The organism is Streptomyces sp. NPDC050211, from assembly GCF_040656035.1.
In the GTDB taxonomy this organism is placed as follows: Bacteria; Actinomycetota; Actinomycetes; order Streptomycetales; family Streptomycetaceae; genus Streptomyces.
In genome coordinates this window covers 57672-228698 of record NZ_JBFALC010000010.1, presented here as the reverse complement: position 1 = coordinate 228698, position 171027 = coordinate 57672, and the positions used below count along the sequence as shown (strand labels likewise).

The following is a 171027-nucleotide window of genomic DNA, read 5'->3' as shown; positions in this document are numbered from 1 at the left end:
CACGGCCAACACCGGGGAATGACCAACATCAACTGACAGCGTGAGGTCCACTTTTCATCTGGTGCCCCCGGTCCACGATTCAGCCGTTACCGACAGATGGGTGTCGACGCTCGCGGGTGCTGGTTGTCACCGGTCTGGCGAGAGGCATCAAGGCCCGCTCTTCAGAAGGCATACATCCAGCACCCGACTCGAACATCCGAAGAACTGCGCCACTCCCTCGGGATGCCCTTGGAAAGGGATTAGTTCTTCAGATGGGCGAAGCCGTCTTCGACCGGGGGCGCGGGTGGCCTTGAAGCCGGTTCAGGAGGGCAGGGTGGTGCGCTTGAGTTCCTCGAAGACCCCCATCGACTTGCTCGCCTTCGATCGGCCCCATGCGCTGCTGCAGTTCGTCGCGGACGCGGGGTAAGTTCAGGGACCAGTACGTCAGTTGCACGCTGATCAGCCGGTCGAGTAACCGCAGCGGACGGCGGCTTGCCGTGCCGCCGTCCTGGATGGCGCGGCGGCCGGCGTAGAGCAGCTCGAAGCACCACAGCAGCGTGAAGTATGCGGTCCGGACGTCGGGAGGTCGTCGTCGCGGATGGAGTTGGGGGAGTGCAGCAGGGTTCCCAGCAGGTCGAGGGCTTTCGCCACCTCGCCGCTTGTCAGGTCGGCGTGGAGCAGACGGGCCAGTTCGAAGTCGCCGTGCCGGCGCTGCCAGTAGAACAACCGCTATCGACGTCGACAAGGACACGATCGAGATCACGAGCGTTACCGTTTCAGTCACGCGCGTGACCTTCTCCAAGCCGACGCCGACATGCTCGTGCCGGCCATCTGCTGCCGGCCCGTGCGCGTCCTCACGGTTCGGCAGGTGACGTCCAGGTGCCGTGGTCAGCTCCTGGAGAACCGCGGGTGGAGGCTTGCCAACCTCGGTCCGGCTGAACGATCGTGAGCCGGTGACCGACCCGAGTCCCGCTCAGCGACGCATCGTGTCCGGAGCCCGCAACGCGGCACGCATTCTGGCCCTCGGCGGTCTCCTGGCCGTCGCCGTAGTGCTTACCCGTCTCCTGGCGGGCGGCCAGTCCCTCCAGGTGGCCTCGGTCTCCGTGCCGGTCGACCGGATGTGGCTCGTCTTCACCGCGCTGACGGTCGCTCACGCGTTCACGGCGCGGTTCCTCGCCGCCCACATCAAGGACTATCGGAACCGGATGCCGTCACCCGAGCGTGCGGGCTGGGTGTTCGATGAGATCACGACCGAGGGAAACGTCTTCGTCCACGGGATGATCTCGCGTGCCGTCTCCCGGCGTCGGCTGAGCTTCGTCCATCGGATGTCACGCCATGATCCATCCGCCTGGGTAGCTCGGGGCGCCAGCATCCTGCTGGTCATTGCGGTCCCCCCATGGTGGTGGGGCAGGTCCGGGCTCCAATGGAATGGGAACGGCGGGCTGGTGACGCTCGCGCTGGTACTGCCGCTCGTCAACTGGTGGGCGGGCAGCAAGTGGCTGATCAGCCTGTCCCGGCTGGAGGCCCTCCGGAACACAGCGGAAAGATCGGCGCGGGACTCCGTCGCTGAATGGCACATCCGCGACCTCGCGGGCCTACCAACGCGGCTGTTCCGCCCCCTCCCGAGCACGGTCTTCGAGCGGAGTATCAGCACCTCCCGTTGGTTGGCCGAGCGCCCCCTGCCGATCAGTGACACACCGGCTCAGCCGCCGGTGGCACCCTCCCGCCCGACCGACCCGCTTCCCCCGGTCGAATCTCTCACGGACTCCCAGCGGGCCGACATCGCCATCACGTACCTCGTCCTGCGGGCCTCCTTCCCCGAAGCGGACCTTCCCGCGGATCCATGGTTTGTGACGGACGCGGAGCGCTCGCAGTACCAGTCCCATTGGGCACAAGACCGTTTCCAGGTGGCGTCCGATCGGCGGCATTGGACCGAGATCGAGCTCTCCAACTGACCGCCGAGCGGCTCCGTACGACAAGGGGTACAACCGTGGTTGAGTGGACCGAGCGACCTTCTGCTGGACGAGCGGCACCTGCCTCGAGGAAGATATGGCTCTTCCTCACGGTGTCTGGGTCATGCTGACCGTATACACGGTGCCCTGTCGGGACACTGCGTAGAGATGGTCGTTGGTGGCCATGACGGACGGCCGGTGCCGGCCGGTGCCGTTTCCTCTGTGGCGCTGTTGCCAGAGTCGTTCTCCGTTGCGGGCATCCAGGGCGGTCACGTTGGCGTCCCCGGCGGCGAGATAGATGTGATGGCCGACCACGGTGGGGGTTGCGGAGATACGTAGACCTATGTGGGTGGACCACCGTCTCGCGCCGGTGTTGTCGTCGATCACCGTGATGGTTCCGTTGTGATAGGCCAGGCACACGGTGGCGTCATGTGCCACTGCTTGGTGCGTGAGCTGGTTCTGATCGGTGGGGTCCGGCAGTAGTGGGACGGTGGCTTTGCGGGTGCGGGTGTCCAGGCGGACCAGGGCGCCGCGTCGCTGCCCGCCGATGGGGTCCTTGAAGTACAGGGCACTTGGCGTCGATGTCTGGTAATGGAGTTCACCGTCCATGGTGGTGCCCCATCGTGACCTACCGGTGTGCTCGTCCAGCGCGGTGACGGTGGTGCGGGAGCGCACGGTCGTGGTCAGGTACAGCCCGTGGGCGGTGGCGACCAGGTAGGGGATGCCGGGGAACTTTCGGGACCATCGAACGGCCCTTGTGTTCAGGTCGATGGCTTCAATCCTGCGCCCGAAGACGAGGAAGAACGTGGTTGCGGACAGACGGACTTCCCGGACGAGTTCGGTGAACGTTCTGGCCCACAGGGTCTGTCCGGTCCGGATGTCCACAGCACGGAGTCGTCTGTAGTCGACGTCGTATTGGGCGTACAGGAGGGTGTTTTCTGAGATGCCTACGAGATCTACAAATGTGTCCGACCAACCATCGCCGTCCGTGTTGCCCCTGCCTTTGTAGGCGGGGATCGCGTGCCGCCAGGCGATGGCGCCGTCGTCCGTATCGAGGCGCAGCAATGTCCGCCCGCCGACCGCGCAGTAGATCGAGTCTGTGTCGGGCATGCAGGTCTCTCCCGAGCCCGGGTCGTCGTTGATCTTGGTCTCCCATGGTCTCCACCCGGCCGGCGCTGGGTGCGCCAACAGCCACGGTGTCGGCATTCCGCCGGTGGCCGCGATGGTCCCGCCCGCGGCGAGGACAACCAGGGCCGTCACACCCGCCACCCAGGCGGGCACGGGCCGGGATGCCCACCGCAGCACTCCCGCACCCGCCCTGCGCAACATGGCCGACCTCCTCGCAGCCCGTGGCGGCGCTGAAGCGGCATCCAGACCCGTCAGAAGCTCTTCGACGCCGGGACGGTCGACCGGGTTCTTGGCCAGACACGTCTCCACGAGCCCGCGGATGCTGTCGGGTACCTCGGCGAGCGCTGGCTCTTCGTGGACGACTTGATAGGCGGCGGCGTAGGGGCTTTCGGCATCGAATGGGCTACGACCCGTGGCAGCAAAGGTGAGCACGCACCCGAGAGAGAACACATCGGCCCCCAGCCCGGTCTCACGGTCGGTGAGAAACTGCTCGGGGGCCATGAACGCCGGCGTGCCGACCACATGACCTGTCTCGGTGAGCGGGTTGCCGTCCAGGGCCCGAGCGATGCCGAAGTCGATGACTCGCGGGCCGTCCGAGGTCAGCAGGACATTCCCGGGCTTGAGGTCGCGGTGGACTACGCCTGCGCGATGGATGTCACGCAGTGCAACGACCAGAGCGCGGGCCAGGCGGAGCAACTCCCCGCCCGCCAGCGGGCCCTGCCGGTCCACACGCTCGCTGAGAGACTCGCCCGGCATGTACACAGTGGCCATCCAGGGTTCCGGCGCGCACGGATCGGCATCAACCACCGCCGCCGTGAAGCCACTGTGCACCATCCGCGCCGCGGCCACCTCCAGTTCAAAACGCGCCCGGAACTCACGGTCCTCGGCCCACTGGCGGCGGATCACCTTCAACGCGACCGCGCGCCCGTCCGGGGAGCGGGCCAGGTACACCACGCCCATCCCACCCGCGCCCAACCGGCCATCCAACCGGTAACCACCCACCTCGGTGGGATCGCCCTTCAGCAGCGTCACCCAAGCTCCCTCGCGGGTGACGCCTGCGGCTCAGCCATGCACGCCCCCGGCTTGATATCTGACAGCACGACGAACGGCGGCCAGCAGCAAGCTGCCAAGAGCCTCACTGAATCCTCTGAGGGCTCTGTGGCACTGCTGTGATCTCGGCCGCATCGTCCGTAGCGGAGGCGTGACCATGGTTCCCCGCTGGTCCACGCGGCGAGTCCGCGCTACGGGCACGCGGCGGGCACGCCCGTGCGGCTCTGGTCTGCGGGGCCTCCGACATGCTGTGCGCTCGGCCAGGAGTGAGAGGCACCCACAGGGCTGGGAGAAATCGGCGAGCTCCCAGCCCTCACGCCTCTTTACGCGCGGGTGCAGTTCGGCAGGTGCCGAGCCTGGACCCAGCCCCAGCGGCGTGCGTCAGGGGAGTAGCCGAATACCCATTGGGCGGGGTCGTACGGCCTGCCGTCGGCGCGGCGGCAGGTGGTGCGGGTGATGTGGAAGACCCAGCCCTTTCCGACGTTGCCGGTGGCGAACTTCACGGGCCCGTTGCGTAGCGTCCCGGTCGTTCCGACCTTCACGCTGCCCCTCTTGCGTCCCGGGTCGGGCGTGATGTCCACGAGCTTGACGCGATTGTCTCCGCCGGTCGCATGGCGCTGCTGCAGTGCCGGTGCGTAGCTGTTGGGGTCGGGCCGGTTGGCCAAGTCCCGGGGGTGCGCCACACGAGGGAACTTCCGTGCGACGGGGTCGATCAGACAGCTCTTCCTGATCCACCCCCACCAGGGCGCGGTCTGTGCCCGTTGCCGTGCACCGTCGCGGACGAGTGCGTAGCCGCCCGCGGTGTACCGCACGCCGACGATCCTGCTGGCCGTTGACGGGCCCGCCGGCCAGGTCCGGTCGTTGACGCCGCGATGCGGATAGTTCCAATGGACAGCGCATGCCGGGCCGTCGGCCTTCACCTTGGTTTTGTTGGTGTAGTGCACCTTGGGAGGGCGATTGGGCTCAGCCGTTGCTGTCGGACCAACGACTCCGATCGCGAGTGTCGTCACCAGAACGGCCGAGCCGGCAACCGCTGCAGCCCTCGCTTGGCTCCACGCCTGTATGCGCATCGGGAAGTCCCTTCGTCAGGTCCGTGAGTATTGGTGGCCTTCGCCGCGCAGGATCTTCCCGAGGGCGAAAAGCACCTGCCACAAGCGGCGCACCGGGCCATCCAGATAGGTGAAACAGTGATGTTCGATGACGGATGGAAGGTGACTGCTGTCTGCATGGGCCATGTCGCGCACAGGCGAGGCCGGTCAAGCTTCCTCAGTCACACTGACGGCGGCCAGCAAGATTTCCCCCGAGTATGGCCAGATACGGGGTGACTGTGCGTAATCGCCATCGGATTGTCGTCCTCGGGCTTACATTGCCGCGTCCGTAGGCAGCCAGATGGGTTGACCTCAACTCTGCTTGAGGTTGAAGGGTTGAGCCGTCGGGCGAGCCGCAGACAGGAGCGGCCGTCGCGAGGTGAGGGGTCATCGTGATCGACACACAGAGCATCTTGGTCATCGGCGCAACCGGCAATCAGGGCGGAGCCACCGCAAGACAGTTGCTTTCTCGCGGATGGAGCGTCCGCGCCCTGGTCCGCAACCCGGACAAGCCAGAGGCCCAGGCCCTCAAGGAGCAGGGGGCGACCCTCGTCCGGGGCGACTTGGACAATGAGGCGTCCGTGCGTAGCGCCATGACCGGCGTTCACGGCGTGTTCAGCGTGCAGGCACTCGCGTACGAGCCGGCAACGCTCGCCGCAGAGGTCCGCCAAGGCAAGGCGGTGGCGGACGCGGCCAAGGCCATGGGGGTCGAGCACCTCGTGTACAGCTCCGTGGGAGGGGCCGAACGCCGCACTGGGATCGACCACTTCGAGAGCAAGGCCGAGATCGAGCGGCACATCCAGGCCCTCGAACTGCCCGCCACCATCCTGCGGCCGGTGTTCTTCATGAACAACCTGCTGCACTACGCCGACGCCGAGGGCGAGCGGCTCATGTCGCTGCCTGTGAAGCCAGACAAGCCGATGCAGTTGATTGCCGGCGACGACATCGGGTTCTTCGCTGCGGCCGCCTTCAACGACCCGCAGAAGTACATCGGCCGCCAGATCGAGCTGGCTGGCGACGAGGTCACCTTCCCCGAGGTAGCAGAGATCTATGAACGGGTCACCGGCACTCCAACGCGCTTCGAGGCCCTGCCGATCGAGGAGCGCATGTTCGAGTGGTTCGCGGAGGAGGGCTACGAGGCGGACATCCCCACCCTGCGGCGCCTGCATCCAGCCCTCATGTCCTTCGAAGACTTCCTGTCCCGACGGCTGCAGACACCCGTCTCCTGACCCCCTGTCCAGCCCTGTCCACACTCGAGACCGCAACCAACCGGGCAGCGAGCGCGCCCCCGGGGCGTCGCCGCGCGGCCTACGGGTCCGCGGGCCGGCACGATTGCCGCCGTGCGGGTCGGCGCGGATGCCCGTCACTCGGAAGCGCGCTTACGCCGTTGTCGCTCGGTGAGCCATGAGGCGGTGAAGAACACCGGCACGGCGATCCCCACCAGCAGTGCGGAGCCGGTGAACGCGCTGGTCAGAAAGCGGCCCCCCATGCGCGCCACCCCGTGGTAGTAGCCGACCACCACGGCCATCAGCAGCACGTATCCGCCGACGGCGGTGCCGAGCACCTGGCGGATCAGGCCGGGCCAGCCGGGTCCGGGCACGCCGGGAGCGAGTTGCTTCGCGAGTCGGATCCCCGGCCGCCCTCTCCGGGCCGGGCCTGTGCCGGCGAAGGAGCCGCAGGCCAACGGCGAGGTACCCCATGACCAGCAGGTAGCCAACCAGCATGAGCCCGATGTTCAGAGGGAGGGGGAGCACGGCACGGGCCCTCTTCTCTGAACTACCGGCGGCAGCGCGGCAGCGGCTGCCGTACAGTGGCGTTTCCGTGGACGGACCTCATAGCTTGTGCATCCGTGACTGATCCGAAGACGCGCCCCAACCGACACGACCTCGGCCGAGTGTTCAACGAGGTGCCTGAGCTCTACGACCGGGTCCGGCCGGGATACCCCGACGAGTTGTTCGCGGACCTTCGCGCCGTCACCGGCATGGACCAACGGTCGTCGGTGCTGGAGGTGGGCTGCGGTACTGGTCAGGCGACGCGCTCGCTGGCAGCGCTCGGATGCTCAGTGACCGCCATCGAGCCGGGTGCCGACATGGCCGCATTTGCTCGCCAGCGTCTCGCCTCTTTCCGCAACGTCCAAGTCGAGGAGTCGACGTTTGAGGAGTGGGACGACTGCGGTCGACGCTGTGATGTTCTCGTGGCTGCGTCGTCGTGGCACTGGGTCGACCCGTCGATTGGCTGGCAGCGAGCGCACGACGTGCTCTATCCCACAGGCTGGATGGCGCTGCTCGGCAACGTCGTTGTCCGCCGACCGGGAGAACCGGAGGTGTACGCCGAGACCGCCGATCTACACGAGCGGTTCTGCCCCGGGAACCCCGACTGGGGTCATCCTCCCCTGGAGGACGACGTGCGCACCACCGACGAGGGCTGGGGCCTGGTCGACGATCCCGGAGAATTGTTCGGCCCAACGATCATGCGCTGGTATCCAACCGTTCAGTGGTTCACCGGGGACGGCTTTGCCGATCACCTTCGCTCGTTGTCGCTGTACCGGAGACTCGATCGCGACGTCCGTGAGCCTTTGCTCGACGCCGTTGCCGAGCGGATCCGCACGCGGATGGGCGACCGAGCATCACGCCGTTACCTGACCGTCCTCCGTGTTGGACGGCGCGCCCAGTGAGGCGAGGGACCCGCCCCTGAACTAACTCGAAGGTCTCGTAGCTGTGCTGGTCCGTGTCGCGATCTGGCTGAAGGTAGGCATACCGAGGTCGATCACCTTGCAGTGCCGTTCTCGTTCCGAGTCGAGCTGGGCCCGCTTCTCCTCGGCGCTGACGAGGCTGACTTGGAGTCCTTCGATCTCACCGAGCCATCCCTCCTGTTCTGCTTCGGTGATTCGGGCGATCAGGTTGTCGCGGATCTCGACGAGGCGGTGTCTCTGCGCCGGATCCGGGCGCAGCATGGAGCATCGAATACACGCTTGCGATGCCCCATGCTCGCCATAAACCCGAAATGCTGCCACGCCTCGATGAGATCGAGGAGGACCTGTTGGCCCGCCGCGCCCGCGCCGAGCGCGAGACATGGCTGGGTGAAGTCGAGGGCATGGACATCACCCTCACTTACCTCCGGCAGAAACGGGAGGAGACCAAGCGTCTGACCTGAATCGCACCAGCCGAGCTCGGCATACTGGGCGTCGCCGCGGCCGCTGATCTGAGTTCCCGTCGGGTCGTTCCCAGCACGACGACCGAGCTGGGAACGACCCACTCAAACCAGGTTTCCGAAACACGCTCATCGCGGCATGAGCGATCTCGCGCTGCCAGGCGGCGGTGTCGGTCCTGCTGCACATCGCCAAGTACACCGCCCGGCCTCGCCCGGCGGTGGTCGCTGAACTCATGGCCTACGTTCCCCTTGCAGTCGTGGCCGGCTAGCGCCGGTTCGCAGATGCGCCGGTCGCGGGGCGTCGGGCTTCTTGGAGGGGCCGCTCAACAGCAAGCTCAATGCACACCCGAGCCCCATCAGGAATAGGGGAACCGCAGCAAGATCAATCTCACCGGGATTTCCTGTACCTCAACTCAGTACGCGGCGGCAGGTTGTCCGGCGCCGGCAGCGTACTGCCACCAGGCTGCCCACCTGACGATCGACTGTCCCTCATGCACGCTCGTACAGGCGGATGGCCCTCGGCCCCGCTCACTTCCTATACACCGCAGCCCCCGGGGAGGTTCCACCCTCGACTCGGAACGCCGCCTCGCTCCGCATGAGTCGACAAGATCACGACGATGGCCGGCCGACCATGCGTGCCTGATCAGCCGCGGTCACCCGGTAACCGCATTACGTCGAAGCTGCGGCCGTTGTCGCAGCTCCACAGCGGCCGGTGCTTCGGACCCGGGCAGCAGGGCCGCTCCGCCATCGGCGTGCCGCCGAGAGCAGCGCGAGGGCCACATCGGCGACGGCGCTGACCCGACGTCGTTCACCGACCGGCGGGCCCACGACCTGATGACCGACGCTTTCGGGCCCGGGTCCAACGGTCCGCCCACCCGTTGTCATCGACCAGACCATGGCGCCCGGCTCCCAGGGTTCCTCGCTCGGCTCGCAGACCCGGAAGGCGATCGACGGCGTCGACGGCGCGGCGACGGTGACGCAGCTACCGCCGACGGAGGACGGCGACGTGCTGGTCGCCGCGGTGTACTCCGAGACGTCCCCACGGAGCGCCGACACACCACGGACCTGACGAACAGCCGGTCGACGGCGGCGGTCGCCGGCACAGACGCAGACGGCTGCGCCACCGACACCACCGCGTCCCAGATCGACTTCCGCGATGTCGTCGCGGTCGGCTGCCGCTCGTCATCGGCGTGGTCGTCACACTCGCCTTCCTGATCATTCTGGCTGTCTTCCGCGGCCTGCTGGTCGCCCTGAAGGGCAGCTGTGCTGCACGTGCTGCGCCGCGTCCTACGGCGTTGTGCCGATGATGGTGTTTGCGATCATCTTCGGGCTGAGCTGAACTGCGAGATCTTCCTGCTGTCGAGGGTGCCCGAGGCCTGGCTGCGCACCGGTGACGCCAGGGCGTCCGCCGCCCCCGCCCTGGAGATCACCGCCCGCGTCATCACCTGCGCGGAGCTGATCATGGTGAGCATGTTCGCGGCGTTCATCGTCAGCGACAACATCGGGGTGAGGATGCCCGGCCCGGGCCTGGCCGTCAGCGTCCTCATCGACGCTACATCGTCCGTCTGCTGCTGCACCGGCCGTGATGATGCTGCGGGCCGCCACGCCTGGTGGACTCCGCGCCTGCTGGATCGGGTGCTGCCGCACATCGTTGCCGAGGGCGAGAGCGAACGGAAAGTGCCCCTGAGACAGCCACCAATGGGCGGATGCAGCGTTCCTCAGGGTGGGTAGGCCGGTGGTGGTGCGGCCGGCAGGCCGTGACCGGACTGATGGCGGATGCGAGGAGAAGCCCATGGACTACTACGATCTCGGCACCCATTCCCGCCCCGTGACGACCTCGTCCGCCGAGGCCCAGCTGTGGTTCGACCGCGGCCTGGTGTGGACGTACGCCTTCCACCACGAGGAAGCCGTCCGCTGCTTCGAGGCCGCGGCCGCGGCGGACCCCGGTTGCGCCATGGCCCAGTGGGGCATCGCCTACGCGCTCGGCCCCAACTACAACAAGCCGTGGGAGGCCTTCGACGGCGACGACCTGCAACGCACCGTCGACCGGACCCACGCCGCCGTGGAACTCGCCCACGCCAGGGCGGCCGGCACCACGCCCGTCGAGCAGGCCCTGATCCAAGCCCTGCGCGCCCGCTATCCGCAGGCGGAGGCGGTGGAGGACTGCTCGGTGTGGAACGCGCCCTACGCCGAGAGCATGCGCGCCGTCTACGACCTCGCGCCCGACGACCTGGACGTGGCCACGCTGTACGCGGACGCCCTCATGAACCTCACGCCCTGGCAGCTGTGGGACCTGCCCACCGGAGAGCCCGCCGAAGGTGCCCGCACGAGGGAGGCCAAGGCCGTCCTGGAAGGCGCACTGGCCACCGAGGAGGGGGCACGCCACCCGGGCCTGCTGCACCTCTACATCCACCTGATGGAGATGTCCCCGACCCCGGAGAACGCCCTTCCGGTCGCCGACCGGCTGCGCGACCTCGTGCCGGACGCGGGGCATCTGCAGCACATGCCCTCGCACCTGGACGTGCTGTGCGGCGACTACCGGCGCGTCGTGTCGGACAACACCCGTGCGATCGCCGCCGACGAGAAGTTCCGGGCCCGCTCCGGCGCGATGAACTTCTACACCCTGTACCGATCGCACAACTACCACTTCAAGATCTACGGTGCGATGTTCCTCGGCCAGTCCCGAACCGCACTTCAGACGGCCGCCGAACTCGAAGCCTCCATCCCCGAAGAACTGCTGCGGGTGCAGAGCCCGCCCATGGCCGACTGGCTGGAGGGCTTTCTGGCCATGCGGGTCCACGTCCTGATCCGCTTCGGCCGCTGGGCGGACATCCTCGAACTGCCCTTGCCCGCCGACCCGGAGCTCTACAGCGTGACCACCGCGATGCTGCACTACGCCCGCGGCGTCGCCCTCTCGGCGACCGGCCGCATCCCGGAGGCCGAGACCGAACGCGAGCTGTTCCACCGTGCCCTAGCCCAAGTCCCGCCCACCCGCATGCTGTTCAACAACACCTGCGCCGACATCCTCGCCGTCGCCTCGGCGATGCTGGACGGGGAGCTGGAGTACCGCAAGGGCAACCACGACACCGCCTTCGCCGCCCTGGAACGGGCCATCGACCTGGACGACAACCTCCCGTACGACGAGCCCTGGGGATGGATGCAGCCCACCCGGCACGCCTACGGCGCCCTCCTCCTGGAACAGGGCCGCGTCGCGGAGGCCGAAGCGGTCTACCGCGCCGACCTGGGCCTGGACGACTCCCTCCCGCGCGCCCTGCAGCACCCCGGCAACGTCTGGTCCCTGCACGGTTTCCACGAGTGCCTGCTCCGCCTCGGCAAGCTGGGGGAGGCTCGCATCGTCGCCCAGCAGCTGAAGATGGCCGCCGCCATGACGGACATCCCCGTTGAGGCGTCCTGCTTCTGCCGCCTGGAGCGAGACGCCAAGGACGACTGCTGCGCCCCGGAGCACTGACGGACAGGGGGATCGTCCTCACCGTCGTAGCGATCCCGACATGGCCAAAATTTAAGGCAGTTGATTGACGTAAATATTCGAGGCCCGATTGACTGCGCCCATGACCTCCCCCCACGCCTCACCCGGCCCCGACGCGCCCGGCCTGGACCTCGAGTCGCTGCGCGCCCGCTACCGAGCCGAGCGGAACCGCAGAATCCGCCCCGACGGCGGCGGCCAGTACCAGCGGCTCGCCGGAGAGTTCGGCTACTACGCCGACGACCCGTACGCCGAACCGCTGCCGGGCCGCGAGCCGTTGACCGACCGGGTCGAAGTCGCCATCGTCGGCGGCGGGTTCGGCGGACTGCTCGCCGGCGCCCGGCTCCGGCAGGCGGGCGTCGCATCGATCCGCGTGATCGAGAAGGGCGGCGACTTCGGCGGCACCTGGTACTGGAACCGCTACCCCGGCATCCACTGCGACATCGAGTCGTACATCTACATGCCGCTGCTGGAGGAGGTCGGCTACGTCCCGCAGTGGAAGTACGCCCCCGGCGAGGAGATCCGCCGCCACGCCCAGGCGATCGGGCGGACCTTCGACCTGTACCGCGACGCCTGCTTCCAGACCCAGGTCACCGAACTGCGCTACGACGACGCCGAGTCGGAGTGGATCCTCACCACCGACCGGGGCGACAGGATGCGGGGACGCTACGTCGTCACCGCCAGCGGCACCCTCAGCGAGCCCAAGCTGCCCGGCATCCCCGGCATCACCGACTTCAAGGGCCACACCTTCCACACCAGCCGCTGGGACTACGCGTACACCGGAGGCGACGCCGATGGAAACCTCCACCGGCTCGCCGACAAACGCGTCGGCGTGATCGGCACGGGCGCGACCGCGATCCAGTGCGTACCGCATCTGGCCGCCGACGCCCGGCAGTTGTACGTGTTCCAGCGCACGCCCTCCTCGGTCGACGTACGCGGCAACCGCCCCACGGATCCCGACTGGGCCGAGTCGCTTACGCCGGGCTGGCAGCGGCGTCGCATGGAGAACTTCCTCACCCTGGTCACCGGCGGCCCGGCGGACGAGGACCTCGTCGACGACGGCTGGACCCACACGGCCCGGCTGCAGCAGAAGCTGATCCCCAGCGACAGCCACCGCCGGCAGCTGCCGCCCGAGGAGCGGGAACGGGCGTACGAGATCGCCGACCACCAGAAGATGAACGAGATCCGCGCCCGCGTGGACGCCCTCGTCGACGACGCGGAGACGGCCGAGTTGCTCAAGCCCTGGTACCGCTACATGTGCAAGCGGCCCACCTTCAGCGACTCCTACCTGCAGACCTTCAACCGGCCGAACGTCACCCTCGTCGACACGGCCGACTGCCACGGCGTTGAGCGGATCACCGAGAGCGGGGTCGTCGTCGGAGGCCGGGAGTACGAGGTCGACTGCATCATCTTCGCCACCGGCTTCGACGTCGGTGTCTCCGGCGTCTTCTCCGGACGGCTCCCCGTCCACGGCAGGGGCGGCGTCACCCTGACCGAGGCATGGCGACAGGGTCCCAAGACCCTGCACGGCTTCTACAGCCACGGTTTCCCGAACCTCTTCCAGCTGGGCCCGCTGCAGAACGCCAGCTCCGTCAACTTCGTCCACGTCCTCGACGAACAGGCCACCCACGTGGCCGCCGTGGTCCGTGCCGCACGCGACCGGCGGGCGCTGCGGGTGGAGCCGAGCGCCGAGGCCGAGGCCGCATGGGTGGCGACGATCCGTCAGAAGGCGGCCGACCTCTACCGCTTCCAGGCCGAGTGCACCCCCGGCTACTACAACAACGAAGGCCGGCCCAGGCAGCGCAGCGAGTCGTACGGCGACGGACCGGTCGCCTTCCACGCCCTGCTGGGCAAGTGGCGTACGAACGGCGGCCTGAACGAGGTCCTCGTCGACGGAGACGGGGACACGGCGTGACGGCGACGCCGGCCGACCGGTACGGCACCGGAGGACGCAGCCCCGGCCGCAGCAACCGCTGGGACATCGCCCGGCTCAACCCGCCCAGCCGGCTGTGGGGTTCCAACGGCGTGGCCTTCGGCCCCGACGCGCGGCTGTACGTCGCCCAGTTCCTCGCCGGCCAGATCAGCGCCGTGGATCCGGCGACCGCCGACATCGAGGTGATCGTCCCGATGGACGGCCCCGTCCAGTCGCCGGACGACCTCGCGTTCGGCGCGGACGGCTCGATGTACATCGCCGACCTCGTTCCCGGGAGGGTGTGGCGCCGCAGCCCGCAGGGCGACTACACGCTCGTGTCCGACCAGGTGCGGGTGCCCAACGGCATCACCTGTGTGGGAGACCGGCTTTTCGTCAACGAGATGAAGATGAACGGCCGGCTCCTGGAGCTCTTCCCCGACGGCCGCGATCCGGTGGTGCTCACCGAGGGACTCGCGCTCGGCAACGCCATGCAACTCGGCCCGGACGGCTGCCTGTACTACCCGCACATGCTGACCGGCGAGGTGTGGCGCATCCCGCCCGACGGCGGAGCGCCCGAACGCGTCGCGCAGGACGTCCACGAACCGGTCGCGGTCCGCTTCGACCGGGGTGGCGTCCTCACCGTTCTCTCGCGGGGCGAGGCCGGCATCGTGACCCGGATCGACCTGCACGGCTCCGGTGCCCGGTCGGTCGTCACCAGTGGCGTCGTGGGCCTGGACAACGCCGCCTTCGACGACGAGAACCGCATGTACGTCTCCAGCTTCGCCAGCGGAGGCGTCACCGAGATGCACCCCGACGGCCGCATCCGCGAGATCGTGCCGACCGGACTCGACGGCCCCTTCGGACTCACGGTCGACCTCGGCGGCACCGTGTACGCGGCAGACCACTACCGCGTGGCCGCTCTGCCGCCCACCGGCGTCCGTGACGTCGGCGAGGTGCGCACGCACGGCCACCTCGAACTGACCCACGCGGTCACCGCGGACGACGGGCTGCTCCATACGACCTCCCAGTACGGCGAGATCAGAACCCACGACCCGGCCCAGGGCGCAACCCGAGTACGCGCGAAGGGACTTGACCGGCCGACGGGCATCACCACGGCGCCGGACGGCCGGACCGTGTTCGCGGAAACGGGCGCCGGACGGATCATGGCCCTGGACGCGGACGACACCCTCACCGTCCTCGCCGAAGGCCTCGGCCACCCCGTCGACGTCGCGTTCGACGCCGAAGGCCGTTGTTACGTCAGCGACGAACAACGCGGCACGGTGCTGGTCATCAATGACCAAGTTCCGCCGGTCACCCTGACCGACGGACTCCAGTCCCCGCAAGGGCTGGCGCTCCTGGGCGACGAGCTGTTCATCGTGGAGACCGGCCGGCGGACGCTCACGGCGATCTCCCTCACCACGGGGGAGTGCCGGGTCGAGGCCGAGGACCTGCCGGTGGGCCTGCCCCCGGGCACGACCCGTACCGAACCGGCCCTCTTCACCCACGACATGCCCGGCACCCCCCGCTCCTTCGCCGGCCTCACCACCGCCCCGGACGGCACGCTGCTGCTGTCGGCGAACGGCGAGGGCACCGTGCTGCGGCTGCGACGAGGGGAGCCTGCCACGTAGTTACTACGTCAGCCGCGCGGCCGCTCGAGCGTCAGCAGCAATCCCTCCACCGCGCCGGGTCCTATACGCCCCTTGACGTCGGCGGACGTGATGGCCTTGAGCGCCCAACCGTCCTCGGCGTGCTTGTTGAGGACCTTCTCCAGCTTGTCCCCGTCCAGTGCGTCGCCGATCAGCGACTCCCGGAAGGTGACGACCTTGTACTCGTACGTCTGAGGGCTGCTCATGGCTACGGGCTCTCCTGCGCGTCGGTCGGCGTGTCCGGGCCACCCAATCACACGCCGGTATCCCAGAGGCGTGACGGCAGTTCCCCTTCGTCCGCGGTGGGCTGACAGCCGGCGCAGACGCCGGTGAGTTCGACGGTGTGCTCCACCGCCGCGAATCCGGAGTCGACGGCGATCCGTCCGGCCCACTCCTCGACCACCTCGGAGTCCACCGGTCGGCTGCTGCCGCAGGCGCGGCAGATCAGGTAGTGGCGGTGTCTGCCGGCGGGCCGCCATCGGTAGAGCCGTTCACCGGCGCCGGCTTGGACGACATCGACCGCGTCCGCGGCCTCCAGGTCGCGCAGGGCCCGGTAGACGGTGGTCAGGCCGATCCGGGCGCCGTCCTCGGTCATGCGAGCGTGCAGGTCCTGTGCGGAGACGAAGTCGTGGCAGCTCGCGAGGGCTGAGAGGAGGGCCGACCGCTGCCGGGTCGGCCGCTGTTGCCTCGTCGGGTCGCTCACACCACGTTCACTCCCAGGGCCTGCCGTCCGACAGTATGATGAAAATGAAAGCCATAGCCATATGAACGATAGCTCATGTGGGGTGGGTGGGTGCGGGGAACGCCGGACTGACGGTGTGTGACGTCAGCGCACGCGCCGCTCCTCCAGCGGCGCGGCGCGCAGCCGGGCGGCGGCGTCGCTGGGCAGGTGGGGGGTGTGGCCCACCAGCCGGGCGGAGTTGGCGACCACGGCGATGCTGCTGGTGTTGTGGAGCAGGGCGGCCAGCACGGGGTTGATGGAGCCGCCGGCGCCCGCGACGAGGCCGACGAGGTTCACGCCGATGGAGAGGGTGTAGTTCTGCCGTACGACGCGCAGGGTGTGCCGGCTGAGCTCGACGACGGCGGCGACATTGCGCAGGTCGTTTCCGGCCAGGGCGATGTCGGCGGTCTCCAGGGCCACGTGGGAGGAGTGGGCGCCCATGACGATGCCGACGTCGGCGAGGGCCAGTGCGGGGGCGTCGTTGGTGCCGTCGCCGACCATCGCCACGCTGTGTCCCTCGGCTTGGAGGTCGCGGATCAGCTGGAGTTTGGCCTCGGGCAGCGCGTGGGCGTGCACCTCCGTGATACCGAGGGCGTCGGCCACGGCCTGGGCGGTCTCGGGTGCGTCGCCGGTCAGCAGCGCGATGCGGGTGACCCCGAGGTCGGTCAGCTGGCGGACGACGGTGTCGGCTCCGCCGCGTACGGCATCGGACAGGCCGAGCATGCCGATCAGCCTGTCGTCGTGGGCGAGGCAGATGACGGTCTCGCCGGCGGTGCGCAGTCGGCTCGTCCAGTCCTGGGCGACGTCGGAGAGTTCCAGGCCGTGGCGGCGCAGCAGGGCGGGGCTGCCCACCAGCAGGCGGGTGCCGTCGAGTTCGGCGCGTACGCCCATGCCGAGTACGACCTCGCAGGCCTGGTGAATCGGGATGTGCAGGTGCTGTTCCTCGGTGCGCCGGACGATGGCCTCGGCGAGCGGGTGCCGGGCGTGCAGTTCGCCGGAGGCCGCCAGGCTCAGCACCTCGTCGGCGGTGACCGCCTCATCGAGCGTGACCACGCTGGTGACCAGGGGGCGGCCGAGCGTGAGGGTGCCGGTCTTGTCGAAGACCACGGCGGTGACGCGGCCGATCCCCTCCAGGTGGGTGCCGCCCTTGATGAGGGTGCCCCTGCGGGCGCCGTTGCCGATGGCCGCGCTGATCGCGGTCGGGGTGGCCAGGCCCGCGGCACAGGGGCAGGCGATCAGCAGCATCGTCATCGCCCGCCGGGCGTCGCGGGTGAGCACGTACGTGACCCCGGCGAGGGCGAAGGAGACGGGCACGAAGCGTCGCGTGAAGGCGGCGGCGACGGTCTGGATCGGGGCCCGGTCGGCCTGCGCCTCCTCGACCCGGCTGATGATCCGCCCGACGACCGTGTCTTGTCCGACCGAGGTGGCCCGTACGGTGATCGAACCGGTGGAGACGAGGGTGCCCGCGTACACCTCGGTGCCCGGCTGGACGTACACCGGGAGCGCCTCGCCGGTGATCGCCGCCTGGTCCACCAGCGCCTCGCCGGACTCGGCGGTGCCGTCGACGGGGATGCGGTGGTGCTCGTAGACCGCTACGACGTCCCCGGTCCTGACCTCCGTGAGGTCGACCTCCACCTCCACGCCGTCGCGGACCAGCCAGACCCGCTCCTCGCCGATGGAGAGCAGTTCCTCGATGGCGCGACGGGTCCGCCGGAGGGTGATGGCCTGGAGGAACTCGCCGATGTTGAGCAGCCACAGCACCATGAGCGCGACCACGTTCTCGCGCAGGATCAGCGAGATCACGGTCGCTGTCGTGACCAGCAGATCGGTGCCCGCGTGGCGTCTGCCGCCGAGGCTGCGTGCGGCGCCGCGGAAGAACGGCAGCCCGGTGAAGACGGTGACCGCGCCGAGCAGGCCGGCCGAGCCCGCCGGGGCCCACGGGGGCCGGCCGAGCAGGCGCCGCAGGGCCACGCAAGCAAGCACCGCACCGCCGACGACCAGCCGCGCGACCTCCCCCGTGGAGGAGTCGGGCACGGACCGGCTGTCCCTGGCCGGCATCCCCGGCGGCGGCGCCTCGGCGAGGGCGGCGACGAGCCGGTCCACGTCGACCAGGTCGGGCTGCACCCAGACGATCACGGCGCCGGTCCGCGGGAAGATCCGCAGTGCCCGGAAACCCGGCAGATCCGTGAACCGCTCATCGACGATCCCGGCACAGCCGGGCCGCGCGCGCAGCCAGGGAACCAGCAGCCGTACGCGGCCGGCGGCGGCGGACCGCACCACCACTCCGGAACCGGAGCCCGGACCGGGCACGGGCCCATCGCCGGGTGCGGGCGTGCCGGACATGACGACCGCCTCTCAGTGCTCGTGGTCGTGGGCGTGTCCCTCGACACCGACCGCCGAGGGCGGCGGCGCCTCCTCACCCAGCTGCTCCCTGGCCTCCGCCAGCAGGTCTCCGGCCTTCAGGCGAGCCTCCTCGGCGGCCTCCCCGAGCCGGCGCCCCGTCGTGATGCCACCGGCGATGCCGCTGACCAGCAGCCGGCGGGCCACGGGTTTCGCCTTGGGGGCGGCCTTGGCGGCTCCTCGCAGAACCAGTACGCCGGCGGTTCCGGACAGGGCGTAGTGCGTGATGCGGCCCACGACCACACCCGCGAGAGCGGCGGGATGCATCATGGCCTCCTTCCGCGGAGCCCGCGAAGGGGATTCATCCTTCTTCGGCGCGGTATATCCATTCTCGTCCCGCAGCGGATATCGCGCATCAGCCGTACAGCGCCAGGCCAGGGCGACAGAGGGTCATTTCCCGGTAATGATTGTCATATGGAATGGCTGGAAGGCCTTCTTGACATCCGTTTCCATCTAGCGTGGTGCTGACGCCGGGACAGGTAGAGCTCGGTGGACGTCCCCCCTGGTTGCGGAGGAATCATTCATGCGTGCGTCCTCATCCCGGCGCCTGGCGCCGCTCATCACCGGTGCTTCCCTGGTCCTCCTGGCCGGCTGCGGCAGCTCGTCCGATTCCGGCAGCGACACCGGCGCCGGGCAGAGTCCCGTTTCCGCGTCCGCCGTCGCCGTAGTGGCCTCGACGAATGTCTACGGCGACATCGTCAAGCAGATAGGCGGTGGGAAGGTCGACATCACCTCGATCATCAGTGATCCCGACCAGGACCCGCACTCCTACGAGGCCAATACGCAGAACCAGTTGGCGCTGTCCAAGGCGAAGGTCGTCGTCGAGAACGGCGGCGGCTACGACGACTTCATCGACCGCATGCTGAAGAGCAGCGACAACTCGTCCGCCGAAGTGATCAACGCCGTCAAGGTCTCCGGGAAGACCGCCCCGGCGGGCGGGGAGCTCAACGAGCACGTCTGGTACGACTTCCCCACGACCGCCAAGCTCGCCGACCGCATCGCGGCAGCCCTGGCCAAGGCCGACCCGGACGACGCCGCCAGCTTCACCAAGAACGCGGGCGCCTTCAAGGCGAAGCTGAAGCCGCTGGAGGCGAAGGAAGCGCGGATCAAGACCGACCACGGCGGCGAGCCGATCGCCATCACCGAGCCGGTGCCGCTGTACCTGACCGAGGCGAGTGGCCTGGTGAACAAGACGCCCGAGGAGTTCAGCGAAGCCATCGAGGAAGGCGACGACGTCTCCCCGAGGACCCTGCAGGAGACGCTGGCGCTGTTCACCGACAAGAAGGTCGAGGCTCTGGTCTACAACGACCAGACCTCCGGCCCGCAGACCGAGAAGGTCGAGCAGGCGGCCAAGACCGCCGGGATTCCCGTCGTCCCCGTCACCGAGACCCTGCCCGAAGGCAAGGACTACCTCGGCTGGATGACCGCCAACGTCGACGCGCTCGCGAGCGCGCTGGGCAAGTGAGGCGGCCCACGGTGACCTCCTTGCCCCGTGCCCGCGAGGGCAGGATCGAGGACCGTGGCACGGACGCCGCGGTGATCAGCCTGCGCGGTGCGGCCCTGTCCTACGGCGAGCGGGTGCTGTGGCAGGACCTCGATCTCGACGTCCGGGCAGGGGAGTTCCTGGCCGTGCTCGGGCCCAACGGATCGGGCAAGACCAGCTTCGTACGCGCCCTGCTGGGCCAACGACAGCTGTCCGCGGGGAAGTTGACGGTTCTGGGCCGTCCGCCGCACAAGGGCAGCCGGCACATCGGCTATGTCCCGCAGCAGGCCACGCTGTCCGAGCAGGCGATGTTGCGCGCCCGGGACCTGGTCCGCTTCGGCATCGACGGGCACGGCTTCGGGCCCCGGCTGCGCTCGGGCGCCGTACGCCGCCGCGTGGACGAGGTCCTCGCCTCGGTCGGGGCCGCCGCGTACGCGGATGTTCCCGTCGGCCTGCTCTCGGGCGGCGAGCGTCAGCGCGTCCGCATCGGGCAGGCGCTGGCGACCGACCCGCGCATCCTGCTGTGCGACGAGCCGCTGCTCTCTCTCGACCTGCACCATCAGCGAGCCGTGACGGAACTGGTGGACGCCCGGCGCCGCTCGCACGGCACGGCGGTGGTGTTCGTGACCCACGAGATCAACCCGGTGCTGGGACTGGTGGACCGCGTGCTGTACCTCGCCCGCGGGGGCTTCCGGGTCGGCACCCCCGACGAGGTGCTGACCTCGGAGGCGCTGTCGCAGCTGTACGGCACACAGGTCGACGTCATCCGGGTCCGGGACCGGATCACCGTCGTCGGCGTGCCCGACGAGGTGGCCCAGCCGCCGCACCACTCTGAACTGCCCCACGGAGTACGGCCATGACGATCGCCGAGGGGATCTGGCAGCAGATCTTCAACTTCGACAACTACGGCGAACTGCTCGCCCTGGTCCGCAACTCCCTCATCGCAGGCGTCGCACTCGGCCTGGTCGGCGGCCTGGTCGGGGTCTTCGTCATCATGCGGGACCTGCCGTTCGCCGTGCACGGGATCAGTGAGCTGTCGTTCGCCGGCGCCTCGGCCGCGCTGCTGCTGGGCGTGAACATTGTGGGCGGCTCGATCGTCGGCTCGCTCATCGCCGCGGGAGCCATCGGGCTGCTCGGTTCGCGCGCGCGGGACCGCAACTCGGTGATCGGGACCCTCATGCCGTTCGGCCTCGGCCTCGGCGTGCTCTTCCTCGCCCTGTACAAGGGCCGGGCGGCGAACAAGTTCGGCATCCTCACCGGGCAGATCGTCGCCGTCGACACCCCGCAGATGTCCTGGCTGCTCGGCACATCGGCCGTGGTGCTCGTAGCGCTGATGGTCATGTGGCGCCCGCTCGCCTTCGCCAGCGCCGACCCGGAGGTGGCCGAGGCCCGGGGGGTGCCGGTTCGGGCCCTGTCGTTCGCCTTCATGCTCGTACTGGGGCTCGCGGTCGCGCTGTCCGTGCAGATCGTCGGCGCGCTGCTGGTCCTCACCCTCGTCGTCACACCCGCGGCCGCCGCGGCCCGGATCACGGCGTCTCCCGTGCTGCTGCCCGTGCTGAGCGTGGTCTTCGCGGTGGCCTCCATCGAGGGCGGGATCCTGCTGGCCCTGGGCAGCAGCATTCCCATCAGCCCCTACGTGACCACCATCTCGTTCGCGATCTACCTTGTCTGCCGGCTGGTGGGCACGTACCGGACCCGGCAGTGGGGAGCGCGGGAAACCGTTCCCGAGTCCGCCTGACCAACCGTCATCGGGCTACCTCTCGTGGGGATTCGAGGGGGCGGCTCCGCGATGCATGCAGGAGTTGCTATATGTTAATGTCGCAATGGATCGGCCGGCATGAGTCCGCGGCCGGTCAGAGGAATGCGCAAGGAGCCCCCATGAGTACTGCCACCGACCACCGCACGCACCAGGACCACGTACACACCCACGGCGAGGGCTGCGGACACGTGGCCATCCCGCACGGCGACCACACCGACTACGCCCACGACGGCCACATTCACCGGGTCCACGGCGACCACGTCGACGAATGCGCCGCCGCGGGTCATGCCGCCCATGAAGACCACGACCATCAGCACGGTGAGGGCTGCGGGCATGTCGCCGTGCCGCACGAGGACCACACCGACTACGTGCACGACGGTCACCGTCACGCCGTTCACGACGGGCACTGGGACGACCACTGAGAATCCGTGGCGCTGGGAATCATTGTCATATGCTAATTTGTGCATGTGGCGATGACCTCCCCTTCCTCCGCCGGTGAGCCACTTGAGGCTCTCCAGGCAGCCAGTGACCTGCTACGCGCCCTGGCCTCACCCGTGCGCGTCGGCATCGTGCGCGAACTGGCCGAGGGCGGGAAGTACGTCCACGAACTCGTCGCCGCACTGGGCGTGAGCCAGCCCCTGGTCTCCCAGCATCTGAGGGTGCTGCGCACCTCGCGCATCGTCACGGCCCGGCGCCAGGCCCGCGAGACGCAGTACAGCCTCACCGACGACCATGTGGCGCACATCGTGCTGGACGCCATCCGGCACGCACAGGAATAGGCGCACCACGTGCGAAACGAGACACGTCGACGTCACTGCGTCAGGTCTTCATTGCGGTCGGCGCAGGCCTGCGATGAGGAGTGCGACCAGTTGGCGGGCGTCGTAGCGGGGGTCGCTGTCCGCGCCGATGCAGAGGTTGCCGACGCCGCGCATGAGTGCGTAGGCGTCCACGTCGGCGCAGATCTCCCCGGCGTCGGCCGCCGCTTCGAGCAGCTGGGTGCAGACGGGCACGAGGCGGTCGAGGAAGTACGTGTGCAGCGTGTCGAAGCCGGAGTTGTCGGACTGCAGCACGGCGGCGAGTCCGTGCTTGGTGACCAGGAAGTCGACGAAGAGGTCGATCCACTGTCCCAGCGCGGCATGCGGGGTGGGAGCGGCCGAGAGAAGGGTCGGTCCCGCCTCGGCGCAGGCGTCGACCTGGTGCCGGTAGACGGCGATGATGAGATCCGCTCGGGTGGGGAAGTGGCGGTAGATCGTGCCCATCCCGACGCCGGCGCGGGCCGCGATATCGCGTACCGGCGCGTCCACGCCCGCGGTGACGAAGACCTCTGCGGCCGCGTCGAGCAGCGTCTCCTTGTTGCGCCGGGCGTCCGCCCGCTTGGGCCGGGCCGGGCGTGCCACGCCCTCCTCGCCGTTGTTCCCCACGCCAATTCCTCCACTGATTCGCCGGCCGCGCTTGCTAAGCGGAACATCGCTCCGTATCGTTAACGGAGCAACGTTCCGCTTATTCATGCTATCCGCCATGGAGGCATACGGTCATGCAGTACCGCACCTTGGGCCGCACCGGTGTGCAGGTCAGCTCCCTCGCGCTCGGCGCGATGAACTTCGGCAGGATCGGACGTACCACCCAGGACGAGGCCACCGCCATCATCGATGCCGCACTCGAGGGCGGCATCAACGTCATCGACACCGCGGACATGTACAGCGCGGGCGAGTCGGAGGAACTGGTCGGCAAGGCCATCGCCGGCCGCCGCGACGACATCGTGCTGGCCACGAAGGCGAACATGCCGATGAGCGACGAACCCAACCATCAAGGCAGCTCGCGCCGTTGGCTGGTCACCGCCCTGGACGACAGCCTGCGCCGCCTCGGCGTGGACCACGTCGACCTGTACCAGATCCACCGGTGGGACCCGAACACCAGTGACGAGGAAACGCTGTCGGCGCTGACCGACCTGCAACGCGCGGGAAAGATCCGGTACTTCGGCTCCTCGACGTTCCCCGCCTACCGCATCGTGCAGGCCCAATGGGCCGCCCGCGAGCATCACTTGAGCCGCTACGTCACCGAACAGCCCAGTTACTCGATCCTCCAGCGCGGCATCGAGGCCCATGTGCTGCCCGTGACCGAGCAGTACGGGCTCGGTGTGCTGGTGTGGAGCCCGCTGGCCTCGGGCTGGCTGTCGGGCGCGGTCCGCGAGGGCCGGGAGGTCACCACCAGCCGCTCCACGTTCATGCCGGACCGCTTCGACCTCTCCCTCCCCGTCAACCGGGCCAGGCTGGAGGCCGTCGAACAGTTGGCCAAGGTCGCCGACGAGGCCGGGCTGACCATGATCCAGCTCGCGCTCGGATTCGTGACCGCGCATCCCGGCGTGACGAGCGCCCTCATCGGCCCCCGCACACCGGACCACCTGCACGCCCAACTCGCCGCCGCGGACACCGTGCTCTCCGCCGATGTGCTCGACGCGATCGATGCCATCGTCGCCCCCGGCACCGACCTCGCCCCACACGAGAAGCACGACACACCGCCCGCGCTGCTCGACCCGTCCCTGCGGCGCCGCTGATCACTCGAAGTCGCTCTGTGCCCCTTGCCCGCTGGCCGCCCGTCGATGCGCACGATCACGCCCGACGCCCCGACCCAGTGGATGAGGAACACGCGGATCCGCCTGCCTCAGGTGAGCACGGGACGGGAGATCTCCACCAACTGCTGGTACAGCTGCAGCCGGCCGTCCATCAGCGGCGACGGCCGCTATGTCGCCTACCAGAACGGCAAGACGGAGGACGTCTTCGTGCGGGACCGGACCAGCGGCACCACCTCCGGCCCGATCGATGGCGTGTCCACGTGGGCGACACTCGTCCAGCTCAACGATGACGGCAGCAAGGTCGTCTACCTCTCGGGCTCCGACACCTACGTCCACGACATGGGCTCGGGTACCGCCCAACTGGTGCCGAATGTCGGGGCGTGGCCATCGATCCCACCGGCCGCTAACTGCTGTACGCCCCGAACGACACGAACGGACCGTCGCCGACGGGGCGCGACGTGGTCTTCCAGTCCACGGCCGACGACATCGTGCCGGGCGACACCAACGGTAAGTCGGACGTCTTCATCCGTCACTTCTCCTGATCGCCCCGGCACGAACGTCACGGCACGACCGGCCCGCTCGGCCCGGCCCGACGAGGTCGAGCAGGTCGGTGACTCCCCGCGTGGTCACCGACCGCTGTCCCCATGGTGTGGCGTGAATATGGACGGGAACCTTGCGAGAACCTTGCTTCACTGGTGAGCGGACCGTGCACAGGGACCTCGGGGGCGCGCATGACGGACTTTCTGCTGTTGGGCACCGTGGAGTTACGGGGGGCCGACGGCACGGTGCTGGACGCCGGTCCGGCCAAACAGCGCACGGTACTTGCGGCACTGCTGGTGGATACGGGCCGCTGGGTGGCAACGGAAACGCTGATCGACCGGGTCTGGGGCGAGGACCCGCCGGCCCAGGTGCGTCCCTCGCTCTACGCGCACATCGCCCGGATCCGACGGATGCTGGCGAGCAGGGGCGCGCCTGTCGGCTCGGGCAAGGACAGCGCGGGGCCACAACTGCGGCGCGGCCCCGGCGGCTACCTGCTCGACGTACCGCCCGGCCGGGTGGACGTGCACCGGTTTCGGCGCCTGCTCGAACAGGCCCGGGAGACGGGTCGCACCGATGCCGAGCGGGTGGCGATGCTGCGTGAGGCGGTCGGGTTGTGGCGCGGTGAACCGCTGGCCGGGCTGGCCGGTGCGTGGGCGGACCGCACCCGGCAGAGCTGGGAGCAGCAGCGCATTGAGGCGGTGCTGGCCTGGGCCGATGCCGAGTTCCGGGTGGGCCGGCACGCCGGGGTGATCGGCACGCTGACCGCTCTGGTCGCCGAGCATCCGCTGGTCGAGCCGCTCACCGTGGCCCTGATGCGGGCGCTGCAGGCCGCCGGACGCGGTCCGGAGGCCCTGGCCCGCTACACCGACCTGCGGAAGCAACTCTCCGAGGAACTGGGGACGGACCCGGGGGCCGGGGCGCAGCGGACGCATCTGGCGATCCTGCGCGGCGAATCCGTCTCGCCGACGGCCCGTGATGAGCAACTGCCTGCCGAGGCGGGGCGCGGTCGCCGGGCGGTCCCGGCGCAATTGCCTCTGGAGGCACGGGGGTTCACCGGGCGGGAGGAGGAACTGGCGCGGCTGGACGGGATCCTGGCCGCCGCGGCGGAACGGCCGGCCGCGGTCGTCATCTCGGCGATCGCGGGTGCGGGCGGCATCGGCAAGACCTGGCTGGCGTTGCACTGGGCACACCGCCACACCGAACGCTTCCCGGACGGCCAGCTCTTCGTCGACCTGCTGGGCTTCAATCCGTCCGTGCCGCCCATGGAACCGGCCACGGCCCTGCGCGGCTTCCTGGAAACGCTGGGCGTGGCTCCGCACGCCGTGCCGTCCACGTTGCAGGGCCAGGCCGGCCTGTACCGGAGCCTGCTGGCGGACAAGCGGATGCTGGTGGTGCTGGACAACGCCGGCAGCCCGGACCAGGTCGTCCCTCTGCTGCCGGGCAACCCGGACTGTGTCGTCCTGATCACCAGCCGCCGCAGACTGACCGAACTGGTCACCCGTCACGGTGCCCGTCCCGTCGTCCTCGACCCGCTGAGCGCGGAGGAATCGCGCCGCGTTCTGGACGTGCGCCTGGGCGCCGCACGGGCTGCCGCCGAGCCGGACGCCGTCGAGGAACTGCTCACCTGGTGCGGCGGATACCCCCTCGCACTGGGCATCGTCGCGGGCCGCGCCGGCTGCACCCCACGCCTTCCGCTGGCCCGGATCGCCGCCGAACTCCGCGAGGCCACGACCAGGCTCGACGCCCTCGACGACGACACGCCCGCGGGGAGCCTGCCGAAGGTGCTGTCATGGTCGTACGACGCCCTGACCGTCGTACAGGCACGGCTGCTGGCCCTGCTGGGCCTTGCTCCCGGTCCCGACATCGGGCTGTCCGCGCTCGCTTCTCTCGCCGACCTGCCCACGCCGGAGGCCCGTGCGGCGTTGCGTGCGCTGGAGGACCTGCATCTCGTCGAGCAGCACGAGCCCGGACGCTGGCGCATGCACGACCTGGTGCGTCTCTACGCCGCCGACCGGGGCCGGCAGGACCTCGCGGCCGGCGAACGGGACGCGGCGCTGCGGCGACTGGTCGAGTTCTACCTGCACACCGCGTGCGCGACCCGCGGCCTGATGGTGCTGGAGCTGGACGACACACCTCCCCAGCTCGGCGTGCCCGGCCCCGGCTGCCGGCCGCAGCAGCTGACCACGCAGGCCGAGGCGGTGCGGTGGCTCGCCGATGAGCTGCCCAATCTGCTCGCCGCGCAGGAACTGGCGGCCGACCGCGGCTGGCGCCGACTCGTGTGGCAGCTCGCATGGAGCCTGGACCACTTCCAGAGCCTGCTGGGCCATGTTCACGACCGAGTGGCGATGTGGCAGGCCGCACTCGCCGCGCTCGATCCGGACGACTCGCTCGAGGTGCACGTGCGGGCCCAGTGGCGGCTCGGGCACGCCGCCGCTTATGCCGGAGCACACGAAGAGTCCACCAAGCAACTGGAGCACGCGCTGAGCCTGGCCGAGCAGGCCGGTGATCACGGCACCCAGGCCCGCATCCACATCGCGCTGGCACAGGGACACGGGCGCCAGGATCACGTCCGTGCGGCGCTGGACCACGCCACCCTCGCCGTACAACTGGAGCGGGAAGCGGACCTGCCGGCGGTCCGGGCCGCCGCGCTCAACTCGGTGGGCTGGTACAGCGCCCGGCTCGGGGACTACGACCAGGCTCGCGTCCACTGTGCGGCAGCACTGCCGTTGGCCCGCCGTATCCGGCACGAGGGCGTGGAAGCCGACATCCTCGACAGCCTCGGCTACATCGCCCACCACACCGGCCACCACGACGAAGCGGTGGGCCACTACCGGCTCGCCGTGGCCCGGTACCGCGCCATCGGCGGAGACTACTGGGCCGCCGACACGCTCGACCGCCTGGGCCACGCCCACCACGCGCTCGGCAACCCGGAACTGGCCCGCACCACCTGGGAGGAGGCAGCCGCGATGTACCGGGACCAGCACCGCCACCAGCCCGCCGAACGCGTTCAGCGCCAACTCGACGCCCTCGAACGGACGGAGAGCGGCTAAGTTCGGCAGCGCCCCAAAGGGGCGCGGGGCTGTGTCGATATGCGGCTCCGCCGCGTGGGCGCGACCAGCCACGACGGCGCCGCAGCGAAGCGACGGCAAACCGCGGCACTTCCAGCGGAGCGCTCAGGCGGCCGGGTTGTCCAGGGGCCGTAGTTCGTCCGCGTAGGAGACGGAGATGCGGCGCATCACACCGTCCGCGGTGATGTCGTACTGGCCGAGGCGCCACAACGGGGGCGAGTACGCGTGGATCGAGACCGTGTCGTCGGTGGCGCCGGTGAGACGGTGAATGTGCTCGGGCCCGAAGCAGAACGCTCCGCCGGCGCCGACCGTGCTGGACAGATGGCTGCCGCCGATGCGCGGGTTGGACTCGTTGAGCGCCCCCTGGACGACACGGACCGCGCCCGAGGAGATGTCGTGGTCGTGCCAGCCGGTGTCGTTCTGCCGGGTCCAGCACAGCAGCCATACGTCGACGTACTCGTCCCGGTACAGGGAGGCGTAGTGCCGCTGCTCGTCCGAGAAGGCGATCTGCTCGCGCCAGAGCTCGGGGCGGGCGGCGAGGTCTTCGACGAGTGCCCGGAGTTCGTGCTTGTCGAGCGTGCGGTCCGGGAGGGACTCGTAGGTCACGGGTGGCTCCTTTCTGTCTTTGCGTCGGCGAGGCTCATGTGCGGCCTCGCAGCAGGCGGTCCGGGTTGGTGGTGCGCAGGGCGTGGACGGCGGCGTCCGTGCCGATGTCGGGGATGACGGGGGACGCGTACGGGCGGTCGCTGCCGCTGACGATCACGTCGATGCCGACGGCCCGGACGAGGGCGTCCACGGCGCGTGTCCCGTAGGAGGACGTCTCGTAGAAGACGTCGAAGTCGATCTCGCCGCGTCCGCCGCCCCGGGCCGCCAGCCGCTCGCCGTGCAGCGGGGCCAGGCCGGCGAGGGCGGCGAAGCAGACCCGCAGGCGTGGATGGCGGGCGCGGCCGAAGGCACGGAACGCGAACCATGACGCGTGCATCTGGTGCAGGTAGGGGACCAGCGCGGGCCACCAAGGGGGCGCGTCCTGGGCGGCCGGGGCGGCGCCGGGGTGGATGAACAGGGGCTTGCCGAGGCGGATGAGGACGTCCAGGAGCGGGGCGCACTCCTGCCAGCCCGCGGCGTCGAGCAGTGCCGTCGCGGGGAGTTGGAGGCCCACGCAGCCCCGGCGCAGCTCGTGTTCGACGGCCTCGGGGTCCGGCTCGGACAGACAGGGCGAGGCCCAGACGCCGAACGGGGCCGGGAGGGCGAGGGCGCCGTCGTGGAACGCGGTCAGCAGCTCGGTGGCTTCGGCGGGCGGCAGGTACTCGACGCCGAGCGGGCTGGAGAGGGAGACCAGGGCCAGGCCGAGCCCGTCCGCGGCGGCGAGGCGGGCGCGCGCGGCGACGTCGTGATCGGCGGGGTCGACCACGTACGGCGGCTCGCCCGCGAGGTGCAGGGTCCAGCCGTCCAGATACGGCGGCGTGGTGCGGGCGCGCAGCAACTCGATGAAGGCGGGTGGCCAGATGTGCTGGTGGACGTCGATGAGCACGCTGCAGTCCTCGGGAAGCGCAGGTCGGCGGGGGTGTTGGCGTTGTTGTTAAGCGCTTCAGTGATGCGGTTCACTTAAGCGGTTAACCAGATGTGGTGTCAAGCGTGCGCCCACAGTGCGGACAGGGCCCGGTAGGCTTCCCGCCATGGCCAGGCCCAATAAGCGCACCACCCTCCGTGAGGTGGCCGAGGCCACGGGCCTTTCCACCGCAGCCGTCTCCTACGCCCTGCGCGGCAAGCAGGTCTCGAAGGAGACCGAGGAGCGGGTACGCAAGGCGGCGGCCGAGCTGGGCTACGAGGCCGACCCCATCGCCCGTGCCCTGGCCAGCGGCCGCACCAGCATGGTCGGAGTCCTCGCCGGCGATCTCCAGGACCTGTGGCAGCAGCAGCTGATGGCGGCCATCGGCCGGGAACTGCTGGCCAGCGACCACTACGCCCTGATCCTGGACGCGGGCGGGGACCCCGAGCGGGAACTCGCGCTCGCCAAGCAGCTGCGTGACCAGCGCGTCGACGCACTGCTGGTCTCGCCCGTCAACCCCTCGGCGGAGAGCTGGGCCGCGATCGCCGACGCACTGCCGGTGGTGGCCGTCGGGGACTCGCTGAGCAGGGCCCGCACGGCCGGGCAGGTCATCTTCGACAACCGGGCCGGCATCGACGCCGTACTGGAGTATCTGCACGGACTCGGCCACCGCCGCGTGACCGTGCTGACCCCGACCCGGCCCAGCACACCCGGCCGGCCCGCCGACGTATATGTCCGCGAGGCGGCCGACCGGCTGGGGCTGTGGGTCGAACTGGTGCCGTGCCCGCAGGAGTTGGGCGAGGCGACGGCGGTGGCCCGGCGCGTCCTGGACGGCGACTGGTCCGCGACCGCCGTGTTCTGCTTCTCCGACTCACTCGCGTACGGCGTCTACGGCGCGGCGGCCGAGGCCGCCCTGGAAGTGGGCCGGGACGTGTCCGTCGTCGGCTTCGACGACCACCCGGTGTCACGGGTGCTCACGCCGCCCCTGACCACGGTGGACTGGGGGCTGGCCGAGATCGCCGTGGAGGCGGCCCGGCTGACCGTCGCGGCGATCGAGGGGAAGCGGGTCCGCAGGAAGCGGATCCTGTGTGCGCCGCGGATGAGCGAGCGGGGGTCGGCGGTACGGGTGTGAGCATCCTCGCCCCCGCTCACCTTGTTGGCCCAACGGCGCTGGACCACCGGCTTGGCTGGCCCCGGCCCGTTTTCGCCACGGCGTCAGCCGAAACCGCACAGATGATCCGAACGAAAACCGCCTAGGCTGGCCGGCATGAGCGCACATTTTGACGTGGTGGTCCTGGGCGCCGGCCCCGGGGGATATGTGGCAGCGATCAGGGCGGCCCAGCTCGGCCAGAGCGTGGCGATCGTCGAGGAGAAGTACTGGGGCGGCGTGTGCCTCAACGTGGGGTGCATCCCCTCGAAGGCGCTGCTGCGCAACGCGGAGCTGGCCCACATCTTCACCCAGGAGGCCAAGACCTTCGGTATCCAGGTGAACGGCGACGTGACCTTCGACTACGGCGCGGCCTTCACCCGCAGCCGCAAGGTGGCGGACGGACGCGTCAAGGGCGTCCACTACCTGATGAAGAAGAACAAGATCACCCAGTTCACCGGCCGCGGCACCTTCAGCGACGACCGCACCCTCCAGGTCTCCCTCACCGACGGCGGCACGGAAACCGTCACCTTCGGCCACTGCATCATCGCCGCCGGCGCCACCACGAAACTGCTGCCGGGCACCTCGCTCAGCGAGCGCGTGGTGACGTACGAGGAGCAGATCCTGTCCGACACGCTCCCGGAGAGCGTCATCATCGCGGGCGCCGGCGCCATCGGCGTCGAGTTCGCTTACATCCTGCACAACTACGGCGTCCAGGTCACCCTCGTCGAGTTCCTCGACCGCATCGTCCCGCTGGAGGACGAGGAGGTCTCCGCGGAACTGACCCGCCGTTACAAGCGGCTCGGCATCAACGTGCTGACCTCCACCCGGGTCGAGGCGATCAACGACTCGGGCGACTCGGTCAAGGTCATGGTGACCACGGGCGGCCAGCGCCAGACACTTCAGGCCGGGAAAGTACTCCAGGCGATCGGCTTCCAGCCGCGCGTGCAGGGCTACGGCCTGGAGAAGACAGGCGTGAAGCTCACCGACCGCGGGGCGATCGACATCGACGCCCGCTGCCGCACGAGCGTCCCGCACATCTTCGCCATCGGCGATGTGACGGCGAAGCTGATGCTCGCCCACGCCGCCGAGGCGATGGGCATCGTCGCCGCCGAGACGATCGCCGACGCGGAAACGATGGAGCTCGACTACGTCATGATTCCGCGGGCGACCTACTGCCAGCCGCAGATCGCCAGCTTCGGCTGGACCGAGGCACAGGCCCGCGAGCAGGGCTACGACGTCCAGGTGGCGAAGTTCCCGTTCACCGCCAACGGCAAGTCGCACGGCCTGGGCGACACCGCGGGCTTCGTGAAGATCCTCAGCGACGCCCGGCACGGCGAACTCCTCGGCGCCCACCTGATCGGCCCCGAAGTCACCGAGCTCCTCCCGGAGTTGACCCTCGCCCAGCAGTGGGACCTGACCGTCCACGAGGTCGCGCGCAACGTCCACGGCCATCCGACGCTGGGCGAGGCGGTCAAGGAGGCCATCCACGGGCTGGCCGGCCACATGATCAACATGTGACCGGGGCGTGCCGGAAGGGACTCTGCGACTCCGTCCTAGCGGGCGATCCCCCAGCCCATCAGGAGAGACCGCACGCCCTCCGGATCGCCGAAGGAACTGCCGTGCAGGCGGGTGACGCCCCGGGTGGACGGGCCGTCGGCGGAGCCGGGCAGCAGCCACGCCGAGCTGGGGGCGGCGTCGTCGCCCGGTGCCGACACGACGAGTTCGGCGCGGTGGTCGCCGTCGAGGTCGGTGAGGCCGACGGCCTGCCCGAAGGCGTGGTTGCTGCCCGGGACGCCCCGGACGTCGCTCTCGTCGAGCACGCGGGCGCCGCGGCCCGTCAGTCCGTGCCGTCCGCCCAGGAAGAGCAGCACCTCCTCCGGGCCCGCCTGTGCGTACACCTCGGCCCGGGGCGCCCCGGCCACGACGTCGGCGTAGCCGTCGCCGTTCACGTCACCGGCGTCCAGGGAGGTGAAGGTGGCGTCCTCGTTCTGGGGCTCCTTGCCGGGTACGCCGGGAGAGTCGCGGTCGATGGCGGTGGTCCGGGACCCCGGGCCGTTCTCGGTGCCGTACGCCACGGTCACCGAACTGCGGCTCGCCCGGCCGCCCCGAGGGCTGACGATCAGGTCGCCGTAGCCGTCCGCGTCGACGTCGCCGACCGTGGCCGTCGCCCCGGCGGGGACGTGTGTGTCGTCGGGGCGTGCGAAGCCGTCGCGGCCGCCGCGCAGGTAACTGCCGGACCAGTGCAGGTCGGACCACGCCTCCTCCTCGCCGCCGGTGTCGTCGTCGTGGAAGCTCACCAGGTCGTCGATGCCGTCGCCGTTGAGGTCCCCGGCGACGAGATCCCGGTACGCCGCCTCGCGGGCGAGGCCGACGGGCATGCGGGGCGCGGGCACCGGACCCGTTCCGGCGGGAGTGCCGTCCCGCCGGAACGGGCCCTTCAACAGCCCCTTGTCGGAGCCGAGTCCGAACACGAGGTCGGCGTGCCCGTCACCGTCGAAATCACCGGCGGCGAGCTGCTCCTCGAGGAGGGGCTCCCGCACCCCGGGCACATGGCTGCCGTCCGTCCCCGGAACCCGGGCGGCATGCGTCAGCCCCCGCTGCGAGCCCCACATGACGATCACGCGGGCGCCGTCCCGCTCGAACACGGAGGCCGCGAGGTCGGTGTAGCCGTCGCCGTCGAAGTCCCGGGCCACCGCGTCGGACCCGAACATCGCCTCGTCGCGTGCCGTGCCGGGTATGCCGGGGTCGTTCTGCGTGAGGTACTGGCACCGCTCCAGGCCCGTCCCGGAACCGGTGCCGTACGCCACCTGGATGCTTCCGCCGAGGTATCCGTTCTCGACGTCTCCCGGGCCCGCGGTCAGTGCTATGTCGGGGTGGCCGTCGCCGTCGAAGTCGGGGGTGCTGGAGGCGGGGGTAGTGGGGCCGGCCCGGTCGACTGGTGCAGTGCCGTGGACGGTGGTCCGGCAGGTGTGCGGCGCGGCGATGTCCGGCGGCTCGTCGTCCGCGAGCACGGACCCCACGACGAGGACCACCGCGAGACCTGCCGCACCGCCCCCGAACGCCAACTGCCGTTTGCCGATACGCCCTTGCACGCACCCCTCCTGTTCGCCTCACGCGTCCCGTACGCGCAAGAACGCCTCAGCCACGGTCGCGGTTCCACCGGAGCCGCATCGCTGTGCGTGCGGCGGCACCCGGACGGGGACGCCGTCGCCGCTCTCCGGCCGAGCGCCGCGCAATTGCCGTACGGCGCTGGTGAGTTACTCCACGCAGGAGACATCAGGGAGATGTGGCGACGGGCCGTACCTCAGCAACACGGCGAAGCCCAGTCGCGTCGCACCGCGCTTGCCAGACACGAGCCCATGCTCGTCCCCAGCAGCGCCCAGTGCTCGACCCCGACTTCCGCGCATGGTGGGCAGAACACCGCGTCAGCAGCGCCCGTTACGGCACCAGGCGTCACCGTCACCATCTGGCGGGCGCTCTCACCGTGTCGGTGAGCGTCGGGGGAACGGCGTCGTCGGACTGTCGCAGGGATTGGCCTGGTCCGTGGTGCAGCATCGCATGTTCGGCAGCGTTGCCAGGCTGCGGCAGGTGGCCGTGACCGGAGTGCCGGCGACGGCCACGATCGTCGCCGCCAGGAGAACGGCAAGCGCGATCGGCGCGGAGCTGCTCGTGCGACTCGATCTGGTGATCCTCGGCCGGCCGGTCACCCGGCACGTGCGCGTGCGGTTCCACCACGCCGCCGAGGGCCGGCCGGGCAGGAGCCTTCCGGTACGGACCGATCCCGCCGACGTGCGCGCGATGATCGACGAGTGGGACCTCCTCTGACCTGCCCTGGCGCCATGTCAACGCCCGTCACCACGGCGTCCTGGCTGCCGCATTCGTCGGGAAGGCCAACCGCTGGTCATCATGGCCTCAGTCTGGAGACTTGAGCATCTCCAGAAGGATGCGCTGCAACTCGGTGCGGTCCCGCGGGGTAATCTTCGCCAGCCTGCGGTCGAACTCCGCCGCGAGCGCTGAGAGCGCGCGGTCCCGTGCCGCCTCGCTCTCGGTAGTCAGTATGAGCCGATGCCGCCGCAGGTCCTCGTCGTCACGCTCGCTTTAGGGATCATCAGCGCCACCGCGAGTTCGGCAGGGTACGGCGACGCAGCCACCTCGGCCAGAACGAAGAACTCCTTCGTCTCCAGCCCGAGCTCGGCCAGTTCGGCGCTGCAGGCATCCACGCCGAAGTAGGACATTTTTCGTCCTAGATGCTCCCTAGCGTTGGCTCCTCGGCAGGAAAGTCTGCTGACCCCATGGAGAGCGAGTCCCAATGACGATTCTGGTAACGGGCGGGACGGGAACTCTGGGCCGTCACATCGTGGAGCGATTGCTCCGCACGGGCCGGACGGTCCGCGTGCTGACCCGCGACGCCGGAGCCGCCCGACTGCCGCAGGACGTCGAGGTGGTGGAGGGCGACGTGACCCAGCCGGCATCACTGGCTACGGCGCTGGACGGCGTCGGCGCCATGCACCTGCTCGGCGCCACCGGGGCGGACCACACACCGTTGCGGACGGGAGGCGAGATCCTGACGATGGCATCCGAAGCGGGCGTCCGCCGGATTACCGTCCTGTCGCCCGGCAACGGGCAGGAGCTGGACGATGCGGTGCGTGGAAGTGACCTGGAGTGGACGTTCCTTTGGCCGATCGACCTGATGGCAAACACCTTGGGATGGGCCGACGCCATCCGAGCTGAAGGGCGGGTCTGCGAGCCGTACGGGGACCGGCGTACCGCCTCAGTGCACGAGAAGGACGTCGCTGACGTCGTCAGCGCCATCCTGACCGACGGCGGGCACGCCGGCCGCAGCTATGTCCTGACCGGACCCGAGCCACTCACCCCGGCCGACAAGGCCGCCGCCCTCGCGGTGGCAACCGGCCGCGGGATCCACTTCACGCACCTGACGGACGACCAGGCGCGCAAGAGGTGGCGGGCAGAGGGGTGGCCGGAGGAGGGCATCGATTTCATGCTGCGTATGTGGGCGACGGTGCCCGCCACAGTGGCCGATGTGACGTCTTCGGTGGAGCGTGTCACCGGCTGCCCTCCGAGGCGTTTCGCGCAGTGGGCCATCGCGCACGCCGAGACATTCCTCCCTACGGGGTCCGAAGTCGACACTCGTGGAGCTGGATAGGCCGGCAGAAAAACGGTCCGAAGCGGCCTGCTCGTCACCTGGCAGGCGGGCTCCTTGTTTCGGCGCCGATGCCAGCACCTTTGTAGAGCCCGACACCAAGATGAAACGGCCCACTGCAGGTGGCCAGTTCCAATCGCTCTGATCAACCTTCGGGATGACGGTGCGTAACTGATGCCCAACTGCCTTGTTGATCAGGTGTGGTGGGGGAGCACGCAGTCGAAGTGCTGCTGCCGCACCTGGTGGGCGTCGCCATCGCGAACAGGGCGTTGACATGGTCGTCGGCGGCCCGTACAGCTCGGGCCTCCTCGCTGGGGGTCGGCACTTCCATGGAGCTGGAGCCCGACCTCGCCGCCCGCCTCGAGGACCCCGACACCTGGGACGGCAACGAGCTCACCTATCTCAACAACCTCTCCTACGCCCCCGGTTCGAAGGTCGGCGGCTGGCTCGCCTGGGGCCTGACCGACCCCGAACCTGACCCCTGCCCCGCCTGCGAGGCGCGGATGACCCCGCTCCTCACCATCGCCTCCACCGAGTGGACCGACGAGTCCGCCTCCTGGACCCCCCTCGAAGACCGCGGGACATCCCCCACCCCCGCAATGCTCCAGGTAGGCGACGCCGTCACCCTCCAGCTGTACGCCTGCCCCACCGACCCGCGCCACCCCCACCAGGCCCGGGTGCAGTAACCGCCGACCCCATCCCTCAGCGTCAGCCGGGCGGCAGGCGAAGTGTCGCCGTCGCGCCTCCGTCGGGCGCATTGGCGAACTCCAGGCGTGCCTGGATGACTTGTGCCTGGCCCAGCGCGATCGTCAGCCCGAGGCCGTGGCCCTGGCCGCGCTCGACCGCTCCGGTTCGGAAGCGTTGCGGCCCATGGGCGAGCAGCTCCGCCGGGAAGCCCGGGCCGTGGTCGCGTACGACGATGGTGGCGCCGTCCACGGTCAAGGTGACCGGTGCCCGCCCGTGCCGGTGGGCGTTGCCGACCAGGTTCGCGAGGATCCGGTCCAGCCGCCGTGGATCGGTGCGTACCGTCCCGGCACTCGCCGCCGACACCCGCACCGTCAGCCCGGTGCGCCGTACCGAATCCTCTACCAGCTCGCCGAGCGGAACGGTCACCGGCTCAGCCTGTTCCGCGCCCGCGTCCAGCTTCGACACCTCCAGCAGCTCCTCAACCAGCGTACGCAGCACTCTGACCCGGTCCCGGACCAGATCGGTCGCCTCGCTCTCGGGCAGCAGTTCCGCCGAGGTGACCAGTCCCATCAGCGGGGTCCGCAGTTCGTGCGCCACATCGGCGGTGAACCGCTGCTCGCTGCGCAGCCGCCGCTCCAGGCTGCCCGCCATGTGGTCGACGGCCACCGAGATGTCCGCGATCTCGTCCCTGCTCCGCCCCGACCCGCCGGTCCGCGCGTCCAGTTCACCGTCGGTGATGCGGCGCGCTGTGGCGGCGACCCGGCGCAGCCTCCGGACCAGGAGCTCGGCAGCCAGCGCTGACAGCGGAAGCACCAGGGCCAGCGCCGCGACCGCCGCGTACGCCATGTGCCGGTCGAGTGCCTTACGGCTGAGCCAGTCGAGGTCCATGTGGACGCGCACGCCCGTCCATCGGCCCTCGGACTCCTGGGCGGCCCACATCCAGGGCACATGTGCCACACGTGTGTCGTACCAGGTCTGGGGTCTGCCGTCGGCCTTGCGTACCTGGTCGCGGAGAGTACGGGGCAGTTCGCGGGGGCTTGTGATGACGGCGTCGGCCGCGCTGGGCTTTTGCTGCGACGCGTCGGCGAGCTGGGTGAGCGCCTTGGCCTCGCCCTCCGCGATCGAGCGGTCGTACGTCGCCCTGTGCACGAGGACCCCGATGACCAGGGCGACCACGCAGCAGGCGGTGCCCACCAGAGCAGTGATCTTCCAGCGCAGCGAGGCGAAAGGGCGTGTTATGGCAGGGCGTGTCATGTCAGCGCACGAGCTTGTAGCCGAAGCCGCGGACAGTCTCGATCCGCTCGGCGCCGATCTTCTTTCGCAGCCGTTGCACGCACAGGTCCACGACCCTGCTGTCACCGTCCCAGCCGTAGTCCCACACATTGCGCAGCAGCGTCTGCCGTTCCAGCACCATCCCCGGATGCGCGGCGAACTCCAGCAGCAGCCGCAGCTCGGTCGGCGTCAGGACCACGGGCTCACCGGCCACCCGCGCCTCCAGCCCGTCCGTGTCGAGCGTCAGGTCTCCGAAGGTGAGCACCGACTGGCCGTCGACGGCCGGCTCGGCGCGGGTGAAGGTGGCTCTGCGAAGCAGCGCGCGTATCCGCGCCACCAGAACCGGGGACTCGACGGGCTTGACGACGTAGTCGTCCGCGCCTGCCTCCAGTCCTCCGACCACGTCGAGTGAGTCGCCGCGCGCGGACATCATCAGGATCGGCACCAAGCTGGTCTCCCGCACCCGTCGGCACAGTCCGATGCCGTCAAGGCCCGGCAGCATCACGTCCAGGAGCAGGAGGTCGTGTCCGCCCGCGCGGAACAGCTCAAGCCCTGCCAGCCCGTCATCCGCGGATGCCACGGTGTAGCCGTAGCGCTCCAGCATGAGCCCCACGGCCCTGCGGATCACGGCGTCGTCCTCGACGAGGAGCACGTTCACGGACTCGGACACCTGCCTCACCTGCTTACCTGTCACGCGCACGATTCAACGACACCAGGCACCACACGAGTAAGAAGGAAGACAGCCATCAGAGGTTGACCGAAGCGGCGACCGGGCGGTGATCGCTCCCGGTGCGCGGCAGCGTCCATGCCGCCACGGGATCGACCCCTTGTGTGAACACGTGGTCGATCCGCACCACCGGCAGGGCGGCCGGCCAGGTGAAACCGAAGCCCGCGCCGGCCACCTGCTGTGCCGAGCGCATCACCGAGGTCACCGGGGTCAATCCGCGGTCGTCCAGGGACCCGTTGAAATCGCCCATAAGGATCCGCCGCCGCTCCGGAGCACGGTGGACCGCGTCAGCAAGCCGCACCACAGCATGATCACGCCAGTTTGTTGTGAACCCCTCGGTCGGCCGCACCCGCACCGAGGGCAGATGGGCCACGAAGACCACGACAGGTCCCTTCGGTGTCTCGACCGTCGCGCGCAACGCCCGCGTCCACGCCATGATCGGCACCGGCCGCACGTCCCGCAACGGCCGTTTGCTCCACAGCCCGACGGTGCCCACCACATGGTGGTACGGATAGGCGTCGGCCAGCACCCGCTCGTACGCGGGGATGTTCGCGTCGGTCAGCTCCTCCAGCCCGATCACATCGGCGCCGGAGGTGGCCAGTGCACGGCCGGCCGGGCCGGGGTCGGCGTCACCCACGTTGTGGCTGACTACGGTCAGGTCACCGCCCGTGCCGCGTTTGTCGGCGAGTGTGCCGCCGAAGAGGGACACCCAGGTCACGGCCGGCAGCAACACGGCGACCAGCGCCGTCGCCGACCGCCGGACCAAGGCAATCACCAGCAGAGAGAGCACGGCTGCGCCCATCCAGGGCAGAAAGCTCTCGACGAGCCTGGCGGGCCGGCCGGGACCGTTGGGTATCTGGCGATGCAGCAGGAGCACGGTGGTGCACAGCAGCGCGAGCGCCGCTGTCATCCGCCCGCGCCGCCACGACCACGGCGCTGTAAGCCCTTTGGCCCTGGCCGTTGCCTCACCGGCGATCGGTACCGGCGCCTGCTCGCCCAGCGTCCCGAGGGGCGCCGGGTTCGCCACCGCGTCGCAGCCGTTGCGGGAGCCGAGTCGGCCGGGCTGGGTGTGCGGCAGCATCGGACAACCTCCGAACCGTGGGGAGTGGGATGCCCTCCACAGTCCGGCGCCCGTGTATCGAGAGCACGGTGACCGTGTATCAGCCGCCGCTGAGCTGTGTATCGGTTGCGCATGCCTGCATCCGGCCGCGACCGTTCCACGGCGCGCGCCCCAGGGCTGACACACAGCTGAGCGGCTGCCGCGACGCGCCTGATACGCGGGTGAGACCAGCCGGATGACTGCTGGGCTCAGGATCGGGGCCCACGGGACGGCCGGGCGCTGTTCCTCTGTACAAGCCCGCCGGAGCGGTGCCCGGCGGCGGACGAAAGGGAGTCACTCATGCGTAAGTGGACAACAAGCCGAAGGGCGGCCGCGGTCCTGACGACGGGGGTCGCGGTGACCGCGACCCTGATGGCCGCCTTACCGGCGCAGGCCATCGTGGGTGGCACCGAGTCAACCCGCGCTTACTCGTTCATGGGCTCGTTCCAGCCGTCCTTCCCCGCGCCACCGCGCCCGGACAAACACGGCTGTGGGGTGGCGGTCCTCGCGCCGCAGTGGGTCCTGACGGCCAGCCACTGCGCCGGCCGGAACCCGACCGGGGCGAAGACGGGTGTCCCGCGTGGCTGGAAGGTCCGGGTCGGGTCACTGGACACCCGCTCCGGAGGCGAGGTCGCCGAGGTCGACCACTACTACCGGCTGGCGACCAGTAGCGATGAGGGAGGGTTCTGGGGCCGCGACCTCGCGTTGATTCACCTGAAGACCCCGGTTCGGGCCAAGCCGGTACGGATCGCTTCGACCACGCCGCCGGACAACACGCCCGTCCGCATCATGGGCTGGGGCATGACCTGCGACGACACCGACAACGGGGCGTGTTTCCCCACGCGGCTGCGGGAGGCCGACACCGTGGTGCAGCCGATCTCGACGTGTCCGTCAGCCAGTAGCGGAGAGTTGTGCGTCGGTAGCCCGGACGGCAGCGTCGCCGCGTCCAACATGGACTCCGGTGGGCCCGCACTAGTCCGCGACGGCGGCCGGTGGGCCGTAGCCGGTGTGGTCAGTGGCCCCGACGAAAGCGGCAAGACGCTGTACACCGATGTCACCAAGCATGCCGACTGGCTCAACGGCATCATCAAAGGCACCAACGTGCCCCCCGATGATCCGATCCCGGACGTGGAAGGCTCGGTGGACCTGGGCGGCTGTGCAGGCTCAGTGGTCCGCACCCCCGCCTCCCGGCCGCAGGACCCGGCGCTGTTGCTGACCAACGGTCACTGCGTGCAAGGACAGCGGCCCGCGCCCGGAACCGCGATAGTGGACCAGCCGGCCGACCGCGAGGTGCCCATCGCCGACCGCCAGGGCTACCCGCAGACCACCGCCCGTGCGAAACGGCTGGTGTACGCGACGATGACCGGCACCGACATCGCGCTCTACCGCCTGGACAAGACCTACGCGCAGTTGAGGACCGCGGGCGCGAAAATCTTCCGGCTCACTTCCACTCCCGTGCGCGCAGGTGACCCGCTGACCATGGCCTACACCAGCCGCCGCTTCGACTGCGCCGCCGAGGCCGTGGTCACGCACCTGCGGGAGGGCGGCTACCAGCAGGACGACTCGATCCGCTACACCACCAGCGAAAACTGCGCACCCTGGCACGGCACATCCGGTTCGGCGCTGCTGGCACCCGACGGCACCACGGTCGTGGGGATCCACAACACCCACAACGATGCCGGCGAGCAGTGCACCGACAACAATCCCTGCGAGGTGGGTCCGGACGGAGCCGTGACCTCCGTGCAGGGCCGTGGTTACGGCCAGCAGGTGTACCCGATCGCGGCCTGCCTGGCCAAGGGCTCACAACTGGACCTGTCCCACCAGGGCTGCACCCTCACCAGTGCCACGCCCCGTTAACCTGCCACTGCCAGGACGCTCTCCGGCCGCATGCCACGCAATTGCCGTACGGCGCTGGGCAGTTACTCCACGAAGGAGACGTCAGGGAGACGTGGCGACGGGCCGTCGAGGAGGTGGTCGTCGTGGCCTCGGAGCCAGCGGTCGAAGAACGAGGTGTGGCCGAGTCCGGTCTGCGGCATCACCACGGCGAGGTCGGTGTACGTCTGGTGCCGGGAGCCGCGCAGGGTCAGATCGCGGCGCCAACCGGTGCTGTGCGACCAGAAGGCCGCCCAGGACGGCTCGGTCCCCGCGTTGTCGCTGCCTTCTCGGCCCATCAGGAGGAAGGGCCGGTCCAAGCCGTGCCGGGCGACCGGTGAGAGGTTGGTTCCGTTCGGCTCCTGGTTGAACTCCAGCGTGCCGCCCAGGTCGATTCCCACGCGGATGCGCCTGTCCTCGTACATGCTCTGCGCGGCGGTGAACCCACCCGCCGACTGACCGGCCATACCGATCCGACGCAGATCGAGGACGTCGGACAGCCCGTGCGGCAGCGCACCCAGCTGGTCCACGACGCACCGAGTGTCGGCGACCCGGACGCGCAGCGTCTTCTCCAGCAGCGCGGGCACAGTGCCCTCGCGCGAACTCCTCCAGCAGCACCTCGTTGGTCCTGACCGAGCCGTCGGGAAACCGCACCCCCGGGGACTCGTAGGTGTGGTCGACGGTGACGACGACGAACCCCTGGCTGGCCAGTTCCTCCACCAGCACGGTGCCCCAGCTGCGCGGATCACCGGCGCCCGGCGAGTACAGCACGACCGGACGCCGCCCGCCCCGTGGATCCGCGGGCGCCTCCCGGTAGGCGTGTGTGCGTGTGCCCGCCCAGTCCACCGTGCCCGAGGGGATCCGATGGGGCGACTGCGCGTCGAAGGCCTGGGCCGCCCCGGGCTCCATGTACGGCGCGCGGTCATGCCCGCGGCCCGGCGCGAGGGCCGGATACCAGACGCTGATCATCAACTCGCGGTACGGCAGCGATGGGAACCACGGGTCGGGTCGGTACGGTCCACCAGCCGCCGCGACACCGTGCCGATCGTGCATGGTCCGGTCGGCTCGGGCAGACGCAAGCGCCGCCTTGCCGGGCGCCGGGTCGGCTGGGCGCGTGCGACGGACGTACCCACAAGGGGCAGCATCGCCAGGGCAGTTGCAGCTACGAACTCCTGCCTGGGGAGGGAAAGGGAACGGAGGAGGGTCAGTCGCTCCTCGCCGGCACGACTGGACGATCTGCGCGACGAGTGGGGCGTCGGCGGGGCGCAACCGCCGGACTCTGATCGCCGGTGAGCCTCCGTGCAGCGGACATGTGGGGACCATCGCCCCACTGTGCGTCCGGCGTCGTCGTCTGGCTGTGCGCGAGGGCCGCGGGGAGACCCGGGAGTCCCTGGAGGCGGGACAGTTCGCTCGCGCACCGCTGCAGCGCGACTTCCAGGACCTCGGGCATGGTCAGGGTGCCGGTGCCGTCCGGCGGGACGATCCAGCGCAGCGCGCCCCAGCGGCAGTGGGGCGCGGGAGCGGCGATCCAGGTGCCCCTGCCGAGCAGGCGCAGCCCGGTGCCGATCCAGACGGCATACGGCTCCGGGGGCAGGAGGAAGCCCACATGACGGCGACGGGTATCCAGCAGGCAGGGGCCGGGGTTGAGCAGCGGCAGCTCCTCCAGAAGCTCGGCGACCCGCAGCCCGAGTTCTTCCGGCACGACCAGCACGTCCCAGAACCGTCCGGCGGCGAGCAGGGTGACCCCGGTACTGCCGTTCTGCCACTCCTCCTTGCAGGCACGGGGATCCTCCGACGCCGCGGCCAGCCACTCCATTGACCTCGTCCACTGCGTGAGTGCCATGAAAGCCTCCTAGTAGTGCGCCGATGTACTGCAGTGCCCGCCCGGGGCTGTTCGGGGTGACCTTTCGGGGTGAGCTGAGGTGATCGTGGGTTGGTGGGCTGGAATGACAGATGTGGATGATCGGGTGATGCCCCAGTGCATCGGGTGCCGGGTGCCACGAACAGACGGCCGGGGCTCAATTCCCCGTATGGGGTGAGCGCCCGCGCATCAAACCGGCAGGTATATGCACGGGTGCGCTCCGGCGCCGCCGTGGGGAGCGCGAGGCGACACGGAAGGTGCGGTCGGCGCCCCTCCAGCGCCGACCGCACATGGCCTACGGAGGGTCAGTTCCCGCTACTGCTCGGCCGGTTGCGCTGGCGCAGCGAGATCCGGTTGCCGTCCGGGTCCACCGCCTCGATACGGACCCCGAACGCGTAGTCCTCCGGTTCGGGCTGGTCGAATGCCACGCCGCGGTCGCGCAGCACCTTGAAGTCCTTCCTCAGATCGTCCGATTCGAGGAAGACCGGACCAGGTGTGGTGTCCGGATCCGCCTCGGCCGGCTGCCCCGAGGCCGCGGCGTGCGGCCAGAGGAGGATCTCGACGGGACTGCCGGGGACGCCTACGGTGAGGAAGCGCCCCAGCGGACTGGATACGTCGACGCGCTCCTCCAGGCCGAGTTGTTCCGTGTAGAACCGCAGCGCGCGGTCCTGGTCGGTGACGTAGAGCGTCACGTACATGATGTTGGTCAGCATCGTGGTGTCCGTTCCTTCGCGGGTCTGACCCGAGTGAGGGTCGTGTTGCTTCGTCACGTCGGTGACGGACCCCGACGGGAGAATGTGACGCATGGACGCCAACACGACGCGCCTCGACACTGCTCGGATCCGGGCGGCTCGCCGGGTGATCGACCCGGTCTTTCTCGACACTCCGCTGTACCGCTGCGAGCCGCTGGAACCCGACCTCGGGTGCACGGTGAGCATCAAGCTCGAAACGGCGAACCCGGTCCGCAGCTTCAAGGCCCGCGGCACCGAGCTGGTCGCGAGCCTGCTCGCCGACGCGGGCTCGCGGGCCGTGGTGTGCGCCAGCGCGGGCAATCTTGGCCAGGCGCTGGCGTGGTCCGGTCGCGGCCGGGGGCTCGATGTGACCGTCGTGGCATCCCGCTTCGCGACCGTGGCCAAGCTTGATCGCATCCGTGACCTGGGCGCCGGGCTGGAACTGGTGGACGGCGACCACGAGTTGGCTCGCGAGCGGGCGGCGGCCATCGACCGCTACGAGGGCATCCGGCTGGTCGAGGACAGCCTGGATCTCGAGACCTGCGAGGGCGCGGCGACCATCGGTCTGGAACTGGTGGACGCCGCGCCGTCGTTCGACGCCGTGCTGATCGCTCTGGGCGGCGGGGCGCTGGCCACCGGCGTGGGGCATGTGCTGAAGGCCTTGGCTCCCGACGTCGAAGTGATCTGCGTCCAGCCGTTGGGCGCACCGGCGATGACACAGTCGTGGCGCGGGCGGCGCGTGATCACCACCGACTCGACCGACACCATCGCCGACGGAGTCGCCGGCCAGCGTCCCATCCCTGAAGTCCTGGACGACCTCCTCCTGGTCGCCGACGACGCCGTCCTGGTCCAGGAGGCGTCGATCATCGCCGGTATGCGGATGCTCCTCGACCACGCCGGCCTCGTCGTCGAACCGTCGGCGGCGCTCGGCATCGCGGCGATTCTCGAAGACCGTGACCGCTTCGCCGGCCGGCACGTCGTGACCATCGTCTGTGGCAGCAACGTCGACGTGGATACGTATCACCGCTGGGTCGGTGCGGCTCCCGGCCACAGACCGTGACACGTGCGGGCGATGAGTTCGCCCCGGGCCAACGGTCTTCTCTTCGGCAAGCCTCCGGCCCCGGACGCCACCTGTCCCGGCCCGGTGCGACGTAGAGCAGGACCCTGACAGGAGACGCTCCCGCATGACTGAATCGGAACTGGCAGCAGACCACTCCCGGAAGACCGGCGTTTGGCGCTTGATCCATACCGAGCGAGCGGCGCTGGCGTCTGATCTCGCGGGCCTGACGGACGAGCAGTGGCAAACGCCGTCGCTGTGCACCGAGTTGACGGTGCGTGAGGTACTGGCCCATCTCACTGCCGCGGCGAGTCTCAACTCCGTGCGGTGGCTGGCGGGTGTGCTCCGCTGCCGGTTCGACTTCGACCGGCAGGTGGCGATGCGGCTGGCCGAGCAACTGGGTGCGACGCCGGCCGAGACGCTGGCGCGATTCCAGCGTGTGGTCCCCAGTACGACCAAGCCACCCCTCCCCGTCATCGCGATGCTCGGCGAGACGATCGTGCACGCGGAGGACATCCGCCGCCCGCTGGGCATCGGCCGTAACTACCCGATCGACGTGGTCACGCTGGTGGCGGACTACTACCGGAGCTCCGACATGGTGGTTGTGGCCAAGGGGCGCATCGGCGGGCTGAAACTCGTCGGCAAGGACGGCCCCTTCACCACCGGTTCCGGTCCGCTCGTCTCGGGTACGACCTTGGCGCTGATCATGGCGATGACCGGGCGCGCGACGTACTGCGACGACCTCGAAGGCGACGGCGTCGAGCTCTTGCGCGGTCGCTGCGGGACGCGATGACCGCGACCGACTCCACGCGCGCCGCCACGAGAGGGATCTCCCGTTCTAGACTCTGCTCATGGACAGGATCGACCGCGCCGGCCGGGTGATCGCGGCGTCACCTGCGGCTGTCTACGCAGCCCTCCTCGACCGGGAGTCCCTCGAGGCATGGTTGCCGCCGGACGGCATGCGCGGGCGGATCGAGCGGTGGGATCCCCAGCCCGGCGGCGGGTTCCGGATGGTCCTCACCTACCTCGACGCCACCGACAGCCCCGGCAAGACGTCGGACGCGACGGACGTCGTCGATGTCGAATTCGCCGACCTGGTGCCGCCGGAGCGCGTGGTGCAGCGGGCGGTGTTCGAGGCCGACGACCCGTCCTACGCGGGCACGATGACGATGACCTGGCACCTCGTTGGCGCCGGTGACGGGACCGAGGTGACCGTCACCGCGACAGGCGTGCCACCCGGCATCGACCAGGCGGCCCACGAGGACGGGATCAGCTCCTCGCTGGCCAACCTGGCGTCGTATGTCGAAAGGGCCGACTGACTCAGGCTGGACGCCAGCAGCGGCAGTCATCGGATGTTCCATGGTCACTGACCCCGCCAGCTGCCTAATGCCCCTGTGTTCCGACCTCATTCACCCGATCAATTCTTGTCCTGCGCCTTGACGAGTGCATGCAATGTCGCCGATTCTGCGGGTCATCCAACGTATCGGCATGAGGAGATGGCGCATGCCCGAATCATCCTCGTTCAGACACACATTCCTCGGAGCTTTAACGGTGGAAGTTGCATCGGCAGCGCCGATCTCCCGGCGGGCCTTCGTCGCGGGCAGCTCAGCGGCCGTGTTCGCGGCCGGTTCTCCCGTGGCCTGGGCAGGTCGCTCACACCATCGCGATGTGCACGGCGACCTGCTCGACGACGCCGCGATGCTCTGGAAACGCGTCCCCGGCAGCTGGCAGGAGGGACCCTTCCTGGGCAACGGCTACATGGCCGCGCACATTTACCGGAAGTCGGGCGAGGACAACGTCCTGCGCATCATGATCAACAACGGTCTGGTGCAGGATCAGCGCGGCCAGTGGGAGGCCGCGATCGGCTACTCGCGGCTCGGCGTCGGCCACCTCACCCTCACCTTCGCCGGCGCCATCACCGCAGTGGACTGGCGGCTCGACTTAGACGACGCCGAGCTGACCGGCACGATCACGACCACTCGCGGCGGCGCGAAGTTCAGCGCCCTGATTCTGAACCACCGCGATGTGCTGCTCGCCCGCCTCGAACCCACCGCGGGCGAGGAGTCCGCGAGTTGGGGCTTCACCCCGCTGCCCGCGCGGACGACCCGCACCATCCGCCTCCCACCCGACTACACCGGCAACCCGGACCCGACCGTCGCCCCCGGCCTGGTCGAGCAGCCGCTGCACGCCGGTGGCGGCTACACCACCGCCTGGCGCGAGGTCCGCTCCGGTACGCGGCGATTGCTGGCCGCCTCCGTCGCGTACGGCTATCCGGACTCGATGGGCCGAGAGCAGGCGGTCCGTGCGGTCGACGAAACACTCGACGGCGCCCCGGACCGCGACATCGCGCGGCACCGCCGCTGGTGGCACGGCTTCTACCGGCGCAGCCTGGTCTCCGTACCCGACAAGAAGGTCCAGCGCTTCTACTGGATCCAGCTCTACAAGCTGGCCTGCGCCACCCGCGCGGGCGGCCCGGTCACCCCGGTCTTCGGTCCCTGGTTCCCCGAGTCGGGCAACGGCTGGACCAACATCTGGTGGAACACCAACGTCCAGGTCACCTATCCGGTGGCCAACGGCTCCAACCACCGCGAACTCGACGCCATCACGCCCACCTTCGCCCGCTATCACGAGAACCTGGAGACCAACATCCGGCCGGAGCTGCGCGACGGCGAGACATACGCGCTCTGCCATCCCGGCGACTGGCAGCTGCGCTCCGGCCCGCGCTACGTGGGCCGTCCCGGCATCGACCCCAACGACCACACCGGCAACCTCATCTGGGCCCTGCACAACACCTGGGTCACCTACCGGCACCACATGGACGACAAGGTGCTGCGCCACGTCATCCACCCGGTGCTCACGAAGGCGGTCAACCACCACGCCCGCTTTCTCACCGCAGGCGCGGACGGCAGGCTGCACCTGCCCGAGACCCGCTCACCGGAATACGCCAACGCCGCCGACTGCACGTACGACCTGTCGCTGCTGAAGTGGGGCTGCGCGACGCTGCTGGCCTCGGCGAAACGACTGCGGCTGGACGACCCGCACGCCGGGCGGTGGCGCGACATCCTCGCCCGGCTGGTTCCCTACCACGTGAACGAGAACGGCGTGATGATCGGCACCGGCGTCCCCCTCGCCGAATCCCACCGCCACTTCTCCCATCTGCTGTGGCTGTACCCCCTCCAGGAGAAGCTGGAGCGGCGCACCTTCGACCACTGGACCTCGATGCAGGTCCGCTGGCACGGCTACAGCTACGCCGCCGCCTCGTCCATGGAGACCCTGTTCGGCAACGCGGAGGAGGCGCTGACGTATCTGCGCTTCTATCTGGACGGCAACGTCGTCGACAACTGCGCCCTGACGCCGAACACCATGTACCGCGAAGGCTCCAACTTCGCGCTGGAGAGCCCGATCAGCGCGGGCCAGTCGCTGCTCGACATGGTCACCCACAGCCACGGCGGCGTGGTGCAGGTGTTCCCCGCCGTCTCCTCGACCTGGCGCGACGTCTCGATCTCCCAGGTCCGTACGCAGGGCGCCTTCCTCGTCGACGCCTCCCGGTCGGGCGGCCGGACCGACTGGATCGCCGTGACGAGCGAAGCGGGCGAACCGCTGGTGCTGCGGCACGGAATCGTCGGCGAGCTCGAGGTCCGCGACAAGACGAACGGCTCCCGGCTCCCGTACCGCGACCGGGGCGACGGAACCATCGCCGTCGCCGTGCGCCGGGGTCGTACGGCCGTGGTGACCCGGCGCGGCGACCGACCGCGGCTCGCACCACGGAACGTCCCGGCCAACGGCGACGCCCCGGCGTGGGGCCTGCCGTAGCGACGCCCGACATCCGTGACGCCCGACATCCGTGACGCCCGACCCCCCACCGATCGACACCATCGACACAGGAGGGCACGTATGAACACCAAGCGCAGAGCACTCGCCACGGTCTGCACCGCAGCCGCGGCCGTCATGACCCTGCTGGCCGGCCAGGCCCATGCCACGGTGATCTGGGACGGCGACGCCTCCCGCGGCACCGGCGTCTTCGGCCACATCGGGAGCAACTGCGCCGCACCCGGCCGCGTGACCGCGGTGGACGATTCCACGCGGGGCGAGGTGTGGCGCTACCGCAAGCCGGCCGGCTCCAACCGCTGTGAGAGCCGGGGCATCGTCGTGGGCGACGACGACTACACCTTCACCAACGGCAGCACCCACTACCTGGGCTGGGACAGCAAGCTCTCCAGCACGGTCGACAACAACGCGATCTTCCAGTGGAAGTCGTACGGCGACCACCAGCAGAACTGGCCCGTCGTGCTCAAGATGATCGGGGGCAAGCTGACGATGATCCAGCGGCAACCGGACGGCACCGTGCACACCATCTGGTCCAGGTCCGTCTCCGCCGGTGCCTGGAACCACATCGTCATCGGCCTCCACCTGTCCGACCAGACCCGCGGCGGCTGGGTCGAACTCTGGTTCAACGGCGCCAAGCAGACCTTCAACAGCGGCACCCAGCGCTGGAACTGCCGGACCTTCGACAGCGAGAACCACCCGAAGTGGGGTGTCTACGGCGCCGACTCGAACTCGGTGGACCACTACGTGGACGCACTGAAGGTCGGCACCTCCTACGGGGACGTGGACTGAGCCTCCGGCGGCCAACGGCAGCGTCCGGCGGCGCACTTCCGCCGCCGGACCTGCGGTCGGTTACTGTGCGCGAATGTCAAACGCGCGTACGTATGGCGGCTACCGGACGGGCGGCTTATGGGCCGCGGCAGGAATCTCCTTCGGCGCTGTGGTGGTTGGCTCGGCCATCGCCCTGTTTGGCATGCTCGAGTTCGACGAGCGGTGCCAGCACGGGCTGATCCAAGGACCGGGCCGACTCCTGCGGGTGCGGGATCAGGCGTTTCCGCCGGCCACCATCTGCGAGTTCCAGTACGGAGAGGTCTCCTCGATCGGCGGCGGGGGAGTGCTCAACGTGCTGCTCTGGGGCAGCTTTCTGGTCCTGGTCACCTGTCTGCTCGTGGCCCTGATCGCCGAGTGTCTCGATCCGCCACTCGGCAGCGACCTGGTCATGCCGATGTCCAGGACCGCGAAGCTCCGCCGTACGGGAGCGGCGTTCTTCGTGACCGGCTCCGTCTTCCTCATGGTCTACGCGTTCGCCGGATGGCGGCTGGTCGCGGGACCGTCGTCGGCCTGCTCGGCAGGGGCGGACTGGGGGACCCAACCGCCGAAGACGCTGGAGTACAGCTTCCTCCCGCCTCAGGCGACCTGCCAGTACACCAGCGGCTTGACGCGGCAGATGAACCCGGACTGGGTGGCGTCGCTGGCAACCGAGTTGGCCGTTCCCGCGCTGATCGCCGGAGTGGGCTTTGCGCTTGCCGTGCGGCGCTGGGCCGTGGAACGGGCGCCCGATTCAGGTCCGGCGATGAGGAGTTGGGGGCGGTCGCGTCGGGCTTCGACGGCTGAGGCCGATCACTCCGTATCCCGCTCCGGCAGCGGCGAGTAGCGGGTGGGCCCCGGTGACTGGCCCTCCGGCGGGTAGTCGCAGTCGAGGCTGGAGATCTCGTAGTCGTCGCCCTCGTTCTGCTCCTGGTCGACCACCACCGCCGCGGTACAGACACGGCCGTGCTCGTCCGTGAACGTGACGATCTCGCTGTAATCCGTCGGAGTGCCGCACCCCGTGAGCAGCAGCACCATCGCCCCCGCGGCCACCGCCACGCCGAGCCCCCACGGCCGTTTCATCCCGCGCCCCCATGTCCGCTGCGTCATCCAACTCGGTCCGCGCTGCACAACGTAGCCGTGGACGACGGTGGTCACCAGGTTGGCTTCATCGGGATGCTTGTTTCGATATGCCTCTATGTTGACGTTTTTCGATTCAAGGCGCAAGGTTGCATCAATGGACATCAATACAGGCAGGGAGTGAGTCATGAGCGAGCAGTCCACCGACCTGCGCGAAACCGTCCGTCAGCGGTACGCGGCGGCGGCCGTGCAGGTCAGCGAGGGCGGCACCGCCTGTTGCGGGCCGCAGCCGGTCGAGGTCGATGAGAACTTCGGCTCCACCCTGTACGCCCCCGATGAGCGCGACACGCTGCCCGCCGACGCCGTCGCCGCCTCCCTCGGCTGCGGCAACCCCACAGCCGTCGCAGAGCTGCGCGAGGGCGAACGCGTCCTGGACCTCGGCTCCGGCGGCGGCATCGACGTCCTGCTCTCCGGCCGCCGCGTCGGGCCGACGGGCAAGGCGTACGGGCTGGACATGACCGAGGAGATGCTCGCCCTCGCCCTGGCCAACGCCGAGAAGGCGGGCGCGACCAACGTCGAGTTCCTCAAGGGCACCATCGAAGCCATCCCGCTGCCCGCGAACACCATCGACGTGGTGATCTCCAACTGCGTCATCAACCTGTCCGTCGACAAGCCCGCCGTCTTCGCCGAGACCTTCCGCGTGCTCAAGCCCGGCGGCCGGATCGGTGTCTCCGACGTCGTCGCCGACGACACCCTCACCACCCGACAGCGCGCCGAACGCGGCGACTACGTCGGCTGCATCGCGGGAGCCCTCTCCTTCGCCGAATACCGCGCGGGCCTGGCGGCCGCCGGCTTCACGGACATCGAGATCACCCCGACCCACTCGGTCGCCGACGGCATGCACTCCGCCATCGTCCACGCCACCAAGCCCACCACCGCCACCGGCCCGGGCACGGGCACGGGCGCGACGCTCGCTGCGGACGACTCCTGCTGCGGTGTCACCACCTGCCACAACTGACCTCGCACGCCCCGCGGCAGGACGCAGATCACGTCACTGCTTAAGGTCATCCAGTGACGAGTAGCAACGCGCCCCGTTCCCATGTCCTCGACGGCACCCGTCCGACGACGGCGCCCACCAACTGGCGCTATCGGCTTCGCCAGTTCGGATACACCGAACGCCCCCGGAGCGACACCCGCGAGCGCCTGGTTCCGCCCTTTCCGAAGCCGTCCACTCGCCTCTGGGAATTCATGGGCTTCAGCCCGGCACCGGCCTCCCGCCTCGCGAGGGCGATGGACTGGCTGGGGCCGGTACTCGTCGCCGTAATGGCAGGAGCGATACGTTTCTGGCAACTCGGCCGTCCCCATGCCTTCGTCTTCGACGAGACCTACTACGCCAAGGACGCCTGGTCCCTGCTGCAGTTCGGCTACGAGGGCACCTGGCCGGACCGCAAGATCGCCGACCCGCAGGTACTCGCGGACCCCCAGGTGATCTCGCTCACCGACACCGGGGCCTTCGTCGCACACCCGCCCATGGGCAAGTGGGTGATCGCCCTGGGCGAGGGGATGTTCGGCCTGGACCCGTTCGGCTGGCGCTTCATGACGGCGGTCCTGGGCACGCTGTCGGTGCTGATGCTGTGCCGAATAGGCCGCCGCCTGTTCCGGTCGACGATGCTGGGCTGCCTGGCCGGCGCACTGCTGGCGATGGACGGCCTGCATGTGGTGATGAGCCGTACCGCTCTGCTGGACCTCGTCGTCATGTTCTTCGTGCTGGCGGCGTTCGGCTGTCTGCTGATGGACCGGGACCAGGCGCGGGCCCGGCTCGCGGCGGCCTTGCCGGTCGGCGAGGACGGCCGTACGCGTCCGGACGGGCACACGGGTGACCATGCCGGGACGGGCTTGCGTCCATGGCGGCTCGCAGCCGGCGTCTGCCTGGGGCTGGCGGCTTCGAGCAAATGGAGTGGCCTGTACTTCCTGGTCTTCTTCGTGGCCCTGACCCTGCTGTGGGACGTCGGCGCCCGCCGCGTGGCCGGGGCGCACCGCCCGTATCGCGCGGTGCTGCGCAAGGACCTCGGCTGGTCGGCGCTGTCCCTCGCCGCGGTCGGTCTGGTGACGTATGTGGCGACATGGAGCGGCTGGTTCCTGTCCGACAACGGTTACGGACGCCACTGGGCGGACGGCCGCGGCGGCACCTGGTCGTGGATTCCGGCTCCGCTGCGCAGCCTGTGGCACTACGAGTACGGGGTCTACCAGTTCAATGTGGGGCTGCACGATTTCCACAAGTACGAGTCCAACCCCTGGAGTTGGCTGGTCCTCGGCCGCCCCGTGCTCTTCCACTACGAGTCGCCGGCGCCCGGGAAGGACGGCTGCACCGCGACGACCGACTGCTCACAGGCGATCCTCGGACTCGGCACGCCGCTCCTGTGGTGGTCGGCCTGCTGCGCGCTCATATACCTGCTGTACCGATGGGCACTGCGCCGCGACTGGCGCGCCGGCGCCATCCTGTGTGCGGTGAGCGCCGGTTATCTGCCCTGGTTCCTGTACCAGGACCGTACGATCTTCTCCTTCTACGCCGTCGTGTTCGTGCCGTACCTGAGCCTGGCCGTGACGATGATGCTGGGAGCGGTGCTGGGGCCGCCGGGGGCGACTGAAAGACGCCGCATCCAGGGGACGGTGGCGGCGGGCGCGCTCGTGCTGCTCATCGCCTGGAACTTCATCTACTTCTTCCCGATCTACATGGGACAGACGATCCCGTACGCCGACTGGCGCGCCAGGATGTGGCTCGACACGTGGATCTGAAGCCCACGGCAGGCTGAGGGGGCGGGGTCGACGCGACTGCGTCAACTGGCGGCTGCGCCGAACCACTTGGGCAGTCGGCTGAGGAGATCCTGCTGGTCGTCGCCGACCCACGCCACATGGCCGTCCGGCCGGAGGAGTACCGCGGGGACGTCCAGTTCCTCGCTCATGTCGACGACGTGGTCGACCCGGTCGTCCCAGCCCGCGACCGACAGCCGGCCGGTCTGGTCGAGCAGCAGCCCGCGGCCGCCGTGCATCAGCTCGTAGAGGTTCCCCCGCTTCAGCTCCACGTCCCGCAGCCGCCGGCCGAGGAGTTCGTGGCCCTCGCCGAAGTCGTAGCGGATCCCGGTCGCGGTGATCTTCTCGGTCAGGTACCGGTTCACCTCCTCGAAGTCCATCAGTTCCGACAGCAGCCTGCGTACGGCCTGCGGGCCCGGCTCGTTGGAGATCAGCTCCATCTGCGCGCGGGTGTTGTTCAGCACGTCGGCGGCCACCGGGTGCCGCTCGGTGTGGTAGCTGTCCAGCAAGCCCTGCGGTGCCCAGCCGCCCACCTCGGCGGCCAGTTTCCAGCCGAGGTTGAACGCGTCCTGGATGCCGAGGTTGAGCCCCTGCCCGCCGACCGGCGGGTGGATGTGCGCCGCGTCGCCCGCGAGCAGCACCCGGCCGACCCGGTAACGCTCGGCCAGCCGGGTGGCGTCACCGAAGCGGGACAGCCAGCGCGGTGAGTGCACGCCGAAGTCGGTGCCGGCGATCACCCGCAGCTGTCGCTTGAACTCCTCGAGAGTCGGCGGTACGGAGCGGTCCTCGGCCACCCCCTCGGCGGGCACGCCGACGCGGTACACCCCGTCCCCGAGGGGCATGGCGCCGAACCGCTTCTCGGTCTTGCGGACTTCGGCCATCACGGCGGTCAGCGTCTCCGGCTCCGCGGTCACCTTCATCTCGCCCAGCAGGGTCTCCACCCGGCTGGGCTCACCGGGAAAGCCGACGCCGAGCAGCTTGCGCACCGTGCTGCGGCCGCCGTCGCAGCCGACGACGTAGCGCGAGCGCATCCGCGTGCCGTCGGCCAGCTCGACGCTCACCCCTTGGTCGTCCTGGCTCAGCCCGGTCAGCGCACAGCCGCGCCGGACCTCGGCGCCGAGCTCGGTGGCGCGCTCGGCCAGCAGGCGGTCGGTGGTGGTCTGCGGGATGCCGAGGACGTACGGACGGGAGGTGTCCAGCCGTTCCGGCGCGGGCTTGCTGATTCCGGCGAAGAAGCCACCGACCGGGTACTGCTGACCGAGCGCCAGGAAGCGATCGAGCAGCCCGCGCTGATCCATCACCTCGATGCTGCGCGCGTGCAGGCCGAGCGAGCGGACGATCGGGGTCGGCTCCACGTCCTTCTCCAGCACGACCACGTGCACACCGTGCAGCCGCAATTCGCCGGCCAGCATTAAACCGGTCGGTCCGCCGCCGACCACGATCACGTCAATCATCTGAAGGCCCTTTCAAGGGGATTGGGTTTCGGCCGTCCGCATCGTGAAATGCGCACGTATTCCGTGAATCCGTCATTTCCGCAGCTTCTGGCTTTGGTCGCTCATTCTGTGGCACGACCAGGGCCTTGCCGCAAGCCCCCCAGTGCGCTATAGGTTGAGAGTGGCAAGGAGTACACAGCTCCTTGCCTTTGTTATTTGTGGCGTCCGGGACAAACGTTGCCGGGGTGGAAGTCCCGGTGCAGGAACCGCCCTTCATAGGGCGGCGCGGGCTTGCGGATCACGTCTTTCGCCGCGGCCCATGCCGCCGCGTCGGCGCCCTTCGGAACGACGACGGTGTCGGCGGTCGTCAACGCCTCAAACTCCCGGGCCGCTCGGCGGGTCGCAACGCGTGGATCCCACGGGTTGGCGGGCCGGCAGAGGGACGCGCGCCTCCAATCCCTCATCATCGAGGAGCGTTCTTGCCGCTGCTGCGCCGCTCGGACGACCCCACCGGATCAGCGAGGGGTCACCCTCGCAGCGAGGCCCGGCCGTTCTCACGCGGACACGGGTCAGACGCTACATCTGATCAACAAGCTCAAGACCACGGCGCGGCGCATGGTGCGCATCGGTTGCCGGCCGCCCAGGGGATCCCGCGAGCCGCGATGAGTTCTTCGGCGTCCGGCGGTCACACTGTCGAACCCGTTACCGAGGAGGACTGCTGATGCGCAGCGTGACCTATTCGATGGGCGCCTCACTCGACGGCTACATCGCCGGGCCGGACGGCAACTTCGACTGGACGCAGCCCGACGAGGACGTCTTCCGCTTCTGGATCGACGAGATTCGACAGGTCGGCGTCCACCTGATGGGACGACGGCTGTACGAGACGATGCTGTACTGGGAGACCGCCGACCAGGATCGATCGCTCGACGAGGACGAGCTCGAGTGGACCGCGCTCTGGAACCCGCTCCCGAAGGTGGTGTTCTCCACCACGCTGTCGGCGGTGCAGGGCAATGCCCGCCTGGCCTCCGGCAGCCTGGCGGAGGAGATCGAGCGGCTGCGAGCCGAGCCGGGGGAGGGCGAGATCGCGATCGGCGGCGCGACTCTCGCCGCCGAGGCCGCCGCGCTGGGTCTGATCGACGAGTACCGGGTCATGGTCCACCCGGTGCTGGTGGGCGGTGGCATTCCGTTCTTTCCCAGGAACGATCGCCGGGTGGATCTCGAACTCGTCGAGACCCGCACCCTCAGTTCGAAATTCGTCTACCTCCGTTACCGCGCGGCGTCAGCGAAATGATCCGCAGACGCACGTAATGCGCGTGGGGTTATCCCCACCCCCGATCCGCCAGCAGCCGCCATGGTCCGCAATGACCGTGATCCGTAGCTTCGAGTCATCGGCTCGAAAAGATCGCGAGAGGACGGACCATGAGGCTGCGCAGCGGCAAGCGGCAGAAGACGGACGACCGGCCGGAGGTGCAGGGCACACCCGGTCTCGCCGTCGAACTGCGCGGCGTCCGGCGGCAGTACGGCCGCGGCGCCGGTGTCGTGCACGCGCTCGCGGGTATCGACCTCGCCCTGCCACGCGGCACGTTCACCGCCGTCATGGGCCCTTCCGGCTCCGGCAAGTCCACCTTCCTGCAGTGCGCCGCCGGCCTCGACCGGCCGTCGGCCGGCTCCGTGCGCCTCGGCGGTACGGAGATCACGGGCATGCGCGAGAACCAGCTCACCGAGCTGCGCCGCAGCCGCCTCGGTTTCGTCTTCCAGGCCTTCAACCTCCTGCCCTCCCTCACCGTCGAGCAGAACGTGCTGCTCCCGATGCGCCTCGCCGGGCAGCGCCAGGACCGCCGACGAGCCGGTGCGGTGCTCGCGCAGGTCGGCCTCACCGAGAAGGCGAAGCGGCGGCCCGGCGAGCTCTCCGGCGGCCAGCAGCAGCGCGTGGCCATCGCTCGCGCCCTGATCACCAGCCCGGACGTGGTGTTCGCCGACGAGCCTACCGGCGCCCTCGACACCGGCACCGCCGCCGAGGTCCTCGGCCTGCTCCGGCACGCGGTGGACACCCTCGGGGCCACCGTCGTCATGGTCACCCACGACCCGGCCGCGGCCGTCTGGGCCGACCGCGTGCTGTTCCTCGCGGACGGCGTCTTCGCCGGCGGCCTCGACCGCGGCTCGGCGGAGCAGATCGCGGCGCACATGGCCGCCCTCACCTCCCGTACAGGCGCGATGGTGGGGGCGGCGGCGTGAGGAGCTTCGCCCCCAACGGCCTCGCCCGCGCGGCCGTGCGCTTCAAACCCGCGTCGTTCGCGGGCACGTTCGTCGCGCTGATGATGGCGGCGCTGATCGTCTCCGCCTGCGGCATCCTCCTGGAGACGGGCGCCCGCGCCTCGGTTCCGCCCGAGCGGTATGCCAAGGCGCCGGTGGTCGTGGCCGCGGACCAGTACGCCCGCTTCGTCACGGGCAGCGGGGACAGCCGGTCCGAGTCGGCGGACCTGCTGCCGGACACGGCGCGTCTGGACGCCGCACTGGCCGACAAGGCGGCCCGCGTGCCCGGCGCGGAGGGGGCGGTGCCGGACTTCACGTTCCCGGTGCGCCAGGGCGACGGCGCGCTGACGGGCCACGGCTGGGGAGCGCACGCCTTCACCGGTGCCGCGCTCACCTCCGGTGCGGCACCCCGTACCGGCGAGGTCGTACTCGACGCCGCCGCTGCGCGGGCCGCGAAGGGCGGCGTCGGCGACACGGTCACGCTCGAAACCGCCACCGGACGCGCCGACTTCCGCGTCTCCGGGCTGGCGCAGGCCGGACCCGGCGACGTGGCCGAGGGTGCCACGGGCTGGTTCGCCGACGCCCAGGCCTCCGCGCTGGCCGGGCATCGCGGCAAGGCCGGCGCAATCGCCGTACTGGCGAAGGACGGGGCGAACGCCGACGCGCTCGCCGCCGGCGTGAAGAAGGCGCTCGCCGACTCCGGCGTCAAGGTGCACACCGGTGACGATCGCGGTGCCGTCGAGGACCGTGGGCTCGGGTACGCCAGGGAGATGCTCACCGGGCTCGGCGGCTCCTTCGGCGGGATCGCCGCCATGGTCGCCGTCTTCACGGCGTCCGGCACGGTCGCGCTGTCCGTCGCCCAACGAGCGCGGGAGTTCGCGCTGTTGCGCGCCGTCGGGGCCACTCCGCGGCAGATCCGCCGCGCGGTCGCCGCGGAGGCGCTGCTCGTCGCGCCCGCCGCCGGTCTGGTCGGCTTCCTGCCCGGGATCGGGCTCGCCCACTGGTGGTTCGGTCAGCTGCAGGACCGCGGGGCCGTCCCGGAGGCCGTGGCCTTGCACATCTCCTGGATCCCGCTCGTCGTCGCCGTCGGCGCGGGGCTGCTGACCGCGCTCGCCGCCAGCTGGGCCGCCGGGCGCCGACCCGCGAAAATCAGGCCGGGGCAGGCGCTCAGCGAGGCGTCGGTGGAGCGACTGCGGCCGGGTGTGATCCGTACGCTGCTGGGCCTGGGTGCCCTTGTCGGCGGCGGGTTCCTCACCGTCGTCGCCGCCCGTTCGGCGGGGGAGGACGCGGCCAACGCCGCCCTCGGCGTCGTCATGCTCTTCATGCTCGCCGTCGCACTGCTCGGCCCGCTGGTGGCGCGGCTGTGCGCGGAGCTGTTCGGGCTCCCGCTGAGCGGCGGCGGTGCCTCGGCCTCGCTCGCGGCCGCCAACTCCCGTACGAACGCCCGTCGGCTGGCCTCCGCGATCACCCCGATCGTGCTGGCCATGGCCTTCGCCTCGACGCTCGTCTTCATGCACACGAGCGAGAGCCATGTCGCCGCGAAGCAGCTGCGCGCCGGCGTCACCGCGGACCACGTGGTCACGGACCCGGCCGGGCTGCCCGCCGACGCCGTCGACCGAGCGGCCCGCACGCCCGGCGTCGACGCGGCCGTCGGCCTGCTCGACACGCAGGTGCTCGTGCCCGTCGGGTCGGGCGGCGACCGATGGCTGCAGAGCTCGGCGACCCAGGGCATCTCCGGCTCCGGCGCGCAGCTCGCCAAGGTGCAGGACCTCGACGTGCGCAGCGGCAGACTGGACCGGGTCGGCAAGGGCCGGATCGCCATCGACAAGACGCTCGCCACCTCCGCGAAGGTCAAGGTCGGCGACACACTGCCCCTCTACCTCCCGGACGGTACCCGGACCAGCCCCGAGGTCGTCGCCGTGTACGGCCGCGGGCTCGGCCTCGCCGCGGTGACCATGGACCGCGCGTCCCTGGCCGCCCACGTCACCTCGGGCTTCGACAGCACGCTCCTGGTACGGGGCGGCGACGCACAGGCCCTCGCCTCGCTCGGCAAGGTCACCGACGCCTCCGGCTACGCGGTCGAGCAGAACACCGACCGCGAGCTCAACGCCTGGGCCAACTACACGATGGCCGGCGTCCTTGGTGGCTTCGCCGCTGTCGCCGCCGTCAACACGCTCGTGATGACCGTCCTCGACCGCCGCCGCGAACTCGGCATGCTCCGCCTCGTCGGCTCCACCCGGCGCCAGGTGATGCGGATGCTGCGCTGGGAAGGCCTCCTGGTGGCGGTGACCGGCATCGTCCTCGGCACGGCCATCGCCGCCGCGACGCTGATCCCGATGATGCGCGGCCTCACCGGCGAGGCCCCGTACGTACCTCCCCTGGTGTACGCAGCCTTCGCCGGCGGCGCGGTGGGACTGGGCCTGCTGGCAGTGACCCTGCCGGCGAGGGCGGCGCTGCGGCGCTGAGGAACCCCGTCCGTGGTCCACGCCGCTCTGTGACCCATGCCACATGCAGTTCCTGTCAGCAATCGGCGCGCTGCTCCGCTCAAGTCACCGGAAGCAAGCGAACCGACGGGAGCATCAAATGAAGCACCGCATCGTCGTCCTCGGCGCCGGCTATGCCGGGGCCTACGTGGCCGGGAACCTGGCCCGCCGGCTCTCCCCGGAGGACACCGAGATCACCGTGGTCAACGCCGAGCCGGACTTCGTTCAGCGGCTGCGGCTGCACCAGCTCGCGGCCGGCCGGGACATCGAGGCTCCACAGCTCGTCGACGTCTTCGCGGGCACGGGGATACGGCTGCGCCTGGCCCGTGTCACCGCCGTCGACCCCGAGCGTCAGGTCGTCTCCGTGGCCGACGCCGACGGCGGCGGCGAGCTCGGCTACGACACGCTTTTGTACACACTCGGCAGCCACGGCGACGGCCGCGCCGTCCCCGGTGCGGCCGAGCACGCCTTCGACGTCGCCGCCAGGCCCTCGGCGCTGCGCCTGCGCTCGCGTCTGGACAGCCTGGGCGGGCGGGGCGGCGGCGGGAGTGTGGTGGTCGTCGGCGACGGGCTGACCGGCATCGAGACCGCCACCGAGATCGCCGAGGCCCGGCCCGGGCTGTCGGTGACGCTGGTGGCCCGCGGACAGCTGGGCGCCCAGCTGTCCGCCGGAGCCCGCAGCCACCTGCGTCAGGCCTGCGACCGGCTGGGCATCACCGTCCTGGAGCACACCACCGTCGAAGCCGTCGAAGCGAGGCGCGTCCTGTGCGCCGACGGCACCGCCCTGGCGTCCGACGCGACCGTGTGGACGGCCGGGTTCGCGGTGGCTCCCATCGCCGCCGCCGGTGGGCTCGAGGTCACCGTGGACGGTCGGATCATCGTGGATCGCACCATGCGGTCGGTCTCGCACCCGAACATCTATGCCGCCGGCGACAGCGTCTACGTCATCGGCGACAACGGCCGGCCGCTGCCGATGTCCTGCGCATCGGCGGGCTACACCGGCATGCAGGCCATGGTGGCGATCGTGGGTCGTCTGACCGGCCGCAAGATCGCGAACGTCAAGCTGGACTACGTGGGCAACCACATCAGCCTCGGTCGGCGGGACGGGATCCTGCAACTGGTCGACGACGAAGCGCGGGCGAAGCCGAAGTTCCTGGGCGGCCGGAAAGCCGCGCGGATCAAGGCGGGCATCCTCAAGATGTCGCTGTGGACCACCTCGCATCCGACCTTCGGCCTGCCCAAGCGCCGGCGCCGCCTGATCGCCGCGCGGGATACGACCGCCGAAAAGGCGGTCGCGTAGCCGCCTGCACGACCTAGGGTGATCCGTGTGGACAGCACCGACATCGATCGCTTCGACGCCAGTCGGTTCGAGGCCAGCCGGAACCGGCTGGCCTCGCTCGCCTACCGGCTCCTGGGCTCCGCCACCGACGCCGAAGACGCCGTGCAGGACGGGTTCCTGCACTGGCAGGCCGCCGACCGGCAGCGCATCGAGGTGCCGGAAGCATGGCTGACCAAGGTGGTCACCAACCTGTGCCTCGACCGGCTCCGCTCGGCACAGGCCCGCCGCGAACGCACCGCCGGTGCCTGGCTGCCCGAACCGCTCCTCGACGGCGACCCCATGCTCGGCCCGGCCGACACGTTCGAGCAGCGTGAGTCGGTCTCCCTGGCCGTGCTGACTCTCATGGAGCGCCTGTCACCCGTCGAGCGAGCCGTCTACGTCCTGCGCGAAGCGTTCTCCTACAGCCACGCCGAGATCGCCGAGATCCTCGACATCACGGAGTCCGCAAGCCAGCAGCACCTCCACCGGTCCCGGCGCCGCATCACCACCGCGCGCCGCCGCGACGGCAGCGAAGTCGACCCGGCATCCGCCCGCAGGATCGTCGAGGAATTCCTCGCCGCTGCCACCTCGGGCCGCACCGAACGGCTGGTGGCGCTGCTCACCGACGACGCGATCGCGATCTCCGACGGCGTCGGCGGCACGGCCGAGAAGCTGTTGCAGTTCGACACTCCGCAGCGCGTCGCCGCCGTCGTACGGGCCGGCCTCAAACCCACGGCCGCGAAACGGCGCTTGGCCGGCGGCACGCCCGCCATCCACTACGCGCTCCTCAACGGCGCCCCCGCCATCCTCTTCGTGCTCGGCGACCAGGTCAGGGGCACCGCGACGTTCGACATCGCGAACGGCAGGATCGCAACGGTCCACGGCATCGCCGCCCCCACCCGCCTCGCCCGCCTCACCGAAGCCTGGCGGCGACACGGACCGGACACGCCGCTCATCGCCCAGTGGTGACCCGACGCCGACGTGTAATCGCCCGGACCGTGTCGCCGGCGGTCGGTAGCGTGACCGCCGTGATGGTGGGCACCGAAGAAACACGGCTGGTCATCCTGCGTGGCAACAGTGCCTCGGGCAAGTCGACCGTCGCGGTCGGACTGCGCGAGCGGTTCGGTCGTGGCCTGGCCCTGGTCGGCCAGGACAACATCCGCAGGGTCGTCCTGCGCGAGCGGGACCGGCCGGGCGCCGCGAACATCGGCCTGATCGACCTGACGGCCCGTTACGCCCTGGACGCCGGATACCACGTCGTCGTCGAAGGCATCCTCTACGCCGATCGTTACGGCGACATGCTCGCCCAGCTGCGCCGCGACCACCGTGGCCCGACCCACGGCTACTACCTGGACGTCCCGTTCACCGAAACCCTCGCCCGCCACGCCACCAAACCGATCGCCGACGACGTCAACGAGACGCAACTGCGCGACTGGTACCGGCCCTTGGACCTACTGCCCGGTGGCATCGAGACCGTCATCGGCGCCGACAGCACCCTGGCCGCGACGGTGGACCGCATCATGGTCGAGACAGGCCTGACCGGCCTCCCGGCGCTGGAGTAGATGCGCGGCGGCGAGTCAGGGCTTGCGGGCCACCCCGCCGTAGACGTCCGTGGGCTCGGGCGTGGTGCCGGGCTCGGGGTGCCACAGGGGGCAGGAGACGATGCCGGGTTCGAGCAGTTCCAGGCCCTCGTAGTACGCGGCGAGCTGCTGAGGGCTGCGCAGGACGTACGGGATGGCGCCGGTGTCGTCGTAGCCCTGCTGGGCCCGCTTGAGTTCCTCGTCCGTGTCCGTGCTGTCGTAGTGCACGAAGTAGCTGCCGGGACACAGGGCCGCCTGGAGGCGGCGGACGATGGACTTGGCCTCCTCGTAGTCCTGGATGTGGCCGAGGATGCCCATGAGCATCAGGGCGACCGGCCGGTCGAAGTCCAGGATCTGGCCCGCCGCTTCGAGGATCTTCTCCGGTTCGTGGAGGTCCGCGTCGACGTACTCGGTGACGCCTTCGGGGGTGCTGGTGAGCAGGGCCTGGGCGTGCCGGAGGACGAGGGGGTCGTTGTCGGCGTAGACGATGCGGGACTCGGGCGCCACCCGCTGCGCGACCTGGTGGGTGTTGTCGTACGTGGGCAGTCCGGTGCCGATGTCGAGGAACTGGCGGATGCCGAGTTCGCCGGCCACGAAGGTGACGGTGCGGATCAGGTACTGGCGGGAGGCGCGGGCCATGGTCTCGATGTTCGGCGCGGTCTCGCGGTAGGCGTCGCCCGCGATCCGGTCGACCTCGTAGTTGTCCTTGCCCCCCATCCAGTAGTTCCAGATGCGGGCGGAGTGCGGCACCGTGGTGTCGATCTTGGACAGTGCTTCCTGGTCGGGGGCGGGCCGGCCGTCTGCCATGGGAGTTCTCCTGCCGTGCGTCACGGGGTCTGTTACCAACGTACCGTCAACTGCTGCTTCGTCCGCCCGAGTTCGCGGTGCGCAGGGGTGCCGGGGCGGGGTGGGTGGGTGAGGTCGGCCGCGTCGAGGGTGACGACGGGGACGTGTTGGGCGAGGGTTCGCATCGCCCGTGCGTAGGCGTCGGCCGCCTCGGTGAAGTCCGTGGGGGCGGACCGGGGGAGGCTCACGGACGCCGTCAGGTGAATGAGGGCGCCGTCGCGCTCGGCCACGGATTCGGCGAAGTCGAGTGCCTGGATCCAGGTCACCCGGGAGTGGCCGCGGCGCAGCGGTCCGTAGACGAGCTCGTGGATCATGCTGCCGTCGAGGGCCACGCGTCCCGGTGCCGCGAGGAGTTCACGGTAGGGCCGGGTCGGGTCCACGTGGTGCAGGCGGTCCGGCAGGTGCTGGATCGGGAAGCCGTGGTGGGCCAGCTGGGCGATGAGGCCGTTGCGGGGGATGCCGTCGGCGCCCTCGATGACCAGGGTCCGGTGGCGGAGGAGCGCCTGCGGGAGGTTCATGCCGTCGCCTCGGGGCCGACCCGGGTGGTTCGGTGCGGAGCGATGCGGCCCGGGCGGGTGGCAGGCACGGTCCGGCGGGGGAGTCGGGGTGACGCGTGCATACCACTTCCTTCGAGGCGACGGGCCTGTTCAGTGTGGTCGGACGACCCGCACGCCGGGAGTGGGCGTGCGGGTTGTCCGGTTGTGCGCGCGTAGTGGTGTGCCGGGACGGATGGCGGAGTCAGGCGACCAGGAAGTCGGCCTGGCCGGCCTTGGCGCCTTCCAGGAACACGATCATCTCGTCGCGGGAGTAGACCAGCGCGGGGCCGTCGGGGTCGGTGGACTGGCGGAAGGCGACGCTGCCGTCGGGCAGTCGCTTGGCCTCGACGCAACTGCCGCCGTTGGTACCGCTCCAGGGCTTGTGCCAGCCCTCGGTGCCCAGATCGGAAGCCGACATACCGCTGTAGATGGGGCCCTTGGATCCCATGGATCACAACTCCTTACGCAGTTCACCCAGGATGGCCCGGGTTCGATCAACCGGCTCCGCCTGCACGGACATCCGGTCCAGTACTTCGAGGTAGGCGCCGACGTCCTCGGGCCGGTCGACATAGACCGCGCCGGCCAGGCTCTCCACGTAGACGATGTCGGGCAGTTCGGAGAATCCGAAGCGAAAGTGGTGGAACGGGCCGAAGGCGCCGGGGTGGGCGCCCGCCGTGAAACGCATGATCTGGATCCGGACCTTCGGCAGGTCCAGGACCTCGTGCAGCCGGTCGATCTGAGCCCGCATCACCTCGGCACCGCCGACCGCCCGGCGCAGCACCGTCTCGTCCAGGACGGCCCAGAGGGCGGGCGCGTCCGGCTTGGCGAGCAGGTCCTGGCGTTTGAGTCGCAGGTCGACACGGCGGGCTGTCTCCTCCTTCGGCTCGTCGGGGAAGCCGACGCGCATGAGCGCCTCGGCGTACTCGTGGGTCTGCAACAGGCCGGGGACGTAGTGGGGTTCGTAGAGACGGATGACCGAGGCTTCGCTCTCCAGGCTCACGTATGCCTTGAACCATTCCGGGAGCACGTCGCGGTACTGATACCACCACCCGGGCTGGTTCGCCTTGCGGGCCAGATCGAGGAAGTCCTCGATCTCCGCCGCCGGGACGCCGTAGGTGTGCAGCAACTCCTTCACGTACGGAATGCGCAGCCCCACCTCGGCCTTTTCGATCCGCCGCACCGTGAGCGCGGTGACCTCGATGGCGCGCGCCGCGTCCTCGAAGGACAGTCCGGCCTGCTCCCGCAGTTGCTTCAGCCGCTTGCCGAGGACCATCCGCAGGACGGTGGGTGCGCTGCCGCTCGAGCGGTTCTCGCTCACGTCCTACCTCCCTCGGCGGCCATCACAGCGTGCAGTGTGCCACGCGGTCCAAGACACAGACAGAGCGATGCGGATCGATACGAAATTATCAGAACGCCAGTTGCGTATCGAGTATCTACGCGACCATAGTTCTCGTGGGACCTCCCGCGCTCGCGGCGCGACGAAGGTCAACTCTGCCTGGTCGACGCTGACTTGACGGCCCGGCATGTAGGGCGCAGCACACGATCTGATGCGAGACCTGGATGGCCACCGTGACCGACGGACACACAAGGAGCCCGGGCAAGGGCCCCGCCGGAGGCAATGCGGCACTGGCGACCGCGCTGAAGGAGGCCGGCTGCTCGTATGCCTCCCTCGCCTTTCGGGTCAATGAACTCGGCCACTGCCAGGGCGCCGACTCCAGCTACGACAAGGCGTCGGTGACCCGCTGGCTCCAGGGACAGCAACCCCGCGGCAGAACACCGGAGTTGATCGCCACCGTGCTGTCCGAGCGGCTCGGCCGCGCCGTGTCACCCGCGGACCTCGGCTTCCATCCCGACCAGCAACGCCCGGTCGTGGCCCGGACGCTCGCGTACGGCGACGACATGGCGGACACCCTGCACGCGCTCGCCGAGCTGGGGTCGACCGACATCTCCCGGCACAGCCTGCTCGGCTCGGTCCCCTTCGTCGCCGGCGCCCTGACCGACCCTCAGCGCGAGTGGCTGCTGTGGCTGCTGGAGAACCAGGACACCGGGCAGCTGACGCCGGTGGCCGACGGCGGCCCCGTCGAACAGGTGCACGCGATGATCGCCATGTTCGACGAGATGGACAACCACTACGGCGGCGGCGGGGTGCGCACCAGCATCGTGCACTACCTGTCCACCGAGGTCGTCCCGATGCTGCAGCGGCGCGGTACGTCCCCCCAGGTGCAGCGCCCCCTGTACACCGCCGCGGCACGCCTCGCCGCGATGGCCGGCTGGAGTTCGTACGACGCGGGGGAGTACGGGCTGGCGCAGCGCTACATGATCCAGGCGCTGCGCCTGTGCGCCGAGGGCCGCGACCGGGTTCTGGGCGGGCAGATCCTGGCCGGACTGTCCCACCTGGCCACCAGCCTCGGCCGTCCCGACGAGGGGGTGTGCCTCGCGCGCGCGGGCATCGTCACCGCCAAGGAAGCGGGCAGCCCGCTGGGCCTGATGCGCCTGTACGCCATGTCGGCCCGCGGACACGCGGCCCAGGGGCACGCGCGCGAGGCCGGCGATGCGCTGCGCAGAGCCGAGCGGCACCTGGACGCCAGCCGCGGTGCCGAACAGGAGTCCCCCTGGGTGCGCTTCCTCGACGACCACTATCTGCAGGCCGAATCAGCGCTCTGCTTCCGCGACTTGGGGCTCGCCGCCCAGGCCGAGCGCACGGCGAGCGAGTCGGTGAAAGCCAACGCCGACCGGCGCAGGCGCCAGGCCATCAGCCGCTCCGTACTGGCCACGGCCCACCTCCAGCAGAACCGTCTTGACGAGGCCGTCGGTACCGCCACCGAGGCGCTCGACGCCCTCGCCACCGTGCACAGCGAACGCTCCATACAGGCTCTCCGCGACTTCCGCAGGCGGCTGGAGTCCCGTCGCGACGAACCCCTTGTACGGGAGTTCGCGCGCCGCTCCCGCGCGGTGCTGGGGGCGGCGGCGTGAACGCAGGACCCGCCTCAGTACCCGTCCGGGGACGGGGCGTTCTGCGCCCGGTCCACCGGCACATGGGCCCCCGAGACACCGCTCGACCAGTCGGACAGCAGGAACGCCACCACCCGCGCCACCTCCTGCGGCGCGACCGGCTCTCCGCCCGGCAGCTCCGCCGCCGCGAACCCGGCGAACCGCTCGGGATCCTCCCGGCGCATGCGATCCCAGCGCCGGCCGGGGATGAGCATCGACCCCGGGGAGACGGCGTTCACCCGGATCCCGTCCGGACCGAGTTCACGCGCGAGCGACGCGGCCAGGTGGATCTGGGCGGACTTCGCGACTCCGTACTGGATGGGCGGCCCCGGCTTCCAGCCGGAGATCGACGAGATCAGTACGACCGAGCCGCCGCCCGCGTCCCGCAGGTGCGGGATCGCGGCACGCACCAGCCGCACGGCATGACCGACGTTCAGCTCCCAGGTCACGGCCCAGTCCGCGGCGTCCGTCCGCTCGAAGCCGCCTCCGCGAGAGCCGCCCGCACACGCCACCACCCCGTCAAGGCCGCCAAAACGTTTCGCCGACGCCGCGACGAACCGCTCCAGACTCTCCGGCTCGGTGACGTCGAGCGCCCGCGTGAACAAGGGCCTGCCGTCCTCACCCCGCAGCGACAGCTCCAGCGCCTCCAGGTCACGCGCGGTACGCGCACACGTCGCCACCCGCGCCCCCTCGGCCACCAGCAGCCGTACGATCTGCTCGCCCAGACCCCGTGTGCCACCGGTGACCAGCACACGCTTGCCGCGCACGCCGGACCCTCCAGGGGACTCCTCGCGCGCCCCCACCCGGCTGCCGTGCACGTTCCTCACGCCCTCGAACATACCTCCCGCACCACTACGCACCCGCAACCGGACAACCCGCACACCCCCTGGTCCGGCCGCCGGTCCGGGTTGTTGGCTGCATATGCAGCCAACACATCCCCGACCGCGCTGCACCCACGAGGAGGCTCCATGACGGCACCCAGGGCCCAGCGCCACCAGCCGTCGCCCTCCCCGGCACACGTCCCCCACGCAGACCGTGCGCCCCTCGGTCAGCCCCATCCCACCGTGATCCCGGTGAACAGACCTCCCCGCCTCCACACCACGATCCCCGCCCAGCCCTCGCGCGCCGCAGACGTACGGCACCTGGTCACCGAGCACCTCAAGCGGCTGCGGCTGCCGCCGGATTACGTGGACAACGCCGTCCTCGCCACGGACGAGTTGTTCGCGAACGCAGTCCAGCACGCCCGTACCGGCCCCGGCGACACGGTCACCCTCACCATCGAGTGCGGCGACCACGAACTCCGGGTGACGGTCGGCGACCACTCGCCGCTGCCGCCGCGGCTGCGTACGGCGGGCGGGGCCGAGGAGTCGGGCCGTGGGCTGGCCATCGTGGCCGCGCTGGCCGATGACTGGGGCGTCGCACCTCCGGAGCCCGGTCGCCCGGGCAAGCGGGTGTGGTTCACGCTGGAGTTGGGGTGGGTGCCGTGAAGAGCGTGCTGGGTCGGCAGACGCCGGTCGAGACCGCGGACGAGAGCCGTCTCGCCGGTACGTCGGTACGCCCCGACGACGGCGCGGCAGGTACCGAGACGGCAGACCCGTTGGTGCCGGTGGCGGCTGCCCTGGCCGCGGAACTGCTGCACCGGGCCGATCATGAGCGGGACCTCATGCGGCGGGCGCAGGCCGACCCCACCCCGCAGCGGCGGTCCGAGATCATCGCGTGCCGCCGCGCCAACGCCGACGCGCTCAAGGCCGTCGTCCACCGCCACGGCTGGCCGTCCGCCGACCGGGTGGGCGCCCCCGCCTCGACCGCGGCCCTGATGATCCTGCTGCACGCCCCGGACCTCGACTTCCAGCTCTCCTGCCGGGACCTGATCGCCCAGGCCACCCTGGACGGCCGCTGCCCCGCCGTCCACCTCGCGTACATCGCCGACCACTGCGCCGTCGAGCAGCGCCTGCCGCAGTTCTACGGCACCCGCGTCAACCCGGCCACCCTGCGCCCGTACCCGATACGCCAGCCGGAAAGCGTCGACGAACGCCGCCGTGATGTCGGTCTGGGTCCGCTGGAGGAGCAGATGGCGGCGCTGCGACACGGTTGCTGAGCTGTTGCAAGAGTTCGTGGCGGACGGGACGCCGTCATGCTCATGGGCCGACCTCGTTCGCCCCACTTCCGACGAAGTCCATAACCAGGGAGGTTGAGGGGGAGTTCCCTCTCTGGACGCGGAACCGCTGGAGGACGCCATGGACATCACCCGCAGACGCCTGTTGTCCGCTCTGTCGGCCGCTGGGCTGCGGGCGGGGGTTCCCTCCCGGGCGGCGAGCGTGGAGGAGGGCGCCGTGGGCATGGCACGGATTCTGGCCAACACGGTGGCGGTCTTCGCCGGGACCGCCGAGTCCAATGCCCGGCAGGAGACGGCCGCCAAGGTGGCGGCCGTTCATCAGGCCGCGCGGGCGAATCTGCGGTCGATGGACGACGCCGGCGCGGGCGAGTTGTTCGCCGGTCTGGTGCTCGGCGCCGATCCGGCCCGCCTGGACACCGCCTTCCGGCGGCTGTATGAGATCGCCCTCGCCACCCGCACACCGGGCGCCGTCGACTCAGACCTGTTCGGGAACACGGCCGTGCAGCGCCGGGTGATCGACGGTCTCGTGTGGCTGCATGAGCGCTACTACGGTGACCAGTCCCAGGGCTACTACGGCAACTGGTTCCACTGGGAGATCGGTCTGTCGCAGCACATCAGCAGGACGCTCGCGCTCCTCGCGGACCAGGTGCAGGCCCACCGCCCGGACCTCCCGCGCAGGTACGTCTCCTCGATGGACGCGTATCTTCGCAACGGCATCGACGGGGACGTGAACCTCGACTCGCGCTTCCACACGGGCGCCAACCTCGCCGACATCACCACGAACCGGATCCTGCAGGGCGCGCTCCTCGGCGACGACGCCCGCATCCGCAAGGCCCTCACCGACCAGCTGACCGTCTTCGCCACCATCGACCCGTACCACCTCAACCACGGTGTCACGGACGGCCACTACGCCGACGGCTCCTTCATCCAGCACGCCTCGGTCGCCTACACCGGCTCATACGGCAAGGGCCTGCTGACCCGTGTCGTACAGACCCTCAAGATCCTCGACGGCACCGGCTTCGCACACGGTGAGGACCTGGTGTCGACCGTCCAGGGCTGGGTGCGGAACGGCTTCGCGCCGCTCATCTTCGAGGGCTGGATGATGGAGATCGTCAAGGGGAGGGCGGTCTCGCGGACGAACACCGGCTACAGCGATGTCGCCGTGGTCGTCGAGGCCGTAGTCGATCTGTCGTCGCTCGCGGACGGCGCCGACGCCGACGCCCTGAAGAGCTACGTCAAGCACATCCGGTCGACCTCGCGCACGGCTCCCGACCCGTCCGCTTTCGTCTCCCCGGTCAGCATCGTGCGGTACGCCGACGTCCTCGGCGACGCGACCATCCCGCCCGCCGACCTCGGCCCCGCCTCGCGCAGCCTCGCCTTCAACGCGATGGACAGGACCGTGCACCGCAGACCCGGATACGCCTTCGCGCTCGCCCGCAGTTCCGACCGGATCAGCAAGTACGAGTACATGAACGCCGAGAACCTCATGCCGTGGTTCCAGGGGGACGGGGCGTACTACCTCTACCTCTCCGGACAGGACCAGACCCAGGCGTACGGCATCGACTACTTCACCACCGTCTCCCCGTACGGCCTCGCCGGTGTCACCGCACCGGTCGAGCAGCGGCGCACGATCCCCGAGCTGTACGGGAAGCCGTACTACGACAACCCAGGCCACCCGCTGAACTTCACCTCGTCGTCCGAGTCGCAGAACACATACGTCTACTTCCCGCGCGGCACCAACCGGCACTCCGGCGGCGCGGTCCTCGGGACGTACGGGGCGGCCGGGATGGTGCAGTCCGGCGATGTCGCCCACCGCGACAAGGCGGCAGGTCTGCTGCCGGACGACTTCGTCGTCTACCGCAACGCGACCGCGACGAAGTCGTGGTTCCTCCTCGACGAGGAGATCGTGGTCCTCGCAGCGGGGGTCGGGGACAGCGCCGGGCGGGCCGTGACCACGACCGTCGACGCCCGTATCGCCGCACCGGACGACGAGGTCTCCGTCACCGGGAGGCTCCGTGACGGCCGGCCCTGGACCGGCGCGGGCACCGGTGACATGCGCTGGCTGCGCTACGCCAATGCCACCCAGCGGACCTCCGTCGGCTATGTCTTCCTCGACACTCCGCCGGTGCGGGTCGCCCTGGACGAGGTCACCCGCAGCCGCCGGGTCGTGCGCACCTCGAACCCCGACACCGCCGTGACCCGCGGCGTGTTCGGTGTCACGGTCGACCAGGCCCCCGGAGCACAACTCGCCCGCCTGGCCTACGCGTTGGTGCCGAACGCGGGGGAGACCCGACTCCAGGCGTACCGGCATGGCCCGCTGAAGGTCCTGGCGAACACCTCGGACCTCCAGGCCATCACCCACACCGGCCTCGGCCTGACGGCCGCCAACAGCTTCACGCCCGGTCACCACGAGACCGCCGGGCTACGCATCGAGGGGCCTGCCTCGGTGATCGTGCGGCGCGAGCGGCACGGCCTGACCACCGTCGCCGTGTCCGACCCGACCATGGACCGGGACACGGTCGGCGTCCTCCTGCACGGCCGGCCGCTGCGCGCGGTCACGTCCGACGCCGGAGTTCGCGTGAGGCCGGTCCGGGGCGGAACCCGCCTGGAGTTCGACACCCGGCACGCGTACGGCCTGAGCTTTACGGTCGTACTGCGCGGCTGACAGCGTGCCGCGTCGTGAAGTTGGCCGGCCGGAGATCCCGGAGGCGCTCCGGCCGGCCTGGATGGCAATGTGCCGCTCGGCGGCTCCTTCCGGCAGCCGTTATGCCGGGTCGATGCGGGAGACGCTGCCGCCTATGGCGAGCACGTACAGCTCGCCCTTGCCGTCCTGGACGAACGAGACGACCTCACCGCCGTCGACTCCGAGGTCGTTCACGCCGGTCACCTTGCCGTTCTCCATCTGCAGGGAGCGGACGGTGCCGTCGCAGTAGTCGCTGAACACGTACTGACCCTTGAGGTCCGGGATCGCGGTGCCTCGGTAGACGTATCCGCCGGTCACCGAGCAGCCCGGCCCGCTGCGGTCGTACTCGTGGATCGGCGGCACGTGGTTCGCGGGCTCCGTGCCGCCCCGGAAGGGATGGTTGCCCTCCATCTGGTTCCAGCCGTAGTTCTCGCCGCCCTTGCTGCTCGCCGGGGCCCAGTCGATCTCCTCCCAGGCGCTCTGGCCGACGTCGCCGATCAGCAGGTCGCCCGTGCCCGCGTCGAAGGAGAACCGCCACGGGTTGCGCAGCCCGTACACCCAGATCTCGTCCTTGGCGTTCGGGTCGTCCACGAACGGGTTGTCCGGCGGGATCGCGTACGGCGTGCCGCCGGTCGGGTCGATGCGCAGGAGCTTGCCGAGCAGCGTGCCGAGGTTCTGCCCGTTGCCCTGCGGGTCGCCGCCCGAGCCTCCGTCGCCGAACGCGATGTAGAGGTAGCCGTCCGGGCCGAAGGTGATGTCGCCGCCGTTGTGGTTGGCGTAGGGCTGCGTCTGGGTGAGGACGGTGCGCCGGGTGTCCGGCTGGATCTTGCCGTCCTGTACGGCGAACTCGTCGACGGTGCTGGTGCCTTGGAGGTTCGTGAACGAGATGTAGAAGTGCGCGAATTCCTTGTCGAACGCGATGCCGAGCAGGCCGCGTTCGCCGTCGGTGGTGGTCTCGCCGGAGATGTCGAGGACGGGCTCGCCGAGCCCCTGATCGTCCAAGACCCTTACGGTGCCTGCGCGTTCGGCGATCCAGACCGTGCCTCCGGGACCGGCGGCGCCGGCGGTCGGATTCTTGGCCGTGGCCACATTCTTGAGGGCGACCTTCGCTGCCTGCCGTGGGGCGGCGGGCTCGCCGGCGGACGCCGTAGTTAAGGAGAGGGACGCGACGAGGCAGATGGCGCCGATGATCGCCGCGCTTCTGGTGCGAACTTTCACCGTGATCCTCCTGGAGGCGGTGAACGGGGAAGTCACCCGGCTGCTTGGGCAGGTTCAAGGGGTGTCGCCCGCGCCAGCACGCAACCTGGGTGGGGGGATGGTGTGCTACTGGCTACGGATGAGGATATTGGGACAGGGGCGCCTGGAGTAGACCAGGACACGCCACGGTAGGCCGGTCCTGACCCAGGTGTCGGATTGATGCGCCAAACGCATGGACAGATCTCGGTTTGATGCTGGACGCCGATCCGTCGGTGCTTCGAAACTCTCGCGTAACACCTCGGCCTGACCCAGCCCAGCTCCCGCCCACCGCCGCCGGGTGCCCCACCGACCGAGACGAGGACCGATGAGACGGATCACCAGACGTACGGCGCTCGCCGTGACAGCAGGTGCGGTCACGGCGCCGGCCGTGGGCACGGCTACCGCCGCGGCCGCCGACACCACGACAGCCACATCTCAAGGACGACAAGCGACCTCCGGGCGCAATCCGGTCCTGCGAACGGACCTCGTCACGCGGGTGACGCCGAGGAACAACTGGCTGGTGACAGCCGTCGCCATCCAGTACGCGCAGCGCATCGACTTACGCGGCGGGGTGATCCCGCCCTCGGCCTTCCAGGTGAAGGCCACTGTGGGCGGGCAGACAGCGGCTCGCACGGTGACCCGGGTCTACTCCAACGCCACCCCCGAGGTGGACGGCCGGTCTCATCTGGGACGGCCGGGGGACCGCCTGATCATCGAACTCGACCCGAACGACTCCAACGCCCGGGCCGCCGGCACCGATCCCCTTCCGCTCGACCGCGCGTACTCCGTCAGACACGTGGAGGACGTGCGCACCCCGGGAGGTGAACCGGTACTGAAGGCCGGTCCGTTCGCGGCCCGGAACAACGGCGTCATCAATCCCGTGGTCGACGACTTCTCCGCCGGTTCCTTCACCGACTCCGCAGGTTTTGAACTGGACTTCCGGCTGTACCAGCCCGAGGGATACGTACGGAACCCGCAGACGCGCAAGCGGTACCCGCTCGTCGTCACCCTGCATGGCGGTGGCGAAGTCGCCGACAACAACATGACCCAGCTCACCTCCAACCGGATCGCGGTCACGTTCGCCAAACCGGAACGACAGCGCCGTAACCCCGCGTTCGTCCTCTCTCCGCAGATCCCCCTGCCTCGTCCCATGGACGGACCCGACGGCACGGACTGGACGGACGCCAAGGTCCAGGCCGCGCTGAGCGAACTCATCGACACCTTCATGAGCGAGCACGCCCGCAACGTGGACACAGCCCGGCTCTATCTCGTCGGCCTGTCCTCGGGCGGGCGCGGTATCTACAGCCTGCTGGCGAAGCGACCCGACGTGTTCGCGGCCGCCCTGCCCACGGCCGGCTGGGGCGACGCGGCCGTGATGGACAGGATCACGCACATCCCGATGTGGGCCGACCATTCCGTCGACGACCCGGTCGTCCCCTACCGGGAGGGCCGGTTCGGCAAGCCCGGCACCTGGACCTTGATGAACGCGCTGGAGACCGCCGGCGTACGGGTCACCCGCGGGGAGTGGGCCAACGATCTGCCGAAGGCACAGTTCGAGGCCCGGTCCCGGGAGCTCGTACGGCAGGCCCGTGCCACGCGCAGTCATGTCCTGTTCACGAGTTACACGGCCGGAACAACACCGGTGAACCCACACCTCTCATGGGCCCAGACGTACGAGAACGACGTGGTCATCGACTGGCTCTTCGAACAGGCCCGGTAACGCACCTGCACCTCGCTGTCCGGTTACCGCGCTCCCACCGCTCTCCGGAGGTAAAGCAATGCGTCCAACCAGCTGTTCAACCGACACGACCGCACCGTTACGGACCCGGCCTCGAGCCCTGACGGCACTGATCGCCCTGGCGACCGCCATCGGCTTGGCGCTGACTCTGCTGACAGCCGCCGCCCCACCGGCGGCCGCCGCCGACCTGCTGTCCCAGGGCAAACCCGCGACCTCCTCGTCCAGCGAGAACGCGTCCACTCCCGCGTCGGCGGCCGTGGACGGCAACACCGGGACACGCTGGTCGAGCACGTTCAGCGACCCGCAGTGGCTGAGCATTGATCTGGGCGCCACCGCCGCCATCAGTCAAGTCGCGCTGCGCTGGGAGGTCGCGCACGCCCGCGCGTTCCAGATCCAGACCTCCGACAACGGCACCACCTGGACCACCATCTACGCGACCACGACAGGCACCGGCGGCGTGCAGACCCTGGACGTCAACGGCAGCGGCCGGTACGTCCGCTTCCACGGCACCCAGCGCGGCACCGCCTACGGCTACTCGCTGTGGGAGTTCCAGGTGTACGGCTCCGGTGGCGGCACCTCTCCGGGCAACGGAATCCCGGATCCGACGACTGCCTCCCTGGAGGCCACCAACGGGCCGCTGACCACCGCCACTTACACCGTTCCCAACCCCACCGGGTACGGCTCCGGCACGGTCACGTACCCCACGAACAGTGGCTCGTACCCGGGCGTCGTACTGATGCCCGGCTATCAGGGCACACAGCAGAACCTGCAGTGGCTCGCACCCCGCCTCGCCTCCTGGGGCTTCGTCGTCATCAACGTCGGCACCACCACACTCACCGACGATCCCGCATCGCGCGGCCGCCAGATCACCGCCGCCGGCACCCAGTTGCTCGCGCTCGGCGACGCCACCGGCAACCCGATATCCGGGAAGGTCAACGGCACGCTCGGGGCGGTCGGTCACTCGATGGGCGGCGGGGGTGTCATGGCGGCCCTCCGCGACGACGCACGCTTCCGGGCGGGCGTGCCCACGGCCCCGTACTACCCGAACGCGAACTTCTCCGCGGTCACCGAGCCCACGTTCTTCCTGACCTGTCAAAGCGACCCTGTCGCCCACGGCAACAGCTACGCGGTGCCCTGGTACAACTCCATGTCCCAGGCCGAGAAGCTCTACATCGAGGTTCCGGGCGACCATCTGTGCCCGATGACGGGCTCCGGCAACAAGGCCAAGCAAGGCAAGTGGATTGTCTCGTTCCTCAGTCACTGGCTGCGTGCCGACACCCGTTTCAGCCCGTTCCTGTGCGGTCCCGTGCGTGACGCCGACAAGAACAACGCATCCCTGGTCACGCGCTGGATGGACACGTGCACGTTCTGACCACGCGTCTGCGCGCCAGGGCCTGTGGGCTCCGGGGTTTCCTGAAGAAGAGTGTCGCTGCCGGTTGGTAAGCGACCGGGCGATGCCGGACATTGCTGGACTATGGATGCGGACGAATCCAGTGAGCGGCTGGAGCAGTTGTTCCGGCAGACGTTCCGGCGGGTGATGGCGTACTGCCTGCGCCGGACCGGTGATGCGGCGGCGCACGACGCCGTGGCGGAGGTCTACGCGGTGGCGTGGCGCCGGCGACGTCATCTGCCCGAGGACGGCGAAGAGGCGGTGCTGTGGCTGTTGGGCATCGCGCGACGCGTGCTGGCCAACCAGGCGCGCAGCCAGCGGCGTTGGTCCCGACTGCTGCTGAGAGTGGCGGAGCAGCCGGATTCCCCGGGCCCACGCCACCCGGAGCATGACGCCGGCGATGAGCTCATGGCCGCCCTGGAGCAAGGGTCGGCCGCCGATCGGGAGCTGTTGCGCCTGGCCTACTGGGACGACCTGTCCCGCCAGGAGATTGCGTCGGTCCTCGGCATCTCCGTCGGTGCCGTCGACACACGCCTGCACCGGGCCAGGCAGCGGCTGAAAGAACGGCTCGCGGCACCGAGCTCCGATCCGCACGCGACCAAGGAGAAGGATCATGCTGAGCGATGACGAACTCGTCCGGATGCTCCGGACCCGCGATCCACGCCCTGACCCGTCGGAGACCGATCCGGACTCGCCGGTCGCCGACCGGATCCTCGCCCGGGTGCGTGAGCGTACGCGGCGGCGGCGCAAGCGCACGATGGTCGTGGTTCCCGTGGTGGCCCTGGCCTTGGTCGGCGGCACTGCCGCGACCTATGCGTGGGTCGCCGGCGACGGTGAGGGTCACACGCTCGACTCAAGCGGGCTGACCTGCGTGGGATCCGACCAGTCCGACGCCGTGACCGGCTTCGATCCCGGCGCCGACGACCCGATCAGGGTGTGCCGGCAGCTGTGGCAGGAGAGCTTCGGGAGGCCGGCGCCGGAGACGCTCACGGCGTGCGTGGAAAGCTCCGAGCAGGGCTCGATCGAGGTCTACCCCGGCGGTCGGGACCAGTGCGCACGTCACCGCGCGGGTCCGTATCGCGGACCGACCCGCGAGCAGCTGAACCTCGCCCACTTCCGCACCGACCTCAGGGAGCGTTTCTCCGAACGCGACTGCGTGAGCTACCCGGAGTTCCGGAACGTGGTCAGCGAGCTCCTCGCCAAGCACCACCTCACCGGCTGGTCGGCGGGCCACTTCCAGACCGCTGACAAGGAGCCGGAGGGCCCCTGCGCGGAGATTTCCTACTTCGACGAGCCGGAGCGGAAGATCTGGCTCGGAGACGCCAAGGCAGGCGACCCGATCCACGTGCCGTAGGCGAGCCTCTGATGGTGGCCCCGCTGCCGTCTTCGTCGACACGGCGAACTCTTGACCTGCCCGGCGTCCGGGGGGACCCGCCTTGCTCGCGGTGTGCGCCGGGCGCAAGCTGGTCGTATGGGTGCGGAGGACGGCCCTACGCTCATCACGTCCGTCCAGCGGGCCCTGCGCCTGCTGGAGGCGGTGAGTTCGCACGAGAACGGCGCGCCGGCGAAACAGCTGGCGCGTGAGACGGGCCTGCCCTTGGCGACCGCCTATCACCTGCTGCGGACGCTGGTCCACGACGGATACGTGCGGAAACTGGACGACGGCGGGTTCATCCTCGGCGACAAGCTGCAGACGCTGCAGACCACGGGCCGTGGACAGGCGCTGCTCAGCCGCGTCCGTCCCACGCTCGCCGCGCTGCGGGACGAACTCGCGACCGCCGCCTACCTCACCTTCTACGAGGACGGGGAAATCCGGGTCGCGGAGATCGTCGACGGCCCTCGGGCACCCCGCGTCGACCTCTGGGTGGGGTTCGAGGACGCCGGGCACGCCACCGCGCTGGGCAAGTCCGTGCTCCGGGAACTGGACGACGCCGACCGCAAGGACTATCTCTCCCGTCACCACCTCGCCGACCTCACCCCGCGGACGATCACCAGCCTGCCGGAACTGCTCCGGAGACTGGACTCCTCACCCGTGGACCCGGCCGTCACCGACCTGGAGGAGTACGCCCTCGGCACGGTCTGTGTCGCCGTACCCGTCTACAGCGGGGACACGCTCGGCTCGCTCGGAGTCTCACTGCCGGCGGACCGGCTGTCCCGGCTCCCCGAGATCCGGGCACGGCTGATCCCGACCGCCAGTCGCGTCACCAGGAGCCTTTCGCTCACTATCTGAAAATCCTGTTCTTGTGGGTGGCCGCGCTGACCCGTTCCCTGGAGGAAACAGGCATTTCGGATGTGTGCCCTGGGCACAGGTGAGGACTGCGGACGAACATGAGTCAGGCCCGAGACCATGGTGGCGACCACTGGCCGATGCGGCTGTTCAGGAACCGAGTGGCCGGTCCTGGGGCGTCGGCCCGTAGGCGCGCTGTCGCCCAATTGGCCGCCGGTATGCCCGTCCTGCCCGTGCTGATCGTCTCCGTCGTCGTGTGCGTCGATCTCGCCGATGGGGCGGGGATGATCTGGCTGCCGCTGCTCGCGGCGGGGCCCGCCTTGGCCGCCACCACCAACGGACCCCGCGGCGTGGTCTGGGTCGGGCTCCTCACGGTGGTGCTGTGCGCCACGCTGGGCACTCGGGACGGTGTTCCGGGCCGTGAACTGGCCGCTGTGCTGTCCGCCCTGGTGGCTGTCACCCTTGCGGGCGGCCTGGCCAGCGCGTTGCGCGGGCGCCGTGAACGGGTGCTCGCGGCCGTCCGCTCGGTCGCGGAGACGGCGCAGCATGCGCTGCTCAAGCCGGTGCCGGCGACCGTCGGGCCGTTTCAGGTGGCGGTCCGCTACAGCGCCGCGGCGGCCGAGGCCCGTATCGGTGGTGATCTCTACGCTCTGGTCCCCACCCCGTACGGAGTGCGGCTCATCGTCGGCGACGTGCGCGGCAAAGGGTTGCCGGCCGTGGGAACCGCCGCCCTGGTGCTCGGTGTCTTCCGCGAGGCCGCCTACGACGAGCCCGATCTGCTCGCCGTGGTCGACAGGATCGAGCGGAGTCTGGCGCGCAACCTCGGCCATGACGACTTCGTCACCGCCGTGGTCGCCGGATTCCCGCAAGCAGGGCATCTGGAGGTGGTGAACTGCGGACACACGCCTCCGTTGCTGGTACGCGCCTCCGGGAGCGTCGCGGAGGTCGAGCCCGCGCATCCGGCCCCGCCTCTCGGACTGCGCGCGCTCACGGGTGACACGCCCGGCCTCCGGGTACTGCCCTTCGCCGACGGGGATCAACTGCTGCTCTATACCGACGGGGTGACCGAGGCCCGGGACCGCGGCCGTGCGTTCTATCCGCTTGCCGAGGGGCTGGAGCGCCACGTCTCCCACGAACCGGCACACACCCTCGACGCGCTCCATGACGAACTGCTCGCGCATGTCGGCGGTCGACTGCACGACGACGCGGCGCTGCTCCTGATCCGCAAGCCGGCCCTTTCCGAATCACGGGTTCCCGAAGCGGCCGTTCCCCCGGCGACTGTTCCCGGGCCCGCGCCCACGGCCCGAGGCCGCTACTTCTCCGCGACCTCGGACATGGCCCAGGGCCGCTGACTCGACCTGACGCACCCAGATCCACGCCGACGTGGCGAGCTCGTGGACGGACTCAGACATGGAGGGTGGGCCTGTAGACGAGCTCTTGGATGTGTCCGTCGAGGGTCCGGTGCTCGATCAGCTCGAGGTCGAAGTCGGCTGCGCCCCGGAAGATCGGGTCCAGCCCGGTCTCACCGGTGATCACAGGGAAGAGCGTCACCTGGACGCGGTCGACCAGACCGGCGGCCATCAGCGCCCGGTTCATGGACAGGCTGCCGTGCGAGCGCAACGGCACGTCGGACTCCTCCTTGAGCCGGGCGACGGCGTCGACGGCGTCGCCGCGCACGACATTCGCATCCGGCCAGTCGAGGGGGCCGTCCAGGGTGGTCGACACCACCGTTGCCGGCAGGCTCCTCATCTGCGTGACCCATGGGTCGCGCACCTCGGACTCCTCGGTGCTCGAGGCCAGCATCCGCGCGAACGCCCGATACGTGTTGGCCCCGAAGACCATCCGCTGCTCCTCGCGGTACAGGGCGAGGCGGTGGGTGAGGAGCTCGGGGCCCTGCTTGCCCCAGTACCCGGTCCAGTTGCCGCCGGCGGCGCCGAAGCCGTCGAGGCTGGAGAAGACGTCGAAGGTGTAGGTCGCGGTCATGAGGTTCTCCTCGGGGGCGGTTGTTCGCCTGTCGGGGATACAGACTGGCGATCACGGCGTGACTCATCGCTCTTGGACTCCTGGAGCCCGGCGCCCGAATGCGGCCGCCAGTCCTGTAATGGTTGTAGCGCCCCGCAGGATTACATCAGCCTGTCGATATGCATTCTTCGCCCGTCTTGGAGAGGTCGTCTTCACCGCCGGACGAGGCCCTGTCGTGATCGCACTGACGCTCAAGGCTCTCGTTCCGGTCGTCCTGCTGATCGCGTCGGGGTGCGCGCTGAAACGAGCGATGATCCCCGGCGAGAGTTTCTGGTCCGATGCCGAGCGGCTCGGTTATCGGGTGTTGCTGCCGGCGCTGTTCCTGCACGGCCTGGCGACGGCCGACACCGAGGATCTTCCGGTGAAGGCCCTGGCAGGCGTTCTGGTCGCCTCCACCGTCGTGGTCGCCGCGCTGGTCATCGCCTTGCGGCCCCTGATGCGGGTGGCCGACGACGGCTTCACCTCGGTCTTCCAGGGCAGTGTCAGATTCAACAACTACATCGGCGTGACCATCGCCTCCGGCCTGTACGGCACCCAAGGCGTGGCCATCGCCGCGGTGTGCAACGCGGCGATCGTGCCCACGGTCAACGTGCTGTGCGTCCTGGTCTTCGCCCGGTTCGGCGGTGCACGGCTGAGCCTCATGGGCATTGCCCGGCAACTGGTGACCAATCCGCTCATCCTCGCCTGCGTCGCGGGCGGACTCCTCCAGGCTCTCGATCTGGGCCTTCCGCCGGGCATCGAGCCAGCCCTCCAGGCGCTCGGAGCCGCCTCGATGCCGCTGGGTCTGCTGTGTATCGGCGCCGCGCTGCGGTTCGGCCAGGCCCGCTCGTGGACGGGCCCGATCCTCACGTCGTCGTCCGTGAAGTTCGCCCTCATGCCTGCCGTGACGTTCCTGGCGGCTCATCTGGCCGGCCTCGGGGCGCCGGTGCTCATCGTCGCCGTGCTCTTTCAGGCTCTGCCCACGGCGTCGTCCTCGTACATCATGGCGAGGCAACTCGGAGGCGACGCGCCGATGATGGCCGGCATCACCGCGACACAGACGCTCCTGGGCATCGCCACCGTCCCCCTCGTCGCGGCCCTGGTCCCGATCTGACGCCCGGGCCGGGGGGCCACCGCGACCGTGCCGGACGCTAGCGCTGCTTCATGCGGTGGCGGCGGACCGCGTCGGTGTTGGCGCAGCGCGCACGGCAGTAGGCGCGGCGGCCATTGCGGCTGGTGTCGGCGAAGGCCGTCCGGCACGAGTCCAGCGCGCAGACACCCAGCCGATGTCCCTCGGCCTCCATGGTGAAGACGGCCAGGCCCCCCGCCGTCACGGCTTTCACACGGCTCTGGAGGTCCTTGCCCTCCGGCGCGAAGTGCAGGTGCGGCCGCAAGCCGTCGTGCGTGGTCAGGTACACCCTTCCGGCGCCGTCGGCGAGCAAGTCGTTGATCGTCTCGCACCGTTCGTCCTGCGAGGCAGCCTCGAACACGGGCCGCAAACGCCGCGACCACGCCTTGATCTCCTCACCGGCCGAGCCGATGACGCGCGCACCACGGATCGCATGGCGCTCCAGCACTCGCTGCAGTGCCCCAGCGCCCCACGAACCACCCGCCTCAAGGTTCACCAACGACACGGCCAGGTGCACACCGACCATGTTGTCATGCTCAAACTTCACTCAACCATTGCAGCACAGAGTGACGAATCCGTCCCCGTCCCGCCCTGCGGATAGCATCAGAGGTCCGGCGTGGTTCCCAGCAGAGGCGACGATCATGGATCCGGCCGCGGTGTCTCCCCCGGCAGCGAGCATCAGCCTGCGTCAGTTGCTGATGGCGCTGGGGGACTCCTTGGTGGAGGTGCAGGCCGCTCCGGCGGGGCTGGATGTCGAGATCGGTGGCGTTGCGCTGCTCGATCCCGAGGATCCGCCGACCGCGCAGCCGGGTGAGCTGGTGCTCGCCATCGGTGCCCGTGGCCGAGCCGCGTCTCCCGTGCTGCGGGCCGCCGGGCGGGACGGAGCCGCGGCCGTGGTGGTCAAGCTGGACGGGCCCGGCCAGGCCACGGCGCTCAGCGAGACCGCTGCCGAGGCCGGGGTCGCCCTGCTCTCACTGCGCAGTGAAGCGCGCTGGGAGCAGGTGAACGCGCTGGCCCGGGCCGCGCTCGACGACGCACCGCCGGGTGAGTCCGGCCAAAGGGCCGAGGAGGGCGATCTGTTCTCTCTCGCCCAGACCACCGCCATCCTCACCAGCGGCATCGTCAGTATCGAGGACGCGGCGAACCGGGTGCTGGCGTACTCCCGTACCACGGACTCCGACGAGGCGGACGATCTGCGGCGGCGTTCGATTCTCGGCTGGCAGGGACCGGAGGGGTATCTGGCGAAGCTGCGCGAGTGGGGTGTGTTCCAGCATCTGCACTCCAGCGACGAGGTGATCGCCATCGACAGCCACCCCGAGCTGGGCATCCGCCGCCGTCTCGCGGTGGCCATCCGGTCCGGGGACCGGCAGCTGGGCACCATCTGGGTGCAGGAGGGCTCGACTCCGCTGTCCGACCGCGCGCGCCAGGCACTGCTCGGTGCCGCCCGGGTCGCCGCGCTCCACCTCGTACGGCGGCGCCGAGAGCTGTCGGAGGACGTGACGCTCACCCGGACCCTGCTGGCCGGACTCCTGGAGGGGAGCACCGGGCCGCAGCCGCTGGCCACCCACCTGGGATTCGACGCCCATCGCCCGGCCGCCGTGCTGGGCTTCTCGTACCGGACCACCGAGGCGCAGGAGACCGCGGAGGTCGTCGCCGCGCCCGAGCTGACCCACACCGAGGTCACCAACCTGGTCTCCGTGCACATCGCCGCCCGGCACCGCAGCGCCCTGGTCACCCAGGTCGATCCCCGCATCTACGTGCTCCTGCCCCAGCTGCCCCGCGGCATCGACACGGACACGCTGCGCGGCTGGGCCCAGGAGATCACCGACGCCGTACGCCGCCACCTGGGCCTGCCCCTGCGTGGCTCGGTCGGCTGCCTGGTGCCCGGGCTCGGTGACGTCCCCGAGTCACGCCGGGAGGCCGACCGCATTCTCGACGCCATGGTGAGCGCCGGTGTGCCCACCGCCGTCGCCGCGCTTCCGGACATCCAGGCGGAAGTGCTGGTCAGCGAGATAGTGACCTTGCTCGCCGCGCACCGCGAGATACGGGATCCCCGGCTGACCGCCCTGGTCTCGCACGACAGCCGGCACCGGGGCCAACTCGCCGAGACCCTTCTGACGTACCTGAACTGCCTGGGTGACATACGGGCCGCCGCCACCCGGCTCCATGTGCACCCCAACACCCTGCGATACCGGCTTCGCCGGGCCGAGGAGCTGACCGGCCTCGATCTGAGCCGTCCCGACCAGCGTCTGCTGGCCATGCTCCAACTGCGGCTGCCGCCCGACGACTGACCCGGTTCCGCATTGGACGGACGTACAGCCATTGAGGGCGAGTTTGTTCGGCCTTCACAAACACAGGGCCCCATGACCCCTCATACGCTTGCGCAAATCATTTCCGCAAGTGATGCGGTTCACCTCCCACGAGGAGGCGGAGCGAAGCGCGGACGTGCGGTGACGACCCCATCACCAGCACGGCACCCGGACACCGCGCATCGCACCGTGAACGCTTCCGGAAATCGTCAGTGCCCTGACCGCCCGCTCCTGGGCAGCGCACGCCCGGCTCGTCCTTCCCCCCGCCACCGAGGCGACCCGGGCAGCCACGCCCCCGCACGGCACTCCCAACCACCCCATTTGGATGTCGACATGACTACACGTCCCCCAGATTCACTGGCCTCCGACACCGCGCCACCCACCAGTGGTCCGCCTCCGGAGCAGCAGGCAGGTCTCCAGGCCGGTCTCAAGAACCGTCATCTGTCCATGATCGCCATCGGCGGGGTGATCGGCGCCGGTCTCTTCGTGGGCTCCGCCTCCGGCATCACTGCCGCGGGCCCCGGCATCCTGCTGTCCTACGCCCTGGTCGGCGCTCTCGTCGTCTTCGTGATGCGGATGCTCGGCGAGATGGCCGCGGCCAACCCGGCCTCCGGCTCCTTCTCCGCCTACGCGGACCGGGCGCTCGGCCGCTGGGCCGGGTTCTCGATCGGCTGGCTGTACTGGTTCTTCTGGGTCGTCGTCCTCGCCGTGGAGGCGACCGCGGGCGCGGTGATCCTGGAAGGGTGGGTGCCGGCCGTACCGCAGTGGGCCTGGGCCCTGATCGTGATGGTGGTGCTCACCGCCACGAACCTGGCCTCGGTCGGCTCCTTCGGCGAGTTCGAGTTCTGGTTCGTCGGCATCAAAGTCGTCGCCATCACGGGCTTCATCGTGCTCGGCGGCCTGGCGATCTTCGGTGTGCTGCCCGGCTCCGACAACGCCGCGACGGGCTTCGGCAACCTCACCGAACACGGCGGCTTCCTACCGAACGGGCCGGGCGCGATCCTCACCGGCATCCTGCTGGTCGTCTTCTCCTTCATGGGCAGCGAGATCGTCACTCTCGCCGCCGGTGAGTCCTCGGACGCGGCACGGGCGGTGGCGAAGGCCACCAGGAGCGTGATCTGGCGGGTCGGTGTCTTCTACGTCGGTTCGATCCTCGTCGTGGTCGCCCTGGTGCCGTGGAGTGACCCCTCGATCGAGAAGAAGGGCTCGTACGTCGCGGCCCTCGACTCGATCGGCATCCCGCACGCCGGCGAGATCATGAACTTCATCGTGCTGACCGCCGTACTGTCCTGTCTCAACTCCGGCCTCTACACGGCCTCCCGGATGGCCTTCTCGCTCGGGCAGCGTGGCGACGCCCCGCGGTCCTTCGTCCGGACGAACACGCGAGGTGTCCCGCAGGCCGCGATCCTGGCCTCCGTGGTCTTCGGCTTCGTGGCGGTCGCCTTCAACTACCTGTGGCCGGACACGGTGTTCCAGTTCCTGCTGAACTCCTCGGGCGCCGTCGCGCTCTTCGTGTGGCTGGTCATCTGCTTCTCGCAGCTGAAGATGCGGGGGATCATCCTGCGCGAGAGCCCGGAAAAGCTCGTCGTGCGGATGTGGCTGTTCCCGCATCTGACGTGGGCGACCATCGCGATGATCGCGTTCGTGCTCGTCTACATGCTCACCGACGACAAGGAGGGCGGCGGCCGGAGCCAGGTGCTCCTGTCGGTGCTCGTCGCCGCCGTGGTCATCGCGATCTCGTTGGTCCGGGAGCGGTCCCGCCGGAAGGACACCGAGGAGGCGGTCGCGCCGCGGTAGCCGACGCGCGCCGCGGTAGCCGACGCGAACCGCCGACAGCGGCCGGGGGTGGGTTCGCCACGGCTCACCCACCGGTCAGGGGCATCCTCCGGTCCCCATGAGCCGGGCTTCGAGGTACTCGTCGGGTCGCTCCGTGTCGCCGTCGACGGACCGGGCGTAGCGCTGTGTGCGTCTGGACCAGTCGAGGTTGCCGCGCATCCACGTCCGCATGCCGGTGAGGCAGGGGGTGAGTTGGCCAGCCCGGTGGGGATGTGCGGTGAGCAGTCGGGCCTCCGCTCGTAGGAACCGGTCCGTCTCCTCCCGGATGGCTGTGTGGACGTGGTCCAGCGCGGCCGACCGGTCCAATCCGCGATGGTGCTGGACGACGTAGACGAGGTTGTGCACCTCGCCCCGCGAGCGCTCCTTGGCCAGTGAGTAGACGTCGTTGGTCCAGCAGACGACGTTGCACGCGGCGTCGAGGGCGGAGGCGAACTCGGCGCCGGGGTAGAGGGTGTCGGGTACCGAGACGCCCACCGCGATCTCTATGAGGTCCATGCAGACGTAGATCGCGCCCGTATGCCGACGGTTGACGACGTACGCCTCCTCCGACGGGACGGTGCCGTGGACTCGATTGCCCACCTCCCAGACGGCCGCCGTTCTCAGACATGTCTCGAGGTGCCCGGCGAATCGACGGTGCCACCCGGGACGTCCGAGCGGCGCCGTGCGCTCCCACAGATCGGCCAGAGACGAGACAGCGGTGGGAGTGTCCGGGCTCGGCGGGTCGGAGGGGTGGTGCCCGCTCAGTACGGCGCACATCTGGTCCACGATGCGCAGTGCCTGTGACGGGTCGCGTCCGACCCCTCCGTCGTCGAGCTGGTCGTCGACCAGGAACAGCCAGGCGAACCAGTCGGCCATGAGGTCCAGGCGAGTGGCGTCGGCGGTCGGATACACCGCTGCGGCGAACCACCCGAAGTCCGCTCGCTGGAAGCGTCTCCAGGCCGACTCCCGATGGACGAGACCGGTGCGCCGTACCCAGTCGGCCACATGACGGCGCGTCCGCTCCGCATGCGGATTGAGCCGGTGCGGGAACGCGCTGAGGATGTCCTGCTGAGGGGTGTCCATGAACGTACGGCCTTCTCGTGTCAGCGGTGCTCGAGTCGCAGCCGCATGCCGCCTCGGGGACGCAGCGTGATAAGGGCCTCCGGATGTACGTCGGGGGCGTCCGCGGGCAGGACCAGACGGTGTGTACGCGCGACGGTGGCGAGCACCAGGGTGAGTTCGGTCAGGGCGAAGTGCCTGCCGATGCAGACGCGTTGCCCGCTGCCGAACGGGATGTAGGCGTGCCGCGGGCGGCGGGCGGTCTCTTCCGCGGCGAACCGCTCGGGACGGAAGGCTTCCGGCTCGTCCCAGAAGTCCGGATGCCGGTGCAGGACATAGCTGTTGATGAGCATGTTGCTGCCCGCCGGAATGCGGTATCCGGCGATCTCGTCGTCCTGACTCGCGTGGCGCATGAACTGATAGGCGGGGGAATAGATGCGCAGCGTCTCGTCGACGACCATGCGCGTGTAGGCCAGTTCGGGCAGGTCCTCGAACCGGGGGATCCGGCCGCCGAGCACCCGGTCGACCTCCTCGTGCAGCCGCTTCTCGGCGTCGGGATGACGCGCGAGGAGATGGAACGCCCAGCAGAGGGCGTTGGTGGTGGTCTCGTAGGCGCCCACACAGAGGTTGAGGACCTCGTGGTGGAGCCGCTCGAGGCCCATTCCGCTGCCGTCTTCCTCGTCGACGGAGTGCAGCAGGAGGGTCAGCAGATCGGGTTCCGGGTCCGCGTCCCTCTCCGTGCAGAGCCGTCCTTGGACGAATCCTGAGACGAAGGAGTCCATGGCGTCGATCGCGCGCCGGAGCCTGCGATGGCTGGGGGTGGGCACGCTCAACGGTGGGAAGGGACAGCGGAAGAACGCCGCGAGGATGCTGTTGGCCACCCCGAAGGCCTGCTCGAAACGCTGAGCCGTCGCGCTCACATCCGCACTGAACAGAGACCTGTTGACGATGGCGAGCGCGAGTCGGCCGAACTCGTCCATGGCGTCGATCACCCGCCCGTCGCGAGGGTCGCGCTCCCAGCGGTCCAGCATCTTCACGGTCTCGGTCGTCATGTTCCGGGCGAACGAGCCGACCGCGCCCGGGGTGAAATGCGGTGCCATCATGCGACGTTGCCGACGCCACTGCTCTGTGTCCGCGTTGGCGATCAGCCCCGAGCGCAGCACCGGACGTACGGCCTTGAAGAGAAACGCGTTCTTGTCGTACTGAGCGCTCTTGTCGACGAGGATGCGGCGGATGTGGTCCGGGTGGTTGACCATCACCATGGGGATGCCCAGCGTGCGGAAGCGGAAGATGTCGCCGTACCGCTCGCGGCCACGCGACAGAAAGGCCAGCGGGTCACGTCTGAAGCTCGGTGACCCGCGGAGACGGTCGGTGAACCTGACGGACGGCAGAGCCCTTGGAGCCATGAACATCACCCCTGAACTGGGTAAATGAATGTTCATTAACATCCAATAACCTGGTGCACCCGGGCCGGACCGGTCAAGGAGTGCGCCCGAAGTCGACCGAATACCCGAGCGATCCGGCCGTAAGTCGTCGGTCGGCTTCCAGGCCCAGCAGCCGCTGCGCGTTGCCGAGCAGCCAGTCATGGGTGACCGCCTCACCCAGGCCGAGTTCGGCCACCTCCCGGATCAGGGTGCGCACGGGCACGGAGTGGACCCAGGTCGCGGTGCCGAACATGACCTTGCGGCGCAGGGTGCTGCGGCCGTACAGCAGGAGGGGCTCCCAGCCCGAGCCCGGACGCGACATCCAGCTCGCGCGATGGGTGGAGAACTCCACGAAGACATGGGGGTGGCGTTGGGCGACCGAGATCATCTCGTGCATCCAGGGCCAGCCGCCATGGCCCGCGACGATCCTCAGGTCCGGGTGGCGGCCCGCGAGCGCGTCGATGACCCTCGGGTGCGACAGCTCGTTCGGGCGTCGGGTGCACAGGTGGTGCCCGGTGTGGATCCACACCGGCAGCCTCAGCCGCTCGGCTGCCGCGAAGACGGCGGCGTAGCGCGGCGCCTGCGGTTCGACGCCGTCCCGAAAGGCGATGACGGTGACACCGCGCATGCCCAGCGCGTGGCAGCGCTCCAGCTCCGCCAGCGCGGCGTGCGGATCGCGGAGGTTCAGGCCCGCCCACGCCTCCATCCGCCCGGGGGCACGCGCCGCGAAGGCAGCCACCCGGGTGTTGACGCTGTCGCCGTCGGGCAGCCGGGCGCTGGAACCCATCAGCACCTGATAGGCGATGCCCTGCTCATCCATGGCGCGCAGATGGGCCGCCACGTCGATGTCGTCGGGCTGGTTCGCCACGAGGACCTCGACGGCCGCGTCCAGGTCGCCGACGTCCAGCAGTCGGCGGTAGTGGGCGAAGTCCGCGCCGAAGACGGTGGTCATATGGCGGCCGAACGCCCGCAGATAGGCCGGTGCCTGGCCGCCCAGGTCGCGGAAGTAGGCGCCCCACGATGCGCGGTCGTACACCAGGGCGCACATGTCGATCGCGCTGATCCCGTCCGCGCCGTCCGTCCCGCTCTCATCAAGGCCCCTCAAGATCTGCTCCCGTCCCGGGCGCGCTGAGCACGCGCCCGTCTCGGTCCGTGAGCCTCCCGGTGAGGAGGCTCCGCCTGGTAGTACCCGGCGTACCTTTCTGCGGCGGTGTGATCGCCATACGGCCGGTTGAGCCCGTAAAGTGAGCAGGTGAACGGCCATTCACCGGCTCCCCGCGACGCCGACGGCCGGCCGCCACCGAGGGACGGGAATCACTCCATGGCCATGTCGACCGAGGGAGCGTTCGCCCCGCCGCCCAGGGGGAGCACGCGGAGGCAGATCGAGTCGGTCGCCGCCGAGTTGTTCTACCGGCGGGGTTACGGCAACACGAGCGTCCGGGAGATCCTGGCGGCCCTCGGTATGACCCCCGCGGCCATGTACAACCACTTCAGGTCCAAGGAGGAGCTCCTCCACTCGATCGCCTCGCGGACCTGTGCCGAACTGGAGCGCCAGCTCGCGGAAGCCTTCGAGCGGGGCGGCGGGGATCCCGTGCGCGAGCTGTGGGAGGCGGCCCGGACGCTCACCGTCTTCCACACGACGTACCGCCTGGAAGCGGTGGTCAGCCGGTCGGAGACGCATCATCTGCCGCCGTCGCTGTCCACGGAGATCAGGGACAGCGAGCGCCGCATACGGCGGGAGTTTGAGCGGATGCTGGAACAGGGGCGGACACGGGGTGCGTTCCGGGCCGCGCTGCCCGGTGGGCGGGAGGCGGACATTCCGGTCACCGCGAAGGCGTTGCTGGACATGTGTATCCACGCCGGGCTCTGGTTCCGTCCGGAGGGCAGGCTCAGCGCCGAGGAGATCGCCGAGCAGTACGGCGTCCTGGTGCTGCGGGCGGCGGGGGTCGGCCATGACGAGATTCAGTCGCTGTCCGCGAGCGTGCCCAAGTAGGCCTCCTGCAGCGCCGGTCCCTCACGCAGCCGGGCGGCCGGTCCCTCGGCCACGATCCGGCCCGTCCGCATCACATAGGCCCGGTCGGCCAGGCCGAGGACGCGCTCGACCGCCTGGTCGACGAGGAGCACGGTCAGGCCTGTCGTGCGCAGCTTCGCGACCGTCGCCAGGACCCGCTCTGCGGCAAGCGGCGCGAGGCCCAGCGACGGCTCGTCGATCAGCAGCATCCGCGGCTTGGCCACCAACGCCTGGGCGATGGCGAGGAGTTGCTGCTCCCCGCCGCTGAGCACCTCGGCCCGCGCCCGCAGCTTGTGTTCCAGGACGGGGAACAGGCTGAACGTCCACTCCAGACGCTCGCGCTCCTCGGCTGCGGTCACCTTCCGCTTCCACAGGCCCAGTTCGAGGTTCTCGCGCACGGTGAGCCCGTGGAAGACGCGCCGCCCCTCCGGCACCTGGACCAGTCCGCGCAGGCTGATCGACTCGGGCCGGTCGCGGGTGATGTCGGTGCCGGCGAACTCGACCGTGCCCGCGGTCGGGCGCAGCAGGCCGGAGACGGTGCGGAGCAGGGTCGATTTTCCGGCACCGTTCGCGCCGATCAGGGCGCAGATCTCGCCTTCGCGCACCGCGAGCGTGACGTCGTGGACGACGGGGACGGGGCCGTAGCCGGAGTGCACCCCGTTCAGGCGAAGCAGCGGCGGTTCGGGCGTCGCGGACATGCGGTCGCCCTCCGGTGCGTCCTGTTCGGTGGACATGGGCGTCAGCTCCCCAGGTAGGCGTGGAGTACGCGGGCGTCGTGCAGCGCGATGGAGGGCTCGGCCGAGACGAGGGTGACTCCCGCGTCCAGCACGGTGACTTGATCGGCCACGGCGGCCACCAGCTCGATGTGGTGCTCGACGAGCAGCACCGTCATGTCCTGGGCCCTGATCTCCCGCAACAGGCCGTCCAGCATGGCGAGTTCGGCGGGCGAGAGGCCCGCGGCCGGTTCGTCCATCAGCAGCAGCCGGGGACGCGCCATGAGCGCGCGGGCGATCTCCAGCAACCGCTGGTTGCCGTGCGGCAGGATCCCGGCCGGGGTCCGGGCGTACGGGGTCAGGCCCACGAAGTCCAGGTAGCCGGCGGCCTCTTCGCGCAGCAGACGGGACTCGCTCCACCCCCGGGGGAGCGCGAGCGCGTGCTCGACGACGCTGACCCGCTCCCTGGCATACGCCCCGAGCAGGACGTTCTCCAGCGCGCTGAGCCGGGGCAGTAGCAGGGGAGTCTGGAAGGTCCGCGCGACCCCGAGGCGGGCGATCCGCTCGGGAGCCTGGCGGCTCACTTCCGTCCCGCTCAGCAGCACCCGGCCGCGCTCCGGGGGCACGAGACCGGTCACGGCGTTCAGCAGCGTGGTCTTCCCCGATCCGTTCGGGCCCACCAGCGCGTGGATGGTGCCCGGCTCCACCGACAGATCGACACCGCCCAGCGCGCGGACACCGCCGAAGGAGCGCCGCAGGTCCGTCGTACGCAGCCGCAGCCCACTCCCCGGGCGACTGGTCATGGGAGTGGGCCGCGGCGCGGGCGCGTCCACGGACGGCACCGCAACCGCTCCCTCGGAGCGGTGCCGTCCTCCCGCGGTCAGACGCGCCACGATCCTGGGCCCGTGCTCCTCCCACGCCCCGGCGATGCCGTGCGGCACGTACACGATCAGCACGAGCAGGGCCACGGCGTAGATGAGCAGCCGCCACTCGGCCAGGTCGTCCAGCAGCTCGGGCACCACGAAGAACGCCAGCGTGCCCAGGAACGGCCCGGCCGTGCGACCGGCGCCGCCGATGATCACCACGAGGAGGAAGAAGAGCGAGAACTCGATGGGGAAGTCGTCGGGGGTGACCATGCCGCGCGTCGTGGCCAGCAACGCACCCCCGAGTCCGGCGAGCGCGGCAGACAGACAGAAGGCGAAGATCTTCAGCCGGACGGGAGCCGCGCCCACCGTGCGTACGGCGTCGGGTGCGTCGCGTACGCCGGTGAGCGCCCGGCCGATCCGGGAGCGCAGCACGTTCGCGACCAGCCAGGTGGCCACCACGACCAGGGCGAGCACCAGCCAGTACAGCTGCTCTTCGGTGAGCGGCCTGCCGCCGGCCTCGGGCAGGGGGACGCCGATGATGCCCGCGAACCCGCCGGTGAGGTCCCGCAGTTCGGTCAGCAGACTGCCCACCACCATGGCGAAGGCGAGGGTGATCAGCGCCAGATGCCAGGAGGACAGCCGGAGCGCGGGCAGGGCCATCAGCCCGCCGACGGCGGCCGACACGGCCATGGCGGGGCCGACGGCCGCCCAGAACGACCAGCCGTGGTCGACGGTGAGCACGGCCGCGGTGTAGGCGCCGACCGCCACCAGGGCGCCGTGCCCGAGCGACACCTGCCCGGCGTACCCGAACAGCACGTTCAGGCCCATGGCGATCAGCACATAGATGCCGACCACGGTGGCCACATGCAGGACATAGCCGTCCCGGGTGAGCGGGGGAAGTACGGCGGCCAGCACGAGGGCGACGCCAAGCCCCGTACGCCGGAAGGCAGGTGACATGGACTCAGACACGGCGCAGCTCCTCGCTTCCGCGCAGCCCCTGGGGCCGGACCAGGAGGATGGCGAGCGTGACGGCGAACAGGACGGCGGTCTGGGCGCCCGGTGAGACGTAGTCGGCGCCCGCGGCCTCGACGGCGCCGACGATCCAGCCCCCGAGCAGTGCCCCGCGCACATCGCCGACCCCGCCGAGGACGGCCGCGAAGAAGCCTTTGATGAGCAGCCCGAAGCCCATCGCCACCGACGCGAGCGTCAGCGGTGCCGCCAGCGCACCGGTCAGCCCGGCCAGCGCCCCGCCCAGCAGGAAGGCCCGGCGGCTGAGCCTGGCGGGATCGATGCCGCGCAGCCGGGCCGCGTCCCGGTCTGCGGCCACCGCCCGCACGGCGCAACCGGTGCGGGTCCGCGCGTGCGCCTCCAGGGCGGCGACCACGCCCAACGTGACCAGGACGACGGCCAGTTGATAGCTGTTGAAGCGGACACCGAGGAACGTGAGGGGGTCCAGGGACAGCGGCGCGGGGGGCTCGACGGTGCGCGGTTCGTCGGTCCACAGTCGGCCCGCGAGCTGGTTGAGCGCCAGCGAGAACGCCAGCGTCGTGATCACCCAGGCGCTGCCGTACGGCGAACGCCGCAGCACGGGCGCCACGGCCACCCGTTCCTCGACCAGCGCCACGGCAGCGACCCCGGCGGCAGCGATGGCCGCCGCGAGCGGCCAGGGCAGGGTCAGCACCGCCATGGTCATCGCGCCCAGCATCACCAGGTCGCCCTGGGCGAAGTTGAGCACCCGGGTCGGCCGGTGCAGCACCGTGAGGCTCACGGCCACCAGCCCGTACAGGCTGCCGTACACCAGACCGGGCACCAGCACGTCGTTGATCATGTCTGGCCGCCCGGGGCCAGCTCGCGGAAGATGCCGTGCACCGACTGCTCCTTCTTGGCGGACAGCAGCGAGGCGACGACGAGGGCGCCGTCGTCGATGCCCGTGTGCCGCGCGGAGGTGAACGAGATCCGTCCCCGGGGACCTTGGTGGTCGGTCACCTTGTCGAAGGCCGCCTTGAGCTTGTCCGGGGCCAGGGTCTTCTCCCGCTCGACGAGGTCGGCGAGCAGCTTGAGGAAGTCGTAGTAGGGGGAGGTGGCGGCGGTGAACTCCAGCCCGGCGGCGGTGGGTTCGGCCGCGATCCGCCGGGCGTACTCCATCGCGCCGCCCTGGGCCGGCATCTCGCCCGGCCGGTAGCTGAAGGCGGCGTAGGTGGTGGTGTACAGCCGCTCCATCAGCTCCTCGGGGAAGGCGTCGTAGGCCTTGATGTAGCTGAGTTCGTGGGAGACGACCGGTGGCGCGAAGCCGGTGGCGGCCATCGCCCGCAGGGTCAGTACGGAGGTCTGCGGCTGGCCGCTGAACAGGCCGACGGCGGCGGCGCCGTCGCGGTCGAGCTGTTTGACGAACGGGGTCATGTCGGGGGCGGCCTGGTTGAAGACCTGGACGGAGACGGGGCGCGTGCCGTAGCGGTCGTCGAGTACGGCGGTGAAGGCGTCGCGAATCGCCTCCCCGTACTCGGAGTTCTCCACCAGCAGCCCGACCTTTCTGAGGTCACGTACCTCGAACAGGTAGCGGGCCACGGCGGCCGTCTGCTGCCGGGTGTTGAAGACCAGCTGGTAGTGGAAGGGGAACTGCTCGCCGTCGCCGAGCCGTTCGGCCACACCCCAGGCGGACTGGAGTACCTCCGCACGGCCCAGCACACTGGCCGACGCCACCGCCTGGGAGCTGCCCGTCGGTCCGAGCACGAACTGCGGCTTGTCACGCAGCAGGCGTCGGGCCACCATCGGCTGCGTCCCGGGCTTGCCCTCGTCGTCCTCCTCGAGGAGTTTCAGCGGCCGGCCCAGCAGCCCGCCCGCCTCGTTGATCTCCCGCACGGCGAGCCGGGCCGCGGCGTAGGCCGGCTTGTACGCGGACGCCAAGGCGCCGGAGGCCGGTTGGATCCAGCCGAGCCGGGCCTGTCCGCCCGCGTCGCCGGTGTTGTCGGAGCCGCCGCAGGCGGCCAGGGCGGGGGCCGCCCCCAGCCCCATCGCGGCGGCGAGGCCGAACCGCCCGCTGCTGCGCAGCAGATCGCGACGTGACAGTTGCATGGCGCTCCCTCTCCCTGTGCGTAGGTGAAGTCGATCCGTGGTGGCGCTTTGGCGCTGCCCGGGCCCGCCCCTTCGTCGGCGGGAAGGGGCGGGCGGGGGCGAGCAGTCGCTCGCCGGCTCCGGCTCAGCACGTGGGCCTGAGCTCCGGGTCCGCGGGACCGGGGCGCTGCAGGGCGTTGGTGATCCACTGCAGCGGGACCTGGTCGAAGGCGAGGTTGAGATGGTTGATCGTGCTGTTCGGGCACCTGTCCTGGACGGTGATGTTGGTGACCTGGCTGGAAGCTCCCTTCAGATGGGCGCTGGTGTACGGCAGGATGTACTCGTCGAACTTGGTGCTGATCGTCGTGTAGCTGACGCCCGACTCCACCTCACGGCTCTCGTTGAGGTGGGTGAGGAACGCCGAGCCGGCGTCGAACTGCAGGCACGACGGGCAGAACGCGGTGGCGACCCACTCGGGCATGTCGTGCCAGGGTGAGTGGAACGTCGTGCCGTGATTGGGTGGTCCGAGCGCGATGAAGTCGTCCACCCACCTGGCTCCGCCTTCGAAACGCAGGTACTGACGGGGCATCAGGCCACCGGCGCTGTGCCCGATCACGTCGACCTTGAAAGAGCCCGTCGTGATCCGGACCCGGTCGACGAACGCCTTGAGGTCCTTGGCGGATTCCTCCAGCGGCGCGACGCCCGGCAGCGGGTATTTCCCCTGCCCGGTGCCCCAGGTCAGCGCGTAGACGCAGAACCCGGCCTTATGAAGGTTTTCCGATACGAACGGCCAGTTGACGTCCGGTGTGGCGTACAGGCCGTGGACCAGGACGACCGGTTCGGGGTGCTGCCGGGTGGGCCGGCACCGCCAGTCGTTGGCTCCGGGCAGTGGTGGGGCGGGCGGTGCGTCGTCGACGGCCGTGAATCGGTGGTGCGGCTCGGGTTGGGCCGAGGACGATGCGGACGGCAGTCCCAGTGCCACTGCGGCGAGTGCGGTCACGCACGCCAGCCGGAGGAGGATGTGGATCCGGCGGGTGCGAGAGGGGTTCTGCTTGGACAAGTGCGGCTCCTTCGATGAGGCCGGGCGGGGTCCCGACCCGCCCCGGCCGTCGGAGCGGTCTTCGTCCGTGGTGGGGGACCGGTGGGTCCTCCGGTACGGGCCGGACCGCGGCGTGCGGTGTCGCGTACACCGGCTGCCCGGGCCGGCGCCCGATGCGGAACACCGGTCGCCTCCGGGGAGTCGAGTGCAGCGTGCGGGGGCGGCGGACGGACGGGGTGGGCCCGTCGGCCGCGGGGAGGGGCGATGAGGTGGCAGGGCGTGCGCCGGTCATGCGGATTGCTCGCCTTCGGCCGTCACGGCGGTGCCGTGGAGCATGGTGAGTTCGAGCCAGGAGAGGTTCTCGGGGTCGTGGTGGACCGTCTGTTCGGCCACGACCGGGACGCTCTCCTGGCCGATCGGGCCGCCGGTGTTGAGGTTCCGGTCGTATTGGGGGAAGTTGCTGCTCGAGACATGGACCCGCAGGCGGTGCCCGGCAGGAAGGCGCCAGGCCGTGTGGCCCAGGTCGAGTCGAAGCGTGCTGACCGTGCCGGGCGTGAGGGGCCGTTCCGTGTCCGGACCGTGGCGGTGGCGGGCACGGGTGATGCCGTCGGCGACGAGCAGGGCGCGGCCGTCGGGGAGGACGTCGAGGAGTTTGCCGGTGAAGTCGGTGTCGGGTGCGCTGCTTTCGACCGACAGCACCAGCCGGACCGGGCCCGCCAGATCGAGGGTCTCGAGCAGTGGCTCAGAGGTGTAACTGAGCACGTCCGGGCGGTGTTCGAGATGGTTCTGGGCGAGGGGCCCGGGTACCAGGTCGCCCAGGTTGAGCACCCGTCCGCCGTGGCTGGGCACCGGGTCGGCCGGATCGTAGCGGTAGTGGGCGGCAGGCTCGTGCCGCTCGGGCGCGTTGCCCAGGATGCCGCCCTGCCGCAGATACCACCGCCGGGTCACCGCGCGCGCCGGCGGCCACCGGGCGCTCGTATGCCATTCTCCCGCGCCCATGAGGAAGTACCGCACCCTCGGCAGCTCCCGCTGCGCGTCCCGCAGATAGCGGTCGAAGAACGCCAGGTGCTGTTCGGCGAGCCCGCCGAAGCGCGCGGAGGAGGCCAGGCCGAAGTTCACCTCGCCCTGGATCGGCAGCAGTGAGCTCAGGTGGGCCCAGCTGCCCATGATCAGGTGGTGGTCGCCCGCGCGGGATGTCAGGTCCTGGTGCAGGCCGAGGGTGGCGGTGGCGTAGATGTCGTACCACCCGCTGATGGAGAGCGTGGGGATGTCGATGTCCTCGGCGTGGACGTCCGGGATCTCGGTCTGGCCCGCGAGGACGTCCCTGAGCAGTGGGGGGAAGTCCTCCAGGTCGAGGATGTCGGTGAGGGGGAGCTGTTCCATCGCGCGCCGCGGATTCCTGGCGCACTCCGCGATCGCCTCGATCGTCTTGCGCGGTGGCGGATCGCAGCCCGCCAGCCGGCGGCGCAGCCACTCCGGCGCCATCAACACCGCGGCCCAGCTGACCAGTTGGTCCAGGCGCAGTGCTCCGCCGGTGGCGCGGGCGTCGTAGTCGCCGACCGCGCACATGGCCGGGGCGATGGCGCGCAGGTGCGGGGGGCGCAGCGCGGCGCCGACCCACTGCACGATGCCCAGGTAGGAGGGCCCCACCATGCCGACGTTGCCGTCGCACCACGGCCGGCTGGCGATCCACTCCACGGTGTCGTGGGTGTCCAGCGCCTCCTGCCGCCACATGACCGGCTGCCAGTCGCCGTCGGAGGAGAACCGGCCCCGGCTGTCCTGGAGGACGACGGTGTAGCCGGCCTGCACGGCCAGGGAGGCGGGCAGGACGTCCAGCATCGGCATCCGGCGCTTGTCGTAGGGGCCGCGGTAGAGCAGTGCGGGCGTGAGGCCGTCCGCGGGAGGGTGCCAGACGTCGGAGCGCAGGACCACGCCGTCCCGCATGGGGGCGGGCACATCGCGCTCGATCGTCTCCACCTGGGGTGTGGTCATGGCTGTCGGCTCCTCCCGAGGGACTCACGTTTGACCGTGATTCCGGCCTGCCGCCGGTCCCAGGTGTCGTCCGTCAGTCCCTCCGCGCGCAGCGCGTGCTTGAGCACCTTCGCGGTGGGGGTCTTGGGCAGTTCGTCCAGGACGCGGACATAGCGCGGCACCATGAAGTGGGGCATGCGCGGGACGAGGTACTCGATCAACTCGGCCGGGTCGACGGCCCGGCCCGGTGCGGGGGCGACCGCGAGGAGGACCTCGTCCTCGCCGTGTTCGCTCGGGACGGCCACCGCGGCCGACTCGCGCACCGCCGGATGGGTCATCGCCTCGGACTCCACCTCGAAGGAGGAGATGTTCTCCCCCCTGCGGCGGATCGCGTCCTTGAGACGGTCGACGAAGAAGACCCGGCCCGCACCGTCCTGGCGCACCGCGTCCCCGGTGTGGAACCAGCCGTTGCGCCAGGCCGCCGTCGTCGCCTCCGGCATCCCGTGGTACCCGTGCGACAGCGACCAGGGCCGGTCGGCGCGCAGCACGAGCTCACCGCTGTGGCCCGGGGGCACCTGCCGGTCGTACGCGTCGACCACGCGGATCTCGATGCCGGGGCGCGGGGTTCCGCACAGTCCGCTTTCCTTCGGATCCGGCTCGGAGATCAGCGGGACCGATGTCTCGGTCATGTTGAACAGGGTGTGGACCTCGATGCCGAAGCGCTGCGACAGCTCAGCGCTGTTGTCGTCGAGCGGAAGCAACCACACCCATTTCAGCGGGTGTTGGACGTCTCCTTCCGCCGGGCCGCGCTTGAGCAGAAAGGACGCCATGACACCGAGCAGGGTGCAGCAGGTGACGCGGTGGGCGCGGACGACGTCCCAGAACGCGTCGGTGGCGAAGGAGTCGACCACGAGAACGGACCCGCCGAGCAGCAGCATCGCGTAGACCCCGATCGTCCCGCCCGCATGGAACAGCGGCAGTTGGACGAGGTAGCGGTCGGCCTCCCCGGCCCGCCCGGCGAAGGCGGCGACGGCCGCGGAGTAGTGGTGGACGTAGGAGCACAGCACGCCCTTCGAGGGGCCCGTCGTGCCCGAGGTGTAGATGATCCCGAACGTGTCCCAGGGCTGTGCGGGATACGGTTCGAAGTCGCCCGGATCGGCGTGGAGTTCATGCGGGCCGACGACCGTGGGGCGCCGGTCCCCGGGTTCGATCTCCGCCAGTCGCGGGGCGAGCTCGCGATGCGCGACGACCAGCGCCGCCCCGGAGTTGGCCAGCACGTGCTCCAGCATCCGGCCCTGGTAGGCGGTGTTGACGGGCACGCAGGTCGCGCCCGCGAGGTTGGTGCCGAACCAGGCGAGCAGCGCGTCCGGCCCGTTGGGCAGCCACGAGAGCACCCGGTCACCCGGTCGCACCCCGTAGGCCGCGAGGGCCGCCGCGGCGCCGAGGGAGCGCCGGAGGGTTTCGCCGTACGTCCAGCTCTCCCCGTCGGCGAAGACGGCGAACACCCGGTCGGGGTGCGCGCGGGCACGGGCGGTGAGCAGTCCGGCCACCGTGCAGGACGCGGCGTCCGGCACCCGTGGATCGTCCATCGCCAGGATCCGCACCGGCGGTGTCATGACCGTATCCATCCGCCGTCGACGAACAGGCACTGACCCGTCACGTAGCTCGCCTCGGCGGAGGCCAGCCATGCCACGGCCGCAGCCACCTCCTGCGGAGTGCCGAAACGGCTGATCGGCTGGGTGCGTACGTGCTTCTCGCCGATCCGGACGAGGTCCTCGGCCATGGCCAGCATGGGGGTGTCGACGAAGCCCGGGCAGACGGCGTTGGCGCGCACGCCGGCCGGGCCCAGCTCGGCCGCGAGTGACCGGGTGAGGGTGGCGAGCCCGCCCTTGGACACGTCGTACGCCACCTGTCCGACGTTGCCGATCATCGCCACGGAGGAGAGGTTGACCACCGCGCCGCCGTCGGCCTGGGCGAGCAGGGCCGCGGCGCGGCGGGACAGGAAGAAGGGAGCGTGGAGGTTGACGGACAGCACCTTGTGCCAGATCTTCGGCGTGTGGTCCGCGAGCGTTCCGCGGAATCCGATGCCCGCGTTGTTCACCAGCACATCGAGTCCGCCCCAGGCCTGCTCGACGCGGTCCACCACGGTCTGGGCCTGCTCCTCGTGGGCGATGTTCGCCGGTACGGCGATTCCGCCCACCTGCGCGGCCATGCGCTCCGCGGCCTCCTCGTCGATGTCGTTGACCGCGACCGTCGCGCCCTCCTCAGCGAGCCGGGTGACGATCGCCGCGCCGATGCCCCTGCCACCGCCGGTGACCAGCGCGGTGCGTCCCTTGAACAGTTCGTTCATTCGTAGCTCCCCACGAGTCGCTCCAGTGCTTGGAAGTGCCTCTCGTGCCTGCTCGCCGTCGCGTAGCTCACCAGGCGCCGCTGCGTGAGCGCCGCTTCAAGGCCGGTGTGCGTGGCCGGGTTGCGTACGGTCAGCAGCAGGGCGTCGCTGCCCGCGCCGCAGCCGTAGCCGAGGACCGCGATCCGGTCGTCGGGGACGGCCAACTCCAGTGCCCGGGCCAGTCCGAGCAGCGGTGCGGCCGCGCCCGTGTCGCCGATGCCGTGCGCGACGACGCAGGGCAGGGCGGAGCGGTCGGGCTGCCCGAGACGCCGGGCCAGCCGGATCGGGGTGATGGCGTCCGGCTGCGGGCCGACCAGGAAACGCAACGGCTCGGTCGGCGGGCCGAGTTGTTCCCAGGCGGTGACGCAGTGGTCGTACAGCCCGATGTCGGTGGCCGTCATCACCGAGCCACCGGTGCGGATGTGCCGCTCGCCGTCGGCGCGGAAGCCGTCGTTGGTGTCGGAGACCGCCGAGCCGACGGCGTCCACGGTGGCCAGCGTGGCGTCGCGGGTGACCAGGAGCGCCGCCGCTCCGGAGCCCGCGGTGTACTCCTGCGGATCGCCCGGCGCGACATGGGGTCCCAGCGTGTCCGTCCCCACCGCCAGTGCCGCCTCGGCGAAGCCGGCCCGCACCCACGCCAGCGCGCACAGCAGGGCGGCCGTCCCGGACTTGCCGGAGAACTGCACGTCGGCGGCGAAGGACGCGGGCGGCAGCCCGGCCATGTCGGCCAGCAGCGCCGCACTGGCCTTGGTGAGGTACGGGCCGGTCTGCGAGCCGAAGAAGACCGCCTGAGGTGTCGCGGGCGCCTCGCGCAGGGCGATGGCCGTGGCCTCGGCCGCCAGCGTCACGGCGTCCGAGTCGGGGTCGCACACCGCGCGGTGGGTGACGCCCTTACGCCGCACCACGTCCAGCGGCACATTGCGCCACACCTCGTGGATCTCCTCCACGGCGAGCCGGCCGGCGGGCAGCGCCGTGCCGATCGCGGAGATCCCCACGTCGTGCGTGGCGGGACCGGGCGTGTTCCCGGCAGGGTCGGTGACGTCCACGGGGATGCCGGTGAGCCGGGGCCAGTCGCCGCTCATCGCGCCCTCCGCGGCCGGAACTTGTAGCCGTACTGGTAGGGCCCCGAGGCCTCGCGCCGCCACTTGCGGACGACCAGCTCGACCTCGGTCCCTTCGGCCACCGCCGGGGGAGCGCCGTCGTAACCGGCGTCGACGTCGACGAGTTCGGTGAGCACGTGGGGTCCGTCCTCCAGGGCCACGATGGCGAACGGCCTGACGGCGCGGCCGGCGTGGCCGATCAGCGGGGTGTGGTCCTCAGCCGTGCTCACCACCCGGCCGAAGGGCGCCAGTTCGCTCTCGCGCAGGTCGCGCGAGCGGCAGTCGGGGCAGACACGGCGTGCGGGGAAGAACGTCAGTCCGCAGCCCGTGCAGTGGTTGCCGACGAGGCGGTAGCGACCGGCGCGCGAGCGCCAGGCCTTGGCGGGGGTCGGGGTGGCGATGCGGTAGACCGGTTCCGTGGGGGACCACATGGAGAGCTGTCCCTCCTTTCCTGCGTGGGTCGTTCAGCGCGGGCGCCGCAGCACGGCGACGGCGCTGGTGGCGTTGGAGCCGCCCATGGACTGGCAGACCGCGATATCCGCGTCCGGCACCTGGCGTTCCCCGCACCGGCCGCGCAGTTGGAGTGCCGACTCCACGGCGACGCTGATCCCGGTGGCACCGGTGGGATGACCGAGGCCGATCCGGCCGCCGTCGGTGTTGGCGGGGCAGCGGCCCTTCAGTGCCGTCTCCCCGTCGGCCACCGCCGCCGCGGCCTTGCCCGTGGGGAAGATCCCCAGCCCTTCCAGGTGCAGCGCGCCCATCACGCTGAAGCAGTCGTGCACCTGGGCCAGCCCGATGTGCTGCGGCTCGATGCCGGCCTGCGCATAGGCGGCCTTGGCGGCCACCGCGGTCGGCACCGCCTCGGCGATGTCGGCGCCGGCGGAGGCCGGATGGCCGAACTTCGCGGCCAGCATGTTGGGCCCGGTGGCCTGCGCGATGCCCGCGATCTCCACCGGCTCGCACGCTCCCGGAGCGTCGTCGTGGCGCATCAGCACGACCGCCGAGGAACCGTCGCAGGCCCGTCCGCAGGCCGCCCGGGTGATGGGCCGCGACACCATGGGACTGTCGAGGACCTGCGGCACGGTGAGTTCGGGCCGCCCGTGGTCGACCGCGTTCGGGTTGCGCGTGGCGTACCAGCGGTCCTGTACGACCCACTGGGCGATCGCCTCGTGCGTGGCGCCGTACTTGCGCATGTACTGGTCGTGCATCAGCGCCATGAGGTCGACGTAGTCGAAGCCCGCCGGCGCCTCGAACTCGGCGTCGGGGAAGTGCAGCATCGAGTCGGCAGTCGAGGCCGTGTCCGACACCTTCTCCACGCCGATGACCAGCACGGCCCGCGCCATGCCCGAGGCGAGGGCGGCCACGGCGCTGCGCAGGGCCACCGTGCCTCCGGCGCAGGCGGCGTTGACCTGGCTGAAAGCCATCGGCGCGAGGCCGAGTTCGTCGGCGGCGACGGCACCGAGGTTCTGCTGCTCGAAGGTCTCCGGCAGCGAGACCGACACAAAGCCGTCGGTGATGTCCCCGGCGTCGAGGCGTGCGTCCTGAAGGGCCGCGAACGCGGACTCGACGACGAGGTCCTTCCAGTCCCGCGCCGGGAAGAAGCCGTGCCGCGTGATCGCGGCGCCGGCGATGACAACTCCCGTTCCATCCATGGGAAGACCCCGCTTCACGAGGGTTAATGAATGTTCATTAATGTCCGGGAGGATGTACCGACTGTCAAGGCGGTGCGCACGAGGTTTCTCCGGCGGGCGGCGCCGGCGCACCGGGGCCGGGCGTGCGGAGGCCGACCGGCCGGTACTGCGAGTCCCGGCGCGGCGGTCCGGGCGGTACCTGTCGTGCCTGGCCGCCCGTGCCGGGACGGGATGTGCTGATGGGGAGCGCGTTCCCGGCTCACTCACCACGCTCCGGCGACCATCCGCTGTTGACAGGGAGGCCCCATGCCGCATTCGGCCCGCGTAACCGGTACGGCGTTCGAGGACGTGCTCATCACCGGTCTCGGCTTCGTACTGCCAGGCGCCGACAGCCCAGAGCTGGTCTGGCGACAGTTACGAGAAGGTGACTCCCAGCTCAGCGCGCTGCCGCCGGTCCTCTCCTCCGGCACCGGCATCCACAGCGCCGGCCGGCTGGGGGACTTCGAGCACACGCCCTACCTGCCGGACCTGCCGGACAACTTCGCCAAGCGGTACAGCCGGGAGATCCTCGTGGTCCTCTCGGCCGTGCAGAACGCCGCGCGGGACGCCGGCCTGGCGGACGACGGAGCGATCGACCCGCCGCGCACCGGGGTCGTCGCCTCCTGCTCCCGCGGACCGGCCGAGTGGTGGTCCCAGACCGCTTCGGGCACGGCCTGGGACCCCGCCCGCCCGCCGGTCTCCCCGGCCCAGGCGGTCTTTGCCTCCCTCGCCGGGACGCCCGCGTCGCTCAGCGCCATCCGGCTGGGCGCGCAGGCACTGGTCTCCACCGTCAGCAACGCCTGCGTGGGCGGCCATCAGGCGCTGGCCCTGGCAGCCCACGAGATCCAGCGCGGCGCCGCCGACGTGATGTTCGTCGTCGGCCACGAACTCCCGCTCACCCCCGAGGTGTTGCAGGTCTACTCGGCGTCGGGCACCAGCGTGCTGTCCCGGGACACCGAACCCCGGCGGGCGATCAAGCCGTACGACCTGCGCAGGGACGGCTTCGCGCTCGGCGAGGGCGCCGTGGTCGCCGTACTGGAACGCAGGAAGCATGCCGAGGCCCGGCAGGCACCGGTCTACGCCGCGCTGCGGGCCTGCCACAGCATCAGCGAGGCCGCGCACGCGACCCGGATGGACCTGAGCGGGCAGAGCACGGCCCGGCTGATGGCCGACACCCTCGACACGGCGGGCGCCTCGCCGGGGGAACTGGACTACATCTGCGGTCACGGCACCGCGACCCGCTACAACGACCTGGCCGAGAGCCGCGCGCTCGGCCACCTCTTCGGACCCCGGCGCAGCGACTGGACACCGCTCGGCTCCGTCAAACCGGTCTACGGCCATCTGCTGGGCGCCGCGGGCCTGGTGAACTGCGCAGCGCTCGCCCTGATGCTCAAACACCAGTGCCTGGCGCCGACGATCAACTGCGAGACCGTGGAGCCCGAGTGCGACCACGACCACGTCACCGAAGGCGCCCGCCCGGGCGAGGTGCGCCTGGCGATGTCCCTGGCCTTCGCCATCGGCAGCCAGAGTTCCGCGCTGATCATGGAGGCCGCCGGATGAGCCCGGTGGTGGCAGCCGATCCCGACGAGCTGTGCAGGCGGTTCCTGGCGCCGGGCATGCGGGTGCACATCGCCTCGACCATGTCCCGCCCCAACGCCCTGGTGCTGGCGCTCGCCCGGGTCTTCCGGGGCACGGGCCGGTTCCGGATCAGCGTCAACGCCCTGCACGCGGGGGTGCACGCGCTCACCATGGCGGGAGTGGTCGAGCACGCCGTCATCGGCTTCGCCGGCGACACCTTCCCGACGTCCCGCCCCAACCGGCTCTACGCGAGGCTGCCCGAGGGCGACCCGTTCCCGGTCGAGGAGTGGAGCCTGCTCTCCCTGCTGCAACGGCTGATGGCGGGAGCCACGGGCGCCCCCTTCGCGGTCAGCACCTCGCTGTCCGGCTCCGATCTGCCGCAGGGGCACCGGCAGTTGGACGCCCTGCGGCATGAGGCGGGGGAGGCCGTGCTGGTGCCCGCGCTCCGGCCCGACGTGACGCTGCTGCACGCGCAGTGCGCGGACGAGCGGGGCAACCTGTATCTCTCCGGTCCCGTCGCGGAGGGCTGGTGGGGCGCGCTGGCGGCCGAGCAGGGCGTCCTCGCCACGGTGGAGACGGTGCGCGCGGACCCACCCGCGGGCGCGGCCTGCCAGATCCCGGCCGAGCGGGTGCTGGGCCTCGCCCCCTGCCCGTACGGCGCCCACCCGCAGGGCCTCACCCCGCTGCCGGACGCCGGAGTGGAGGGCTACCTCGACGACTATCTGTTCCTGGAGGACCTGGCCCAGGCGTGTGCTGATCCCGCGCTCACCGAGGAGTGGTTCGAGCGGTGGGTCACGGGAACCGCCGGTCACCAGGGGTACCTGGCCCGGCTGGGGGAGGCGCGGCTGGCCGGCCTCCACCCGGCCTCGCCGGTCACCGCGGCGGTGCCCGACGTCATCGCGCGCTCCGCGCCACCGACCGATCGCGAGCACCACCTGGTGCTGGCGGCCCGCACCATCGGCCGCACCGTACGAACGCGGGGCTACGGCACCGTCCTCGCCGGCATCGGCACGGCCCACATGGCCAGTTGGCTGGCCGCACGCCTGCTGCACGAGGAGGGCGTCCACGTCCAGGTCGTCAACGAACTCGGCATGATCGACTTCCTGCCGCGAGGCGGGGACACCTTCCTGTTCTCCCAACGGCACGTGCAGGGATGCCGTCAGCACGCCGGGACGTGGGAGGTGCTCGGCGGCCTCGTCGCGGGCGGCGCCGACCGCACCCTGGGCGTCCTGTCCGCCGCGCAGATCGATCAGCAGGGCCGTATCAACACCAGCCGCACGCCCGGCGGCGGCTTCCTGGTCGGCTCCGGCGGCGCCAACGACGTGGCCAGCCATGTGGAGACGATCGTGGTGACGGCCGCATCACCGCGCCGCTGCCCCGAGACGGTCGGCTTCGTCACCAGCCCCGGCCGCAACGTCAGCCAGGTGGTGACCGAGTTCGGCTGCTTCGAACGGGACAAGACGTGCGAGCCCTTTCGCCTCGCGACCTGGGCACCTCCGCCCGGCCTCGTCCGCACCGACGCAGCGGGCCCTGCCGAGACCGTGCGGGACCGCACCGGATGGCAGGTCAGGATCGCCGACCCGCTGCGGCACGAACCGCCCCCGACCGCCGACGAACTGGCCGTCCTGCGCTCGATCGACCCCGAAGGGATCTACCGATGACCCTCTTCTGCCCGCCCGTCCAGCTCGCCGGGATCGGCCACGACTTCCCCGGGGAGCCGGTCCGCAACGACCACTTCACGAGCAGGCCCGAACTGGGCGTCGACGAGGAGTGGATCCTGCGCCACACCGGAGTCGCCGCCCGGCACTGGCCGCCCGAGGGCGAACGGCACGTGGACATGGCCGAGCGCGCCGCCCGCCGGGCGCTCGCCGAGGCCGAGCTGGACCCCGGCGACATCGACATCATCCTCGGCACGAGCGCCACCGCGCGCCCCCGCGTCAATCCCACGAGCCCCGGCAACAACTACATGGACGTCGCCCTGCCGGTGCAGCGCCGCCTCGGCGCCCCGCAGGCGATGTGCCTGGACGTGACCGGCGTCGCCTGCTCCGGCTTCCTGCACGCCTCCGCCGTCGCCCGCGGCCTCATCGCCACCGGCCACCGCACCGTACTGATCGTCTGCGCCGAGAACCCCCGGCCGATCCTCAACTTCTCCTACCGCAACTCCGTACTGTTCGGCGGCGGCGCCGCCGCGGGCGTGTGGCGGGCGAACCCCGGTGCGGACGACGGCTTGCACGCCGTGACACTGCACTCCGACGCCACCCACTACGACGCCTTCGACATCGACGAGCACGACACGATGGTGATGAAGGGAAAGGTCGTCGGCGAGTTCGCGCCCGGCGTGCTGGCGGACGCCACCCGACGGGTCCTGCGGCAGGCGGACGCCGACCTGGACGACGTCGACTGGATCATCCCGCACCAGGGCAACATCAACCTGATCCACGACGTGCAGGACGCCCTCGGCATCCGCGACGACAAACGCGTCCTGCTCAACATCGAGCGGCGCGGCAACACCTCCAGCGTCAGCGTGCCCAGCTGTCTGTCGGAGTACGTCCACGACGGCACCATCGCGCCCGGCGACCGCATCCTGAGCATGGCCATCGGGCGCGGTTTCAGCTGGGGCGCGATGCTCTTCAGCTACGGCCGCCCCCGCCCGTGGGAGGTGTGATGCCGAAGCGGGGACAGGCCGTCGTCATCGGCGGCAGCCGGGGCCTCGGCGCCGCCATCGCGTACGCGCTCGGCGCCGCCGGATGGCCGACGACCGTCGCCGCCCGGGACGCCGAGCAGTTGGAGCGCTGCCGCAAGGAAGCCGCCGAGCAGGGCGTGGAGTTGGCGACGGCACAGGTCGACACGCTCGCGCCCGCCGACGTACGGCGCCTCTTCACCGACCTGGCACAACGGGGCCAACTCGGCGTCTGCGTCATGGCGGCGGGCCGCAACCTCTCCCAGCGGCTGCTGCGCCCGCCCCGTCAGGCGGGCGGCGCCTGGAGCGCACACGGCATCGAGGAGTGGCACGCCACCGTCGACCTCAACCTCACCGGCACCTTCCTCGCCGGCCGCGAGGCCGCGCTCACCATGGCGCAAGCGGGAACCGGTGGCGTGCTCGTCCCCGTCGTCAGCTGCACCTGGCAGGGCTCCTGGGGCCAGTCGGCGTACGCGGCCGCCAAGGCCGGCGTGGTGTCGCTGACCCGCAGCTGGGCCTTCGAACTGGGCGAGTTCGGCATCCGGGTCGTCGCCGTCGCGCCCGGTGTGGTGGACGGCGCCGCGCTGCGCGAGAAGTGCGCACAGCACCCCGCCCACGCCCGCTACATGGAGCGGCTGCGTGAACAGGTGCCGCTCCGCCGGTTCGCCGCCGAGCACGAGGTCGCGGAGACGGTGCTGCACGCCGTGACCAACCAGTACCTGACCGGCACCGTGATCGAGGTCGCCGGTGGCGGGTTCCCGGCCCGCATCTCCTGAACCGGCGGGCGTCACTGCACCTCCCTTGTGCCGGTGACCAGTACCGCAAGTCCCGGCCAGCCCGCCGAGCAGGTACTCGGCGGCCGATGTGATCGCCGTCCGCGCTGCCTAGCGTGGGCGGCGCCCCTCCCCTCGTACGACCGAACTCCCTTGACGGAGGTGTCCCTTGGCGAGCGGAATTGTCGTCGACCAGGACGTCGAGATCCCCATGCGCGACGGCACCGTGCTGCGCGCCGACGTCTGGCGGGCGCCGGGCGAGGCCCGCCCCGCGATCGTCTACCGCACGCCGTACGACAAGACGGCGACCAGGATGGACCCGCTGCCCCCGGACCGCTGCGTCCGGGCCGGTTACGCGGCCGTCGTGCAGGACACCCGGGGACGCTTCGCCTCCGACGGCGAGTGGGACACCGGGATGTGGGCCACCGAGGCCCGCGACACCCACGACACCGTCGAGTGGGTCGCCGTCCAGGACTGGTGCGACGGCGCCGTCGGGATGAGCGGGATGTCGTACCTCGGCATCGTGCAGTGGCTCGGGGCGATGCTGAAGCCCCCGCACCTGCGGGCGATCGCCCCGGCGATGACCACCTCGGCCGCGCACGACCCGCAGGCCACCGGCGGTGCGCTGCGCCTGTCCCACCTCGCCGGATGGCTCGGCTTCATGGCCGTCGACTGGATGCGCCGCCAGGCGGCCCAGGGGCGCGGGCGCGGCTTCTCGTCCGTGCTCCGTTATCTGAACTCCCCGCAGGAGCAACTGCGTCGGCTTCCCCTCGGCCGCATCCTGGACGTGCCGGACAGCCCGCTGTCCCTGGGGGCGATGATGGAGCGGGGCCACGCGCACGGGCCCGACATCCGCACCACGGACGTCGCCGTCCCCACCCTGTCGCTCACCGGCTGGTTCGACATCTACAACGGGCCGAGCATCGCCCTCCACGACGAGCTGGCCCGCCGCGATCCGGGCGGCCACCGGCTCGTCATCGGGCCCTGGAGCCACTCCGGAACCCTGCCGCAGCACCAGGGCGAGCTGAACTTCGGGCTCACCGCGGCGGGGGAGTACGGCCCGGTGGCCGAACGGGTCCTGGACTTCTTCGACACCCACCTCAAGGGCGTCGAGCGCGCGGCCGAGCCCGTGAGCTACTTCATGATGGGCGCCAACGAATGGCGCACGGCCCGGACTTGGCCGCCCGAAGAGTCGGCCGCCGGCCTGTGGTACCTGCGCGAGGGCGGCCGGCTCGCCCTGTATCCGCCCCAGGACGACGAGCCGGCCGACTCCTACACCTACGATCCGCACGACCCGTCCCCCACCCACGGGGGCCGCGTCCTGGCCCTCGGGGAACTCGTCGGCGGCCCGCTCAACCAGCGGCACCTGGAGGAGCGTGCCGACACCGTCGTCTACACCGGACCCGAACTCGCCGTCGCCGTGGAGGCCGTCGGGCACGTCACCGCCTCCCTCAGCTTCGCCAGCACGGCGCCCGACACGGACATCGTCGTGAAGCTCACCGACGTCTTCCCCGACGGCCGTTCGATCCTGGTCTGCGACGGAGCGCTGCGCACCCGCTACCGCGAGGGCTTCGACAGCGAGAAGCCCCTCACCCCGTCGGTGCCCGAGCGGTGCACCGTCGACCTCGGGCACACCGCCTGGCGGTTCGAGGCCGGACACCGGTTGCGGCTGCTGGTCACCAGCAGCAACTTCCCGCATCTGGACCGGAACATGAACACCGGCCGGCGCCCGGGCCAGGACACCCAGGGAGTGGTGGCCCGCCAGTCCGTCTTCCACGACGCGGCCCGGCCCTCGCTGCTGCGACTTCCCGTGCTGGGCCGCCGACGGCCGGGGGAGGACGACGGATGAGCCCGCACGGCTCCGTGCCCGCGCGCGAGGAGTGCGTCGTCAGCGAGCAGCTCGCCCGGCGGGCCGCCCGCCATCCCGACCGGCTCTTCGCCCTGTTCGAGGACGGCGAGCGATGGACGTACGCCGACGCCTGGCGGCAGGCCGGCTCGACGGGTGCCGCGCTCCGAGAGCAGGGCGTGGGCCGCGGCGATGTGGTGATCAGCTGGCTGCCGAACGGCCCCGACCAGCTGCGGACCTGGTTCGGCACCGTCGCCGCCGGAGGCGTGTGGGCACCGCTCAACACGGCCTACCGATGGCGGATGCTGGAGCGGGTCATACGGGGCCTGGACGCCCGGCTGCTGATCACCTGCCAGGACCTCGCGACCCACCTGCACGGCCTCGACCTGGGACCGGACCTCCGGGTGCTGGTCATCGACGGACCGTCGGGCGACCCGTTGGCCACCCATGCCGACGAACTCGCCGCCCCCGACGCCCCGTTGGAGCCCTGGGACACCCAAGCCGTCATCCACACCTCCGGCACCAGCGGCCACTCCAAGGGCGTTCTGTGCAGCCACGCCCACCTCCACACCAGCGCCACGGCCGCCTACGGGCAGTGGCTCACCGGCGACGACCGCTACCTCGTCACCCTGCCGCTCTTCCACGCCGGAGGCGTCCTCGGCGTCCTGGGCATGCTGGGCCTGGGCGGATCGGTCGCCGTCGCGTCGCACTTCCGCACCAAGGCCTTTTGGAAACAGGTCCGCGAGCTCGGCGCGACCGCCTGCACCCTCCTCGGCGCCATGGCGGCCTTCCTGACCGAGCAGCCGCCCGCCCCCGAGGACACCCGGCATCCGCTGCGCACCGCCTACGTCATCCCCTTCACGGAGACGGCCCTCGCCTTCGGTTCCCGGTTCGGCGTCGAGGTGCGCACGCTGTTCAACATGACCGAGACGTCCTGTCCGGTCATGTCGGGCCCCCGGCCGACCCGGCCCGGCAGCTGCGGCAGGCCGCGCCCCGGCATCGAGGCACGGGTCGTCGACGCGTACGACCGAGAAGTCCCGCGCGGCAGCGTCGGTGAACTGGTGCTGCGCGCGGAGGTGCCCTGGGCGTTCAGCCACGGCTATCACGGCATGCCGCAGGCGACCGCGGCCGCCTGGCGCAACGGCTGGTTCCACACGGGCGACGCCTTCCGTCAGGAGGCCGACGGCGAGCTGTACTTCGTCGACCGGATCAAGGACGCCATCCGCAGGCGCGGCGAGAACATCTCCTCCTTCGAGGTCGAGGAGGAACTGCGCGCCCACCCGGCCGTCCGCGACGCCGCGGCCGTGGGGGTTCCCGGTGAGCACGGCGAACAGGAAGTCCTCGCGGTCGTCAGCCCCGTACCCGGCGAGCCCTTCGACCCGGCCGCGCTGCTGCGCTTCCTGCGCCCGCGCATGGCCCACTTCATGCTTCCCCGCTACATCCGCACCCAGCCCGAACTGCCGGTCACGCCCACCGGCAAGGTCCGCAAGGACCTGCTGCGCGAAGCGGGCGTCACCGCCGACACCTGGGACCGCGAGACGGCCGGCCACACCGTCCGCCGCGACCCCGTCACCATCCACCGAGAGGACACCGAACACCCATGACCGACACGGAAGTTGGCCCCATCCGCACCGGCGGCACCTGGGCGGGGACCGGAATCCGCATCACCGGCGTCGGGCACTACTTCCCCGAACGCGTCGTGCACAACACGCCGGACGCCGTCGGCGCCGAGGAGCGGTTCAACGCGATCGACCAGGCCGTGATCGGCCGGCTGAACGTCAAGTCGCGGCACGTCGCCGACGAGGCGGAGACCATCGACTACATGGCAGTCCGCGCGGCCGAGCACGCCCTGCGCGAGGCCGGCCGCACCGCGCGCGAGGTCGACCTGGTCATCGTCACCAACTGGACCGACCGGCAGTTCATCCCCGAGTACGGCCCCCGAGTGGCGCACGAGCTCGGTGCCCGCCGCGCCCTCGGCTTCGACCTGTGCGGGGCCTGCGCCGGATTCGTGCACGGGGTGCAGTCCGCCGCCGCGATGCTGTCCTCGCCCGGCCCCTGGCGCACCGCCGTCGTCGTCAGCTCCGAGCAGCTCTCGCGCGGCACCCGGCCCGGCAGCAAGGGCGAGCTGGTCGCGGGCGACGCGGCGGGAGCCGTCGTCCTGGAACGCACCGACGGCCTCGCGCCGACCGCCCCCCGGCTGATCGACTCCGTGCTGTTCAGTGACGGCGAGGACGCGCGCGTCATCCACGCCCGCCGCCCCAACGGCTGGCTCACCAGCACTCCCGACCTCATCGAGCGGGCCATCGAGGGCAATCTGCGGGCCATCGAACTCCTCCTGGAACGCAACGGCCTGGAGATCGAGGACATCGACTGGGTGCTGATCCACCCCGGCACCGACCCGCTGCACACCGCCGTCCAGGAGAAGGCCGGCATCGACCCCGACCGCTTCGTGGTCACGATGGAGACGCGCGGCAACACCTCCAGCGCCTCCATCCCCATCGCCCTGTCCGAGCTGATCGACAGCGGCCGCACCCGGCCGGGCCAGCTGTACCTCACCCCGGCGATCGGCTCCGGGTTCTACGAGGGCGGGCTGCTGTTCCGGCTCTGAGCTCGGGCTGCCCCGGGTCATCAATATCCCCTGAACGGAAGCGAGTTGACGTGGTGAGTGTGACGGCCGGATGGCGCGACGTGCTGGTGACCGGGATGGGGTTCTGCCTGCCCGGACCCCACCGCACGGTCTGCCGGACCGGCGGCGACCTGTGGCGTACGGTGTCCCGCGCGGCGTCCCACCTGGACAACGACGGCCTGTTCTACGGCCGGGTCCACCTGGACGAGGAGGAGTTCGCGGCGGCGGTCCCCGAACTCGACGAACGCTTCCGGGCCCACTACAACAACGTCCACCGCTACGGCCTCGTCGCCCTGGTCGAGGCCTGTGAGGACGCCGATCTGAACTGGCGCGGCAACGACCTCGCCGAGGCCGCGGTCCTCACCGGGCGAGCCGGGTTCGACACAATCCTGGAGACGTACATGGCGGGCGTGACCGCCGAGCCCTCACGCACCGGTCCCGCCGAGGCCCGCGCACTGCTGATGCGCATCCTGCTGTCCGTCACCGCGACCGACGTGGCCTCGGTGCAGGCCGCCCTGTTGCGCAGCGGCGGCCCCAGCTACTCCCTGTCCTGCGGCTGCGCCTCCACCAACGCGCTGCTCGGCGTCGCCGCCCAGCAGATCGCCTCCGGCGAGGTGGACCTCGCCGTGGTCACCGGCGTCGACGCGTACAGCCTCGACTACATCGACCACTTCGAGGAACTGGGCCGGGCCTCCGAGCGGACCGGCCGCACCTCCTCCTACTCGGCCCCCACCACCCGGCTGCGCTACGACCGGCCGATGCGCCCCTACGACGAACGCGCCGAGGGCTTCAACCTCGGCGAGGGCGCGGCCACCCTGATCCTCGAAAGCCGCGAACACGCCGAACGCCGCAACCGCCGACCCTACGGGCGGATCCTCGGCCAGGCCGTCCGGCGTGCCGCCACCGGCAGCGCACTCACCCCCGACGAGGACGGCGCCGCCCTCGAGCGCGCGGTACGCAGCGCCCTGCGCGCCACGGACAGCCACGAGCGGATCGACCCCACCGCCGTCCCCGTCGTCAACGGCGGCGCCGAGGGCGACCCGCTCTTCCACCTCATGGAGTTCAGCGCCCTGCGCGCCCTCTACGGCACGGACCCCGCCGACGGGCCGCTGCTGACCAACCACGAGGCGTGCTTCGGGCACAACGGCGCACCGCTCGGCGTCATCGGCGCCGCCAGCACCCTGCTGATGATGCGCAACGGACAGGTCTGCCCCACCGCCAACTGCGACAAAGTCGTCCCCGAGGCCCCCTGCACGGTCGTCACCGGCGAGGCCCGGCCGCTCTCCTTCGACCTGGCCCTGAGCTTCAACTACCAGATGGGCGCCGCCGGCGCGCTGCTGCTCGCGGCACCGGAACCGTGCGCCGCGGAGTACGGACACCCGGCGGGTGACGATGAGCACTGAGCCGCTGACCCTGACCGGCATCGGTGCCGTCCTGCCCGGCCCCGACGGACGGCCCTGCACGGACGTCCCGGCCCTGTGGGACATCATCCGCACCGGCGCCACCTGCCTGACCCCCTTCGCCCTCGACGACCTCCCGCTGCGCATCGCGGGACAGGTCACCGGCTGGGATCCGGTGACCGCACTCGGCGTGCCCCAGCGGGTCGGCGACCGGATGGCCCGCGTCACCGCGCTCGCCACCGGCGCCGTCAAGAACGCGCTCGCCGACGCCGGGCTGACGGCCCAGGACATCGACGACGGCCGTACCGTCCTCGTCGTCGCCTCCCTGCAGTTCGCCTTCCAGGAGGCCCGCCGCTACTTCACGCTGTACGAGGGGGGCGGCCCGGACGCGCTCGGCATGGAGTACTGGCTCACCGGTACCCCCGGAAGCGTCACCAGCGGCATCTGCTCCGTCCTCGGCATCGGCCCGCAGACCCTGACCGTCTCCGGCGCCTGCAACTGCTCCCTGCGCGCCCTGGAAGTGGTGGCCGCCCTGCTGCGCGACGGCACCGTGGACCGGGCGATCGTCGTCGGCGCGGACGCCACCCTCGACCCGGTCTGCGTCTCCAGCACCACGCACGAGAGCCGCAGCCGCGGCTTCCGCATCTCCACCTGGTCGCCCGACCCGCACTCCGTACGCCCGCACGACGAGGAGCAGGACGGCAACGCTCCCGGCGAGGGCGCCCTGGCCGTCGTACTGGAATCCGGTCGTACGGCCGGTATCCCGCTGCGCCTCGCGTTCCGCTCCTCGCGCAGCAACGGCACCAACCCGATGATCTCCGGACCACCCGACAACTTCGCCCGGGACGGGCACGCCCTGCTCACCGCCGCCGGCATCGGCATGGACCGGCTGGCCTTCGTCAACAGCTTCGCCGACGGCTCACGCCACGTGGAGAACCTCTTCTGCGAGGCCCTCGACGGCCTGCGCAAAGCGATGGACTACGACGGCCCGCTGCTGCTGACCAATCAGGAGGCCGCCTTCGGGCACGTCTTCGGCTTCGTCGGGCTGATGAAGTTCGTCGCCTCGGCCCTCATGTTCCGCCACGGCACGGTCGCCCCCGTGACCGGCTGCCGCACTCCCTACGCACGGCTCGACGCGACCCCGGTCCAGGGCGACCGCGCCCCGCTGACCGGGCGGCACGCCCTCGTGATGGTGGCGGGCGGCGGGGGAGACGCCACGTCCCTGCTGATCGAGCACCTGGAGGAACAATGACCAAGGACGCGCTGCCGATCCACGGTTCCACCGCGGTCGTCCTGGGGCCGCGCGGGACGGCGTACGACGTGCTCCGCGAGGCCTTCGAAAGCGTCGGCGTGAAGCTCGTCGACGACGCCGGTGGGCAGGACATGGCGGTCCCCGACATCTGCTGCGCCCTGCTCACCGGTACCGCCGTCCTCGACAGCGCCACCCCGTCCGCGCCCCTGCCCCGCAGGACCCTCTCCCGGATCGCCGCGGCCATGGCGGACCGTGGATCGGGCCGGATGATCCTCGTCCTGGACGGGGCGGGCGGGCTGCACACCGGCGTCCCGGCCGACGAGGCGGCGGCGCGGGCAGCCGACCTGGCCTGGTGGCGGCAGCTCGCGGCCCGCCTGTCCTGCCACGGCGTCCTCGCCAACCAGATCCGCGTCGGAATCGCTCCCTGCCTCTCGCACCGGCCCGGCCCGCAGCGCACCGCCGCCGTCCTGCGCCACCTGCCTCTGCGCCGTGTCGCCCAGGCCGCGGACCTGGCCGCCGCAGTCCTGCATCTGGCGTCGGAGGGCTGCACCTACACGGTGGCCGAGACGATCCCGGTCGACGGCGGCATGGGACTGACGATGGTTCCGCCCCTGCGCCCGCCCCGCGCACGCACCGACAGCACGGAACCCTTTGACCGGTCCCGCGGCGGAGCCGACCTGTTCGACCTGCGCGGACGGCACTGCCTGGTGGTCGGCGGGAGCAGCGGCATCGGACGCGAGGCCGCGCTGGAGCTGGCGCGGCGGGGGGCCGACGTCACGGTCGTGGCGCGGCGCGAGCCCGAAATCCTCGCCGTGGCCCACGAGATCAGCACCCTGGGCCGTCGAGCCGAGGCCGTGCGCCAGGACGTGCAACAACTCGACGCGCTCGAGCCACTGGTGGAGCGGCTGTGGGCCGCGGCGCGGATCGACGCCCTGGTGTACGCGACCGGGTTGTGCGAGCCGGAGGCCCCGGGGGGCCACCCCGACCTGCGGGAGCGGGCGTTGGACGTCAACTACCGGGGTTACGTCACCTTCGCCGACTCGCTGGTACGACGCTGGGCAGGTGACCGGCGCGGCGGCGCCGTCGTCGCGATCGGCTCCGCCGGCGCGGGCTTCGTGCCCGGCCTGGAGAGCTACGCCGCGAGCAAGGCCGCCCTGATCCAGCACACCCGGAGCCTCGCCGTCTCCGGAGGCCGCCACCGCATCCGGGCCAACTGTGTGCAACCCGGCCTGATCTCCACCCCGATGGCCGACGCGTCGGCGCACGAAGGGTTCCAGGACGCGTGGCTCGCCCGGATTCCCCAGGGCAGGGCGGGTGTGCCGGGCGATGTGGCGCCGCTGGTGGCCTATCTGGCGTCGGACGCGTCCGCGTACGTGACGGGTGCCGTCCTGCATGTCGACGGCGGCCTCGCCCTGGGCGGACTGCCACCGCTGGCCGGGAACGGGGGCCTGGCATGAGCGCCGCTGGGCTCTCCGGAGTGGCGGTGGTGACCGGCGCCTCGTCGGGCATCGGAGCGGCCGTCGCCCGCGCGCTGGCCGACGCCGGGGCGCACGTCGTCCTGGTCGCACGGCGTATCGAGCCGCTGTCCCGGGTGGCCGAGGAGGTGCACGCCCGTGGCGGACGGGCGAGTGTCCTCGCCGCCGACCTGGCCGCCGAGGGCGAGCCGGAGCGAGTGGTCGCGCAGACCGTGGAACTGTTCGGTGCCCCCACGGCGCTGGTGCATTGCGCCGGCGTGGTGCGGCTCGCCCAGGTCCACGAACTCCCGCCCACGCACTGGGAGTTGATGATCCGCCTCAATCTCACTGTGCCGTATCTGCTCTGCCACGCGGCGCTGCCCTACATGCGCAAGAACGGCGGAGGGACGATCGTGCACATCGGCTCCTCCATCACCCGCGAGACGCTCAGCCACACCGCGGGCTACGCCGTCAGCAAGCAGGGCCTCAACGTGCTCAGCGAGCTGGTGGCACTGGAGAACCGGGACCACGGCGTGCGGGCCGTGGCGATCTGCCCGGGCTGGGTGCGTACGGAGCTGGCGGCCGATCCCGACGAACTGGGCGTGGGCGCAGAGGAGTTGCTTACCCCCGACGACGTGGCGGAGACCGTGCTGTGGGCGGTGACCCGGCCGCCACGGGTGAGCGTGGGCCCGGTGCTCCACGTGAGTCCGACGACCAGCCGGGCCGGCACCCGCGCGTCGATCACCCGGCTGACCGGGGACCGGGAGGGGTGAGCCATGTCCGCTCTCCAAGGCGGCGCCCGTCTTCCGGATCTCACGACGGCTCCGCTCAAAGGACTGAGGGTCGTCGATCTGGCACCACCGGGCGACACATCTCTGTGCGGGGTGCTGCTCGCAGGCCTCGGCGCTGAGATCGTACGCGTCGACCGGTTCGCGGACGCCGAGTCGGTGCTCGAACTCGCCGCCGGCGCCGACGCCTTGGTGGAGTCACCAGCCGACGCCCGGGGACCCGGCCCCGAACGGTGCCTGGCCCGCAATCCACGGCTCGTCTACGGACGTACGACCATGGCGCCCGGCCCGGACGAGCCGGCAGCCGCGCTGCACCTGGCGGTGGCCGTCCTGGCGGCACTCGCACAGGCGGCGCGCACCGGGGAGGGCGGGGTCGTCGACGACACCCTCGTGGGCTGCCCCTTCTACGCCGTCTATCGCACCGCCGACGGTCACCGGATGGCAGTCCGCGCCCTGGAAACGGACTGCTACCGGGAGCTCGTCCGTCTGCTGGGCGTCTGGGAGATGGTGCCCGATCACCGGGACCCCTCGGTCTGGGCGGAGCTGAGACGCCTCTTTACCGGCGTCTTTCGCACCCGGACGAGGCAGGAATGGTGTGAGGTGTTCGACGGCACCGATGCGTGCGTGAGCCCCGTCCCGCCCTTCGAATGAGGACGTTCCGGGGCTCACCCGCACGCGTTCACGCGGACAACGCCGACTGGTCGAGGAAAAGTTCCCTGCGGTTGCGGATTCCGACCTTGTGCAGAATATTGCTCACATGGTTTTTGACGGTCTGTCCGGCCAGGGTCAGCTCGCGCGCGATCTCGTCATTCGTATAGCGGCGCAGCAGGAGTGCGAGAATCTGTTCCTCCCGCTCGGTCAGTGGTGTGAGCGGAGAAATGCGGCGGCGGTCCGACTCCTGTCGCCGGCCCGTGTCGCCGAGGAGCCAGACACGCCGGCCGCACGCGGTCTGCCGGATCGCGTCGACCAGTTCGGTGACCGAGGCGCTCTTGTGGACGAAGCTGTCCGCGCCGGAGGTCAGGGCAGCGGCGACCTGGTCGGGCGAGCTGCTGCCGGAGAAGACCATGACCCGCGGCCGCAGCGGTAGTGACCTCGCGCGTCGGCACAGCGCCGCACCCTCGTGGGCGGCGCCGAGCTCCAGCTCTGTCACGACGATGCTGGGACGCTGACTCAGCAGCGCGGCGTAGGCCTGCTCCACGGTGGCCGCTGAACAGACAACGGGCATGCGGAGATGGGATTCGACCAGTGTGCTGAGTGCCAGACGCATGGAAGGGTGGCTGTCAACGATCATCACGCCCATGCTGGAATTCCCCTTAGGTGATGCGCGGTTATGGGGATCGTATCTCCGGGCTCGTCGATGGCAGATGGCCATCGAGCTTTCTCGGCTATGTGCGGACCATGACGCGAGGTCGCTGAATCACGAACCACTTTTCTGTTGCCGGTTGATTACGGTGCAGGCTGCACGCTTGTTATGGGACGACTCGAAGTCGGCCACAAATCACAAGGATTATTCATTCTGTGAGCTGACTCACGGTAAGCCCTGTTCAAGGACGCGCGACCCGTTTCTACGAAGGGTTTTCTGTCGGAAATCACCCCCAATGTCGGGCGCCGGAAACGGCCCGTTGCGGCGGCCCCTCGACGCCGGATTGTCCGGTTCCCGGCTATGACTTCGGCAAGTGCTCCGGATCGGACCACCCGGTACTCTGAAAGGCCGAAGTCGAGCGGATCTGCGGAGGCGTGGGGCATGGCGGACACCGTCGCCGATCTGCGCTCGGACACGCACACCGACTGGCGGACGTACGCCCCGCTGGAGCTGCCGCCGATCCTCGCGCACGCCCTCGACGCCTTCGTGGAGCGCGGCTATCACGCCACCACAGTCCGCGAACTGGCCCGCCGCGTGGGCGTCACCGTGCCCGCCCTGTACTACCACTACGCCAACAAGCAGGCGATCCTGGTCGAGTTGCTCTTCGGCTCACTCGACTCCGTGCTGGGGCGCTGCCGCACGGCCCTGGCGGAGGCGGGCGACGACCCGGTGGACCGCTTCTCGGCGCTCGTCGAGTGCGTCGTGTTGTACATGACCCACCGAGCACCGCTCGCCTTCCTCGACACGGAGATGCGCAGCCTGGAGCCCGACAACCGAGCACGCTACGTCGCTCTGCGGGACGAGCTGGAAGGGCTGCTCCGCGAGGCGGTGCGGGACGGGGTGGCGACAGGCGTGTTCACCACACCGGTGCCGGTGGACGCCGGCCGGGCGGTGCTGGCGATGTGCCAGGCGGTGGCCCAGTGGTACCGGCCCGACGGCCCGCTGACACCGGACCGGATCGCCGAGCGGTACGTGACGATCGCCCTGGATGCCGTGGGACACCGACCGTAGCGGGGGCCGCGTCCCGAGCCGGGGCGCGGCCCAACGGCGGGCACGGTCCGAGTGCTCGAGTACGACAGAGAGTGTGGCGGACTCAGCGACAACCGGCGACGAACTCGGCGCCGGCCGCAGAAGGTGCGCGGGGGGTGCGGTCACCCCGCGCTGCGGCCTCGGCCGCAGCGGGCACGTCACTTGGCGGGCAGGGCACTTGGTGGGCGCGCGCTCAGCGGGGTGCCATGCGGATGGCTCCGTCCAGGCGGATCGTCTCGCCGTTGAGCATCGGGTTGGCGACGATGTGGGCGACCAGGTCGGCGTACTCCTCGGGCTTTCCGAGACGGCTGGGGTGCGGCACCTGGCCGCCCAGCGAGTCCTGCGCCTCCTGGGAGAGGCCGGCCAGCAGGGGAGTGGCGAACAGGCCCGGCGCGACCGTGACGACGCGGATCAGATGCTGGGCCAGATCACGGGCGACGGGCAGCGTCATGCCGACGATTCCGCCCTTGGAGGCGGAGTACGCGGCCTGCCCGATCTGCCCGTCGAACGCGGCCACGGAAGCCGTGTTGGCGATGACGCCCCGCTCCTCGCCGACCGGTTCCGCCGTGGCGATCATGCGCGCGGCGGCCAGCCGGATGACGTTGAACGTCCCGATCAGATTGACCTCGACGGTGCGGCGGAACTCGGCGTAAGGGAACGGGCCTTGTTTGCCCACGATGCGGAAGACGTCGGTGCCGATGCCCGCGCAGTTGACGACCACGCGGAGCGTGCCGAGGCCGACGGCCGCGTGCAGGGCGGCGGTGATCTGGGCCTCGTCGGTGACGTCGGCCGGGGCGAAGACCGCACGGCCGTCGAGACCGGCGGCAACCGCCTTGCCGTCGGAGGACGGCAGGTCGACGACCACGACCCGGGCGCCGTCGGCCACCAACCGCCGTACGGTGGCCAGACCGAGGCCGGAAGCCCCGCCGGTGACGAGCGCTACATCGGTGCCGGTGAGGTGCATGGTGCCGTTCCCCTTTCCGAGCCGCTGCTCAGATTTCCGAGCCGCTTCTCAGGGCAGCTCGATGATCGTGGCGTTGGCCATGCCGCCGCCCTCGCACATGGTCTGCAGGCCGTAGCGGCCCCCGGTGGCCTCCAGATGGTTCACGAGAGTGGCCAGCAACCGGATGCCGGACGCGCCCAGCGGATGGCCGAGCGCGATGGCTCCGCCGCGCGGGTTGAGGCGTGCCGGGTCGGCGCCGAACTCCCGTCGCCACATCAGGGGGACGGGTGCGAAGGCCTCATTGACCTCATAGGCATCGATGTCGTCGAGCGACAGCCGGGCGCGGGCCAGGACCTTCTCCGTGGCCGGCAGGACACCGGTGAGCATCAGCAGGGGATCGCTTCCGACGACGGCGAAGGAGTGGAAGCGGGCGCGCGCCCGCAATCCCAGCCGGTCGGCTCGCTCCGCGCTCATGATGAGCGCGGCGGCCGCCCCGTCGGTCAGCGGCGAGGAATTGCCCGGCGTGACCGACCAGTTGATCTCCGGGAAGCGTCGGACGAGACTCGGGTCGGCAAAGGCGGGGCTCAGGTCGGCCAGGCCCTCGACGGTGGTCGATGGACGGACGGTCTCGTCCACCGTGTGGCCGCCGACAGGGACGATCTCGCCGTCGAAACCGCCGGCCGCCGCGGTGGCGGCGGCGCACCGGTGCGAGCGTGTCGCGAACTCGTCCAGTTCCCCGCGGCTCAATTTCCAGCGGGCCGCGACGAGTTCGGCGCTGACCCCCTGCTGGACCAGTCCGTTCGGATACCGCCGGGCGAGGGGAGCATGCGGATCCTTGCCCTGGGCGCTGCTGAACATCGGCACCCGGCTCATCGACTCCACACCGCAGGCGATGACGACGTCGTAGGCCCCGGCCAGTACGCCCTGCGCGGCGAAGTGCGCCGCCTGCTGGCCGGAGCCGCACTGCCGGTCGACCGTGGTGGCCGGCACGGACTCCGGGAAGCCGGCGGCCAGCAGCGCGGTCCGCCCGATGTTGAGGGCCTGTTCACCGGACTGTGAGACACAGCCGGTGATCACGTCGTCGACCAGGGCCGGGTCGAGTTCGTGGCGATCCAGCAGCTCCCGCAGGACGGTGGCGAGCAGCTCCGCGGGATGCAGGCCAGCCAGTGCCCCGCCGGGCTTGCCCTTTCCGGAGGCGGTGCGCGCCACATCGACGATGACGGCGTCGGTCATGGAACTCCCTTTCCGCGAGGGTCCCTTGAGGAGCGCTACGCGTTCTTGCGCGCGCTGCCGCCCTCCCCCGTACCTTAGCGAGCGATAAGTAAGGGAGCCAGGGTGAGGGAGAGGGCAGATGACGGACGATCATCAGAGCAGTGTGCTGACGGAGTTCACCGACGGCGTCGGCGTCGGCGTCGTCACGATCAACCGGCCTGCGGTCCGTAACGCGGTCGACCTGTACGTGGCCGTGCAACTGGCCCGGGCCATGGACGAGTTGGAGGCACGCGACGACGTTGTCGTGGGCATCCTCACCGGGGCGGGAAACACCTTCTGCGCGGGCATGGACCTCAAGGCGTTCGCTCGGGGCGAGCGCCCCTCGATACCCGGCCGTGGCTTCGCGGGGATCACCGAGCGACCGCCGGCCAAACCGCTCATCGCGGCGGTCGAGGGCTGGGCCCTGGCCGGCGGCTGCGAACTGGCACTGGCCGCCGACCTGATCGTGGCGGCACGGGGCGCTCAGTTCGGGCTGCCGGAGGTGAAGCGAGGCCTCGTGGCGGCGGCCGGCGGACTGCTCCGGCTGCCCCGCGTTCTGCCCTACCAACTCGCGATGGAACTCGCGCTCACCGGCGACCCGATCTCCGCCGAGACCGCCCACAGCCACGGCATGGTCACCCTGCTGACCGAGCCGGGCGGAGCCCTCGCCGGCGCCCGTGAACTGGCTGCCCGCATCACGGCCAACGGACCACTCGCGGTCCGTGCGGCCAAGCGCATGGTCTCGGCGTCCACCGGCTACACCGACGCCCGCGCCTACACCGAGCAGCAGGAAATCGCCGCCCCCGTTCTGGCCTCCACCGACGCACAGGAAGGCGCCCGGGCCTTCGCGGAGAAGCGTGCGCCGGTGTGGCGGGGGGAGTAGCCGATCGGCCCACCCTCAATCGCGCATGCTGATCTTGGTCGACCGTCATGTACTCGCGGCGCTGGATTCCCGGTGCCGGGCTGGGAATCGCCGTCGTCGATATCTTGCGGTTCGACGACGGGCTGATTGCGGAGGCGTGGGAGATCATCGAGGGCGTGTCCCAGGTGACCGTGAATCTGGCGTGGTGGGAATGCGCTGAGCACTGACGTCGCCGGTGGCCGTCAGCGGCCGGACGGTGCCAGATGTGCGCGCTCTCCCTGCGCGCCGAACAGGGCGAGAAGTTCCGCGGGCCGGTTGTCGGCGCTGCCGATCCAGTGCGGTGTGCGGGTGTCGAACTCCGCGGCCTCGCCGACACCGAGCCGGAACTCCCGCTCGCCGAGCACGAACCTGACGTGTCCGTCGAGGACGTAGAACCACTCGTATCCGTCATGGGTCTGCAGGTTCATCGTCGGTGCTCGGCCGGCGGGCGGATGGATCACCTTGTATGCCTGAATCCCGCCGGGCCGCGTGATCAGGGGCACCATCACCAGCCCGGATCGCCGTACGGGTCGCAGGTGGACGCGCGGATCGCCGGTGGGCGGCGCCGCGACGAGGTCATCGAGCGGGACACCGTGCGCCCGGGCCAGGGGCAGCAGCTGCTCCAGCGTGGGGCGGAGCTTGCCGTTCTCGAGACGGGACAAGGTGCTCGCCGTGAGGCCGGTTTCGTCTGCCAGCGTCGCCAGCGTGGCGCGACGCGCCCGGCGCAGGGCACGCAGACGCGGTCCGACCCCGGCCAGAACATCTCCCGTGGGGTTCTCCCGGTTCTCCATGGCCCGATGATGCGGTTCCGCAATTTTTCTTGCAAGCCCGAAAAGGCGGCGGGGATGCTGTCAGTACCTCACCGCTCCTCCAGCCGAAGCCCGGACGACCGCCCGAACCTCACCACGTCTCGCAGCAACGGAGTGACTTGATGCCAGGAAGCCGTACGCGGCGATCGCGGACTCGGACGAAGGACACCGGGCCTCCCTCGACCGGCGCCGACGAGAAGGCCACCCTGCGGGGTTTCCTCGACTATCTGCGGAGCGCGGTCGCGGACAAGGTCGCGGGCGTGCCGGAACCGCAGGTCCGAACGGGCGGAGTGCCCTCGGGTACCAGCCTTCTCGGGCTGCTCAAGCATCTGACGTTCGTCGAACGGTTCTACTTCCTCGGTGAGGATGTCGGCCACTGGCGTGCGACCCTGCGGCCGTCCGCGGAGGACACCATCGACGGCGTATTGGCCGACTACCGGGAGGCCGTCGAGCGGGCGAACCAGGTCATCGACGCCTGTCCGGACCTGGCTCTTCCCGCCCCGCGACCCCCGCGCCGGGGGCCGGGACCATCGATGCGATGGGTCCTGGTGCACATGATCGAAGAGACCGCCCGGCACGCCGGTCACGTCGACATCCTCCGCGAGCAGATCGACGGATCCACCGGCCGCTGACGCGATCACAGCAGACGAGGCGCCGGCCGGGCCGGAATTTTGTAGCGCCTGTCGATTTGCGGTGGGGCCGTTCGTAGCCAGGGTGAGAGGTGGGAAGTGCCTGCCCCTGACCAGGAGTGTCGCCATGACGCGTTATCTGTTGTCCGTCCACAGCGGCCCGGGCGAGGCATCGGCGCCGGCGCCGATGAGTGAGGAGGAGATGCGACAGTCTCACCTGCGGCTCGGTGCTCTGGAGAGGGAGATGGAGTCGGCCGGTGCCTGGGTGTTCTCCGGCCGCCTGCACGAGCCCGACACCGCCACCGTGGTGCGCGTCGCCGGTGATGACGTGCTGACCACCGACGGGCCCTTCGCGGAGTCGAAGGAGCATCTGGGCGGTTTCTACATCATCGAGGCCGCGGACCTCGACGCCGCGCTCGCCTGGGCGGCCAAGGTCACCGCCATCATCCAGGCACCCATCGAGGTCCGCCCGTTCGCGGGCTTCGCGGACAAGCCCCAGCCCGCACCGGGAGCCTGACCTTGCCGGCCATCGACCAGGCCATGGTCGGGCGGATCTTCCGCGACCAGTCCGGCCGGGTGGTGGCCACACTGATCCGCGTCTTCGGCGACATCGACCTCGCTGAAGACGCGGTCCAGGACGCGTTCGCCGCCGCACTGCGCAAGTGGCCGGCCGAGGGTCTGCCGCCGAACCCGGGCGGATGGATCACCACGACCGCACGCAACGCCGCCATCGACCGCCTGCGCCGCGCCGCGCGGGAGAGGGAACTGCTCGGCGAGGTCGCGGCACTCGCGCCCGCTCACGACGATCCCGGCTCGCCGACCGAGGAGGAACCCGTGCAGGACGACCGGCTGCGTCTCATCTTCACCTGCTGCCACCCGGCCCTGTCCACCGAGGCACAGGTCGCGCTCACGCTCCGGCTGCTCGGCGGCCTGTCGACCGCCGAGGTCGCCGACGCCTTCCTGGTGGCCGAGCCGACGATGGCGCAGCGTCTCGTACGGGCCAAGCGCAAGATCAAGGCAGCTCGCATTCCCTACCGGGTGCCGCAGGAACACCAACTGCCCGACCGGCTGCGCCCCGTGCTGGCCGTCGTCTACCTCGTCTACAACGCCGGGTCGGCCGAACCGGCCGGCCCGGCCCGGCGGGGCCTGTGCGCGGAGGCGATCCGACTGGCCCGTCTGCTGGCCGACCTCATGCCGGACGAACCGGAAGTGGCCGGTCTGCTGGCCCTGTTGCTGCTGACCGAGTCCCGGCGCCCGTCCCGCACCGGGCCCAACGGCTCCCTCGTCGTGCTCGGCGAGCAGGACCGCAGCCGCTGGGACCGGTCCCTGATCGAGGAGGGCCAGGCCATAGTCCGAGAATGCCTACGCCGCAACCAACCCGGCGCCTATCAGCTCCAGGCCGCCATCAACGCCGTCCACGCCTCCGCCCCGACCGCGGCGCAGACCGACTGGCCGCAGATCGCCGCCCTGTACGACCAGTTGCTCGCCCTCGCGCCCACACCCGTCGTGGCGCTCAACCGCGCCGTCGCCATCGGTGAGGTGCGCGGCCCCGCCGCCGCCCTGGCCCTCGTCGATGAGCTGCACCTGGACACGTACTACGCCTTCCACGCCACCCGAGCGGATCTACTGAGCCGACTGGGCCGTGACGAAGAGGCAGGGGCCGCCTACGAGCGAGCAGCCGCGCTGGCGCCGACGGATGCCGAGCGGAACTTCCTCAGGCAGGGCGGCCGGACCGGACGCTGAACGCACCGTCGGCCACGTTCCTGGCGGGTGGCCCTGGCACCTGTCGAATCCCTGTCATCCCCCGAGGCACTGTTGCCCGTGACTGTCGCTCGTCACTAGCGTGCTCATTGAGATTTCAACGGGAAATCCGAGGGAAGGGCCTGTCATGCCCATGCCTGAATGCACGGATGTGTCGCCGCCGGCCGGCAAGGCGACTGCCCCAGGAACCGCTCTCTCTGCTCGCTGATCAGGCCGTACCTGTCCGCAGGCTGACCCACCGCGCGCCGTGCCTGCCCGCAGGAACGTGTCTGTGGAAGCTCGCCGCACCACAGGAACACGCCTTCCCTTGTGCACCCCCCACCAGCCTGCGGGCATGTCCTCGCCCGCAGCCGAAGGAGATTCCCCATGCACAGTGAGCCTCTTGACTACCTCGTTGTCGGCGGCGGCCCCGCCGGGCTCCAGATCGGCCAGTTACTCCAGGCCGGAGGGCACGGCTATCGGATCCTGGAAGCCGGCAGTGCTCCCGGCACCTTCTTCCGTACCTTCCCGCGTCACCGCAAGCTGATCTCCATCAACAAGGTGTACAACGGCACCGACGATCCCGAACTGAACCTCCGGATGGACTGGAACTCGCTCCTGTCCCCGGACCCGGAGTTGCTGTTCACCCGCTACAGCAAGCGCTACTTCCCGCACGCCGACGACCTGGTGCGCTACCTGGCCGACTTCGCCGAGGCGTTCAAGCTGGACATCGCGTACGACACCCGGGCGGAGCGGATCCGGCGCGGCGCCGACGGCGGATTCACCGTCATCGATCAGCACGGCCAGGAGCATCACGGTCGCCGACTGGTCATGGCCACGGGGCTGACCCGGCCCAACACCCCGGACATCCCCGGCATCGAGACCGCCGACGACTACTCGGTCGTATCCGTGGATCCCCAGGACTTCACCGACCAGCGCGTCCTGATCCTCGGCAAGGGAAACTCCGCCCTGGAGACCGCGGACAACCTCGTAGAGACCGCGGCGGTGATCCATGTCGCCGGGCCGCACTCCATCCGGATGGCCTGGAACAGTCACTACGTCGGGCACCTGCGCGCGGTGAACAACAACTTCCTCGACACCTACCAACTCAAGTCGCAGAACGCCTTGTTGGATGGCCATGTCCTGTCGATCGAGAAGGACCAGGACGCATACCGGGTCCGGTTCAGCTTCTCCCGTGCCGACGAGGTCGTGAAGGAGCTGCGCTACGACCGGGTCATCGTGTGCACCGGCTTCCGTTTCGACGCCTCGCTCTTCGACCCGGACTGCCGGCCGGAACTGGTCATCGACGACCGGTTCGCCGCCCTCTCCCCGGCGTACGAGTCGGTGAACGTACCCGGCCTGTACTTCGCGGGCACCCTGATGCAGCAGCGTGACTTCAAGAAGTCCACCGGTGGTTTCATCCATGGTTTCCGGTACGCCGTACGGGCCATGAGCCGCATCCTCGACGAGCGGCACCATGACCGGCCCTGGCCGCACCAGCCGCTGGACGCGTCCCCGTCCGCGCTGGCGGACGCCGTGGTGGACCGGGTCAACCGCAGCTCGGCGCTGTGGCAGCAGTTCGCCGTGATCGGCGATCTGGTCGTCACCGCACCCGGCGAACCGGCCCGCTATCACGAGGAAGTGCCGGTCGCGTACGCCCACGAGAGCCAACTCACCGACACCGGCGACTACTTCACCATCACCCTGGAGTACGGGCCCGACCACGACAAGGTCGACCCGTTCGACATCACGGTGCGCCGCACCGCACAGAACTCGGTCGACGACGCCTTCGACGCCGCCTATCTGCATCCGGTGATCCGTCACTTCCGGGGCGGTGAACTGCTCGGCACGCATCACATGGCCGAGAACCTGGAGAACGAGTGGGACCACCCGGAGGTCCACCACGCCCCGCTCGCCGAGTTCTTCGCTCGCGAGCTGGACCGCCGGCCGAGCCCAGCCGGGCGGTGAACGGCGTGCGGTTCACCGTCCACGACTTCGAGACCGCGGCGCGCGCCGAACTGGACCCCGTATACGCCGACTTCATCGCCGGCGGAGCACGCGACGAGATCACCGTACGGGCCAACGAGGCGGCGTTCGGACGCCTGCAGCTGCTGCCCCGGGTGCTGCGGGGGAGTGCCGAACGGGAGCTGGACATCGACCTGCTCGGCAGCCGGGCGAGCCTGCCGATCCTGCTGTCCCCGACCGCCTTCCACAAACTGGTCGATCCGGCAGGGGAGTTGGCCACCGCGCGTGCCGCGGCCGCCGTCGGCGCCATCATGATCGTCTCCATGGCGTCCACGGTGGCCGTGGGCGAGATCGCCGACGCGGTCCGCACGACCGGCGACGACGTACCTCTGTGGCTTCAGCTCTACATCCAGCCCGATCTGGAGATCACCGAGGCGCTGGTACGGCGGGCCACCGACGCCGGGTGCACCGCCCTCGTCGTCACCGTGGACTCCCCGGTACTGGGCGCGGGCGAACGCAACCGGCGCAACGGCTTTCACGATCTGCCGCCCGGACTGCGCTGCGAGAACCTGGTGGACCTGCGGGACGGTGAGAGCGGGCACGTACGGCAGATCGCCATGTCCCCGGAGCTGAACTGGGAGCACATCACCTGGCTGCGGAGCGTCACGGACCTGCCGATCCTGCTCAAGGGCGTGCTGCACCCCGAGGACGCCCGGCTCGCGGTCCGGCACGGCGTCGACGGCCTGCTGCTGTCCAACCACGGCGGGCGCCAACTCGACACCGTACCGGCCACGTTGGAGCTGCTGCCCGAGTTCGTCGCCGCGGTGGCGGGCCGCATCCCGATCGTGCTGGACGGGGGAGTCCGGCGCGGAACCGACGTGGTCAAGGCACTGGCGCTCGGCGCGTGTGCCGTGGGCATCGGCCGGCCCGTGATGTGGGCACTGGCCGAGGGCGGCGAGAAGGGCGTACGACGGCTGCTGGAGCTGCTGCGCGAGGAACTCGACGACACCATGGCCCTGTGCGGTGCGTCGGGGATAGCTGACCTGACGCCCGATCTGGTGCGCGTGCCGACCTGGGGGCCCGCGCCGGGACCGGCCGTGGCCGCGGGGGCGGACACTCGATTCGGCGGGGTGGTCGCGTGAGTCCCACCGAATGGCTGATCACCGGCGCGGCCCTGGCCCTGCTGGCCACTCTGCCGTACTGGCTGCCCAGGACCGTGATCGCACTGCGCGTGCGCATCTTCGCCTGGGTCGGCGGCGAAGAGGGCATCCGGGCGCCGGGCCGCGAGGTGCCCGCCGAGGAGTTCAAGAAGGTGTACGGGCATCCGGCGGCCAACGGCCGCAGCCGGGGCGCCGCCCTGTCCGACCTGTTCTGGTACTGGCTGTCGCCCGGCCCGGAGGTGCACCAGGAGCATCTGGAACCCGGCCCGCGCTACGACGACGTGGCCAGAACCACGCGGCAGATCCTGGCCGGGCTCTCCCGGGAACAGTGGAGCGAGCTGGTCGGCCGCTGCACCCGCCGCGTGCTCGACGAACTCCCCGCCCAGGCACAGCTGCACCACGTCAGGCTCCGCGACCTGATGATGCCCGTCTGGGCCGAGGTCTACTACGAGGTGGTCTTCCGCGAACCCTGCCCGCGCCCCGTCCGGGACCTCATCACCGGCAACGCGGACGACGTGGTCAGCGCCCTGAAGTGCACCAGCCTCCGGCACATGGACCGGCGGGCCCGGCTCACGCAGTACCTGCGGGAGCGGCTCGCGCACGACCCTCGGCCCGTGCCGCTGCCCTCCACGCTGTCCGAGCGAGAGCGGGCGTACTACCTGCAGGGCACGTTCTTCAACACGGCCGTGGTGCAGATGTCGGAGGCGATGGCCCACCTGCTGCTGGCCCTTGCCACGCACCGGACGGTTCAGGAACGCGTGCTGGCCGGCGAGGAGGACCCGGACTTCCTGGACCGGGTCATCAACGAGACGCTCCAGCACTTCCCGCTCTTCGGCGTGGCCCACCGGATCACCTCCGGTGACATCCCCAGGGACGGCCGGGCCCCCATCCCGGCCGGTTCGGTCCTGCTGTTCAACTACCCGGAGTACCAGGGGTCCGGCGGGGACGTGTTCGACCCCGACCGCTGGCTGAATCCGGACACCAAGCCGTCCGCCTTCATCCCCTTCGGAGTCACCGCCAACCGCCCCTGCCCGGCGCGCGGCTTCGCCGTCCTCACCATGCGGGTCGCGGCCGAGGAGACCCTGCGGCGGTTCCGGCTGGACTCCTCGGTGGAGCACACCCGTTCGCTGCCCAGCCGCGGTCCCTGCCTGCTCGTCCCACGCGCCGGTGCTGAGGCGACGTGGAGCCCGGCTCGTCCACGGACCCGGCTCGCGGCGATGCGGCTGGCCGATCGCTGGGAGGGGGTCGGGCGCAGCCTCGTCCAACTCGTCCTCGGCACCTACATGGTGTGGGATGCCCGCCGCCAAGGCCTGTGCCGGAACTACTTCGCCGCCTCGTCCGGCGGCCCCGCCGCCTCCGTCGGCGTCGGACATTGAGAGGGAACGAGACCATGACTCCAGTGGAGCTCGCTCCCGCCTTCTTCCTCGCCGTGGTCGTCATCCTGCTGACATGCCGCCTGGTCGTCCTCGTCGCGGGCCGCTTCGGACAGCCGCCCGTGGTCGGCGAGATGATCGCCGGCGTGCTGCTCGGCCCTTCGCTGTTCGGACTTCTCGCCCCCGATCTGTCCGCCGAGGTCTTCCCGCCGGAGCTGAAGCCGGTGCTGTATGTGGCCGGCCAGATCGGTCTGGTGACCCTGATGTTCGCCGCCGGGTACGAGTTCCGGGCGCACGCCGGGCGCGGTCTGGCCGGCACCGCCGTCGCGGTCTCCTCGGCCGGGGTGGCGATCCCGCTGGCGCTGGGCGTGGGGCTGACCTTCGCGGCTCACGGCCACGTCGGCATCTTCGTCGACGGTGTCTCCGTCTGGGTGACGGCGGCCTTCGTCGGCGTCGCCCTGGCCATCACCGCCTTCCCGATGCTGGCCCGGATCATCACCGAACGGGGCCTGGCAGGCTCCCGGTTCGGCTCCCTGGCCCTGGCGTCCGGGGCGACCGACGACGCCGTCGCGTGGATTCTGCTCGCGGGGGTGCTGAGCGTGGCCTCCGGTGAGGTGGAGCCCATCCTGACGGCGGTCGGCGGCTCCCTGCTCTTCGTGGCGGTCCTCTTCCTGGTCGGGCGCCGCCTGCTGGCGTGGATCGTGAACCGGGCGGGTCTCGGCGACGACACCCGGCTGCTCTTCACCGTCGCCGTGCTGTTCTGCGCCGCCTGGTTCACCGACATCATCGACCTGTACGCCGTCTTCGGGGCGTTCTGCGTCGGGATGGCCATGCCGCGCGGCGAGGCATCCGAACGGCTGGTGCGGACCACCCAGTCCGTGACCCAGGTCGTGTTCGTGCCGATGTTCTTCACCTACTCCGGCCTGAACACCCAGTTCGACGCGTTCGCCGACCCGGCCGTGATGGCATTCGGGGCGGCCGCCGTCGTCCTGGCCGTGGTCGGCAAGTTCGGCGGCTGCTGGGCCGCCGCCCGGATGCGCGGCGAACCCGGCCCGGTGGCCGTCCGGGTCGGCGCCCTGATGAACGCCCGCGGCCTGATGCAACTGATCGCGCTCAACATCGGACTGGCGGCCGGCATCGTCAGCCAGGAACTGTTCGCCGCGCTGGTCCTCGTGGCCCTGGTTACCACGGTCATGACGGTTCCGGTACTGAGCTGGCTGGACCGCCGGGACGCCAGAATGCGGCCCGGTGAGGCGGCACCCCAGGAGGAGAAGGCGGCGGTGACATGGAGCTGAGCGGGGCGCAGGCGCTGGTGGGCCAGTTGGAGCGGGACGGCGTCCGGCATGTCTTCGGCGTGCCGGGCGTCCAGCTCGACCACGTCCTGGACGCCCTGGCCCGCGCCCGGGTGGCCGGAGGGCCGATCGAGTACATCGCCGCCCGGCACGAGCAGGGCGCGGCCCACATGGCGGAGGCATACGCACGGACCACCGGGCGCCCCGGCGTCTGCCTGGTCGTCCCCGGCCCCGGCGTCCTCAACGCCCTGACCGCGGTGGCCACCGGGTATGCGTGCTCGTCGCCGATGCTGTGCGTGGCGGCGGACATTCCTTCGGGGCTGGCCGGCCGGGGACTGGGCATGCTGCACGAACTCCCCGACCAGGACGGCCTCTTGGCCTCGGTCACCAAATGGTCGGCGCGGGCCGACGCCCCGGCCCGGATCCCCGGACTCGTACGAGAGGCGATACGACAGTCACGGTCCGGCCGCCCGAGGCCGGTGGCCCTGACCATCCCGGCGGATGTGCTGACCGCGCGAGCGGAGATGGAAGGGGAGCGTGCGGGGCCGGGACCGCACGACGGCAGACCGGGCACATCCGACACGTCCGGCGTGGCAGCGACATCCACGGAATCGGAGCAGGACGTCGTCGCGCAGATCACCGCCGTACTGCGGACCGTGCGCCGCCCCTTGATCTACGCGGGCGGCGGCGTGCTCGCCTCCGGGGCCGGCGCCGCCCTGACCGCCCTGGCGGAGGAGCTGTCCGCCCCGGTCGTCATGAGCCGCAACGCGGGCGGCGCCGTCCCGGCCCACCACCGGCTTGCCTTCTCCAGCCTCGCCGCACCCCGGCTGCTGCCCACCGCCGACGCCGTACTGGTCGTGGGCAGCCGCTTCATGACCCCGCGCGGCACGGCCGTCCCGACCCACCCCGAAGCGACCGTCGCCCTGGTCAACGCGGACCCCGCCGACCTGGGCCCGCCCCGCCACGCCGACCTCACCCTGTGCGCCGACGCCCGGACGGTGTTGGAGGACCTGAGAGCCGCACTGCCCGGTACCTCGGCACGACCTTCAGGGCCGGAACCCGGATGGCCACCCGGCGAGTTGGCCGACGTACGCGCCTGGTGCGCGCGGAAGGTCGAGAGCGTCGAACCACAATGGTCGTACGTCCGCGCCCTGCGCGAGGCGATCCCGGACGACGGCTTCCTGGTCAACGAGCTGACCCAGGTGGGCTACCTGGCCGCCGTCGGCTACCCCGTCCACCACCCCGGAACCTTCCTCACCCCCGGCTACCAGGGCACCCTGGGCTACGGCTACCCGTCGGCCCTCGGGGTGAAGGTGGGCAACCCGGACCGGGCCGTCGTCTCCATCAACGGCGACGGCGGATTCTGCTGGAACATGCAGGAACTGGCGACCGCCCGCGCATACGGCATCGGCGTGACCGCGGTGGTCTTCAACGACAACGCCTACGGCAACATCCGGCGCATCCAGGCGGACGAGTTCGAGGGCCGCTTCATCGGCAGCGACCTGACCAGCCCCGACTTCGTGCGCCTCGCCGAGTCGTTCTCGGTCCCCGCCGTCCGGGCCGAAACCCCGGCACGGCTCGCCGGGGCTCTCAAGGACTGCCTCAGCGAACCAGGACCCTCACTCATCGAGGTACCGGTGACCGAGATGCCCAGCGTGTGGCCACTGCTGCTCGGCGGCTCACCGGGTTCGGTCCGTGACTGAGCCCCCGGGGCGGTCATCAGCCCACCTCCACTGAACACGGGCCGGTCACTCGATGTCGAAGAGCGGCCCAGTGAGGGCGAGGACCAGCTCGCCGCCGGCGAGCACACCGACGTGCCGGTCAGCCTGCCGAGATGCGGTCGCCCTGCTCCCGCCGGCTCACCCGGTGAGCTCGCAGGCGGCGGACGGCCACTGCCGCGAGAAGCAGAACGCCGAGAAGTACGGCCATCACGCCGGGGCCGGTGGCGTCCAGGAACTCGGCGACGGAGCGCTGGACGGCGCCCGCCGTGTCGATGACCGGGTCGGTGGTGGCGGGGTCGCGCTGGACGCGGACTTCGTACCAGCCGTAGTACGCGACATACGCGCCGACGAGGAGGAGCAGGCCCCCGCCGAGGCGGGGTGCGAGGGCGCCGAGGTGGCGCAGCCGGGTGACGGCTGTGGCGCGGGTGAGGGCGACGGTCAGGGAGGCGGCGCCGACGATCAGGCCCATCCCGGCGGCGTACGCGATGAACAGCGCGATGCCCTCGCCGGTGGAGCCACTGCGGAAGGCGGAGACGACGATGGCGAGGAACGGGGCGATGGTGCAGCCGAGGGAGGCGGTGGCGTACGCCATGCCGAACAGCGCCATGGAGGGGAGGGAGCGGGTGAGGGTGGGGGCACGACGGAGTTTCGGGGCGAGGCTGGGTAGCTGGCGGTCGGCAAGCAGCCAGCCTCCTGCGGCGGCGATGAGAGCACCGAAGATGATGGTGAACCAGGGCAGGTGCTGCTGGAGCTGACCGGCGACGGGCTGGATGGCGAGGCCGAAGACGCCGAAGAGCGCGGCGAATCCGATCGTCATGGCGGCGGTGGCGGTCAGGGCGCGTCCGACGGCGACGGTACGGCTGGGCGTGTCGTCGCCGAGGACCAGCAGGGACAAGTAGGCGGGCAGGAGGGCGAAGCCGCACGGGTTGACCGCGGCGAGCATCCCGGCGCCGAGCGCGAGGGCGAGAGGCAGATCCGTCATGGCGGGTTCAGCCGGTGAGGGAGGCGACCTTCTCGGCCAGCCCCTCGCCGCCGGCCAGGACACCCTCGTAGACGGTGGCGCCGTCCTTGTCGAGGATCACGTAGATGCTCTGCTGGGTGATCTCGAACCGCTTCCACACGTCCCCGGCCTCGTCGGAGAGTTGGGGGAAGGAGCCGGTCCCGGTCTCGGAGACGAAGTCGCGCATGGCGGCGTTCTTGTCGAGGCCGGCGACGCCGACGACGTTGGCCTTGCCTGCGTAGTCGGCGGCGACCTTGGCGGTCTCGGCCGCCTGGCCGCGGCAGGTGGGGCACCAGGGTGCCCAGAACCACAGCACGGTCGGCTTGCCCGCGAGAGTCTTCGCGTCGAACGGCTTGCCGTCCACCGTGGTGGCGGTGAAGTTCAGCGCCTCGGGCACCTTGGCCCCGGCCGCCTCGGTGCCGCTCCCGTCGGAGTCGGCGGGCGCCTGGGTGTTCGCAGCCTTGGAGGGGGAGACCTCCGCATCACCCGCGGACTCGGAGCCACAGCCGGTGAGGGTGAGCAGTGCGGCGGCAAGGGCGGCTGGGAGGAGGGTGCGGGCATGCATGAATGGACTCCTGCTGTCGGTGGGGACGCGCTGTGAGCGTAGGACCAGGGAAGCGAGCGGGCAGCAGGTGGCGGCCTTACGGTTTGATGACGTCAGCCCGCCGCGTCCTTGAGGCGATCGGTGTCGACGACGGTGATACGGCCCCGGGCGAGACGGATGAGGCCCCGGTCGGCGTAGTCGCGCAACACCTTGGTGCACGTCTCGCGGGATGTGCCGGCGAGCGCGGCGAGTTGGTCGTGGGTGAGGGCGACCTGGGGGTGGCGTCCGACGGGACGTAGCGGACCGGCCGGGGGCTGGGCGGTGGTCAGGGTGGTGAGCGTGGTGGCGATGCGTTGGGCGACGGTCTTGAAGACGCTGTCGGACAGGCGTTGTTCGAGGTCGGCGAGGCGGCGGCCGAGGATCGCGGTGATGCGGGCGGCGATTCGGGCGTCCGAGAGCAGGAACCTGTGGACGTCGGCGCGGCTCATCACACAGACGGTGACGTCGTCGAGGGCCTCGGCGTAGTTGTCGTACATGTGCTGCCCGAGCAGAACCATCTCACCGAAGATGGTGCCCGGCGTGATGATCGCCGTGGTGAGGGCGCGGCCGTCCGCGGAGACCCGGAAGATGCGCACTCGGCCGCGTTTGAGGATGAACAGCACCTCGGACGGCTGGGACGGCGCGTGCAGAATCTCCCCGGCGCTGTACGTCTTCATCGGCGCCGCTCGGGCGATGGCTTCCATCTCCGGCTCGGACAGGTCGCAGAAGATGTCGACCTCGGACAGGCACCAGGTCCGCTCGTCGGCGTCGGCGTCCGCTGCGGCGTCGGTCATGGTGTGCGTCTCCTCGCGTCGTCCCGGGGCCCAGGGCGGGGGCGCGGCACCCCATGCCGGGCCGGCCAGCGCCTCGGCGCCGTCGGCCAGACAGTAGGGCACCGCACCTGCCTCGGCTGCCATGCGGCGCGGCGTGGCCCTCGGTCGAGGGCTGCCGGGGTCGGGTATGGACGCGGGCGGTACGGGGCTCATCCTCGGGCCGAGCCGCTGTTCTCGTTCATTGTCCGAGCGACGACGGCGTACGTCACTCCGGCCAGCAGCCCGAAGACGAGGTGGGCGCCGAGGCTGGAGGACGTGACGTCGTTCCACTCGAAGACGGGCATGCCCATGTTCGCGGGCATGATCCACAGAGCCCCGACGACCCACCACGCCGCGCCGTAGGCCAGGCCGAGGACGAGGGCGGATACGAGGCGCTCGGCGAACCGGCCCAGCAGCGCGCCGAAGGTGACGCCGGCGAAGAGCGCGATGCCCAGGTGGATCAGCCAGCCGGCGACGGCGTTGGTGGAGCCGAGGAGCCCGGCGACCATGGTGATCATCGCGGTGTCCATCATCGGCCGGGACACCGACATCCAGATGCCCATCCCGACGCCTCCGACCAGTCCGGCCGCGGCCCCCCACACCGCGTGGACCGGGATGACGGCCGTGCCCGGGGATACCCGCAGGGTGGTTGTCATGATGAGTGCCCCTCTCACATGCGGTGATGTCTCCTGTGGGTTCGACGCTATGACTCGTGCAGGGTGCAGGTATGTGAGGGCGCTTACGTACGCAGGGGTAGACGGCAGGGGCGTCAGGGGGATTTCACCGCGGTCAGCAGGGCGTAGCCGAGCGTGCCGTCGGCAACGGCAGCACGAGCTGCTCTGAGCACGTTCGGGGCCGCCGTGAGGTCCACGCCGGCGTCGCTGAGGCGGGTCGGGGCGGTGATCCGCAGCAGGTTCAGGCGTGCCTCGATCTGGTCGATCATGCGCAGCATGGCCTGGTCGTGGCGCTCGGTGGCCGTGACGTGCAGGCCGGCTCGGGCCAGGATCTGTGCGTATGCGTCCAGGGGGCGGGCGTCGGCCACGCAGGCGATGCGGGCGCCGAGGCCGAGCAGTTCGGGCGGCAGCCGGTCCGGGTCGGTGGTGACGTCGGTGATGCCGACGCGCCCGCCGGGCCTCAGCACGCGGGCGAACTCGGCGGCTGCCCGGGCTTTGTCGGGGAAGGTGCACAGTGCGCATTCGCACACCACCGCATCGAACATCCCGTCGTCGTACGGCAGGCGCTCGGCATCGCCGGTGGTGAACACGGCCCGCCCGGCGAGGCCGGCGGCGTCGGCGGCACCTTGTGCCAGGGCGGTGTTGGCGGGCGCGTAGTCGATGCCGTCCACTCGTACTCGGTGGACGTCGGCGAGCAGCAGTGCGGTGGTGCCCCGGCCGGAGGCTACGTCCAGCACGCGCATGTCCGGGGTGAGAGTGAGCGCGCCGGCCAGGCGGCGGGTGAGGGCGGTGCCGCCGGGGTGGTAGGAGTCGCCGAGCAGCAGGGCGACGATGTCCCTGGAGTAGGCGTCTGCGCAGCAGGACTTGATGTCGTCGTGATTCACGGCCGGTGCTCCGGGGACTTCGTGGTCTTCGAGCCGTAGGGGGTGTCGGTGAGCCGGTCTGCGAGGGGCAGCGCGTTGGGTGCCACGTCGGCGACGGGGACACCGGACATCTGGGCGCGGATCTGTTCGCGGTAGCCGACGGAGTTGTACGCGCAGAACGGGATGAGCCGCCCGTCCGGGGTGATCTCCTCGACGCAGCACTTCATCAGTTGCTTGACGTTCAGGGTGTAGGGGTCCTGGAAGTCCTGGACCACGATCATGAACGCCTTGTCGTTGAGGTCCTTGACGGCCTCGGGCAGGTCGATGCCGCAGGTGTCCGCGCAGTCCAGGGCCTCGGCGGTCGCCCGGAGCTTGTCCTCGGTCGTGGCCGTGCCCATGAACGCGGAGGCCGACCACAGCTTCTCCAGGGCCTCGCGGATGCCGTCGTCGGGCATGACCCGGTTGGTGACGTAGTCGAGGTAGTCCTCGACGTTCAGCAGCCGCGGGATGGGGACCACGATGCGGTCGCCCGGCACGCCGTCCACCAGCAGGTAGGTGATCGAGCGGCAGGTGGGGAAGCAGCACGGCACGGGGAAGAAGTCGCCCTTGGCGAACCAGTCGGGAAGTTGCTCGCCGATCAGGCGGATCACATCGGGGTTGGTGAGACGGTTCAGCGGGTCGAAGGGGACGTGCCGGCCGGAGTGGGTGACCGGCTGGAAGGCCACCGAGCGGACGGCCGGGTGGTCGACGCCGTACTCGATGATGGCGCCCAACTCGTGTTCGTTCAGCCCGTGTTCGACCGCGGCGACCAGGGTGACGGTGAGGCCGGCCTCGGCGCAGTTGTCCAGGGCCCGCTGTTTGAACGTACGCAGGTCCCGGCCCCGGATCTCCAGGTGGGTGCGCTCGTCGAAGCCGTCGAACTGGAGGTAGACGTTCACCGACCTGCCGGGCGTCTGGTTGCGCTTGCCGAGTTCGGCGACGAAGGTCGTGTCGGTGGCGAGGCGGATGCCGTTGGTGTTGAGGGTGACGTTGCGGATGGGGCGGTCCTGGGCGAGATCGATGAAGTCCAGGATGTGTTTGTGGATGGTGGGTTCCCCGCCGGAGAACATCACCACCTCCGCCTCACCCTCCGAGGCGACGAACGTGTCCAGCATGCGCGCGCATTGCTCGTGGGTGATGGAGTAACCGTCCGGCTGGTGACCGGAGTCGGCGAAGCAGATCGGGCAGTCCAGGTTGCAGCCGGTGTTGACCTCGATGATGCCCAGGCAGGCGTGCTGCTTGTGCTCCGGGCACAGCCCGCAATCGCTGGGGCAGCCGTCGCGCACCTCGGTCTGGAAGGTCAGCGGAATCGTGCCGGGCTTGTTGAAGCGGGACGAGGACAGGTACTCCTCCGCATCCCCGTAGACCAGCGCCTCGAACTCGCCGTGCTCACGGCAGCGCTTACGCAGGTAGACCTTGTTCTCACGAACGTTGACCTGGGCGTCGACGGGCGTCTTGCACATCGGGCAGATCGACTTGGTGAACTCCACGAACACCTCGTCGCGGTCCACCTTGCGCCTCGGCGCGGGGGCTTGGGTCATCCTGGGCTCCTTCACCTGCGGTTGCGGCCGGGCTCCCGCGCCGGCCTGGGCAGTTCGAGGGGACACGGTCGGGCACCAGTCCTCGGGCCGGGCGCCGTGACGGCGCCGGACCCGCCACCACGCCCCCCGACGAGGGTGATCACGGGATACGGACATGACGGCTCGCCCCCACTCCACCGGCAGGTTCCCGGGCGGAGGCCCTGCGGGCGGCGCGCAGCAGCAGTCCGGCGTACAACAGCGTCAGGGCATCCTGGAGCAGCACGAACCAGCTCAGCGACTGCGTCAAGTAGACCCCGAAGCAACCGCAGTTGGACACCGTCAGCCCACGTGCGTACGCCTGGACGGCCAGCAGCGACCACACCACCGACACCGCCGTGTACACCCACACCGGGGCGAGAGCCTTCGACCGCGGGCGAGCCAGGAACCAGACCCCGCACACCAGCTCGCCCGCGATCAGTGCCACGGCCAGAGCGGCCGCCGCGACACCGGCCACCAGCCCGTACGCCCCCAGAATCTCGGGCATGCGGCCGAAGGAGGCGAGCTGGCCGACCGCCATCGCGGCATACACCGCACCGAGCACCATCCGCAGCACCATGACCTGAACGCTAGGCCGGGAAAGGGCCCAAGAACTGTAAGCGCGCTCACCGAACCAGCACCTTGATCGGGGAAGTCGTCGCCCTGCTCGTGGACGGAGGCGTCGTCGGCTCGCAGGCTGTCTCGGACCGTCCGTCGGATTCGGTACCAGCCGTGCAGCCAGGGCAGGACCCGTTGCTGGAGGCTCTGGCCGGTGCTGCCGTATCCGGCGGGTCCACTGATCGCGGTGCCGAGGAGCTGGGGTCACTCGGAGCCGCTCTGCGGGCAGGCCAACCGGCAGTCACCGGCCCGGTCTCGCGTGGGCGGAGGCTGCCGGGCGCTCCCGTCTTCGACCGCGGCCTCTGTCAGCGGGCGGTCGGAGTGCTCCTGCCGGGAGCGGGTGATCGTTCCGCCGGTGAACGGGCGAAGGCCGAGGGCTCAAGGCAGGGCCGCGCGCCGCTCCGCCTCCTGCCGGACCGTGGCCAGGGACGCGGCCACGGTTGCCTCCCACCGCGAGGCGACCTGAGCGCCCCACCACTGCCCGGCCCGCCACAAGTCGGTGGCGAGTTCGCCCTCGTACACCAGCCGCGTGCCCCCTTCGTGGTCCCGCAGCGTGAAGGACTCCGTGACGGCGGGCACGGGGCCGCGCACCAGGCGGAAGTCGACCCGCTCCGGCCGGGTGAACCGCACTGTCTCCACCGTCGTCGCTGTCAGACGCCCGCCTGCCACCGGGGTGTGATGGGCGGCGAGCACCATGTCGGATCCCCGCTCCACCACCTGCACCTTCTCCCGCATCGCCCGGGTCGCCCGCCCAAGATAGGGCTGAGCGATCACTTCAAATACCGTCTCGCGTGGTGCTGCGATGTCGACGGTCTGTGGCCCGAGTGGGCGAGTCCGCCGCCCCATCCCCAGATCGAGCGGCAGGGCGCCCGTGACGAGACCCAGATACCCGGCCACCACCGCACCCCCGCCCGCCACCGCCACGACCGCCAGCCGCCCGAACCCGGCCATGCAGAGCTCCTTCCGCTCCTTCAACAGCAGAACGCTACGGCCGACGCGTTCTGGTGATCCGTAAGCGCGCTCACGTTCAGGCGTCGGCCTGGTCGCCTACCGTGAATGCAAGGCCACCGGAAAGGCGAGGTCGTGCGGGTATCCGACATCGACGACGACAGCCGCGCCGCGACCAACGCCCTATTGGCGGCAGCGCGAGAAGCCCAGTGGAGACCTCACGCCGTCGCCCGCTTCCTGGGGCAGGCTACCGAGCGGTCGGCCCGGCAGGCGGCCCGTCGCCCCAGGGCACTCGCCGAACTCACCGCTCTGCACTGCCTGCTGCTACCCCTGACCCGGAACCGCCAGGACCGCAGATGGGTCACAGCCAGCTGGACACTCGGCGCACTTCACCTGGGCCTGCTGGAGCGCCGTGACCGGCTCTCCGCCGCCGACACGCTCACCCTGATCCGCGGCAACCTCCCCGCCACGTCCGTCGGGTCGAGCCGCTTCTCGGGCGTGCTCGCGATCGCGTCCGATCTGGCGGACGGCCACCTGGCCCGGCGTCAGGCCACCGAGTCCCCGTTCGGCGACTACGCCGACGCCTTCGCCGACGCCGCGTTCTGGACGTGGCTCGCCCTGTGGCACGAACCGAGCCGTACGGTTCGGGCGGCGGCGATCGCCGCCTGGGCGGCACCGGTCGTCGCGGTCACCGCCGTCGCCCTCGTCCGCGGCGCCATGCCGGAACGGCCTCGTCCTGCGCTGCTGCGCCCGGCCGCGGCGATGCAGGGCGTTGTCGCGCTCCGGCACCTGCTACGCCGCTGATCCCGCGGTGCCGCTCCGCGTCGGCTCCTGCGTGCCTTGCACCACGACGCCCTGCCAGAACCGCCATGGTTCTCGATCCGGCGGGCGAACGGCGCGGGTGCGGGTAGTACCAAGCCGGGGCCGGTTGGTTTCCCGTCGACGGTGACGGCGCGGTAGCGGGCGAATCCCTTCAAGCGAATCCTCTCGAGAATCACAGCGACCGGCTGCGGGTCTCGGTGAAGTACCCGCGCCGCAGCGCCTCGGGCGGGAAGTGCGCAGTTCGGCCAGACGCCCCCTCGATCCGGCGCAGTCGTCGGACGATGTCGTCCTTCTGGGCGTGGTATCCGGCCACGGTGGCCTCCTCCTTCCTGTTGGCTGCTCAGCGGTCGGCGGGCTGGAAGCCGCGCAGGCGGAGGCTGTTGCCGACCACGAAGACCGAGGAGAAGGCCATGGCTGCTCCGGCGATCATCGGGTTGAGCAGGCCGGCCGCAGCGAGTGGCAGGGCCGCGACGTTGTAGGCGAAGGCCCAGAAGAGGTTGGACCTGATGGTGCCCAGCGTCTTGCGGGAGAGGCGGATGGCGTCCGCCGCGACCCTCAAGTCGCCCCGCACCAGCGTGAGGTCGCCCGCTTCGATCGCGGCGTCCGTACCCGTTCCCATCGCCAGACCCAGGTCGGCCTGGGCCAGTGAGGCGGCGTCGTTGACGCCGTCGCCGACCATGGCGACCGAACGGCCCTCGCTCTGCAGGCGCTTGACGGCGTCGACCTTGTCCTGCGGCATGACCTCGGCGATCACATGCTCAGGTGCGATGCCCACCTCCGCGGCGACCGCCTCGGCGACCGCCTTGTTGTCACCGGTCAGCAGCATCGGCGTCAGGCCGAGGGCACGCAGCCGCCGGATGGCCTCCGGACTGGTCTCCTTGATCGCGTCGGCGACCTCGAGGACCGCGCGGGCTTCGCCGTCCCAGGCGACCGCGATGGCGGTACGTCCGGCCGCTTCGGCTTCGGCCTTGGCGCGCCGCAGTTCCTCCGGCAGGGAGATGACCCACTCAGCGAGCAGCTTCTCGCGGCCGACGAGAACCGCGTGGCCCTCGACGACGCCCTGGACACCGAGCCCGGCGATGTTCGCGAAGTCCTCCGGGGCGGGCAGTGTGCCGACCCGGGCGGCGGCGCCGGTCGCGACGGCCTGGGCGATGGGGTGCTCGGAGGAATGCTCCAGGGCGCCCGCGAGGCGCAGGACCTCGTCCTCGTCGGTGCCGTCGGCGGTGTGTACGGCGAGCAGGGTCATCTTGCCGGTGGTGACGGTGCCGGTCTTGTCCAGGACGATCGTGTCGACCTTGCGCGTCGTCTCCAGGACTTCCGGACCCTTGATGAGGATGCCGAGCTGGGCGCCGCGCCCGGTGCCGACCATCAGCGCGGTCGGCGTCGCCAGGCCCAGGGCGCACGGGCAGGCGATGATCAGGACGGCGACCGCTGCGGTGAAGGCGGCGGTCAGGCCCGCGCCGTTGCCGAGCCAGAAGCCCAGGGTGCCGAGTGCGAGGGCGATCACGACCGGGACGAAGACCGCGGAGATCTTGTCGGCGAGCCGCTGGGCGGAGGCCTTGCCGTTCTGCGCGTCCTCCACGAGCTTGGCCATGCGGGCGAGCTGCGTGTCAGCGCCGACCCTGGTGGCCTCGACGACCAGGCGGCCGCCGGCGTTCAGCGTGGCTCCGATGACGGCATCCCCCGTGCCGACCTCGACCGGCACCGACTCTCCGGTGAGCATCGAGGCGTCCACGGCGGACGAGCCCTCGACGACCACACCGTCGATGGCGATCTTCTCGCCGGGCCGTACCAGGAACCGGTCGCCGACCTTCAAATCACCGACGGGAATGAACGCTTCGCGCCCGTCGCGCAGGACGGTGACTTCCTTGGCCCCCAGCTCCAGCAGGGCCTTGAGCGCAGCGCCCGCCTTCCGCTTGGAGCGGGCCTCGAAGTAGCGCCCGGCCAGGATGAAGGCGGTGACCCCGGCGGCGGCCTCCAGGTAGATGTTCCCGGCGCCGTCGGTGCGGGCGATGCTGAGCTCGAAGGGATGCGTCATGCCGGGCGTCCCGGCCGTGCCGAAGAACAGCGCCCACAGGGACCACAGGAACGCCGCCGAGGTGCCGACGGAGATCAGCGTGTCCATGGTGGCGGCGCCGTGCTTGGCATTGGTCCAGGCGGCCTTGTGGAAGGGCCAGGCGGCATACGTCACCACGGGCGCTGCCAGCGTGAGCGAGAGCCACTGCCAGTACTCGAACTGCAGCGCCGGGATCATGGCCATCGCGATCACGGGCACAGCGAGGATCACGGCAGCCGTCAACCGCTGGCGCAGCGGCCGCAGTTCGTCGCCCTCGTCCTGCGCGGAGCCGCCGCCGGCTTCCGGCTCGGCGCGTACCGGCTCGGGCTCCCGGGCGGTGTAGCCGGTGGCCTCGACCGTCGCGATCAGATCGGTCACGGCTATGTCCTCACGGAAGGTGACCTTGGCCTTTTCCGTGGCGTAGTTGACGGTGGCCTCGACCCCGTCCATGCGGTTGAGCTTCTTCTCGATCCGGGCGGCGCACGAGGCGCAGGTCATGCCGCCGATGGCGAGTTCGACCTCGGCGCCGGGCGTGGTGGTGGTCATGTCTGCTCCTCGCAGCTCACGGACTCGATGGGGGAGGGGCGGGGCCGGTCGGGCAGGGCGGCCCCGCCGATGCTGGTGGGTCAGGCGGGCACGCGGCCGGCGAAGTCGTAGCCGGCCTCGTCGACGGTCTTGGCGATCAGCACGTCGAGCGCCTCGTCGGGCTCGCCGGCGGTGGTCACGGTGACCAGGCCGGTGCCGATCTCGACGTCGACCGCGGTGATCTCGTCCAGACCGCCCACCGCCTTGGCGACGATGCCCTGGCAGTGAGCACTGCCGACGCCGTCGACCTTGTAGGTGGTCTTGATCTGCGCGCTGGTGTGGCAGCTTCCGTCAGAGGTGCAGCAACTGTTCGACATGGCATTCTCCGTAGCTGGGTGACTTATACCCCTTGGGGGTACCGGTAACGGCTTCATGTATACCCCCCACCCGTATTCCGTGCAAGGTCGATCGCTACTTGACTTCATACCCCCTAGGGGTATTTTGAAGTGCATCGGCCGTACCAACGAGCGGCCCGGAGATGAGGAGTGGGTCATGAACACCGGACTGCGGATCACCGTCTTCGCCGCCGCGCTCGCCGCGACCTTCGGCACCGCCTACGGTGTGGGCGGCACAGTCGACGCGATCTCGCCCGGACCGCAGGGTGGTGCTCACGGCGGTCCCGACGGTCACGTGGCCGCAGGGCACGAGGAGACGCGTGGCGGCCATGAGGCGGCAGCGCCGGGAGGCCTCGAGATCGCACAAGGCGGCTACACACTCGACCTGAAGACCCCGCGCGTCGAGGCCGGCAAGAAGGCCGAGCTGCGCTTCGCCGTCGTACAGGACAGCACCGGCCGCAAGGTCACCGCCTACCAGCGCGAACACGGCAAGGAGCTGCACCTCATCCTCGCCTCGCGAGATCTGAGCGTCTACCGCCATCTGCACCCCGCCCGCGCCGCGGACGGCACCTGGTCCACGCCGGTGGACCTGCCCAAGGCCGGCAGCTACCGCGTCTTCGCCGACTTCAAGCCCTGGGGTGGCGAGGCGCTCACCCTCGGCGCGGACCTCGCGGCGTCCGGCACGTACCAGCCCACTGAGCTGCCCGAGCGCAACACGACCGCCAGGACCGATGGCTACGAGGTGAAGCTCGACGGCGACCTGACCCCCGGCAAGGCAAGCGAACTGACGCTGACGGTGAACAGGGGCGGCAAGCCGGTCACGGACCTTCAGCCGTACCTGGGTGCCTACGGCCACCTCGTCGCCCTGCGCTCCGGTGACCTCGCCTACCTACACGTCCACCCCAACGGCGAGCCCGGCGACGGCAAGACCCGGCCCGGCCCCGAGGTCTCCTTCACGGCTACGACGCCCAGCGCCGGCGCGTACCGCCTGTTCCTGGACTTCCAGCACGAGGGCAAGGTGCGCACGGCAGCCTTCACGGTGCGTGCGGCGGGGGACGCACACTGAGGCGCGTGCACACTCGCCGTAGCAAACCGGCCAATCGCCTGGCGAGTTGACCCGACGTTGCCGGGTTGGTGGTCGATCAACACTCCCAAGCAGCTAGGATCACGGCATGGTTACGGCTTGGTCGCCCTGGCGCACAGTAAGGACCCACTCCGGTGCGGGTCCGCTGCTGCGTGTGCTGGCCATGGCCGTGCTCCTGTTCGGTGTCCTCGTGACACACGGCGTGCACGTCGAGAGTGTCCGGGGACATCTCTCCACCAGTGCAACGCCCCCTGCCGCAGCGCCGTTTGATGGCATTCACCATGCTGCCGTCGAGCCTGCACCGCAGTTGGCCGCGGAAGCGGACGATCACCATGGTGGTCACGAGTCGTCGCATCCTGGTGAGCAGTGCGCATCCGGGCAGCCTCAGCAGGGTCCTGTCCTGGTAACGCCCTGCTTTGCAGCGTCGGTTCGCGAATCGACCAGTGCCGACGACGCCTCGGCCGTGCGTGTGCCTGCCGCTCGTGAGCCAATGGGCGGAGCATCACCGGCGGCACTGAGAGCAGCATCCGTGGTGCGGCAGGTCTAGAAGTACAGAGTCCTCCAACTGGCATGCCGGTTGTCACCGGCATGCCGTCCTGCCCCCCCACTCATGTCTGCGCCTCCCTCCGCTCTCGTCGGAGAGGTGGCAGCAGCGCGGAGGACCTGTGCCGACACTTTCCCGTACGCCCGCGCACGCGCCGTGGGCGCGATACGGCTCATCGCGGTGGCGCCGACTCGTCTCTGCCATCACCCTCGTGGTGGCGCTCATGCTGTGCACCGTCATGCACGGTGTGCCGGACGAGACTCACGGGCCGGATTCCCTCCCTGCCGCTTCTTCGGCGATGGCTGTCGGCGGGGAGCCTCACGGGCCCCACGCCCCCCACGGGGACGAGGACTGCGCAACGGACCTGATCATCCGTACAGCGGCCCAGTCAGTGGAGGATCTTTCCCTCGCCGCGCTGACCGTGGTCGTACTCGTCGCCGTGACCATGGCGTTGGCGAGACCCCTCGTACGGCATGAATCTCGCAGACGTCGCAGCGTACGCACCGGCCGCGAGGCGCTCGTGCGTACGTCGCGGTGGCGGATCTAGACCACTCGCTCGCAGCCGACCGAATTCACCGGCTGCCGCGCACCCATGGCCTGATCGCGGACCGACGGTCCGCCCTGTCGCCCTGGGGCGCGAGATGAACCCGCACCGTGCCTTCATCGAGCGAGAGTGAACACACAGACATGGCTTCATTGATCAAGACCGCGGCCGCCTCCGGCCAGTCGGCCCTGTCCGGGCTGGTGGGCAACACCCCGCTGCTGCGGGTGTCGGAGCCGCTGACCCCGGCTGGGCGCGGCTTCTGGGCGAAGCTCGAGGGGTTCAATCCCGGCGGTATCAAGGACCGCCCGGGGCTGCACATGGTGGAGCGGGCCAGGGCCCGTGGCGACCTGCGGCCCGGCGGACGGATCATCGAGTCCACCAGCGGCACCCTGGGCCTGGGTCTGGCCCTGGCTGGGATGGTGTACGGCCACCCGGTCACCCTGGTCACCGACCCGGGACTGGAGTTGTCCATGACCCGGCTGCTGACCGCGTACGGCGCCCAGGTCAACGTCGTCTCCGAGCCGCATCCCACGGGCGGCTGGCAGCAGGCCCGCCGCGACCGCGTGCAGCGGTTGCTGGAGCAGCACCCCGACTCCTGGTGTCCGGACCAGTACAACAACCCCGACAACGTCGCCGCCTACACCCCGCTGGCTCTTGAACTCGCCTCCGATATGGGCCACATCGACGTGCTGGTGTGCAGTGTGGGTACCGGTGGTCACTCGGCCGGCATCTCACGGGTCCTGCGCCAGCTCTACCCGGAGCTGACCGTTGTCGGCGTGGACGCCCCCGGTTCGACGATCTTCGGCCAGCCCGCCCGGCCGCGGCTGATGCGCGGACTCGGCTCCAGCATCTACCCCCGCAACGTCGCCTACGAGAACTTCTCCGAGGTGCACTGGGTCTCCCCGGCCGAGGCGGTGTGGACCTGCCGCCAACTGGCCGCCTCCCACTACGCCACCGGCGGTTGGAGCGTCGGCGCGGTCGCACTGGTGGCCGGCTGGCTGGCCCGGACGATGCCCGCGGACGCGCGGATCGTCGCGATCTTCCCCGATGGTCCGCAGCGCTACCTGGGGACGGTCTACGACGACGACTACTGCGCCGCCCATGGCCTGCTGGATTCCCCACCGGCCCCCGAGCCGGAGTTGATCGGCCGCCTGGACGAGAAGGAGGTCGCTCGCTGGACCCGGTGCACCACCGTCGTCGATCCCCTCACCCTGCAGGTCGCAGCTCAGGACCTCGCCGCGGACGCCGCGGACATCCTGGGCGCCGGGTCGGACGTGCCGGAGGAGGGCCGTTGAAGGGGCTGCTCACGCAGGTACGGTCGTACGAACGCAGCGTCCAGCTGTTGATGGTGAACCAGTTCACCATCAACCTCGGCTTCTACATGCTGATGCCCTACCTGGCCGCCCACCTGTCCGGCACGCTCGGGCTGGCCGGCTGGATCGTCGGACTCGTCCTGGGCGTACGGAACTTCAGCCAGCAGGGGATGTTCCTGGTCGGCGGCACCCTCGCCGACCGGCTCGGCTACAAGCCGATGATCGTCGCCGGGTGTGTGCTGCGGACCCTCGGTTTCGCGACGCTCGGGCTGGTGGATTCGCTGCCCGCGCTGCTGGCCGCGTCCGCGGCCACCGGGCTGGCCGGGGCGCTGTTCAACCCGGCCGTACGGGCGTACCTCGCGGCCGACGCGGGGGAGCGCAGGGTCGAGGCGTTCGCGCTGTTCAACGTGTTCTACCAGGCGGGCATCCTGCTGGGCCCGCTGGTCGGCATGGTGCTGACCGGCGTGGACTTCCGCATCACCTGCCTGGTGGCGGCCGGGATCTTCGCGCTGCTGAGCGTCGTACAGATCCGTGCGCTGCCCGCCCGGCGGTCCGAGGACACCAAGCGGCAGGACAGCGAGGGCGGTCAGGGCGTACTCGCCCAGTGGCGCGGCATCCTCGCCAACCGGCCCTTCCTGCTCTTCTCCGTCGCCATGATCGGCTCGTACGTCCTGTCCTTCCAGGTGTATCTGGCGCTGCCTCTGGAGGTGCGCCGGCTCGGCGGCGACGGGGAGTTCGGCACGGCGGCGGTGGCGGTGCTCTTCGCCGTCTCCGGGCTGAGCACGATCCTCGGCCAGACGCGGGTGACGGCCTGGTGCAAGGCGCGGTACGAGCCCGGGCAGGCGCACGTGCGCGGGCTGGCGGTCATGGGCCTGGCCTTCGTACCCCTGCTGGTAGCCACCGCCGTGCCCGTACCGGAGTCGGGGATCGGGCTGTGGCTGCTCGCGGCGGTGCCGCCGACGCTCGCCGCCCTGCTGCTGGCCGTCGGCACGATGATCGCCTACCCCTTCGAGATGGACACCATCGTCCGTCTCTCCGGTGACCGCCTCGTCGCCACCCACTACGGGCTGTACAACACGATCTGCGGCATCGGCATCACGGTCGGGAACCTGGGTACGGGCGCCGCGCTCGACGCCGCCCGCGCGGCCGGGATGCCCGCACTGCCTTGGATCACGCTGTGCGTGCTGGGCCTGGCGTGCGCGGCCGCCCTGTACGGCCTGCACCGCACCGGCCGACTGACGGCGCCACCCGCCGCCGAGCCGCTGCCCGCCACCGCCTGACCCAACGGCTCTCCGGCGCAGGGGCGGGGCACCGCACGGTGCTCCGCCCCTGTCGGGCTGTCCTCGACGCGGATGGGCGGCTATGTGCCCCGAGGGCCGTAGTGGTCGAGGTACATGTCGACGCCGCTGGTGATGAGACGGTCCGTCAGGTCCTCGTCGATGTGCGTGCCGTAGGAGCTGAAGACCATGTGGGGGAAGACCAGGAGGCCGTAGAACTGGATGATCGCCACCTGTAGGTCGGGGATCTCCAGCCGGCCTTGCTCCGTGAGGGCGCGCAGGGCGCCTGCGACGGCGGGATGGTGGCTTTCCGTGCCACGGTGTCTCCAGGCCTCGCCCAGCTCCGGGAAGCGGTGGAGTTCGGCGGCGACGAGGTTGCGCAGCGCGGTGACCTCGTGGTTGGTGCGGACGGCGTGGACCCAGGTGCGGGCCGCTTCGACGAGGGCGGCCCGCAGGTCCTCGGCTTCGGCCAGGCCTTCCAGTGCGGCCGACGACTCCCCGGCGAGCGGCTCGTCGAGCGCGCTGGTGATGACCGCCGTGAACAGGGCTTCCTTGCTGCCGAAGTGGTTGTAGACGGTCACCTTCGACACGCCTGCCTCGGCGGCAATGGTGTCCATACCGACGCCGAAGCCCTCCCGTAGGAACAGCTCGCGGGCGGCCCGCACGATGGCCTGCCGCTTGAGCTCCGCACGGGGTCCGCTGGGGGGCTGCTTGACGCTGTCCACGCTCATGAGCCCGACCCTAGCACCCACCTGAACTGTACGGTTGAGTTCATATGAACTGAACAGTATGGTTCAGTTAGTCGCGCGGTCGAGCGAGACCGTGCACGAGAAATGGGGACCTCGTGCCTTCCGTGACTCATCCGGTAGCCGCCGTACCGCAGACGGCCGACCCGCCGGTCCGGCGGTGGCTGACCCTCGCCGTCGTGAGCGTGAGCCTGCTGGTCGTCGGCCTCGACACCACCGTGCTGAACGTCGCCCTGCCGACCCTCGTCGGTGAACTCGGCGCCTCCACCAGCCAGTTGCAGTGGATCGTCGACAGCTATGCGCTGATGTCCGGCAGCCTGGTGCTGTTCTGCGGCAGCCTGGCGGACCGGCTCGGCCGTAAGTGGATTTTCATGGCCGGCCTGGCGCTGTTCACGGCGGCGTCCGTGGTCGCCGCATACGCCGGATCCGTGACCACCCTGGTTCTCGCACGTGGAGTCATGGGTGTCGGCGAGGCGCTGATCATGCCGGCGACGCTCGCTGTCATCGGGAACGTCTTCCCGCGCGGCGCCGAACGCACCAAGGCCATCGGCATCTGGTCGGCGGCCGTCGGCGTCGGGACGGTGATCGGGCCGATGGTCGGCGGCTGGCTGCTGAGCCACTACTGGTGGGGATCGGTGTTCCTGATCAACCTCCCCATAGGCATCGCGGGCCTGATCGCCGCCGCTCTGCTCGTGCCCAACTCCCGTGCGCCCGAGAGCGGGCGGCTGGATCCCGCCGGGGCGCTGCTGTCCGTCGTGGCCGTGGCAAGCGTGCTCTGGGCGGTCATCGAAGGGCCCGACCGCGGCTGGACGAGCCCTGCCGTGCTGGCCGCTTTCGCGGCGGGTGCCCTCCTGCTGGTCGCCTTCCTCGCCTGGCAGCGCCGGGCCGCGTCCCCGATGCTGCCGCCCAGGATCTTCAGGCACCGGGCGCTCGCCACGGGTGACCTGCTGGTGCTGCTGGGTGCGTTCGCGCTGATCGGCACGCTGTTCGTGGCCGTGCAGCACTTCCAGTTCGTGCTCGGGTACAGCCCCGGGCAGACAGGGCTCCGGCTCAGCCCGGCCGCGCTCGCGTTGCTGGTCGCCGGACCGCTGGCGGGCGTTCTCACGCCACGCATCGGAATGCGCGCGGTGTCAGCCGTGGGGCTCGCCCTGTTGTGCGCCTCTTCAGCGGTGCTCGCCACCACCGGGGCGACGGACGGCTACGGCCGGGCTCTCGTGGCGATGCTGCTGCTGGGCGCGGGCGCCGGATTCGTCATCACCGCGACCAGCGACGCCATCGTCGGCTCGCTGCCCGAAACCGACCTCGGCGTGGGCTCGGCCACCAACAGCGCCGCCATCCAACTCGGCGCGGCGACCGGAGTCGCCGTCATGGGCAGCCTGCTCTCCGACCGTTACCGCAGCGGACTCGACGACATATCCGCGCCTGTTCCCGAGGGCCTCCTCGACTCCGCGAAGGAGTCCCTGGGCATCGCGCTCGCCCTCGCCGAGCAACTGCCGGGCGGGGCCGGAAACGCCTTCGCCGAGGCCGCCCGCCGCGCGTTCGTCGACGGCATGGGACCGGCGATGTTCGCCGGGGCCGGTGTCACCGCGGCGGGCGTGCTCCTCGCCCTCTTCCTCGCCCCGGCCCGCGGCGCGGACCCGACCGGAACAACACACCCGAAGGACTCGTCATGACCCACTCCGCAGCCGGTGCCCCGCACACGGCCGAACACGGCCATCACCCGCCTGCCGACCCGCGCCGCTGGGCAGCCCTCGCACTGATCTGCCTCGCCCAGTTCATGCTGATCCTCGACGTCACCGTCGTGAACGTCGCCCTGCCCGACATGGCGGCCGACCTCGACCTCGGCCGGGAGACCCTGACCTGGGTGGTCACCGCCTACACCCTGTGCTTCGGCGGGCTGATGCTGCTCGGCGGCCGACTCGCCGACGCCCTCGGCGCCCGCCGCACCCTGCTCGCCGGACTAGTTCTCTTCACAGCCGCCTCACTGGTCACCGGTCTGGCCCAGAACGCCCCGACGCTGCTCGGCGGCCGAATCGGACAAGGCGTCGGCGCCGCCCTGCTGTCCCCGGCCGCGCTCTCCATCGTCACCACGACCTTCCACGGCACCGAACGCAACAAGGCGCTCGGCGTCTGGGCGGCGATCGGCGGCACCGGCTCGGCGGCCGGCGTACTCCTCGGCGGAGCCCTGACCGACGGACCCGGCTGGCAATGGGTGTTCTTTATCAACGTGCCCGTCGGGCTGCTCCTGCTACTCGCCCTGCCCGCCTTCGTCCCGGCCCGAGCACCGCGGCCCGCACGGCTCGACGCCCCCGGCGCGCTGCTCGTCACCGCGGGCACCGCAGCCCTGATCTATGGCCTGGTCAAGGCGGGGGACGCCGGCTGGGCGGACGCTTCGACCCTGCTGCCGCTGGCCGGTGCGGTACTCGCCTATGCGGCCTTCGCGCTGGTCGAGCGTGCCAGCCGGGCTCCGCTGATGGATCTGCGGATGTTCACCCGGCGGCCGGTGCTCGCCGGTGCCTTCCTGATGCTGATCGCCACCGCCCTGCTGATCGCGTTCTTCTTCCTCGGGTCCGTGTATCTCCAGCACGTCCGGGGATTCAGCCCGCTGCGGACCGGGCTGGTGTTCCTGCCCGTCGCCGTGGCCACCGGCATCGGCGCCCACCTCGGGTCCCGGCTCGTGGGCCGGATCGGCAGTCGCTCGACCTCTGTCGCGGGCATGCTCGTCGCCACCGCCGGAACCATTCCCCTGACCCAGTTGTCGGAGACCGGCAGCGTGTACGCCGGACTCCTGCCCGGCTTCGTGATCGCGTCGTTCGGCATCGGCGCGGTGTTCGTCACCGCCACGACGACCGCGCTGGCCATGGTGGAGCACCAGGAGGCGGGGCTCGCCTCGGGAGTCGTCAACACCTTCCACGAGGTGGGCGGCTCGATCGGCGTCGCCGTCGTTTCGACCGTCGCGGCTTCCGGCTTCGAGCGAGGCGCGGTGGGTGGCTTCGCCGACGCGTTCACGGTGTGTGCGGTGGCGGCCGCCGTCAGCGCCGTCGTGGCCCTGGGCCTCGTACCGCGCGGCAAACCGCAGTCGACCGGCGGCCCACACGTGCACTGACCCGGGCAACAAGTCCCGACAGTTCCTCCGGTGCCGGGAGCCGCAGCGGTAGCACTCTGCTGCAGCCTCCGGCCACCGGCGCCCCGACTCAGTGGGCGTGTCCGTCCTCCGCGTGACCGGCTTCTTCTCGTCTGCGCCGGTTCCGGTGCTTTCGGCGCTGGGTGAGGCCTTGGGCGCCGTCGTTCCGGGGTCCTCGTCGTACGACGTCGCGCGAGGAAGGACACGGCCTGCACGCCGTGTCGGCGGCCTAAATCCGCAGGACTGCCTGCTGCGCCATACCTACGCCTTGCGAACGAGGTGGATCTGGCGGTCGGAACAGGCCGGTCGCGCGGCCGCCTGCGCCTCCTGTGCAGGGGGAGCAGAGCAGTCCTCGTCGTGGTGACCGGACCAGCTCAGCGAACCGTGCGGCCGACGAGCTCGTAGCCGGCCTCGTCGATCGCGGCGGCGACGGCGCCGGGATCCAGCTGCCGTTCGCTGGTCACCGTGACCTGGCCCGACGGCAGATCCACCTGGACGTCCTCGACTCCGGGGAGGCCGCTGAGTTCGGAGCTGACGGCCTGGACACAGTGGTCGCACGTCATGCCTTTGACGTCGTACACCTTCTGAACCATGTTCTTGCTCCTTCCCAAGAGGAGCACCCATCATACCCCCAGGGGGTAAGCTCTCCCCGAGGTGGGAGTGGATCCGGCGGTATCCCGACCACTAACGTCCTTAGTGGTGTAGCGCTTCACCATAAGCCGTATGACGTCGAGAACGGAGGTCGGGCGGGATGGACGCATGGCAGCCGATGCTGGTCCTTCTCGGTGTGGTCGGGGCGGGGCTGGCGATCCTCTACGGCTTGGGCCTGTGGCTGGCGGCAGCGCGGACTCCCCTGGAGACGGGCCCTTTCGCCGGAGGTCTCAAGCCGGCCGAGCACGCCGTTTCCCGGTTCCATGTGCGCTGGTACGCGGTCACCATGATCTTCCTGGCCTTCGACATGGAGATGCTCTTCATGTACCCGTGGGTGAAGGTCGTCTCTGAAGTGGGCACCACAGCCGTCGTCGAGATGTTCCTCTTCCTGGGGATCCTCTTCGCTGCGGTGGCCTACGCCTGGCGCGAGGGAGCCCTGCGGTGGACCTGAGAAGTCTTCTGCGGCGTACGGCGATGCAGCGTCCGGCGGTGCTGGCGGTAGCGCTGCCCGGAGCGACGGACATCCGGCTGGAGGTGGAGGCAGAGGTACGCCGGCGGGGGTGGGCGGTGGCGGGCGCCCCGGCCGCCGCCGACCTGTTGGTCGTCTGTGGCCCCCCGGAGTCGCGGGACGCGCAGTGGCTGGACGACATCGAACGGTCGATGCCGGAGCCGGCCGTGCGCATCGTGGTCGAGGAGACCGGGCATGCCGCACACGCGCTCGAGATGGCGCGGAGGGATCTGACGGACAGGGCGGTGACTCCGCGCGAGACCAACGCAGAGGAGCGTCAGGAGGCCGCGGCGGGTGAGCCTGGCGGTCGTGCGCATGGGGAGCACCGGGGGCACCGTGATGATCACGGCCACGGCGACGCGCCCCACGGCAGCGCGCCGCCTCCAGCACCAGACGATCAAGGCCATTCGAACCACTCCATGGACCACGAACATGGCGGCCATGCGGCTCACTCCGGGCATATGGATCACATGGGCCACGACATGCATGCCATGGGTGATGTGGCGGGCCTGCCCATGGCCGAACGGGCCGACGACCGTGACGAGCTGAGACTCGATCAGCTGCACGTACCGATCGGCCCCGGCCTGACCGACTGGCCAACGGGGCTCGTTCTCCGACTCACTCTGCAAGGAGACGTCGTTCAGGACGTAGAGGTCGACCACTTCCCCGTACCGCCCGGCCATCGACTGCCCTTCTGGGACGAGCCATGGCTGCGGGCGGCGCAGGGGGAGGAAGTCACCAGCGGAAGTGCGGCGCGTCGGCGCTGTGCCGCGCATTTGGACAGTGTGGGGCGGCTCCTCGCTGTCGTCGGCTGGGACGACGTCGCCGCGCGGTGCCGTCGGCTGCGGGACGAGCTGCTGTCGGGGGCGCCGCGCGCGGGGATCGGCGGCGACCTGCGCGGGGTACTGCGCAGAGTGCGGCGGTCACGCACCCTGCGTTGGTCGATCGCCGGGCTGGGGGAGTTGTCGTCCGCCAGAGCGGGCGAGGCAGGAGTGACCGGGCCGGCCCTCACTGCGGACGGGGACGCATACGACCGACTGCGGATCTGGCTGGACGAGCTCGAGCGCGGCCTCGAAGTACTCGACGACGAACAGCCGTTGACGCCGGACGAGCTCACCGGCCCACGCGGACGCCTGGACGGAGCGCGGCCGCCGTCGCAGGCGCTGCTCGACATCCTTCCGGAGTTGCTGACCGGCGCGGAGTTCGCCGGCGCACGGATCATCGTGGCCAGCCTTGATCCCGACCTCGATGAACTCGCGCTCGCGCCCGTGTCAGGAGCCGCCCATGTCTGATGCCGCGCCCCTCTGGGCGACCGTCATCCTCCCTGCCTCCCTGGCCGTGGCCGCCGTGATCACGGCTGGGTTCGACGCGGTGCTGTCCGGGGCGGCCGAGCGCGGTCCCGCCGGAAGTGTCCGGAAGGCTGGGCTGCGAGCGGTGGCCCCGTTACGCGAAGCCCTGCGGCTGCTCGTCCAGCAGCCGCGCCGCACAACAGCCGCGGATCGGCTCCTCGGACGGCTGGGCGTGGTGCTGGTCCCGGTGGCGGCGGTGCTCGCGGGTGCCGTACTGCCGTGGGGTTTCCGTTCGGTGAGCGATCCGTCCGTCGGCATCGTGTGGTTCAACGCGATGGAGGCACTGGCCTGGGCGGCGGTCTGGCTGGCGGGCTGGGGGCCGAACTCGGCGCTGTCGCTGATCGGTGGGTACCGGTTCCTGGCGCAGGGTCTGGCGTACGAACTGCCGCACATGTTCGCGATCACCACCGCTGCCCTGGGAGCCGAGTCGCTACGGGTCGGGGACGTGGTCGCGGCTCAGGGCGGGCTGTGGTTCGTGGTGTGGATGCCGGCCGCGTTCGTCGTCTACCTGCTGAGTGCGCTCGCGATGGCCTTCTGGGGGCCGTTCGCGTACCCGCTCGCACAGGACGCGGCCGGAGGTGCCGCCGTCGAACTGGCGGGCGTGGACCGGCTGGTGTTCCTGGGCGGCCGGTGGATGCTGCTCGTGGTGACCGCCGGCTTCAGCGTGCCGCTGTTCCTCGGCGGTGGGCACGGCCCGCTGCTGCCGGGCTGGGCGTGGACGCTGCTGAAGACGGCGGCGGTGCTGGCGCTGCTGGTGGCAGGGCGTCGGCTGCTGCCCGTGCTGCGGATGGAGCGGTACATGGAGCTGGCGTGGATGGTGCTGGTGCCGCTGACGCTGCTTCAGGCCCTGTTCGTGGCCGTCGTCGTCCTGAACCGATGAGGAGGTGATGACCGTGCTGGACGACACGATCTTCTGGGTGCTGGCTCTGCTGGCGGTGGCCAGTGGGGTCATGGTGTTCCGGTTCGACTCCATGGCCCGGGCGACGTACGCGCTGCTGGCCTCTCTCCTGTGCGTCGGCGGTGAAGTGCTGCTGCTCGGGCTGGACTACCTCGGGGTCGTGATCGTGCTGATGATGACCATCGAGATGGCCATCATGGCCGTATTCATGGTGATGTACATGATGAACCCGGCCGGGCTCATGCCGATGACCATGGTGCACAACACGAAGGGTGCGGCCGTGATCTGCGTGGCGGTCTTCGCCGTACTGGCCGCCGGGATTCTGCTCGCTCCCTGGCCGTCCCGGAGCGGCAGGCCGTCGGCCGATCCGACCATGGACCTGGGCCTGTCGCTGATGGGTCCGCAGATGCTCACCATGATGACCCTGGGCCTCGCCCTGTTCGCCACCATCGTCGCGACCGTCGTTCTGGCCACGCGCCGGGGCCGCTACGACCGTTTCGGCGACGACCTCAGGGCGCGCGCCGCCGACGACCCGGTACGGGGAGGGATGGGCCGATGAGCCTGGAACTCTTTCTGCTGCTCGCCGCGGCTCTGTTCAGCATCGGCCTGTTCGGCGCGCTCACCCAGCAGTCGATCGTGATGCTGATGATGGGGCTGGAACTGATGCTGGGCGGCATCATCGTCGGCGCGGCGGCCGTGTGGCACTACATCGCGCCGGCGGCGGCCGACGGGCAGGTGCTGGTCGTCCTGGCGGTCACGGTCATGGCGGTGGAGATGGCGATCGGCTTCGCCGTGGTCACCGCGCTGTTCCGGGCCCGTGAGGTCGACATGACCGACATGGCCGCGGAGTTGAAGGAGTGAGCGCCCTGCTGTGGGCGCTCGTCGCGCTGCCGCTGACCGTAGGGACGCTGCTCGCGGTCGTCGGCCGCCCGGCGGACCGGTACGCCCCGACGGTCGCGGTCGGTACGGCCGTTGCCGCACTCGGTCTCGCCGTCGCAGTGGCCTTCGAGCACCCCCGGGTTGAGGCGCCGCTGCTTGATGGGCTCCCCGCCGGGCTCGCAGTCGACGGGCTGTCGGGCCTCATGGTCGTCACCGTCACCGTGGTGACCGCGGCCGTCCTCCTGTTCAGCGTCGCCGACATCGGACCGGGGGAGGCACGCGCCCGCTTCTTCGGACTGATGCTGCTGTTCGCCGGCGCGATGCTGACGACGGTCACCGCGACCACGCTGACGGTCCTGCTGATGGCGTGGGAGGTGATGGGCGCCACCTCTTGGGCGCTGATCGGTTACTGGTGGCGCGACCCCGAGCGCGGCGATGCCGCCAACACGGCCTTCCTCACCACCCGCGCCGCCGACCTCGGCCTCTACCTCGCAGCCGGGGCGGCGCTGGCGAGCGGGCAGGTCGGCTCCCTCGCCCTTGACGAGCTCCCGGATGCGACCGGCGCGTGGTCGGCGGTCATCACCGTCGGCGTGATCGCGGCCGCGTTCGGCAAGTCGGCCCAACTGCCGTTCAGCTTCTGGCTGTCCAGGGCCATGCAGGGCCCGAGCCCCGTCTCGGCCCTGCTGCACTCGGCGACCATGGTGGTGGCCGGGGCGTACCTGCTGTTGCGGCTGGAGCCGCTGCTCGGGCAGTCCGGCTGGGGCAGGCCCGTCGTGGCGTGGACGGGTGCGGTGACGGCGGTGGTGCTCGGCCTGGTCGCCGTGGCGCAGACCGACCTCAAGCAGCTGCTCGCCGCCTCGACCTGCGCCCAGATCGGCTTCATGGTGCTCGCCGCCGGAGCCGGTGCGGTCACCGGCGGAACCCTGCAACTCATCGCGCACGCCGCCGCGAAGAGCCTGGCCTTCCTCGTGGCGGGCGCCTGGCTGACCATCCTGGGCACCAAGGCGCTGCCTGCCTTGCGGGGCGCGGCCCGGCGGCACCGTACGGCCGGGATCACTTTCAGCGTCGCGGCCCTGGCTCTGGCCGGGGTCCCGCCCTTGGCGCTGTGGGCGGCGAAGGACGTACTCCTCGCCGACGCTCTTGAGGACAACGCGGCGCTGTACGTGGTCGGGCTGGCCGGTGCGGTGATCTCAGCCGTCTACAGCGCGAAGGCGCTGTGGTTCGTCTGGCAGCCCGCTCCTGCAACGGATGACCGTCGGGAGCCGCTGCCGTATGCGACCCGGCTGCCGCTCGTGACCCTTGCCATCGCCTCCGTCGCCCTGACCGTCACATCCTTTCCGCCCGTACGGGACGCGGTCGAGCGGGTGCTCGGCGGTGGAGCGCAACCAACCCCGTTTGTATGGGAGTTCGCGCTATCTGGCGTGCTCGCGGTCGCCGTCTCGGCCGTGGTCTGGATCCGCGGCCCTCAACTCCGCACTCTGCCCAGCCGGATCACGGTCCGAGTTTCGGACTGGCTGCTCCTGGAAAGCGCGGCGCGTTTCCTCCTCGTACGCCCGGTCCTGCGCTTCGCCGACGCCCTCGCCGCCTTCGACGACCGGGTGCTGGACCACGCCGTCGAGGGCACGGCCCGCGGCTCGGTGCGGCTGGCCCAATGGACCAACGCCCAGGCCGAGCGGCTCGTCGACGGCACCGTGGAGGGCGTGGCGGACGGTGCCCGCGCGCTCGGCCGCTGGGCGCGCAGGCCGCAGACCGGGCAGTTGCATCAGTACCTCGCTCAGGCGGTCGCCGCCTTCACCGTCCTCGCCGTCGTCCTCGTCCTCGTGAGGTGACCGCCGTGCTCACGGCCATCGTCCTGCTCCCGACCGCCATGGCGGCCCTCCTGCTGTGCGTGCCGCGCAGCGCGCCACGCACTCTGTTCCTGACGGCCTGGGCGGCGACGGCCGCCGTCGAACTGATCCTGACGGTGATCGTCTGGGCGGGATACCGGGCCGACGGCGGCATGCAGTACGAGACACAGGCCCGCTGGATCCCCAGCGCCGGCATCAGCTACCACGTCGGAGTCGACGGCTTGTCCCTGCCGCTGGTGGCCGTCACCTGCGTGCTGTTCCTCGCCTGCGCCGCGTACGCCTGGCGCGAGACCCGGCGGCCCAGGGAGTTCGCGGCCCTGTTCCTGTTCCTCCAGACCACATGCCTCGGCCTGTTCGTCGCCCTCGACCTGATTCTGTTCTTCGTCTTCTTCGACCTGTCCATCGTGGCGATGTACTTCATCATCGCCGGGTGGGGACATAAGGACGCCGCCCGCGCCGCGCTGAAGTTCTTCCTCTACACCTTCATCGGCTCCCTCGCCCTGCTGCTCGGCTTCATCGGCCTCTACCTGGCCGCGGACCCGCACACCTTCGACATCGTCGAACTGACCGACACCAACCCCCTGACCGGGCGCTCCACTTACGGAGCCTTGGTCCTCCTCGCCATCGCCGTCGGACTGGCGGTCAAAACCCCGACCGTGCCCTTCCACACCTGGCTGCCGCCCGCCCACACCGACGCCCCGGCCGCCGGGTCGGCGATCCTCGCCGGGGTGCTGCTGAAGATGGGCGCGTACGGTTTCCTGCGCATCGCCATGCCCGTCCTGCCCGATGCCTGGCGGGACTACGCCCTCGCCTTCGTCGTCGTCGGCGTGGTCTCCGTGCTGTACGGAGCGCTGGTCGCCCTCGCCCAGACCGACTTCAAACGGATGGTCGCCTACACCTCCGTCAACCACATGGGCTACATCATCCTGGCGATCGGCGCGGCTGGTGCCGTCGGCACCGGGCAGGAGGAGGCCCGCCGACTCGCCGTCACCGGGTCCGTCTTCCAGATGGTCAGCCACGGGCTGCTGACCGGAGCGCTGTTCCTGCTCTCCGGCGTGCTGTACGAGCGCGGGCGGACGTACGAGATGTCCGCGTACTCGGGTGTCGCCGGGCGGGCGCCCGTCTTTGCCGCGCTGACCGGCGTCGCCGCTTTCGCCTCCCTCGGGCTGCCCGGCTTCTCGGGCTTCATCGCCGAGTTTCAGATCCTCACCGGGAGCCTGGGGCCGGAGCCGGTCGCCACGGGCCTGGCCGTGCTCGGGATCCTGCTCACCGCGGGTCTGTTCCTGCGTGCCCTGCAACAGGTCTTCCTCGGGCCGCTGCGGCTGCCCGTCGCCGCGCCCGGTGCCGACCGGCCGTTCCCCGACATCCGCGTTCACGAAGGGCTCGCGATCGTCCCGCTGCTGGCCCTGAGCGTCGTCCTCGGCCTTGCTCCCCGGTTCGTCCTCGACGTCATCGAACCCGCCTCGCGCACCGTGCTGGAGCTGCTCGCGCGATGAACGAGATGACCGGGATGAACGAGAACCCCCTCGACCTCCTGCCCGAGGTCCTGCTCGCCGCCTCCGCCGTACTCGGTCTGCTGCTCGGAGCGTGGCTGCCGCGCCGCCGCCAGTGGCTGGCCGGGGCTCTGGCGGGCGTGGCCTGCACCGGGGGGATCGTGGCCGCCGCGATTGCCGCGGCCAAGCCCGTGGAGACGGCTTTCGGCGAGTCCTTCGCCCTGGACACGCTCACGGCCACCAGCAGGATCGTCATCCTCGGCGCCACGCTGCTGGTCCTCGCGCTCGCCATGCCGCGCCTGTACGCCGACCCGCGCGAGACCGAGTTCTACGTCCTGCTTCAACTCGCCTCCGTCGGCGCCCTGATGATGGCCGGAGCCCAGGACCTGCTCCTCCTCGCCGCCGGTTACCTGCTGGCCAGCGTGCCCGCCTACGCGCTCGCCGGGTTCCGCAAGGACGGCCCCGGTACCGAGGCAGCTCTGAAGTTCTACGTCGTAGGCGCCCTCCTCGGCGTCGTGATGCTCGCCGGCATCACCATCCTGCTCGCCGCCGGGCGAGTCACGGCGTACCCCATGCTGCGCACTGAACTTGCCGAGGCCCCGGCGGGGCTGGTGGCGGTCGGCACGCTCGCCCTGCTCGCCGGTGTCCTGTTCAAGGCCGGCGGCGTGCCCGGCCACTTCTGGGTGCCGGACGCCGTCCAGGGCAGCTCGGCGCCCGTCGCCGCCTTCCTCACCACGATCCCCAAGATCGGCGCCCTGGCGGCGTTCTACCGGCTCGCCGCCGTGCCGCTCGCGGACGCCGACCTGCCGTGGGCCGACCTGGTGGCCGTGCTCTCGGTGGCCTCGATGACGCTGGGCAACCTGGCGGCCTTCTTCCAACAGGACGTCAAACGGCTCCTCGCGTACTCCACCATCAGCCAGGTCGGCTATCTTCTGCTCCCGGTGGCCGTTGCCGGACGCACCGACCTCGACCAGGAGGCGCTGCTGTACTACCTGGCCGGGTACGCGCTGACCAACCTCGGCGCCTTCGCCGTCGTCTGCGCACTCCCCGCAGCCCACACCATCGACGACTACCGGGGCCTGGCGCGGACCCAACCGGCCCTGCTGGCCTCGCTCGTCGTCTGCCTGCTGGGCCTGGTGGGCACGCCCCCGACGGCCGTCTTCCTCGGCAAGCTGGAAGCCTTCAGCGCGGCCTTCGACGGCGGCTACGCATGGCTTGCGGTCGTCGCGGCCGTCAACACGGTGGCTTCGCTCTTCTACTACTTGCGCTGGATCGCCCCGGCGTTTCTCGCACGCGCTCCCGTGGGTGATCCGGGTACGCGGTCAAGATCAGCTGCCGTCATTGCCTACGCGGCGGCGATCGGATCCGTCGTCCTCGGGCTGCTGGGCGGGGCCGTCCTGGACATGCTGGGCGGACCGCTCGCGCGATGACGCGCCCAGTCGCGCGCCGGAGGAATCGCGGGAGCAGTGGCGCACGGAGATCGCGTCCCGAGGAGGGACGGCCGATGGGCGTGAGCCCGCCGGGGCCGCGGTCGGTAGGTGGCCGTTCTATGAACCGGCTTAGTAGTATGTCTGGCATGTTGCGTGTGAGCGGTCGGCTGCGTGCGGGCGGGGCCTTCGGGTACCTCCTGCTGGTAGCCGTGCTCACATTCGGCGTGTTCGCCATGCACACGATGGGCCATCCGGAGCATTCTTCAGGTTCGGCGACAGGCGGCGCTCTCCATGCCGTCGTAGGCCCGCACCAGGGCGGCATGGCTCAAGGGGTCGCCGACACCCAGACATTCGCAGGGCCTGATCAGGCGATGGCGGACCACGGGGCCGCGACACCGGCGGCGTCGTCGGCGGCGGTGGACGAGCCCACGATCAGCATGGACGTGCTGTCCGTGTGCGTGGCGGTGCTCACCGGATGGCTGCTCTGGTTGTTCCTGTGCGCGGCATCGCGCCGCAAGGAGCGGCTGACGGCGCTGCTCGCCCGGGCGATGGCCGTGCTGTGCCCCGGCCCACCACCCCCCAGACCTCTCCTCGTTCAGCTGTCAGTGCTGCGGATATAGGCCGGACCGCAGCGCGGGCCGTGTCATGCCCGCGCACGCCGTGCGTATCCCACAACCACTGACAGAACTCATCGAACGAGGTATTTCGCACATGACTGCCCACAACTCTGTCCTGCACCGCCGTCTTCGTCGTCGTATGGCGATGGTGAGCACCGTCGCGGCGGGTGGGTTGCTGCTCGCCGCCTGCGGCGGGGACGACATGGAGGGCATGGACCACGGGAGCGGCACCTCCGCCTCCGCCACGTCCACCCCGACGACGGCGGGTGACACCCCGGCGCCCGGCGCCTTCAACGACGCGGACGTCATGTTCGCGCAGATGATGATCCCGCACCACGAGCAGGCCCTGGAGATGTCCAAGCTCGCGGACGGCCGGGCCTCCGACGCGGAGATCAAGACCCTGGCCGCGGACATCGAGAAGGCCCAGGATCCCGAGATCCAGACCATGAAGTCCTGGCTGAAGGCCTGGGGCAAGCCGGAGTCCGCCGAAGAGAGCATGCCCGGCATGGACCACGGATCCGGTGGCATGGACCACGGATCCGGGACGTCCGGAATGATGTCCGAAGAGGACATGCAGAAGCTCGAGGCCGCCAAGGGCGCCGAGTTCGACCGGATGTTCGCGGAGATGATGATCGAGCACCACCAGGGCGCGATCACCATGGCGGAGGACGAGCAGAAGAACGGTCGTGACGCCGCGTCCAAGAAGCTCGCCGCCGACGTCGTGAAGACCCAGTCCGCCGAGGTCGAGAAGTTCGAGAAGATCCTCGACCGGATCTGATCCGGACCACCCACTGACCGCCCAGGGCTCCGAGGCGCGCACCTGAGGAGCCCGGGCGGTCTTCTCCCCATGTCGCCATGACCGTGATCGGCCATTGCCGCTCCGGTGCACCCTTAGGCCCCCGAGGAATCATGAACAAGCGCCCTGCCGCCGTGGCAGCCACTGCCCTGGCTCTCGCCCTTGCCCTGGCCGCCTGCTCCGACAGTGGAAACAGCGAGGAGTCGACCGACAAGTCCGCCGGTGCGGAGACGACAGTGAGCCACATCCATGGTCTCGGTGTGGACCCGACCGACCAGCGCCTCTACGTCGCCACCCACGAGGGCGTCTACACCCCCGATGCCAAGGGGGAGCCCGAGCTGGTGGGCGACAGCAAGGACGACTTCATGGGCTTCACCGTGGCCGACGCGAAGACCTTCTACGCCAGCGGCCACCCAACCTCCGGTGGCAACAGGGGGCTCATCAAGAGCGCCGACGCGGGCAGGACCTGGAAGTCCCTGTCCCTGTCCGGCGAGTCCGACTTCCACGCTCTGGACTTCGCCCACGGCACGGTCTACGGCTACGACTCCACCAACGGCCTGGTCCGCACGACCAAGGACGGCATTTCCTGGATGGACGGGGCCCGGCTCGAAGCCCTGGACATAGCGGTCAGCCCGACGGACCCAGGCGTCATCCTGGCCACGACCGCGGACGGAGTCGTTCGAAGCGGCGACGGCGGGAAGACCTTCGCTCAAGCGCAGAAGCCTGTGATGGCCTTCCTCTCCTGGAGCACGAAGGACGCCCTCTACGGCATCGACACCTCCGGCGGCCTGAACAGCAGTGCGGATGGCGGCATCACGTGGAAGAAGATCTCCACTGTGCCGGGTGGCCGGCCGCAGGCACTCACCGCCGTCGCAGCCGAGCACGTCCTCGCCGCCACTCGGACTGGGGTGTTCGAGTCGAAGGACGGTGGCACAACGTTCAAGAAGCGCCTGGCCGTTACGTCGAGCGACGGCCACTGATCGGTCGAGCGCCGCAGTCTCAGGAGCCTGGCGGGACTCAAAGCGGCGTGACGCAGGAAGGGCGGCGACGGGCGGTCAGGCGGCCATCATGACGAGCATGGCGCACATAGTGCTACCCATGCCGATATGGGCCGTCAGGGCCGCCCCCGGTGACGTGCCCGGCGGGCGACGGCGGCTCCGGTTGCCCCCTGCCGCATGTGCCCGGCGCTTGTTCCCTCCCGGACGGGCCATGTCCCAGACGGAGACGGCCAGGGAGGCGAGGAACACCACGATCGCGTCGGGCAGGGCGAGAAGCCGCCGCGCCCAGCGGCTCCTGCCCGCACCGCGGCCCGCACCCTCCCGCCGGTCGGTGCCGCGAACCCGCGCCCACACGGACGCGACGATCGAGAGCAGGAAGTACACGGCCAGCGCGACAAGAACGACACGCCACACAGAAGCCGAGCCTCCCGCCGCGGCGTTCTCGGTGGCGCCGGCCGTCATGTCGTGGGCGGTCACCCCCGAGGAGTGGTTCATGCCTTCCGCGTCCCCGGCCATCCCCGTCATCTCGTGCGCGGGGGTCCCGGTGGATCCGTGCCCATGTCCGTGGCCCATGCCGGCCATCGAGTGCCCGCCCAGAGCCAGCACCGGCCCGGATTCGGTGCCCGGCATGGCCAGCGTCATGATGACCATGGCGGCACTGCCGATGATGTGATGCGCCCACCGGCGGCCGTGTCGCCAGCCGTGCAGCCGAGCGTGGCGTACGGACAGGGCCACGCTGCCGAGGCCGACGGCGGTGAACCCCGTCACCCACCACAGACTGTGGTCCCCGAAACTGGCGGCCGTCGCGGGCAGGAACATCGCGGCCATGCCGCCGGCCATGAGGACGTCGCCTCCGGCTGCGAACCGGGCCTCGCCGCTGTCGGCAGCGGCCAGTCGGGCTGCGCTCACGAGGGCCACGAGTGTGGCCACCGCCGCCAGCGTCCAGGTCATAGCGGGACTTCCCATTGGTGCCCTCCGCGTCGACCGGCAGTCGCCCGCGCCGTATTCGCGAGCACGTCGACGTGCATCGTCCTCTGGCTGCTGTCTACTGATGCCCTTAGTACGTAGTGGAGCCAAGAGGCGTTCAGCAGAAGGGAGTTCCCGAGGGCCTCAGTGCTGTGGAGGGCGCATGCCGGCGAGGGTGACCGCGACCAGGCGCCGCACGGCAGCCTCGGACGGCAGCGTTCGTGCTGCCGCGAGGGCGCTGAGGCAATAGCGCGTGAGCTCGGCCGGGGGGATGTCGTCCCTGACGTCGTCGGCCCGTGCTGCCTCTGTCACCAGCTCTTGAACCATGTGGTGAAGGTGCTGGTGCGCGGGGGCAAGGTGGTTGCCACTGTCCTGGTGCAGGAAGACGCCGAGGTCCGTGTCGTGGTGGCCGTGCGATGCGTGGGTGATGAGGGCGTAGGCCTCGAGCACCGCTTCGAGGCGGGCGCCGGGGCCGTCGGTGCGGTCCCGGACTTCCGTCAGCTGGGCGAGGTGACCGGCGATCTCGCGCGCGTGCCAGGCATGCAGGATCGCTTCGACGTCCGGGAAGTACTTGTACAGCGTGGCCCGCCCGATACCGACCGTCTCCGCGATCTGAGACATCGTCAGCGACAGCGGGCCCTTCTCGGTCGCCAGGGCGGCGGTGCTGTCCAGGATGGCGTCGCGCACGTCCCGGCGGTGCGCCTCGATCGTCTCGTTCCACAGCTTCGGCACGCGGAAAGCGTACGCGATGCCGACCGTGCGGCACTATGGTTTGACAGCGACAGTATGTATCGATAAATCTGGGGTCGTCCGCACGGCACGCCGCCCAGGCCTGGGCGAGGCAAGGAGACGCTCATGGTTGATCCGTCCCAGGAGCCGGACGCTCGCGACAAGGCCGATGAGGCTTCCGTCAGCGGCCCGAGTGGGGGAGTGCCGCGCTGGGTGAAGGTGTCCGGGCTCGTCGCGCTGGTCGTGGTCCTTCTCGTCGTGGTCATGCTGCTGATTCCGGGCAACCACAGTCCGGGCCGTCACCTCGGGGGACAGGCTCCGCTCGTCGGCGTCGCTGTGACCACCGGTCCGGCAGCAGGAGGCACCGGATGACGATGCCGCCTCGCCTGCGCAAGGCGGCTCTCATCGTGCACGTCACGTCCTCGGTCGGCTGGCTCGGCGCGGTCCTTGCCTTTCTCGCCCTGTCGGTGATCGGTCTGACCAGCCAGGACCCGGTGACGGTACGCGGGGTCTACCTCGTGATGGAGCCGGCCGCCTGGTATGCCCTTGTCCCCCTGGCCTTCGCCGCGCTGCTCACCGGCATCGTCCAGTCCCTGGGTACGCCCTGGGGCCTCTTCCGGCACTACTGGGTCCTGTTCAAACTCCTGATCAACGTGGTTGCCACCGTCGTACTTCTGATCTACATGGGTACGTTCAGGTCGATGGCGCACATGGCAGCCGACCCGGAGGCCGAGCTGTCCTCGGTGCGCAACTTCTCACCTGCCCTGCACTCCGTGCTTGCGCTGGTCGTGCTGCTGCTCGCCACGATCCTTGCGGTGTACAAGCCGCGCGGCGTCACTCCACTCGGGCAGCGGAAGCAGCGGGCGCAGAGGGAGAGCCGTACTGCGCCGGGAGCGGTGTCCGTGCCTCAGGTGTGAGGGGCTGAGGGCGCCACCACTGGGGGCGTCACGGAGGCTGTTCCGGGAGTGCGGCTTACCCCCTACGGGTATATTGGCGGGCAGTCGTCTCACCGGGAACTCAGAGGGAAGCGATGACAGCACCGGGAGCCTGGGCCCCGCGGACCTACGCCTCGCACGGCGTCGTCCGCTGGGCGCGTGCCGCCGTCATCGCTCTCCTCGCGGCACTCGCGGTACTGATTCACCACGAGACCGCCGCCGCAGCGATCGGCGCGAACCCTTCGTCCGCCGCACACGTGATGATGCCCGGCATGGTGATGTCGGGTAGCGATGCCGCACCGGCGACGGCCATGTCCGGGCATGGGCGCGCCGGCGCCGCAGCGCAGGCCGCAGAGCCGGCGCCGGCCGCCGTTCCGGCGAAGAGCAGTGCCGACAGCCCGCCCTGCTCGGGCATGACCATGCAGCACTGCGCGACCGCGACCTTCGAGGTCGTGAAGCCGGCGCCACCGACACAGAGTCCGGAGCCGTGGGGTCTCGCCGTGCCCGGAGCTGTCGCTACCGGACCCAAGGCCGCCGGGACAGTGAACCGGGCGCCCCCGGACCTGTCCGCTCTCTCTCAGCTGCGCATTTAGGCCGTGCCCAACGGCTTCCTCGCGCCCCTTCATGCCGAGGAGCCGTCTCAGCACGCCGACTTCCGTATGCGCACTCTGAGACCGAGGACCCCCATGAACAGCATCAACCGCCGCTCCGTCCTGCTCGCCGGGCTCGGCGTCGCCGGCGCAGGCGCGCTCGCCGCCTGCAGCAGCGGCTCCAACGCGACACCCACCCTGGTCAACCCCTCCGGCTCGGCGGTCGCCGCAGCCGAGAAGAAGCGGAAGGGGACCGGCAGGACGCAGCAGGCGACCCAGACCGCCGCGCCCGCCATGCTCGACCTCGGCGGCGGCGTCATGGCCAAGAGCTGGGCCTTCGGCGGCCAGGCCCCCGGCAAGGAGATCCGGCTGTCCGCCGGCGACACCCTGGCCGCCGAACTCTCCAACCAGCTGCCGAACAAGGCCACCACGTCCATCCACTGGCACGGCATCGCCATGCGTAACGACATGGATGGCGTGCCCCCGGCGACCCAGCAGGCTGTCCGCGCGGGTGCCAACTTCACGTACCGCTTCATCGCTGACGCCCCCGGCACGTACTTCTTCCACCCCCACGTCGGCGTCCAGCTCGACCGGGGCCTGTACGCGCCGCTGATCGTCGAGGACCCCAAGGAGCCCCTGTCGTACGACGACGAATGGGTCGTCGTCCTGGACGACTGGATCGACGGAGTCACCGGCACCCCCGACGAAGTCCTCGCCGAGCTGCGGCAGGGCATGGGCGGCATGGAGGGCATGGACATGGGGGAGGACTCCGCGTCCCCGTCCGCCTCGCCCGCCTCCGGCGGGATGCCGATGAAGTTCATGCTCATGGGCGCCGAGAGCGAGCTGCTCGGCGGTGACGCCGGCGATGTGACGTACCCGTACCACCTTGTCAACGGCCGGGTCCCCGCCGATCCCGCCGTCTACCAGGGCAAGCCCGGTCGGCGAGTCCGGCTGCGCATCATCAACGCGGGAGGCGACACCGCGTACCGGGTGGCGCTCGGCGGCCACAAGCTGACCGTCACCCACACCGACGGTTTCCCCGTCGAGCACCAGCAGGTCGACGCCCTGTTGATCGGGATGGGGGAGCGGTACGACGCCCTGGTCACCCTGGGCGACGGCGTCTTCCCGCTCGTCGCGCTGGCCGAGGGCAAGGACGCCACCGGCATGGCTCTGGTCCGTACGGGATCCGGCAGCGCGCCGAAGGCGACCGTCCGCCCGAAGGAACTGAACGGCAGGATCCTGACCGCGTCCCAACTGCGCGCGGACGACGGCGTACGCCTGCGGTCCAGGAAGGCGGACCGGGTACACCGCGTCGAGCTGACCGGCGGCATGGACAAGTACAACTGGGCCATCAACGGCAAGGCGTACGACATGGCCGACCCGGCCGCGAATCCGCTCATGATCGAGGAAGGGCAGCGGGTTCGGCTCGACTTCGTCAACACCACCGAGATGTGGCACCCGATGCACCTGCACGGCCACACCTACCAGCTCGGGGACAGCGGCCCGCGCAAGGACACCTCCATCGTGCTGCCGAAGAAGAAGCTGTCCGTCATCTTCGACGCCGACAACCCCGGTCAGTGGATGCTGCACTGCCACAACGCGTACCACGGAGAGGTCGGCATGATGGCGCTGGTCGCCTACCAGGCCTGAGCGGCGGGCCGTCGACTCGGAGGCATGAGTGGCGCGGTCCGTGGCACGCGGGTCCGTATGAACCACAGAGCCGTCCGTACGGACCACAGCACCCAGTGCACCGAACCGGTCACGGCCGTCTTCACCTGGAAGGTACGCCCCGGTAAGGAAGCCGAGTTCGAACGGTGGACTCACGGCATCACCCGTAGCGCGTCGCGGTTCCCCGGGAACCAGGGTGTCGCCTGGCTACGCCCCGAGGACGGGCACCGCTTCCACGCGGTGGTGCACTTCGCCGACCCGGAGCGGCTGTCGCAGTGGCTGACGTCCCAGGAGCGGGCGGACTGGCACACACGGATCGAGGACATCGCCACCGAAGTCAGCGGCGAGCGGCAGTCGACCACCGGGATGGAGACGTGGTTCAGCCTGCCCGGCACGACGGTGCAGTCCCCGCCCCGCTGGAAGATGGTGCTGACCACGTTCCTCGCGGCCTATCCGCTCGTTCTGCTGATCCAGTGGCTGCTCGTGCCCTACACGACCGGCTGGCCGCTGCCGCTGCGCGCGGTGGTCTTCCCGGCGGTACTGCTGCCGACGCTGACCTATGTGCTGATGCCGCGCCTCAGCCGACTGCTGCGGCTGTGGCTCTATCCGCCGCCCGGGGCGGACCGAAGGTGAATGCCCTCATCCGCTCGGGCGACCGGACGATCGCGCCGCTCACGGAGGCAGCGGCCCGGATCCCGGCCGGCGCCGAGGCCAGGACCGTCGTGGTGACCCGGCTGGAGGGACAAGCCGCCCGGGTGCCATCAGGGCCGCGTGGCGGCGAAGTACGGCATGGAGTCGAGGTTGGTGATCTCGATGTTCTTGCCGGTGCGCGGCGCGTGGATGGCCTTGCCGTCGCCTATGTACAGGCCGTTGTGCTGGCTGTTGTTGTACCAGTAGATGATGTCGCCGGGCTGGAGGTCGGTGCGGGCGACCTGCCGGCCGGCGTTGTACTGCTGGTTGACGGTGCGGGGCAGCGAGACGCCGGCGGCGCGCCAGGAGGCGCCGGTCAGGCCGGAGCAGTCGTAGGAGTTCGGGCCGGTCGATCCCCACTCGTAGGGCTTGCCGAGCTGGGCGTAGGCGAACTCGAGCGCGGTACGGGCTCGTCCGCTGGCGGGACCGTTGTAGGTGGCGGCGCTGTCGCTGCTGCCGGAGGCGCGGTCGGCCTCCGCCTCCGCGGCCTTGAGCTCGGCCCGCTGCTCGGCGGTGAGGCTGTTCAGGAGCTTCTGAGCCTCGCGGAGCTTGCTCTGAATCTCCTGCTTCTTCTCGCTCATCTGCTCCTGGGCCTTGCGGGCCGCCTCGAGCTTCTTCAACCCTTCGGCGCGGGTCTGGGCGAGCTCCCGCTGCTTCTGCTGAAGGCTCTTGAGCAGGGAGATCTGCCGGGAGCTCGTACGATCCAGCAGCTCCGCCTGCTCCAGGAAGTCATCGGGGTCGGCCGACAGGAAGAGCTGCACGCTCGGGTCCAGGCCACCGTCTCGGTACTGTGAGGCGGCTACCGGGCCCATCTCGCTGCGTATCTCGTTGATCTCGGCCTGCTGCTCGGCCACCCGTTCCTGTGCCCTGTTGGCGGCCTTCTGCAGGG

Annotated in this window: 159 protein-coding genes and 3 pseudogenes (1 of these 162 cut by a window edge); 96 read left to right on the top strand and 66 right to left on the bottom strand. The window is 70.4% G+C overall.

Annotated elements, in window-relative coordinates:
- The first annotated feature begins 932 nt into the window (after positions 1-932).
- Complete coding sequence (locus AB0I98_RS13895; RefSeq protein WP_362940111.1) at positions 933-1934, top strand: hypothetical protein; 1002 nt, start codon at positions 933-935, stop codon at positions 1932-1934.
- Positions 1935-2039: 105 nt separating this feature from the next.
- Here AB0I98_RS13895 and AB0I98_RS13890 read toward each other — a convergent pair whose 3' ends face one another.
- Complete coding sequence (locus AB0I98_RS13890; RefSeq protein ID WP_362940109.1) at positions 2040-4091, bottom strand: PQQ-binding-like beta-propeller repeat protein; 2052 nt, start codon at positions 4089-4091, stop codon at positions 2040-2042.
- 341 nt (positions 4092-4432) lie between these two features.
- On the bottom strand, positions 4433-5053 hold the full coding sequence (locus AB0I98_RS13885) for a hypothetical protein (protein ID WP_362940107.1): 621 nt from the start codon (positions 5051-5053) through the stop codon (positions 4433-4435).
- 536 nt (positions 5054-5589) lie between these two features.
- Here AB0I98_RS13885 and AB0I98_RS13880 point away from each other — a divergent pair.
- Positions 5590-6426, top strand: a complete 837-nt coding sequence (locus AB0I98_RS13880) for an NmrA/HSCARG family protein (RefSeq protein WP_362940104.1) — start codon at positions 5590-5592, stop codon at positions 6424-6426.
- A gap of 134 nt (positions 6427-6560) precedes the next feature.
- Here the strand turns inward: AB0I98_RS13880 and AB0I98_RS13875 are convergent, their stop codons facing one another.
- Both AB0I98_RS13875 and AB0I98_RS13870 read right to left on the bottom strand, forming a co-directional pair.
- The gene (locus tag AB0I98_RS13875) at positions 6561-6797 is read right to left on the bottom strand and encodes a DUF6256 family protein (protein WP_362940101.1); all 237 of its coding nucleotides are present in this window, start codon (positions 6795-6797) and stop codon (positions 6561-6563) included.
- 13 nt (positions 6798-6810) lie between these two features.
- Positions 6811-6921, bottom strand: a pseudogene (locus AB0I98_RS13870) (DUF6256 family protein); the annotation flags it as partial.
- Positions 6922-7046: 125 nt separating this feature from the next.
- Here AB0I98_RS13870 and AB0I98_RS13865 point away from each other — a divergent pair.
- Complete coding sequence (locus AB0I98_RS13865) at positions 7047-7871, top strand: methyltransferase domain-containing protein (RefSeq protein ID WP_362940098.1); 825 nt, start codon at positions 7047-7049, stop codon at positions 7869-7871.
- Positions 7872-7892: 21 nt separating this feature from the next.
- On the opposite strand, the gene AB0I98_RS13860 is transcribed toward AB0I98_RS13865, so the two are convergent.
- Positions 7893-8150: a hypothetical protein gene (locus AB0I98_RS13860; RefSeq protein WP_362940095.1), complete on the bottom strand. Its 258-nt coding sequence runs from the start codon at positions 8148-8150 to the stop codon at positions 7893-7895.
- A gap of 50 nt (positions 8151-8200) precedes the next feature.
- Here AB0I98_RS13860 and AB0I98_RS13855 point away from each other — a divergent pair, with 50 nt between their 5' ends.
- The 5 genes and pseudogenes from AB0I98_RS13855 (at position 8201) to AB0I98_RS13835 (ending at position 15371) form a co-directional block, all read left to right on the top strand.
- Entirely contained in the window at positions 8201-8350 is a 150-nt protein-coding gene (locus AB0I98_RS13855; protein WP_362940092.1) for a recombinase, read from the top strand.
- A 771-nt stretch (positions 8351-9121) separates the two neighbouring features.
- Positions 9122-10078 (top strand): annotated as a pseudogene (locus AB0I98_RS13850) (MMPL family transporter); the annotation flags it as partial.
- Between the two features lie 61 nt (positions 10079-10139).
- Positions 10140-11816 carry a hypothetical protein gene (locus AB0I98_RS13845; RefSeq protein WP_362940089.1) on the top strand — a complete coding sequence of 559 codons (1677 nt, stop codon included), beginning with the start codon at positions 10140-10142 and terminating at the stop codon, positions 11814-11816.
- Positions 11817-11916: 100 nt separating this feature from the next.
- A complete protein-coding gene (locus tag AB0I98_RS13840; protein ID WP_362940086.1) occupies positions 11917-13746 on the top strand; it encodes an NAD(P)/FAD-dependent oxidoreductase in 1830 nt (609 codons plus the stop codon).
- A gap of 65 nt (positions 13747-13811) precedes the next feature.
- On the top strand, positions 13812-15371 hold the full coding sequence (locus AB0I98_RS13835; protein WP_362940132.1) for a hypothetical protein: 1560 nt from the start codon (positions 13812-13814) through the stop codon (positions 15369-15371).
- 8 nt (positions 15372-15379) lie between these two features.
- On the opposite strand, the gene AB0I98_RS13830 is transcribed toward AB0I98_RS13835, so the two are convergent.
- The 4 genes from AB0I98_RS13830 to AB0I98_RS13815 form a co-directional block, all read right to left on the bottom strand.
- A complete protein-coding gene (locus tag AB0I98_RS13830; RefSeq protein WP_362940083.1) occupies positions 15380-15595 on the bottom strand; it encodes a DUF4177 domain-containing protein in 216 nt (71 codons plus the stop codon).
- 47 nt (positions 15596-15642) lie between these two features.
- Complete coding sequence (locus tag AB0I98_RS13825) at positions 15643-16092, bottom strand: transcriptional repressor (protein WP_362940080.1); 450 nt, start codon at positions 16090-16092, stop codon at positions 15643-15645.
- Positions 16093-16215: 123 nt separating this feature from the next.
- Positions 16216-18453: a cation-translocating P-type ATPase gene (locus AB0I98_RS13820; protein WP_362940077.1), complete on the bottom strand. Its 2238-nt coding sequence runs from the start codon at positions 18451-18453 to the stop codon at positions 16216-16218.
- Between the two features lie 12 nt (positions 18454-18465).
- On the bottom strand, positions 18466-18780 hold the full coding sequence (locus AB0I98_RS13815) for a DUF1490 family protein (protein WP_362940074.1): 315 nt from the start codon (positions 18778-18780) through the stop codon (positions 18466-18468).
- 253 nt (positions 18781-19033) lie between these two features.
- On the opposite strand from AB0I98_RS13815, the gene AB0I98_RS13810 reads away from it, so the two are divergent.
- The 5 genes from AB0I98_RS13810 to AB0I98_RS13790 all read left to right on the top strand — a co-directional run bounded on the left by AB0I98_RS13810 (position 19034) and on the right by AB0I98_RS13790 (position 22531).
- Positions 19034-19975, top strand: coding sequence for a zinc ABC transporter substrate-binding protein (locus AB0I98_RS13810; protein WP_362940071.1), 942 nt, complete (start codon positions 19034-19036; stop codon positions 19973-19975).
- A 71-nt stretch (positions 19976-20046) separates the two neighbouring features.
- The gene (locus AB0I98_RS13805) at positions 20047-20853 is read left to right on the top strand and encodes an ATP-binding cassette domain-containing protein (protein WP_362940129.1); all 807 of its coding nucleotides are present in this window, start codon (positions 20047-20049) and stop codon (positions 20851-20853) included.
- A complete protein-coding gene (locus tag AB0I98_RS13800) occupies positions 20850-21731 on the top strand; it encodes a metal ABC transporter permease (protein ID WP_362940068.1) in 882 nt (293 codons plus the stop codon). Before AB0I98_RS13805 ends, AB0I98_RS13800 begins: the two co-directional genes overlap by 4 nt.
- A gap of 140 nt (positions 21732-21871) precedes the next feature.
- Positions 21872-22174, top strand: coding sequence for a hypothetical protein (locus AB0I98_RS13795; protein WP_362940065.1), 303 nt, complete (start codon positions 21872-21874; stop codon positions 22172-22174).
- Between the two features lie 51 nt (positions 22175-22225).
- Entirely contained in the window at positions 22226-22531 is a 306-nt protein-coding gene (locus AB0I98_RS13790) for a metalloregulator ArsR/SmtB family transcription factor (protein ID WP_362940062.1), read from the top strand.
- Positions 22532-22579: 48 nt separating this feature from the next.
- Here the strand turns inward: AB0I98_RS13790 and AB0I98_RS13785 are convergent, their stop codons facing one another.
- Complete coding sequence (locus tag AB0I98_RS13785; RefSeq protein WP_362940059.1) at positions 22580-23173, bottom strand: helix-turn-helix domain-containing protein; 594 nt, start codon at positions 23171-23173, stop codon at positions 22580-22582.
- A gap of 113 nt (positions 23174-23286) precedes the next feature.
- Here AB0I98_RS13785 and AB0I98_RS13780 point away from each other — a divergent pair, with 113 nt between their 5' ends.
- On the top strand, positions 23287-24306 hold the full coding sequence (locus AB0I98_RS13780) for an aldo/keto reductase (RefSeq protein ID WP_362940057.1): 1020 nt from the start codon (positions 23287-23289) through the stop codon (positions 24304-24306).
- A gap of 421 nt (positions 24307-24727) precedes the next feature.
- Here AB0I98_RS13780 and AB0I98_RS13775 read toward each other — a convergent pair whose 3' ends face one another.
- Positions 24728-24850, bottom strand: coding sequence for a hypothetical protein (locus AB0I98_RS13775; RefSeq protein WP_362940054.1), 123 nt, complete (start codon positions 24848-24850; stop codon positions 24728-24730).
- Between the two features lie 205 nt (positions 24851-25055).
- On the opposite strand from AB0I98_RS13775, the gene AB0I98_RS13770 reads away from it, so the two are divergent.
- A complete protein-coding gene (locus AB0I98_RS13770) occupies positions 25056-27914 on the top strand; it encodes a BTAD domain-containing putative transcriptional regulator (protein WP_362940051.1) in 2859 nt (952 codons plus the stop codon).
- A gap of 123 nt (positions 27915-28037) precedes the next feature.
- Here the strand turns inward: AB0I98_RS13770 and AB0I98_RS13765 are convergent, their stop codons facing one another.
- Both AB0I98_RS13765 and AB0I98_RS13760 read right to left on the bottom strand, forming a co-directional pair.
- Complete coding sequence (locus tag AB0I98_RS13765) at positions 28038-28538, bottom strand: cysteine dioxygenase family protein (RefSeq protein ID WP_362940048.1); 501 nt, start codon at positions 28536-28538, stop codon at positions 28038-28040.
- Positions 28539-28572: 34 nt separating this feature from the next.
- Complete coding sequence (locus AB0I98_RS13760) at positions 28573-29463, bottom strand: amidohydrolase (protein ID WP_362940045.1); 891 nt, start codon at positions 29461-29463, stop codon at positions 28573-28575.
- A 145-nt stretch (positions 29464-29608) separates the two neighbouring features.
- On the opposite strand from AB0I98_RS13760, the gene AB0I98_RS13755 reads away from it, so the two are divergent.
- Together AB0I98_RS13755 and lpdA are read left to right on the top strand one after the other, a co-directional pair.
- On the top strand, positions 29609-30613 hold the full coding sequence (locus AB0I98_RS13755) for a LacI family DNA-binding transcriptional regulator (RefSeq protein ID WP_362940042.1): 1005 nt from the start codon (positions 29609-29611) through the stop codon (positions 30611-30613).
- Positions 30614-30748: 135 nt separating this feature from the next.
- Complete coding sequence (gene lpdA, locus AB0I98_RS13750; RefSeq protein ID WP_362940039.1) at positions 30749-32149, top strand: dihydrolipoyl dehydrogenase; 1401 nt, start codon at positions 30749-30751, stop codon at positions 32147-32149.
- A 35-nt stretch (positions 32150-32184) separates the two neighbouring features.
- Here lpdA and AB0I98_RS13745 read toward each other — a convergent pair whose 3' ends face one another.
- Positions 32185-33723: an FG-GAP and VCBS repeat-containing protein gene (locus tag AB0I98_RS13745; RefSeq protein ID WP_362940036.1), complete on the bottom strand. Its 1539-nt coding sequence runs from the start codon at positions 33721-33723 to the stop codon at positions 32185-32187.
- A 194-nt stretch (positions 33724-33917) separates the two neighbouring features.
- Between AB0I98_RS13745 and AB0I98_RS13740 the strand changes: the two genes are divergently transcribed.
- A complete protein-coding gene (locus tag AB0I98_RS13740) occupies positions 33918-34229 on the top strand; it encodes a hypothetical protein (RefSeq protein ID WP_362940033.1) in 312 nt (103 codons plus the stop codon).
- Positions 34190-34456 carry a hypothetical protein gene (locus AB0I98_RS13735; RefSeq protein WP_362940138.1) on the top strand — a complete coding sequence of 89 codons (267 nt, stop codon included), beginning with the start codon at positions 34190-34192 and terminating at the stop codon, positions 34454-34456. The genes AB0I98_RS13740 and AB0I98_RS13735 overlap by 40 nt, the downstream gene beginning before the upstream one ends.
- 227 nt (positions 34457-34683) lie before the next feature.
- Here the strand turns inward: AB0I98_RS13735 and AB0I98_RS13730 are convergent, their stop codons facing one another.
- Positions 34684-34866: a hypothetical protein gene (locus AB0I98_RS13730; protein WP_362940030.1), complete on the bottom strand. Its 183-nt coding sequence runs from the start codon at positions 34864-34866 to the stop codon at positions 34684-34686.
- A 74-nt stretch (positions 34867-34940) separates the two neighbouring features.
- On the opposite strand from AB0I98_RS13730, the gene AB0I98_RS13725 reads away from it, so the two are divergent.
- Positions 34941-35795: an NAD(P)H-binding protein gene (locus AB0I98_RS13725; RefSeq protein ID WP_362940027.1), complete on the top strand. Its 855-nt coding sequence runs from the start codon at positions 34941-34943 to the stop codon at positions 35793-35795.
- A 200-nt stretch (positions 35796-35995) separates the two neighbouring features.
- Positions 35996-36478: a hypothetical protein gene (locus AB0I98_RS13720; RefSeq protein ID WP_362940135.1), complete on the top strand. Its 483-nt coding sequence runs from the start codon at positions 35996-35998 to the stop codon at positions 36476-36478.
- A 22-nt stretch (positions 36479-36500) separates the two neighbouring features.
- Here AB0I98_RS13720 and AB0I98_RS13715 read toward each other — a convergent pair whose 3' ends face one another.
- The 3 genes from AB0I98_RS13715 to AB0I98_RS13705 form a co-directional block, all read right to left on the bottom strand.
- A complete protein-coding gene (locus tag AB0I98_RS13715) occupies positions 36501-37733 on the bottom strand; it encodes a HAMP domain-containing sensor histidine kinase (RefSeq protein ID WP_362940024.1) in 1233 nt (410 codons plus the stop codon).
- 1 nt (position 37734) lies between these two features.
- The gene (gene cseB, locus AB0I98_RS13710) at positions 37735-38421 is read right to left on the bottom strand and encodes a two-component system response regulator CseB (RefSeq protein WP_362940021.1); all 687 of its coding nucleotides are present in this window, start codon (positions 38419-38421) and stop codon (positions 37735-37737) included.
- 76 nt (positions 38422-38497) lie between these two features.
- Positions 38498-39559 (bottom strand): endonuclease/exonuclease/phosphatase family protein, encoded by a 1062-nt coding sequence (locus tag AB0I98_RS13705; protein WP_362940018.1) that lies wholly within the window; start codon positions 39557-39559, stop codon positions 38498-38500.
- Positions 39560-39877: 318 nt separating this feature from the next.
- Between AB0I98_RS13705 and AB0I98_RS13700 the strand changes: the two genes are divergently transcribed.
- Positions 39878-41434 (top strand): trypsin-like serine protease, encoded by a 1557-nt coding sequence (locus AB0I98_RS13700; protein ID WP_362940015.1) that lies wholly within the window; start codon positions 39878-39880, stop codon positions 41432-41434.
- A 62-nt stretch (positions 41435-41496) separates the two neighbouring features.
- On the opposite strand, the gene AB0I98_RS13695 is transcribed toward AB0I98_RS13700, so the two are convergent.
- Complete coding sequence (locus AB0I98_RS13695; RefSeq protein WP_362940012.1) at positions 41497-42036, bottom strand: hypothetical protein; 540 nt, start codon at positions 42034-42036, stop codon at positions 41497-41499.
- 95 nt (positions 42037-42131) lie between these two features.
- On the opposite strand from AB0I98_RS13695, the gene AB0I98_RS13690 reads away from it, so the two are divergent.
- Positions 42132-42266, top strand: a complete 135-nt coding sequence (locus AB0I98_RS13690; RefSeq protein WP_362940009.1) for a hypothetical protein — start codon at positions 42132-42134, stop codon at positions 42264-42266.
- Between the two features lie 387 nt (positions 42267-42653).
- Here the strand turns inward: AB0I98_RS13690 and AB0I98_RS13685 are convergent, their stop codons facing one another.
- Both AB0I98_RS13685 and AB0I98_RS13680 read right to left on the bottom strand, forming a co-directional pair.
- On the bottom strand, positions 42654-43292 hold the full coding sequence (locus AB0I98_RS13685; RefSeq protein WP_362940006.1) for a hypothetical protein: 639 nt from the start codon (positions 43290-43292) through the stop codon (positions 42654-42656).
- A 323-nt stretch (positions 43293-43615) separates the two neighbouring features.
- The gene (locus tag AB0I98_RS13680; RefSeq protein WP_362940003.1) at positions 43616-44023 is read right to left on the bottom strand and encodes a VOC family protein; all 408 of its coding nucleotides are present in this window, start codon (positions 44021-44023) and stop codon (positions 43616-43618) included.
- A gap of 91 nt (positions 44024-44114) precedes the next feature.
- Between AB0I98_RS13680 and AB0I98_RS13675 the strand changes: the two genes are divergently transcribed.
- The 6 genes from AB0I98_RS13675 to AB0I98_RS13650 all read left to right on the top strand — a co-directional run bounded on the left by AB0I98_RS13675 (position 44115) and on the right by AB0I98_RS13650 (position 50577).
- Positions 44115-45101: a pyridoxal-phosphate dependent enzyme gene (locus AB0I98_RS13675; protein WP_362940000.1), complete on the top strand. Its 987-nt coding sequence runs from the start codon at positions 44115-44117 to the stop codon at positions 45099-45101.
- A 124-nt stretch (positions 45102-45225) separates the two neighbouring features.
- On the top strand, positions 45226-45891 hold the full coding sequence (locus tag AB0I98_RS13670; RefSeq protein ID WP_362939997.1) for a maleylpyruvate isomerase family mycothiol-dependent enzyme: 666 nt from the start codon (positions 45226-45228) through the stop codon (positions 45889-45891).
- A 58-nt stretch (positions 45892-45949) separates the two neighbouring features.
- A complete protein-coding gene (locus AB0I98_RS13665; RefSeq protein ID WP_362939994.1) occupies positions 45950-46417 on the top strand; it encodes an SRPBCC domain-containing protein in 468 nt (155 codons plus the stop codon).
- Between the two features lie 349 nt (positions 46418-46766).
- A complete protein-coding gene (locus AB0I98_RS13660) occupies positions 46767-48911 on the top strand; it encodes a glycoside hydrolase family 95-like protein (RefSeq protein WP_362939991.1) in 2145 nt (714 codons plus the stop codon).
- Positions 48912-48992: 81 nt separating this feature from the next.
- Positions 48993-49715: a hypothetical protein gene (locus AB0I98_RS13655; RefSeq protein WP_362939989.1), complete on the top strand. Its 723-nt coding sequence runs from the start codon at positions 48993-48995 to the stop codon at positions 49713-49715.
- 73 nt (positions 49716-49788) lie between these two features.
- Positions 49789-50577 carry a hypothetical protein gene (locus tag AB0I98_RS13650; protein ID WP_362939986.1) on the top strand — a complete coding sequence of 263 codons (789 nt, stop codon included), beginning with the start codon at positions 49789-49791 and terminating at the stop codon, positions 50575-50577.
- On the opposite strand, the gene AB0I98_RS13645 is transcribed toward AB0I98_RS13650, so the two are convergent.
- Positions 50544-50813 carry a hypothetical protein gene (locus AB0I98_RS13645; RefSeq protein ID WP_362939984.1) on the bottom strand — a complete coding sequence of 90 codons (270 nt, stop codon included), beginning with the start codon at positions 50811-50813 and terminating at the stop codon, positions 50544-50546. The genes AB0I98_RS13650 and AB0I98_RS13645 overlap by 34 nt on opposite strands.
- 184 nt (positions 50814-50997) lie before the next feature.
- Here AB0I98_RS13645 and arsM point away from each other — a divergent pair, with 184 nt between their 5' ends.
- Both arsM and AB0I98_RS13635 read left to right on the top strand, forming a co-directional pair.
- Positions 50998-51828 (top strand): arsenite methyltransferase, encoded by an 831-nt coding sequence (arsM, locus tag AB0I98_RS13640; RefSeq protein WP_362939981.1) that lies wholly within the window; start codon positions 50998-51000, stop codon positions 51826-51828.
- A gap of 53 nt (positions 51829-51881) precedes the next feature.
- Complete coding sequence (locus AB0I98_RS13635; RefSeq protein ID WP_362939979.1) at positions 51882-53606, top strand: phospholipid carrier-dependent glycosyltransferase; 1725 nt, start codon at positions 51882-51884, stop codon at positions 53604-53606.
- Positions 53607-53647: 41 nt separating this feature from the next.
- Here the strand turns inward: AB0I98_RS13635 and rox are convergent, their stop codons facing one another.
- Together rox and AB0I98_RS13625 are read right to left on the bottom strand one after the other, a co-directional pair.
- Positions 53648-55075, bottom strand: a complete 1428-nt coding sequence (gene rox, locus AB0I98_RS13630) for a rifampin monooxygenase (protein WP_362939976.1) — start codon at positions 55073-55075, stop codon at positions 53648-53650.
- Positions 55076-55287: 212 nt separating this feature from the next.
- Positions 55288-55540: pseudogene (locus tag AB0I98_RS13625) on the bottom strand (aminoglycoside phosphotransferase family protein); the annotation flags it as partial.
- Positions 55541-55775: 235 nt separating this feature from the next.
- Between AB0I98_RS13625 and AB0I98_RS13620 the strand changes: the two are divergent.
- From AB0I98_RS13620 to AB0I98_RS13595, 6 genes are all read left to right on the top strand, one after another.
- Complete coding sequence (locus tag AB0I98_RS13620) at positions 55776-56345, top strand: dihydrofolate reductase family protein (protein WP_362939973.1); 570 nt, start codon at positions 55776-55778, stop codon at positions 56343-56345.
- Between the two features lie 128 nt (positions 56346-56473).
- Entirely contained in the window at positions 56474-57289 is an 816-nt protein-coding gene (locus AB0I98_RS13615) for an ABC transporter ATP-binding protein (RefSeq protein ID WP_362939970.1), read from the top strand.
- Positions 57286-59772, top strand: a complete 2487-nt coding sequence (locus AB0I98_RS13610) for an FtsX-like permease family protein (protein ID WP_362939967.1) — start codon at positions 57286-57288, stop codon at positions 59770-59772. The genes AB0I98_RS13615 and AB0I98_RS13610 overlap by 4 nt, the downstream gene beginning before the upstream one ends.
- Before the next feature lie 118 nt (positions 59773-59890).
- Positions 59891-61090 (top strand): FAD-dependent oxidoreductase, encoded by a 1200-nt coding sequence (locus AB0I98_RS13605; protein ID WP_362939964.1) that lies wholly within the window; start codon positions 59891-59893, stop codon positions 61088-61090.
- A 27-nt stretch (positions 61091-61117) separates the two neighbouring features.
- Entirely contained in the window at positions 61118-62077 is a 960-nt protein-coding gene (locus AB0I98_RS13600; protein ID WP_362939961.1) for a sigma-70 family RNA polymerase sigma factor, read from the top strand.
- A 62-nt stretch (positions 62078-62139) separates the two neighbouring features.
- Positions 62140-62670 (top strand): AAA family ATPase, encoded by a 531-nt coding sequence (locus AB0I98_RS13595; protein ID WP_362940126.1) that lies wholly within the window; start codon positions 62140-62142, stop codon positions 62668-62670.
- Between the two features lie 15 nt (positions 62671-62685).
- Here AB0I98_RS13595 and AB0I98_RS13590 read toward each other — a convergent pair whose 3' ends face one another.
- The 4 genes from AB0I98_RS13590 to AB0I98_RS13575 all read right to left on the bottom strand — a co-directional run bounded on the left by AB0I98_RS13590 (position 62686) and on the right by AB0I98_RS13575 (position 65388).
- Positions 62686-63495, bottom strand: coding sequence for an SAM-dependent methyltransferase (locus tag AB0I98_RS13590; protein ID WP_362939958.1), 810 nt, complete (start codon positions 63493-63495; stop codon positions 62686-62688).
- Between the two features lie 32 nt (positions 63496-63527).
- Entirely contained in the window at positions 63528-64052 is a 525-nt protein-coding gene (locus AB0I98_RS13585) for a hypothetical protein (protein WP_362939955.1), read from the bottom strand.
- A 220-nt stretch (positions 64053-64272) separates the two neighbouring features.
- Positions 64273-64518, bottom strand: coding sequence for a DUF397 domain-containing protein (locus AB0I98_RS13580; RefSeq protein ID WP_301986661.1), 246 nt, complete (start codon positions 64516-64518; stop codon positions 64273-64275).
- A gap of 3 nt (positions 64519-64521) precedes the next feature.
- A complete protein-coding gene (locus AB0I98_RS13575) occupies positions 64522-65388 on the bottom strand; it encodes a helix-turn-helix transcriptional regulator (RefSeq protein WP_362939952.1) in 867 nt (288 codons plus the stop codon).
- A gap of 242 nt (positions 65389-65630) precedes the next feature.
- On the opposite strand from AB0I98_RS13575, the gene AB0I98_RS13570 reads away from it, so the two are divergent.
- Positions 65631-67043 carry a hypothetical protein gene (locus AB0I98_RS13570; protein WP_362939949.1) on the top strand — a complete coding sequence of 471 codons (1413 nt, stop codon included), beginning with the start codon at positions 65631-65633 and terminating at the stop codon, positions 67041-67043.
- A gap of 14 nt (positions 67044-67057) precedes the next feature.
- Here AB0I98_RS13570 and AB0I98_RS13565 read toward each other — a convergent pair whose 3' ends face one another.
- Positions 67058-67888 (bottom strand): SDR family oxidoreductase, encoded by an 831-nt coding sequence (locus tag AB0I98_RS13565; protein ID WP_362939946.1) that lies wholly within the window; start codon positions 67886-67888, stop codon positions 67058-67060.
- A gap of 246 nt (positions 67889-68134) precedes the next feature.
- Between AB0I98_RS13565 and AB0I98_RS13560 the strand changes: the two genes are divergently transcribed.
- From AB0I98_RS13560 to AB0I98_RS13550, 3 genes are all read left to right on the top strand, one after another.
- A complete protein-coding gene (locus AB0I98_RS13560) occupies positions 68135-68548 on the top strand; it encodes an ATP-binding protein (protein WP_362939943.1) in 414 nt (137 codons plus the stop codon).
- Positions 68545-69159, top strand: coding sequence for a DUF6624 domain-containing protein (locus AB0I98_RS13555; RefSeq protein WP_362939940.1), 615 nt, complete (start codon positions 68545-68547; stop codon positions 69157-69159). Before AB0I98_RS13560 ends, AB0I98_RS13555 begins: the two co-directional genes overlap by 4 nt.
- Before the next feature lie 139 nt (positions 69160-69298).
- Complete coding sequence (locus AB0I98_RS13550) at positions 69299-71842, top strand: polysaccharide lyase family 8 super-sandwich domain-containing protein (RefSeq protein WP_362939937.1); 2544 nt, start codon at positions 69299-69301, stop codon at positions 71840-71842.
- A gap of 99 nt (positions 71843-71941) precedes the next feature.
- Here AB0I98_RS13550 and AB0I98_RS13545 read toward each other — a convergent pair whose 3' ends face one another.
- Positions 71942-73078 carry a PQQ-dependent sugar dehydrogenase gene (locus AB0I98_RS13545; RefSeq protein ID WP_362939934.1) on the bottom strand — a complete coding sequence of 379 codons (1137 nt, stop codon included), beginning with the start codon at positions 73076-73078 and terminating at the stop codon, positions 71942-71944.
- A gap of 343 nt (positions 73079-73421) precedes the next feature.
- Between AB0I98_RS13545 and AB0I98_RS13540 the strand changes: the two genes are divergently transcribed.
- The 6 genes from AB0I98_RS13540 to AB0I98_RS13515 all read left to right on the top strand — a co-directional run bounded on the left by AB0I98_RS13540 (position 73422) and on the right by AB0I98_RS13515 (position 79803).
- Positions 73422-74816 carry a PHB depolymerase family esterase gene (locus tag AB0I98_RS13540; RefSeq protein WP_362939931.1) on the top strand — a complete coding sequence of 465 codons (1395 nt, stop codon included), beginning with the start codon at positions 73422-73424 and terminating at the stop codon, positions 74814-74816.
- Positions 74817-74970: 154 nt separating this feature from the next.
- Positions 74971-76206, top strand: coding sequence for a discoidin domain-containing protein (locus tag AB0I98_RS13535; protein WP_362939928.1), 1236 nt, complete (start codon positions 74971-74973; stop codon positions 76204-76206).
- Positions 76207-76308: 102 nt separating this feature from the next.
- Positions 76309-76851, top strand: coding sequence for a sigma-70 family RNA polymerase sigma factor (locus AB0I98_RS13530; RefSeq protein WP_362939925.1), 543 nt, complete (start codon positions 76309-76311; stop codon positions 76849-76851).
- Positions 76838-77578 (top strand): hypothetical protein, encoded by a 741-nt coding sequence (locus tag AB0I98_RS13525; RefSeq protein WP_362939923.1) that lies wholly within the window; start codon positions 76838-76840, stop codon positions 77576-77578. The genes AB0I98_RS13530 and AB0I98_RS13525 overlap by 14 nt, the downstream gene beginning before the upstream one ends.
- 117 nt (positions 77579-77695) lie before the next feature.
- On the top strand, positions 77696-78454 hold the full coding sequence (locus tag AB0I98_RS13520; RefSeq protein ID WP_362939920.1) for an IclR family transcriptional regulator: 759 nt from the start codon (positions 77696-77698) through the stop codon (positions 78452-78454).
- 215 nt (positions 78455-78669) lie between these two features.
- Positions 78670-79803: a PP2C family protein-serine/threonine phosphatase gene (locus tag AB0I98_RS13515; RefSeq protein WP_362940123.1), complete on the top strand. Its 1134-nt coding sequence runs from the start codon at positions 78670-78672 to the stop codon at positions 79801-79803.
- 52 nt (positions 79804-79855) lie between these two features.
- Here AB0I98_RS13515 and AB0I98_RS13510 read toward each other — a convergent pair whose 3' ends face one another.
- A complete protein-coding gene (locus tag AB0I98_RS13510; protein WP_362939917.1) occupies positions 79856-80434 on the bottom strand; it encodes a dihydrofolate reductase family protein in 579 nt (192 codons plus the stop codon).
- A gap of 214 nt (positions 80435-80648) precedes the next feature.
- Here AB0I98_RS13510 and AB0I98_RS13505 point away from each other — a divergent pair, with 214 nt between their 5' ends.
- Complete coding sequence (locus tag AB0I98_RS13505; protein WP_362939914.1) at positions 80649-81566, top strand: AEC family transporter; 918 nt, start codon at positions 80649-80651, stop codon at positions 81564-81566.
- Between the two features lie 37 nt (positions 81567-81603).
- Here the strand turns inward: AB0I98_RS13505 and AB0I98_RS13500 are convergent, their stop codons facing one another.
- Positions 81604-82128, bottom strand: coding sequence for a CGNR zinc finger domain-containing protein (locus tag AB0I98_RS13500; RefSeq protein WP_362939912.1), 525 nt, complete (start codon positions 82126-82128; stop codon positions 81604-81606).
- A 109-nt stretch (positions 82129-82237) separates the two neighbouring features.
- On the opposite strand from AB0I98_RS13500, the gene AB0I98_RS13495 reads away from it, so the two are divergent.
- Together AB0I98_RS13495 and AB0I98_RS13490 are read left to right on the top strand one after the other, a co-directional pair.
- Positions 82238-83872, top strand: coding sequence for a helix-turn-helix domain-containing protein (locus tag AB0I98_RS13495; protein ID WP_362939910.1), 1635 nt, complete (start codon positions 82238-82240; stop codon positions 83870-83872).
- 351 nt (positions 83873-84223) lie between these two features.
- Positions 84224-85687: an amino acid permease gene (locus tag AB0I98_RS13490; RefSeq protein ID WP_362939907.1), complete on the top strand. Its 1464-nt coding sequence runs from the start codon at positions 84224-84226 to the stop codon at positions 85685-85687.
- Positions 85688-85762: 75 nt separating this feature from the next.
- Here AB0I98_RS13490 and AB0I98_RS13485 read toward each other — a convergent pair whose 3' ends face one another.
- The 3 genes from AB0I98_RS13485 to AB0I98_RS13475 form a co-directional block, all read right to left on the bottom strand.
- On the bottom strand, positions 85763-86788 hold the full coding sequence (locus tag AB0I98_RS13485; protein ID WP_362939904.1) for a terpene cyclase: 1026 nt from the start codon (positions 86786-86788) through the stop codon (positions 85763-85765).
- A gap of 20 nt (positions 86789-86808) precedes the next feature.
- Positions 86809-88170, bottom strand: a complete 1362-nt coding sequence (locus AB0I98_RS13480) for a cytochrome P450 (protein WP_362939901.1) — start codon at positions 88168-88170, stop codon at positions 86809-86811.
- Positions 88171-88243: 73 nt separating this feature from the next.
- Positions 88244-89293, bottom strand: a complete 1050-nt coding sequence (locus AB0I98_RS13475; protein WP_362939898.1) for an amidohydrolase family protein — start codon at positions 89291-89293, stop codon at positions 88244-88246.
- A gap of 216 nt (positions 89294-89509) precedes the next feature.
- Here AB0I98_RS13475 and AB0I98_RS13470 point away from each other — a divergent pair, with 216 nt between their 5' ends.
- The gene (locus AB0I98_RS13470; RefSeq protein WP_328349558.1) at positions 89510-90181 is read left to right on the top strand and encodes a TetR/AcrR family transcriptional regulator; all 672 of its coding nucleotides are present in this window, start codon (positions 89510-89512) and stop codon (positions 90179-90181) included.
- On the opposite strand, the gene AB0I98_RS13465 is transcribed toward AB0I98_RS13470, so the two are convergent.
- The 11 genes from AB0I98_RS13465 to AB0I98_RS13415 form a co-directional block, all read right to left on the bottom strand.
- Positions 90151-90933, bottom strand: a complete 783-nt coding sequence (locus AB0I98_RS13465; protein WP_362939895.1) for an ABC transporter ATP-binding protein — start codon at positions 90931-90933, stop codon at positions 90151-90153. The two genes, AB0I98_RS13470 and AB0I98_RS13465, sit on opposite strands and share 31 nt — an antisense overlap.
- Before the next feature lie 5 nt (positions 90934-90938).
- Positions 90939-92747 carry a branched-chain amino acid ABC transporter ATP-binding protein/permease gene (locus AB0I98_RS13460; RefSeq protein WP_362939891.1) on the bottom strand — a complete coding sequence of 603 codons (1809 nt, stop codon included), beginning with the start codon at positions 92745-92747 and terminating at the stop codon, positions 90939-90941.
- Positions 92740-93606, bottom strand: a complete 867-nt coding sequence (locus tag AB0I98_RS13455) for a branched-chain amino acid ABC transporter permease (protein ID WP_362939888.1) — start codon at positions 93604-93606, stop codon at positions 92740-92742. Before AB0I98_RS13455 ends, AB0I98_RS13460 begins: the two co-directional genes overlap by 8 nt.
- The gene (locus tag AB0I98_RS13450; RefSeq protein ID WP_362939885.1) at positions 93603-94850 is read right to left on the bottom strand and encodes an ABC transporter substrate-binding protein; all 1248 of its coding nucleotides are present in this window, start codon (positions 94848-94850) and stop codon (positions 93603-93605) included. The genes AB0I98_RS13455 and AB0I98_RS13450 overlap by 4 nt, the downstream gene beginning before the upstream one ends.
- Before the next feature lie 124 nt (positions 94851-94974).
- Positions 94975-95889, bottom strand: coding sequence for an alpha/beta fold hydrolase (locus tag AB0I98_RS13445; RefSeq protein WP_362939882.1), 915 nt, complete (start codon positions 95887-95889; stop codon positions 94975-94977).
- Between the two features lie 267 nt (positions 95890-96156).
- The gene (locus AB0I98_RS13440; RefSeq protein WP_362939879.1) at positions 96157-97860 is read right to left on the bottom strand and encodes a CocE/NonD family hydrolase; all 1704 of its coding nucleotides are present in this window, start codon (positions 97858-97860) and stop codon (positions 96157-96159) included.
- The gene (locus tag AB0I98_RS13435) at positions 97857-99455 is read right to left on the bottom strand and encodes an AMP-binding protein (RefSeq protein ID WP_362939876.1); all 1599 of its coding nucleotides are present in this window, start codon (positions 99453-99455) and stop codon (positions 97857-97859) included. The genes AB0I98_RS13440 and AB0I98_RS13435 overlap by 4 nt, the downstream gene beginning before the upstream one ends.
- A complete protein-coding gene (locus tag AB0I98_RS13430) occupies positions 99452-100189 on the bottom strand; it encodes an SDR family oxidoreductase (protein WP_362939873.1) in 738 nt (245 codons plus the stop codon). The genes AB0I98_RS13435 and AB0I98_RS13430 overlap by 4 nt, the downstream gene beginning before the upstream one ends.
- Complete coding sequence (locus AB0I98_RS13425; protein ID WP_362939870.1) at positions 100186-101310, bottom strand: hypothetical protein; 1125 nt, start codon at positions 101308-101310, stop codon at positions 100186-100188. The genes AB0I98_RS13430 and AB0I98_RS13425 overlap by 4 nt, the downstream gene beginning before the upstream one ends.
- Positions 101307-101759, bottom strand: a complete 453-nt coding sequence (locus tag AB0I98_RS13420) for a zinc ribbon domain-containing protein (RefSeq protein ID WP_362939866.1) — start codon at positions 101757-101759, stop codon at positions 101307-101309. The genes AB0I98_RS13425 and AB0I98_RS13420 overlap by 4 nt, the downstream gene beginning before the upstream one ends.
- 33 nt (positions 101760-101792) lie before the next feature.
- On the bottom strand, positions 101793-102980 hold the full coding sequence (locus tag AB0I98_RS13415; protein WP_362939863.1) for a thiolase family protein: 1188 nt from the start codon (positions 102978-102980) through the stop codon (positions 101793-101795).
- 285 nt (positions 102981-103265) lie between these two features.
- On the opposite strand from AB0I98_RS13415, the gene AB0I98_RS13410 reads away from it, so the two are divergent.
- From AB0I98_RS13410 to AB0I98_RS13355, 12 genes are all read left to right on the top strand, one after another.
- Entirely contained in the window at positions 103266-104558 is a 1293-nt protein-coding gene (locus AB0I98_RS13410) for a beta-ketoacyl-[acyl-carrier-protein] synthase family protein (RefSeq protein WP_362939860.1), read from the top strand.
- Entirely contained in the window at positions 104555-106237 is a 1683-nt protein-coding gene (locus AB0I98_RS13405; RefSeq protein WP_362939857.1) for a CoA-transferase, read from the top strand. The genes AB0I98_RS13410 and AB0I98_RS13405 overlap by 4 nt, the downstream gene beginning before the upstream one ends.
- Positions 106234-107241 (top strand): ketoacyl-ACP synthase III, encoded by a 1008-nt coding sequence (locus AB0I98_RS13400; RefSeq protein ID WP_362939854.1) that lies wholly within the window; start codon positions 106234-106236, stop codon positions 107239-107241. The genes AB0I98_RS13405 and AB0I98_RS13400 overlap by 4 nt, the downstream gene beginning before the upstream one ends.
- Positions 107241-108032 (top strand): SDR family NAD(P)-dependent oxidoreductase, encoded by a 792-nt coding sequence (locus tag AB0I98_RS13395; RefSeq protein WP_362939851.1) that lies wholly within the window; start codon positions 107241-107243, stop codon positions 108030-108032. The genes AB0I98_RS13400 and AB0I98_RS13395 overlap by 1 nt, the downstream gene beginning before the upstream one ends.
- Before the next feature lie 166 nt (positions 108033-108198).
- Positions 108199-109878 (top strand): CocE/NonD family hydrolase, encoded by a 1680-nt coding sequence (locus AB0I98_RS13390; protein ID WP_362939848.1) that lies wholly within the window; start codon positions 108199-108201, stop codon positions 109876-109878.
- Positions 109875-111479: an AMP-binding protein gene (locus AB0I98_RS13385; protein ID WP_362939845.1), complete on the top strand. Its 1605-nt coding sequence runs from the start codon at positions 109875-109877 to the stop codon at positions 111477-111479. Before AB0I98_RS13390 ends, AB0I98_RS13385 begins: the two co-directional genes overlap by 4 nt.
- Entirely contained in the window at positions 111476-112483 is a 1008-nt protein-coding gene (locus AB0I98_RS13380) for a ketoacyl-ACP synthase III (protein WP_362939842.1), read from the top strand. Before AB0I98_RS13385 ends, AB0I98_RS13380 begins: the two co-directional genes overlap by 4 nt.
- Positions 112484-112533: 50 nt before the next feature.
- A complete protein-coding gene (locus AB0I98_RS13375) occupies positions 112534-113904 on the top strand; it encodes a beta-ketoacyl synthase N-terminal-like domain-containing protein (protein WP_362939839.1) in 1371 nt (456 codons plus the stop codon).
- The gene (locus tag AB0I98_RS13370; RefSeq protein ID WP_362939836.1) at positions 113894-115153 is read left to right on the top strand and encodes a beta-ketoacyl synthase N-terminal-like domain-containing protein; all 1260 of its coding nucleotides are present in this window, start codon (positions 113894-113896) and stop codon (positions 115151-115153) included. Before AB0I98_RS13375 ends, AB0I98_RS13370 begins: the two co-directional genes overlap by 11 nt.
- Entirely contained in the window at positions 115150-116610 is a 1461-nt protein-coding gene (locus AB0I98_RS13365; protein ID WP_362939834.1) for an SDR family oxidoreductase, read from the top strand. Before AB0I98_RS13370 ends, AB0I98_RS13365 begins: the two co-directional genes overlap by 4 nt.
- Positions 116607-117380, top strand: coding sequence for an SDR family oxidoreductase (locus tag AB0I98_RS13360; RefSeq protein WP_362939831.1), 774 nt, complete (start codon positions 116607-116609; stop codon positions 117378-117380). The genes AB0I98_RS13365 and AB0I98_RS13360 overlap by 4 nt, the downstream gene beginning before the upstream one ends.
- Before the next feature lie 3 nt (positions 117381-117383).
- Positions 117384-118046 (top strand): CoA transferase, encoded by a 663-nt coding sequence (locus AB0I98_RS13355; protein ID WP_362939828.1) that lies wholly within the window; start codon positions 117384-117386, stop codon positions 118044-118046.
- A 28-nt stretch (positions 118047-118074) separates the two neighbouring features.
- On the opposite strand, the gene AB0I98_RS13350 is transcribed toward AB0I98_RS13355, so the two are convergent.
- Positions 118075-118695 (bottom strand): response regulator transcription factor, encoded by a 621-nt coding sequence (locus AB0I98_RS13350; RefSeq protein ID WP_362939824.1) that lies wholly within the window; start codon positions 118693-118695, stop codon positions 118075-118077.
- A gap of 444 nt (positions 118696-119139) precedes the next feature.
- Between AB0I98_RS13350 and AB0I98_RS13345 the strand changes: the two genes are divergently transcribed.
- Positions 119140-119769, top strand: coding sequence for a TetR/AcrR family transcriptional regulator (locus tag AB0I98_RS13345; RefSeq protein ID WP_362939821.1), 630 nt, complete (start codon positions 119140-119142; stop codon positions 119767-119769).
- A 211-nt stretch (positions 119770-119980) separates the two neighbouring features.
- Here the strand turns inward: AB0I98_RS13345 and AB0I98_RS13340 are convergent, their stop codons facing one another.
- Together AB0I98_RS13340 and AB0I98_RS13335 are read right to left on the bottom strand one after the other, a co-directional pair.
- Positions 119981-120751, bottom strand: a complete 771-nt coding sequence (locus AB0I98_RS13340) for a 3-hydroxyacyl-CoA dehydrogenase (protein ID WP_362939818.1) — start codon at positions 120749-120751, stop codon at positions 119981-119983.
- A 48-nt stretch (positions 120752-120799) separates the two neighbouring features.
- A complete protein-coding gene (locus AB0I98_RS13335; protein ID WP_362939815.1) occupies positions 120800-121963 on the bottom strand; it encodes a thiolase family protein in 1164 nt (387 codons plus the stop codon).
- 118 nt (positions 121964-122081) lie between these two features.
- On the opposite strand from AB0I98_RS13335, the gene AB0I98_RS13330 reads away from it, so the two are divergent.
- On the top strand, positions 122082-122864 hold the full coding sequence (locus AB0I98_RS13330; protein WP_362939812.1) for a crotonase/enoyl-CoA hydratase family protein: 783 nt from the start codon (positions 122082-122084) through the stop codon (positions 122862-122864).
- A 47-nt stretch (positions 122865-122911) separates the two neighbouring features.
- Positions 122912-123070, top strand: coding sequence for a hypothetical protein (locus AB0I98_RS13325; RefSeq protein WP_362939809.1), 159 nt, complete (start codon positions 122912-122914; stop codon positions 123068-123070).
- A 15-nt stretch (positions 123071-123085) separates the two neighbouring features.
- Here AB0I98_RS13325 and AB0I98_RS13320 read toward each other — a convergent pair whose 3' ends face one another.
- The gene (locus AB0I98_RS13320) at positions 123086-123673 is read right to left on the bottom strand and encodes a helix-turn-helix transcriptional regulator (RefSeq protein ID WP_362939806.1); all 588 of its coding nucleotides are present in this window, start codon (positions 123671-123673) and stop codon (positions 123086-123088) included.
- A gap of 140 nt (positions 123674-123813) precedes the next feature.
- Between AB0I98_RS13320 and AB0I98_RS13315 the strand changes: the two genes are divergently transcribed.
- From AB0I98_RS13315 to AB0I98_RS13280, 8 genes are all read left to right on the top strand, one after another.
- Entirely contained in the window at positions 123814-124323 is a 510-nt protein-coding gene (locus AB0I98_RS13315) for a DinB family protein (RefSeq protein ID WP_362939803.1), read from the top strand.
- 124 nt (positions 124324-124447) lie between these two features.
- Positions 124448-124837: a YciI family protein gene (locus AB0I98_RS13310; protein WP_362939800.1), complete on the top strand. Its 390-nt coding sequence runs from the start codon at positions 124448-124450 to the stop codon at positions 124835-124837.
- Positions 124838-124839: 2 nt separating this feature from the next.
- Complete coding sequence (locus AB0I98_RS13305) at positions 124840-126063, top strand: sigma-70 family RNA polymerase sigma factor (RefSeq protein ID WP_362939797.1); 1224 nt, start codon at positions 124840-124842, stop codon at positions 126061-126063.
- A gap of 384 nt (positions 126064-126447) precedes the next feature.
- Positions 126448-128028 (top strand): NAD(P)-binding domain-containing protein, encoded by a 1581-nt coding sequence (locus tag AB0I98_RS13300; protein ID WP_362939794.1) that lies wholly within the window; start codon positions 126448-126450, stop codon positions 128026-128028.
- Positions 128029-128033: 5 nt separating this feature from the next.
- On the top strand, positions 128034-129167 hold the full coding sequence (locus AB0I98_RS13295; protein WP_362939791.1) for an alpha-hydroxy acid oxidase: 1134 nt from the start codon (positions 128034-128036) through the stop codon (positions 129165-129167).
- Positions 129164-130561, top strand: coding sequence for a cytochrome P450 (locus AB0I98_RS13290; protein WP_362939788.1), 1398 nt, complete (start codon positions 129164-129166; stop codon positions 130559-130561). Before AB0I98_RS13295 ends, AB0I98_RS13290 begins: the two co-directional genes overlap by 4 nt.
- A 14-nt stretch (positions 130562-130575) precedes the next feature.
- Positions 130576-131853: a cation:proton antiporter gene (locus AB0I98_RS13285; RefSeq protein WP_362939785.1), complete on the top strand. Its 1278-nt coding sequence runs from the start codon at positions 130576-130578 to the stop codon at positions 131851-131853.
- Positions 131844-133553, top strand: a complete 1710-nt coding sequence (locus AB0I98_RS13280; protein ID WP_362939782.1) for a thiamine pyrophosphate-dependent enzyme — start codon at positions 131844-131846, stop codon at positions 133551-133553. The genes AB0I98_RS13285 and AB0I98_RS13280 overlap by 10 nt, the downstream gene beginning before the upstream one ends.
- Before the next feature lie 118 nt (positions 133554-133671).
- Here AB0I98_RS13280 and AB0I98_RS13275 read toward each other — a convergent pair whose 3' ends face one another.
- The 8 genes from AB0I98_RS13275 to AB0I98_RS13240 form a co-directional block, all read right to left on the bottom strand.
- Positions 133672-134553, bottom strand: coding sequence for a cytochrome c biogenesis CcdA family protein (locus AB0I98_RS13275; protein WP_362939779.1), 882 nt, complete (start codon positions 134551-134553; stop codon positions 133672-133674).
- A gap of 7 nt (positions 134554-134560) precedes the next feature.
- Positions 134561-135136, bottom strand: coding sequence for a redoxin family protein (locus AB0I98_RS13270; RefSeq protein ID WP_362939776.1), 576 nt, complete (start codon positions 135134-135136; stop codon positions 134561-134563).
- Between the two features lie 92 nt (positions 135137-135228).
- A complete protein-coding gene (locus AB0I98_RS13265; protein ID WP_362939773.1) occupies positions 135229-136071 on the bottom strand; it encodes a Crp/Fnr family transcriptional regulator in 843 nt (280 codons plus the stop codon).
- Positions 136072-136136: 65 nt separating this feature from the next.
- On the bottom strand, positions 136137-136622 hold the full coding sequence (locus tag AB0I98_RS13260) for a hypothetical protein (protein ID WP_362939770.1): 486 nt from the start codon (positions 136620-136622) through the stop codon (positions 136137-136139).
- A 113-nt stretch (positions 136623-136735) separates the two neighbouring features.
- Complete coding sequence (locus AB0I98_RS13255) at positions 136736-137524, bottom strand: methyltransferase domain-containing protein (protein WP_362939767.1); 789 nt, start codon at positions 137522-137524, stop codon at positions 136736-136738.
- A complete protein-coding gene (locus tag AB0I98_RS13250) occupies positions 137521-139083 on the bottom strand; it encodes a radical SAM protein (RefSeq protein ID WP_362939764.1) in 1563 nt (520 codons plus the stop codon). The genes AB0I98_RS13255 and AB0I98_RS13250 overlap by 4 nt, the downstream gene beginning before the upstream one ends.
- 139 nt (positions 139084-139222) lie before the next feature.
- On the bottom strand, positions 139223-139678 hold the full coding sequence (locus AB0I98_RS13245) for a MauE/DoxX family redox-associated membrane protein (RefSeq protein ID WP_362939761.1): 456 nt from the start codon (positions 139676-139678) through the stop codon (positions 139223-139225).
- A 416-nt stretch (positions 139679-140094) separates the two neighbouring features.
- The gene (locus tag AB0I98_RS13240) at positions 140095-140667 is read right to left on the bottom strand and encodes an SRPBCC family protein (RefSeq protein WP_362939758.1); all 573 of its coding nucleotides are present in this window, start codon (positions 140665-140667) and stop codon (positions 140095-140097) included.
- Positions 140668-140799: 132 nt separating this feature from the next.
- On the opposite strand from AB0I98_RS13240, the gene AB0I98_RS13235 reads away from it, so the two are divergent.
- Positions 140800-141468, top strand: a complete 669-nt coding sequence (locus tag AB0I98_RS13235; RefSeq protein WP_362939755.1) for a CDP-alcohol phosphatidyltransferase family protein — start codon at positions 140800-140802, stop codon at positions 141466-141468.
- A gap of 190 nt (positions 141469-141658) precedes the next feature.
- Here the strand turns inward: AB0I98_RS13235 and AB0I98_RS13230 are convergent, their stop codons facing one another.
- The 3 genes from AB0I98_RS13230 to AB0I98_RS13220 form a co-directional block, all read right to left on the bottom strand.
- The gene (locus AB0I98_RS13230) at positions 141659-141799 is read right to left on the bottom strand and encodes a hypothetical protein (RefSeq protein WP_362939753.1); all 141 of its coding nucleotides are present in this window, start codon (positions 141797-141799) and stop codon (positions 141659-141661) included.
- 27 nt (positions 141800-141826) lie between these two features.
- Complete coding sequence (locus tag AB0I98_RS13225) at positions 141827-144088, bottom strand: heavy metal translocating P-type ATPase (RefSeq protein WP_362939750.1); 2262 nt, start codon at positions 144086-144088, stop codon at positions 141827-141829.
- Between the two features lie 80 nt (positions 144089-144168).
- Positions 144169-144444 (bottom strand): heavy-metal-associated domain-containing protein, encoded by a 276-nt coding sequence (locus tag AB0I98_RS13220; RefSeq protein WP_362939747.1) that lies wholly within the window; start codon positions 144442-144444, stop codon positions 144169-144171.
- 175 nt (positions 144445-144619) lie between these two features.
- Between AB0I98_RS13220 and AB0I98_RS13215 the strand changes: the two genes are divergently transcribed.
- From AB0I98_RS13215 to AB0I98_RS13205, 3 genes are all read left to right on the top strand, one after another.
- On the top strand, positions 144620-145528 hold the full coding sequence (locus AB0I98_RS13215; protein ID WP_362939744.1) for a hypothetical protein: 909 nt from the start codon (positions 144620-144622) through the stop codon (positions 145526-145528).
- Between the two features lie 1249 nt (positions 145529-146777).
- Positions 146778-147929, top strand: a complete 1152-nt coding sequence (locus AB0I98_RS13210; protein WP_362939741.1) for a PLP-dependent cysteine synthase family protein — start codon at positions 146778-146780, stop codon at positions 147927-147929.
- A complete protein-coding gene (locus AB0I98_RS13205; RefSeq protein WP_362939738.1) occupies positions 147926-149227 on the top strand; it encodes an MFS transporter in 1302 nt (433 codons plus the stop codon). The genes AB0I98_RS13210 and AB0I98_RS13205 overlap by 4 nt, the downstream gene beginning before the upstream one ends.
- An 80-nt stretch (positions 149228-149307) precedes the next feature.
- On the opposite strand, the gene AB0I98_RS13200 is transcribed toward AB0I98_RS13205, so the two are convergent.
- Complete coding sequence (locus AB0I98_RS13200) at positions 149308-149955, bottom strand: TetR/AcrR family transcriptional regulator (protein WP_362939735.1); 648 nt, start codon at positions 149953-149955, stop codon at positions 149308-149310.
- A 122-nt stretch (positions 149956-150077) separates the two neighbouring features.
- Between AB0I98_RS13200 and AB0I98_RS13195 the strand changes: the two genes are divergently transcribed.
- Complete coding sequence (locus AB0I98_RS13195) at positions 150078-151643, top strand: DHA2 family efflux MFS transporter permease subunit (protein ID WP_362939733.1); 1566 nt, start codon at positions 150078-150080, stop codon at positions 151641-151643.
- Entirely contained in the window at positions 151640-153076 is a 1437-nt protein-coding gene (locus AB0I98_RS13190) for an MFS transporter (protein WP_362939730.1), read from the top strand. The genes AB0I98_RS13195 and AB0I98_RS13190 overlap by 4 nt, the downstream gene beginning before the upstream one ends.
- A 392-nt stretch (positions 153077-153468) precedes the next feature.
- Here AB0I98_RS13190 and AB0I98_RS13185 read toward each other — a convergent pair whose 3' ends face one another.
- Positions 153469-153687, bottom strand: a complete 219-nt coding sequence (locus AB0I98_RS13185; protein WP_362939727.1) for a heavy-metal-associated domain-containing protein — start codon at positions 153685-153687, stop codon at positions 153469-153471.
- Between the two features lie 158 nt (positions 153688-153845).
- Here AB0I98_RS13185 and AB0I98_RS13180 point away from each other — a divergent pair, with 158 nt between their 5' ends.
- The 11 genes from AB0I98_RS13180 to AB0I98_RS13130 all read left to right on the top strand — a co-directional run bounded on the left by AB0I98_RS13180 (position 153846) and on the right by AB0I98_RS13130 (position 164542).
- Positions 153846-154196: an NADH-quinone oxidoreductase subunit A gene (locus AB0I98_RS13180; protein ID WP_362939724.1), complete on the top strand. Its 351-nt coding sequence runs from the start codon at positions 153846-153848 to the stop codon at positions 154194-154196.
- Positions 154187-155545: a hypothetical protein gene (locus AB0I98_RS13175; protein ID WP_362939721.1), complete on the top strand. Its 1359-nt coding sequence runs from the start codon at positions 154187-154189 to the stop codon at positions 155543-155545. Before AB0I98_RS13180 ends, AB0I98_RS13175 begins: the two co-directional genes overlap by 10 nt.
- A complete protein-coding gene (locus tag AB0I98_RS13170; RefSeq protein ID WP_362939718.1) occupies positions 155538-156482 on the top strand; it encodes an NADH-quinone oxidoreductase subunit H in 945 nt (314 codons plus the stop codon). The genes AB0I98_RS13175 and AB0I98_RS13170 overlap by 8 nt, the downstream gene beginning before the upstream one ends.
- 13 nt (positions 156483-156495) lie before the next feature.
- The gene (locus tag AB0I98_RS13165) at positions 156496-157059 is read left to right on the top strand and encodes an NADH-quinone oxidoreductase subunit J (protein WP_362940120.1); all 564 of its coding nucleotides are present in this window, start codon (positions 156496-156498) and stop codon (positions 157057-157059) included.
- Positions 157056-157361, top strand: coding sequence for an NADH-quinone oxidoreductase subunit NuoK (gene nuoK, locus AB0I98_RS13160; RefSeq protein WP_020275585.1), 306 nt, complete (start codon positions 157056-157058; stop codon positions 157359-157361). The genes AB0I98_RS13165 and nuoK overlap by 4 nt, the downstream gene beginning before the upstream one ends.
- Complete coding sequence (locus AB0I98_RS13155) at positions 157358-159208, top strand: proton-conducting transporter membrane subunit (RefSeq protein WP_362939715.1); 1851 nt, start codon at positions 157358-157360, stop codon at positions 159206-159208. The genes nuoK and AB0I98_RS13155 overlap by 4 nt, the downstream gene beginning before the upstream one ends.
- 5 nt (positions 159209-159213) lie before the next feature.
- Positions 159214-160722, top strand: a complete 1509-nt coding sequence (locus AB0I98_RS13150; RefSeq protein WP_362939712.1) for an NADH-quinone oxidoreductase subunit M — start codon at positions 159214-159216, stop codon at positions 160720-160722.
- Positions 160723-160727: 5 nt separating this feature from the next.
- Complete coding sequence (locus tag AB0I98_RS13145; RefSeq protein WP_362940117.1) at positions 160728-162149, top strand: NADH-quinone oxidoreductase subunit N; 1422 nt, start codon at positions 160728-160730, stop codon at positions 162147-162149.
- Between the two features lie 146 nt (positions 162150-162295).
- Entirely contained in the window at positions 162296-162769 is a 474-nt protein-coding gene (locus AB0I98_RS13140; RefSeq protein WP_362939709.1) for a hypothetical protein, read from the top strand.
- 91 nt (positions 162770-162860) lie between these two features.
- Positions 162861-163544, top strand: a complete 684-nt coding sequence (locus tag AB0I98_RS13135) for a DUF305 domain-containing protein (protein WP_362939706.1) — start codon at positions 162861-162863, stop codon at positions 163542-163544.
- A 131-nt stretch (positions 163545-163675) separates the two neighbouring features.
- Positions 163676-164542 carry a F510_1955 family glycosylhydrolase gene (locus AB0I98_RS13130; RefSeq protein ID WP_362939703.1) on the top strand — a complete coding sequence of 289 codons (867 nt, stop codon included), beginning with the start codon at positions 163676-163678 and terminating at the stop codon, positions 164540-164542.
- A 75-nt stretch (positions 164543-164617) separates the two neighbouring features.
- On the opposite strand, the gene AB0I98_RS13125 is transcribed toward AB0I98_RS13130, so the two are convergent.
- The gene (locus tag AB0I98_RS13125; RefSeq protein WP_362939701.1) at positions 164618-165526 is read right to left on the bottom strand and encodes a DUF5134 domain-containing protein; all 909 of its coding nucleotides are present in this window, start codon (positions 165524-165526) and stop codon (positions 164618-164620) included.
- A 144-nt stretch (positions 165527-165670) separates the two neighbouring features.
- Positions 165671-166258, bottom strand: coding sequence for a TetR/AcrR family transcriptional regulator (locus AB0I98_RS13120; protein ID WP_362939698.1), 588 nt, complete (start codon positions 166256-166258; stop codon positions 165671-165673).
- A 123-nt stretch (positions 166259-166381) separates the two neighbouring features.
- On the opposite strand from AB0I98_RS13120, the gene AB0I98_RS13115 reads away from it, so the two are divergent.
- The 5 genes from AB0I98_RS13115 (at position 166382) to AB0I98_RS13095 (ending at position 170081) form a co-directional block, all read left to right on the top strand.
- Positions 166382-166627, top strand: coding sequence for a hypothetical protein (locus tag AB0I98_RS13115; RefSeq protein WP_362939695.1), 246 nt, complete (start codon positions 166382-166384; stop codon positions 166625-166627).
- Complete coding sequence (locus AB0I98_RS13110) at positions 166624-167172, top strand: hypothetical protein (protein ID WP_362939692.1); 549 nt, start codon at positions 166624-166626, stop codon at positions 167170-167172. Before AB0I98_RS13115 ends, AB0I98_RS13110 begins: the two co-directional genes overlap by 4 nt.
- Before the next feature lie 113 nt (positions 167173-167285).
- Complete coding sequence (locus tag AB0I98_RS13105) at positions 167286-167783, top strand: hypothetical protein (protein ID WP_362939689.1); 498 nt, start codon at positions 167286-167288, stop codon at positions 167781-167783.
- A gap of 93 nt (positions 167784-167876) precedes the next feature.
- Positions 167877-169430: a multicopper oxidase family protein gene (locus tag AB0I98_RS13100; protein WP_362939686.1), complete on the top strand. Its 1554-nt coding sequence runs from the start codon at positions 167877-167879 to the stop codon at positions 169428-169430.
- 57 nt (positions 169431-169487) lie between these two features.
- A complete protein-coding gene (locus AB0I98_RS13095) occupies positions 169488-170081 on the top strand; it encodes an antibiotic biosynthesis monooxygenase (RefSeq protein ID WP_362939683.1) in 594 nt (197 codons plus the stop codon).
- 128 nt (positions 170082-170209) lie between these two features.
- Here the strand turns inward: AB0I98_RS13095 and AB0I98_RS13090 are convergent, their stop codons facing one another.
- Positions 170210-171027: the 3' portion of an NlpC/P60 family protein gene (locus tag AB0I98_RS13090; RefSeq protein WP_362939680.1), read on the bottom strand. It continues 211 nt past the right edge of the window; only the last 818 of its 1029 coding nucleotides appear in the window; its start codon lies off the right edge, out of view; its stop codon occupies positions 170210-170212.

What these genes read in the sequence shown, in the direction of transcription:
- AB0I98_RS13715 (WP_362940024.1), bottom strand. Translation starts at nt 37,733, where the DNA reads ATGACACGCCCTGCCATAACACGCCCTTTCGCCTCGCTGCGCTGGAAG.
- AB0I98_RS13450 (WP_362939885.1), bottom strand. Translation starts at nt 94,850, where the DNA reads ATGCAACTGTCACGTCGCGATCTGCTGCGCAGCAGCGGGCGGTTCGGC.
- arsM (WP_362939981.1), top strand. Translation starts at nt 50,998, where the DNA reads ATGAGCGAGCAGTCCACCGACCTGCGCGAAACCGTCCGTCAGCGGTAC.
- AB0I98_RS13705 (WP_362940018.1), bottom strand. Translation starts at nt 39,559, where the DNA reads ATGCTGCCGCACACCCAGCCCGGCCGACTCGGCTCCCGCAACGGCTGC.
- AB0I98_RS13105 (WP_362939689.1), top strand. Translation starts at nt 167,286, where the DNA reads ATGACAGCACCGGGAGCCTGGGCCCCGCGGACCTACGCCTCGCACGGC.
- AB0I98_RS13180 (WP_362939724.1), top strand. Translation starts at nt 153,846, where the DNA reads ATGGACGCATGGCAGCCGATGCTGGTCCTTCTCGGTGTGGTCGGGGCG.
- AB0I98_RS13755 (WP_362940042.1), top strand. Translation starts at nt 29,609, where the DNA reads ATGGCCAGGCCCAATAAGCGCACCACCCTCCGTGAGGTGGCCGAGGCC.
- AB0I98_RS13240 (WP_362939758.1), bottom strand. Translation starts at nt 140,667, where the DNA reads ATGGCCGGGTTCGGGCGGCTGGCGGTCGTGGCGGTGGCGGGCGGGGGT.
- AB0I98_RS13355 (WP_362939828.1), top strand. Translation starts at nt 117,384, where the DNA reads ATGTCCGCTCTCCAAGGCGGCGCCCGTCTTCCGGATCTCACGACGGCT.
- AB0I98_RS13260 (WP_362939770.1), bottom strand. Translation starts at nt 136,622, where the DNA reads ATGACAACCACCCTGCGGGTATCCCCGGGCACGGCCGTCATCCCGGTC.
- AB0I98_RS13200 (WP_362939735.1), bottom strand. Translation starts at nt 149,955, where the DNA reads ATGAGCGTGGACAGCGTCAAGCAGCCCCCCAGCGGACCCCGTGCGGAG.
- AB0I98_RS13275 (WP_362939779.1), bottom strand. Translation starts at nt 134,553, where the DNA reads ATGACGGATCTGCCTCTCGCCCTCGCGCTCGGCGCCGGGATGCTCGCC.
- AB0I98_RS13620 (WP_362939973.1), top strand. Translation starts at nt 55,776, where the DNA reads ATGCGCAGCGTGACCTATTCGATGGGCGCCTCACTCGACGGCTACATC.
- AB0I98_RS13440 (WP_362939879.1), bottom strand. Translation starts at nt 97,860, where the DNA reads ATGACCACACCCCAGGTGGAGACGATCGAGCGCGATGTGCCCGCCCCC.
- AB0I98_RS13115 (WP_362939695.1), top strand. Translation starts at nt 166,382, where the DNA reads ATGGTTGATCCGTCCCAGGAGCCGGACGCTCGCGACAAGGCCGATGAG.
- AB0I98_RS13220 (WP_362939747.1), bottom strand. Translation starts at nt 144,444, where the DNA reads ATGTCGAACAGTTGCTGCACCTCTGACGGAAGCTGCCACACCAGCGCG.
- AB0I98_RS13320 (WP_362939806.1), bottom strand. Translation starts at nt 123,673, where the DNA reads ATGGAGAACCGGGAGAACCCCACGGGAGATGTTCTGGCCGGGGTCGGA.
- AB0I98_RS13510 (WP_362939917.1), bottom strand. Translation starts at nt 80,434, where the DNA reads ATGACCGCGACCTACACCTTCGACGTCTTCTCCAGCCTCGACGGCTTC.
- AB0I98_RS13655 (WP_362939989.1), top strand. Translation starts at nt 48,993, where the DNA reads ATGAACACCAAGCGCAGAGCACTCGCCACGGTCTGCACCGCAGCCGCG.
- AB0I98_RS13590 (WP_362939958.1), bottom strand. Translation starts at nt 63,495, where the DNA reads ATGGCAGACGGCCGGCCCGCCCCCGACCAGGAAGCACTGTCCAAGATC.
- AB0I98_RS13490 (WP_362939907.1), top strand. Translation starts at nt 84,224, where the DNA reads ATGACTACACGTCCCCCAGATTCACTGGCCTCCGACACCGCGCCACCC.
- AB0I98_RS13335 (WP_362939815.1), bottom strand. Translation starts at nt 121,963, where the DNA reads ATGACCGACGCCGTCATCGTCGATGTGGCGCGCACCGCCTCCGGAAAG.
- AB0I98_RS13420 (WP_362939866.1), bottom strand. Translation starts at nt 101,759, where the DNA reads ATGTGGTCCCCCACGGAACCGGTCTACCGCATCGCCACCCCGACCCCC.
- AB0I98_RS13405 (WP_362939857.1), top strand. Translation starts at nt 104,555, where the DNA reads ATGAGCCCGGTGGTGGCAGCCGATCCCGACGAGCTGTGCAGGCGGTTC.
- AB0I98_RS13585 (WP_362939955.1), bottom strand. Translation starts at nt 64,052, where the DNA reads ATGAACCTCCCGCAGGCGCTCCTCCGCCACCGGACCCTGGTCATCGAG.
- AB0I98_RS13780 (WP_362940057.1), top strand. Translation starts at nt 23,287, where the DNA reads ATGCAGTACCGCACCTTGGGCCGCACCGGTGTGCAGGTCAGCTCCCTC.
- AB0I98_RS13145 (WP_362940117.1), top strand. Translation starts at nt 160,728, where the DNA reads ATGACCGGGATGAACGAGAACCCCCTCGACCTCCTGCCCGAGGTCCTG.
- AB0I98_RS13580 (WP_301986661.1), bottom strand. Translation starts at nt 64,518, where the DNA reads ATGGGATCCAAGGGCCCCATCTACAGCGGTATGTCGGCTTCCGATCTG.
- AB0I98_RS13700 (WP_362940015.1), top strand. Translation starts at nt 39,878, where the DNA reads ATGCGTAAGTGGACAACAAGCCGAAGGGCGGCCGCGGTCCTGACGACG.
- AB0I98_RS13280 (WP_362939782.1), top strand. Translation starts at nt 131,844, where the DNA reads ATGGAGCTGAGCGGGGCGCAGGCGCTGGTGGGCCAGTTGGAGCGGGAC.
- AB0I98_RS13385 (WP_362939845.1), top strand. Translation starts at nt 109,875, where the DNA reads ATGAGCCCGCACGGCTCCGTGCCCGCGCGCGAGGAGTGCGTCGTCAGC.
- AB0I98_RS13550 (WP_362939937.1), top strand. Translation starts at nt 69,299, where the DNA reads ATGGACATCACCCGCAGACGCCTGTTGTCCGCTCTGTCGGCCGCTGGG.
- AB0I98_RS13435 (WP_362939876.1), bottom strand. Translation starts at nt 99,455, where the DNA reads ATGACACCGCCGGTGCGGATCCTGGCGATGGACGATCCACGGGTGCCG.
- AB0I98_RS13225 (WP_362939750.1), bottom strand. Translation starts at nt 144,088, where the DNA reads ATGACCACCACCACGCCCGGCGCCGAGGTCGAACTCGCCATCGGCGGC.
- AB0I98_RS13810 (WP_362940071.1), top strand. Translation starts at nt 19,034, where the DNA reads ATGCGTGCGTCCTCATCCCGGCGCCTGGCGCCGCTCATCACCGGTGCT.
- AB0I98_RS13130 (WP_362939703.1), top strand. Translation starts at nt 163,676, where the DNA reads ATGAACAAGCGCCCTGCCGCCGTGGCAGCCACTGCCCTGGCTCTCGCC.
- AB0I98_RS13410 (WP_362939860.1), top strand. Translation starts at nt 103,266, where the DNA reads ATGCCGCATTCGGCCCGCGTAACCGGTACGGCGTTCGAGGACGTGCTC.
- AB0I98_RS13615 (WP_362939970.1), top strand. Translation starts at nt 56,474, where the DNA reads ATGAGGCTGCGCAGCGGCAAGCGGCAGAAGACGGACGACCGGCCGGAG.
- lpdA (WP_362940039.1), top strand. Translation starts at nt 30,749, where the DNA reads ATGAGCGCACATTTTGACGTGGTGGTCCTGGGCGCCGGCCCCGGGGGA.
- AB0I98_RS13830 (WP_362940083.1), bottom strand. Translation starts at nt 15,595, where the DNA reads ATGAGCAGCCCTCAGACGTACGAGTACAAGGTCGTCACCTTCCGGGAG.
- AB0I98_RS13455 (WP_362939888.1), bottom strand. Translation starts at nt 93,606, where the DNA reads ATGATCAACGACGTGCTGGTGCCCGGTCTGGTGTACGGCAGCCTGTAC.
- AB0I98_RS13330 (WP_362939812.1), top strand. Translation starts at nt 122,082, where the DNA reads ATGACGGACGATCATCAGAGCAGTGTGCTGACGGAGTTCACCGACGGC.
- AB0I98_RS13425 (WP_362939870.1), bottom strand. Translation starts at nt 101,310, where the DNA reads ATGAGCGGCGACTGGCCCCGGCTCACCGGCATCCCCGTGGACGTCACC.
- AB0I98_RS13685 (WP_362940006.1), bottom strand. Translation starts at nt 43,292, where the DNA reads ATGGCACTCACGCAGTGGACGAGGTCAATGGAGTGGCTGGCCGCGGCG.
- AB0I98_RS13365 (WP_362939834.1), top strand. Translation starts at nt 115,150, where the DNA reads ATGACCAAGGACGCGCTGCCGATCCACGGTTCCACCGCGGTCGTCCTG.
- AB0I98_RS13300 (WP_362939794.1), top strand. Translation starts at nt 126,448, where the DNA reads ATGCACAGTGAGCCTCTTGACTACCTCGTTGTCGGCGGCGGCCCCGCC.
- AB0I98_RS13795 (WP_362940065.1), top strand. Translation starts at nt 21,872, where the DNA reads ATGAGTACTGCCACCGACCACCGCACGCACCAGGACCACGTACACACC.
- AB0I98_RS13270 (WP_362939776.1), bottom strand. Translation starts at nt 135,136, where the DNA reads ATGCATGCCCGCACCCTCCTCCCAGCCGCCCTTGCCGCCGCACTGCTC.
- AB0I98_RS13770 (WP_362940051.1), top strand. Translation starts at nt 25,056, where the DNA reads ATGACGGACTTTCTGCTGTTGGGCACCGTGGAGTTACGGGGGGCCGAC.
- AB0I98_RS13605 (WP_362939964.1), top strand. Translation starts at nt 59,891, where the DNA reads ATGAAGCACCGCATCGTCGTCCTCGGCGCCGGCTATGCCGGGGCCTAC.
- AB0I98_RS13310 (WP_362939800.1), top strand. Translation starts at nt 124,448, where the DNA reads ATGACGCGTTATCTGTTGTCCGTCCACAGCGGCCCGGGCGAGGCATCG.
- AB0I98_RS13370 (WP_362939836.1), top strand. Translation starts at nt 113,894, where the DNA reads ATGAGCACTGAGCCGCTGACCCTGACCGGCATCGGTGCCGTCCTGCCC.
- AB0I98_RS13650 (WP_362939986.1), top strand. Translation starts at nt 49,789, where the DNA reads ATGTCAAACGCGCGTACGTATGGCGGCTACCGGACGGGCGGCTTATGG.
- AB0I98_RS13570 (WP_362939949.1), top strand. Translation starts at nt 65,631, where the DNA reads ATGGCCACCGTGACCGACGGACACACAAGGAGCCCGGGCAAGGGCCCC.
- AB0I98_RS13340 (WP_362939818.1), bottom strand. Translation starts at nt 120,751, where the DNA reads ATGCACCTCACCGGCACCGATGTAGCGCTCGTCACCGGCGGGGCTTCC.
- AB0I98_RS13215 (WP_362939744.1), top strand. Translation starts at nt 144,620, where the DNA reads ATGAACACCGGACTGCGGATCACCGTCTTCGCCGCCGCGCTCGCCGCG.
- AB0I98_RS13325 (WP_362939809.1), top strand. Translation starts at nt 122,912, where the DNA reads ATGTACTCGCGGCGCTGGATTCCCGGTGCCGGGCTGGGAATCGCCGTC.
- AB0I98_RS13530 (WP_362939925.1), top strand. Translation starts at nt 76,309, where the DNA reads ATGGATGCGGACGAATCCAGTGAGCGGCTGGAGCAGTTGTTCCGGCAG.
- AB0I98_RS13210 (WP_362939741.1), top strand. Translation starts at nt 146,778, where the DNA reads ATGGCTTCATTGATCAAGACCGCGGCCGCCTCCGGCCAGTCGGCCCTG.
- AB0I98_RS13520 (WP_362939920.1), top strand. Translation starts at nt 77,696, where the DNA reads ATGGGTGCGGAGGACGGCCCTACGCTCATCACGTCCGTCCAGCGGGCC.
- AB0I98_RS13395 (WP_362939851.1), top strand. Translation starts at nt 107,241, where the DNA reads ATGCCGAAGCGGGGACAGGCCGTCGTCATCGGCGGCAGCCGGGGCCTC.
- AB0I98_RS13540 (WP_362939931.1), top strand. Translation starts at nt 73,422, where the DNA reads ATGAGACGGATCACCAGACGTACGGCGCTCGCCGTGACAGCAGGTGCG.
- AB0I98_RS13380 (WP_362939842.1), top strand. Translation starts at nt 111,476, where the DNA reads ATGACCGACACGGAAGTTGGCCCCATCCGCACCGGCGGCACCTGGGCG.
- AB0I98_RS13285 (WP_362939785.1), top strand. Translation starts at nt 130,576, where the DNA reads ATGACTCCAGTGGAGCTCGCTCCCGCCTTCTTCCTCGCCGTGGTCGTC.
- AB0I98_RS13515 (WP_362940123.1), top strand. Translation starts at nt 78,670, where the DNA reads ATGCCCGTCCTGCCCGTGCTGATCGTCTCCGTCGTCGTGTGCGTCGAT.
- AB0I98_RS13245 (WP_362939761.1), bottom strand. Translation starts at nt 139,678, where the DNA reads ATGGTGCTGCGGATGGTGCTCGGTGCGGTGTATGCCGCGATGGCGGTC.
- AB0I98_RS13345 (WP_362939821.1), top strand. Translation starts at nt 119,140, where the DNA reads ATGGCGGACACCGTCGCCGATCTGCGCTCGGACACGCACACCGACTGG.
- AB0I98_RS13465 (WP_362939895.1), bottom strand. Translation starts at nt 90,933, where the DNA reads ATGTCCACCGAACAGGACGCACCGGAGGGCGACCGCATGTCCGCGACG.
- AB0I98_RS13820 (WP_362940077.1), bottom strand. Translation starts at nt 18,453, where the DNA reads ATGTCCGGCACGCCCGCACCCGGCGATGGGCCCGTGCCCGGTCCGGGC.
- AB0I98_RS13595 (WP_362940126.1), top strand. Translation starts at nt 62,140, where the DNA reads ATGGTGGGCACCGAAGAAACACGGCTGGTCATCCTGCGTGGCAACAGT.
- AB0I98_RS13860 (WP_362940095.1), bottom strand. Translation starts at nt 8,150, where the DNA reads ATGCTGCGCCCGGATCCGGCGCAGAGACACCGCCTCGTCGAGATCCGC.
- AB0I98_RS13400 (WP_362939854.1), top strand. Translation starts at nt 106,234, where the DNA reads ATGACCCTCTTCTGCCCGCCCGTCCAGCTCGCCGGGATCGGCCACGAC.
- AB0I98_RS13125 (WP_362939701.1), bottom strand. Translation starts at nt 165,526, where the DNA reads ATGGGAAGTCCCGCTATGACCTGGACGCTGGCGGCGGTGGCCACACTC.
- AB0I98_RS13845 (WP_362940089.1), top strand. Translation starts at nt 10,140, where the DNA reads ATGGACTACTACGATCTCGGCACCCATTCCCGCCCCGTGACGACCTCG.
- AB0I98_RS13815 (WP_362940074.1), bottom strand. Translation starts at nt 18,780, where the DNA reads ATGATGCATCCCGCCGCTCTCGCGGGTGTGGTCGTGGGCCGCATCACG.
- AB0I98_RS13645 (WP_362939984.1), bottom strand. Translation starts at nt 50,813, where the DNA reads ATGAAACGGCCGTGGGGGCTCGGCGTGGCGGTGGCCGCGGGGGCGATG.
- AB0I98_RS13265 (WP_362939773.1), bottom strand. Translation starts at nt 136,071, where the DNA reads ATGGCAGCCGAGGCAGGTGCGGTGCCCTACTGTCTGGCCGACGGCGCC.
- AB0I98_RS13135 (WP_362939706.1), top strand. Translation starts at nt 162,861, where the DNA reads ATGACTGCCCACAACTCTGTCCTGCACCGCCGTCTTCGTCGTCGTATG.
- AB0I98_RS13140 (WP_362939709.1), top strand. Translation starts at nt 162,296, where the DNA reads ATGTTGCGTGTGAGCGGTCGGCTGCGTGCGGGCGGGGCCTTCGGGTAC.
- AB0I98_RS13855 (WP_362940092.1), top strand. Translation starts at nt 8,201, where the DNA reads ATGCTGCCACGCCTCGATGAGATCGAGGAGGACCTGTTGGCCCGCCGC.
- AB0I98_RS13735 (WP_362940138.1), top strand. Translation starts at nt 34,190, where the DNA reads ATGTTCGGCAGCGTTGCCAGGCTGCGGCAGGTGGCCGTGACCGGAGTG.
- AB0I98_RS13725 (WP_362940027.1), top strand. Translation starts at nt 34,941, where the DNA reads ATGACGATTCTGGTAACGGGCGGGACGGGAACTCTGGGCCGTCACATC.
- AB0I98_RS13415 (WP_362939863.1), bottom strand. Translation starts at nt 102,980, where the DNA reads ATGGATGGAACGGGAGTTGTCATCGCCGGCGCCGCGATCACGCGGCAC.
- AB0I98_RS13485 (WP_362939904.1), bottom strand. Translation starts at nt 86,788, where the DNA reads ATGGACACCCCTCAGCAGGACATCCTCAGCGCGTTCCCGCACCGGCTC.
- AB0I98_RS13430 (WP_362939873.1), bottom strand. Translation starts at nt 100,189, where the DNA reads ATGAACGAACTGTTCAAGGGACGCACCGCGCTGGTCACCGGCGGTGGC.
- AB0I98_RS13315 (WP_362939803.1), top strand. Translation starts at nt 123,814, where the DNA reads ATGCCAGGAAGCCGTACGCGGCGATCGCGGACTCGGACGAAGGACACC.
- AB0I98_RS13675 (WP_362940000.1), top strand. Translation starts at nt 44,115, where the DNA reads ATGGACGCCAACACGACGCGCCTCGACACTGCTCGGATCCGGGCGGCT.
- AB0I98_RS13730 (WP_362940030.1), bottom strand. Translation starts at nt 34,866, where the DNA reads ATGTCCTACTTCGGCGTGGATGCCTGCAGCGCCGAACTGGCCGAGCTC.
- AB0I98_RS13670 (WP_362939997.1), top strand. Translation starts at nt 45,226, where the DNA reads ATGACTGAATCGGAACTGGCAGCAGACCACTCCCGGAAGACCGGCGTT.
- AB0I98_RS13800 (WP_362940068.1), top strand. Translation starts at nt 20,850, where the DNA reads ATGACGATCGCCGAGGGGATCTGGCAGCAGATCTTCAACTTCGACAAC.
- AB0I98_RS13095 (WP_362939683.1), top strand. Translation starts at nt 169,488, where the DNA reads ATGAACCACAGAGCCGTCCGTACGGACCACAGCACCCAGTGCACCGAA.
- AB0I98_RS13665 (WP_362939994.1), top strand. Translation starts at nt 45,950, where the DNA reads ATGGACAGGATCGACCGCGCCGGCCGGGTGATCGCGGCGTCACCTGCG.
- AB0I98_RS13110 (WP_362939692.1), top strand. Translation starts at nt 166,624, where the DNA reads ATGACGATGCCGCCTCGCCTGCGCAAGGCGGCTCTCATCGTGCACGTC.
- rox (WP_362939976.1), bottom strand. Translation starts at nt 55,075, where the DNA reads ATGATTGACGTGATCGTGGTCGGCGGCGGACCGACCGGTTTAATGCTG.
- AB0I98_RS13185 (WP_362939727.1), bottom strand. Translation starts at nt 153,687, where the DNA reads ATGGTTCAGAAGGTGTACGACGTCAAAGGCATGACGTGCGACCACTGT.
- AB0I98_RS13350 (WP_362939824.1), bottom strand. Translation starts at nt 118,695, where the DNA reads ATGGGCGTGATGATCGTTGACAGCCACCCTTCCATGCGTCTGGCACTC.
- AB0I98_RS13360 (WP_362939831.1), top strand. Translation starts at nt 116,607, where the DNA reads ATGAGCGCCGCTGGGCTCTCCGGAGTGGCGGTGGTGACCGGCGCCTCG.
- AB0I98_RS13480 (WP_362939901.1), bottom strand. Translation starts at nt 88,170, where the DNA reads ATGGCTCCAAGGGCTCTGCCGTCCGTCAGGTTCACCGACCGTCTCCGC.
- AB0I98_RS13470 (WP_328349558.1), top strand. Translation starts at nt 89,510, where the DNA reads ATGGCCATGTCGACCGAGGGAGCGTTCGCCCCGCCGCCCAGGGGGAGC.
- AB0I98_RS13840 (WP_362940086.1), top strand. Translation starts at nt 11,917, where the DNA reads ATGACCTCCCCCCACGCCTCACCCGGCCCCGACGCGCCCGGCCTGGAC.
- AB0I98_RS13680 (WP_362940003.1), bottom strand. Translation starts at nt 44,023, where the DNA reads ATGCTGACCAACATCATGTACGTGACGCTCTACGTCACCGACCAGGAC.
- AB0I98_RS13525 (WP_362939923.1), top strand. Translation starts at nt 76,838, where the DNA reads ATGCTGAGCGATGACGAACTCGTCCGGATGCTCCGGACCCGCGATCCA.
- AB0I98_RS13775 (WP_362940054.1), bottom strand. Translation starts at nt 24,850, where the DNA reads ATGAAGACGTCCGACTTACCGTTGGTGTCGCCCGGCACGATGTCGTCG.
- AB0I98_RS13100 (WP_362939686.1), top strand. Translation starts at nt 167,877, where the DNA reads ATGAACAGCATCAACCGCCGCTCCGTCCTGCTCGCCGGGCTCGGCGTC.
- nuoK (WP_020275585.1), top strand. Translation starts at nt 157,056, where the DNA reads ATGAGCCTGGAACTCTTTCTGCTGCTCGCCGCGGCTCTGTTCAGCATC.
- AB0I98_RS13190 (WP_362939730.1), top strand. Translation starts at nt 151,640, where the DNA reads ATGACCCACTCCGCAGCCGGTGCCCCGCACACGGCCGAACACGGCCAT.
- AB0I98_RS13170 (WP_362939718.1), top strand. Translation starts at nt 155,538, where the DNA reads ATGTCTGATGCCGCGCCCCTCTGGGCGACCGTCATCCTCCCTGCCTCC.
- AB0I98_RS13250 (WP_362939764.1), bottom strand. Translation starts at nt 139,083, where the DNA reads ATGACCCAAGCCCCCGCGCCGAGGCGCAAGGTGGACCGCGACGAGGTG.
- AB0I98_RS13790 (WP_362940062.1), top strand. Translation starts at nt 22,226, where the DNA reads ATGACCTCCCCTTCCTCCGCCGGTGAGCCACTTGAGGCTCTCCAGGCA.